This window comes from Variovorax paradoxus, assembly GCF_029919115.1.
GTDB classification, from domain to species: domain Bacteria; phylum Pseudomonadota; class Gammaproteobacteria; order Burkholderiales; family Burkholderiaceae_C; genus Variovorax; species Variovorax paradoxus_O.
Genome location: NZ_CP123990.1, coordinates 332,376 through 559,615, shown reverse-complemented (window position 1 = coordinate 559,615; position 227,240 = coordinate 332,376). Strand labels below are relative to the sequence as shown.

The following is a 227,240-nucleotide window of genomic DNA, read 5'->3' as shown; positions in this document are numbered from 1 at the left end:
CGGGCTTCTGCTGCTGCACCGCGGCCATCAGGTCGTTGATGGCCTTGAACTCGCCGACGGCCGCAAGGGCCGGCTCGGCATCGACCTGGCCGACGCGGAACATCGTGGTCGGGAACAGCCCGCTGCCGTGGCCGTCGCCCACTTCGAAGGGCACGCCTGCAAAGGCGGCCACATCGGCGTCGCCGCTCGCGTCGATGAATGCATTGGCGCGGATGGCCTGCCGGCCCGACTTGGTTTCGACCACCAGCGCCGCGATGCGGTTGCCGTCGCGCACCACCGCGGCGGCCCATGCGTGAAACAGCAGGTTCACGCCGGCAGCTGCCAGCAACTGGTCGGCCGCGATCTTGTAGGCCGAGGTGTCGTAGGAGCGCACGCGGATGCGGCCCTGCATGCCGTCCTGCGGCTTGTTGAGGCCGCCCAGCGCGTCGATGCGCGCGAGGAGGTCGTCGACCACGCCGCGCACCAGCAGGGTCATTTCGCCGTTGCGCTTGCCGTACAGGCCGGCAAAGTTGGTCACACCGCCTGCGGTGCCCATGCCGCCCAGAAAGCCGTAGCGTTCCACCAGCAGCGTGTTGGCACCATGGCGCGCGGCGCTCACGGCGGCGGCAATGCCCGCGGGGCCGCCGCCGACCACCACCACGTCGTATTCCCCGAAGACCGGCAGTTCGCGCGCCGGTTCGGTGAGGGTGTTCTGCTTGGCTGCTGTCATCACTGGATCTTGATGCCGCGGGCCGAGATGATCTTGGTCATGATCGCTGCTTCTTCCTTCACACGCAGGCGCATGCCGTCCGGCGAGGTGCCGACCGCCTGCCAGCCCTGCTCGAAGAGCTTCTGGCGCACTTCGGGCTGCTTCATGATGGTTTCGACCTCGCGGCTGAGGCGGGCCTGCGCCGTCTTGGAAAGGTTGGCGGGGCCGAGCAGCGCCACCCACACTTCGAGCGAAAAGTCGCGCACGCCGGCGTCGGCCAGCGGTGGCAGCTCGGGCACCAGCGTGCTGCGGCCGCCCGTGAGGCCGATGGCCTTGAGCTTGCCGGCGCGCACCTGCGGCATGGCCACGCCCGGGGGGATGAGGGCCATCTGCACCTGGTCGCCCAGCATGGCGGTCACGACCTGCGGGTTGCCCTGGTAGGGCACGTGCTCGGCGTTGAAGCCGGGCACGCGGCTCTTGAGCAGTTCCATGCCCAGGTGGCCGACCGAGCCGACACCCACGGAGCCGTAGTTCCACTTGTCGCCGCCCTTGCGGGCCGCATCGAAGAAGGCGGTGCCCGAAGGCAGGCTGTTCTGCGCCACCAGCACCAGCGGCGCCGTGGCAATCAGCGACAGGTAGGTGAAGTCTTTGGCCGGGTCGTAGGGCAGCCGCGGATACAGCATCTTCGACGAGGTGAGATTGCCGTTGATGACGATGCCCAGCGTGTGGTCGTCATTGGCCTTGGCCACGATGTCTGCCGCGATGTTGCCCGAGGCGCCGGGCTTGTTGTCCACCACCACGGGCTGGCCGAGCGCCTTGGCCAGCGGTTCGGCAATGGTGCGGGCGGCAATGTCGGGCGTGGAGCCGCCCGGAAAACCCACGAGCAGGCGAATCGGCTTGGTCGGCCAGGCATTGTTCTGTGCATTGGCCGCCAGCGGCAGCGCGGCGGCGGCAGCCAGGCCGCAGGCGATCAGGAGGGCTCTCTTGGTTGCTTGCATGAAAGGTTCAGGAAAAGAAGAACTGTGAAAAAACGTAATGATGACAGCTACTCAAGGCTGATGTTGCCCCTGCGGACCAGTTCGCCGTAAACCTTGGACTTGGCCTCGGCATTGCGCTCGATTTCTTCCGGCGACCAGGCCAGTCGCTCGAAGGCAAAGGTGTCGAAGCGGGCGCGGATCTCGGGGTCTGCAATCACCTTGGCCACGTCGGCATTGATTTTGGCCTTGACTGCCGCCGGCACGCCCTTGGGCGCGAGCAGCGAGACGAATGAGTTCACCTCGAGCGACGCCGGCCCGCCCGCCTCGGCCATGGTGGGCACGTCGGGCATCTGGGGAATGCGCTTGGGCGCCGCCACGGCGATGTAGCGCAGCTTGCCGGCCTTGTAGATGCCTTGGCTCGACGGAATGCTTGCAAAGGCCCACGGCACTTCGCCGGTGCCGACGTTCGAATACAGCTGCGACACCTCGCGGTACGGCGCATGCCGCATGCGGATGCCCGTGAGCGCCTCGAGTTGCTGCGCGCCCAGGTGGCCCGGGCTGCCCACGCCCCACGATCCATAGACCATCGCCTCGGGGTTGGTCTTGGCTTCGGCGATCAGGTCGGCCATGTTCTTCAGCTTCGATTCGCTCGAAACCGCCACGAAAAACGGCGTGCGAAACAGCGAGGCCACGGGGTCGAAATGCTGCAGCGTGACGAAGTTGCGCGACTTGTACAGGTGCGGCAGCGCGGCGACGTGCTCGCTGTCGAGCTGCAGCAGCGTGTAGCCGTCGGGCGCGGCGCGCCGCGCCTGGTCGATGGCGATGAAGCCGCCGCCGCCCGGCCTGTTGTCGACCACCACGCGCTGGTTCCACAGACGCGAGAGCTTGTCGGAGATGAGGCGCAGCACCGCATCGGGCCCGCTGCCGGCGGCAAAGGGCGTGACCAGCGTCACCGGCTTACTCGGATAGTCGCTCGCCTGCGCCAGTGCGTTGGTGCCGAGGACGGCGGTGGCCGCGGCAAGCACGCCTGCCAGCAATGCGCGTGAAGAAAAGTTCATGGTTGGTTGTCTCCTGGGCCTGTGGCCTCGAATAGTGATGACGCGGAAAAAATCGGTTGGTCGTCGGTGTCGGTCAGTGCGGCGAAAGCATGGCCGCGGCGCCGGCGCCAGCCACCGCCACCGGTCGCAGCCGCTCCGGCGCGTCGTCCAGGCAGTGCTCGGGCCGCCAGGCGTAGAGCCATTCGACCGCATCGTAGAAGCGTTCGGGCGTGCGGCCTACCCACAGGCTGTTGCGCACCAGCCGCTCCACACCCTTGGCGTGGTACAGGCGCCCCATCTCGCGCACCGAGAGCACCACGCGCGCGGTGCGCGGAATGCGCGCGGCCTCGTAGAGCTTGAAGGCGGCGGGCATGTCGAAATTGCAGGCCTGCACCGCGGCGCCAAGCGTGACCGCGTCTTCGATCGCCATGCAGGCGCCCTGCGCAAGGTACTGCATCATCGGGTGCGCGGCATCGCCGAGCAGGGTGGCCGGGCCCTCGCTCCAGCGCTCCACGGGGTCGCGGTCGGCCGTGCTCCAGCGGCGCCACGAGGTCGGCCGGTCGAGCAGCTGGCGCGGGCGCGCATGCACGCCTTCGAAATACGACAGCACCTCTTCCTTGCTTCCGTCCGAAACGCCCCACTCTTCCTGCTCGCGGCTGTGAAAGGTGACGACCAGGTTGTATTGCTCGCCATGGCGCAGCGGATAGTGCACCAGGTGGCAATTGGGCCCGGCCCAGACCACGGGTGCGTTCCAGCGCAGGTCGGCCGGCATGTCGGCCACCGGCACCACCGCGCGGTACACCACATGGCCCGAAACGCGCGGCTCGTCGCCCACGAGTTGGGCACGCACCACGGACTTGACACCGTCGCAGCCTACGACGGCGTCGGCCGTGAAGCGCCGGCCGTCGCGCGTGACGGCGACGACGCCCTGCGTGTTGCCGCCGCCGATGTCGATCGACTCGACCTGCGCCGACGTGTGAAAGCGGATGAGCGGATGCTGCTTCACCGCCTCGTGGATGGCGCCGTGCAGGTCGGCGCGGTGGCTCACCGCATACGGATTTTTGAAGCGCGCGCGGAAGGCCTCGCCCACGGGCACCGAGGCGACCTCGCCGCAATCGACGGCATCCATCATCACCAGCCGGTCGGTGAACACCGAGTTGCGGCGCACCGCTTCGCCCACGCCCAGTGCATCGAGCGCCGCAAAAGCATTGGGGCCGAGCTGCAGGCCGGCGCCGATTTCGCCGATGGTGGCGCTCTGCTCGAGCAGGTCGATGGAAACACCGAGCCGCGCCAGCGCCAGCGCGGCCGCCATGCCGCCGATGCCGCCGCCGACGAGCAGCACGCGGGGCGGGTTCTTCGTGGGAGATGTGCTCATTGCGAGGCCTCTTCTGCGCGGCGTTCCGTCAATCGATGCGCACGGTGAGCGAGGGGAGCTTGTCGATGCTCACCTTGAGGGTCTGGCCCGGCTTGACCGCGCCCACGCCTTCGGGCGTGCCCGTGAAGATCAGGTCGCCGGGCTGCAGCGCGAAGAGCGTCGACAGATTGGCGATCACCTCGTTCACCGACCAGATCAGGTGCGTGATGTCGCTGTTCTGCCGCACCTGGCCGTCGACCTCGAGCGTGATGGCGCCGGCATTGATCTCGCCCACGTTGGCCATCGTGCGCAGCGGCGCAATGGGCGCAGAGAAGTCGAAGGCCTTGCCGATTTCCCACGGCCGGCCGGCTTCGCGCATCTTCATCTGCAGGTCGCGGCGGGTCATGTCCAGGCCCACGGCGTAGCTGTGGATGTGGCTGGCCGCCTGTTCCACCGCAATGTTCTTGCCGCCCTTGCCGATGGCCACGACGAGCTCGGCTTCGTAGTGGTAGTTGCTGGTGAGCGGCGGATACGGAATGGCGCCGGTTTCGCCTTCGGCCACAGGCACCACCGAAGCGTCGTCGTTGGGCTTGCAGAAGAAGAACGGCGGCTCACGGTCGGGGTCGAAGCCCATCTCGCGCGCATGCGCCGCGTAGTTGCGGCCCACGCAGTAGACGCGGCGCACCGGAAACAGATCGCTCGAACCCACGATGGGCAGGCCGACGATGGAAGGAGGCGTGAAGGCGAAGGACATGAGGGCTCCTGCCGCGCGGGGCGGCACGTGGTCAAGACAAGAAAAGAAGAAAAGGAGAGAAGTGAGGCCGGCTTTCAGGCGTCTTCGAGAAAGGCTTCGCGCAGCACGCCCATGGCCTGCTGCACGGGACGGTCGGAGAAGCTGAAGAGCACCACGTCTTCGCCGGCGGCCGAGAGGCGCAGCGGTGCCCACGAAGGCACGACGAAGGTGTCGCGCGGGCCGAACTCGAAGAGCTGGCCCGCAATGTCGGCAACACCGCGGCCTTCGACCACGCTGTAGACGGCGCCGTCGGTGGCGCGGTGCGTCTTGCCGGCAAAGCCCTTGGGCAGCAGTTGCAGGTGGGTGCCGATGGTGGGCATCGGCGCACCGCCGGTCAGCGGGTTGACGTAGCGCAGCTTGTGGCCGAGCCAGGCATCGGGCGCCTCCTGCTTCTGCAGCAGGGCCAGCGCCTCGCGGCTGCGGACATAGGGGTAGTTGAAGATCGGCGAGGTGGGCGAGACGTGGTCGTGGCGCACCGGCACCATGTTGTGGCCGAAGCGCGCGAGGCTGTTGCCCTCGGGGCGGGCCACGTGCTGCACCTTGGCGTCGTCGTTCTCGGCAAAGCCGGCGTCGAAGAAGCGCAGCATCGGAATGTCCAGCCCGTCGAGCCACACCACCGGCTCCACCGTGCCGCCGACGCCCTCGTTGCCGTGGTCGTGCCAGGCCCACGAGGGCGTGATGATGAAGTCGCCCGGGTACATGGTGGTGCGCTCGCCGCCCACCGTGGTGTAGGCGCCCTTGCCGTCGACGATGAAGCGCAGCGCCGACTGCACATGGCGGTGCGAAGGCGCCACCTCGCCCGGCATGATGAGCTGCAGGCCGGCGTAGATCGACTGCGTGATCGACGAGTTGCCGGGCAGCGCGGGGTTTTCGAGCACGAGCACGCGGCGCACCGCTTCCTCGGCCGTGATGAGGTCGGCCGACTCCATCAGCAGCGGGCGGATCTCGTCGTAGCGCCACAGCGCCGGCACGCAAGGCGTGGTGGGCTCGCGCGGCACCAGGGCGTGCAGCGACTCCCACAGCGGCGTGAGGTTCAGCGGGCGGATGCGGTCGTAGTAGTCGCGGCGCTCCGCGGCATTGGCGGGGGCCGGGGCGGCTGGTTTCTGGGCTGGTGGATTCATGGCGGTTGGGCCGTTCGCGTGGCCTTTGTCTCCGAGAGCGGCTATCTTCCGCCGGTACTACTATTGGCGCAATGCAGCCGGGGCAATAGCTGCGATCCTGTTTTTCGATAGTGGCCTCATTTGGCCGCCGAGGAGATGCTTCATGGCCCAGCTCGATCTCGAATGGCTGCTGGTTTTCGACGAGGTCTACAAGACGGCGAACGTGTCGAGCGCGGCCGGGCGGCTGGGCATTTCCCAGTCGGCGGCCAGCACGGCGCTGGCCCGGCTGCGAACGCATTTCGGCGACAAGCTGTTCGTGCGCACCTCGCGCGGCATGGAGCCCACGCCCTATGCGCGGCAGATCCAGCCGCTGGTGCTGGACATCCTCGACCGCCTGAACCGGGCCAAGGGCGGCCGCGCCAGCTTCGACCCGGCCACCGCGGCGCGCAGCTTTCGCATCTGCATGACCGACATCAGCGAGGTGGTGCTGCTGCCGGGCCTGCTCGATCACCTGCGGCATGCGGCACCGGGGGTGCGCATCGAAACCGAGATCATCTCGACCGACAGCGGCCGGCGGCTGGAGGACGGCGCGGTCGACCTGGCGGTGGGTTTCATGCCGCAGCTCGACGCGGGCTTCTACCAGCAGACGCTCTTCATGCAGAACTTCGTCTGCCTGGCAGCGCGCAACCATCCGCGCATCGGCGAGCGGCTCACGCGCAAGCGCTTCGAGACCGAGGCGCATGCGGTGGTGGCTTCCTCGGGCACCGGCCACGCCATTGTCGACAAGACCATCGCGCGGCTGGGCCTCAGGCGCGATGTGGTGACCAGCCTTTCGAGCTTCCTGAGCGTGGCGCGCATCGTGGCGCACACCGAACTCATCGTGATCGTGCCCAGCATCCTCGGAAAGGTGCTGGCCACGCAGGAGCCGGTGAAGCTGCTGGAGCCGCCCTTCGAGCTGCCCGCCTACGCGGTGAAGCAGCACTGGCACGAGCGGTTCCATGCGGACGCGGGCAACGCATGGCTCCGGCGCACGCTCGCGGAGCTGTTCGGCGGCGGCTGAGCGTGCGCGCCGCGCCGACCGGCGGCGCGCATTGGCAGCGCCGCGCGCTCGCATAATCGGGGCTCCGACCAACACAGCCCACAAAAAGGCGGCGCATGTCCTCCATTACCCTTCGATTTCTGGCCGAGCCCAGCACCGTCAACTTCGGCGGCAAGGTTCATGGCGGCACCGTCATGAAGTGGATCGACGAAGCCGGCTACGCCTGTGCCACCAGCTGGGCCAAGCGCTACTGCGTGACGGCGTTCATCGGCAGCATCCGCTTTCACCACCCGATCATGATCGGCGACCTGGTCGAGGTGGAAGCCCGCCTGGCCTATACCGGCACCACCAGCATGAACATCTCGGTGGAGGTGCGCAGCGGCGACATGAAGGGCGGCACCATGGACAAGACCACCGAGTGCCTGATCGTCTTCGTCTCGGTCGACTCGCACGGCCGGCCGCTGCCGGTGCAGCCCTATGTGCCCGGCACCCCGGGTGAAATGGCGCTGGCCGAGCGAGCCAAGGCCCACCTGGACGCCAGCCGGGCTGCAGGCAAGGCCTGACCGCTGGCCCCGGCCGGGGCCGCGCTGATAGGCATGAAGCTCTAATGAGAGAGGCAGCTTGCGGCTAGAGTAGCCCGATTGTTTTCACAGGAACATTCCGCATGGCTACCCAGGACGACGAAACCGGCAACAACAAGGGCTCCGACCGCATCAAGGATTCCGCCCAGCAGATCTGGCTGGCGGGGCTCGGCGCCTTTGCCAAGATGCAGCAGGAAGGCAGCAAGGCTTTCGAGGCGCTGGTGAAAGACGGTGCCGGCATGCAGAAGAAAACCCAGGCCGCCGCCGAGGAAACGCTTGCTCAGGCGCAGACGCGCATGGCCGGCTTTGCGAGCGAATTCGGCACCAAGGCCGCGGGGCAGTGGGGCAAGCTCGAAAACATCTTTGAAGAGCGCGTGGCGCGCGCCCTCGAAAAGCTCGGCTTGCCTTCGGCCGCCGATTACGCTGCGCTGCAAGCCCGCGTGGCGGCACTCGAAGCCGAACTGCAACGCGGCGGGAACAAGCCGGCACCCGCCGCTGCCCCCGCACGGGCGAGCCGCAAGACGGCCGGCCGCAGTGCGGCGCCCGCAGCCGCCACAAAGAAGACCGTGCGGCGCAGCACCAAGGCCGGCTAGGCAAGCCAACTCCGGCCACAAGGGGTAGCCACCCCTTCCGTTTGCGGCACTGCACAAACGCACGCTGCCGCAAAACATTGCCCTGCCCGTTCAAGGTGCGGGGCACATACGCTAGAGTGTCCCCACAAGACAAAAACGGGGACTGACATGGCCAAGAAGGCGCCACGCCGCACAGCGCAACGCATCCTCGAAGCCGCACTGGAGCTGTTCAACCGCTTCGGGGAGCCGAACGTCTCCACCACGCTGGTGGCGGGCGAGCTCAACATCAGTCCCGGCAATCTCTACTACCACTACCCCGCCAAGGAAGAGCTGATCAACAAGCTCTACGAAAGCTACGAGGCCGAGCTCAACGAGCTCCTGCATGCCAGCGAAGGCGTGCACGATGTGGAAGACGCATGGTTCTTCATGCACAGCCTGTTCGAGCTGATCTGGCGCTACCGCTTCCTGTACCGCGACCTGAACGACCTGCTCAGCAAGAACCGGCATCTCGAAACGCAATTCCAGCTGGTGCTGAAAAACAAGGCGCGCGCCATCCGCGTGCTCATCGCGGGGCTGAGCCGGGCCGGGCACCTCGACATCGACGCCCACGAGGTCGACACGCTGGCGCAGAGCATGGTGGTGGTGCTGACCTACTGGCTGAGCTACGAATACGTGCGCAACCCGCGCGAGGCGCTCGAACCCGCGCATGCGCAGGGTGCGCTGATGCGTGGCGGGCAGCACACGCTGCACCTGCTCGCACCCTACCTCGGACGCGACCAGCGGAGGCATTTGCTGACACTCAGCAACGCCTACAGCGGCGAAGATCCGGCAAGCGACGCGCCGTCGGTTGCCCCCATCGATCTGGCGGCCTAGATGACCATGCCCCATCAAGACTTCAAACCGCTCTCGCTGATGTCCGCCGGCCCCGTTGCCGCGGCGGCACCCGCGGAACCCTGGACGCCGCTGCCGTATGCGGACGTGCCGCGCTACGACGCGCGGACCGCGCTTTTGCAGTGGCCGCGCCTGCATGCCGGCCACCCCTTGCCGCCACCGGAGAGCGAGCATCCGCTGGCGGACGGCTGGGCGCTGTACCACAGCGGGGAGTTCGAGCGTGCCGCCGCGCTCGGCTTGCTGCACGGACCCGAGGGGCTGGTGCTGGCCAACCAGGCCACCGCCATCTACGCCAACTATCTCGAGCCCCGCGAATCGGTGCGGCTTTCGATGTTCCGCCAGGTCATCGAACGCGCCGGTGCGCAGGCCACGGCAGAACCCGACAACTGCCAGGCGCTCTACTGGCAGGCCTACGCCCTGGGCCGCTACAGCCAGGGCATCAGCGTGGCGCGCGCGCTGGCGCAAGGCCTTGGCAGCAAGCTCAAGGGCGCGCTCGAACGGGTGATAGAGCTGCAGCCGGACCATGCCGACGCGCACATCGCACTGGCCGCCTTCCATGCCGAGGTGATCGACAAGGTGGGCGCGCTGGTCGGGCGCATGACCTACGGCGTGCGGGCCGACGTTTCGGTCGAGCTGTTCGAGCGCGGCCTCGCGCTGAACCCCCATTCGGCCAGCGCGCTGATGGAATACGGCCGCGCGCTGCTCATGCTGCACGGCGACGCGCGCATGGGCGAGGCCACGCAGCTGTACGAAAAGGCTGCGGCGCTGGAGCCGGTGGACGCAAAGGAACGGCTGGACGTGGAGCTGGCGCGGGCCGGGTTGTCGGACTGAAACGTGTTGTCAGAGCGCCCTGAAAGTGGCGTACAGGAGCGCAACTGCAGCAACGATGGAAGCCCCGGCTCCGACCATGTTGCCGATGTAAACCCACCGTGCTGGACCCGAGCCGCCGGCCTCCAGCCCGCGCTGACCTGTGATCGCAGCCAATGGCGTGGAAAGGCAAAACCCGTAAGCAGAGACGATCAGCGCAACCGCAATGATCCACTGCACAGGCACGGAAACAACCAACGCAGGAAGCAACGCCGCAACGGCAAGCATCAACACCGCGCCGATCGGCAGGCTCAGATGCGCCACACGCCACGAGTTGACGATATGCGCGGCATCCCCGCGCTTGATGGCTCGGGCATAGGGCGCGCCAAGGAGCAGGCCGAAAAGCAGAACGATGGCGCCGTGAAAGGCAAGATGTCGAGACGATGGATCCATGGGGCGCGGCCGGTAGAAAGGGGCCGGGTATCGTACCTACATCGGATCGGCGGCCCGCCTTCCTGGCGACGACTCCCGGTCATCGGCCATAAGATCGAGCCTTTATTGCCCTCGCCCCCATGTCCGACCTCAACGCCCAATTCGAAGCCGCCCAGGCCAACTCCAAGCTGCTGGCCGAGCGCCCCGACAACCCGACGCTGCTCAAGATCTACGGCCTTTTCAAGCAGGCCACCGAAGGCGACAACACCGCCAAGAAGCCGAGCTTCAGCGACATCGTGGCCCGCGCCAAGTGGGATGCGTGGACCGCGCAAAAGGGCTTGAGCGCCGATGAGGCCAAGCAGAAGTACATCGATCTGATCGAGTCGCTGCGCGGCTGACCTCCACCCTTCAGCCGACGATGCCGCGTTCGTGGAGCGCGGCGATCTGCTCTGCGGTAAGCCCGATCTCCTTCAGCACGGCATCGGTGTCCGCGCCGAGCGCAGGCGCGTTGTGCCGGTGGCCGGCCGGCGTGAGCGAGAGCTTGGGCACGAAGCCCGGCACGGCGAGCGTGCTGCCGTCCGCCATGCGCACCTGCTGCAGCATGCCGCGCGCGGCGTAGTGCGGGTCGGCCGCAATGTCGGCAACGGTGTAGATGCGGCCCGCAGGCACGTGCGCCGCATCGAGGGCGGCAAGCACCTCGTCCACCGTGCGCTGCGCGGCCCAGTCGCCGATGGCGGCATCGAGCATTTCCACCTGCGCCACCCTGCCGGCGTTGCCGGCCAGCGCCGGATCGGCGGCAAGGTCGGGCCGGCCGATGCATTCCATCAGCCGGCGGAAGATGCCGTCGCCGTTGCCCGCCACGATGGCATAGCCGCCGTCGGCGCAGCGGTAGGCGTTGGTGGGCGCAATGCCGGGCAGCGCGCTGCCGGCCGCCTCGCGCACCGCACCGAACGCGCTGTATTCGGGCAGCAGGCTTTCCATGCAGTTGAAGACGGCCTCATACAGCGCCACGTCCACCACTTGCCCCCTGCCTTTGGGATATTCGGCGCTCACCGTGGCGTGGCGGTGCTGCATGGCCATGAGCACGCCGATCACGCCGTGCAATGAAGCCAGCGTGTCGCCGATTGAAACGCCCACCCGCACCGGCACGCGCCCCGGTTCGCCCGTGAGGTGGCGCAGCCCGCCCATGGCCTCGGCCACCACGCCGAAACCGGGGCGGTCGCGGTAGGGGCCGGTCTGGCCGTAGCCGCTGATGCGCAGCATCACGAGCGCAGGGTTCGCGGCCAGGAGCTCGTCGGGCCCCAGGCCCCAGCCTTCCATTGCGCCGGGGCGGAAGTTCTCGATCAGCACGTCGGCCTCGGCGGCCAGCTGCCGCACGATGGCCTGTGCCTCGGCCTGGCGCAAGTCGAGCGCGAGCGAGCGCTTGTTGCGCGACTGCACCTGCCACCAGACCGAGGTGCCGTCTTTCAACAGCCGCCACGTGCGCAGCGGATCGCCCGCGCCGGGTGGTTCGATCTTGATGACCTCGGCCCCGAAGTCGGCCAATGTGCGTGCCGCGAAAGGCCCGGCGATGAGTTGCCCGAGTTCGACGACCTTGAGGCCGGCCAGGGGACCGGCAACTGCTGACTCGGCGGGCGAAGAAGACGTGTGGGTCATGAAGCCCGAGTGTGCCGTAGCGCCGGGCAGCGCCCTCGGGGCGGGAAAACACCTATGAATTCTTGACACGGCCTCTCCCGTGTTTTCCGCAGTGCAGCAATCGCATTGGCAGAAGGGCCTTCCCCCGAGGAGAAAGCCGCTTGCTGCACCGCAATGCCTGGGTGCTGCAACTCACCCGAGCGTCAAAAAAGTATCAGTTTCGACCTCCAACTCTGGTTGTGGGCGTCCGGGGCGGTTCGTACAGTCCGCCCACTGCCATACGCTGCAAGCCACAACAAGGAGACGAGAAAACGCCATGCAACCCGATCTGGAAATCGTCGAAGTCCGCGGAGATGAATCGTTCACCGCCTGGGCCCACGGCTATCCGTATCGCACGGTGCGCTGGCATTTCCATCCCGAGTACGAAATCCAGCTGATCGTGGAAACGCGCGGCGTGTACTTCGTGGGCGACCACGTCGGCCACTTCGAGCCGGGCAACCTGGTGCTGATGGGCCCCGACCTGCCGCACAACTGGATCAGCGACGTGCCCGCGGGCCAGAGCGTCGAGCGGCGCGGCATCGTGATCCAGTTTCCGGCCGGGCTGGTCGACCGGATGGCGGCCACCTTTCCGGAGTTCGCCCGCATCGGCCCGCTGCTGGCCGAGGCCGGCTCGGGCCTTCTCTTCTCGGCGGAAACAGCCGTCACGGCCAAGCCGATCATGGAAGCGCTGCTCGAAGCACGCGGACTGCGCCGGGTGATCCTGCTGCTGTCGTTGCTCGAACTGCTGGAGGGCAGCAACGACCGCCAGCGGCTCGCGAGCCCGGCGTTCAAGCCCGACCCCAAGGCCTTCATGTCGCACGCCATCAACAACGTGCTGGCGCATATTGCGGCCAACCTGGGCGACGACCTGCGCGAGCCGATGCTGGCCGAGCTGGTGGGCCAGAGCCCGAGCGCCTTCTCGCGCTCGTTCCGCAAGCACACGGGCCAGTCATTCGTGCGCTATGTGAACCGCCTGCGCATCAGCCGCGCCTGCGAGCTGCTCACCAGCAGCGAAAAACCGGTGCTCGACGTCTGCATGGACGTGGGCTTCAACAACGTGTCGAACTTCAACCGCCAGTTCCTGCTGCACAAGCGCATGCCGCCGACGAAGTTCCGCAGTTTCCATCGCATGCAGGCCGCGGCCTCGCGTGCCGCAAATCCGCCGTAGCCGGCTTTCTTCCCTGTTTCCGTGCCCTCATCGGCGCGGCGCTTCGAGCGCCGCGCGGGGGCGCCTTTGCCCCGAGTTTTTCGACAGCCATCACAAACCAGGAGACACAGCACCATGAAGAACTTTCTCAAAGCCACCGCCGTCCTTGCCGCGCTGGTCTGCGGCGCCTCTGCCGTGCAGGCGCAAACGCCAAAGCAGCCGCTGCGCATCGGCATGACTTTCCAGGAGCTGAACAACCCCTACTTCGTGACGATGAAGCAGGCGCTCGAAGAAGCCGCGGCCAGCATCGGCGCCACCGTGGTCACCACCGACGCGCGGCATGACGTATCCAAGCAGATCGGCGACGTGGAAGACATGATCCAGAAGAAGATCGACATCCTGCTGCTGAACCCGACCGACTCCACCGGCGTGCAGTCGGCGGTGCGCTCGGCCAAGAAGGCAGGCGTGATCGTGGTGGCGGTGGATGCCAATGCGCAGGGGCCGGTCGATTCGTTCGTGGGTTCGAAGAACCTCGATGCCGGCCGCCTGGCCTGCGAATACCTGGCGAAGAACATCGGCGAGAAAGGCGACGTGGCCATTCTCGACGGCATTCCGGTCGTGCCGATCCTGGAGCGCGTGAAGGGCTGCCGCGAAGCGCTCGCCAAGTACCCCGGCATCAAGGTGGTGAGCACGCAGAACGGCAAGCAGGAGCGCGCCACCGCGCTCACCGTGACCGAGAACATCCTGCAGGCCAACAAGGACCTGAAGGGCATCTTCAGCGTGAACGACGGCGGCTCGATGGGCGCGCTCGCCGCCATCGAAGCCAGCGGCAAGGACGTGAAGCTCGCGAGCGTGGACGGAGCACCCGAAGCCATCAAGGCCATGCAGAAGCCCAACTCGAAGTTCATTGCCACCACTGCGCAATACCCGCGCGACCAGATTCGCCTGGCCGTCGGCATTGCGCTGGCCAAGAAGTGGGGCGCGAACGTGCCGGCCGCGGTGCCGGTGGACGTGAAGCTGATCGACGCCGAAGGCGCGAAGACCTTCAGCTGGTAACCCGCATTGGCCATGACCTCCTCCGCAGAAGAGATGCTCCGGCTGGAAGGCGTGTCCAAGCGCTTTCCGGGCGTGAAGGCGCTCTCGGGCATCGACCTGTCGATCCGCAAGGGCGAGGTGCACGCGCTGCTCGGCGAGAACGGTGCGGGCAAGTCGACGCTGATGAAGATTCTCGGCGGCATCTACCAGGCCGACGAGGGCCGCATCTTCATCGACGGCCGCGAGCGGCAGTTCGCGGGCTACGGCGATGCGATCGCGGCGGGCGTGGGCATCATCTTCCAGGAGTTCAGCCTCATTCCGTACCTGAACGCGGTGGAGAACATTTTTCTCGGCCGCTATCTGAAGAATCGGTTCGGGCTGCTCGACAGGGCCGCCATGAAGCGCTCCGCACAGTCGATCTTCGAGGAGCTGGGCGTGCAGATCGACCTCGACGTGCCGATCTGCCGGCTCTCGGTGGCGCAGCAGCAGTTCGTGGAAATCGGCAAGGCGCTGTCGCTGAAGGCGCGGCTGCTGGTGCTCGACGAACCCACCGCCACGCTCACACCCAACGAGGCCGGCCACCTATTCAAGATCATGCGGGAGCTGCGCGCCAAGGGCGTGGCGATGATCTTCATCTCGCACCATCTGGACGAAATCTTCGAGGTGTGCGACCGCATCAGCGTGCTGCGCGACGGCGCGAATGCCGGGCACGCGGACGTGGGCGCGACCGACGTGAACGCGCTGGTCGAGATGATGGTCGGCCGCAAGATCGAGCACAACTTTCCGCCCAAGCCACAGCCCGCGCCGCGCAGGCGCAAGGTGCTCGAAGTGCCGGAGATCCAGCTTGCCAAGGGCGGGCCGGTGAACAGCTTCGATTTGCACGAAGGCGAAATTCTTGGCTTTGCAGGGCTCGTAGGCTCGGGCCGCACCGAACTGGCGCTGGGAATGATGGGCGCTGACCGCGTGCACCGCAAGACGGTGCTGCGCAACGGCAAGCCGGTGCACCTGAACGATCCGACGCAGGCGTTGGAGAACGGCATCGGCCTGCTGCCCGAGAGCCGAAAAGTCGAGGGGCTGATCACCGACTTCACGATTCGCTTCAACATTTCGATGAACAACCTGGGCAAGCACAAGAGCGCCGGGCTCGTGAGCCAGAAGTCGGAGAAGCAGTCGGCCGCCGAGCTCTCGAAGCGTGTGGGTGTGAAGGCTCCTAGCGTCGAGACGCGCGTGGCGACGCTCTCGGGCGGCAATCAGCAGAAGGTGGTGATTGCGCGCTGGCTCGACCACGACTGCGAAGTGCTGATCTTCGACGAGCCCACGCGCGGCATCGACGTGGGCGCCAAGGCGGAGATCTACAGCCTGATGCGCGACCTTACGCAGCAGGGCAAGGCCATCATCATGATTTCGAGCGAGCTGCCCGAGATCGTGGGCATGTGCGACCGCGTCGCTGTTTTTTCAGGCGGGTCCATCGTGGCCACGCTCGAGGGCGACTCCATCAACTCCGGCGACATCATGCGCCACGCAACGACAGGAGGCCTGCAATGAATGCAACCGCCATCCACCCTACACCGCCCACGCCCGACGGCGGATTGTTCACGCAGCTGCGCCGCTCGACCGCTTTTCTTCCACTGGTCGGCCTGGTCGCGATCTCGGTCTTCATGATCGTTGCGACCGACAACTTTCTCTCGTGGGGCAACCTGCAGAACATCGCGCTGCAATCGTCGATCAACGCGATCATCGCGGTGGGCATGACCGCCGCCATCCTCACCGGCGGCATCGATCTCTCGGTGGGTGCGGTGGTGGCGCTCTCAGGCACGCTGGCCTCGGGAATGATGGTGCAGTTCGGGCTGCCGCCGATGCTTGCGGTGCCGCTCGGGCTGGCCGTGGGCGCGGTGATCGGCCTCTTCAACGGCTACTGCGTGGCTTACCTTCGCATGCCGCCGATCATCGTGACGTTGGCCACGATGGGCATTGCGCGAGGCATTGCGCTGATCTACACCGGCGGCTATCCGATCGACGGATTGCCGGAGTCGTTCGCCTTTCTGGGCGGCGGCGTGCTGGCGGGCATCAAGGTGCCGATCCTCATCATGCTGGCCACCTACCTGGTTGCCTATGTGCTGCTCAACATGGCGCCGTTCGGCCGCTATGTGTATGCCATCGGCGGCAATGAGGAAGCGACGCGGCTCTCGGGCGTGCGCGTGTCGCGCTACAAGCTGCTGGTGTATGCGCTGAGCGGTTTCACCGCAGCCGTGGCCGGCATCGTGCAGGCGGCGCGCGTCACGAGCGGGCAGCCCGGCGTGGGCGTGGGCTTCGAGCTCGACGCCATTGCGGCGGTGGTGATGGGCGGCACTTCCATTGCCGGCGGGCGCGGCGCCATCGTGGGCACGCTGGTCGGTGCGCTCTTGCTGGGCGTGCTGAACAACGGTCTCAACATGATCGGCGTGTCGCCGTACCTGCAACTGATCATCAAGGGCGGCATTGTCTTGCTCGCGATCTTCATCAGCCGGGAAGCCAAGCGCTGACGCCTTCTTCGTGCTCCTTCCCCTTCCGGGGGAGGGGCAGGCAGGGCGTGCCCATTGTTGACGCTGCTTGCCCCCACCCCTGCCCTCCCCCGGAAGGGGAGGGAGAAAAACCAAACCCAACACAACCCTGACCACAAGGAACCCATGTCGTATCCCCCGGAAGGGGAGGGAGAAAAACCAAACCCAACACAACCCTGACCACAAGGAACCCATGTCGTACCAAAAACTCCAGCCCGGCGCATCGGGCGCGATCGGAAAGCTCGCCGCCATGCAGGCCGTCGTCTGCCACGGCCCGAAGGACTACCGGCTCGAAACCGTCGAGGTGCCCGCCATCGGCCCGAACGAGCTGCTGATCTCCATCGCAGCCTGCGGTATCTGCGCCTCCGATTGCAAATGCCATTCGGGCGCAAAGATGTTCTGGGGCGGCGATGGGCAGCCCTCGTGGGTCAAGGCACCCGTGGTTCCGGGCCATGAATTCTTCGGCTACGTGGAGGCACTCGGCGAAGGCGCGGCCGAGCACTTCGGCGTCGAGAAGGGCGACCGCGTGATCGCCGAGCAGATCGTGCCCTGCGACAAATGCCGCTTCTGCACATCGGGCAAATACTGGATGTGCGAAGTGCACAACATCTTCGGCTTCCAGCGCGTCGTGGCCGACGGCGGCATGGCCGACTACATGCGCCTGCCGCCGACCTCGCGCGTGCACAAGATTCCCGACGGCATTTCGCTGGAAGACGCAGCCATCATCGAGCCGCTCTCGTGCGCGATCCACACGGTGAACCGCGGCGACATCCAGCTCGACGACGTGGTGGTGATCGCGGGTGCCGGCCCGCTCGGGCTGATGATGGTGCAGGCGGCGGCGCTCAAGACGCCGAAGAAGCTGATCGTGATCGACCTCGTGCCCGAGCGGCTCGCGCTCGCGAAGCAGTTCGGCGCCGACGTGACGATCAACCCGAAGACCGAGAACGCCGATGCGATCGTCAAGGGCCTGACCGAGGGCTACGGCTGCGACGTGTACATCGAGACCACGGGCGCGCCCATCGGCGTGACGCAGGGGCTGGACATGATCCGCAAGCTCGGCCGTTTTGTCGAGTTCAGCGTGTTCGGCTCGGAGACGAGCGCCGACTGGTCGATCATCGGCGACCGCAAGGAGCTCGACGTGCGCGGCGCGCACCTGGGGCCCTACTGCTACCCGATTGCCATCGACCTGCTGGCGCGCGGGCTCGTCACCTCGAAGGGCATCGTGACGCACGACTTTCCGTTGACCGAGTGGGAGCGCGCCTTCAAACTGGCCAACTCCCTCGATTCGATCAAGGTGCTGCTCAAGCCGCAGCCCAGGTCCTGAAAGACGGTGTCGCCATGAAGTACGTGATCGGTGTCGACATCGGCACGCAGAGCACCAAGTGCCTGCTGGTGGGTATCGACGGCAGGGTGCTTTCGCAAAGCAGCGTGGCCTACCAGCCGGAGACGCCGAAGCCGCTGTGGGCGCAGCAAGACTGCGAAGTGTGGTTCGATGCAGTGTGTGAGAGCGTGCGCGCCTGCGTCGCGAAGAGCGGCATCGCGCCAGCCGAGATTGCCGCCATGTGCGTGAGCAGCCTCTACGGCGGCGCGGGCATCCCGGTCGACGAGGCGATGCAGCCGCTGCATCCGTGCCTGATCTGGATGGACCGCCGCGCCACGGCAGAAGTCGATGCGGTGAACGCGACCGTCGATGTGGCGCGGCTGCAAGCCATTACCGGCAACGGCATCGACAGCTACTACGGCTTCACCAAGATGCTGTGGATTCGCGAGCACCTGCCCGAGGTATGGGCGAAAACACGGTACTTCCTGCCGCCCAACAGCTATGTCAATTGGCGGCTCACCGGAGAGCTCGCGGTCGACCACAGCTCGGCCGGCAACATCGGCGGCGTGTACGACGCGGCGCAGCGCAGCTGGTCGGAAGAAGCGCTCGACATGCTCGGCATTCCGGCGCGCATGATGCCGCCGCGCCTGGTCGAATCGAGCGACGTGGTCGGCGGGCTGAGCGCCGAATGGGCCGCCAAGCTGGGCCTTGCCGAAGGCATGCCGCTCATGACCGGCGGCGTGGATGCAGCCGTGGCCACGTTCTGTGCCGGCGTGACCGGCAGCGGCGACCACGTCGCGATGATCGGCACCAGCATGTGCTGGGGCTTCGTGAGCCCCACGGTGGATGCGCGCCACAAGCTCATCACCATGCCTCATGTGTACCGGGGCGCAGACCGCAGCTATGTGTTTGGTGGTGCCATCACGGCAGGTGCGGCCGTCACCTGGTTTCGCGAGACCTTCTGCCAAGCCGAAGTGGCCGAGGCCGCACGTACCGGCGAAGATGCGCATGCAGTCATCGAACGCGAGGCGGTCGACGTGCCGCCCGGCGCGGAAGGCCTGGTCTTCCTGCCCTACATGATGGGCGAACGCAGCCCCATCTGGGATGCGCAAGCCAAGGGCGCGTTCATCGGCCTCTCGCTCGCGCACAGCCGCGCGCACCTGTACCGCGCGGTGCTCGAAGGCGTGAGCTTCGCCCTGCAGCACAACATCGAGTCCGGCCGACAAAGCGGACAACCGCTGGACGACCGCCTGATCGTGGTCGGCGGCGCGGCGCATTCGGACCTCTGGATGCAGATCGTCGCGGACATCACGGGCTACCCGGTGTTCACGATCGAGGAAGAAGTCGAGGCGGCCGTCGGCGCTGCAATGCTCGCCGCGCTTGGTGCGGGGCTGGTGGATGCCGCGGTTGCAGAGCGCGGGTGGGTCACGCTGGTGGAACGCGCGCGGCCGCAACCTGAAGTGCAGGCGATCTATCGCAGGCGCTTCGATATCTACAAATCTCTTTATCCCGCATTGCGTGACGCGATGCATGGGCTGAAATGAATTCTTGTCGTGCGGTTCGCGGTGCTGGAAGGCATTCTGGGTGCGCACCCGCCGACGGGGTACCTTTCTCCGCGAATGTCCCCCGGCCTGCGGCCTCCTCCTTTCCGCGAATGTCCCCCGGCCTGCGGCCTCCTCCTTTATTTCGCTGCGCAAGGCACCCCATCGACGTGAGGGTTGCAAAGAGCGGTGGTTGATCAGCGGTACACCAGCAGTGCGTCCAGGTGCACAGGGCATCGGGTACTCCCCGCAGCGAAATAAAGGAGGAGGGGCGCAGCCCCGGGGGACATTCGCGGAGGGAGGGGCGCAGCCCCGGGGGACATTCGCGGAGGGGAGTACCCGGTGGCCTTTGCACACGCCCTGAATGCATCCCAGCGCACCCCACGCCACCACACTAAACAACAACCGACATGAAAACCTCCTTCGACTTCTCCGCCAAACGCGCCCTCGTCACCGGCGCCAGCAGCGGCATCGGCCGCGCAGTAGCAGTACGGCTCGCACAATCAGGCGCATCGGTCACGGCCGTGGGCCGCAACGCCTCGGCACTCGATGCCCTGCACACAGAAGCCGGTTGCACCCCACTGGTGATCGACATCGAAGATGCGGCCGCCCTGGAACGAGAACTCGCAGCGTTGCCAGCCTTCGATCTCGTGGTGAACTGCGCCGGTATCGCATTGCTCGAATCGGCGTTCGACTTCCAGCCCGAGAGTTTCGACACCGTGATGGCCGTCAACGCGCGCGCCGCGGCGCTGGTGGCCTCGCGCTGCGGCAAGGCGATGGTCTCGGCCGGCGTGCGCGGCAGCATCGTCAATGTGTCGAGCCAGGCTTCGCTGGTCGCGCTCGATGCGCACCTTTGCTATTGCGCGTCGAAGGCCGCCATGGATGCGATCACGCGTTCGCTGTGCCTTGAGCTTGGGCCGCACGGCATTCGCGTGAACAGCGTGAACCCGACCGTCACGCTCACGCCCATGGCCGAGCAGGCCTGGGCCGATCCCGCAAAGAGTGCGGCTGCGCTCAGGAACATTCCGCTCGGGCGGTTTGCGCAGGTCGATGAAGTGGTGGCGCCCGTCTTGTTTCTGCTCTCCGACGGCGCATCGATGATCAGCGGTGCGGCGCTGCCGGTGGACGGCGGCTACACCATCGTCTGAAGCCGCTGCGTCGAAGAGCCGTCAGGCAAAGCGGCTTTTGCCGCCCGGCGCATCGAGCAGCGCGTCGAGGTTCTTCGCAATTTTCTGCTCGATCTGGTCGCTGAAGCTGCTGAACAGAAAACCCAGCGTGGCCTCCAGCGTGAGCGTGTTGGCCGTGACCTCCACGGTGCCGTCGATGCCCGCGCGGCTGAACTGCGCAACGTCGTGGGTCTCGCCTTCGGTGTAGGTGCATTCCAGGCCGTAGTCCTGCTCGACCTGCTGCATCCATTGGCGTGCGATTTCGCGTGCGCCGGCAATGCCCAGCGCGTGGTTTCGTTCGATATGGATGTCAGGCACCGTGATCTCCGTGGTCGTCTTGGTTCTTGTGGATGGAATTGTTCGTCTGCAGGACGCCGGTGGCCGCCTGCAATGCGTGGCGCCGCTCCTCCATGGAGGGTAGCGCGGCAATGCGGCGCACCTCCTTGTAGAAGCGCGGCCAGTTGCGCCCCTCGCGTTCGAACAGCGCCTCGAAGCCGGGCACCAGGTCGTCGTAGGCACCCTGGGCTGCAAAGCTCGCGTTGTTGGCACGGGCCACCCAGAGGTCGTACGCACCCTGGCGCGGCCCCTGCCATTCTGCGCGCAGCCCGGCATAGCGCTCGCGAAAGTCGTCCATCGCCGCCTTTTTCATGGCGTCGACCGCCGCCCAGTCGCCGGCCTTGGCCTGCGCGGATTCGTACACCTGGTTGAGCGCTCGGCGCGTGTTGAGGGCCAGCGCCCGGAACTGCTGGCGCTGCGCATCGAAGCGCGCATATTCGCTGCGCGCGGCCTCGCTGGCTTCGCGTTGCAGCCACACGGCACCGCCGATGCGTTCCACCGCCGTGGCGTACGACTCGTTGAAGACCGTGTCTCCGGGCACGTAGAGCACTTGGTGCGCGAGCTCGTGGAACACGATGCGCGCCAGCTCGCCTTCGGGGTAGCCGATGAAGGTGGAAAGCAGCGGATCGCCGCCGGCCCAGTTCATCCAGCCCAGCGTGGAATACGCCGGCACGGGGTAGACGGCGGTTTCCAGGCCCTTGGCGCTTTGCGCCTCGGCTTCGGCCTTGGCCCCGGCCTCGTCGTAGTAGCCGCGGTAGCCCACGCATCCCGCCACCGGAAAACACCAGTTCTTGAGGGTAAGCGAATACGGCGGGGCCGCCACCACGTTCCATACCGCGGCGCGCCGGTGCAGGTCGGCGTACGAGGTGTAGCTCGGGTTGTCCGGCAGCGACAGTTCGGTCACCGCAAAGCGGCGGATGCGCTGCGCGAGTTCGAGCTTGGCTTTCAGCGGCTGCGAAACACTTGGATCGGCCAGCCACTCGGGCACCGGCTTGGCGGCCCGCATGATGCCGATGTGGCCGCTGGCCGATTGCCAGTAGTAGCCGAGATCGGCGCAGCCGCTCAGCAACATCAGCGCGGCGGCCAGCGCGGATGCGGGGGCAGCCCTCACCCCAGCCCTCTCCCGGAGGAAGAGAGCGGCGACGGAGCAACACGCTCCACTTCGACCAGACAGTCGTAGAAGGTCGGGGCACGCCCGATGTCAGTCAGGCGCTGGCTGGTGAGCTGGTTGACGTTGGTGCCGTCCATGCCGAGCTTGCGCCACCAGATGCCCATGCCATGCACCACGCCGGGCCGCGCGCGGCGCGAGACTTCGGCGCGGCAGCAGTGCTCGCCGCGGCCGTTGAACACGCGCACCGTGGCGCCGTTCTCGATGCCGCGGGCGGCGGCGTCGGCCTCATGAATCTCGAGCAGCGGCTCGCCTTCGATGGCGCGCAGGCTCGTGACGTTGACGAAGGTCGAATTGAGAAAGTTGCGCGCAGGCGGCGAAATCATCGCGAGCGGAAATTCGGCGGAGCCGCCCGCCGGTTCGTAGTTGGGCACGTGGTCGGGCAGCCCGTCCATGCCCTGCGCCTGGAGCCGTGCGCTGAAGAATTCACAGCGGCCCGAGGGCGTCGGGAACTTGCCCTCCGCAAAAGGCGCCTCGGGCAACGGCAGGCTGGTGAAGCCCTGCGACAGCAACTCTTCGTAGTCGACGGCGCCGGGCGCAAAGGCGGTGCGGCACAGCGACTCGTCGTCTTCGGAAAAGCAGGGCTCGTCGAAGCCCATGCGGCGCGCCAGCTCGCGGAAGATCCAGGCGTTGCTGCGCGCCTCGCCGCGCGGCGCGACCGCGGGGCGGTTCAGCAGCACGTCGGTGTGGCCGTAGCTGCAGTGGATGTCCCAATGCTCGAGCTGGGTGGTGGCCGGCAGCAGGTAGTCGGCGTAGTCGGCGGTGTCGGTCTGGAACTGCTCCAGCACCACGGTAAACAGGTCTTCGCGCGCAAAGCCCGCCACCACCTTGCCCGACTCGGGCGCCACCGCGACCGGGTTGCTGTTGTAGACCACGATGGCCTTCACCGGCTTGGCCTGGTCGAGCAGCGCATCGCCGATGGTGCTCATGTTGACGGTGCGCGGCTGGCGCCCCGCAAGCAGGTCGGGGCGCTGCAGCGCGGCGCGATCGGCCGGAAAGTGGCCCGAACTGCTCAGCAGAAGCCCGCCCGCGCGGTCGCGCCATGCGCCCACCAACGCCGGCAGGCAGGCAATGGCGCGCGCCGCGTTGCCGCCGCCGCGCACGCGCTGCATGCCGTAGTTCAGGCGAATGGCGGCGGGCTTGGTGGTGCCATAGGCCTCAGCCAACGCCACGATCTGCGCCTCGGGCACGCCGCACACGGCAGCGGCACGCGACGGCGGCCATTGCAAGGCGCGCTCGCGCAGCTGTTCCCAGCCAAGGGTGTGGTTTTCGATGTAGCCGTGGTCGAGCCAGTCGTGCACGATGAGCTCGTGCATCAGCGCCAGGGCCAGCGCCGCGTCGGTGCCGGGCAGCAAGGCAACGTGCTCGTCGCACTTGTCGGCGGTTTCCGTCTTGCGGGGATCGATGCACACCAGCCGGGCCCCCGCGCGCCGGGCGGCCTGCGCATGGCGCCAGAAATGCAGGTTGCTCGCAATGGAGTTGCTGCCCCAGATCAGGATGAGCTTTGCCTCGGCAAAGAACTCGATCCGCATGCCGATCTTGGCGCCCAAGGTGTAGACCATGGCCTCGCCGCCGGCCATGGAGCAAATGGTGCGGTCGAGCAGCGTGGCGCCCAATTTGTGGAAAAAACGCCGATCCATCGACTCGCCCTGCACGAGACCCATGGTGCCAGCGTAACTATAAGGCACAATTGTTTCCGGATCCGTCTGCAATGCACGAAGATGCGCGGCGATGTCGTCAAGAGCGGCGTCCCAGCTGACGGGTTCGAACTGGCCAGAGCCCTTCGGACCGGTGCGCTTCATGGGCTGCACGAGGCGATCGGCATGGCTGTTGCGTTCGATATAGCGTGAAACCTTGGTGCAAAGGACGCCGCCCGTGTGCGAATGGGCCGGATTGCCCTGCAGCTTTACGGCCACCCCGTCCTTGACGGTGGTGACCAGCGCGCAGGTGTCCGGACAGTCATGCGGGCAGGCGCCCAGGACTGTGGAAGTTTCGGTGGGGAGAACAGTAGTTGCAGAGACCGGGGCATCGTCCATCCGGCAAGTCTAAAGTTTTCCAGATAGTGCGCGGCAACGCGAAGAGGTTTTCACCATGATGAATCGCAGACATTTTTCACTGGCCACGGGTGCGGCCGCGCTGGGTGGTTTCCAGCTGGCCAGGGCACAGGGCGACACGCCGCTCGTGCTGGGCCAATCGGCACCCTTCACCGGCCCGGCAGCGCAGCTTGGCATCCAGTTCCACCAGGGCGCCAAGCTGTTCCTGGACCAGTACAACGCCCAGCCCGGCCGCCGCCAGGTGGTCATCAAGAACCTGGACGACGGCTACGAGCCCGAGCGCTGCGCTGCCAACACGCAGAAGCTGATCGACGAAGACGTGTTCGCCCTGTTCGGCTACATCGGCACGCCCACCAGCATGGCAGCGCTGCCGCTTGCGGTAAAGGACAAGGTGCCTTTCGTGGCGCCGTTCACCGGCGCCATGTCGCTGCGCGAACCGTTCCACAAGAACGTGTTCCACCTGCGCGCGTCGTACAACGACGAGACCGCGCTGATCGTGAAGCAGCTCACCCACCTCAACCTGAAGAAGATCGCGGTCTTCTATCAGAACGACGCCTACGGCAAGGCCGGCCTCGACGGCGTGACGCTGGCGCTGTCGCAGCAGGACCTCAAGCCGGTGGCGCTGGCCACTGTGGAGCGCAATTCGGTCGACGTGGCTGCGGCGGTGAAAAGCATCGTGGCGGCACGCCCCGACGCGGTGGTTCAGGTGGGTGCCTACAAGGCGTGCGCGGCCTTCATCCGCGAGGCGCGCAAGGCCGGCTACGGCGGCACCTTCTTCAATGTGTCTTTCGTGGGCACGCAGGCGCTCGCCGACGAGCTGGGCAAGGGCGGCGCGGGCGTGATGGTGACGCAGGTGGTGCCCTCGCCCTACAACCCCGCCAACGCGATCACGCGCGAGTTCAGCGACGCGGTCAAGAAGGCGGGCGCCTCGGCGAGCGCCAATTTCTCGAGCATGGAAGGCTACCTCGCCGCCAAGGTGCTCACAGAGGGCCTGCGCCGCGCACCGGGCAAGGCCTCGCGCGACGGTCTCATCACAGGGCTCGAAAGCATCGACCGCCAGCAGTTCGGCGGCTTCGAGGTGTCGTTCTCGCCCAAGAACCACGTCGGCTCGAAATTTGTCGAGCTGTCGATGATCACGGCGGACGGCAAGATCAGGACCTGAGCGCGGGGACACCGCGCGCCCCTGCTTTTCCTTAGCTGCTCAGGCCGTCCACCGCCTGGAACATGGCCTGGCGCGCCTGGCTGACGATCTGCCCGCGCCAGGCATCGGTGTCGGTATAGAAGGCATCGCGCATCCGCGCACGAATGCCGTCGGCCAGGTCGGCCGGCGCTTCGGGGTGCTTGTGCAGCCAGTGATCGGCGCGCAGGGCGCCCAGAACGTCCAGCATGGGCAGCGTGCCGTATTCGAGCGCAATGCCGGTGTACTCGGCCTGCGGACATTCCTGGTACACCGCTTCGCTGACGAGGCCGCTCAGCAGCGCCGAGGTGGACGAGCCGTCGTAGATCGACGTCACCGGCGCCCCTGGCGCACCCCACCAGGCATTGGCCCTGGCGTAGGCCGCCTTGTCGTCCCGCCCCGCGAAGATGCGTTCGCCGATGCCGTTCGGCCCGAGTCCGGTGTGAAGGTCGATCCAGCCCAGCCGGCGCGTGCCGGCCGCATGGCGGCGCAGCACATTGCGCAGTGCCTTGTTGCTCCAGGTTTGCGCCTTGCCGCCAAAAAACAGCCCGTCGTCGAACTGGTATTGCCCGCCGGTGACAGCCGCCTGGAAAGCAGCCACGCCGTGCTTTTCGATCCATCGATCGACCGCGGCCTGGTTCTCGGGCGTGGGCGGCCAGGCGTCGGGCAACAGCAGCGGATGCAGTTCGGCGTAGGCCTTGTTGGCCGGCAACGGCTTCGAGAAATCGAGAAAGTTGCGGTTCAGGTCGACGTTTTCCTGTGTCACGCGCCGGCCGTATGAAAAGCCGTGCGGGTTGAGCGCATGCACGTACAGCACCGCAACACCCTGCGCCTTTGCCTTTTCGCGCCACTCGGCATCGTGCAGCGCAAACACCTGCACGCCGCTGCCGCAATGGCCTTCCACGCCGTGGCAGGCGCTGGAAACGATCAGCAGGCGCTCGGCGCTGGCATCGCCGTCGAGCGCCACGTCCATCGAAAGCTCTTCGCCGCCCTGCCCTTTGCCGGGATGCGCATGCGGCTCGACGGTGAGGCCCGCGCTCACGCAGGCCTGCAGGAACTTCTGGCGCGCTTGCGCATAGCGCGGCGAAAACGCCTCGCCGATGCCGATCAAGATGCGGTTCCTTCGGGCTTCAGGAACTGCTCGGCCAATTGCACCCAGCAGGTGGCGCCCAGGGGAATGAGGTCGTCGTTGAAGTCGTAGCTCGCGTTGTGCAGCGTGCACGGCCCTTCGCCGTGGTGCACGTCGCGGTGCGAACCGTCGCCGTTGCCGATGAAGGCATAGGCGCCCGGCTTGGCCTGCAGCATGAAGGCGAAGTCTTCCGAGGTCATGGCGGGCTCTTGCCGCAGCACGTTCTCGGCACCCACGATGCCGCCCATCACGCGGCGCGCAAAGTCGGCCTCGGCCTCGGTGTTGACCGTGGGCGGGTAGTAGCGTTCGAAGCGGAAGTCGCAGGTGGCGTCGTGCGCAGCGCAGATGTTCTCGGCAATCTTCTTCATGCGCGCCTCGATCATGTCGAGCACCTCGATGGAGAAGGTGCGCACGGTGCCCGTGAGCTCGCAGTTGTCGGGAATCACGTTGTTGGTTTCACCCGCGTGGATGGTGGTGACCGAGATCACGGCCGAATCGGTCGGCTTCATCTTGCGCGTGAGAATGGTCTGGAACGCCTGCACGATCTCGCAGGCGATCGGCACCGGGTCGATGCCGGTCTGCGGCAATGCGGCATGGCCGCCCTTGCCGATCACGTTCACATAGAACTTGTTGCCCGACGCCATGACCGGGCCCGGGCTCACCGCGAACTGTCCGGCCTTCATGCCGGGCCAGTTGTGCATGCCGAACACGGCGTCCATGGGGAACTGCTCGAAGAGCCCTTCCTTGATCATTTCGCGCGCGCCGCCGCCGCCCTCTTCGGCCGGCTGGAAGATCAGGTACACCGTGCCGTCGAAATTGCGGTTCTTGGCCAGGTGCTGCGCCGCGGCCAGCAGCATGGCGGTGTGGCCGTCGTGCCCGCAGGCGTGCATCTTGCCGTGGTGCTTGCTGGCGTGCGCGAAGGTGTTGAGCTCGGTCACGGGCAGTGCGTCCATGTCGGCGCGAAGGCCGACGGCGCGGCTGCTGGTGCCGTTCTTGACAATGCCCACCACGCCGGTGGTGCCCAGGCCGCGGTGAATGGGAATGCCCCATTCCGTGAGCTTGCCTGCCACCACATCGGCGGTGCGGACTTCTTCGAAGCAGAGTTCGGGATGGGCGTGGAGGTCACGCCGCACGGCGGCAATGCCGGCCGCCTGCGTGACAAGCGAATCGATGAGTTTCATGGGGCACAGTCTAGACTTTGCGCAAAGCGCCGCAAAGACCGTGCCGGGCAAACCCTCAGCGGCCGAGGCTCTTCAGATACTCGGTGCGCGCGGCCAGCGCGGTGTCGGTGAAGTCGGTGAAAACGCCATCCACGCCGAGCTTGTAGTAGATGGCGTACTCGTTCTTGCCGCTGTTGCCGTAATCGGCAGCCAGGCGGCGCGACTCGTTGCGGAAGGTGAACGGGTGCACGAACAGGCCGGCCTTGTGAGCGTCGGCGATCAGCGTGGTGGGGGACACCGAGGTGGCGTCGGCGTCGTTGATCTTGCCGTCCTTGTTGACGTCCACCGGCTTGCCGTCGGCGCCGATGGTGCCCTTGATGCTCACGATATAGCGCTTCCACGGGCCGATGCCGTCGGCGTAGGTCTTGATTTCGGCCAGGCCTGCGGGCGTCACCATCACGTCGAAGTTGCGCTTGTCGCCCGCCTTGGTCCATTCGTAGGGACGGTCGACCGGCACGGCGTAGGTCATGGCACCGGTCTTCATGTCGATGCCGTCGCCATCGATCAGCTGGATGAGCCGGGTGTTCAGGCCCTTGCTCTTCATGTACTTGAGGCTGCCGGGCTCGAACGACTGCACGTAGATGGGCGCGGTCTTGCTGTTCCAGCCGGCAGCATTGATGGCGGCAACGACCTTGTCTTCCATCGGCAGGCCCAGGTCGCGGAAGTAGGTCGGGTTCTTGGTCTCGGGGTAGATCGCGATGGTGCGGCCCGTTTCCTTCGACTTGGCCTTGGCAAAGTCGATGATCTCCTGGAAGGTGACGATCTTGAACTTGCCGTTGAAGTCCTGCAGCCGCTCGGCATCGGTCGAAATGCCGCCCAGCGTCTTGATTTCGGCCAGCGTGAAGTCGTTGCTGAACCAGCCGGTCTGGGTTTCGCCATCGACCTTGATGGTCTTCTTGCGAGAGGCAAAGCGCGGGTGCCTGGCCACGTCGGTGCTGATGGCCAGGTTGGGGTCGTGGCGGGCGATGAGCACGCCGTCCTTGGTGGAGACCAGGTCCATCTCGATCACGTCGGCGCCCAGTTCGACGGCGCGCGCATAGGCTTCGAGCGTCTGCTCGGGCAGGTACCCGGAGGCGCCGCGGTGCGCAATGACCAAGGGCGGCTGGCCGTCGAGCGTCAGCAGCTTTCCGGACGAGCCGGCGGGGCCGGTGGTACCGCAGGCGGCAAGACAGAGGGCTGCGGTTGCAGAGAGAGCCAGCTGAAGGGTGCGCATCGTCTTTTTCTCCATCCAAAAGAGGCGCAGGGTAACCGCTTGGCATGACAGCACCGGCAACCGCGGCGCGCGGCGCCGACTTCTTGGACAATCTGTTGCATGCTCCATACGCTTTCCCCTCAAAGCCTCGCCCTGGCCCAGGCGCTCGTGCGCATGAACACCGTCAGCGCAAACAGCAACCTCGAACTGATCGATCTCGCCCAGAGCCACCTGGCATCGCTGGGCGTCAAAAGCCGCATCACCTACAACGCCGAGCGCACCAAGGCCAACCTGTTTGCCACGCTCGGTGAAGGCAAGCCGGCCGGCGTCATCGTTTCGGGCCACACCGACACCGTGCCCTGGGACGGGCAGGAATGGAGCGTCGACCCGCTCTCCGCCGTGGTGCAGAACGAGCGCCTCTACGGCCGCGGCTCGGCGGACATGAAGAGCTTCATTGGCATCGCCCTGTCCAATGCCAAGCGCTTCCTTGAAAGCGACTCCCCCTTTGCGGTGCACTTCGCGTTCAGCTATGAAGAAGAAATCGGCTGCTTCGGCGTGAAGGAACTCATTGCCGACATGCGCGACGCAGGCATCAAGCCGCTCGCCTGCATCGTGGGCGAGCCCACCAGCATGGTGCCGGCCATCGCACACAAGGGCGTGTACCGCTACAAGTGCTGCGTGCGCGGCAAGGAGGCGCATTCGTCGCTCACGCCGCACTCGGTCAATGCCATCGAGATGGCTGCGCGCGTGGTCGGCAAGGTGCGCGACATGGCCGAGGGCTTCGAGCGCAGCGAGCCGCGCTACGAAGGCTTCGACGTGCCTTTCAGCACCGCGAGCGTGGGGCAGTTCCACGGCGGCATTGCCGACAACGTGGTGCCGCGCGATGCCGAGTTCCGCTATGAATTCCGCGACCTTCCCACGGCCGATGCCAAGCGCATGCAGGCCGACGTGCTGGCCTATGCGGCGAGCATCGAGCCCGCAATGAAGAAGGTGGCGCCGGATGCAGGCTTCAAGTTCGAGACCATCTGCGAGATCCCGAGTTTCCTTGGCGCGGCGGACGACCCCATCACGCTGCTTGCCCAGCGCCTGGCGGGCGAAGACCGCACCACGCTGGTGGCCTTCGGCACCGAAGCGGGCCTTTTCAAGAACGCCGGCATCCCCACCGTGGTGTGCGGCCCCGGCAGCATCAACCAGGCGCACCAGCCCGACGAGTTCGTGAGCCTGGAGCAGCTGGCGCGCTGCGAACTGTTCATGGAACGCCTCGCGGCCACGCCGACCATTGGCTGAAGACCACCACGGCAGCGGCGCGCTGCAACGCATGAAGCGCGTCGCGCTGGGCCTGCTGTGCGCCGCGGCGCTGCTGTACGCGCTGGCCAGCGCGCTGCACGACGAGCACGCGGCCTGGGGCTACGTGGCCGCCTTTGCAGAGGCCGCGATGGTCGGCGCCATTGCCGACTGGTTCGCGGTGGTGGCACTGTTCCGCCACCCGCTGGGTTTGCCGATTCCGCACACGGCCATCATCCCCAGCAACAAGGACCGCATCGGCGCCAAGCTGGCCGGCTTCATCTGCAACAACTTTCTCGGCACCGAGCAGGTGCTCGCCAAGCTGCGGGCGTTCGACGCGGCCGGCCGCATTGCCGACTGGCTGGCGCGCCCCGCCAGCGGCGAGAAGTTGGGCGAATGGGGCGTGGCCGCCGCGCGCTACGGTCTCTCGGCATTCGACGACGAGCGGGTTCGCGCCTTCATCGGCCGTGCCGCGGCCGCGGGCCTGGAGAAGATCGACCTCTCGCGCCTGACCGGCCAGGCGCTGGACGCACTCACCGCGGGCGGGCGCCACCAGGCCCTGCTCGACGATGTGCTGCAGCAGGTGGCCGGCCTGCTCGAAGGCGAAGAGGTTCAGGCGCACATCACCGAAGCCATTGCGCGCGAGATCAAAACGCTGCGCTACGTGGGGCTCGACCAGGTGGCGGCCAAGCTCGCCATGCGCAAGATCGTCGCGGCCGTGGCGCGCACCATTGCCGAACTGGCGGCCGAGCCGGGCCACCCGATGCGCAAGCGCTTCGACCACTTTGTCGACGACTTCGTGGTGCGGCTGAAGCTCGACCCCGAGTTCCAGCAGCGCGGCGAGCAGATCCGCGCCGAGCTCATGGCCCACCCCGCGCTCGGCGACTACCTGCACGGGCTGTGGGGCGAGCTGCTGGCGTGGCTGCATGACGACCTCGGCCGGCGCGATTCGACGATCCGCCGCCGCATCGCCTCGATGGCCGGCGCGCTGGGCGCGCGCCTGCAGGCCGACGACGCCATCCGCCAGTGGATCAACGAGCAGATCGAGGCCGCCGCGCCGCGGGCCATCGAACGCTACCGCGAGGACATCCGCCGCTACATCGAGGAGCGCGTCGCCGACTGGAATGCGGACGAAATGACCGTGGAGCTCGAGCGCAACATCGGCCGCGACCTGCAGTTCATCCGCATCAACGGCACGCTGGTGGGTGGGCTGGTGGGACTGTTGATCCACACGGCGACGCAGCTGCTGCGCGGGTAATCCACAGCGGAAGAAAGTCCGCATGTCTTGACACATGTAGCGGCACATGTCGCAGTTGAGACTGCGCCGCATCCCCCTCGTCCTTCTAGACTGCGCGCGCAACCACAAGAAGGAGAAGGCATGCCCCGTCGCCTGTTGCGCGCTGCCGCCGCGCTGACCGCCACGCTCGCCCTGCTGGGCGCCTGCAGCACCGTTGTCGCACCGCCGCCCACCACCCGGCCCGCGTCATGGGCTGCGCCCGAGGCGCTGGTGCCGCCGTCCTCCTTCTCGGGAGTGCACGGCCTGGCCATCGACCAGAAGGGCCGGCTGCTTGCCGGCTCCGTGCTCGGCAACACCCTCTGGGAGGTAGACCGCACCACCGGCGCGGCCAAGGTGCTGATCGGAGCCCCCGAGGGCCAGGCCGACGACATTGCGGTCGGCCCCAAGGGCGAGCTGGCGTGGACCAACTACCTCATGGGCATGTTGCGCTACCGCGAGAACGACGGCGCTCCGATGCGCGTGCTCGCCAAGGACCTGCCCGGCCTCAACTCACTCGACTTCGACCGCCGCAACAACAAGCTCTATGCCTCGCAGGTGTTCCTTGGCGATGCGCTCTGGGAGATCGACCGCGAAGGCCAGAAGCCGCCGCGGCTCATCAAGAAGGACATGGGCGGTTTCAACGGCTTCGAGGTCGGCCCCGACGGCATGCTCTACGGGCCGCTGTGGTTCAAGGGCCAGGTCGTGAAGATCGATCCGGCCAACGGCCAGATGACCGTGATTGCCGACGGCTTCAAGATTCCCGCCGCGGCCAATCTGGACGGCAAGGGCAACCTCTGGGTGGTCGATGCGCGCAGCGGCGAGCTGGTGCGCGTGGACCTGGCCACCGGCCGCAAGACCGTTGCGAAGCAGTTGCGCCCATCGCTCGACAACCTGGCCATTGCACGCGACACGCCCGACGGCACCATCTACATCTCGAACATGGCCAACAACGAGGTGCAGGCCTTCAACCCGGCCACCGGTGCGCTGCGCACACTCACCAGCGGCAAGCTCGCGGCGCCTGCGGGCCTCAAGATCGAGGGCCACACGCTCTGGGTGGCCGATGTGTTCGGCTTTCGCCAGGTGGATGTGCGCACCGGCGAAGTGCGCGACGTTTTCCGCATGCAGCGCGATCCGGATCTCGACTATCCGTTCGCCGTCGGGCTCTCGGGCCACCTGTTTGCGCTGACCTCGTGGTTCACCGGCACGGTGCAACTGGTCGACCGCCAGACCCTGCGAACCGTCGAGACCATCCACGGGCTGAAGGCGCCTTTCGACGCCCTCCCCATGGCCGACGGCAGCGTGATCTATGCCGAGATTGCCACTGGCAGCATCACGCGCGCCCGGGGCGCCAAGTTTGCAGACAAGCAAGTGCTCGCTAGCGGCCTGAGCGGCCCCGTGCAAATGATCATCGGCCAGGACGGCGCTCTTTACGTGACGGAGGCGGCCGGCAAGCTGACCCGCATCCCGCTCGACGCGAGCGCGCCGCTTCGTGCAATTACGGAGGGCCTGGCACTGCCCGAAGGTTTGGCGCAAACGCCATGGGGAAGCTTCATCGTGGCCGAAAGCGCGGCGCGCCGGCTGGTCGAAATCGACCCTGCCAACGGCTCGCGCCGCACCGTGGCGGAAAACCTGCCGATCGGCTTGGCCCCGGGGCCCGGCTTGCCCCCACCCTACGTGGTGACAGGCGTGGCCGTGGGCAGCGACGGGAGCATCTACGTTGCGGCCGACCTGAACAATGCGATCTACCGGATTCGGCCGCGGCGGTGAGGTGTGAGAAGGTAAACAAAACCGCAGCGAATTCTGTTTACTTTTAAAAACAACTATTACAGACTGGTCGGCGAACGACTCGTTACAACCCTTTCTACATCCGATCCACGGCGGCGAGTCGTTCTTTTTCCAGGAGAACAAACGCATGACCCCCCTCGTCGTTGGCCAGTTGCTGTCGCCCGAGTATTCGCTCGGCCTGGTAGCTCTCTCGTTTCTCATTTCGTTCGCGGGTTCCCTTGTGGCGCTGATCTGCGCGGGGCGCATGGTCGGTGCGGACGGCAAACCCAACTTGGCGGTGGTGGCTTGCGCTGCGGTGGCGCTAGGCGGCATCGGCATCTGGTCGATGCATTTCATCGGCATGCTGGCCTACCGGCTGCCGGTCGGCATTTCGTACAACGTGCCGCTGACCGTCGTGTCCCTGGTGGCGGCCATCCTCATTTCCGGCATTGCGCTCTACCTGGCGGGCGGGCGGAGCAAATTCAGCAAGCCCGGCTGGCTGGCCGGCAGCCTGCTGGCGGGCCTGGGCGTTTGCGTCATGCACTACATGGGCATGTTTGCAATGAACATGCGCGCTTCGATGGATTTCGATCTCAACATCGTCGGGCTCTCGGTGGTCATTGCCATCACCGCCGCGGGCGCGGCCCTGTGGCTGGCCTTCAACCTGCGCCGGCTGAGCCACAAGATTGCCGCTGCTGCGGTAATGGGCGTGGCGGTGTGCACCATGCACTACGTGGGCATGAGCGCCGCCAACATGATCTGCATTGCGGCCGCCCCGACCGACGCCCTGGCCATTGGTGGCAGCTACATGGGGCTGACGGTGTTCGGCACCGCCGGCGCGGTGCTGATCTTCATCTACTGGGTGATCACGGGCACCAGCCTGGACGCCCCGGTTGCTCCGCGGCGGGTACGCACCAGCTAATTGGCGCAAGCCGGACGCGCATGGGCGTCCTAGAGTGAGTGCACATCGATAGCAATCTGCACTCACTCTTTCCTCATGCCCGTCATCGAGTCCCGGCTGCACGCGGCCAGCGAGTCCTTCCAGGCCCATCGGGCCGGCATGCTCGCGCTGCTTGCCGAGGTGCGGTCGCACGAGGCCCGCTCGGCGGCGGCGTCGAATGCATCGGCCGAGCGCTTTGCCAGGCGCGGGCAACTGCTGCCGCGCGAGCGCCTGGCGCTGCTGCTCGACACCGGCGCGCCGTTCTTGCCGCTCGCATCTCTTGCCGGACTCGGGCACGACAACCAGGACCTCGGCAAGAGCGTGCCTGGCGGCGGGTTGATCGCGGGAATCGGCCGTGTCGCCGGCGTGCGCTGCATGGTGAGCGCGTCCGACTCCGGCATCGACGCCGGTGCGCTGCAGCCGATGGGCCTGGACAAGCAGCTGCGCATGCAGGAGATCGCGCTCGAAAACAAGCTGCCCTACGTTCAGTTGGTGGAAAGCGCGGGCGCCAATCTCATGCAATACCGCGTGCAGGACTTCGTACGCGGCGGCGGCATCTTCCGCAATCTGGCGCGGCTCTCGGCCGCTGGGCTTCCGGTGGTGACCGTGACGCACGGCTCCTCGACCGCGGGCGGCGCCTACCAGACCGGGCTTTCCGACTACATCGTGATGGTGCGGGACCGCACCCGCGCGTTCCTGGCCGGCCCGCCGCTGCTCAAGGCGGCTACCGGCGAAATTGCCACCGAAGAAGAACTGGGCGGCGCCGTGATGCACACGCACATCTCGGGGTTGGGCGACTACCTGGCGGAAGACGACCGCGACGCCATTCGCATCGCGCGATCCATCCTGGGCGGCATCGACTGGACCCGCGACGAAGCCCCGCGCAAATTTGCGCCGCCGCTCTACGAGGCCGACGAACTGCTCGGCATCATGCCCGGCGACGGGCGGCGGCCGGTCGACATGCGCGAGGTGATTGCGCGCATTGCCGACGGCTCGGAGTTTCTGGAGTTCAGCGAGCACTACGGCAGTGCCACCGTATGCGGCCATATGCGGCTCGAAGGCCACGCCGTGGGCGTTATCACCAACAACGGGCCCATCGACTCGGACGGCGCCAACAAGGCCACGCATTTCATCCAGGCCTGCTGCCAGTCGCGCACGCCCATCGTCTACCTGCAGAACATCACCGGCTACATGGTGGGCCGCGCGCACGAGGAGGCCGGCATCATCAAGCACGGCGCCAAGATGATCCAGGCAGTGACCAGCGCCACGGTGCCGCAGATCACCCTGCATTGCGGCGCCTCCTACGGCGCGGGCAACTACGGCATGTGCGGCCGCGGCTTTGGGCCGCGCTTCTGCTTTTCGTGGCCCAACGCGCGCACCGCCGTCATGGGCGGCGAGCAGGCGGCGCAAACCATGGCCATCGTGATGGAAGCGGGCATGGCCAGGAAGGGTTCGGTCGATCGTGAAAAGATAGATGCGATGCAGCGGCAGATCGTCGAGCGCTTCGATCGGCAGATGAGCGTGTTCACCACCAGCGCGCTGCTGCTCGACGACGGCGTGATCGATCCGCGCGACACACGGGCAGTGCTGGCCGAAGTGCTCTCCGTCTGCCGCGATGCGGATGCCCGCATGCCGCAGCCCATGCAGTTCTCGGTGGCGCGGCCATGAGTTTCGGCAAGATCCTGGTAGCCAACCGCGGCGAGATCGCGGCCCGCGTGATGCGCACCGCGCGCGCCATGGGCTGCCGCACGGTGGCCGTGTATTCGACCGCCGACGCCGGTGCAGAGCATGTGCGCCAGGCCGACCAGTCTGTGTGGATTGGCGAATCGCTGCCCGCGCAAAGCTACCTGAACATTGCTGCCATCGTCGATGCCGCGCTTGCAAGCGGCGCGCAAGCGGTTCATCCGGGCTACGGCTTCCTGGCCGAGAACGCCGGGTTCGCGCAGGCCTGCCGCGATGCGGGCCTTGTCTTCATCGGCCCCTCGTCCGAAGCCATCCGCGCGATGGGCGACAAGGCCGGCGCGAAGCGTCTGATGCAGGCAGCCGGCGTGCGGTGCATTCTGGGCTACCAGGGTGAAGACCAGAGCCAGTCCACGCTCGCCGCCGAAGCCGCGCGCATCGGCTGGCCCGTGATGATCAAGGCAACGGCCGGAGGCGGCGGACGCGGCATGCGCCTGGTGCCGACGGCCGCAGCCTTTGCCGAACTGCTGCAGAGCGCACAATCGGAAGCGCTCAATGCCTTCGGCGATGCGGCCGTGATCCTGGAACGCGCCATCCTGGCGCCGCGCCACATCGAGATCCAGGTGCTCGCCGACCGGCACGGCAACGCCATTCACCTGGGCGAACGCGACTGCTCGGTGCAACGGCGGCACCAGAAGCTGATCGAGGAATCGCCCTCGCCGGCCGTTTCCGCAGCGTTGCGCCAACGCATGGGCACCACGGCCGTCGCCGCCGCAAAGGCCATCGGCTACGAAGGTGCGGGCACGCTGGAGTTCTTGCTGGATGCCGAGGGGCGCTACTGGTTCATGGAAATGAACACGCGGCTGCAGGTGGAGCATCCGGTGAGCGAGGCCGTGACAGGGCTCGACCTGGTCGAGCTGCAGTTGCGCATCGCGGCCGGCGAGCCGCTGCCATTGACGCAACAGGATGTGCGCATGAGCGGCCACGCGATCGAAGTGCGCCTGTGCGCCGAAGATCCGCGGCAGGGCTTTCTGCCGCAAAGCGGCACGCTCGCCGCGTGGCGGCCTTCGCCAACTTTGCGCACCGAACATGCGCTGCGCGACGGCGCACCGGTGCCGCCGTTCTACGACTCGATGATTGCCAAGCTCGTGGCACACGGCCGCACGCGCGACGAAGCCCGGCAACGGCTGCTGGCGGGCCTGCAAGACACGGTGGCGCTGGGCGTTGCCACGAACCAGCAACTGCTGCAGCGCGCACTGGCGCATCCGGTTTTCGAAAGCGGTGCGGCGACCACCGCATTCATCGCCGAACAGCTCGATGGCTTGCTCGCACCCGACGACGCGGCCGAAGCGCGCGCCACGTTGCTCGCTGCGCTGTTGCTCCAACTCGGAGAGTACGGCTGGCCGTCGCCGCTCGCCCATCGGCTACCGAACGCATTGCGCTTTGCGCTCGATGGGGCGACCTGCGCAGCGCGCGTGCAGCCGCTGGGCGCGGGCCGGTTCGACATTGCCATTGCCGACCAGCCGCCCGTGCGCATGGAGCTGCTTGCGCTGCCGGGCGAAGGCCAGGTGCGCTTCTCCTGCAATGGCCTGGCCGAACAGGCGGTGGCGGTGCGCCAATCGGACAACCGCCTTTTCCTTCACTATGGCGGCCGGCCGTTTCAGCTGGACAACCTCACCCACGTTGCGATCGCGCGAGAAGATGCCGCTGCCGCGGACGGGTTGCTGCGCGCTTCCATGAACGGCCGCGTCATTGCGCTGCTGGCTGCGGAAGGCGATGCGGTGGCGGCCGGTCAGCCGATCGTCACGCTAGAGGCCATGAAGATGGAACATGTGCACTGTGCGCCGCGCGCCGGCCGCCTGGCCGCGCTGCATGTGGCGGTTGGCGCACAGGTGGCCGCCCGCCAGGTGGTGGCGGAAATCGCCGATGCCTGACGACGCTGGTTCTGCGCAGATATTTGTTGAAAGCCGTCCGATGAACTCGCTCTCCCGATACCGCTCCGTTTTTTCGCCCGGCGTCTTTGCCGGCCAGGTGATCGTCGTGACCGGCGGCGGCTCCGGCATCGGCCGCTGCACGGCGCACGAACTCGCTTCGCTCGGCGCTCAGGTGGTGCTGGTCGGCCGCAATGCAGAGAAGCTCCAGTCGGTGCGGGCCGAAATCACCGATGACGGCGGCAAGGCCAGCACGCAACCGTTCGACATCCGGCAGGAAGACGCCGTGCGCAGCGCGGTAGCCGCCATCGTGGCCACGCATGGGCGCATCGACGGCCTCGTCAACAATGCGGGCGGCCAGTACATCACGCCGCTCGCGGCCATCTCGGCCAACGGCTGGGAGGCGGTGATCCACACCAACCTCACGGGCGGCTTTCTCGTGGCGCGCGAATGCTTTCTGCAGAGCATGCAGGCGCACGGCGGCGCCATCGTCAACATCGTGGCCGACATGTGGGGCTCGATGCCCAACATGGGCCACAGCGGCGCCGCGCGCGCCGGCATGGTGAGCTTCACCGAGACCGCCGCGCTCGAATGGGCCTCGAACGGCGTGCGCGTGAACGCGGTGGCACCGGGCTACATCGCATCGAGCGGCATGGACCACTACCCGCCCGAGGCAGGCGACACGCTGCGCGCGATGCGCAGCACGGTGCCCGCGGGCCGCTTCGGCAACGAGGCCGAGACCTCCGCCGCCATCGCCTTCCTGCTGAGCCCGGCGGCAAGCTTCATCAGCGGCAGCGTGCTGCGCGTGGACGGCGCGCGGCCGCAGGTGCGCATGGGCTGGCCGATGGCGCTGCCCGACAAAGAGGCGCAGCAACGCGTGGCGGTACGGCCCTACGACGGTTTTCACCGGGCGCAGACGCCGCGTGTTTTCAAGAACGCCGACGAACCGAACGACTGATTGGAGACAACCGCATGCAGTACACCCACGAGCATCTCGAAATACAGAAGACGTTGCGCCGCTTCATCGACGAAGAGATCAATCCGCATGTCGACGAATGGGAAGAAGCCGAGATCTTTCCCGCGCACGAGGTCTTCAAGAAGCTCGGCAACCTCGGCATGCTGGGCCTGAACAAGCCCGAAGCCTTCGGCGGCGCGGGGCTCGACTATTCGTATGCGATGGCCATGGCCGAGGCGCTGGGGCACGTGAACTGCGGCGGCGTGCCGATGGCGATTGGCGTGCAGACCGACATGTGCACGCCCGCGCTCGCGCGCTTCGGCAGCGACGAACTGCGGCGCGAGTTCCTGGCGCCCGCCATCGCGGGCGACATGGTCGGCTGCATCGGCGTGAGCGAGCCCGGCGCCGGCAGCGACGTGGCGGGCCTCAAGAGCCATGCGCGCAAGGACGGCGGCGACTACCTCATCAGCGGCCAGAAGATGTGGATCACCAACAGCCTGCAGGCCGACTGGATGTGCATGCTGGTCAATACCAGCGACGGGCAAAGTGCAGCAGGCTACAGCCCTCATCGCAACAAGTCGCTGGTGATGGTGCCGATGAACAGCCCCGGCATCGAGAAGGCAAAGAAGATCCGCAAGATCGGCATGCACTCGAGCGACACGGGGCTCATCTACTTCGACAACGTGCGCGTGCCGCAGCGCTACCGCATCGGCGAAGAAGGCCAGGGCTTCGTCTACCAGATGCAGCAGTTCCAGGAAGAGCGGCTTTGGGCCGCCGCAAGCTCGCTCGAACCGATGGAAGACTGCATTGCGCAGACCATCGAATGGGCGCAGGAGCGCAAGATGTTCGGCGCCACGCTGGCCGACCAGCAATGGGTGCAGTTCAAGCTGGCCGAACTCAAGACCGAAGTGGAGGCGCTGCGCGCCCTCACCTACCGCGCCTGCGACCTGCATGTGCAGGGCCAGGACGTGCTCGAACTCGCCTCGATGGCCAAGCTCAAGACCGGCCGGCTCACGCGGCAGGTGGCCGACACCTGCCTGCAGTTCTGGGGCGGCATGGGCTTTACGCTCGAGAACCGGGTCTCGCGCCTTTACCGTGACGGCCGCCTGGGCTCGATCGGGGGCGGCGCGGACGAGGTGATGCTCGGCATCCTCGCGAAGACGATGGGCATCGCCAAGCGGCCGCCGCGCGGCTGAACACCGACATGGATGCCGAACTGCAGGCCGACCGGGCCGCCCTTGCCGACACGGTGAGGCGCTTTGCTGAAAGCGAGATCGCGCCGAACGTCCAGGAATGGGAAGACGCGGGCGAGTTTCCCCTTGCGCTGTATGCACGCGCGGCAGAACTGGGCTTGCTGGGCCTTGGCTACCCGGAAGCGCTGGGCGGCACGCCGGCTTCTTATGCGCTCAGGCTGCCGGCATGGATTGCGCTCGCGCGCCACGGCAAGAGCGGTGGCGTGCTCGCAAGCCTGTTCTCGCACAACATCGGCCTGCCGCCGGTGGTGCTGCATGCGAGCGATGCGGTGTGCGACGAGGTCGTGCCGCCGGTGCTTCGCGGCGAGAAAATCGCCGCGCTCGCCATCACCGAACCTGGCGGCGGCTCCGACGTGGCGGGGCTGCGCACCACGGCACGCTGCGACGGCGAGCACTACGTGGTGAACGGCGAAAAGACCTTCATCACGTCGGGCATGCGGGCCGACTGGATCACGGTGGCGGTGCGCACCGGCGAAGAGCGCGGCGCCCGCGGCGTCTCGATGCTGCTGGTGCCCGGCGATTCACCCGGACTTACGCGCACTCGCCTCGCGAAGATGGGCTGGCTGTGCTCGGACACCGCGCAGCTTCACTTCGACAACGTGCGCGTGCCCGCACGCTATCTGCTCGGCAGCGAAGGCGCGGGCTTTCGCATGATCATGGGCAACTTCAACGGCGAACGCATCGGCCTGGCAGCGGGCGCCCTCGGGTTTGCACAAGCCTGCCTGGACGAAGCGCTGGCGTGGTCGCAGGAGCGCAAGACCTTCGGCGCCGCGCTCATCGAACACCAGGCGGTGCGCCACAAGCTGGTCGACATGCAGATGCGCATCGCGTCCACCGAGGCGTGGCTCGAGGCTGTGTCGGCAGAAGGCGATGCGCACGAGGCCGCGGGCCGCTTCAACGCGCCCAAGTGGGTTGCGAAAGTTTGCATGCTCAAGAACCACGCGACGCAGACCATGCAGTTCTGCGCCGACCAGGCCGTGCAGATCCTGGGCGGCATGGGTTTCATGCGCGGCACCGTCAGTGAACGCATCTACCGCGAAGTGAAGGTGATGATGATCGGCGGCGGCGCCGAAGAGATCATGAAGGAGTTGGCCGCGCGGCAGATGGGCTGGCTTTAGGCCCCGGACTTCAGTCGTTCTGCTCGCTTTCACCCTGCCGCGCCGCGGCCAGTGCGTTTGCGGCACGCAGCTTGTCCTTCTTGCTCGGCCGCTTGCCCTTGATGCCGCCGGTGCCCGAGGCATCGACCATCGGCACGGGGGCTTCAGTCGGCTCGAAGCCTTCGATGCGCTCGCGCGGCAAATGCAGGCCCTGGCGTTTTTCGATCAGGCGAAAGTGCGCCTCGGTGGCCGCGCTCACAAAGCTGATGGCGAGCCCGCTTTCACCCGCGCGGCCCGTGCGTCCGATGCGATGGATGTAGTCGGTGGGCGAGCGCGGGAGGTCGTAGTTGATCACCACCGGGAGCTGCGCAATGTCGATGCCGCGTGCGGCCAGGTCGGTGGCAATCACCACGTCCCAGCGGCTCTCCTTGAACTGCGCGAGGATGCCGGTGCGCGTGCCCTGTGCGATGTCGCCATGGAATGGCACGGCATACACACCGTTCTTGTAGAGCTTCTCGGCCACGGTCTGGGCCGCATGCTGCGTGGCGACGAAGACCAGCACCCGGTCCCACTCGTTCTCTTTCAGCAGGTGGCGAAGCAGCTGCGTGCGGCGGTTGGCGTCGACCTCGATCACGCGCTGCACGATGGCGGGCTCGGTGCCGGGCTCGCCCTGCACGTCGATCACCGCCGGGTCGCGCAGCGCGCTGTCGGCCAGTGCCTGGATGGCGGGCGGGAAGGTGGCCGAGAACAGCAGGTTCTGGCGCTGTGCCGGCAGCAGCGCGAGGATGCGGCCCAGCTCTTCGGCAAAGCCGAGGTCGAACAGCCGGTCGGCCTCGTCGAGCACAAGCATGGAAACCATATTGAGCTTCAGCGCGTTGTGCTCCACCAGGTCGAGCAGCCGCCCTGGCGTGGCCACCACGATGTCGGCGCCGCCGCGCAGGCTCATCATCTGCGGGTTGATCGACACGCCGCCGAAGGCAATGGCAATCTTGAGCCGCTCGGGCAGGTGCTGCGCCAGGCTGCGCATGATTTCGCCTACCTGTGCGGCGAGTTCACGCGTGGGCACGAGCACCAGCGCGCGCACGCGGCGCGGCGATGTGGCGCGCTCGGCCGCCAGGCGCTGCAGCAGCGGCAGCGAAAATGCGGCGGTCTTGCCCGAGCCGGTCTGCGCCGAACCCCGCACGTCGCGGCCTTGCAAAATGGCGGGAATGGCCGCGGCCTGGATGGCGGTCGGCGCGGCATAGCCGCTTTCGGCGGCAGCCTGCACGAGCGCGGGGGCCAGGCCCAGTGAGTCGAATGGCATGTGAGAAGACACGGAAAGATGAAACGGGAACAGTGAAAACGGAAGCGTTGAAGAAGACGAGATCGACCGAATGACGATGAAGAGCAATCAGTCCACCGCCCTGGTGTATTCCACCGAAGCCGGTGGCCGCATGTGCCCCGAGTGCCGCGCGCCAATCGCGCAGTGCCGCTGCAAGGAACTCAAGGCGCGCGTTCCGGCCACTGACGGCATTGTGCGTGTATCGCACGAGACCAAGGGCCGCAAAGGCAAGGGCGTCACGGTGATCAAGGGCCTGGCGCTCGATGCGGCGGCACTCGCTGCCATGGGCAAGCAGCTCAAGACAGCCTGCGGCACGGGCGGCACGGTGAAGGACGGCACCATCGAAATCCAGGGCGACCACCGCGAACTGGTGATTGCGGTCCTCGCGAAGCAAGGCCACGTCGTCAAGCGCGCCGGGGGCTGAACCTCATGAAACCCGAAGACCTGCAGCGGCTCGTCACGCTCGAAATGCCCTTCGGCAAACACAAGGGTACGTTGATTGCCGATTTACCCGGCAATTATCTGAATTGGTTCGCACGCGAGGGTTTTCCCGCAGGTGAAATCGGCCGTCTGCTCCATTTGATGCATGAAATAGACCACAACGGGCTCTCCGGCCTTCTGCAACCGTTGCGAAACCGCCCGCCAAAGCGTGATGTTTCGTAATAAGAGCGAATTTCGTCACCCTTTTTCCAGTTCGCATTGATAATCGTGCCTACGTGTCTGTGAGCTTGTCTCCCGTGCACGTAATTCGGTGATCGGTCAGTTTCGCGCCACAGCGCATTTGTTTGTTGTGATTCTGGGACTCCATCGCTTTGTCTTGTTGGTTTGAATTAGGAGTCCCTCAATGGGCAAGAAACTCTACGTAGGCAACCTCGCCTACTCTGTGCGTGACAACGACCTGGAACAGGCTTTCGGCGAGTTCGGCTCGATCGTCAGCGCCAAGGTCATGATGGAACGCGACACCGGCCGCTCCAAGGGCTTCGGTTTCGTGGAAATGGGCACCGACGCTGAAGCGCTGGCAGCCGTTGAAGCCATGAACGGCCATTCGCTCCAGGGCCGCGCCCTGACCGTGAACGAAGCACGTCCGATGGAAGCTCGTCCCCCCCGTACCGGTGGTGGCGGCGGCTACGGCGGCGGCGGCGGTGGTGGTTACGGCGGTGGTGGTGGCGGCGGCTACGGCGGCGGCGGTGGCCGCAGCGGTGGTGGCGGTGGCTACGGCGGCGGCGGCGGTGGTCGCGGCGGCTACTAAGCCCTCCCCCCGAGACCTCGCTCTCAAATAAAAAAGCTCCTTCGGGAGCTTTTTTCGTTTCTGCGCCGACCTTTTTGCGCAGGCCCGGTAGAACCCTTGTACGCATTTGTCCTTACCGCGTCGGTCAGCCAACAGTCAGCCGCGGGCGACGACCCTCACCGGTCCAATCAAGAGGGTCGAGACAATGCGTATAAAGAGTCAGGCTGACTTCTTTTCAGGAGTCATGTTCACAGCCGTGGGGGGTGCCTTCGCCATCGGCGCCACCACCTACACCATCGGCGACGGTGCCCGCATGGGCCCCGGTTACTTCCCGCTGATGCTGGGCATTCTGCTGGCCGTGCTCGGCGCCGGAATCATGTTCCAGGCACTGGTGGTCGAAACCGCCAGCGGAGACCCGATTGGCAAATGGGCGTGGAAGCCGCTGGCTTTTGTGCTGGGTGCCAACCTGGCATTCGGTGTGCTGCTGGGCGGGCTGCCCAGCATCGGACTGCCCGCCATGGGAATGATCGTTGCGATCTACGCGCTCACCATCATCTCGAGCATGGCCGGCGAACATTTCAAGCTGCGCGACGTGCTGGTGCTGTCCACCATCCTCGCTGCCGGCAGCTACGTGGCCTTCATCTGGGCGCTGAAGCTCCAGATCCAGGTCTGGCCTACTTTCATTTCGGGTTGAGGAGCACACCGCCATGGAACTGTTCCACAACCTGGCGACCGGCTTCGGCGTCGCCTTCACTTTTACCAACCTGCTGTACTGCCTGGTCGGCTGCATCCTGGGCACGCTGATCGGCGTGCTGCCGGGCATTGGCCCCGTTGCCACCATCGCAATGCTGCTGCCTGCAACGTATGCACTGCCGCCTGTGTCGGCACTGATCATGCTGGCCGGCATTTACTACGGTGCGCAATACGGCGGCTCGACCACCGCAATCCTGGTGAACCTGCCCGGGGAATCGTCCTCGGTGGTCACCTGTATCGACGGCTACCAGATGGCAAGGCAGGGCCGCGCAGGCCCCGCGCTTGCCGCGGCGGGCCTGGGCTCGTTCTTTGCCGGCTGCGTGGGCACGCTCATCCTGGCTGCGTTCGCGCCGCCGCTCACCGAACTGGCCTTCAAGTTCGGCCCGGCTGAATACTTCTCGCTGATGACCCTGGGCCTGATCGGCGCCGTGGTGCTCGCCTCCGGTTCGCTGCTCAAGGCGGTCGCCATGATCGTGCTGGGCCTGCTGCTGGGCATCGTCGGTACCGACGTCAATTCGGGCGTGGCGCGCTTCAGCTTCGACATTCCCGAGCTCACGGACGGCATCGGCTTTGTGGTGATTGCCATGGGCGTGTTCGGCTATGGCGAAATCATCGGCAACCTCTCTCAGCCCGACGACGAGCGCGAAGTGTTCACGCACAAGGTGAAGGGCCTGTGGCCCACCAAGGAAGACTTCAAGCGCATGACGCCCGCGGTGCTGCGCGGCACGGCATTGGGTTCGGCGCTCGGCATCCTGCCCGGCGGCGGCGCACTGCTGGCGGCCTTCGCGGCCTACGCGCTCGAGAAGAAGATCAAGATGAGCCCCGGCGAAGTCGCCTTCGGCAAGGGCAACATCCGCGGCGTGGCATCGCCCGAGTCGGCCAACAACGCCGGCGCGCAGACTTCCTTCATTCCGCTGCTGACCCTGGGCATTCCGCCGAATGCCGTGATGGCGCTGATGGTGGGTGCGATGACCATCCACAACATCCAGCCCGGCCCGCAAGTGATGACCAGCAACCCCGAGCTGTTCTGGGGCCTGATCGCCTCGATGTGGATCGGCAACGCGATGCTGATCGTGCTGAACCTGCCGCTCATCGGCATGTGGATCAAGCTCTTGACGGTGCCCTACAAGTTCCTGTTTCCCGCCATCGTGCTGTTCTGCGCGATTGGCGTGTACTCGACCAACAACAACACCTTCGACGTCTGGATGGTCGCGATCTTCGGCTTCATCGGCTACCTGTTCATCAAGCTCAGGACCGAGCCCGCGCCGTTGCTGCTGGGCTTCATCCTCGGGCCGATGATGGAAGAAAACCTGCGGCGCGCGTTGCTGCTTTCGCGCGGCACATGGAGCGTGTTCGTCACGCGGCCGCTGTCGGCGGGCCTGCTGGTCGCGGCGGCGCTGCTGCTGGGCATCGTGCTGCTGCCCTCCATCAAGGCCAAACGCGAAGAAGCCTTCGTCGAGGAATAAGCCCTTCGAGCAGTCAGCGCACAAGCAGTTGCCAGGCCATGCCGGCAACTGCCGAAGCAAGCACCACCGGAATCACGCCGGCCTTGAAGCGGAAGAGCGCGATGGCTGCAAGCGCGCCGATGACGGCAGAGGGAAACTCGAAGGACCCCGACAGGCCCTTCGGCCAGAGCACGTGGCAGGCGAAGAAGACCGCCAGGTTGACGATCACGCCGACCACGGCCGCGGTGATGGCGGTCAGCGGTGCGGTGAATTTCAGGTTGCCGTGGGTCGACTCAATGAATGGACCGCCCAGCAGAATGAACAGAAACGACGGCAGGAAGGTGAAGAAGGTCACCACCGTCGCCCCTGCAACACCCGCAGCCAACAGCGCATCCGGGCCGAACAGCGCCTGGCTCCACGCGCCGACGAAGCCCACGAACGACACCACCATGATCAACGGGCCGGGCGTGGTTTCTCCGAGCGCGAGGCCGTCGATCATCTGCGTGGCCGTAAGCCAGTGGTAGTGGTCGACCGCGCCCTGGAACACATAGGGCAGCACCGCGTAGGCCCCGCCAAAAGTCAGCAGCGCCGCCTTGGTGAAGAACCAGGCCATCTGCGTGAGCGCGCCGCTCCAGCCGTACAGCGCCGTGAGCGTGGCCAGGGCACCCAGCCACAGCAGCAGGAACACGCCCAGCACCCGCGCGAAGCGGCCCCTAGTGAACAGTGCATGCTGCGGCGTAGGCGTGTTGTCGTCGATCAGCGCCGGGCCAGCCGAGGCCCCAGCGGCACCGTGCCCGCCGCCGGGCGCGAAGTACGCCGGCGCGAAACGGCTGCCGATGTAGCCGATGGCACCCGCCCCCAGCACGATCAGCGGAAAAGGCAGCCGCAGCGCAAAGATCGCGACGAAAGCGGCAACGGCAATCGCCCAGAGCCATGCATTCTTGAGCACCCGCGAGCCGATCCGCCAGGCGGCGAACAGCACGATGGCAGTGACCGCGGGCTTCACGCCGTACAGCAAACCCGCCACCGCCGGTACGTGCCCATAGGCCATGTACGCCCACGACAGCCCGATCAGGATGAAGAGCGAAGGCAGCACGAAGAGCACGCCCGCCGCAAGGCCGCCCCAGGTGCGATGCATGAGCCATCCGATGTAGGTGGCGAGCTGCTGCGCTTCAGGGCCGGGCAGCAGCATGCAGTAGTTGAGCGCATGCAGAAAGCGCTTTTCCGAGATCCAGCGCCGGCGCTCCACCAACTCCTGGTGCATGAGCGCAATCTGCCCCGCCGGACCGCCAAAGCTGATGAAGCCGAGCTTGAGCCAATAGGCGAAGGCCTGCCAGAAGCTGACGGTTGCGGGGCGTTCAACGGGTACAGCGGACTCTGGCAATGCCATGAATGAGACTTTCTCGTTGTGCTATTTCAGGAATGCGTCATAGGCGGTCTTAAGGATGAGTGCGCTCACCACCACGATGAACACCACCCGCACAAAGCCCGCTCCGTGCTTCAGCGCAACACGCGTGCCCAGCAGGCTGCCCGCCACGTTGGCCACCGCCATCACCAGCCCATAGTGCCACCACACGTGCCCCTTGAGCGCGAGCAGCAGCAGGGCCGCGGCGTTGGTGAGCGTGTTGATGATCTTGGCCGACGCGGAAGCATTCAGGAAGTCGTAGCCCATCCAGCGCACGAATAAAAAGACCAGAAAGCTGCCCGCCCCGGGGCCGAAGAAGCCGTCGTAGAACCCGATCGACAGCCCGATGGCGCAAGCCGCCAGCGTTTCGGCGCGTCCGCTGAAGCGAGGCACGTGGTGGCGGCCCAGGTCTTTTCGCGCCAGCGTGTAGAGCAGCACGCCGAGCAGCACGATGGGCAGCGCCCGGCGCAGGAAGTCGCCGGGAAACAAAGTGACGCCCCAGGCGCCCAGCATGGAGCCCGCGAATCCGAGCACGGCTGCGGGCCACAGGGCGCCCCAACGCATCTGCACCCGCTGGCTGAACTGGGCCGCCGCAGCCGCCGTGCCCCAAATAGAAGCACTTTTGTTGGTGCCCAGCAACGTGGCCGGCGGCGCGCCCGGAAACACGGCAAAGAGGGCCGGCACAAGGATCAGGCCGCCGCCGCCCACTATCGAATCGACAAAACCTGCGAGCAGCGAAGCGCCCGTGACCACCAGCATTTCCATGCCGGGATTGTCGCACCCGCAGTGCTACAAAAAAATGAGCTGCGAAAAGAGATGGGGCGGGCTTGCAGGCCGGCTTCGGCAGCTTGGAAAGCGGCCGGCGGGAGACAGATCCAGGCAATAAAAAAGGCGCCGACCAGCGGCGCCTTTCAAGTTCAAACACGGTTTCTCGAACGGAAACCTTGAAGAATTTTTCTTGTAGACCGAATTTTGTCTCCTCGGACCCTCGGCAGCACGAGCTTGGCCCGTTCGCGAGTGGGCAGACTTTAGGCGGTGCACCGGGCCAGTGCATTGGGAATTACCCGCTTTGCCTTACCTTCAAAACGCTCTTGGCAAACAAAAGTGTTTCGGAGCGTTAATGGTGCGGCTCGAACATGGCACGACTTGTGCACGCAAGCGGTTCGAGCCATTCATGGGAGCCCTCGAACCATGTCCATGTCCGAAAGTGAACGCATCGCCCTTGCCGCGCGGCTTCACGTGGCATTGCGGCGAAAGCACGGGCGCGTGACCGACACCGAATGGATGGCCACCAATGCCGAATACGCCGCCGAGATCGTACGCATGACGCGCGCCCATGCCGCCGAAACCAAGGACGAGGACCTCTACCTGCTCGCCACCCGCCTCGAACAGGCCATGGAGCCGCTGGCGCGCGCCGCACGGCTGGCGGCGCGCACGCCCGATGGCACGCCGCCAAAGCCGCGGCCGCGGTTTGCGGGCGGGCTGCGCTGATCTTTCTTTGGCGCCAGGCGCTCAGCCGGCAGCGAGCGCAGCGTTGCGAATGCTCTGCAGCGTGCTGGCCGGCGTGATGGCCTCCGGATCGAGCAGGCAATGCAGCACCGCGGGCTTGCCGCTTGCACGGGCGCGCGCCAGTGCGGGGGCGAACTCCTCCGTGCGGGTCACGCGCTCGCCATGGCCGCCGAACACCTCGGCATAGCCCCGGAAGTCCGGGTTCTTCAACTGCGTGGCGCTCACCCGCCCCGGATAGTGCTTTTCCTGGTGCATGCGAATGGTGCCATACATGGCGTTGTCCAGCAGCACCACGATGATCGGCAGGCCGTACTGCACGGCGGTTGCGAACTCCTGGCCGTGCATCATGAAATCGCCGTCGCCCGCGAACACCACCACCTCGCGCTGCGGCCACAGGCGCTTGGCGCCTACGCCCGCCGGCAGGCCATAGCCCATCGATCCGCTGGTGGGCGCCAGCTGGCTCGCAAACGCGCGAAACGGCCAGAAGCGATGCACCCAGGTGGCAAAGTTGCCGGCGCCGTTGCAGAAGATGGTGTCGGCCGGCAGCACCTCGCGCAGGTGCTGCATCACCTCGCCCATCTGCAGCGGGCCCGGAATGCGGATGGGAGCTGGATCGCTCCAGCGCAAGAAGTCTTCGCGCGCGGTCTTCGTCTCGGCCTGCCAGGCCGGCGGAGAAGCCGGACGCAACGCAGCCACCGCTTCGGCAAACGCCTGCGGCGTGGCGTGGATGCCCAGCGCCGGGCGGTAGAGCTTGCCGAGCTCGTCGGCATCGGCATGCACATGCACCAGCGCCTGCTTCGGCTGTGGAATGGCAAGCAGCTCATAGCCCTGCGACGGCACCTCGGACAGGCGGCCGCCGACCAGCAGCACCAGGTCCGCATTGCGGATGCGCTCCAGCATGCGCGGGTTCGCCCCCAGCCCCAGGTCGCCCGCATAGCAGGGATGCTCGGCCGACAGCAGCATCTGGCGGCGGAACGAGCAATACACCGGCAGCGAGAACGCCTCGGCGCATTCCGCGAACCGCCGCGTTGCGGCTTCGGACCAGCGGCTGCCGCCGAGGATGACCACGGGCCGCTGTGCCTCTGAGAGACGCTGCTGCAGTTGCGCGATCTGCGCCGCGCCCGGATAGGTTTCGGTCACGGCATAAGGCTGTGCGTCGGCCACCACCGCGGCTTCGGTCAGCATGTCTTCCGGCAGCGCAATCACCACCGGCCCCGGCCGGCCGGAAGTGGCGACATGGAAGGCGCGCGAGACCAGCTCGGGCACGCGCGCCGGATCGTCGATCTGCACCACCCACTTGGCCATGGTGCCGAAGACCGCGCCGTAGTCCAGCTCCTGGAAGGCCTCGCGGCCCATCGCCTCTCGCGCCACCTGTCCAACGAAGAGCAGCATCGGCGTCGAATCCTGGTGCGCAATGTGCACGCCCGCCGCCGCGTTGGTGGCGCCTGGCCCGCGCGTGACAAAGCACACGCCGGGTCGGCCGGTGAGCTTGCCCTGCGCCTCGGCCATCATTGCCGCGCCGCCTTCCTGGCGGCACACCGTCACGTCGATGGATGCATCGTGCAGCGCATCGAGCACGGCCAGAAAGCTTTCGCCAGGCACGCAGAAGAGTTGCTCGACGCCGTGGGTGATGAGCTGGTCGACCAGGATCTGGCCGCCGGTGCGGGAAGAAGTCATGCTAGGTCCAATGCAATGAAGGTCTTGGTATCTACTCCTTCCCCCTCCGGGGGAAGGTTGGGATGGGGGCAAGCGGCGCCGGCCAAGCCGACAGCGATTGATACGCCGCTTGCCCCACCCCTGCCCTCCCCCGGAAGGAAAGGGAGAAATTCATGTGAGAGCTTCGCATGCCGCCACGATGCGCGTGCACGCCTCTTCGAGTTGCGCCATCGAAGTGGCATACGAAATGCGGAAGTACGGCGCCAGCCCGAACACGCTGCCCGGCACCATCGCCACTTCAAAATCCTGCAGCAAGTAGCTGCAGAAGTCGCTGTCGGTCAGCAGCAGCATGCCGTTCGCCGTGCGCCGGCCAAGCACACCGGCACAGCTCGCAAAAGTATAGAAGGCGCCTTCGGGCACGCGGCAATGCAGGCCAGGCGCGCGGTTCAATGCCGCCACCACGAAGTCGCGCCGCGCCTGGAAGTCGCGCTGCCGTTCGGCCACGATGTGCTGTGGCCCGGTGAGCGCCTCGATGGCGGCGGCCTGGCTCACCGACGAGGGACACGATGTCGACTGGCTCTGCACCACCGCCATGGCCGCGATCAGCGCGCGCGGGCCCGCTCCGTAGCCGACGCGCCAGCCCGTCATCGCATAGGCCTTCGACACGCCATTGACGGTGAGCGTGCGTTCGCGCAGCCGCGGCTCCACGGCCACCGGCGTTGCAAATGCAAGGCCGTCGTAGAGGATGTGCTCGTAGATATCGTCGGCCAGCACCCACACCTGCGGATACCGCAGCAGCACCTCGCACAGCGGCGCGAGCTGCGCCGCGCTGTAGGCCGCGCCGCTCGGGTTCGACGGCGAGTTCAGAAACAGCCAGCGCGTGCGCGGCGTGATGGCCGCCTCGAGCTGCGCGGCATCCAGCCTGAAGCCGTTGGCCTCGCCGCACGGCACACTCACCGGCACGCCGCCGCAGATCTGCACGATGTCCGCGTAAGAGGTCCAGTAGGGCGCGGGCAGGACCACCTCGTCGCCCGGGTTCAGGCTGGCCATCAACGCATTGAAGATGACCTGCTTGGCGCCCGCTCCGACGCTGATTTCATCCAGCGCAAAGTCCAGTCCGTTGTCGCGCTTGAACTTGAACTGCACCGCGGCTTTCATGGCGGGGCTGCCGTCGAGCACGGTGTAGCGCGTGTCGCCGCGCTCCATGGCGCGGGCTGCGGCGGCGCGAATGTGCTCGGGCGTATCGAAGTCCGGCTCGCCCGCGCCCAGCACAATCACCGGCCGGCCCGCGCGCTTGAGCGCGTTGGCGTGGTCGGTAATGCGCAAGATTTCCGACACGCCGATGGCCCGTACGCGCTGCGCGGGCTCGAACGCCGAAGACGAAGAAAGCGGCGGGGCAAGCACGGTGGAAGTCACTTCGCGTAGGCCTCCAGCGGCTTGTCGTTGGGTTCCGCAATCAGCTGCTTCAGCGCCGTGCTCATCGGGAGGTTCAGGCTGGTGTTCTTTGGCGGAATCGGCGCGACGAACCACTTGGTGTAGATCTTCTCGAGCTCGCCGCTCTTCATGAGCTTTCGCAGCGAATCGTCCACGGCGGCCTTGAAGGCCGCATCGTCCTTGCGGAACAACAGCGCGATCGGCTCCGAGCCCAGCGCCTCGCCTGTGATGCGATAGGCCGCGGGGTTCTTCGAGTTCGCGATGATCCCGGCGAGCAGGTTGTCGTCGAGCACGAAGGCATCGGCGCGGCCCGACTCCATCAGCAGGAAGCTCTCGAGGTGGTCCTTGCCGAGCATCGTGTTGACGGTGATGTTCTGTGCGCGCTCACGCTTGCGCAGCAACTGCACGGCGGTGGTGCCGGTGGAGGCCGACACGGTGCGGCCGGCCAGCTGTTCGAGCGACGTGATGCCCGAATCGATCTTGGTCGCCATGCGCACTTCGCTCACATACGTGGTGAGCGCAAAAGCCACCTGCTGCTGGCGCGCGGTGTTGTTGGTGGTGGGGCCGCAGCCGATGTCCAGCGTGCCGTTCTGCACCAGCGGAATGGTGTTCTGTGCGGTTACGGCCATGTATTCGAGCTTGGCCGAGGGCGCGATGTCCTTCAGCACGCGCTCGCAGAGCTCGACGTGATAGCCCACGTATTTATCGTTCGCGCCCAGCATGTAGGCCATGGGCGGCGAAGCCTCGCGCACGCCGAGCACGGCCTTGCCGCTGCTCTTGATCTTGTCGAGCGTGCCGCCGGCGGGGGCCTGCTGCGCCGAAGCGCCGAATGCGAGCGCAAGCAGCGCTGCGGTGGTGAGTGTCTTGAAACGCATCTTCATGTTCTCTGTCTCCTGGTAATTTTTATTCGGGGCTGCGCGGCAAGAACAGCGGCCTTGGTTGGATCAATCCCCGATATCGAAGGTCACGCCCTGCGCAAGCGGCAATGCCGTCGAATAGTTGATGGTGTTCGTCGCCCGGCGCATGTACGCCTTCCAGCTGTCGGAGCCGGCTTCGCGACCGCCACCGGTTTCTTTCTCGCCACCGAAGGCACCGCCGATCTCGGCACCGCTCGGGCCGATGTTGACGTTGGCAATGCCGCAATCGGAGCCTGCGCTCGACAGGAAGCGCTCGGCCTCACGCACGTTGAGCGTGAAGATCGACGACGAGAGGCCCGCACCCACCGCGTTGTGCCATTCGATGGCCTCGTCGAGCTCGCTGTAGCGCACCACATAGAGGATGGGTGCGAAGGTTTCGCGCAGCACCGGGCCTTCGTGCGACTTCAGCTCCACCAATGCCGGGCGCACGTAGTAGGCGTCCTTGGTGCCGATGCCGTCGACGCGCTCGCCGCCATGCACCGTGGCGCCGATCTCGCGGCTTTCTCCCAGCGCCTTCTGCATGCCGTCGAATGCGGCGCGGTCGATCAGCGGCCCGACCAGCGTGCCCGCCTCGCGCGGATCGCCCACACGCACATTGCCGTACACCTTGGCGAGCTTGGGCACCAGCGCGTCGTACACGCTGTCGTGCACGAAGAGCCGGCGCAGCGTGGTGCAGCGCTGGCCAGCCGTACCCATGGCCGAGAACGCAATGGCGCGAAGCGTAAGGTCCAGGTCGGCCGATGGCGTGACGATGGCGGCGTTGTTGCCGCCGAGTTCAAGAATGGCCCGCGCAAAACGCGCGGCCAGCTTCGGTCCCACCTGCTTGCCCATCGCGGTGGAGCCGGTGGCCGAGAGAATCGGCACGCGGTGATCGTCCACCAGCACTTCGCCGATGTCGCGCTGGCCCAGCAGCAGGCCGAGCAGGCCTTCGGGCGCGTCTTCGCCGAAGCGCGCAACGGCACGCTGCGCGATGGCATGCGTGGCCAGCGCGGTGAGCGGGGTTTTTTCGGACGGCTTCCACACCACCGGATCGCCGCACACCAGCGCCAGCGCCGCATTCCACGACCACACGGCCACCGGGAAGTTGAAGGCCGAGATCACGCCGCACACGCCCAGCGGATGCCAGGTTTCCATCATGCGGTGCTCGGCGCGTTCGGTGGCAAGCGTCAGGCCATAGAGCTGGCGCGAGAGGCCGACCGCGAAGTCGCAGATGTCGATCATTTCCTGCACTTCGCCCGCGCCTTCGGTCGGAATCTTGCCGGCCTCGAGCGTGACCAGGCGACCAAGGTCGGCCTTGGCGGCGCGCAGTTCTTCCCCCAGCAAGCGCACCAGCTCGCCGCGGCGCGGTGCCGGCACGCTGCGCCAGGCCTTGAAGGCCTCATGCGCCTGGCCGATGGCGGCGGTCGCTTCGGCGCGGCTGGTTTGCGGCACCTGTGCAATCACCTCGCCTGTCACCGGCGAGCGCACCGTCAGCTCGCCGCCGGTGTAGGCGCTGCGGGGCACGCCCAGGCGCTGCAGCAGCTGTTCGATTTCGGCGGCAAGGGAGACAACAGGGGCTTGGGCTTCGGACATGGGCGCACTCCGGAAAGGAGGAGGAGGAGGAGAGAAAAGAAAACGGCAAGACGGGACCGGCGCAATATCTTCCAATCCCGCGCACTTGCCTAGTGAAAAAAAGGAAGGACCTGATGCGTTTGCCGAATGAACCTGGCATGCGCCCGGTGCGGGACGGGCTTCGCGCCTACGCGCGAAGCGCTTGCTGCCACCGAAGATCGCGCATCCCACTTTCCGTCGAGCCATGAAAGCGATCCTCACCCTGTACGCTGCGATCCATGCGCTGATGGCGCTCGCATTTGCCGCCGCGTCGCTCGTTCTTGTCGTGATCGCGGCGCGGGCTGGCTGGGGAGCAGTGATGCAGGGGCTCGACCTGCCCGCCGCCGAGGCAATCATCGAAGCGGTAGGCCTGCTGGCAGCCGGCGTGGTGGCGCTGCAGATCTCCCAGACCGTGCTCGAAGAAGAAGTGGTGCGCGACGCACACATCGGCGCGCCGACGCGTGTGCGCCGCTTCCTGTCCAGGTTCATGGTCGTCATCGTGGTTGCGGTTGCGGTCGAAGGACTGGTCGCGACCTTCAAGGCGCGTGAAGCACCGGAGCTGATGCTGTACGCCGCCGCAATGCTGGGCTCGGTCGGCCTGCTCATGGCAGGCTGGGGCATCTTCATACGCCTGAACCGCTACGCCGAAGAACTGGAGCCCGAGGCGATGGAAGAGGCCAAGCGCGAAGACATCAAGCTGAAATGAACGCGGCGCCTATCGTGGCTCCGGCGCGTCCGGCAAGGGAATCTTCTGCCCTGCCGGCGACCCGGCCAGGCTCTGCGCGGGCCTTCTGAGCGTTGCATCGAAGGGGTTGATCTTCGGCCCGATGGCCGCGGCCTCGCGCTTGAGCAGTTCGACCACGGTGGGCATGCGGTCGGCGTTGAGCCGGTCCGCGATCGTGCCCACGCTCAGCGCGGCCACCGCGCGGCCCTCGCGATCGAGAATGGGCACCGCCACGCCGGCCATGCCTTCGAGCAGGCCCGTGTTGCGCCCCGCATAACCGGCTTGGCGCACGCGCTCGATCTCGGTGCGCAGATAGACCTCGTCGTACACGCCGTACTCACGCACACGCGAGAGGTTGAAGCGAATCACCTCCTCGCGCTCGGCCTCCGGCAGAAACGCCAGGATGGCAAGCGCGCCCTGCCCCACGCCCAGCGCAATGCGCCCGCCGATGTCGCCCGTGAACGAACGAATGGGAAACGGCCCTTCGCTGCGGTCGAGGCACACCGCGTCGAAGCCGCTGCGCGCCAGCAAGAAGATGCTGTCGCCAAGGCTCGCGCACAGGCGCAGCAGCACCGGACGGCATATGGAACGCAGGTCACCGGGGTTACCGGCACTGGCCGCGAGCGCGAAGAAATCGATGCTCAAGCGGTAGAGCTTGCTGCGCTCGTCCTGCTCGACCATGCCCTCTGCCATGAGCGACTGCAGCAGGCGGTGCGTGGTCGCCTGCGTGAGGCCCACCGAACGTGCAATTTGCGTCACGCGGCCGCCTTCGGCCTGCACCGCACCCAGCGCGCGAAGCACTGAAAACACGCGCGGAATGCCGCCGCTTGCAGCTGCAGGGCTTTCGATGGCTTCTTTGGTGGAATTCTTGGCGTCCATTCTTTGAATCATATTCCGTCCAACGGAATAAATCAGAGAAATATTCTGATTAATGGAATACCCGAGGCGAGTTGGCGCAGTCGTTGCAATAGAGTGAATTGAAAGTTCTCTCTTGTCCATGGCGCGCACCAAGGTGCGGCGCGCCGCTCACGACACCGCGCAGAAAGGCTCTTCCATGTCATTCCTACGGCTCACCGACGTGACCAAGTTCTACGGAGCCACGCGCGCCGTGTCGGCGATGAACCTTGCGGTGGAAAAGGGAGAGTTCGTCTCGCTGCTCGGCCCTTCGGGCTGCGGCAAGACCACCACGCTGCAGATGATTGCGGGCTTCGAGGCGGTGTCGAGCGGGCGTGTCGAACTGGCCGGCAAGGACATCACGCACGCCAAGGCCAACACCCGGGGCCTGGGCATCGTGTTCCAGACCTACGCCCTGTTTCCGCACATGACCGTGGCCGACAACGTGAGCTTCGGCCTCGAGATGCGCAAGATGCCGAAGACCGAGCGCGCTGAACGAGTGAAGCAGGCGCTTGCACTCGTTCACCTCGAAGCGCATGCCACGCGCTACCCGCGTGAGCTCTCGGGCGGGCAGCGCCAGCGCGTCGCACTGGCGCGCGCATTGGTCATCGAGCCGCCGGTGTTGCTGCTCGACGAACCTCTGTCCAACCTTGACGCCAAGCTGCGCGAAGAAATGCAGTTCGAGCTGCGCCAGATCCAGCGCAAGGTGGGTACCACCACGGTAATGGTCACGCATGACCAGAGCGAGGCCATGTCCATCAGCGACCGCGTGGTGGTGATGGAAGGCGGCTGCGCCACGCAGATCGACCATCCGCACCGCGTGTACGAGCATCCGAGCACTCGCTTCATCTCCACCTTCGTGGGCAAGGCCAACCTGCTGGAGGCCCGCGTCACGGCCTGCGGCGCGCGCAGTTGCCAAGTCGAGGTCGGCTCGCTCACCGTCGAGGTCGAAGACACCGGCTACAAATCGGGCGACAGAGTGCTGATGAGCGTGCGCCCCGAAAAACTGCAGCTGGTGGAAGCCGGCCGCGGCCGCCTCGCCGGCACGGTGCAGGAGCGCTTCTTTCTGGGCAGCCAGTGGCTCTATCGCCTGGGCACGCCCGCCGGCGACCTGATGGTGCTGAGCCCAAACGACGGCCGCGAAGCGCTGGACGAAGGCAGCCCGGTCGGCATCGACTGGCCCGCGCATTGCACGCGCCTGTTGCCGGCCGAAGAGGCGGTGGCGGCATGAGCGGTTCCACTCGCAAGGCCACGCCCTGGTGGCTCTCGGCACCCGCGCTGCTGCTCTTCGCGGCCTTGCTGGTGGTGCCGCTCGTGCTCACGGCGGTGCTGTCTTTCAATGTGTACGACCCCGCCACCGGGCCGAAGGCGGGCGAGTTCACGTTCGAGCACTACACGCAGGTGTTCACCGACTCGTACTACCACGGCATCTTCTGGCGCACCTTCTGGATCTCGGGCCTCGTCACGCTAATCTGTGTGCTCATCGGCGCCCCTGAAGCCTATGTGCTGAGCCGCATGCGCAACCCGTGGCGGTCGATCCTGCTGCTGGTGGTGCTGGCGCCGCTGCTGGTTTCGGTGGTGGTGCGCGCTTTCGGCTGGAGCATGCTGCTCGGGCCCGAAGGCGCCGTGAATGCGCTGCTGGGGGTTGTGGGCATCGGGCCGGTGAAGATGCTCTACACAGAAGTTGCGGTGGTCGTGGCGCTGGTCCACGTGATGCTGCCGTTCATGGTGATTCCGGTGTGGACGTCTCTGCAGAAGCTCGATGCGGGCGTGGAGAACGCCGCGCTTTCGCTCAGGGCCTCGCACTTCACCACGCTGCGGCGCATTGTGCTGCCGCAGGTGATGCCGGGCATTCTCTCGGGCAGCCTGATCGTGTTCGGCCTGGCCGCAAGCTCGTTTGCGATACCGGGCCTGCTCGGCGGTCGCCGCCTGAAGATGGTTGCCACGGTCGTCTACGACGAATACCTGCACGAGCTCAACTGGCCGCTCGGCGCCGCCGTTGCACTGGTTCTGCTGGCGGCCAACCTCATCGTGATGCTGAGCTACAACCGCCTGGTAGAAGGCCGCTACAAGAAAGCGTTGGGCTGACCCGATGAGCAAGAACGGCCCTCTCGCCCTCGCGTTCAACGCGCTGGTCATCACATTCATGCTGGCGCCGCTGGTGGTGGTGTGCATCGTCGCGTTCACGCCCGAGAACACCTTGACCATTCCGACCACGCACTTCTCGCTGCGCTGGTTCAAGGCGGTATTCGCGCACCCGGACTTCATGCAGTCGTTCTGGAACAGCCTGTGGCTTGCGCTGGCTTCGGCCACCATTGCCACGCTGCTCGCGGTACCGGCGGGCATGGCGATCACGCGCTATGCGTTTCCGGGGCGCGACTTCCTCAACGGCCTCTTTCTCTCGCCGCTGATCATTCCGCACCTGGTGCTCGGCGTGGCGCTGCTGCGGCTGTTCGCACTGGTGGGCGGCACCGGCAGCTTCGGCTGGCTGGTGATGGCGCATGCGCTGATCGTCACGCCCTATACGCTGCGCCTGGTGGTGGCCGCGCTCGTGGGTTTCGACCGAAGCGCCGAGCAAGCTGCGCTGTCGCTGGGCGCGAGCCAGGCCACGGTGTTCCGGCGCATCACGCTGCCGATGATCCTGCCCGGGGTGACGGGCGGCTGGCTGCTGTCCTTCATCAACAGCTTCGACGAAGTGACGATGTCGATCTTTGTCACGTCGCCCAGCACGGTCACGCTGCCGGTGCGCATGTACATGTATGCCACCGAGTCGATCGATCCGCTGATGGCGGCGGTGTCGGCGCTGATGGTGGCGGTGACGGCCGTCGCGATGGTGGTGCTCGACCGCGTCTACGGCCTGGACCGCGTGCTGGTGGGGCGCCGATAGATGAGCTTGCCGACCGTTATTCAACCGCTGCTGCATCGCGTGGCCGAAACCGGCCGCGCCGCAGTGAACTTCACGCTCGACGGCCAGCCCGCCTCCGCACTTGCGGGCGACACCGTGCTCACTGCTGTGCTCACGCAAGCCGCGCAACTGCGCCGCAACGAGTTCAGCGACGAACCGCGTGCGGGCTTCTGCATGATGGGCGCCTGCCAGGACTGCTGGATTGCCACCGAGCATGGCGAGCGCCTGCGCGCCTGCTCCACCTTCATTGCGCCGGGGATGGCGCTGGTCACGGGAAGGAGCGGCGCATGACTGCTGCTTCTTCTTCCGCGTTGCAGCCGGTGATCGTCGGCGCGGGGCCGGCGGGCGTACGCGCCGCGGAGGCACTGGTGGCGCATGGGCTTCGGCCCGTGGTGATCGACGAGGCGTCGCGTGCCGGCGGCCAGATCTACCGGCGCCCGCCTGCAAGCCTGGCGGAACGCAGCGCGAACGTGCTCTACGGTTTCGAGGCCCGCCGTGCCGATGCAGTGCACACCGCTTTCGACGCCTTGCGCGAACGCATCGACTACCGGCCCGACAGCCTGGTGTGGAACGCGCAAGGCGGCCGGCTCGACGTGCTGCACGGCCCCACGCGCAGCACCTCCAGCGTGCCCTACGGCCAATTGATCGTCGCCACGGGCGCCACCGATCGCGTGCTGCCGGTCCCTGGCTGGACGCTGCCCGGCGTCTACACACTCGGCGGCGCGCAGGTGGCGCTCAAGTTCCAGGGCTGCGCCATCGGGCAGCGCGTGGTGTTCATGGGCACCGGTCCGCTGCTGTATCTCGTCGCCTATCAGTACGCAAAGGCCGGAGCGAAGGTCGCTGCGGTTCTCGACACCTCGCGGTTCGCGGACCAGCTTGCCGCCACCCCCGCGATGCTGCGGCAACCGGCGGTGTTCGCCAAAGGCGTGTACTACGTCGCGTGGCTGCGCGCACACGGCGTGGCGCTGCATGGCGGCGTGCGGCCGCTGCGCGTGCTCGGCGATGTCGCCGAAAGCCGCGTGGCCGGTGTGGCATGGCATGACGGACGCGAAGAACACACGCTGGCCTGCGATGCCGTCGGCTTCGGCTATGCGCTGCGTTCCGAAACGCAGTTGGCCGACCTGCTGGGCTGCCGCTTCGAATTTGCCCCGCTGCACCGTGCGCACCTGCCGGTGCGCGACGCGGCCGGCCGCTCCAGCGTGAGGGGCGTGTACCTTGCCGGCGATGGCGCCGGCATCATGGGTGCCGATGCGGCCGAATGGGCCGGCGAACGCGCCGCGCTTGCGCTGCTCGCCGACAGCGGCGTGGCCGTAGACACCGCGCGCGCCGCAATGCTCGAAGGCAAGCTGCACAAGCTCGGCGCCTTCCGCCAGGGGCTGGAGCGCGCCTTTCCGGTGCCGCACGACTGGGCCGCGCACGCGCCCGACGAGCTGGTGGTCTGCCGCTGCGAGAACATCACGGCAGGGACGCTGCGCCGAACCGTTGCCGAGCAAGGCGCCGACGAAATGAACCGGCTCAAGGCGCTCTCGCGCGTGGGCATGGGCCGCTGCCAGGGCCGCATGTGCGGCGTGGCGGCGGCCGAGATTCTTGCGCACGCCACCGGGCAGCCGGTGCAGCAGGTCGGCCGGCTGCGCGGGCAGGCGCCGATCAAGCCGATTCCGATTCACCTGGCCACCACGGCGCCTTCGACCGAAGGAGCCGGCGCATGACCGGACGCAAGACATTGCGCACCGACGTCGCCATCGTCGGCGGCGGCATCGTGGGTGCATCCGCCGCGCTGGCCTTGCGAAAGATGGGCATTGGCGTGGTGGTGCTGGAGCGCGATTTGTGCGGCTCGCGCTCCAGCGGCGTGAACTACGGCGGCGTGCGGCGCCAGGGCCGGCCGGTGAGCCAGCTGCCGCTGGCGCAGCGTGCACACCGCATCTGGGGCAACCTGCGCGAAACCATCGGCACCGACGGCGAGTACCTGCGTTCGGGTCACTTCAAGATCGCGCGCAGCGAAGCCGACATGGCATCGCTGGAACAGTACCGCACGAAGAGCCGCGACTTCGACCTGGGGCTCGAACTGATCTCGGCGGCCCGCCTGCGCGAGCGCTGCCCCTGGCTCGGCACACGTGCCGTGGGCGGATCGCTGTGTGCCGAAGACGGGCAGGCCAATCCGCGGCTGGTGTCGCCGGCCTTCGCGCTCGCAGCGCAGCGCGCGGGCGCGCAGATCTTCGAGCGCCACAAGGTCGACGAAGTGATGCACGACGGCAAGGGCTTCCTGCTGCGTTCGGGCAACGCGCTTGAAGTGCATGCGCCGGCGCTGCTCAATTGCGCGGGCGCATGGTCCGGCCCCATTGCCGAATATTTCGGCGAGGCCGTTCCCCTGCGCTCGAGCCACCCGGTCATGGCGGTGACCGAACCGGTGCCGCACTTCATGGACTGGAGCCTCGGCGTCGAAGGCGGCGGCATCTACTGCCGGCAGGTGGCGCGCGGCAACCTGGTGCTCGGCGGTGGCAGGGGCTTTGCGCTCGATGCCGATCGCGCGCGCGCAGATCGCGACGCCATCGCCACGCTCGCGGCGCAAGCCGTCGAACTGCTGCCCACGCTGCGGCATGCGCATTTCATCCGCACCTGGAGCGGCACCGAAGGCAACCTGCCTGACCACCAGCCGGTGCTCGGGCCAAGCCGCACCACGCCCGGGCTGTTCCACGGCTTCGGCTTTTCAGGCGCGGGTTTCCAGATCGGCCCCGCAGCCGGCGAAGTGCTGGCCGAACTCGTGCGCGACGGACGCAGCAGCACGCCGATCGAGAGCTTCTCGATCGAACGCTTCTTTGCGGCCGCGGCAAACGAAGAAGCACCAACGACAGCAGACAAGACCACCACCCCCACCCCACCCTGAAAGGAAAACACCATGTCCCGTTTTCAGAAGAAGCCCTTCTTTTTCTCCCTTCGCCGGAGCTTGCTTGGTGCGGCGGCGGTTGCCGCGCTCGCGGCCGGCGGCACAGCCGGCGCGCAGACCAAGACGCTCTACATCGGCATGAACGGCGGCACCATGGAGAAGGCATACACGCAGTACGTGTTCCCCGCGTTCGAAAAGCTCTACGGCGCCAAGGTGGTGGTGGTGCCGGGCACTTCGTCCGACATCCTCGCCAAGGCGCAGGCCAACAAGGACCGCCCGCAGATGCATGTGATGTTCCTGGACGACGGCATCATGGTGCGCGCCATCGGCATGGGCCTGTGCCAGAAGCAGCGCCCCAATCCGTCTCTGGCCGAGATCTACCCGGCCGCGCGTTTCAAGGACGACATGGCCAGCGGCGTGAGCCTGGGCATGACGGGCCTGGCCTACAACGCCAAGATGTTTAAGGACAAGGGCTGGGCGGCGCCCACCTCGTGGATGGACCTGGCCGACCCCAAGTACAAGGGCAAGGTAGTCTTCCAATCGATGTCGTCATCGTCCTTCGGTCTGCACGGCTTCTTGATGTTCAACCGCATCCAGGGCGGTAACGACAAGAACGTGGAGCCGGGCTTCAAGGCCTGGCCCACCACCATCGGCCCGAACGTGCTCGAGTACATCCCGAGTTCGGCCAAGTTGTCGGAAATGGTGCAGACCGGCGAAGCCGCGATCTTTCCGCTGACGCCCACGGCCGTGGCCGCGCTCAAGACCAAGGGCATTCCGGTGGAGTACGCGCCACCGAAGGAAGGCGCGGTGGTGCTGATGGTGGGCCAGTGCGTGATTGCCAACAACAGCGAGCCCGAGCTGTCGCAAAAGCTTGCCGAGTTCCTGTTGAGCCCGCTGGCTCAGGCCAACGTATTGCAGTACGGCGCGCAGATTCCCACCAACCCCAAGGCACCTGCTGTCGGCGACGGTGTGCAGCAGGTGGCGGACATCAACAAGTGGATGAAGACTGCGGTCACCATTGACTGGGACAGCATCAATGCGAACCGGCCTGCGTGGAATGCGCGTTGGAACAAGACTATCGAGAAGTGATTGATGCGTACGTGTCGCGCCCTGAGGTTCAGGGCGCGCACCCGCCGACGGGCGCGTTGCACAGAGCCGTGGTTGATCAGCGGAACACCAGCAGCGTGCCCAGGTGCACAGGGCATCGGGTGCTCCCCGCAGCGAAATAAAGGAGGAGCCGAAGGCGGGGGACATTCGCGGAGGGGAGTACCCGGTGGCCTTTGCACGCCGCCCTGAACAGCAGCGCCTCCAAACAGCAACAGGCCCCGAACAAACGCCTCAGTGATTCGCTTCCAGAATCCACCCCACAGCCTTCTCGGCCATCATCAATGTCGGGCTGTTCGTATTGCCACTGGTGATCGTAGGCATCGCGCCTGCGTCGACCACTCGCAGCCCCTGCACGCCACGCACCCGCAGCTTCGAGTCAAGCACCGCCATCGGGTCGCCGTCGGCGCCCATCTTGGTTGTGCCCACCGGATGGAAGATAGTGGTTGCGATGTCGCCGGCGAGGCGCGCCAGGTCTTCGTCGCTCTGGTACTGAACGCCCGGCTTCCATTCCTCCGGCTTGTACTTGGCAAGCGCAGGCTGCGATGCAATGCGGCGTGTCACGCGCAGCGAATCGGCCGCCACCTTGCGGTCTTCATCGGTGCTCAGGTAGTTGGGCGCAATGGCCGGCGCCTCCTCAAAGCGCGGGCTCTTGATGCGCACCGTGCCGCGGCTCGTGGGGTTGAGGTTGCACACGCTCGCCGTAAAGGCCGGAAAGCTGTGCAGCGGCTCGCCGAATGCGTCGAGCGACAACGGCTGCACGTGGTATTCGAGATTGGGCCACTCATGCTCGGGCGAACTGCGCGTGAATGCGCCGAGTTGCGACGGCGCCATGCTCATCGGCCCGGTGCGCTTCATCAGGTATTCGAGGCCGATTTTTGCCTTGCCGTACATCGACGACGCCAGCACGTTGAGCGTGGGCGCGCCATTGATCTTGTAGACCGCGCGAATCTGCAAGTGGTCTTGCAGATTCGCGCCGACGCCCGGTGCATCGACCACCACATCGATACCATGCTGGCGCAGCAAATCGGCCGGGCCGATGCCCGAAAGCTGCAGGATCTGCGGCGAGCCGATGCTGCCGGCGCACAGCACCACCTCGCGCGTGGCATGCGCGGTGATCATCTCGTGGCCGTCCCACACCTGCACGCCGGTGCAGCGCTGGCTGCCGTCGGGCTGCGCTTCGATGATCAGCTTGGTGACGTGCGCATTGACCCACATCTCGAAGTTGGGCCGGCCGTAGCACACAGGCCGCAAGAAGGCCTTCGCCGTGTTCCAGCGCCAGCCGTTCTTCTGGTTGACCTGGAAATAGCCGACGCCTTCGTTGCTGCCGCGGTTGAAGTCGGTGCTGTGCGGCACGCCGGCTTGCACGGCGGCTTCGGCAAAGGCGTCGAGGATGTCCCAGCGCAGGCGCTGCTTCTCCACCCGCCATTCGCCGCCAGCGCCGTGCAGTTCGTCGGCGCCGAGGTAGTAGTCCTCGTGCTTCTTGAAGTCGGGCAGCACGTTCTGCCACTTCCAGTCGTCGTCGCCCGTGAGCTGCGCCCATTGGTCATAGTCGCGCGACTGGCCGCGCATGTAGATCATGCCGTTGATGCTGGAGCAGCCGCCCAGCGTCTTGCCGCGCGGGTAGCGCAGCGTGCGACCGTTGAGGCCCGCATCGGGCTCGGTGCTGTAGAGCCAGTCGGTGCGCGGATTGCCGATGCAATACAGGTAGCCCACGGGAATGTGGATCCAGTGGTAGTCGTCCTTGCGGCCGGCTTCGATCAGCAGCGTGCGCTGTTGCGATTTGCGGGTCAGCCGGTTGCACATCAGCGCGCCGGCCGTGCCGCCGCCGATGACGATGTAGTCGAATGTGTTGTCGCTCATGGCGCCTGCTTGTCTCCGGAACGATATTTTTAATGCTCATGGGCCTTGCGCGGGCCTCTTGGGCAAGTTTCGCCCAAGCCCCGTAGAAAAAGCCAATGATTTCGATGCAGGTAGCTTATAAATCGTTCTTATATGAGCGCCACCGCATTGGACCTCCAGATCTTGCGTGCCTTTGTGCTTGCGGCGCGTGAAGGCAGCGTTTCCCGCGCGGCCGAGCGGCTGCACTTGACGCAGCCGGCGGTGAGCCTGCAATTGAAGCGACTGGCCGAAGAGACCGGGCTCCAGCTGTTCACGCGCACGCCGCATGGGCTGGCGCTCACTGCCGACGGCGCCGCGTTGCTGCCGCAGGCCGAACGCGTGCTTTCCGCTGTTGGCGACCTGCAGCAGGCCGCTCGCAACCTGCAAGGCACGGTGCGAGGGGCGCTGCGCATTGGCACCATCCTCGATCCGGAGTTCACCCGGCTTGGCATGTTCCTGCGCGAACTCGTCGAGTCCGCGCCGCAAATCGAGACCGAGCTGCGCCACGGCATGAGCGGCACGGTGCTGGCGCAGGTGTTGCGCGGCGAACTCGACGTGGGTTTTCACCTCGATGCCGATGAGGAGGATGGCGACGATGCAGCCGCACCGGCTCCGCTGGCGGCGCGCACGCTCACGCGCTTCACGTACCGCGTGGTTGCACCCGCAGGCTGGGGGCCGCAGGTGCTGGGCCGCGACTGGAAAGCGCTGGCAGCGTTGCCGTGGCTCGCCACGCCGCCGGAGTCCGCGCACCACAGGCTGCTCAATAAAGTGTTCGGCCCGCTCGGGCTTTCGCCGCGGCGCGTGGCGCTGGTCGACCAAGAGGCCTCGATGCTCGACCTGCTGAAGTCGGGCGTAGGGCTCAGCCTCTTGCGCGACTCCATCGCCATTCGCGAGAGCCAGTCGCACGGCCTTGTCATGGCAGACCGCGTGCAGCTGGGCTGCGCGCTGCGCTTCGTCTCGCTGGCATCGCGGCGTAACGAACCCGTGATTGCAAGCGCCTGGAACGCGCTGGCACGGGCATGGAACTGACCGAAAAGCGGGCGTGGATGGGTCTTCGAACGGCGTGCCGCCCTACGCAAAGCACCGGCGCCGCGTACGGGAAAAGCCGATTCATCCGGTTACGATGCGCCCTTTACGACCGCTTCTTTTTTCTTACTTCGCCCTGCCCCGCCGCACCATGTCCATAGCAACTTCGCCTGCCGACGCATCCGCCGCCGACAGCGTGTTGCCGCGCCTCGAGCAGCGCGAACAGGACGGCCGCACATGGACCGTGGCCAGTGGCCGCTGGACGACGCTGGCCATGTCGTCGCGCGCCGCGTGGCAGGCCATCGAGAAAGACCTGGCAGGCGCTCCGCCATCGGACGACCGCGCCTGGGACCTGCGGCCCATCGAGCAGCTCGACCACATCGGCGCGCAGCTGCTTTGGGAACACTGGCGCCACGACTGGCCGGCCACGCTCGAGATGTCGCCGCAGCACAAGGCGGTGCTCGACCAGGTAGCCCAGTACACGGTCGGAACGCCCGAAGAGCCGCCGCCCACGCTCGCCGAGCGGCTCCGGCATTTTTCGCACACGGGACCGCGCGCGCTGCAAGTGGTGCGCGACTTCGTGGGGCTCATCGGTCAGCTTGCGCTCGACGCCTGCACGCTTGCCCGTGCGCCGCACCGTGCGCCGTGGCGCGATTTTTCAGGCCATCTGTACCAGTTCGGCGCCACTGCGCTGCACATCACGGCACTGGTGGGCCTGCTGATCGGCGTGGTGCTGGCCTACCTGATCTCGCAGCAGCTGCGCCAATACGGCGCCGAAGCTTTCGTGGTCAACATCCTCGGGCTGTCGCTGATCCGAGAACTCGGGCCGGTGCTGGCCGCGGTTCTGATCGCGGGGCGCTCCGGCTCGGCCATCACGGCGCAGATCGGCGTGATGCGCGTGACCGAAGAGCTCGACGCCATGCGCGTGATGGGCATTCCGCACGGCTTCAGGCTGGTGATGCCGCGCGTGATGGCGCTTGCCATCGCAATGCCGCTGATCAGCCTCTGGACGTCGATGGCGGCACTTGCGGGCGGCATGCTCGCCGCCGATGCGGCGCTCGACATTTCGCCCGCCTACTTTCTCTCGGCGTTGCCGCGCGCCGTGCCCATTGCCAACCTGTGGCTCGCGCTGGCGAAGTCCGCGGTGTTCGGCATTTTGATTGCGCTGATCGGCTGCTACTTCGGCATGAAGGTGAAACCCAACACCGAGAGCCTGGGGCGCGGCACGACCTCGTCGGTGGTGACCTCGATCACCGCGGTGATCCTGGTCGATGCGCTGTTCGCGGTGCTGTTCAAGGGAATCGGGTTCAGGGCATGAGCGATTCAAACAGCGTGGTCGACATCAGCAAGCTCTGGACGGTGTTCAAGAATGCCGAGGGCGAGCACGTGGTTCATCGCGATCTCGACCTGCACATCGGCCGCGGCGAAGTGCTGTCGCTGGTGGGCGGATCGGGCACCGGCAAGACCGTGCTGCTGCGGCAGATCCTCGGACTCGAGAAACCGTCGAAGGGCTCGGTCGAGGTACTCGGCCAGGCGCCTGGCGAACTCAGCGCCAAGGGCGCGGCCAACGTGGGCATGCTGTTTCAGCACGGTGCGCTGTTCTCGGCCTTCAGCGTGCTCGAGAACATTGCCTTTCCGCTGCGCGAACTCAAGCTGCTGCCCGACGAGCTGATCCGCAACGCGGCACTGGTCAAGCTGCAGATGGTGGGCTTGCAGCCGCGGCACGCCAACATGAGCCCGGCCGATTTGTCGGGCGGCATGATCAAGCGCGTGGCGCTGGCGCGCGCGCTCATCATGGACCCGCCGCTGCTGCTGCTCGACGAACCCACGGCCGGCCTCGATCCCGAGGCGTCGGACAGTTTCTGCGACCTGCTGCGCGGCCTGCACCGCGAACTGGGCCTGACGGTGGTCATGGTCACGCACGACCTGGACACGCTGTTCGACCTGAGCACCCGCATTGCCGTGCTGGCCGACCACAAGGTCATCGTCAGCGGTTCGGCGCGCGAAGTCATCGCGTACCCGCATCCGTTCATCCACGAATATTTTCTGGGAGGGCGCGGCCAGCGCGCCTTGGAGGCCCTGCATGACAAACCCTCCAACGCTGCGCCGCCGCTTGCCGGCGCAGCCCACTGAAAGGTAGCCACACCATGGAAAACAAAGCCCATGCCCTCGCCGCCGGCGCCTTCGTGCTCGGCCTCATTGCCGTGCTCGTGGGGCTGGTGGTCTGGTTCACGCGCGACAACACCGTGCGCAACATCTACGAGCTTTCCACGCGCGACCCGGTCAGCGGCCTGCAGCCGCAGGCCATGGTGCGCTACCGGGGCATCGCGGTCGGCAAGGTGACCTCGATCGACTTCGACCCCAAGACCAAGGGCAATGTGCGCGTGCGCATCACGGTCGACCAGCGCGTGCCGCTCACCACGTCGAGCTTTGCCACGCTCAGCTACCAGGGCGTGACCGGCCTGGCCTTCATCGCGCTGGACGACAAGGGCGAATCGAACGTGGTGCTGGCGCCCAACAACGACGACCCGCCGCGCATTCCGCTCAAGCCCTCGATGCTCGCGCAGCTGCAGGACCGCGGCGAAGCCATCATCAACCAGGTCGACGAGGCGACCAAGCGCGCCAACCAGCTGCTCGGCGACGGCAACCAGAAGCGGGTGGCCGACGCGCTGGAGAACATTGCGGCGGCATCGGCCAGCGCCAACACGCTGCTGAAGCAACTGGACAACACGGTGAAGACCGGCCTGAACCCGACGCTCGCTGCGCTGCCCGGCACGCTGTCTTCGGTGAAGACGGCCGCCGGCGACGTTTCACGCGTGGCCAACAATTTCAACACCACGGTGAACCGCCTCAATGCGCCCGAAGGCCCGATCGAACGCCTGGGCGATGGCACCAAGGCACTGGCGCAGGCGGTCGATTCGTTCAACTCGGCCACGCTGCCGCGCGTGAACCGGGTGGCCGACGACACCTCGCGCGCGGTGCGCCGGCTCGGCCGCGCGGCCGACGGCATCAACGACAACCCGCAGTCGCTGCTGTTCGGCAACGGCGGCACCGCCGCGGGCCCGGGCGAGCCCGGCTTCTCCGCGCCGCCCGCCACCAACTCCCTGGGACGCCCCTGAAGTGATCACCATGAAGAAGAACGCCATGCAACCCCGTCGCTCCCTTCGTCCTGGTCTTGGTTTGGGAACCGTTCTTGCGCTGTTGCTGCTTGCCGGCTGCGGTGCGCTCCCTGACAAGCCCGCGCGTTCGACGCTTTACGATTTCGGGCCCGGCATTGCCGTGCCGGCGGCCGCGGCCACTCCGCCCGCCGCCGCGCTGCCCACGCTGGCGCTGGCCGAAATCGAGAGCAACATGCGGCTCGACGGCACACAGATTCTTTACCGGCTCGGCTATGCGGATGCCAACGAGCTGCGCCCCTACGGCCAGTCGCGCTGGAGCCTGCCGCCGGCACAGCTGCTGCGCCAGCGGCTGCGCGATGCACTTTCCGAACGGCGCACGGTGCTCGGCCCCGAAGAAAGCGCAACCATCGCGCGCACCGAAGGCCGCGTGCCCGACACGCTGCGCATTTCGCTCGACGAGTTCAGCCACTACTTCGAATCGGCGGGCAGCAGCGTCGGCCTCGTCCGCCTGCGCGCCACGCTGATCCGCGGCACTACGGGGGGCGACCGCGTGCTCGGCCAGCGCACCTTCACCGTTCGGCGCCCGGCACCTAGCGTCGATGCGCCCGGCGGCGTGAAGGCACTGGCCGCGGCCACCGACGCCGCAGTGGCCGATGTCGTGCAGTGGGTGGACCAGCTGCCTCGGCAGTAAGCTCTACATCGGCTCGACGCCGCCCAACCAACAATCCCGAGGAGACCTCACCATGAACCCCACACGCATCGCCGGCATCCTGCTCATCGTGGCCGGCATCGCGGGCCTCGGGCTCGGCGGCTTCAGCTTCACCAAGGAAACGCACCAGGCCAAGCTCGGCCCGCTGGAGTTTTCCGTGAAGGAGAAGCAGCAGGTCAACTTCCCGGCCTGGGCAAGCGTGGCCGCGATCGTCGTGGGCGGGGCGCTGGTGCTGTTCGGCGGCAAGAAGAGCTGATTGCCCCTAGGGCGGCGAGCCGCCGAGCCCCGCCAGGAGTTGCGGCAGCAGCACCTCCGACGGGCCGCGCAGCACCACCTCCGCCGCATCGTCCAGATGCGGCAACGGCTCCATGTTCAGCGTGATCAGCTTGCTGCCGTGCGCCGCCGCCATCTGCGGCAGCTCGGCGGCCGGATAGACGATGGCCGTGCTGCCGACCACCATGAACACGTCCGACTCCTGCGCGGCCGCCTGCGCATCGAGCAGCACGCCCTGGTTCAGCATCTCCCCGAACATCACCACGTCCGGCCGGGCGCGCGAGGCGCAGCGCATGCAGCGGTGAAAGGGCCATGGGCCCTGGCGGTTGCCGCAGTGGTCGCAACGCCACCGGCGCAGCGAGCCGTGCAGTTCGAGCACATCGAGCCCGCCGGCCAGCGTCAGCAGCCCGTCGACGTTCTGCGTGATGAGGCGCGTGGCAGGCCGCAGGCGCTGAAGCAGCGCAAGCGCGGTATGCCCCGGATTCGGCTGCGCGTTCTCTACCGCAGAAAGCCGGCGTGACCAGAAACGCGTGAAGCCCGCCGGGTCGCGCTGCAGGTCTTCGGCATGCGAGTACTGCAGCGCGTTCTGGTTCATCCAGAGTCCGTCGCTGTCGCGGTAGGTCGGAATGCCGGAGGCCTTTGAAAGGCCGGCGCCGGAGAACACGACGATGCGCCGAGCGGCGCCCAGCAGGGCAATGGCAGATTCGATCGGGGGCGTGGAAGACGAAGCAGTGATGTCCGGGCTCATGGATCCAGATGTGCGGAAGCGTTTCTTCCGGCCGACGTTGCGCCCAGGCGCTCGGAGACCGTGCCCGCGCAGGCCTTGAGCGCGCGTGCGATTTCGCCGTCCCAGGCGGTGTCGAAGATGGCGGCCGGGCCGATGGCCGTGACCGACAGCACGATGGTGCCCGTGTGGTCGAACACCGGCGCCGCCATGGCGCTGACGCCTTCGATCACCTCGCCTTCCGATCGGCTGATGCCGTGCACGCGCACTTCCTGCAGTTGGCGCTCGAATTCGCTCCACGACGGCAGGGGCGGCTGCGGCGGCATGCCGGCCGACGGCGGCTGCTCGCCCGCCTTGCGCTGCTTTTGCCGCTGGCGCTCGGCGTCGAGCAATTGCTTGACCGTTTCGGCCTCCAGGTAGGCGGCGAAGACGCGGCCGGAGGCCGTGTTGGTGAGCGAGAACACCGTGCCGTGCCGCATGTTCACATGCACCGGCGAGGGCGATTCGGCCGTGCGCACGATGGTCGCACCCCGCGCGCCCCATACCGCCAGCGCCACCGTGTGGCCGATGCGCTGTGCCACCCCTGCGATGAGCGGCGTCGCGATGTGCACCGGGTCGGCCTGCTGCAGGCTGATGAGCCCCAGTTGCAAGGCCAGCGGGCCGAGCAGATAGTGGCCGCTGGCGCGGTCCTGCTCAATCAGGCCCAGCCGCCCGAAGCTCACCATGTACGGATGGGCCTTGGCGGGGGTCATGTCGGCTTCCCGCGCCAGGTCTTTCAGTGCCATCGGCCGGCCGTGGTGCACCAGCGCGCGCAGCAGCTGGCCGCCCACCTCGATGCTCTGGATGCCGCGCTGGGCGGCGCGGTCGGTCTCGTTGGCTGCCATGGCCGCCCTGGCGTCTGATTGTTCGTTCATGAAGAAGGGATTAGACATTAACTGATCTCGGGCTTACACTTCAGAAATTCGTTATCCGCAAATTCGTTTGCTTTAGACGAATCAAATTTTCGATCCAAACCGACGGAGACACACGATGAGCCAAGCCAAGAAGTTCGCCAGCCAGGCCGACATGGAAGAAAAGAAGATCACCTTCAGCCAGATCTCGGAGCACGCCTGGGCCTACACGGCCGAGGGCGACCCCAACACCGGCATCGTGATTGGCGACGACTGCGTGCTGGTGGCCGACACCCAGGCCACGCCCGCCATGGCGGCCGACGTGGTGCGCCGCATCCGCGAGGTGACGGACAAGCCCATCAAGTACGTGGTGCTGACGCACTATCACGCGGTGCGCGTGCTGGGCGCGGCCGGCTACGGGGCCGAGCACATCCTGGCCAGCCAGGACACGCGCGACCTGATCGTGGAGCGCGGCGAGGCCGACAAGGCCAGCGAGATCGGCCGCTTTCCGCGCCTGTTCCAGAACGTGGAGACGGTGCCCCCGGGGCTGACGTGGCCCACCATGACCTTCACCGGCAAGATGACGCTGTGGCTCGGCAAGCTCGAGGTGCAGCTGATCCAGCTGGGCCGCGGCCACACCAAGGGCGACACGGTCGTGTGGCTGCCCGAGGAACGCACGCTGCTGTCGGGCGACCTGGTCGAGTTTGGCGCTACGCCCTATGCGGGCGACGCCTACTTCCAGGACTGGCCGCAAACGCTCGACAACATTGCCGCATTGAAGCCCGCGGCACTGGTGCCGGGCCGCGGCGCCGCGCTCACCACGCCGGCCGAAGTGGCCGAGGGCCTGACCGGCACGCGCAACTTCATCTCCGACGTGTATGCGAGCGTGCAAGAGGGCGTGAAGGCCGGGCGCGACCTGAACACGGTCTACAAGGACACCTACGCCAAGCTCAAGCCCAAGTACAGCCAGTGGGTGATCTTCGATCACTGCATGCCGTTCGACGTGAGCCGCGCGTACGACGAAGCCTCGGGCCATGCCGATCCGCGCGTGTGGACGGCCGAGCGGGACATCGAGATGTGGAAGGCGCTGGAAGGCTGACCCCGCATCGCTCCCTCGCCCTCCGGGGGAGGGTTGGGGTGGGGGCACGCAGAGCGCCAGTTTCGAGCGCTGCCGAGCCCCCATCCCAGCCTTCCCCCAGCGGGGGAAGGAGCAAGACACAAGGCACGGAGACAAACGTGATCGACTATCAAAGCCTGCGCTTCGACTACAAGCGCCACGCCGACCAGGACGCGGCCACGCCCGCCCCCCACCCGGTGGTCGTCGTCGGCGCCGGCCCCGTCGGCCTCACGCTCGCCATCGACCTGGCGCTGCGCGAGATTCCCGTGGTGCTGCTCGACAACGACAACACCCTTTCGAGCGGCTCGCGCGCCATCTGCTTTGCCAAGCGCACGCTCGAGGTGTTCGACCGCCTGGGCTGCGGCGACCGCATGGTCGGCAAGGGCGTGTCGTGGCACGTGGGCAGGGTGTTCTTCCACGACGAGCAGGTCTACAGCTTCGACCTGCTGCCCGAACACGGCCACGAGCGCCCGGCCTTCATCAATCTGCAGCAGTACTACGTCGAGGGCTACCTCGTCGAACGCGCCGCGACACTCCCGCTGATCGACCTGCGCTGGAACAACAAGGTCACAGGCATCGAGCAGAACGACGGCGGCGCCGTTCTCACCGTGGAAACGCCCGAAGGCGACTACAAGCTGCAAGCCGGCTACGTTGCCGCCTGCGACGGCTCGCGCTCCAACCTGCGCCAGATGCTGGGCCTCGAAGCCAAGGGCCGCACCTTCCGAGACCGCTTCCTGATTGCGGACATCACGATGGATGCGCAACTGCCCACGGAGCGGCGCTTCTGGTTCGACCCTTCGTTCCATCCCGGCCAGAGCGTGCTTCTGCACAAGCAGGCCGACGGCATGTGGCGCGTCGACTTCCAGCTTGGCTGGGACGCCGACCCGGTGGAGGAGCGCAAGCCCGAGAACATCACGCCGCGCGTGCGCGCACTGCTCGACAGCATCGGCTTCGAAGGCGTGCAGTTCACCATCGGCTGGGCCAGCGTCTACACCTTTGCGTGCCAACGCATGGAGCGCTTTCGCCATGGCCGTGTGCTGTTCGCGGGCGACTCGGCACACGGCGTGTCGCCCTTCGGCGCGCGCGGCGCCAACTCGGGCGTGCAGGACGCGGACAACCTTGCATGGAAGCTCGCGGCCGTGCTCCAGGGCGACGCACCCGATGCGCTGCTCGACAGCTACGCGAGCGAGCGCGAATTCGCGGCCGACGAAAACATCCGCAACTCCACGCGGGCGACCGACTTCATCACGCCCAAGAGCGAAGTGAGCCGCCTGTTCCGCGACGCGGTACTGGAGCTCACCAAGCGCCACGCCTTTGCGCGCACGCTGGTCAACAGCGGGCGGCTCTCGGTGCCGGCGGTGCTGCGCGATTCGCCGCTCAACACGCCCGACACCGATGCCTTCGCCGGTGCGATGGTGCCCGGTGCGGCGGCAGCCGATGCACCGGTCGTGCGGGCCGACGGCAGCAGCGGCTGGCTGCTGCGCGAATGCCACGTGGCGCAGTTCACGGCGCTGGTTTTCGGCACCGGCGAAGCGGCCGAGCGCAGCCTGCAGGCGTTGAAGGCATCCGACTTTCCGCTGCACGTCGTGTGCGTGAAGGCCGCTACCACCGAAGGCGAACTCGCCATGCAACGCTACGACGCGCTACCCGGCACCGTCTACCTGCTGCGGCCCGACCAGCACGTGTGCGCGCGCTGGAGGCAGCCCACGGCGGGGAACATCCGCGCGGCCATCGACCGCGCATTGGCAAAGGGATGACCAGCACCATGCAACCACATCTGGTCACCACGCCCAACCTCGAAGCGCCTGACGATTTCTACGAGGCGCTGATCGAGGCCCACCAGGGGCTTTCCACTGAAGAGAGCCATGCCTTCAACGCGCGGCTCGTGCTGGTGCTGGCCAACCACGTCGGCTCGCTGGCCGTGCTGCGCGAGGCTTTCGAGGCCGCGCGCAGCAGCAGCAACTGAACACGCGTGTCAACTTCATCGCGATTCCGGAAGAGAGAACCATGACGAATCCATCCACCGACACCCAACCCGATGCCGAGCGGCGCTACCAGAGCGGCTTCGGCAACGAGTACGCCTCCGAGGCCGTTGCCGGCGCCCTGCCCCAGGGCCGCAACAACCCGCAGCGCGCGCCCTTCGACCTTTACACCGAGCTGCTTTCGGGCACAGCCTTTACCGCGCCGCGCCATGAAAACCGCCGCACCTGGCTCTACCGCCGCCAGCCTTCGGTCGTGTCAGGCCGCTACCAGCCCTATACGCAGGCGCAATGGACCACGGGCGCCGACCGCGAGATTGCACTGCCGCCCGAGCCCCTGCGCTGGCACCCGATGCCGCTCGACGGCGCGGCCGACGTGGACTTTGTCGACGGCATGCACACCATTGCGGCCAATGGCGATGCCGAGTCGCAGGTCGGCATCGGCTCGCTCATGTACCTTGCGGGCCGCTCGATGGAGAAGCGTGCCTTCGTCAACGCCGACGGCGAAATGCTTGTTGTGCCGCAGCAGGGCCGCCTGGTCATTACCACCGAGCTCGGCGTGCTCGACGTGAAGCCCGGCGAAACAGCGGTGCTGCCTCGCGGCATGGTGTTCAAGGTGGCATTGCCCGACGGAATATCGCGCGGCTATGTCTGCGAGAACTACGGTGCGCATTTCCGCCTGCCCGAGCTGGGCCCCATCGGCTCCAACGGCCTTGCCAATGCGCGCGACTTCCAGGCGCCCGTGGCCGCCTTCGAGGAAGACGGCGGCGCCTACGAGCTGGTGAAGAAATTCGGCGGCCGTTTCTGGAAGGCGCCAACGAAGCAGTCTCCCTTCAACGTGGTTGCATGGCACGGCAACCTGGCGCCGGTGAAGTACGACACGGCCAACTTCATGGTCATCGGCTCCATCAGCTTCGATCACCCCGACCCATCGATCTTCACCGTGCTGACCTCGCCGAGCGACACGCCCGGCACCGCGAACTGCGATTTCGTGATCTTCCCGCCGCGCTGGATGGTGATGGAAAACACCTTCCGTCCGCCATGGTTCCACCGCAACCTGATGAGCGAGTTCATGGGCCTGGTGCTCGGCGAATACGACGCCAAGCCGGGCGGCTTCAAGCCCGGCGGCGCGAGCCTGCACAACTGCATGGTGCCGCACGGACCCGACGAAGAAGCCTTCGACAAGGCCACGCACACCGATCTGAAGCCGCACAAGCTCGACAACACGCTGGCCTTCATGTTCGAGAGCCGCTTGCGCTTCATTCCGACGAACTTCGCGCTGCAGAGCCCTGCGCTGGACACGGACTACGCCGATTGCTGGGCCGGCCTCAAGGACCAATTCAAGCCATGAAGATGAACATGAAGAGCGCTTTCGCCCTTGGCCGCCGTGCGGCGGCTGTCGCACTGCTCGCAGCGCCGCTCCTGCTGGCGCACGCGGCAGACTTTCCCTCGAAACCGATCAGGTTCATCGTGCCCTACAGCCCCGGCGGCACCACCGATCTGGTGGCGCGCACGGTGGGCCAGAAGGTGTCGGAGAAACTGGGCCAGCCGGTGCTGATCGACAACCGCGCTGGCGCCGGCGGCAACATCGGAATGGATGCAGTGGCCAAGGCCGCGCCCGACGGCTACACCATCGGCTTCGGCGCCATCTCGACCAATGCGCTCAACCCGCACATCTACAAATCGATGGCCTTCGATCCGCGCACGGACTTCGCGGCGATCAGCCTGCTCGGCACCTCGACCATCGTGCTCGAAGTGCCCGCAGCATCGGCCATCAAGTCGGTGCCCGACCTGATCGCAGCCGCGAAGAAGAACCCCGGCCTGCCCTACGCCACCGCGGGCGCCGGCACCTCGATGAACCTGGCCGGCGTGATGTTCGCGCAGATGACGGGCACCGACCTCGTGCACGTCGCCTACAAGGGCAGCGGCCCGGCCATCACCGACATGCTGGGCAACAACATCGGCGTGATGTTCGACAACTTGCCGGCGTCGCTGCCGCACATCCAGGCCGGCAAGCTGCGCGCGCTGGCCGTGGCCGGCCCCGTGCGCTCGCCCTCGCTGCCCGACGTGCCGACGATGGCCGAAGCCGGGCTCAACGGCTATGCGCTCGATCCGTGGTTCGGCGTGTACGGCCCTGCGAAGCTGCCGGCACCGATCGTGAAGGCGCTGAACGAAGCCTTCGTCGAAGCGCTGGCAATGCCCAACGTGAAGGCCAAGCTGCAGCAGGCCGGTTTTTCGCCGCGCGGCTCGACGGCGCAGGAGCTGACGACGCTGACCGAAGCCGAATACAAGCGCCTTGGGGAAGTGGCCAAGAAGGCCGGCATGACCGCAGATTGAACCGAAATCACAGAAAGACATTGCATGACCATCGCACTGAACGCCACCCACGACCCGAAGCTGCGCAGCTGGGTTGCCTCGGCCAATGAAGCCGGCTGCGACTTCCCGATCCAGAACCTGCCCTTCGGCCGCTTTCGCGCGGCGGGCAGCAGCGAGGCTTTTCGCATCGGGGTTGCCATCGGCGACCAGGTGCTCGACCTGAAGGCCGCAGGCCTGGTCGACACCGACGACATGAACGCGCTGATGAACGCCAGCGTGAAGGACCGCGAGACACTTCGCGCGACAATTTCGGCGGGCCTTGCAGAGGGCAGTGGCAAGCAAGCCGCATGGTCGAAGGCGCTGATGCCGCAGGCCGCGGCCGAGCTCACCGTGCCCTGCCGCATCGGCGACTACACCGACTTCTACACCGGCATTCACCACGCCACCACCATCGGCAAGCTGTTCCGCCCCGACCAGCCGCTGATGCCCAACTACAAGTGGGTGCCCATCGGTTATCACGGCCGAGCCTCGTCGATCGTCGTGAGCGGGCAGGTCTTCAAGCGCCCGCAGGGGCAGACCAAGGCCCCCGATGCGGCAGAGCCCAGCTTCGGCCCGTCGAAGCGGCTGGACTACGAACTGGAACTGGGCTTTTTCATCGGCCGCGGCAATGCGCTCGGCGAGCCGATTGCCATCGGCGAGGCCGAAGAGCATCTGTTCGGCGTGACGCTGCTCAACGACTGGTCGGCGCGCGACCTGCAGGCCTGGGAATACCAGCCGCTCGGCCCTTTTCTCTCGAAGAACTTTGCGAGCACGCTGTCGCCGTGGATCGTGACGATGGAAGCGCTGGCGCCGTTCCGCGCCAGGTTCGAGCGGCCGGCCGGAGACCCGCAGCCGCTGCCTTACCTCGATGCGCCGTCGAACCGCGAAAGCGGCGCGCTCGACATCACGCTCGAAGTGCTGCTGCAGACCGCGAAGATGCGGGCCGCGGGTGAGGCGCCCGTGCGGCTCACGCGGGGCAACACCACCGAGGCCGCCTATTGGACCGCGGCGCAACTCGTCGCGCACCACACGGTGAACGGCTGCAACCTGCAGCCCGGCGACCTGCTGGGTTCGGGCACGCTCTCGGGCCCGAAACCCGACGAGGCCGGCTCGCTGATAGAGCTCACGCTGGGTGGCAAACAGCCGATCACGCTCCCCAACGGCGAGAAGCGCACTTTCCTTGAAGACGGCGACACGCTGGTCATCCGCGGCTACTGCGAACGCGAAGGCGCGGTGCGCATCGGCTTGGGTGAAGTTGCCGGAACCGTGATCGCCTGAGGTCCGCGTGTTGTTCCCTCCCCCTCCGGGAGAGGGAACAAGATTCAGGGCGCGGGCGCGGCAGCGGTGGCCGCCGGCCAAGCCACTTCACTCGCCACACGCGGCTTGCCGATCGGCGCACCGGCTTTGCCGATCCTGATGGCGGCCATGTCGGCCTCACTCGGGTACTGGTCCATCAACACGTAGTCGAACACTCGCCGCGCGATAGGTGCCGCGGCCCCGGCCCCCCAGCCGGCGTTCTCGACGATCACCGCCAGGGCGATCTTCGGGTTGCTGACCGGCGCAAACGCCATGAACAACGCGTGATCGCGCTGGTGCTCTTCGAGCGCGCGGGCGTTGTACTTGGTGTTTTGCGCCTGCGTCACAGCTTGCGCCGTACCCGTCTTGCCGGCCGCCTGGTAGCCCGCACCGGCAAACACACTGCGCGCAGTGCCGCTGGTGACCACGCTGGTCAGGCCTTCGCGAATCACCGCCACGTTGGCGGCGGTGTAGCCGAGGTTCTCCGCCGGCGGCTGGGGCAGCGGCGCAACCTGTCCGCTCACGGTATTGCGCGTGGCCAGCGCCAGGTGCGGCTTGTGCTTCATGCCGCCGTCGGCCACGATGGCCGTTGCCTGCGCAAGCTGCAGCATGGTGAAGGCGTTGTAGCCCTGGCCGATGCCCAGCGAAATGGTTTCGCCTGCGTACCACTTCTTCTGCTCGGGCCGCTTGTAGGCGTTGCGCTTCCACTCGGTGCTGGGCAGCACGCCGCGCACCTCGCCGCCCAGGTCGATGCCGGTGATCTGGCCGAAACCCAGCGGCTTCATGAAGTCGTGGATCAGGTCCACGCCCATCTCGTTGGCCAGCGAGTAGTAGTAGATGTTGCTCGACAGCTGGATCGAGCGCCGCATGTCGACGCCGCCGATATTGCCTTCGGGGCTGCCGAAGCGGTGGCCGCCGAAGTTGAAGTATCCCGGGTCGTTCACCACCACGCTGGCACCGCGCTTGCCGGTTTGCAGTGCGGCCAGCGCCATGAAGGGCTTGTAGGTCGAGCCGGGCGGATAGGTGCCGCGCAGCGCGCGGTTGAGCAGCGGCTTGTCGAGCGACTCGCTCAGCTCTTTCCAGCTTTCGGTGTCGATGCCCTCGACGAAAAGGTTCGGGTCGAAGGTCGGCTTGCTCACGAAGGCCAGCACCTCGCCGGTCTTGGGATCGATGGCCACCAGCGCGCCGCGGCGGTCGCCGAACATGTCTTCGACCAGCTTCTGCAGCTTGATGTCGAGCGACAGCATCACGGTATTGCCCGGCGTGGCCGGATGGCTGGCAAGCCGCCGCACCGCGCGGCCGCCGGCCGAGGTTTCCATCTGCTCGACGCCGGTCTGGCCGTGCAGCGTTTTTTCGTAGCTCTGCTCGATGCCGAGCTTGCCGATGTAGTCGGTGCCCTTGTAGTTGGCCTGGTCTTCCTCGGCCCAGTCTTCCATTGCGGTCTTCTCGCGCTGGTTGATGCGGCCGATGTAGCCGAGCACGTGCGATGCGACCTCGCCATGCGGATAGTTGCGGAACAGCCGCGCCTTGATTTCAACGCCCGGGAACCGGTAGCGCTGCGCAGCGAAACGGGCAACTTCCTCGTCGCTCAGGCGCGTGCGGATCGGAATGGAGTCGAAGCTGCGCGAGTCTTCGCGCAGCCGCTTGAAGCGGCGGCGGTCGCGCGGCGAAACCTCGAGCACCTGCGTCAGGCTGTCGATGGTCTCTTCGACGTCGCCCACCTTGGAAGGCGTGATCTCCAACGTGTAGGCTGAATAGTTGGAAGCCAGCACGATGCCGTTGCGGTCCAGGATGAGACCGCGGTTGGGCACCACCGGCACCACCGCCGTGCGATTGCTCTCGGCCTGCTCGGCCAGGTCTTCGTGCCGCACCACCTGCAGGTAGACCAGCCGCGTCCCCAGCAGCCCGAACGCGAAGAGCACCGCCATGCCGATCACGATCACGCGGCGCTTGAAGCGCGCGAGGTCGGCGGCAACATTGCGGATTTCGGTCATGGCGGCGTGAGCTTAGGCGCGTGCAGGCGGGTTGGCAAATGCGTGGGCAAGTGCGCGGACTGCAATAGGCTAGAGGGGACGGTTCTCGTCGGGTTCCGGGGTGCGGCGCTGGGGCGCCAGCAGCAGCGCCGTTGCCAGCGGCCACAGCAAGGCTTCAATGGCCGGCGAAGCCAACACCCACCAGCCCGGAAAAATGCCGCCGCCGATCATCCGCGTGGCGACTTCGATGAGCTGCGAGAGCGCAAAGAGCGGCAGCACCTGCAGCGCCTGCGACGCTACGGGGTACCAAAGCAGGCGCCGATGGATGGTGATCGCGAAGAAGCCCAGCGTGGTGTAGGACAGCGCATGCTGGCCCAGCATCGACGCCTGGTGCACATCCATGCACAGGCCGAAGACGAACGCCGCGCCAATGCCCACGCGCATGGGCTGGTGCACACCCCAGAACACGATGGCCAGCGCGAGCAGGTCGGGCATCCACGCGGCGCGGCCGATCGGGATCATGTTGATGAGCAGCGCCACCACCAGGCTCGACCACATGAAGAGCGGGCTGACGGGCAGCAGCAGCTGCTGTTGGCCGGGGCGTTTGATCATCGGGCGCGCTCCGCGGCTTTCTTGTCGGCCTTGTCTGCTTTTGCCGCCGGCTTGGGCTCGGGCTTCTTGCCGCGCGCAGGGGCGGCCGGCGCTGGCGGTGCCGCGGGCGCTCCGGTGGGCGACAGCACCAGCACGTAGCGCGCGGCAGTCACGCGGGCAAGCGGCACGCAGTAGATGCGCGCGAAGGCCGAATCGGCGCGGCGCTCGATGCGCTCGATCTTCGCAACCGGCAGGCCCGGCGGATAGACGCCGTCGACGCCGCTGGTGGAAAGCAGGTCGCCCTCTTGCAGGTCGGCATTGGCGGCCATGAAGCGCAGCTCGAGTCCGGAGCCGTGCGCCGATGCATCGCCGAAGGCGACGCTGCGCACGCCGGTGCGGGTGTTCTGCACCGGAATGGAAAGATCGCGGTCGATGACCAGCGTGACCTCGCTCGTGAAGGGCTGCACCTGCGTCACCTGGCCGAGCACCCCGTTGGCATCGATCACCGGCGAACCGGCTGCCACGCCATGCGTGAGGCCCTGGTCGATGACGATCTTGCGCGTGTACGGGTCGGCGGCGTCGTAGAGCACCTCGGCCGCGCGGCCAGGCGCTTGCGTGGTCTGCCGCAGTTCGAGCAATGCGCGCAGGCGCGCGTTGTCCTGCGCGAGCGTGTCGGCCTGGCTTGCACGTTCGGCCTGCAGCATGAGGGCCTTGCGGGCTTCTTCTTCGTTGCGCTGGGCCTTTTGCAGGTCTTCGAAGTAGCGGCTGCCGCCCATCACCAACTGCACCGGCTTGAGCGCCAGCCATTGCACCGGATACAGAACCGCGCCGACCGCCGCGCGTATGGGCTGCACGAGGTGAAAGCGCGCATCGGCCACCATCAGGAAGAGCGCCAGCGCACCGAAGAAAATCAACTTGCTCAGGGCCGACTGCCCCTGGTTGAACAGGGGCGGGGCTGTGCGATCGAGCGTGCCCAAGGGCATGGTTCAGGCCTGGCTGTGCAACGTCAGATGGCAAAAAGGCCGGCCTGCACAAGCAGGGCCGGCCGATGATGGCAGTGGTGCATTCACTCGCTCGTGAAGATGCTTCCCAAGCGATCCATGCGCTCGAGGGCAATGCCGCAGCCGCGCACCACGCAGGTCAGCGGGTCTTCGGCCACCAGCACCGGCAGGCCGGTTTCCTCGGCCAGCAGGCGGTCGAGGTCGCGCAGCAGTGCGCCGCCGCCGGTCAGCATCATGCCGCGCTCTGCAATGTCGGCGCCCAGCTCGGGCGGCGTTTGCTCCAGCGCGTTCTTCACGGCCGAGACGATGTTGTTGAGGGGGTCGGTCAGGGCTTCCAGCACTTCGTTGCTGCTGATGGTGAAGCTGCGCGGCACGCCTTCGGAAAGGTTGCGGCCCTTGACTTCCATTTCCTTGACTTCGGAGCCGGGGAAGGCCGAGCCGATGTTCTTCTTGATGACTTCGGCCGTCGGCTCGCCGATCAGCATGCCGTAGTTGCGGCGGATGTAGTTGATGATGGCTTCGTCGAAGCGGTCGCCGCCCACGCGCACGGAGCCCTTGTAGACCATGCCGCCCAGGCTGATGACGCCCACTTCGGTGGTGCCGCCGCCGATGTCCACCACCATGGAGCCCGAAGCCTCGCTGACCGGCAGGCCCGCGCCGATGGCTGCGGCCATGGGTTCTTCGATGAGGTACACCGACGTGGCGCCGGCGGCTTCGGCCGCGTCCTTGATGGCGCGGCGCTCGACCTGGGTGGAACCGCAGGGCACGCAGATGATGATGCGCGGGCTCGGCGTGAGCAGCGTGCGCGGGTGCACCATCTTGATGAACTGCTTGATCATCTGCTCGGTGATCACGAAGTCGGCAATCACGCCGTCCTTCATCGGGCGGATTGCCTCGATGTTGCCGGGCACCTTGCCCAGCATGGCCTTGGCTTCGCGGCCGACGGCCTGGATCACCTTCTTGCCGTGGGGGCCGCCTTCATGGCGGATGGCGACGACCGAGGGTTCGTCCAGCACGATGCCCTTGTTGCGGGCAAAGATCAGGGTGTTGGCGGTGCCGAGGTCGATCGCGAGGTCGGTGGAAAAGTACCGACGGAAAGCTCCAAACATGTGCGGAATCCTCTGGAGCACGCCTGCGCGTCGGCAAGTCGTCGCTCTCTGTTTTTTGGTCGTTTGACGGGGTGAATTGATCGTTTTTGGCGCAAAAGCCGGCGCGTTCGCGGGGGTTGCGGCAAAGGCGGGATAATACCTGAATCCCCCTCTGAATCCCGTGTCAGCACCCTCTCCGGCGTGCGAATACTTCCGGTTTTCCAGCCATTTCGACCCATGTCACTTTCCGCTTCAGATATTGCACGCATCGCCTCGCTGGCGAGGCTGCAGCTTGCTTCCGACGAAAGCGAGCGCATGCTCAGCCAGATTAACGGCTTTTTTGATTTAGTCGAACGTATGCGTTCGGTCGACACCGCAGGCGTCGAGCCGCTGGCCCACCCGGTGGCAGCCATCGAGGACATCACGCTGCGCTTGCGCGAAGACGTGGTGAGCGAAACCGACAACCGCGAAGCCAACCAGAAGAGCGCCCCGGCCGTCGAAGCCGGCCTTTTCCTCGTGCCCAAGGTGATCGAATGAGCGGCGAATTGCATCAAATGGGCGTGGTCGAGCTGGCCAAGGCCCTGGCCGACCGCAAGGTTTCGGCGGTCGAGGCCTCCCAGGTTTTCCTGGGCCGCATGAAGACCCACGAATCGCTCGGCACCTTCGTGGACGTGAACGAGGAGGTCACGCTGGTCCAGGCCCGCGCGGCCGACGCGCAGCTCGCCACCGGCAATGCCCCGGCACTGGCCGGCGTGCCCATTGCGCACAAGGACATCTTCGTTACCACCGATTTCGCCACCACCGCGGGCTCGAAGATGCTCGCCGGCTACCGCTCGCCCTTCGATGCCACCGTGGTTCGCCGCCTGGCCGAAGCCGGCGCGGTCACGCTCGGCAAGCTGAGCTGCGACGAATTTGCGATGGGATCGGCCAACGAGAACGTGGCCGTGCCCGCCGTGGGCCACGACAAGGCCGTGCCGGTGCAAAACCCCTGGAACCGTGAGCGCATTCCGGGCGGCTCGTCGGGCGCCAGTGCGGCGGCCGTGGCGGCCCGCCTGGCCCCCGCGGCCACCGGCACCGACACCGGCGGCTCGATCCGCCAGCCGGCCTCGTTCTGCGGCATTACCGGCATCAAGCCGACCTACGGCCGCGCCTCGCGCTACGGCATGGTGGCGTTCGCATCGAGCCTCGACCAGGCCGGCCCCATGGCCCGCTCGGCCGAAGACTGCGCGCTGCTGCTGTCGGCCTTCTGCGGCCCCGACCTGGACCGCGACTCGACCTCGCTCGACAAGCCCGCCGAAGACTTCAGCCGCTCGCTGAACGACTCGCTCGAGGGTCTGCGCATCGGCATACCGAAGGAGTTCTTCGGCGAAGGCGTGGCGCCGGGCGTGCGCGCCGCCGTCGATGCAGCGCTGGCGCAGTACGAAAAGCTCGGCGCCAAGCGCGTCGAAGTGAGCCTGCCGCGCACCGAACTGTCGATTCCCGTGTACTACATCCTGGCCGCGGCCGAGGCGTCGAGCAATCTGAGCCGCTTCGACGGCGTGAAGTTCGGCCACCGCGCCAAGCAGTACAAGGACCTGGGCGACATGTACGAGCGCACGCGCGCCGAAGGCTTCGGCGACGAGGTCAAGCGCCGCATCATGATCGGCACCTACGTGCTCTCGCACGGCTACTACGACGCCTACTACCTGCAGGCGCAAAAGGTGCGCCGCATGATCGCCGACGACTTCCAGCAGGCCTTCAAGCAGTGCGACGTGATTGCCGGCCCCGCCGCGCCGACCACCGCCTGGAAAATTGGCGAACACGGCGACGACCCGGTGGCCGACTACCTGGCCGACATCTTCACGCTGCCCGCCTCGCTGGCCGGCCTGCCCGGCATGAGCGTGCCCGCAGGCTTCGATGACAGCGGCATGCAAGGCTCGAAGCAGGGCATCGGCAAGCCGATGCCCGTGGGCCTGCAACTGATCGGCAACTACTTCGGCGAAGCGAAGCTGCTCGGCGCAGCCCATCGTTTCCAACAAGCCACCGACTGGCACATGCGCACGCCGGAGGGCTTCTGAAATGAGCGAGACCGTGAACACCTTCGAAGCACAACAACAAGGCCGCCCGACCGGCCCGCTGGTGCGCGGCTATGAAGTCATCATCGGCTTCGAGACGCATGCCCAGCTGTCGACCGCGAGCAAGATCTTCAGCCGCGCCTCCACCGCCTTTGGCGCCGAGCCCAACACGCAGGCCTGCGCGGTCGACCTGGCGCTGCCCGGCACGCTGCCCGTGATGAACAAGGGCGCCGTCGAACGCGCCATCAAGCTGGGCCTGGCGCTCGGCTCGCACATTGCGCCGCGCAGCGTGTTTGCGCGCAAGAACTACTTCTACCCCGACCTGCCCAAGGGCTACCAGATCAGCCAGTTCGAGATTCCGGTGGTGCAAGGCGGTTCGGTGTCGTTCTTCCTGGGCGAAGAAAAGAAGACGGTGCGCCTGGTGCGCGCCCACCTCGAGGAAGACGCGGGCAAGTCGCTGCACGAAGACTTCATCGGCCAGAGCGGCATCGACCTGAACCGCGCCGGCACGCCGCTGCTCGAGATCGTGACCGAGCCCGACATGCGCTCCACCGCCGAGGCCGTGGCCTATGCGCGCGAGCTGCACAAGATCGTCACGTGGATCGGCATCTGCGACGGCAACATGCAGGAAGGCAGCTTCCGCTGCGACGCCAACGTGTCGGTGCGCAGGCCCGGCGAAAAGCTCGGCACGCGGCGCGAGATCAAGAACCTGAACAGCTTCAAGTTCATGCAGCAGGCCATCGACTACGAGATCCGCTGGCAGATCGAGGAGATCGAGGACGGCCGCAAGATCGAACAGGCGACCGTGCTGTTCAACCCCGACACGGGCGAGACGCGTGCGATGCGCGCCAAGGAAGACTCGGCCGACTACCGCTACTTTCCCGATCCGGACCTGCCGCCGCTGGTCATTGCGGGCGACTGGATCGAGCGGGTGCGCGCCACCATGCCCGAGCTGCCGCGCGCCATGGCCGAGCGCTACGTGCGCGACCACGGCATGTCCGAATACGACGCGGCGCAGCTCACGCAGAGCCCGGCGCTCGCACGCTACTTCGACGACGCAGTGAAGGCGGGCGCAACCCCCAAGCTCGCAAGCAACTGGATCACCGGCGAGATGGCACGCCGCCTGAACGCGCAGGAAATCGGCATCGAAGCCGCACCGGTTTCGGCGCAGCAGCTCGCCCAGCTGGTGCAGCGCATTGCCGACGGCACGCTGCCCAACAACGCGGCGCGCCAGGTGTTCGATGCGCTCTGGACTGGCGACGGCAGCGATGTCGACGCCATCATCGAAGCCAAGGACCTGAAGCCGATGAACGACACCGGCGCGCTCGACAAGATCCTGGACGAGGTCATTGCCAAGAACCAGAAGAACGTCGACGAGTACCGCGCCGGCAAGGAAAAGGCCCTGAACGGCCTCGTGGGCCAGGTAATGAAGGCGAGCGGCGGCAAGGCGAACCCCGCCCAGGTCACCGAACTGCTCAAGGCCAAGCTGGCCTGACCGCCGCCTGCCGGCGGCGAGCTACTTGCCGCCGCCGTTCTGGGGGGACCAGATCTGCTTGAGCCGCGCGCGCTCTTCGTCGAAGCGCGCGTTCACGCGCTTCTTCTCGTCTTCCTGCTCGCCGATGAAGCGGTTCTGCACCGCCACGCTCTGCGCGTTGTCTTCGAGCTTGCGGCGCACCGCGCCCGGCGCCTTGCTGATGTCGTGCTTGTAGAACTCAAGCTCCTCGTCGATCTTCTTGCGGTCTTCGGCGAGTTCGGCCAGGCGCTTCTGCGCGGCCTGGATCACCGCGTCGATCTGCACCAGCGCCTCCTTGCGCTCGCGCTCGTGCACGGTCACGTTCGGGTAGCGCACCAGCAACGCGCGCTCGCGCCGGCGTTCATCGATCAGGCGCGCGGCCTGCAATGCCGCCTCGCGGGCACGGTCTTCACGCTCGGCCAGTTCGCGCGCGGTGTACGTCGGCTCGATCTTGCGGCGCGTGGTGCCGCTCGGGCTCAGCTCGCGCTGCTCGCGATCGCTGCATTCGGCAATCGGCCGGTCGGCCGTGAGCGTGCGGCCACGGGCGTCGGTGCACGAATAGATGGCGGCCGGTGCCGGCGCGGGCTGCGCGGGCGCCGCCATGGGCAACAGCGCCGCCATCAGTGGCAGCAGCAGCGGCAGCACCGGTGTGGCGAGAGGGCGGGCCGATTGGTCGAGCTTGCGCACGGGCATGGGAATGGCCTCAAAGAGCGCCGTAGCGGGCGCGGTAGGCGAGAACGCGGTCGCGATGCGCGCCCAGGTCGGCGGCGGCGTTGCCGGACAGGTAATTGAGCAGGTCGTCCAGCGTGGCGATGGCCACCACCTGGAGGCCCAGCTGGTTGCGCACGTACTGCACGGCGCTGTGGTCCACGTCCACGCCGTTTTCGGTGGCTTTCTCCTGCCGGTCGAGCGCAATCGACACCGCGTGCGGCGTGGCGCCGGCGGCTTCGATGGCCGCAATCGATTCGCGCACTGCGGTGCCGGCCGACATCACGTCGTCGACGATGAGCACGCGCCCCTTGAGCGGCGCCCCCACCAGGTTGCCGCCCTCGCCGTGGGCCTTGGCTTCCTTGCGGTTGTAGGCAAAGGGGTAGTTGCGACCGCGGCGGGCCAGTTCGGCCGCCACCGTGGCGCCCAGCGGAATGCCCTTGTAGGCGGGGCCGAAGATCATGTCGAACTCGACGCCGCTCTCGATCAGCCGGTCTGCATAGAATCCGGCGAGACGCGCGATCTTGGCGCCGTCGTCGAAAAGGCCCGAATTGAAGAAGTAGGGGCTCAGGCGGCCGGCCTTGGTCTTGAACTCGCCGAAGCGCAGTACGCCGGAGTCGAGCGCGAACTTGACGAAATCCTGCGCCACCGCACTGCTTTCCACACCATCTACAGCCATCGGAATTTCCTTGTGTTCAAACTGACCAGCCTCAATCTCAATGGCCTGCGTTCGGCCGCCACGAAAGGGGTGGCGGACTGGGTGGCCGAACTTGCGCCGGATTGTATTTGCATGCAGGAGATCCGGGTGCAGGCCAGCGACATCGAAGGCCGGTTCGAAGAAATGGCCGGCCTGAAGGGCCATTTCCACTTTGCCGAGAAAAAAGGCTACGCCGGCACCGCCATCTACACGAAGCATGCGCCAAGCGCCGTGGTCGTAGGCTGGGGCGACACCGAATTCGACGCCGAAGGCCGGTATCTCGAACTGCGCTTCGACACTCCCAAGCGCAAGCTCTCGATCATCAGCTGCTACTTTCCGAGCGGCAGCTCGGGCGAGGAACGGCAGGAGGCCAAGTTCCGCTTCCTGAAGGGCTTCTTCCCGCACCTGGTTGCGCTCAAGAAAGAGCGCGAGTTCATCCTCTGCGGCGACATCAACATCGCCCACAAGGAGATCGACCTCAAGAATTGGCGCGGCAACCAGAAGAACAGCGGCTTCCTGCCCGAAGAACGCGCCTGGATGACCCGCCTGCTCGACGCCGGCACCGACGGCGCGGGCCTGGTGGACGTGTACCGCATGCTCAAGCCCGACACCACCGCCGAGGCCTACACCTGGTGGAGCAACCGCGGCCAGGCCTACGCCAACAACGTGGGTTGGCGGCTCGACTACCACCTGGCGACGCCAGCGCTCGGCGCATTGGCGCGCAACGAGCAGATCTACAAGACCATCAAGTTCAGCGACCACGCGCCGATCACGGTGGACTACGACTTCACGCTGTAGCCCGCCTGCCCCCTTCAGCGCGGCGCTGTCTTGCCCGCATGCCGCGCCAAGTGCACCTGGTGCAGCGTGATCTTGCGCACCTCGGCCTGGCTGGTCTCGATGTGCGCGCGCAGCAGCATTGCGGCCTGGTCGCCGCGGTTGGCGCGAACGGCTTTTAGGATCTTGGCGTGCTCGTCATACGTGGCGTCGATGCGCGGCTGCTGCGTGAAGTCGAGGCGGCGGATGATGCGGATGCGGTCGGTCACGTCGCCGTGAACACGCGCCATCTCGGCGTTGCCCGCGGCAGCCACCAGCGAGCAATGAAAGGCTTCGTCCCATTGCGCCACCTGGGCGGTGTCGCTGCTGCGCTGGGCCGCGGGCACGAGCCAGATGTCGGCCAGCGTATCGAGCAGGCTGCGGTCCACGCGGCGGTCGGCTTCGCAAAGGCGATGCACGGCCGTGGTCTCGAGCACCATGCGCAGATCGTAGAGCTGCTCGAACTGGTCGAAGTCGAAAGGCAGCACGCGCCAGCCGCTGCGGAACAGCACCTCGACAAAGCCCTCTTGCTGAAGGCGAAAAAGCGCCTGCCGCACGGGCGTGCGCGAGACACCGAGCCGTTCACTGATCTCGTTCTCGGTAAAGCGGTCACCCGGCACGAGGATGAAATCGGCCACGTCGCGCTTGAGCTGCGCGTACACCTCGTCGGCGCGCGTGCGAAAAACGGTTTCGCCGGCGGCGGGAGCGGCTGATACGGGCGAGGCGGGGCGGGAACGAACAGTAGACACGTGGGGAATATTAGTCGCTGTCATTGCCCACCGCGAAGCGCAGCCAGCAGCGCCGTGCTCGGCGCGGTCCAGCCGACGATGCCGCCCTGGGCGCGGACCATGTCGAGTGTGGCCGCCTTGAAAGCCGGAAAGTAGCTCTCGGTGCAATCTTCGAGCAGAAGGCAGTCGTAGCCGCGGTCGTTGGCTTCGCGCATGCTGGTCTGCACGCACACTTCGGTGGTCACACCGCCGAACAGCAGGTACGTAATGCCGCGCGCTTGCAGCAGTTCATGCAGGCCGGTAGCGTAGAACGCGCCCTTGCCGGGCTTGTCGATGACGATTTCGCCTTCGATCGGAGCCAGCGCATCGATGATCTGGTTGCCCGGTTCGCCCGCCACAAGGATGCGCCCCATCGGACCTTCGTCGCCGATGCGCAATGCCGGGTTGCCGCGGTCGCGTTTGGCGGGCGGGCAATCGGAGAGGTCGGGCTTGTGCGCCTCCCGCGTGTGCACCACGAGGCCCCCGGCTTCTCGCCAAGCCAGCAAGGCTGTTCTTGTTGCAGGAACGATGGCTTCGAGCAGGGTCACATCGTTGCCCAGCGTTTCGCCGAAGCCGCCGGGTTCGATGAAGTCGCGCTGCATGTCGATGAGGACCAGCGCGGTCTTCTCGATCCCGAACTCGTAGGGGAAAGGAGCTGCTTCTTCTATGCGCATGTTGTGTCTCGGGTGTCTTGATGCATGGGGTGCGGCGATGGGCGGGAGCTGCTTCTTCTATGCGCATGTTGTGTCTCGGGTGTCTTGATGCATGGGGTGCGGCGATGGGCGGCATGCCCCTGGCCGGCCGACGTCACCGGCCCTTCGGGCTGCCCTGCGCTGCTCACGACAGGCGGGGTCTCGCCCAAACTCGCTTCGCTCAAACAAGGGCGAGCCCTGATCCGCCTGTCGCTGCGCTGCTCGGCGGCGCCTCAACGGCCGACCAGGGACACACCGCCCATCGCCTCGGACGCACCGGGGGCAAACACTCCACCTCGAAGCCCGGTGTGTGGTGCGGGGCGGGCGGCCCCTCTGTGCCGCCGAGGAGCGCAGCGTTTCGCGGATCAGGGCTCGCAGCTGTTTGAGCGAAGCGAGTTCTGCGAGACCCCGCGAAACGCGAGCACCGCAGGGAAGCCGCGAAGCGGCCGGCATAGTGGGGTCGACCGTGCCGCACCGCACACCGGGCGGCCTCCCCACGGAAAGCAGGGCACTCATGCCACAGCCTTCAAAGGTTCATGGTGCCCGCCACCCATGTGTGCCCCGATCACATGCCGTTCGGCGCCCGCCGCTGAAGTCTCGAACACGATCTGACCCTCGCTCATCACGACGATGCGGTCGGCCAGCTCCAGCAGTTCGTCGAGGTCTTCGCTGATGAGCAGCACCGCCCCGCCCTTCTCGCGCACCTGCACGATGCGTTCGTGGATCTCGGCAACCGCAGCGAAGTCGAGGCCGAACACGGGATTGGCCGCGATCAGCACATTGATGTCGCCCGCGAGTTCGCGCGCCAGCACCGCGCGCTGCACGTTGCCCCCGGAGAGGCTGCGAATCGGCGCACCCTCGCCTTGCGTTTTGACGCCGTATTCGGCAATCCAATCGCGCGCCCGATTGCGCCAGAAGGGAAAGTTCAACACGCCGCCGCGCGACAAAGGCGGCCGGTCGAAATCGCGCAGTGCCATGTTCTCCGCCACGCTGAGGTCGCCCACGCAGGCGTTGCGCAGCGGCTCCTCGGGCAGGCTGCGCACCTTGAGGCTGCGGTTCTCGCCCCGGCGTGCGCTGTAGGGCTGGCCCATGACCGTCACGCGGCCGGCCAGCCGCGGGCGCTGCCCGACCAGGGCCTCGACCAGCTCGCGCTGCCCGTTGCCCGAGACGCCCGCCACGCCGAGGATTTCCCCCGCGCGCACGGAAAGGCTCAGATCGTGCAGCGCCAGCGTCCCGCGGTCACCCTGCGCCTTGAGGCCTTCGACCCTCAATGCGACGGGCGCAGCCTCGGGCACGGTCTTTCTGGCAGCAGGCGATGCCGCCGGCGCAGACGACATCGCAGCCTGGCCGCCCATCATGGCCTGTGCCAATTGCGCAGGGCTCGTGTCCGCCACGCGGCAGTGGTGCACCGCCTTGCCGCGGCGCAGCACCGTCACACTGTCGGCATAGGCCATCACTTCGCGGAACTTGTGCGTGATGATGAGCACGGTGCACAAACCGCTTCGCGCGAATTCGCGCACGTGGCCGAGCACCTCGTCGGCCTCCTGTGGCGTGAGCACCGAGGTCGGTTCGTCGAGGATCAGCAGGCGCGGCTTCAGGTAGAGCTGCTTCAGCAGTTCGAGCTTCTGCTTTTCGCCCGCCGCGAGCTCCGATGGCCGCACATCGAGGTCGAGGCTGAAGGGCGTGGTCGCGAGAAATTCCTTCAGCTCCGCACGCTTGGTTTTCCAGTCGATCAGTGCCGGCGTCTTGCCGCCCGCGAGCAGCAGGTTCTCCGCCACCGTCATGCCCGGCGCCAGCGTGAAGTGCTGGTAGACCATGCCGATGCCCAGCGCGCGCGCCACGATGGGGTTGGCAATGTCCTGCTCGCGCCCGTCGATGAGGATGCTGCCCTCCTCCGCCCGCTGGAAGCCGGCCACGCACTTCACCAGCGTGCTCTTGCCGGCGCCGTTCTCGCCAAGCAGCGCATGCACCGTGCCGGGCTCCACGCGCATCGTCACGCGGTCCATCGCGGTGAAGGTGCCGAAGCGCTTGGTCAGCTCGTAGGTGTCGAGCGCGAGTGCGCCGCTGCCGCCCGGCAGGGCGCCGATTGCGTGGGGCGCGGCGCTCATGCGTGCATCACCCGAGCGTGGCCAGCAGCTGCTGCGAGGTGGCGTGCGCACCGAACACGCCGCCCTGCATGGTGATCATCTTCAGCGCCGCCAGGTGGTTGCCATGGTCGGTGGCGGCCGTGCAGTCGGACAGCAGCAGGCATTCGAAGCCGCGGTCGTTGGCGTCGCGCATGGTGGTGTGCACGCACACGTCGGTGGTGATGCCCGCAAGAATCAGGTTCTCGATGCCCCGCGTGCGCAAGATCAGGTCGAGGTCCGTCGCGTAGAACGAGCCCTTGCCGGGCTTGTCGATCACCACCTCGCCCGGCAGCGGCGCCAGTTCGGGAATGATCTCCCAGCCCGGCTCGCCGCGCACCAGGATGCGCCCGCACGGCCCGTCGTCGCCAATGCCCACGCCGTTCGCGCCAATCTGGCGTGAGCGCCAGCGCTTGTTGGCGGGCAGGTCCGCCAGGTCGGGCCGGTGGCCTTCGCGCGTGTGAATGATGTGAAAGCCCAGCGGCCGCATCGCCGCGAGGGTGCGCGCTATGGGCTGGATCGGCGCCTGCACCAGCGAGAGGTCGTAACCCATCACGTCGACGTAGCCGCCCTTGCCGCAGAAGTCGGTCTGCATGTCGATCACGATGAGCGCGGTGTTGTCGGGCCGCAGTGCGCCGTTGTAGGGCCAGGCATAGGGCTCGGCCTCAACGCGGCGGCCAGTTGTCGTTGTCATGGCGTTCAGTTCCTTGTCGATGAAAGTTCGCCGGGACTTCCGGCCGCTGCCGTGCCCGGCTTGCAGGTCAGCACCAGGATCACCAGCGTGAGCACGTAAGGCACGGTGTTGAACAGGTGGTAGCCCCAGCCGATGCCGATGGACTGCAGCGCGGGCCCGATTGCACCCGCGCCGCCGAAGAGAAACGCAGCGCCCACGCAGCGCAGCGGACTCCATCGCGCGAAGATCACCAGGGCCACCGCAATGAGGCCTTGGCCGCTGGAGATGCCTTCGTTCCAGCTGCCCGGATAGAACAGCGTGAGCGAAGCGCCGCCGAGCCCGGCGATGAAGCCGCCCGCTGTGGTCGCTGCAATGCGCAGGCCCGAGACCGAATAGCCGAGCGCGCGCGTCGCTTGCGCCGAATCACCGGCCATGCGGACCAAGAGGCCGGCGCGCGTGCGCGCAAAGCCCCACCACAGCAGCACCGCCAACGCCACGCCGATGGGCACCAGCGCGTTGAGCTGCAGCGCCGAGCGCACCACCGTGTTGTCGCTCCAGAAGCCCAGCGGTATGGCGGGGATCTGCGGCGCCTGCGGCTGGATAAGCGGCTTGCCCAGGTAGAACGCGAGCCCCGTGCCGAGCAGCATCAATGCGATGCCGGTGGCCACGTCGTTCACCCGGTCGAGCGAACACAGCAGGCCGTGCAGCAGCGCGAGCGCCGCGCCCGCCACCGCGCCGATCAGCACGCCGAGCCAGGCCGAATCGGTGAGGTAGGCGCCGCCGAAGGCCGCCATGGCCGAGAGCACCAGCACGCCTTCGAGCCCGAGGTTGATGCGGCCCGATTTTTCGGTGAGGCATTCGCCCAGGCTCACGAAGAGAAACGGTGCCCCCACACGCAGCGCACCGCCGACGATGCCTGCGACGAGCGCGATCCATTGATCCGCGCTCATTGGTGCACCCCCGGCGCTGCGCGCCTTCCCGCCGGGCGGGAGCGAGCTTGCTTGGGGCGACCTGGCGCGGCGCTCATGCCGGGCTCCCCGAAGCACGGAGCACGCGTGTGCGCAGCGCGCTCCAGTCGATCATGCGCAGGCCCTCGCTCGCAAGAATGAGCACGAACGCAATGCCCTGCAGCACCAGCACCGACGCATCGGGCAAGCCGAGCCGCCGCTGCAGCAGGCTGCCCGCCGCGCCGAAGCCGCCGAACAGAATTGCCACCGGCACGATGGCCGCGGGGTTGTGCCGCGCGATGAACGACACCAGGATGCCCGCGTAGCCATAGCCCGCGATCAAGGAGGCATTGGCATTGGTGTGAACCGCTGCGACCTCGACCGCGCCCGCGAGCCCGGCGCAGGCACCGCCGAGCGCGCAGGCGCCCAGGATGAGCCGCGTGGCCGGCAGCCCCACGAGTTGCGCCGTGCGCGGATTGCCGCCCACCACGCGCACCGAAAAACCCGAAGCGGTGGCGCGCAGCCACCACGCAAGCCCGAGGCATGCGACCACGCCAATCACGAAGCCCCAGTGCACGTCGGAGCCACCGATGCCGCCGATCAGCAGCCCTTCGTTCAGCGCATGCGTCGACGGCTTGTTGAGGCTGGCCGGGTCGCGCAGCGGCCCCTCGACCAGGTGCTTGAAGATGCCGATGGCGATGTAGGCCAGCAGAAGGCTGCTGATGGTTTCGTTGATGCCGCGGTACTGGCGCAGCCAGCCTGCAAGGGCGATCCACAGCGCCCCGGCAAGCGCGCCCGCAATGCACACCACGGCCGTGCCCGCGATGTTGCCAGGCAGCGGCAACGCATGGGCAAGCGCCGCCGACGCCAGGCCGCCCAGCACCAGCGCGCCCTCCCCACCGATGACGATGAGCCCCGCCCGCGCCGGCAGCGCCACGCACAGTGCGGTCAGCATCAGCGGCGCGGCGCGCTGCAAGGTGTTCTGCCACGAGAACCAGTCGCCGAACGCGCCCTTGAACAGCGTCGCCCAGACCTCCACCGGATCGACACCGGCAAAGGCCACCAGCACGCCGAACAGCAGCAGCGCCGCCGCGATGGCGAACACCGGCAGGGCGAATTCCTTGAGCGCGTGGCGCATGGTGATGAAGAGCCGGTGTCAGGCCGAACCGATGACGCCTTCGACCAGGTAGTTCATCTTTTCCAGTTCCAGGTCGGTCTGCTTCAGCACCTTGCCGGCCGGCACGACGACGGCGCCCTTGTTGTCCTTGATGCCGTCCTTGAAGATGTCGAAGGTGCCGGCAATCATCTTGGCCTTGATGTCGTCGGCCTGCTTCTTTGCAGCGTCGGGCACCATGGGGCCGTAGGCGGACATCTTCACGTAGCCTTCCTTCAGGCCACCGCGCAAGAAGTTGGGGTGCGGCTTGCCGGCTTGCGCCGCCTCGATGGCCGCCTTGTAGGCGGTGAGCCAGTTCCACTCGGCACCGGTGAGGTACGCATTGGGCGCCAGCTTGGCCTGACTTGCGTGGTAACCGCAAACCATCTTGCCGCGCTTGGCCGCCGTCTCCACCACCACCTTGGGGCCGTCGACGTGCATGGTGAACACGTCGCAGCCCTGATCGGCCAGGCTGTTGGTGGCCTCGGCCTCCTTCACGGCCATGGACCAGTCGCCGGTGAAGATCACGCTGCAGGTGATGTTCGGCTTGACCGAGCGCGCGCCGAGCGTGAAGGCATTGATGTTGCGCAGCACCTGCGGAATGGGCTTGGCGGCAACGAAGGCTATCTTGTTGCTCTTGGTCATGTGCGCGGCAATCACGCCGTTCAGGAACTGGCACTCGTCGATGTAGCCGAAGAAGCTGCCGGCGTTCTTCGGGTGCTTGCCCTCTGTCCAGAGGCCGCCGCAGTGCGAGAAGCGCACGTCGGGGTTCTTGGGCGCAACCGCAAGGATGTGCGGATCGAAGTAGCCGAACGACGTGGGGAAGAGCAGCTTGGCGCCGTCCTGCGAGATCATGCCGACCATGGTCTTCTGCACGGCGGCGGTCTCGGGCACGTTCTCTTCCTCCACCACCTTCACTCCGGGCAGCTTCTTGACCTCGGCCGCCGCCATGGCGTGCGCCTGGTTGTAGCCATAGTCGTCGCGCGCGCCGACGTAGATCACGCCGACGGTCAGCGGCTTGGCCTGTGCGCCAGCAAGGGCGCTCCAGCCTCCAAGGGTGCCGGCAGCGCCGAGCGCGGCCAGGGATTTGAGGGACTCGCGGCGATTGATGGGGCTGGTCATGGGGTTCTCCGGTCTTGGATACAAGGTGGGGTGCAAAAAATGTGCCTGCGTGTTCAGCCGATGAGGCTCACGTGCGCGGCGGCGACGCGCCAGCCATCGGCGGTGCGCAGCCAGGTCTGGCTCTGGCGGCCGGTCTGACCGCTGCCTTCGCGGCGGAACTCGGCATTGGCGGTCGCCAGGTCGCGGCCGTAGGTGGTGATGACGGTGCGCAGCAGCTCGCGCGGCGGGCTCTGCACCGGCAGCGATGCACGAAAGGCGCTGATGGCCGCATGACCGTAATGGTTCTCTGAGTAGCCGTAGCGAAGCGTGTGCGGGCTGTTCCAGAAAAGCTCGTCGAGCACATCACGGCGGTTGGTGAGCAGTGCTTCTTCATACCGTGCGAACACTTCGGTCACTTCGGCCAGCACTTCGGGGATGTTGATTTCCAGGGTCATCTGCGAACCTCACGTTGAAAGATGTCGAGGCTGAGCTTCTTCATTGCCACAAAGCTCTCGGTGCTCAGCGTCTCGACCGTGCGCGGCCGCGCATCGCCGTACCGCAGAATCTCGGCCACCTTGGTGGGCCGCTTGGTCAAGAGCAGCACCTCGTCGGCTAGGTACACGGCTTCTTCCAGGTCGTGCGACACCAGCAGCATGGTGGTGCCGGTCTGCATGAACACCTCCTGCAGCTTCTCGCGGATGAAGAGCGTCATCTCGAAGTCGAGCGCCGAAAACGGCTCATCGAGAAACAGCACCTCGGGGTTGGGCGCGAGCGCCCGCATGATCGACGCGGTCTGCTGCTGGCCGCCCGAGAGTTCGTAGGGAAAGCGCTTCAGGTCGAACTTGACGTCGAACGATGCCACCAGCTCTTCCATGCGCCGGTCGACCTCGGCCTTGCTGCGCCCTTCGAGCTTCAGCGGGTAGGCGATGTTGTCGATGGTGCGCATCCACGGGAACATCGCCTCGCGGTAGTTCTGGAACACGTAGCCGATCTTGGTGTCCTTGCGCTGCTTGCCGTCGAACAGGATTTCGCCCGAATCGATGGGAATGAGCCCCGCGATCATGTTGATGAGCGTGGACTTGCCGCAGCCGTTCGGCCCGAACACCGAGACGATCTTGTGCTTGGGTATGTCGAGGTCGAAGTTCTCGTACAGCGGCCAGCCCGCAAAGTACTTGGTAAGCCCGCGAATGGTGATGTGCGTGCCGGCCGGGCCGGGCTTGAACACGGGCTTGGGCACGTCGGCATACACCGGGCCGTTCACGACGATGTCTTGCGTGGCTTTCATCGGCCGCTCCAATGCACGATGCGGCGCTCGGCCACAAGAAAAAGAATGTTGAGCGCATAGCCCAGTGCGCCGGCGGCAAGAATGGCCGCGTACATGCTCTTCACGTTGAGCACCTGCTGCGCATCGATGATGCGATGGCCAAGGCCGGTGTCGGAGCCGATGAACATCTCGGCCACGATGACGATCACCAAGGCCATCGACACCGCCGAGCGCAGGCCCACGAAGCTGGGCTGCAGGCTTTCCCACACCAGCACGTCCTTGAAGATCTGCCAGCGCGAGGCACCCATGACGCGTGCCGCCATCACGCGCTGCTTGCGCGCATTGATGACGCCATAGGCGCTGTTGAAGACGACGATCAGCAATGCGCCGAAAGCCGCGATGGCCACCTTGTTGACGTCGGACACGCCGAAGATCAGCAGGAACAGCGGGATCAGCGCGGACGAAGGCGTGGAGCGGAAGAAGTCGATCAGGAACTCGACGCTGCGGTAGGCCTTCTCGTTGCTGCCGAGCAGTACGCCCAGCGGCACGCCGACCACCGCCGCAATCAAAAAGGCCTGCAGCGTGCGCCACACCGTCATCGCAAAGTCGGTGAGCAGCGGCCCGCCCGCAAGCCCGGTGATCAGCGCCGCAACGGTGTCCGCGGGCGTGGGCAGCAGGATCGGCTTGATGAAGCCGAGCCGCACCGCAAGGTCCCACACGATGAACAGCACCACGGGTCCGATGAAGGGCAGCAGCCGGTCGCGCAGTGGCGGCTTGGGCACTGCAGCTGCCGTGGCTCCGGCGGCCGGCGGCGTCCACGGCGCGGCCGTGGTCGTGCTTGCGTCGGCCATGGTCTATGCCTTGTAGAGCAGGCCATCCACCAGCACCTTCTTCTCGAAGATGCCTTTCTCGGTGAACAGGTCGTAGAACTTCTGGAAGTACGCCACGTCGCTCGGCTTGAACTCGTTGTAGAGCATGTAGGAGGCGAGCGGTACTTCGGCCGTGAGCTTGCCCTCGATCGCGGTGTAGCCCTTCATGTGCTGGCGGGCGTCGTCGGGCTTGGTGCGCACCAGCTCGACGCCGCGCGCGTAGGCGGCGATGTACTTCCTGGCGACTTCCGGGTTCTTCTTGATGAACTCGCTGGTGAGGCTGGCCGCGCCGCCATGCCAGGGTGCCATCGAATCACCGAGGATGTACTTGGCGACCACGCCGGCTTCGATGACGCGCGTGGTGCCGTTCATTCGGCCCACGGTGCCGGTAGGCTCCAGCGTGTAGCAGGCATCGACCTGGCCCGCGACGAGCGCGGCCACGTGCTGGCCGATGGGCAGCTCGCTCACCGTGGCGCCCTTGGCGCCGGCGCGTTCGAGCATGGTCTTGCACAGGGTCACGTTCTGGATGCCGGGGCCCGACGCGATCTTCTTGCCGGCCAGTTCGGCCATGGTCTTGATCGGGCTGTCCTTGGCGACGATGAATTCGTCGAGCACGAACTTGGCGTTGCTCGGGTTGGTGCAGAAGATCTTGAAGAGGCCCGGCTGCGCGATCTCGCCGATGGCGAGGTTGGCCGAGCCCGTGCCGTTGGAGCTGCCGTCGCAGCGGCCCGCGAGCATGCCTTCCATGACCTGCTGCGCGCCCGCGAACTTGAGCGGCTCCACGTCGAGGCCGGCTTCCTTGAAGTAGCCGCGGTCCACCGCGGCAAAGAAAGGCAGCCCGGCGGCCACGGGCCAGAAGCCGATGCGGATCTTCGGTGCCGCTTGCGCACGCACGATGGCCGGTGCGGCCAGCACGGCCAAGCCCGCTGCGCCGGCCTGCAGCACGTGGCGGCGCGACGCGGCGGCGGTCAATTTTTCAGGGATGCGCATGAAGACTCCTCGATCGGTCAGGTTGAAATGGCTTGTGAAGAAGCGGTGCGGCTCGCGATGTAGGCACGCCAGCCGCCGTGGTGGCTCACGTCTTCGGCGTCGGCCAGCGCATGGCCTTCGCAGATGAAGCCGTGCACCCAGCTGCCGTCGGCAAGCTCCACGCTGCCGAGCCCCAGCGGAGGCGGGATCAGGGCCAGGAAGCCGCCGACCTGCGCAACCGGAACCGACCACACCTCGAGCGCGATGGCGCTACCGCCGCCTGCGCTGCGCTGCAGCCCCGGCTTGGGCGGCACGGTGCCGGGCAAGGCATGCAGCCGGTAGCGCGGCGCGGTGGTCGTGGCACGCAGCAGCGTGGCGCCGCGCTCGGTGAGCTGACCGTTGAGCGGCATGCCCGAAAGGTGCGCGCCGACGACGGCAATGGCCATGGCCGGCGCTTGCGGAACGCCCAGCCCCCGAATGGCGCGCGGCTCTGGCAGCGGCAAGCCGGTGGCGCCCTGCGGCAGCCCTGTGGCGTGGTGATAGCGCTGGCCGAGTTCTGCCAGCGCGAGGTCGCTGCCGCACGGCGCGATCAGCGTGATGCCGAACGGCAGGCCATCGGCGCGCAATGAACTCGGCACCGAGATGGCGGCGTAGTCCAGCAGGTTGACGAAGTTGGTGTACGCGCCAAGGTTGCGGTTGAGCACGACCGGGTCGGCGCGCATCTGGTCGCGCGTGTAGTGCGTGGGCGCGGTGGGCACCATCAGCACGTCGATGCCGCGCCACATCGGCTCCACCTGTTGTGCGAGTGCGCGCAGCTTTGTCTGCGCCTCGAACACGTCGGCTGCGCTGTAGCCGCGTCCGCTTTCGAGAATGCCGCGCACCGGTTCGATCACCTGGGATCCGTGCGCATCGAAGAACCCGCGCACGGCGGCATAGCGCTCCGCCACCAGCGCGCTTTCATAGAGCAGCGCGGCGGCCTCGGCCAGAGGCGCGAAGGGAATCGTCACAGGCGTGCCGCCGAGCGCGACGAGCCGGGCCTGCGCGTCCCGGAAGGCCGCTTCGGCCTCCAAGTCGCCGAAGAAGCTCAGCGTATCGGGCACACCGAAGCGGAACGCCGGTGGAAACGGGTCGCTGCGCAAGGCGAGCTCCCGCGAATAGGGATCGCGCGCATCCGGGCCCGCGGCCGCAAGAAGCACGTCGACCGCCAGGGCGACCGTGCGCGCGAAGATCGACACGCAATCCGCGCTCTGCGCCGCGGGCACCACGCCGGAGGCGCTCAGCAGCCCGCGCGAGGGCTTGATGCCGACGATGTTGTTGAGCCCGGCGGGCACGCGGCCCGAGCCGGCCGTGTCGGTGCCGAGTGCGAAGTCGACCTCGCCCTTCGCCACCACATAGGCCGAACCCGAGCTGGAACCGCCCGAGACATAGCGAGAGTCGAAGGCGTTGGGCACCTCGCCGTAGGGAGAGCGCGTGCCGTTCAGGCCGCAGGCGAACTGGTCGAGATTGGTCTTGCCGAGAAGCGATGCACCGGCATCGAGCAGCTTCTGCACCACCGCTGCGTGGGCGATGGGCTGGCGGTCGAAGGCCGGACAAGCGGCCGTGGTGGGCACGCCGGCGACGTCGATGTTGTCCTTGACGGCAAAGCTCAGGCCGGCGAGCGGGCTGTTACCGGAAGCCGCGCCGGGCACGGGCTGCGCCAGGCGTGCAATCCACGCCGCGGCGGCCGATCCGTTTTCTTCATGCACCATTTCAAAGCATCCAAACTTGTGTACAAGATGAGATGCAAGCAATGTGCCAGGGCGATCGAAGGTCGCCATTCAGAGAAGTTCTATTGGGGGTTTTGCCCCCTCTCCCTCTGGGTGAGGGTTGGGGTGAGGGCTCTGTGCCGCCGATGAAGCGCGGCTCTTATATGAGGGCGGCGGCCCTCACCCCTGCCCTCTCCCGGAGGGAGAGGGAGTAATGCCTCAGCTCCGCTTGGCTTCCCTGTAAAGCTTTTCCACCTTCGGCAGATTGGCTTCGAGCTTCTGGATCCGGTCCGGCCCGCTCGGGTGGGTGGAAAGAAAACTCAGCCCGCCCTGGTTCTTCGATGCGGTGGCCATCTTCTTCCAGAGCGAAACCGACGCCTGCGGGTCGTAGCCGGCACGCGCCGCCAGCTCCAGGCCGACGAGGTCGGCCTCGGTCTCATCGCCGCGGCTGAACTTGAGGGTGATCAACTGCGTGCCGGCGCGGGCCGCCAGGTCGCCCATCTGGCCCAGGCCCAGCAGCTGTGCACCGATGGACAGCGCGGCGCCGGTGCCGGCGCTCTTGGCGAGACGGGCGCGCGCATGCTCGCGCAGCGCATGGGCCATTTCGTGGCCCATCACCATCGCCACCTCGTCGTCATTGAGCTTGAGCTGCTCGAGGATGCCGGTGAAGAAGGCGATCTTGCCGCCGGGCATGCAGAAGGCATTGATCTGCTTGCTGCCGATGAGGTTGACCTCCCACTTCCAGTCGCGCGCCCGCGTGTTCCAGGGTGTCGCAAAGGGAATCAGCCGGTTGGCAATGGTGCGCAGCCTTTGCAGCTGGGCGTTGCCGTCGCCCGCGAGCGCATTCTTGGCGCGCGCCTGCGCGAGCAGCTGTCCGTATTGTTGGACGCCGGCGGCCTCGATCCGGTCCGCCGGCACCAGGTTGCGCGCCACGGAGGCGTTGCCCACGTTGACTTGCGCCAATGCCGGGCCGGTCAGCGCCGCGCCGGCCGCAGCAAGCAGGAAGGCTCGCCGCGGCTGCCAGGCGGAGGAGCTGGATGGTGAAGCCGCGGGAGGGTCGAGAAGCTCGCATCGTGTGCACATGCGCGGATCATAGGAACAATTGCCGACAAAAAGACGGCTCGGCGCATGCCGTGCCCTCATGGACAATCCGGGGTTCATGTCTGCCCAGCCTGCCGAAACCCCCACCGCCTCTTCCCTGCCCTGGCGCGACGCGCTGAAGGTCTATCTCGAGCCTGCCACCCTGCGCATGCTGGCACTCGGCTTTTCGGCCGGCCTGCCGCTGTTGCTGGTGCTGGGCACGCTGAGCTTTCGCCTGCGGGAGGCGGGCATCGACCGCACCACCATCGGCTACCTGAGTTGGGTGGGCCTGGCCTACGGCTTCAAGTGGGTCTGGGCACCGCTGGTCGACCGGCTGCCGCTGCCGCCGCTGACCACGCTGCTGGGGCGCCGGCGCGGCTGGCTGCTGCTGGCGCAGGCGCTGGTGATCGCGGGGCTGGTCGGCATGGCGCTCAGCGATCCGCGCCAGGGCCTGGTGCCGCTGATCTGGTGCGCACTGCTGGTGGCCTTCGGCTCGGCCACGCAAGACATCGCACTCGACGCCTTCCGCATCGAGTCGGCTGAAACCCGCAAGCAGGCTGCGCTCGCCGCTGCCTATCAAACAGGCTACCGGTTGGCGATGATCTGGGCCGGCGCGGGCGTGCTTTGGGTGGCGGCCTGGGCCGAGGTGGCGCCGGTGGCTGGTGCCACGGGCGCGGCGGCGTACCAGAACGGCGCCTGGAAAACGGCCTACCTGGTCATGGCCGCCTCGATGGCGGTGGGTGTGCTCACGGTGCTGCTCTCGCCGGAGCCCGTGCGCCGTGCACTGCCCAAGGCAAAGAACGCGGCCGAGTGGCTGCAGGGCGTGCTCATCGAGCCCTTTGCCGACTTCATCCGCCGCTACAAGTGGCAGGCCGCGCTGATCCTCGCCTTGATTGCCATCTACCGCATCAGCGACGTGGTGATGGGCATCATGGCCAACCCGTTCTATGTGGACATGGGCTTTACCAAGGACGAGGTGGCCACCGTCAGCAAGATCTACGGCGTGGTGATGACGCTGGCCGGCGCCTTCGTGGGCGGCGTGCTCTCGATGCGCCTGGGCGTGATGCGCGTGCTGATGCTGGGCGCGGTGCTCAGCGCCGCGAGCAACCTGCTGTTTGCCTGGCTGGCCTCGCGCGGGCATGACCTCACGGCGCTGATTGCGGTGGTGTCGGCCGACAACCTGGCGGGCGGCATTGCCTCGGCGGCGTTCATCGCCTATCTCTCGAGCCTGACCAACATCAGCTATTCGGCCACGCAATACGCCCTGTTCAGCTCGTTGATGCTGCTGCTGCCGAAGTTCATTGCCGGCTACTCGGGGCTGTTTGTCGACGCCTACGGCTACGCCCAGTTCTTCACTGCCACGGCCCTTTTGGGGGTGCCGGTGCTGCTGCTGGTGGCATTGGCCGCCCGGATCACCACGACCACAGCCCCCGCCGAGCGTCAATAGAGCACGGGCCTTATAGGAAAACAGCTGACGCTGGAGCCCCCGTACAACTGGTAGGCTGCGACTTTCCGGTTACCTTTCGCATCGCTTTCAAAGCGTTTACTTTCGCCCGAACCCTCAAGCAACGTGCCGCCCCGCATTTCTCCCCTTCAGATCAGCGCCTTCACGGCCACTTCGGCCGTCGGTGTCGGCAAGGAGCCGCTCGCCGAGGCGCTCGCGCATTCGCGCAGCGGCCTGCGCGCCAACGATTTCGGCGATGCGCCGCTGCCCACCTGGATCGGCCGGGTCGACGGGCTCGAAGACATTCGCCTGCCCGAAGACCTCGCCCCCTGGGACTGCCGCAACAACCGGCTCGCCTGGCTGGGCCTGCACGCCGACGGGTTCCCCGAAGCCGTGGCCGCCGCGCGGGCCAAATACGGGCCTTCGCGCATCGCGCTGATCCTGGGCACCTCGACGTCCAGCATCGGCGAAACCGAACTGGCCTACACCCAGCTCGACGCCGACGGGCTCTTTCCCCAGAACCAGCGCCGCCCTGCGGTGCACACGCCGCATTCGCTGGCCATGTTCGTGCAGCAGGTGCTCGGGCTCACCGGGCCCAGCGAGACGATTTCCACCGCCTGCTCGTCGAGCGCCAAGGTGTTCGCCTCGGCCGAGCGGCTGATCCGCCTCGGGCTGGCCGACGCCGCCGTGGTGGGCGGGGTCGACACGCTGTGCGGCAGCGTGCTGTTCGGCTTCAACTCGCTCGAACTGGTGTCGAGCGAACCGTGCCGGCCTTTCGACGCCGGCCGCAAGGGCATCAGCCTGGGCGAGGCAGCCGGCTTTGCGCTTGTGGAGCGCGTGCAGGACGACGCAGCCGCGCCGCTGCGGCTGCTCGGCTACGGCGAAGCCAGCGATGCGCACCACATGTCGACACCGCACCCCGAGGGCCTGGGCGCCGAACGCGCGCTCGACGAGGCGCTGGCGCGCGCGGGCCTGGCGCCCGATGCCATCGACTACATCAACATGCACGGCACGGCGAGCCAGAAGAACGACGAGGTCGAAGGTGCGCTGGTGGCGCGCCGCTTCCCCGCCTCCACCCACGCCAGCTCGACCAAGGGCTTCATGGGCCACACGCTGGGCGCAGCGGGCATCGTCGAATCGGTGATCAGCCTGCTGGCCATCGAACGCGGGCTGATGCCCGGCACCGTGAACACGAACGAACTCGATACCGGCTTCGGGCCGCAGATCAAGCTCGCGCCCGCGCACGGCGAGGTCCGCTACGCGCTGACCAACTCCTTCGGTTTCGGCGGCAACAACTGCTCGCTGGTGTTCGGCAAGGCTGTTCAATGACGGCCGCGAACCAGGCCGCGCCGAAGCCGCCCACCCTCTACATCGAAGGCCCCGCCTTCTGGACGCCCACGCTGCCAGGCTGGGAGGCCGCCCGTGCTGCCTTCCGCGGCGAAGGCACCTTGACCGATCCGCCGGCCAAGCGCCCCTCGCCGCAGGTGCTGGCGCCCGCCGAGCGACGCCGGGCACCCGACACCGTCGCTCTTGCGCTCGAGGTGGCCGCCGCGTCGATGGCGGGTGCGGGCCGCAATGCGGCGGACGTGCCCTGCGTGTTCGTCTCGGCGCACGGCGATCTTTCGATCAACGACTACATGTGCAGCACGCTCGCGACCGACCCCACGGTGCTGTCGCCCACGCGCTTTCACAACTCGGTGCACAACGCGGCGGTGGGCTACTGGACCATCGGCACCGGCTGCATGGCGGCCAGCAACTCGGTGTCGGCCTACGAGAACAGCTTTGCCGCCGGCCTGCTCGAAGCGGCGGTGCAGTGCGCGGCCGACCACTCGCCGGTGCTGCTGGTGGGCTACGACACGCCGACGGTGGGTGCGCTGACCTCGGTGACCGACAGCCAGGGCCTGCTGGCCGTGGCGCTGGTGATTGCGCCCGAGCGCACCGAGCGCACCGTGGCGTCTTTCGACTGGTCGACGGAGATCGGCAACGGCAGCGCGCCGGCACCGCATTCGGACGCCGCCAAGACGCTGGCGCACATCAACCCGATGGCGCATGCGCTCGGCCTGTTCGAATCGCTGGCGCGCGTGGCGGACGACGACCCGCCCGCGCCGCTGGACCTGCCGCTTTCTTCCACCCTGGCGCTGCGGCTGCAACTGCAGCGGGTCCGGGACTGAAGTTCCATGACCGGCACTGCGCATACATGTGACGCAGTGATCATGGGCGGCGGGCTCGCGGGCCTCACGCTGGCGCTGCAGCTCAAGCAGCGCTTCGACGACATCGACGTGCTGGTGCTGGAGCGGCGCAAGCACCCGGTGCCGCACGCGGCCCACAAGGTGGGCGAGTCGTCGGTGGAAATAGGCGCGCACTACTTCGACACGGTGCTCGGCCTCAAGCCGCACATGGACAGCGCGCAACTGCGCAAGTTCGGCTTTCGCTTTTTCTTCAGCGAGGGCCGATGCGACATCGACCAGGTCACCGAGATCGGCGCGAGCCGCTACTTGGCGGTGCCCAGCTACCAGATCGACCGCGGCATCTTCGAGAACTATCTTGCCCAGGAGGCCGTTCGGCGCGGGGTGCGCTTCGACGATGCCGCGCTGGTGCGCCGCGTCGAACTGACCTCGGATGCCAAGGCGCCGCACCGCATCGAATGGTCGCGCGGCGACCAGACCCACAGCGCCGAGGCGCGCTGGATCATCGATGCCTGCGGGCGCGCCGGGCTTCTCAAGCGCAAGCTGGGGCTTGCCGAGGCCAATGCGCACGATGTGAATGCGGTGTGGTTTCGCATCGGCGAACGCATTTACATCGACGACTGGAGCGACAACGCCGACTGGCAGGCGCGCTGCGATCCCCGCGCGCGCTGGCTTTCGACCAATCACCTGTGCGGCGCCGGGTACTGGGCGTGGCTGATTCCGCTGGCTTCGGGTTCGCACTCGGTGGGCATCGTGGCCGACCCCAAGCTGCATCCGCTGGACACCATCGACACCTTCGAAAAAGCGATGCAGTGGTTTGCCACCTATCAACCGCGCCTGCATGAAGCGCTCGACGGCAAGCGGCACCTGCTGCAGGACTTTGCCTTTCTCAAGCACTTTTCATACGGCTGCAAGCAAGTGTTCTCGGGCCAACGCTGGGCGCTGACGGGCGAGGCCGGGTTGTTTCTCGACCCGTTCTATTCGCCGGGCAGCGACTTCATTGCAATGAGCAACACCTACATCACCGACCTGGTGGCGCACGACCGCGCAGGCCGCTCGGTGGAGGCGCGCGCGCAGCTGTACGACCAGATCTACCACTCGTTCTACGAGAGCACGCTGGCGCTCTACCAGGACCAGTACCCCCTGTTCGGCGACCCCGAGGTGCTGCCGGTGAAGGTGATCTGGGACTACGCCTACTACTGGGGCGTGCTGTCGCAGATCTTCTTCCAGCAGCGGCTCACCGACCTGATGCTGCTCGGCAGCCTGAAGGAAGAACTGCAGCATTGCCAGCGCCTGAACCTGGCGGTGCAGCAGTTGCTGCGCGCATGGTCCGCGGCAAGCGCCAGGCGCAACGCTCCGGTGCTGGTAGACCAGGCCGCGATGCCGTGGTTCGCCGAACTCAACCGGAGCCTGAAGGACCCGCGGCTGGACGATGCCGGGTTCAAGGCGCGCATCCGGGCTTCGACAGCGCAGCTGCGGCAGCTCGCACGTGAAATTCTCGAGCGGGCGCGGGCCGACAATACCGACCTGGGCGATTGCCCCCTGCCCTCTCTCCTCGAAGAAAACATGTCTTCGCCGCCCGCACGCGCGGAAAGCGGCGCTATGCTTTTCGCAGCGCTTCCGGTTGACCACCGGGAACTGCGTTTACCCAACTTTACGGAGCGTTCAAGCCCCGTTGCCCCCCGTGCACGACCATGAAGCGCATGAGCACCCCCCAACTCCTGATGATCGAAGACGACGCCCGCCTGGCGCAGATGGTGGGCGAATACCTGACACAGTCGGGTTTTCTCTTCACCCATGCCGGCGATGGCGCCAGCGGCCTCGAGCAGCTGCAGCAGCACGCGCCCGACCTGGTGATCCTCGACCTGATGCTGCCCGACACCGACGGCCTTGAGATCTGCCGCCGCATCCGCTCGCTGCCCGCTCCGGCCTCGAAGGTGTCGGTGCTCATGCTCACCGCCAAGGGCGACCCCATGGACCGCATCATCGGCCTGGAGATCGGCGCAGACGACTACCTGCCCAAGCCCTTCGAGCCGCGCGAGCTGCTGGCGCGCATCCGCGCGGTGCTGCGCCGCCGCAGCGAGAACAACGCCGACACCGAAGCCAGCACGGTGATGCGCTTCGGCACGCTCGAGATCGACCGCAACGCGCGCACCGTGTCGGTGGGCGGCGCGGTGGCCGATCTCACCTCCTACCAGTTCGACCTGCTGGTGGCCATGGCCGAGCGCGCGGGCCGCGTGCTTACGCGCGACCAGATCATGGAAGCCGTGCGCGGCCGCGAGCTCGAAGCCTTCGACCGCTCGATCGACGTGCACATGGGCCGCATCCGCGCCGCCATCGAGGTCGACGCCAAGAACCCCAAGCGCATCCTCACGGTGCGCGGCGTGGGCTACGTATTCGCCAAGCAGCAGGACTGACCAGCCGATGCTGCGCAGCCTGTACTCCCGGCACCTCTACGTCCGCATCTGGCTTGCGGTGGTGGGCGGCGTCGTCATCCTCACGCTCATGGCCAACTGGATCGTGCGTGAAGCGGCGGAAGCCGAGCGCGAGCGCCTGGCGCCGGTGCCGCGCAACGTGGTGGTGCTCGATGCGCAAGACCGCACCATCGGCAGCGGCAAGGCGCTGCGCGTGCCGGGCCAGGGGCTGGAGTTCGATGTGACGCTGAGCGACGGCAAGGCCATCACGCTGCGCGTGGCGCCGCGCGACCGGCCCACCGGCACCGGCGGGTTCGCGCCCTGGCGCACGCCTTTCGGGCTGGGCTGGATGATTGCGCTCGTGGGCATTGCCGTGGCGCTGGGCGTGTACCCCATCGTGCGGCGGCTCACCCAGCGGCTGGAGACGCTGCAGCGCGGCGTGCAGCGCTGGGGCGAAGGCGACCTTTCGGTGCGCGTGATCGAAGAAGGGCAGGACGAAGTGGCTGATCTCTCCAAACGTTTCAACGCGTCGGCCGAACGCATCGAAAAACTGGTGCGTTCGCACAAATCGCTGCTGGCCAATGCATCGCACGAGCTGCGCTCGCCGCTCACCCGCATCCGCATGGGGCTGGAACTGATGGGCGACCGCCCGAGCCCCGCGGCACGCGACGAAATCTCGCGCAACATCGGCGAGCTCGACCAGCTCATCGACGAGATCCTGCTGGCCAGCCGGCTCGATGCGAGCGAGGCCGACATGGGCACCATCGAGGCAGTCGACCTGACCGGGCTGGCGGCCGAGGAGTGCTCGCAGGTGAATGCCGAACTCGACCTGGTGGAAGGCACCGACAACGCCAAGCTCACTGTGCCGGGCGTGTCGCGCCTGCTGCGCCGGGCCATCCGCAACCTGCTGGAGAACGCCCGCCGCTACGGCGCGGGCGAAATTTCGGTGGAGCTGGGCAATGCCAACGGCTTTGCCACCGTGCGCGTCAATGACCGCGGGCCCGGCGTACCGGCGGCCTTGCGCGACCGCATCTTCGAGCCCTTCTACCGGCTGCCCGGCGCCAGCGAGCGCAATGGCGGGGTCGGGCTTGGACTGGCGCTGGTGAAGTCGATTGCCGAGCGCCACGGCGGCAGCGTGCGCTGCGAAGAGCGCCCGGGCGGAGGCGCGAGCTTCGTCATCCGCCTGCCCACGGCCAGCAACGGCTGACCGGGGCGGAGGGCCTGCGGGCCCGTGGTCAGGTCGGGCTCCTGCGGCCCCACCTAAAATCCCGCCCCTATGCAGAGATCGCACATCGTCAGGCCCGCGGCCGCGTTCTGGGGGCTGGTGGTGTTCATGCCCGTCGGCGTCACCTACCTTTCGGCCTTGCTGCTGCTCGCCACCATGCTGGTGGCGGGCGGGCTGCGCGAACGCTATGCGAGGCTGCGCGCCAACCCGCTGTGGTGGCCGCTGGTGGCATACCTGGGCTGGACTTTCATTGTGCTGGCCATTGGGCCGCACTACCCCGAGACCGGCTCGAACCTCTTCCATGGCTTGCGCATCGGGCTCACCATCTTGATGGCGCTGGCCCTCTCGCGTGAAGAAGCGGTATGGGCGCTGCGCGGCTTCCTGCTGATCGCGGCGCTGAACATCGTGCTGATCGTGGCGTTCTACGCCACGGGCTTTCCGATCTGGTCGCCGCTGCGCGCGGTGGTCATGGAAGTGGGCAACAAGTCGATCAGCAACGCGCTGCTGTTCAGCGTGGTGGCGTCCACGGCCGCGGTGTGGGGTATTGCGCAGATTGCCGCGCACAGGCCGCTGCGTGCCGTTCCCGCCTTTGCACTGGTGCTCGGCCTGGGCCTGGTGGTGGCGCTGCCGCTCACCTCGCGCACCTCGGTTCTCGCGCTGATGCTGGTGATTCCGGTGGTGTGCATCCACCAATGGCGCAGCCACCTGAAGATGCTGGTGAGCTCGCTGGTGCTGGGCGCCGTGGTGCTGGCCGCCGCGCTCTACCAGTTGCCGCAGCTGCAGCACAAGGTCGAGACCGGCATCGAGGAAATCGAGAAGGCGCAGGCCGGCGCGGTCTTCAAGGGCAGCTGGGTCATCCGCTACTACATGTACCGCGACACCGGCCTCATGATTGCCGACCGGCCGCTCACCGGCTGGGGCATCGGCGGCTGGACCAGCCAGTGGCACAAACGCGGCCCGGCGATGTTTGCGGATTCGAACATGCCGCACAACGACTTTCTCTGGGCCGGTGCGCAGGGGGGCCTGCCGGCCTTGCTGAGCCTCCTGGTCATCATGGTCGGCGCCGTGTGGCAGGCGTGGAAGCGGCCGGACATTGCGGGACGCTATGCGCTGGCCGCCACGCTGATTGCGCTGATCGCGTCCAGCGTGAATTCGGCCGTGCGCGACGCGCAGATCGGCCTGGCGCTGCTGTGGATTGCAATGGTGTACCTGCGGCTTGCACAGGAACCACGGAGCACGCAGCCGTGGAACGACCTGTGGCCGGGAAGCCGCATTGCGGCGGTGCCCGAGGCGCCGGCTTCGAGCTAGATAGCTATCGGATAGCTATCGGATAGCTATCGGATAGCTATCGGGTAGCCTTCAGCCAGCTGCCCGACAGCGGCCGGCACCGCTCAGTGCCGCGACGACACCGTCTCGCCCGCCGCCAGGCGGTAGACGGTGCCGCAGTACGGGCACTTGGCCTCGCCGGTGCGCGCCACGTCGAGGTACACCTTGGGATGGGTGTTCCAGAGCTTCATGTCGGCCTTGGGGCTGGGGCAGAACACGCCGCCCTGGTGGTTGAGCTCCTTGGCCAGGAGTTCGACGACTGCGTTGGTAGACATGTTTTCTCAGACCTTCGTGAGCCAGTGGGCGTACTTGGGGTTCTTGCCGTTCACGATGTCGAAGAAGGCAGCCTGGATTTTTTCGGTGATCGGGCCGCGCGAGCCGCCGTCGCCGCGGTTGCCGATCTCGACGCGGTCGAGTTCGCGGATGGGCGTCACTTCGGCCGCGGTGCCGGTGAAGAAGGCTTCGTCGGCAATGTAGACCTCGTCGCGCGTGATGCGCTTTTGCACCAGTTCGAGCCCCAGGTCCTTGCACACGTGCAGGATGGTGTTGCGGGTGATGCCGTTCAGCGCACCGGCCGAGAGATCGGGCGTATAGACCACGCCGCCCTTCACCACGAAGATGTTCTCGCCCGCGCCTTCGGAGACAAAGCCGCTCGCGTCGAGCAGCAGCGCCTCGTCGTAGCCGTCGTCCAGCGCTTCCATGTTGGCCAGGATGGAGTTGGTGTAGTTGCTCACCGACTTGGCCTGCGTCATGGTGATGTTGACGTGGTGGCGGGTGTAGCTGGAGGTCTTCACGCGGATGCCGCGCTTCATGCCCTCTTCGCCAAGGTAGGCGCCCCATGACCAGGCCGCAACCATGGCGTGGATCTTGTTGCCCTTGGGGCTCACGCCGAGCTTTTCGGAGCCGATCCAGATCAGCGGGCGCAGGTAGCAGCTTTCGAGCTTGTTCTCGCGCACGACCTGCTTCTGGGCCTCGTTCAGCTGTTCGGGCGTGAACGGGATCTTCATGCGCAGGATCTTGGCGCTGTTGAAAAGCCGCTCGGTGTGCTCGGCCAGGCGGAAGATGGCCGTGCCTTCGGGCGTCTTGTAGGCGCGCACGCCCTCGAAGGCGCCGCAGCCGTAGTGCAGCGTGTGGCTCAGCACGTGGATCTTGGCGTCGCGCCAGTCCACGAGTTCGCCGTCCATCCAGATCTTGCCGTCACGGTCGTCCAGCGAGGGGGGGATCGAGCTCATTTCCTGATTCCTTTGGGGGGCAGCTGTGTGGGGAGCGACCCGGGAGTCGCAAAAGCTTTCGATTTTACGGCGCCCGGCGGAACGGGGTGCCCGACAATGGCGGGTTGTCCAAACCAGTGGAAAAAGGGTTTCCGTGTCCGTATTCAAGAACGTCATCGTCTATCGCATCGAACCTGCCTGGTCCCAAACACTGACCGAAATAGAAGAAGGGCTCGGCAAGCAGCGCTTCGAACCCTGCGGCCCTTCGCAGGAAAAATCCGCCGGCTGGGTCGAACCCCGCGGCGAAGCCAACGGCCCGCTGGTCGAATCCATCGGCGGCCAGTGGCTGGTCGAATACATGATCGAGAGCAAGCAGGTGCCCGGCTCCGTGGTGCGCCGCAAGCTCGACGAGCGCTGCGCGCAGATCGAGGCCACCACCGGCCGCAAGCCCGGCAAGAAGGAAAAGAAAGAGCTCAAGGAAGACATCACCCTCGAGCTGCTGCCCATGGCCTTCACCCGCAGCGCGCGCGTGGCCGTGTGGATCGACCAGGCCGAGCGCCGCCTCGTGATCAACAGCGCCAATGCCGCCCGCGCGGACGAAGTGGTGACCAGCCTCGTGAAGTCGCTCGACGGTTTTGCCGTGGCCCTCATCAACACGCAGATCGAGCCCGCCGCCGCCATGGCCAACTGGCTGCTCACGCAGGAGCCGCCGGCCGGCTTCACCATCGACCGCGAGTGCGAGCTCAAGGCGTCGGACGACTCCAAGGCCGTGGTGCGCTACGCCAAGCACCCGCTGGACATCGAGGAAGTGCAAAAGCACATCACCGACGGCAAGCGCCCCACGCGCCTGGCGCTCACCTGGGACGACCGCGTGTCCTTCGAGCTGACGCACGGCATGCTGATCCGCAAGATCGTGTTCCTCGAAGGCACGGGCGACGGTGCCTCGGGCGGCAAGAAGGAAGACAACTTCGATGCCGACGTGGCCATTGCCACCGGCGAACTCGGCCAGCTGGTGCCGGCGCTGCTCGAAGCACTTGGCGGTGAAGCAGCCTTCAGCGGCGCACCGACTGATGCAGCAGCGCCCAAGCCTGCTGCAGAGGCACCCACAACCACCACCCCGGCGGACGCCGAGGTCGAAGAAGACGCGCCGTTCTGACCTGGCGGCACCCCGCGGCGGCTCAGGCCGCCGGGTTTTCTTCTTCGGAAGGCGAAGCGGCGTCGGGCTCCGCTTCAGGGCGCGTCAGCGTCCAGCTTTGCAGCTTGCCGCTGTTGAACACGGCGTCGACATACGAGCCGCCGGTATCGGTCCAGCGGTAGAGTTCGGGCTGCTCGTCCTTCGGTGAGCGCAGTTCGCCAAGGGCGCGCGTCATCGCGATCACATGCATCAGCGTTGCGCCTTTCTTGAGCTTGGCATTGAGCATCACCGCGCTCGCAACATAGCCGATCGGGCGATCGGCGGCGCGCTTGAGCACCTGCATCACCCGGTTGAAGTGCAGCAGCAAGAACATCACGATCACGCCGCCAGCCAGGGCCACTCCGCCCCAGCCGCCGCTGCGCCAGGCCAGCCCTAGAAGGACGATGGCGCCCACGGGCACCAGCAATTTCTGGAAATTCATGCCGCGCATTGTCGCCTCGCGGCGGCCCTTGCCCGGCAGGCGTCATTCGAAAGTACGCATATGGATCGAGGGCGATTTCTCGCCGCACCGGCAAGGCCGGCGGCAGTAGCGGCCGTGGCTACCGCCGGGCGCGCGGCGCGGTACTCGCCCTGAAAAGCACCCGGTGCGGGAGCGCCAGCCGGCACATTTCATCTCACGGGCATCAGCCCGGGCCACTGAAAAGCGTATGAGCATTCCCCGATCCGTCACATTCGTTCGTCTCAGCCTTTGCGCTGCACTCACGGCCGCCGCACTCAGCGGTTGCTACGTGGTGCCGCTCGGACAACCCGCTCCCGCGGCGCCGCCTTCGCAGGCCTATGCCGTGGCACCGGGCCCGGTGGCCCAAAGCTTCAGTGCGCGGCTGTATCCGTCGAACGCCGAAGCGGCGCGCTACGGAACCATTGCAGGCACGGTGACCAACGACATGAACGGACGCGGACGCTTCAATACGGTGATCGGCAATGAGCAGTTTCAGGGAGAGGCGACCCGGGTTGCGGGCTCGCGAGGTGCCGGCCTGGCGAATGCCAGCGGCAATCGCGGCGGCAACCTGAGTTGCCAGTACACGATGAACTCGGCCACGTTGGGCAGCGGCCAATGCGTGCTCAACGGCGGACCGGCGTTCACGATGCACATCGGGGGGTAGGGAGGGTAGCCCGGCGCGCCTGTGGTGCGCCGGGCATTTTTTCCGGCAATCGATCAGTCGAGGCGGCGGACCACGTCCATCGCCTCTTCGATGCGTTCGACGGCGTGGATGGTCAGGCCTTCGATCTCTTTCGTGCCCTTGCGCGGCGCATTCGCCTTGGGCACCACGGCCACGCTGAAGCCCAGCTTGGCCGCTTCGCGCAGGCGCTCCTGCCCACGCGGTGCAGGGCGCACTTCGCCCGCCAGCCCCACTTCTCCGAACGCAATGAAGCCCTTGGGCAGCGGCTTGCCGCGAAGGCTCGACGTAATGGCCAGCATCACGGCCAGGTCGGCTGCGGGTTCGCTGATGCGCACGCCACCCACGGCGTTGACGAACACGTCCTGGTCCATGCAGGCCACGCCCGCATGGCGATGCAGCACGGCCAGCAGCATCGCGAGGCGGTCGCGGTCAAGCCCCACTGAAAGGCGGCGCGGGCTGGGCCCGCCGTTGTCGACCAGCGCCTGAATCTCGACCAGCATCGGCCGCGTGCCTTCGAGCGTGACCAGCACCACGCTGCCGGGCACCGGCTCGGCATGCTGGCTCAGGAAGATTGCGCTCGGGTTGGCCACGCCCTTGAGGCCGCGCTCGGTCATGGCGAACACGCCGATTTCGTTCACCGCGCCAAAGCGGTTCTTGATGGCGCGCACCAGGCGAAAGCTCGAATGCGTGTCGCCCTCGAAGTACAGCACCGTGTCCACCATGTGCTCGAGCACGCGCGGGCCCGCGAGCGCGCCCTCCTTGGTGACGTGCCCCACCAGCACCACCGCCGTGCCGCTGGTCTTGGCAAAGCGCGTGAGGTGCGCCGCGCATTCGCGCACCTGCGCCACCGAACCCGGCGCCGATGTGAGCTGGTCGGAATACACGGTCTGGATCGAGTCGATCACCGCAATAGCGGGCCGCGTGGCGTCGAGCGTGGCAATGATCTTTTCGAGCTGGATTTCTGCGAGCACCTGCACCTGCGAATGGTCGAGCCCTAGCCGCTTGGAGCGCAGCGCCACCTGCGAGCCGCTTTCCTCGCCGGTGACATAGAGCGCGTTCTGCCCCGCGCGCTGCAGCGCGTCGACAGCCTGCAGCAGCAGCGTCGACTTGCCGATTCCCGGATCGCCGCCGATGAGCGTGACACCGCCCGAGACGATGCCGCCGCCCAGCACGCGGTCGAGCTCGTCGAGCCCGGTGGGCGTGCGCGCGACGTCGGTCGCTTCGATTTCAGACAGCGTGGCGAGCTCGGACACGCCTGCGAGCGCGGCGTATTGCGTGCCGAAGCGGTTGTTGGCCGGGCCGGTGCTGCCGGCCACTTGCTCGATGAGTGTGTTCCAGGCGCCGCAGCTCGGGCATTTGCCGAGCCACTTGGGGCTGGTGCCGCCGCATTCGCTGCAGACGAAGAGAGATTTTTCCTTGGCCATGCAAGGAGTTTAGGTGTCCGCACAAACCCTGATGGAAAACGGCTTGGAAAGAAATTCCCAATCATTTAACATGTTAACTAATTCATCGAAACCAGAAACGTGGCCAGCACCTTTACCCACCGCAACCTCCCGCGCCTGCTGCTGCAGGCCCGTGAAGCCGTCATGGCCCACACGCGGCCCAGCCTGCGCGAGCATGCGCTGTCCGACCAGCAGTGGCGCGTGCTGCGCGTGTTGGGCGAGCACGGCGCGGTGGAAACCGGCCGCGTGGCGCGCGAAGCGTTCATCCTCGGTCCCAGCCTCACCGGTGTGCTCGCGCGCATGGAACGCGACAACCTGATCGCCCGAAGCCGCGATCCCGAAGACCAGCGCCGTACCGTCGTCGAAGCCACTGCGCACGGAATGAAGCTGGTGAAAAAGCTGTCCTCGAGCATCGAGGCGCACTACCAGTGGCTGGAGCAGTCGCTGGGCAAGACCAAGCTGACGCAGCTGTATGGGCTGCTGGACGAACTGATCGCGCTGGAGCAGCCCGAATGACCCCCTCCCCTTTTCTGCCCACCGGCACGGTGTACGGCACGCTGCTGAACTTTCGCGCGGAGGTGGAAGCGCTTGCGCCGCAGATGACGCAGCCGCCATACAAGGCGCCGCCGAAAGCGCCGGTGCTCTATGTGAAGACGGCCAACACCTGGAGCCCGCATGGCAGCGCGATCACCGTGCCTGCGTCAGTGCCCGAAGTGGAGATCGGCGCGAGCATCGGCATGGTGATCGGCGCCGAGGGCGACATCGAAGGCTTCGTGCTGATGAACGATTTGTCGATCCCGCATGGGAGCTTCTTTCGCCCACCGGTGAAGTTCAAGTGCGTCGACGGCTTCCTTGGCATCGGCCCGGCGCTGCGCGATGCGCAGGAAGTGGCCGACCCGGCAAACTTTCGCGTCGAGGTGTGCATCAACGGCGCGCTGAAACAGTCGGTCGACTTTTCGCAGCTTGTGCGGCCGGCGCAGCAACTGCTTGCCGACGTGGGCGAATTCATGACGCTCGCGCATGGCGACGTTCTGCTGCTGGGCTGCGACGCCGGCCGGCCACTGGCGCGCGCGGGAGACCGCATCGAGATTTCTTCGCCCGGCTTCGAGACGTTGACCAACACGCTGGTGCAGGAGACCGCCGCATGAAGCACGCACGCGTCATCCACGAAGGCCGCGAACACACCGGCGTTTCGCATGAACTCGGCGGCCAAGCCGATGCGGCGGTGCGCCTGGACGACGGCCGCATCGTGCCGCAAGAGCAGCTCACCTGGCTACCTCCGCTCGCGCCCACGGCGCGGCCCCGCACCATCCTCGCGCTCGGGCTCAACTATGCAGACCACGCCAAGGAGCTCGAGTTCAAGGCACCCGAGGAACCACTGGTGTTCGTCAAGGGCCAGAGCACGCTCATCGGCCACCGGCAGCACACGCACCGCCCGAGCGGCGTGCAGTTCATGCACTACGAATGCGAGCTGGCCATCGTGGTCGGCAAGACCGCAAGGAACGTGAAGCGTGACGACGCCTACGACTTCATCGGCGGCTACACGGTGGCCAACGACTACGCGATTCGCGACTACCTCGAGAACTGGTACCGCCCCAACCTGCGCGTGAAGAACCGCGACACCTGCACGCCGCTCGGTCCTTGGTTCGTCGATGCGGCCGATGTGCCCGACCCGATGGCACTGGCGCTCAAAACCACGGTGAACGGGACCGTCACGCAGCAGGGCAGCACGCGCGACATGATCTTCGACGCGCCGTTTCTCATCGAGTATTTCAGCCGCTTCATGACGCTCTCGCCAGGCGACCTGATCCTCACCGGCACGCCCGACGGGGTGGTCGACTGCAAGCCGGGCGACGTGGTGGTGACCGAAATCGAGCACATCGGCGCGCTGGTCAACACCATTTCCGGCAACACCTAGCGCCGCACCGCACGCGCCGCCTGCTTCGCCTCAAATACCAACTACAGAAGAGACAAACCACATGACGATCAGGAACAAACTCGGGCTCGCAGCAGCCCTGGTGGCTTTCGCCGCTGCCACCATCGCACCTCATGCGCAGGCGCAGGCCTTTCCCGCCAAGCCCGTGCGCTGGGTGGTGGGCTACCCCGCGGGCGGCGGCACCGACTTTCTCGCGCGCACCGCGGGCGCGCAGCTCTCGCAGCAGCTGGGCCAGCCGGTGCTCGTAGACAACCGCCCCGGCGCAGGCGCCATCATCGCGTCGGAGAACGTGGCGCGCTCGCCTGCCGACGGCTACACCGTGTTCTCGGCCGACAACGGCGTGCTGGTGTACAACCCGGCGCTCTACAAGAAGCTGCCTTACGACGCCGAAAAAGACTTTGCCATGATCGGCATGATGGGCCGCTCGACGCTGGTCATCACGGCCGCGCCCAATGCCGGCCTGGCCGATGCCAAGGCGCTGATCGCCGCGCTGAAGGCATCGCCGGGCAAATACAGCATTGCCACGCCCGGCACCGGCAGCCCGCATCACCTGGCGCTGGAGCTCTTCCAGCGTGAAGCCGGCGTTTCGATGCTGCACGTGCCCTACAAGGGCGGCGCACCCGCCCTGCAAGACCTGATGGGCGGTCAGGTGCCGCTGATGATGCTCGACCTGCCCAGCGGCGTCAGCGCGGTCAAGGCCGGCAAGGTGGTGCCGCTCGTCACCATGGGCGCCGAGCGCATTCCCCAACTGCCCAATGTGCCGACCGCGAAGGAGCTGGGCTACGCGGGCGTCGAGGCCTACACCTGGCAGGGCCTCGTGGTGCCCGCCGCCACCCCAAAGGACGCGCAAGCCCGCCTCGGCGCCGACCTGCAAAAGACCATGGCCGACGCCGGCGTGCGCCAGAAGCTCTTCGATGCCGGCTGGGAACCACGCCCTGTCGACGGCGCCGAGATGGCGCGCTTCGTCGACACCGAGCGCAAGAAATGGCATGCCTTGATCAAGGCGCGCGACATCAAACTCGACTGACCGACCCTCGCAGGGAACCCATGCAACAGATTCATCACCTCATCGGCGGCAAGAGCGTTGCCGGCACCGACTACTTCGAAACCGTCAACCCCGCCACGCAGGAGGTGCTGGCCGAGGTTGCCTCGGGCGGCGAAGCCGAAGTGAATGCGGCCGTGGCCGCCGCCAAGGAAGCGTTCCCCAAGTGGGCCGGGCTGCCTGCCGCCGAGCGCGCGAAACTGGTGCGCAAGCTGGGCGACCTGATCGCGAAACACGTGCCCGAGATCGCCCAGACCGAGACCAACGACTGCGGCCAAGTCATCTCGCAAACCGGCAAGCAGCTGATTCCGCGCGCGGCCGACAACTTCCACTACTTTGCCGAGATGTGTACGCGCGTCGACGGCCACACCTACCCCACGCCCACGCACCTGAACTACACGCTGTTCCATCCGGTGGGCGTGTGCGCGCTCATCAGCCCGTGGAACGTGCCGTTCATGACGGCCACCTGGAAAGTCGCGCCCTGCCTGGCCTTCGGCAACACCGCGGTGCTGAAGATGAGCGAGCTCTCGCCGCTGACGGCCGCACGGTTGGGCGAGCTCGCGCTCGAAGCAGGCATTCCGTCCGGCGTGCTGAACCTGGTGCACGGCTACGGCAAGGAAGCGGGCGAACCGCTGGTGGCGCACCCCGATGTGCGCGCGATTTCGTTCACCGGCTCCACCGCTACGGGCAACCGCATCGTGAAGAGCGCGGGCCTGAAGAAGTTCAGCATGGAACTGGGCGGCAAGAGCCCGTTCGTGATCTTCGACGACGCCGACCTGGACCGCGCGCTCGACGCGGCGGTGTTCATGATCTTCAGCAACAACGGCGAGCGCTGCACGGCCGGCTCGCGCATCCTGGTGCAGCAGTCGATCTACGCGGACTTTGCCGCTAAGTTCGCCGAGCGTGCCAAGCGCATCGTCGTGGGCGACCCGCTCGACGAGAAGACGATCGTCGGCCCGATGATTTCGCAGGGGCACCTGGCAAAGGTGCGCAGCTACATCGAGCTCGGCCCGAAGGAAGGCGCGACGCTCTTGTGCGGCGGGCTCGAGGTTCCAAGCAACCTGCCCGACCGCGTGAAGAAGGGCAACTATGTGATGCCCACGGTCTTCGCCGATGTCGACAACCGCATGCGGATTGCGCAAGAAGAAATCTTCGGCCCGGTCGCCTGCCTGATCCCGTTCAAGGACGAGGCCGACGCGATCCGCCTGGCCAACGACATCGAATACGGCCTCTCGAGCTACGTTTGGACCGAGAACATCGGCCGTGCGCACCGCGTGGCGGCTGCAGTTGAGGCGGGCATGTGCTTCGTCAACAGCCAGAACGTACGAGACCTTCGACAACCCTTTGGCGGCACCAAGGCCTCTGGGACGGGGCGCGAAGGCGGTACGTGGAGCTATGAAGTGTTTTGCGAGCCGAAGAATGTTGCGGTGTCTATGGGGTCGCACCATATCCCGCATTGGGGGGTGTGAGATGCAATCGGAATACCGTCCTGGGTGCGCACCCGCCGACGGGGTACCTTTCTCCGCGAATGTCCCCCGGCCTGCGGCCTCCTCCTTTGTTTCGCTGCGGGGAGCACCCGATGCCCTGTGCACCCGGGCACGCTCTGGGTGTACCGCTGATCAACGGGAGGGGCGCAGCCCCGGGGGACATTCGCGGAGGGGAGTACCCGGTGGCCTTTGCACGCGCCCTGAAAGAACACGCAAGGCAAACACCATGAGCCTCTACGCCATGCAGAAATTCCTGTTCGCCCTGAACCGCGACACAGAGGTCCAGCGCCGCTACGCAGAAGCCGGCGACACGCGCAAAGCCTTGCTCGCAGCCTATGATTTCAACGAAGAAGAACGCGAAGCCATAGACAAAGGCGACATCGGAAAGCTCTACGTGCTCGGCTGCAACGGACAACTGCTCATGCACTTCGCGCCGCTGCTTGGCATTGCATGGGCAGACTATCTGGAAGCCATGCGCGAAGGCGTACGCAAATACGGACCCGTGCGCGCAGGCATCTACGCAATGACGACGGGCACAGACGAAAAGGTGGCAGGCGTATGAGTCTTGTATTTGCAGGCGTTTGCAGCCACGCCCCCGGCATTACCGGACGCGCCCACCTGGCCGATCCGGCGGTGAAGGACGAGTTTCACGTGCAGTTCAACCGCTTCGGCGAAGCAATGCGCGCAACCAAACCCGACGCCGTGATCGTCGTGGCGGCCGAGCATTTCGCGAACTTCTTCATGAACAACATGCCGGCCTATGCCATCGGCATGGCCGACAGCTACGAAGGGCCGATCGAAGACCCGAAGTGGCTCGGCATCGAAAAAACGAAAGTGCCGGGCGATGCCGCACTTTCGCAGCGCCTGATCCGCGAGGTGATGCAGACGGTGGACGTGGCCTACGCGGAGGAATGGAAATTCGACCACGGCATCATGGTGCCGCTGCACTTTCTCACGCCCAACTTCGACACCAAGGTCATCCCCGTGAACATCAATTGCCAGGGCCCGCCGCTCACGCCGCTGCACCGCGCCTGGGCTTTTGGAGAAGCCTTGCGCCGCGCCTGCGACAAGGCGCCCGAACGCATTGCGCTGGTGGGCACCGGCGGCATTTCGCACTGGCCCGCCACGCCCGATTCGGGCAAGGTCAATGCCGAGTGGGACGCCGAGTTCATGCGCCGGTGGTGCGCCAACGACCGCGAAGCATTGCTCTCGCAGACCGACTACAACGACGAAGCCACTTACCGTGAAGCGGGCCAGGGCGGCTTCGAGATCCGTACCTTCCTGAGCGTGGCGGCCGCAGCGCGCGGCAAGGGCCACATCCTGCACATGAAGGCCATACCCATCTTCGCGGTGACGTGCACCGCCGCGACGATGTCCATTGAATAACTGAACGGAACACTGGCATGCCGCACCTCGTAATCCTGTACACGCCCAACATCGAAGCCGAAACCGACATGTCGGCGCTTTGCCGCACGCTGGCCGACACCATGCTGGAACAGCGCGACGAGGCCGGCAAGCCGGTGTTTCCCATTGGCGGAACGCGCGTGCTGGCGTACCCGGCGGCGCACTATGCAGTGGCCGACGGCAAGGCCGACTACGCCTTCGTGTACCTCAACATCCGCATGGCAGGCGGGCGCTCCGAAGCCGTGAAGAAAAAAGCCGGCGACGAGCTGTTGGCCGACGTTCGCGCGCATTTCGAGCCCATCTTCGACAAGCGCCACATCGGCATCACGCTGCAGATAGACGAAAGCCCCGGCCAGGTGTATGACGGCAAGCACAGCAACCTGCATCCCCTTTTCAACAAATAAGCTCATGCTCACTTCCGACACCATCGCCAGGCTGGCGGCCGAGCTGCACGAGAGCGAGAAGTCGCGCGTGCAGGTCGAGCACTTCTCCAAGCGCTTTCCCCAAATGATGGTGGAAGACGGCTATGCCATCTCGCGCGAATGGGTCAAGGCCAAGATTGCCGAAGGCCGCACCGTGAAGGGCCACAAGATCGGCCTTACCTCGCGCGCCATGCAGCTGTCCAGCCAGATCGACGAGCCCGACTACGGCACGCTGCTGGACGACATGTTCTTCGAGCAGGGCAGCGACATTCCCTTCAAGCGTTTCATCGCACCGCGCATCGAAGTCGAGCTGGCCTTCATCCTCGGCAAGAAACTGCAGGGGCCGAACGTGAGCATCTTCGACGTGCTTGCCGCCACCGATTACGTGGTGCCCGCCATCGAGATCATCGACGCGCGCATCGAGCAGTTCGACCGCCACACCAAGGCGCCGCGCAAGGTGTTCGACACCATTGCCGACAACGCGGCCAATGCGGGCATCGTGCTCGGCGGGCGGCCAGTCAAGCCCGACGCGGTCGACCTGCGCTGGGTGAGCGCGCTGCTCTACAAGAACGGCGTGATCGAGGAATCGGGCGTGGCCGCGGCCGTGCTCAACCACCCGGCCACGGGCGTGGCCTGGCTGGCCAACAAGCTCGCGCCGTGGGACGAATACCTCGAAGCCGGCGAAGTGGTGCTCGGCGGCTCGTTCACCCGGCCGACCACCGCCCTGCCGGGTGACACCTTCCACGCCGACTACGGCCCGCTCGGCAGCATCGCCTTTCGTTTCGCTTGAAAGACTTCCATGCAAACACCGCTCAACACCTTCAAGCAGGCCATGCAGGCCGGCGAACAGAAAATCGGCCTCTGGGTCGGCCTGGCCGATGGCTACGTGGCCGAGATCCTGGCCGGCACCGGCTTCGACTGGCTGCTGGTCGACGGCGAGCATGCGCCCAACGACGTGCGTTCGGTGCTCGCGCAATTGCAGGGCATTTCCAGTGCATGGTCGGCACAGCCGGAGTCGGAGCGCTCCCACCCCGTGGTGCGCGTGCCGGTGGGCGACACCACGCTGCTCAAGCAGTACCTGGACATCGGCGCGCAGACCATCCTGGTGCCCATGGTCGATACGGCCGAGCAGGCCGCACGCATGGTGCAGGGCATGCGCTACCCGCCGGACGGCATTCGCGGCATGGGCAGCGCCCTGGCGCGCGCCTCGCGCTGGCAGGCCTACCCCGGGTACCTGCACGAAGCCAATGCGCAAACCTGCCTGCTGGTGCAGGCCGAGACGGTCGAGGCCATGAAAAATCTCGACGCCATTGCGGCCACGCCGGGCGTGGACGGCGTGTTCATCGGGCCGGCCGATCTGTCGGCATCGATGGGCTTCGTGGGCCAGCCGAACCACCCCGAGGTGCAGGCCGTGATTGCCGACGCCATTGCGCGCATCCGCAAGGCAGGCAAGGCGCCGGGCATTCTCTCGACCACCGAGGAGCAGGCGCGCAAGTGGCTGGCTGCCGGAGCGCAGTTCGTGGCCGTGGGGGTGGACACCATCTTGCTTACGGCGGCGGCGAAGCAGCTGGCGGCCAAATACAAGAACGACAGAACCGACAAGACCGCTGCGGGCACCGCAACGCCCAACGGCTACTGAAACCCTCCGCCTTCCTGCGCCATGACTTCCCCGACCGACCCCAAGCCCAAGCGCTTCCGCTCCGCCACCATCCGCGAAGGCACGATCCGCGCCACCACGCGCAGCTTCTTGCATGCGCTGGGCCAGGACGACGAGGACATCGAGCGCCCGCACATCGGCGTGTTCCACACCGGCGGCGAAATGAGCCCGTGCAATCTCAACCTGCGCGAGCAGGCGCAGCACGCGAAGACGGGCATCTACGCCGGCGGCGGCACGCCGCACGAATGCCCGGTGGTGTCGGTGAGCGACGGGCTCACCATGGCGCATTCGGGCATGCGCTTCTCGCTGATCTCGCGCGAGCTGATTGCCGACAGCGTCGAGGCCTCCACGCGCGGCCACCAGTGGGACGGCATCTTTGCCATCGGTGCCTGCGACAAGAACCTGCCGGGACTGATGATGGGCATGGTGCGCTGCAACGTGCCGAGCGTGTTCGTGCATGGCGGCTCGGCGCTGCCGGGGCAGATGCCGGGACCGGACGGCCGCGACCTCAACGTGGTCGATACGTACGAAACCATCGGCAAGGTGCTGGCTGGCACCGCCACCCACGGCGAACTCGACGCCATGAGCCGCGCCTGCCTGCCCACGGCGGGCGCCTGTGCCGGGCAGTTCACGGCCAACACCATGGGCATGGTGTCCGAGGCGCTGGGGCTTGCGCCCATCGGCTCGAGCATGGTGCCCGCGGTGTTCAGCGAACGGGCGCCGCTGATGCGCCGCGCCGCGAAGAACCTCATGAAGGCGGTGATGGGCGACAGCCCGCTGCCGCGCGACATCGTCACGCGCAAGGCGCTCGAAAACGCCTGCGCCGTGGTGTCGGCCACGGGCGGCTCGACCAACGCCGCGCTGCACCTTCCGGCCATCGCGCACGAAGCGGGCATCAGGTTCCACCTGGACGACGTGGCCGAGATCTTCGCGCGCACGCCGCTCATTGCCGACCTGCGCCCGGGCGGCCAATACCTGGCGCGCGACGTGTTCTACATCGGCGGCGCGGGCGTCATCTTGCGCACGCTGATGGAGCAGGGCTTTCTGCACGGCGATGCGCTCACCTTCACCGGCCGCACCATGGCCGAAGAGCTGGCCGATGCCGCCGCGCCCGACGGCCGCGTGGTGCGCGAAGCCGGCAACCCGATCACCCGCGACGGCGGGCTGGCCGTGCTCAAGGGCAATCTCTGCCCTGACGGCGCGCTGCTCAAGACCGCGGGCCTGCAGACGCTGGTGCACCGCGGACCGGCGCGCGTCTTCAACTCCGAGGAAGAAGCCCAGGCGGCGGTGCAAAACCGCCGCTACGAGCCCGGCGATGTGATCGTGATCCGCAACGAAGGCCCCAAGGGCAGCCCCGGCATGCGCGAGATGCTGGGCATTACCGCCCTGCTCTACGGCCAGGGCATGGGCGACAAGGTGGCCCTTTTGACCGACGGCCGCTTTTCGGGCGCCACGCGCGGGCTGTGCATCGGCTATGCGGGCCCGGAAGCCGCCGACGGCGGGCCAATTGCGGTGCTGCGCGACGGCGATGTGGTGGCCATCGATGCGCGCCCGGGCGCACGCAGCATTTCGGTGGAACTCACGGCGGAAGAAATTGCGCTCCGGCTCTCCAAACGTGAGGTAAACGCGGGGGTAGCGCACCGCGGCTTGCTGGAAAAATATGCGCTCACCGTGCGTCCTGCCCATCAGGGCGCAGTGACCCATTCGGGCGCAGTCACCTGGCTGCGCGACGAGTCGTAAACCCGCAACCAACCACCAACACCCGGAGACACGCCATGACATTCACCCGCCGCCACATGCTGCAGACCACCGGCGCCTCGGCGCTGCTTGCCAGCCTGGGCCAGCACGCCTTTGCGCAAGCCTCGCTCGAAACCGCCACCATCGTCACCGGCTTTGCGGCCGGCGGCACCTCGGACACCACCTGCCGGCGCATCGCGCAGAAGCTCAGCCCCGACTACGCGAAGTCGGCCGTGGTCGAAAACCGCACCGGTGCGGGCGGGCAAATTGCCGTGAGCTATGTGAAGGGCCGGCCCGCCGACGGCGCCACCATCCTGCAGACGCCCACCTCGATCCTCACGATCTATCCGCACATCTACAAGAAGCTGCCGTACGACCCGATGGTCGACCTCACGCCGGTCAGCCTTGCCTGCATCTTCGACTTCGGCTTTGCGGTTGGCCCCGCCGTGCCCGCCAGCGTGAAGACGGTGCCCGAGTTCCTGGCCTGGGCCAAGGCCAACCCGACCGGCGCCAATTTCGGCTCGCCCGCCGCGGGCTCCACCCCGCACTTCATCGGCGCGCTCCTGGGCAAGAAGAGCGGCGTCGAGCTGAAGCATGCCGCCTACCGCGGCACGCAGCCGGCCATGCTCGACCTGCTGGGCGGCAACATCTCGGCGGTGTCGGGCCCCATCGGCGACATCACGCAGCACCTGGCCTCGGGCAAGGTTCGCATCCTGGGCGTCTCGGGTTCCAAGCGCAGCCGCTTCGCGCCCGACGTACCCACCTTCGGCGAGCAGGGCATCAAGGACATGGCACACAGCGAATGGTTCGCCTTCTTCCTGCCCGCCAAGGCCTCGCCCGACGTGGTGGCACGGCTGAACGCATCGATGAAGACCGCACTCGCACACAAGGATGTGATCGAAGGTCTCGGCAACTTCGGGCTGGAAGCCATGTCTTCCACCCCCGGCGAGCTGACCGACCTGCTCAAGAAAGACACCGCGAAGTGGGCGCCGATCGTCAAGGAAGTCGGCTTCACCGCGGAGGGTTAACCGTATGAAGGAACTGCAATGAACACACTCTCCACTCCCGCGGCGCCATCGGCGCTGGTCCATCCGTCGATCCATCCGGACGAGCGCGCCGCGCGCGAACAGCTTGCGGCCTGCTATCGCGTGTTTGCGATGCTGGGCTGGACCGAGATGATCTACAACCACATCACGCTGCGGCTGCCCGACAGCGTGACGGGTGGAGAGAAGCAGTTCCTCATCAACCCCTTCGGCCTGCACTACAGCGAGGTCACGGCCAGCAACCTGGTGAAGATCGACCTGCAGGGCAAGGTGCTCGACGGCTCGACCTGGCCGGTCAACCCGGCCGGCTTCACGGTGCATGCCGCGATTCACGACGGCCTGCCCGGCGCGCACTGCGTGATGCACACGCACACCACCGCCGGCGTGGCCGTGGCCTGCCTGCAGGGCGGCCTGCAGCAGACCAATTTCTATACCGCCCAGCTGCACGGCATGGTGGCGTACCACGACTTCGAGGGCATCACCATCCATGCCGACGAAGGTCCGCGCCTCCTCAAGAGCATCGGCAACCGCAATGCGGTGATCCTGCGCAACCATGGGCTGCTGGCCTGGGGCCAGACCCTGCCGCAGACCTTCGCCATTCTGTGGACCTTGCAGCGCGCCTGCGAAGTGCAGATGGCCACCTTTTCGATGGGCGCCGCCATTCCGGTGAGCGAGGAAATCGCCGAGCGCTGCACGCGCGATGCTTTGCAGTTCAGTCCCGAGCATGGCGCCGGGCAAGACGTGTTCGATGCGCTGGTACGCCAGGTCGACCGCATCGATCCCAGCTACAAGAACTGAGGCGGCCTTTTTCATGAAGATTTGCATCTACGGTGCCGGCGCAATCGGCGGATGGATCGGCGCCGGCCTGGCGCAGGCCGGCGAGCGGCTCAATGTGGTGGCACGCGGTGCCACGCTCGAGGCGCTGCAGCAAGACGGCCTCTCCGTGATGCGCGGCGACCTGCGCACGCGCGTGCCGGTCAACGCGGTGGCCGACCCCGAATCGCTCGGCACGCAAGACCTGGTGGTCATTGCCGTCAAGGCGCCCGCGCTGGCCGGGGTGGCCGAGCGCATCGGCCCGCTGATCGGGCCCGACACCATCGTGCTGGTCGCGATGAACGGCGTGCCCTGGTGGTTTCTCGAAGGCGGCTTCGGCGGCGCCATCACCGGCCACCGCCTGGCGGCGGTCGATCCGGACGGAGCGATTGCCAAGGCCATTCCGGCGCGCAACGTGATCGGCTGCGTGGTGCACGCGAGCTGCTCGCTGGACGGGCCAGGCGTGGTGCGGCATCACTTCGGCAATGGGCTGATCGTGGGCGAGCCCTCGGGCGAGGCCACGCCGCGTGTGAAGAAGCTGGTAGAGCTGCTCAAGAACGGCGGCTTCGACACCACGCTCTCGCCGCAGATTCAGAGAGACGTGTGGTTCAAGCTCTGGGGCAACATGACCGTGAACCCCATCAGCGCGCTCACGGGCACCACCACCGACCTCATCATGGGCGACGACTATGTGCGCGGCTTCATCTCGGCCGTGATGCTCGAGGCCAAGGAAATCGGCCGCCGCATCGGCATCGAGATCACGCAGAGCCCCGAAGACCGGCACGCGGTGACGATGAAGCTCGGCGCGTTCAAGACCTCGATGCTGCAGGACGTGGAGGCCGGGCGATCGGTGGAACTCGATGCGCTGGTGACCGTGGTGCGAGAACTGGGCGAGCTGACTGCGGTGGCCACGCCGTTCACCGATGCGCTGCTGGGATTGGCGCGGCTGCGGATGCGGCAGCTCGGGCTGTACTGAGCCCGACTGCCCGGCTCACCACCGCTTCTCGGGCGCGGCTGCCAGCGTCTCGGTGCAGGTGGCCACCGCCTTCGCGCGCTCCTCGCGCAGCCGCTGCCAGTTGTCGGCCTTCCACTGCGTCCACGCCACGGGCTCCGACTGATAGAAGCACTCGAGCGGCGGGCGCATGAAGCCCGGGCGGCCCAGCTCGGCGCCGAACTTCAGGCGGAACAGTTCGTCCGAGCCGGTCAGGTTTTCGTAGACAAGGTGCCACGGCCCCGAGTTCAGCGGCGTGTCGGCTTCTTTCTGGACCTTTCGCGCCTCTTCGATTTCCTCGGGCGTCGAGCCATCCGTCAGGGCCGTTGCATACGCCGCTTCAGCGCGCTTGCGATAGATGCCGGTGGCGACCTTGCTCAAGGCATCGTTCAGCTCGGTCATGGCCGGGTTGACGGCCAAGGGATCGTCCTTCAGTTCTTCCAAAGTCACGCCGCCCAGGTCGTCCTTCGAAAAACTCTGTGCGCCGATGGCGAGCCTGCCCGCGATCAAGGTCGTTGCCACGTTCAGCGCGACCTGTGTCGCGACGTGATTGCCCGTGTCTTCGCGCCGAACCACGCGCAGCCGCTCGATGCCGGGCTTGTAGACGCCGCGAGTGAAGCGCAGCCGGGTTTGCGGGGCCGCAGCCTCCTGTGCAGCCGGAGCGGCCGGTGGCAGCGGTGGGGTGGCTGGGGCGTCAGCGGCAGCCGTCGCGGACGGGGTTGCCGATACCGATGCTTCGGGCTCGGCGGCATGCGCCGGAAACCCGCCGGTGGCCAGCACCATGCCGCAGGTGAAAGCGGCGTGCAGTTGTTTTTTCAAAGTCATGTGAACAGCTTTTCCTCCGGCCGGAATTGTCCTTGGCCGGAAGTGCGCCCGACAGGTCCACGCCCTGAAAAATTCAGGCGTGTGTGCGCGGCGCGACAGGCGGCGGCAACCGGAAGCGCACTCAGTGCTTCTTCAGCAGGGTCCGCACGGCCTCGGGCAAGGAGTTGACCTGGGGCATGAAGTGGTCGAGCACGGCGCCGAGGGCGACGGCGCAGACCACCGCACCGAGCAGCGGCTTCCAGGTCAGCCGCACGGCAGCCATCAGCCAGCCTTCGCGCACCACGCGCACCGCGGCGCGGGCCGACACGTACGAGAACGCAACTTCGATGGCCACGGCCAGCAGCGCGTCCCAGCTGAAGTAGAGCAGCACCAGCGAACCGGCGCCGAGCACGACGGCCACGCAGATCAGGAAAATGGCAACCACGGGCACCACGATGATGGCGCCTTCGTCCGCACTGCCCGCGACCTCGAGCGCGCCGCTGGCCGCATCGGAAAGCACGCCGCCCTCGTCAGCGGTGCCGGTGGTGGATGGGTGTTGCTGCGATCCGCCGCCCAGGTCGACGTCGGGCACATCGACGTCCAGGTCGGCACTGCGGCGCTCGACCAGCCGCCTGGCCCACCAGCGCAGCACCAGCAGGTAGCCGAGATATCCCACGCCCAGCGTGAGGAAATAGCGCACGGCCAGCGACTGCACGTCGAACACGTGCATCTGCAACGCCGACACCCCCCACATCAGCAGCAGCGTGAAGGTGCCGATCAGGATGCCGTGCGTGCGCAGGCTGTAGTTGCGGTGAAGGTCGCGCTCGAGCTGCGTTTCCCAAAGGCGCACCGATCGCCAGTTGGAGAGAACCTTCATTCGTCGGCGGGAGCGAACGGCACGCGCGGCGCCACCGCGCACATGAGTTCGTAGCCGACGGTGCCGGCCGCCTGCGCGACCTCGTCGATGGGCAGCACCGCGCCGGTCACGGCCGAGCGGCCCCACAGCGTGACCTCGGTGCCGAACTTCGCATCGGGCACCGGCGTGAGGTCGACGGTGATCATGTCCATGCTCACGCGGCCCACCATGCGGGTGCGCACGCCGTTCACCAGCACCGGCGTGCCGGTGTTGCAGTGGCGCGGATAGCCGTCGGCGTAACCAACCGCCGCCACGCCAATGGTGAGCGGCCCGTCGGCCGTGAAGTTGGAGCCGTAGCCGATGGTGTCGCCCGCCTTCAGCTGCTGAACCCCGATCAGTTTTGTCGACAGCGTCATGGTGGGCTGCAGTTGCCAATGCGCGGTGTCGTGCTGCGGAAAGTCCGGCGCGCTGCCATACAGCACGATGCCCGGGCGCACCCAGTCGCCGCGGGTCTGCGAGGCATGGCGCAGGGTGGCGGCGCTGTTCGCAATGGAGCGCTCGCCCGGCAGGTCGCGCGTGACGCGCTCGAACACCTCGAGCTGGTGCGCAATGCCGCGCGGGCCGTCGGCGTCGCTGAAATGCGTCATCAGCGAGATCTCGTCGACCTGCGGCAGGGCGTTGAGGCGCGTCCAGGCCGAGCCGAAACGCTCGGGCGCGAAGCCCAGGCGGTTCATGCCGGAATTCATCTTGAGGAACACGCGTTGCGGCTTGAGCGTCTTGTGGGCCGCGAGCATGTCGATCTGCTCGTCGCAGTGCACCGTGTGCCACAGGTCGAGCCGCGAGCACAGCTCCAGGTCGCGTACGTCGAACACGCCTTCGAGCAGCAGCACGGGGCCGCGCCAGCCCAGTGCGCGCACGCGCTCTGCCTCGGCCAGGTCGAGCAGCGCGAAGCCGTCGGCGCCGCGAAGGCCCTCATACACCCGTTCGATGCCATGGCCATAGGCATTGGCCTTGACCACAGCCCAGACGCGGGCATCGACCGCGGCGCGGCGCACCCGGTCGAGGTTGTGGCGAAGTGAGGCGGTATGGACGGTGGCGAGGATGGGACGCGGCATGGGAGACGTCGATTGGTGAATAGATGGGTTTTAGCATCTTCCCGCGTCGGGCCGTCCAGGGTGGGAACGCTGATTTCGCGGTCGTACCCCCATGCTATAACCGCCCATTCGCCAAAAAGACGCGACACTTTCTCACTACTGCCAGCACCTACTGGCCAGCCAGCCCATCGATGAAGCGCGGTTTCTACACGATCATGTCGGCCCAGTTCTTTTCGTCGCTGGCCGACAACGCGATCTTTGTCGTGGCGGTCGAGCTCATGCGCAGCTCGGGAGCGGCCGAATGGCAACGCGCGGCCCTGGTGCCGATCTTCGCCGTCTTCTATGTGGTGCTGGCACCGCTGGTGGGCGCCTTCGCCGATGCCTTGCCCAAGGGGCGGGTCATGTTCATCAGCAACGCGATCAAGGTGATCGGCTGCCTGATGATGCTGTTCGGCTCGCACCCGCTGCTCTCCTATTCGATCGTCGGGCTTGGCGCTGCGGCCTATTCGCCGGCCAAGTACGGCATATTGACCGAGCTGCTGCCGGCTTCGCAGTTGGTAAAAGCCAACGGCTGGATCGAAGGCCTCACCATCGCCTCGATCCTTCTGGGCATCGTGCTTGGCGGCTCGCTGGTGGGGCACGCGGTGTCGACCCAGCTGCTGTCGTTCGACATCCCGCTCATCGACACCGGCATCGATTCGCCGGCTGAAGCGGCCATTGCAGTGCTGATTTTTGTCTACGCACTGGCAGCCTGGTTCAACACGCGCATTCCGCACACCGGCGTGGAGATGCGGCCGCTGCGCGCCAACCCGGAGCATGGGCTGGTTCGCAACATGTTCTCGCTGCTGCCAGACTTCTGGCACTGCAATGCACGCCTGTGGCGCGACAAGCTGGGACAGATCTCGCTGGCCACCACCACGCTCTTCTGGGGCGCCGGCGCAAACCTCAAGTACATCGTGCTGGCCTGGGCCTCGCTTGCGCTCAACTACAACACCACGCAGGCCACGGCGCTCACCGGCGTGGTGACCATCGGCATGGCGGTGGGCGCCATCGTCGCTTCGATGCGCATGCGCCTGGACATGGCCACGCGCGTGATTCCGATGGGCATTGCCATGGGCCTGCTGGTGATCAGCATGAACCTGATCGGCAACGTGTGGATCGCCGTGCCGTTCCTCATTCTGCTGGGCGGGCTGGGCGGCTTCCTGGTGGTGCCGATGAACGCGCTGCTGCAGCACCGTGGCCACAACCTCATGGGCGCCGGCCGTTCCATTGCCGTGCAGAATTTCAACGAACAGGCCTGCATCCTGCTGCTTGGCGGCTTCTACAGCGCCTGCACCGGGCTGGGCCTGTCGGCCTATGCGGCCATCGGCGCCTTCGGCGGGGTGGTGGCGGGCTGCATGTGGATCATCCAGCGCTGGCATCATCACAACCTGCGCAAATACCCAGAAGAAGTCGAGCACCTGCTCGCCATCGCCCGCAGCGACAAGCATCATTGATCTCCCCCAGGCTGCGCGCACTTCGTGTCGCTTCGCCCACCCCCTCACCGGGGGCAACACCGGTGGCCCGGCGAAGCCGGTTCCACGGTGTTCCACGAATAACTCCGCCCTATGCCAGCGCTTGCACTCATCTTCAACGCCTTTGTGTGGGGCGTTTCTTGGTTTCCGTTCCGTCACATCGAAGGCCATGGGCTGCACCCGGTGTGGACCACCTGCCTCATCTACGTGGCAATTTCGCTCGCGATGGGCTTTTTCAGGCGCCATGCCTGGCGCGGCTTTGCGGCGTTTCCGATGCTGGCGGCGCTGGGCCTTGCGGCCGGCTTTACCAACCTGGGGTTCAACTGGGCCGTGACCCAGGGCGACGTGGTGCGTGTGGTGCTGCTTTTCTACCTGATGCCGCTGTGGAGCGTGCTGCTGGGCTGGGCGATATTGGGCGAGCGGCCCACGGCCGGCGCGCTTGCGCGCGTGGCGCTGGCGCTCACCGGCGTGGTGGTGGTGCTCAAGGCGCCGGGCGTCGACTGGCCTGTGCCTTCCAGCCTGCCGGATTGGCTGGGCGTGGCGGCCGGCTTCAGCTTTGCCGTGACCAACATCTTGCTGCGCCATCTGCACGGCGCTCCCGGTGAATCGCGCGCGCTGGCCATGTTCTGCGGCTGCGCGCTGGTGTCCGGCATCGCGGCGGCCACGGGCACCCTGCTCGGTGCGTTTGTTTCCCCCCTGTCGGCCGATCCCGGCTGGATCGGATGGGCCGCCTTGCTGGGCGTCGGCTTCGTGGCGGCCAACTTCTGCCTGCAATACGGCGCGGCGCGGATGGCGGCCAGCGCCACCGCGGTGATCATGCTGTCGGAGGTGCTGTTCGCCAGCGTTTCGTCGGTGGCGCTGGGCGCGGCCGACATGAGCCCGCGCATCCTCGCCGGCGGCGCGCTGATCGTGCTGGCGGCCGTGTGGTCGGCGTTTGCACGAACGCCCGCGCAGGGCGATGATCGCCTTTCGTCTTCCACCACCTGAGGTACGCGCATGACCGGCATCTACGACTTCGAAGCCAGGCAGATCGACGGCAAGAGCGTGAAGCTCTCGGACTTCCGGGGCAAGGTGCTGCTGATCGTCAACACGGCCAGCAAGTGCGGCTTTACGCCGCAGTTCGCGGGCCTGGAGGCGCTGCATGAAAAGTATGCGAACCAGGGCTTGGTGGTGCTGGGTTTTCCATCCAACCAGTTCGGCTCGCAAGACCCGGGCACCAACGAGGAAATCGGCGCCTTCTGCACCACCAACTACGGCGTGAGTTTTCCGATGATGGAAAAGATCGACGTCAACGGCAGCGGCGCCGCACCGCTCTACCGGTGGCTCACCAAGGAGAAGCCGGGCCTCCTGGGCAGCACCGCCATCAAGTGGAACTTCACCAAGTTTCTGGTGAGGCGCGACGGCAAGGTGCAAAAGCGCTATGCGCCGCTCGACACGCCCGCTTCGCTCGCGACGGACATCGAAGCGGCGCTGGCGGCGGGCTGAGGCCGGGTCAGAAGCGGAAGCTGGCGGTCTTGGGGCTGCCACCCACTGTTACCGACTGGCTCTGGGCACTGCCGCCTGCCGTGGCTACGTCGACCGTGTAGCGGCCCGCGGGCAAATCGACCAGGCAGACCGGCCCGCTGGCGCGCAACGCCAGCGAAGGCGCGCCACCGGCGCCCTTGATGTCGACTTGCACATCCGCCAGGTAGGCCCCGTCGGAGCGCGCAAAAAGCAGGGCCAGCGGATGCTCCTTCATGGCCGCGCGCATGGCGTTCGACTCGTCCGAGCCGATGCCGCCGCACACATAGCGCACCGCGCCCTCTCCCTTCCACTGCGGCATGGCCGACTGGGCCTGTGCGCCGACGGCGCCCAATGCGCAGGCAAGGGCCAGCAAGGCGCGCCGCAAGTTCGCCTGGACGATGAAAGCTTGAACGGAAGACATGAGGCTTTCTCCTTGGAAGAATCGGTGCCGCCATGATGCGGTGCAAGCACCTTCCGCCCGAGTCGGACCAGGGCGCTCTTCGGTGTGCGATCTCAGGCCGCTGCCAGGGCGGCGTCCAGCAACTCCACCCAGTGGCGCACGGGGGTTTCCTCGCTGCCACTTTGCAGATGCGTGATGCAGCCGATGTTGGCCGAAGCAATGACGCTCGGCTGCAACTGCCGCAAATGGCCGAGCTTGCGGTCGCGCAGCGGGTACGCAAGTTCAGGCTGCAGTACCGAATAGGTGCCCGCCGATCCGCAGCACAGGTGAGCTTCGTTCATGGCCACGCGCACCTCGAAACCCAGCGCGCGCAAATGCGTCTCGACACCGCCGCGCAGCTTCTGGCCGTGCTGCAGCGTGCACGGCGGGTGGTAGGCCACCACGCCCTCGGGCGCACGCACGCGCGCCTTCAGCGCCGGCACCAGGGCGGGCAGCAGCTCGCTCAGGTCGCGCGTCAGCTGGCTGATGCGTGCCGCCTTGGCCGCGTAGGCCGGGTCGTGCTGCAGCATGTGGCCGTACTCGCGCACGGTGACGCCGCAGCCTGAAGCATTCATCACGATGGCTTCGACCTCGTTGCGTTCGACCTGCGGCCACCAGGCGTCGATGTTGGCGCGCATCTGCGCCTTGCCGCCCTCTTGGTCGTTGAGGTGGAACTTCACGGCGCCGCAGCAGCCCGCCTCTTTCGCGACCACGGCCTGGATGCCCGCCGCGTCGAGCACGCGTGCCGTCGCCGTGTTGATGTTGGGCATCATCGACGGCTGCACGCAGCCCGCGAGCATCAGCACCTTGCGCGCGTGCGTGGCGGTGGGCCAGGCGCCTGCTTCCTGCCTGGCGGGAACCTTGGCCTTGAGCGCATCGGGCAAGAGCCCGCGCACCGCCTGGCCGAGCTTCATGGCGGGCGCGAAGAGCGGCGACGGCAGGCCTTCCTTCAGCAACCATCGCGTGGCCGATTCCATGGCGGGCCGCGGCACTTTCTCGTCGACGATCTTGCGGCCGATGTCCACCAGGTGACCGTATTGCACGCCGCTCGGGCAGGTGCTTTCGCAGTTGCGGCAGGTGAGGCAACGGTCCAGGTGCAGTTGCGTGCTGCGCGTGGGCTCCTTGCCTTCGAGCACTTGCTTGATCAGGTAGATGCGTCCGCGCGGGCCGTCGAGTTCGTCGCCGAGCAACTGGTAGGTGGGGCAGGTGGCGGTGCAGAAGCCGCAGTGCACGCATTTGCGCAGAATGGCTTCGGCCTCGCGGCCTTCGTCGGTGTCGCGGAATTCAGGGGCGAGTTCGGTTTGCATCGCGGTTGGGGTCGTCGTTTGTTTTTTATTCGGCTGCGAGGAGCCGGCCGCGGTTGAAGATGCGCTGCGGATCGAACTCCTGCATCAATGCGCGATGGATGCGGGCGACCGGGGCGCTCATGGCGTCGAAGCGAGGTACCGCTGCATCCGTCGTGTGCGAAGCGGGCATCCTGAACAGCGTGGCGTGCCCTCCCGCCGCATGCGCAATACCGCGGATGTGCGCGGCATCTTCCGGCGGCGCCTTGTACCAACGCTGCGCACCGTGCCACTCGACAAGAGGCGCGCTGCCATCGATGGCGAGTACCGGCGCGGTCTGCGGCACCGACAGGCGCCAGAGCGCAGTGGAACCGTCATCGGCCGCAAACCAAGGGTGCTGCTGGTCGCGCAGCATTTGCCAAATGGCCGCGGCAGTAGCGTTGTCCTGCCTGTCGCCACCAAGGTGCGCGCAAGCAGCTTCCACCGCTGCCATCGCGCCGCGCAGGCGCAGGTACAAAGTGCCAACGCCTGCGTGTTCCAACCAGCAGCTCGCATTGAGCGGCAGCGGCCGGCCGCCCCACTCGTTGAGCAGGCGCAGGGCATCGGCCTGGCTGCAGTCGAACGCGAGCGTGGCTTCGGCGGGAGCAACGGGGAGCACCTTGAGGCTGACCTCCGCGATCAGGCCCAGCGTGCCGAGCGAACCCGCCAGCACGCGTGAAACGTCGTAGCCGGCCACGTTTTTCATGACCTGTCCGCCGAAGGTGAGCAGCTCGGCGCGGCCATTGACGAGCTTGGCGCCGAGCACGTAGTCGCGCACCGCGCCCACGCTGGCGCGTGCGGGGCCGCTGAGGCCGGCCGCGACCATGCCGCCCACGGTGCCGCCGGTTTCGAAGTGCGGCGGCTCGAAAGGAAGGCATTGCCCCTTTTCCGCCAATACGGCCTCGAGTTCGGCAAGCGGCGTGCCGGCGCGCACGGTAACGACCAGCTCGCTCGGTTCGTAGCTCGTGATGCCAGCGAGGGCGGTGGTGTCGAGGAATTCTCCTTGCAGCAACTCACCGTGAAAGTCTTTCGTGCCACCGCCGCGAATGCGCAGCGGCGCGGCGTCGGCAACTGCGGCGCGGATGCGTTCGACGACTTGGCTGAGGGCTTGATCCATGGTCTCTTTTTTTTCAGAAGCGCGGCAGGTCGGGGTGCGGCAGTTGCCCGCCGCGCACCACCTGCTTGCCATATTCAGCGCAGCGCTGCAGCGTGGGAATCACCTTGCCGGGGTTCAGCAGGCCGGCTGGATCGAAGGCGCGCTTCACACCGAACATCTGCTCGTTCTCGGCCGCGGTGAACTGCACGCACATGCTGTTGAGCTTTTCCACGCCCACGCCGTGCTCGCCCGACACGGTGCCGCCCATGGCCACGCTGGTCTCGAGAATGTCCGCGCCGAAAAGCTCGCAGCGGTGCAGCTCATCGGGGTCGTTGGCGTCGAACAGCACCAGCGGGTGCAGGTTGCCGTCGCCCGCGTGGAACACGTTGCAGCAGCGCAGGTTGTATTTCTGCTCCATCTGCTGGATGGCAAGCAGGATGTCCGCGAGCCGCTTGCGCGGAATGGTCGAGTCGAGGCACATGTAGTCAGGGCTGATGCGGCCCGATGCCGGAAAAGCGTTCTTGCGGCCACTCCAGAATTTCATGCGCTCTTCTTCGCTGTTGCTCACCGCGATGGCGGTGGCGCCGCAGCCACGCAGCACGGCGGTCATGCGGCCGATTTCTTCTTCCACCTCTTCGGGCGTGCCGTCGGATTCGCACAGCAGAATGGCCGCCGCATCCAGGTCGTAGCCCGCGCGCACAAAGTCTTCGACCGCGGCGGTCATGGGCTTGTCCATCATCTCGAGCCCTGCGGGAATGATGCCGGCGGCAATCACCGCGGCCACCGCATCGCCGGCTTTGCGAACGTCGTCGAAGCTGGCCATGATGCAGCGCGCGAGCTGCGGCTTGGGCACGAGCTTGACGGTGACCTCGGTGGTCACGGCCAGCATGCCTTCGCTGCCGATGACCAGTGCGAGCAGGTCGAGCCCCGGTGCATCGAGCGCCTCGCCGCCGAACTCTATGGCCTCCCCCTCGGCCGTGAAGCCGCGCACGCGCAGCACGTTGTGCAGCGTGAGGCCGTATTTCAGGCAGTGCACGCCGCCCGAGTTCTCGGCCACGTTGCCGCCGATGGTGCAGGCGATCTGGCTTGACGGATCGGGCGCGTAGTAAAGGTTGAAAGGCGCGGCCGCCTCGCTGATGGCGAGGTTGCGCACGCCGCACTGCACAACGGCCGTTCGGCTCACCGGGTCGATCTTCAGGATGCGGTTGAACTTTGCCAGGGAGAGCGTCACGCCCAGCGCATGCGGCATGGCGCCGCCCGAGAGCCCCGTGCCGGCGCCGCGTGCCACCACAGGTACGCCGAGCTGATGGCAGGTCTTGAGCACGGCTGCCACCTGGGCCTCGGTTTCGGGCAGTGCCACCACCAGCGGGCGCTGGCGGTAGGCGGTGAGGCCGTCGCATTCGTAGGGCGTGGTGTCCTCGGCGTGCCAGATGAGCGCATGCGCCGGCAGGTGGGCCTGCAGGGCGCGCACGACCTGCGATTGGCGTTCGGATTTCTGCAGCGAATCGTGCTGGGCAGGGGTAAGCGGCGCGTTCATGCGGCAAGCCTCTTTAGTCGGGCAAAGTGTCTCGTGGTGTGGCGCACTCTACGCAAATGCGGCGGCGCCGGGTTGAAGCTTTTTTGCGCGGCGCTTGAGAGAACTTTGCCGCTCGGCGCCTTTTCTTTTTATTTTTCTTCAGCGCAGGCTTTGCGCCAGCCAGTCGACAAAGGCTGCGCATTCCCAGCGGTCGAGCGTGCCGGGCTGCCAGCAGATGGTGTGTCGGTGCGGCGATGGCACGGGCCTGTCAGACAGCGGCACCAGCCGGCCCGATTCGAGCCATGCGGCGCCCATTTTCAGCCGCACGAGGGCCACGCCGAATCCGCTGGCGGCCGCGTCGTAGACCAGGCCCAGGTCATTGAATTGCGAGCCGACGTGCGGCTCGGGCTGGTCGATACCGCAGCTTGCGAACCAGGTGTTCCAGGGCTCGAGCGGGCTGCGAATGAGGCGTGCGCCGGCAATCTCGGCGGCGGTACGAAAGCCGTCGAAGGGCCCGAACTCGTTGAGGAAGCTCGGGCTGCAGGCGGGCACCACTTCTTCTTCGAGCAGGAGCCGGTGTTCGCAGTCGGCGTATGCGCCGGTGCCGTAGCGCACTTCAAGATCGGCCTGCTCGGCGGTCACGTCGAGCAGTGGAATGGACACCTGCAGCACCAGCTCGATGTCCGGATAGATGTTGCGGAACAGTTCGAGCCGCGGCATGAGGAACTGCCGGCTGAAGGTGGGCGTGACTGCAATGCGCAGGCGGGTGGCGCGTTGCTGCGCCGCATTGCCGGTGGGCATGGCTTGCAGCGCCGCAAGGCCGGTGCGCACGTTGGCCAAGTAGGCGGCGCCGTCAGCCGTGAGGCTGAAGTCGCTGCGGCCGAAGAGCTTGAAGCCGACATGCGATTCGAGTTGCCGGATGCGGTGGCTCACGGCGCTTGGCGTAACGCACAGTTCGTCCGCGGCTCTGCCGGCATTGCGCAGCCTTGCCACGGCTTCGAAAGTCAAAAGGCACTGGATGGGTGGGATGTGCTGGAGGGCCACTTGTCTAACCTCCGGGGGGTTTTGTTGTCGCCGCTGTCCAGGGCTTGTGCAAAGGCCACCGGGTACTCCCCTCCGCGAATGTCCCCCGGGGCTGCGCCCCTCCTCCTTTATTTCGCTGCGCGGAGCACCCGATGCCCTGTGCACCGGGGCGCGCTGCTGGTGAACCGCCGATCAACAGCCGCCGTGAATGGCTCACCTCAGTCCTCAAAGAAGCTGACAGGCAATCCAGGCACATCGACGCGCATGGAAATCACCGTACCCGATGCAGGCAACCGCTCGATCTCTGCAGCAGGCCGGCCCTTGCGCCCGCTGGTGACGAAGAGCGTCTTCAAGTCGTCCCCACCAAAACACGGCATGGTCGGGCACTGAACAGGAACGGGAACAGAAGCCACGATTTCACCGGACGGCGCGAGGCGCAGCAGCTGTGCCCCTTCGAACATCGCAACCCAGTAGTGGCCCTCTGCGTCGACCGTCGCGCCATCGGGCCGACCTTCGTAGCGCAGGGATGAATCGGGCGTCCAGCCCTGGGGTTTCGGCTCGAACTGGTGGAACACGCGTGCGTGCGAAAGCGAATTGGCCTCGGAGCCCCAGTCCCAGGCGCACACCACATGTGCGGCGGTGTCGGCCCAGTAGAGGGTGCTGGCATCGGGCGAGAAAGCGAGCCCGTTGCCGGTGGTGGACTCGTTGGCCATTTGCGTCAACGTGGGCGACACACCGGTGTCGGTGCGGGCATCGAAGCAATAGAGTGCGGCGTTGGCCTGGTCCTTGGCCTCGTTGAGCGAACCGGCCCAGAAACGGCCCAGCGCATCGCATTTGCCGTCGTTGAAGCGCATGGTGCGCGCGTCGTGCTCCACACGCGCCACCGCAACCAGTTCACCACCCCACTCGCGCGCCCGGTAGATGCCGTCGCGCAGCGCAATCACCAGCCCGCCGCTCCGCGCCGGAGCCATGCAACCTGGCTCGGTGGCCAACGCCCAGCGCTCCACCTTGGCGTCGGGCATGCCGATTTCCCCGCGCGTGCGCAGCACCGCGCGCCCCGGAATGTCGAGCCAGTAAAGCGAGCGTTCGTGCGGGTGCCAGAACGGCGATTCGCCGAGTTCGCAAAGGCTGTCTTCGAGGGTGGTCCACATGATCCCGGCATTGTGCATCCGCCGCCCCGCAGACAAAAAAAAGCCCGCTGGCGCCGAAGCGCTCGCGGGCTGAACATCCAAAGGAGACTCGCTGAAAAATCGTTACTGTTTTTCTTCTTCTCACCACCAGCCCGCGCCTCGTATGCCCCCTTCGTGGAACACCGAGGAATCGGCTTTGCCGGGCCTCTGGTGTTGCCCCCAGCAGGGGGGTTGGCGAAGCGACACGAAGTGCGCGAAGACTGGGGGGTTGCCTATTGCTTGGGGGTTACCTGTTATATGCGGTCTCGCCGTGCGAGGAGATGTCGAGGCCTTCGCGCTCTTCTTCTTCCGACACACGCAGGCCGATGGTGAGATCGGCAATCTTGAAGGCGATGAACTTCGCGCTCTTCTTCTTCCGACACACGCAGGCCGATGGTGAGATCGGCAATCTTGAAGGCGATGAACGCCACCACGCCAGACCACACGATGGTCAGCAGCACGCCCTTGAGCTGGATCCAGACCTGTGCGCCGATGCCGTTGGACACCACGCTGGCCGTGACCCAGTCGCCCACGAGGCCGGGGCCGCCGAGTGCCTGGGTGTTGAACACGCCGGTGAGCAGCGCGCCGACGATACCGCCGACACCGTGCACGCCGAACACGTCGAGCGAGTCGTCAGCGCCGAGCAGCTTCTTGAGGCCGTTGACGCCCCAGAGGCAGGCGAAGCCGGCGATGAAGCCGATAATGATGGCGCCCATCAGGCCGACGTTGCCGGCGGCCGGGGTGATGGCCACGAGGCCTGCAACGGCGCCCGAAGCGGCACCCAGCATCGAGGCCTTGCCGCGCATCAGCGCTTCACCGATGCACCATGCAAGCACTGCTGCGGCGGTGGCGGTAAAGGTGTTCATGAAGGCGAGCACGGCGCTGGTGCCGGCTTCGAGGGCCGAACCTGCGTTGAAACCGAACCAGCCGACCCACAGCAGCGAGGCGCCGACCATGGTGAGCGTGAGCGAGTGAGGCGTGAAGGCTTCCTTGCCGTATCCGACGCGCTTGCCGATGACGTAGGCGCCGACCAGGCCTGCAACGGCTGCATTGATGTGCACCACGGTGCCGCCCGCGAAGTCGAGCGCGCCCCATTGCCAGATCAGGCCGGCCTTGGCGTTGTTGGCATCCACCACGTTGGCGGCGGTGTAGGCGTCAGGGCCAAGCCAGAACCAGACCATGTGGGCCAGCGGCGCATAGCTGAAGGTGAACCAGATCACCATGAACAGCAGCACGGCCGAGAACTTGGCGCGCTCTGCAAAGGCACCCACGATCAGGCAGCAGGTAATGCCGGCGAACGTGGCCTGGAAGGCGGCAAACAGCAGCTCGGGGATGTACACACCCTTGCTGAAGGTGGCGCCGGGCGCGAACACGCCGGTGGCCGGATCGAACACGCCCTTCATGAAGAGCCGGTCGAAGCCGCCGATGAAGGCATTGCCTTCGGTGAAGGCCAGGCTGTAGCCATAGATGAGCCACAGCACGACGATCAGCGAGAAGGTGACCATCACCTGCATCAGCACCGACAGCATGTTCTTGCTGCGCACCAGGCCGCCGTAGAACAGCGCCAGGCCGGGAATGGTCATCATGATGACGAGCAGCGTGGACAGCATCATCCAGCTGGTGTCACCCTTGTTGAACGAAGGAGCGGGAGCCGCGGCGGGCGCTGCTTCGGCAGCAGCAGCGGGGGCGGCGGCAGGTGCCGCGGCCGCGGGGGCTGCAGCGGGAGCCGGGGCGGTTGCAGCCGGTGCCGTGGCAGCCGGCGCTTCAGCCGCCGGCGCCTGTGCGAACGAGGCGGTGCCGGCAGCGAGCACGCTCAAGCCGAGCGCAAGAGAAACAAGCAGTTTTTTCATGGTTGTTTTTTTCCGGGCTGATCAGAGGGCTTCGCGGCCGGTTTCACCGGTGCGGATGCGAACGACCTGCTCGAGGTTGTAGACAAAAATCTTGCCGTCGCCGATCTTGCCGGTGCGGGCTGCGCCTTCGACGGCTTCGATCACGCGGTCGACGAGGTCGTCGGACACCGCCGCTTCGATCTTGACCTTGGGCAGGAAGTCGACCACGTACTCGGCGCCGCGGTACAGCTCGGTGTGGCCCTTCTGGCGACCGAATCCCTTGACCTCCGTGACCGTGATGCCTTGCACGCCGATGGCCGACAGTGCTTCGCGCACTTCGTCGAGCTTGAACGGTTTGATGATGGCTGTGACCAGCTTCATGATGACTTTCTCCTTCTTGGATGGAATGAATGGTGCGGCAGCTTGGGCCGCACCTTTGTTCTTGTGCCTGCTCTTACAGCGTCTTGCTGAGCGTAACGATGAAGCGGGCCTTGTTGGGCGAGTAGTACTGCTCGCCGATCGGGCCGAAGCCGAAGTCCACGCCCGGGTTGCTCAGCGCGAGGTAAGAGCTCTTCTTGTTGGCGCCCTGCACCGAGCCGGCAAGTGCCAGGCCGTTGCCGAAGTCATACGACACGCCCACGTTGTAGTCCACGTAGCTCTTGTAGCCCAGGCTGCGGATGTCGCTGGACATGTGCGTGTAGCCCACGGCCGCCTTCAGCGTGAGCTTGGGCACGATTTCCTTGCTGTAGGCCAGGTTCAGGTAGCCGGTGTTGCGGCCCTTCAGGCCCGAGCCCGACTTGTAGCCCGCATAGCCGAAGTAGTCCTTGGAGACCGTGTGCGAGTACTTCAGGGTGAACGAGCCGATGGCTTCGTCGGCCCAGGTGCCCGCGCCGTACAGCTCGGTGGTGTTGCCGATGGAGTTGCCCGGGTAGATATAGGTCAGCGCACCCACGTCCATGTCGAACGGGCCGGCCTTGAACTTGTAGCCGCCGTAGATGTCGCTTTCGATGCTGTTGCCCTGGAGCCAGTTGACGCTGGAATTCCAGTTGCCCACATAGAAGCCGCTTTCGCCGAAGGCGTAGTCGAAGCCGCCCTGGATGGCCGGCTTGAAGCCCTTGGTCTTGGCGTAGTCGTTCTTCCCGATCATGTCCTGGTCCTGGCCGCGGAACTTGTAGTTGCTGGTCAGGGCCACATTCCCCGAGAGCTGGGCGCTCGCCAGCATCGGCAGGGCTGCAAGGGCGACCACGGCCACTGCCTGGGCGAAATTACGGTGCATCATCGAGACTCCTCGGAGTTGGTTGGATCGTTGGGGGGACACCGTCTCATAGCAGGGAGCGTGCCAAAGTGCTCGTTCCGCCTGCTGCATGGCTGCAGCCCCGGCCTCCGCAGTCCGCGTGAAAAGTTACAAGAGTGTTCAGTTGCGGTGCCCTTCCGGGGGCCCGCGGTGCACAAGTCCGACCAAAAACGGGCGCACCACAATGGGGAGAGTAATAAAAATGAGCTTGTCTTTGGTGCAAAGCCGCGCTTTGCTTGGGCTGGAAGCGGCCAGTGTCACGGTCGAGGTGCATCTGGCCAACGGCCTGCCCAGCTTTACGCTGGTCGGGCTGGCAGAAACCGAGGTCAAGGAGGCGCGCGAACGCGTGCGTTCGGCCATACAGAATGCCGGCCTCGAGTTTCCAAATAACAAGCGGATCACCGTCAACCTGGCGCCAGCCGACCTGCCCAAGGACTCCGGCCGCTTCGACCTGCCCATTGCGCTTGGCATCCTCGCGGCCAGCGGGCAGATCCAGGCTGCAAGCCTGGCCGGGCACGAATTTGCGGGCGAACTTTCCCTTTCAGGCGAGCTGCGGCCCGTGCGCGGCGCGCTGGCCATGGCGCTTGCGCTGCACACCCGCGGCATCGCGACACGGCTGGTGCTGCCTACCGAAAGCGCAAAAGAAGCGGCCCTGGTGCCCGGCGGCGAGGTGTACGGGGCCAGGCACCTGCTCGATGTGGTGCAGCGCTTCATGCCTGAAGGCGGCGCGGCGCAGCCGGCCGAGCCGCCCAGCGCGGACGGCTGGGCACGCATCCAGGCCGCCGAGGCGGGCGCTACCCCCCGATATGCCGACCTGGCCGACGTGAAGGGACATGCAAGCGCCAAGCGCGCATTGGAAATTGCCGCCGCCGGCGGGCATAGCCTCCTGATGGTCGGCGAGCCCGGCTCGGGCAAGTCGATGCTGGCGCAGCGCTTTGCCGGGCTGCTGCCGCCGATGAGCATCGACGAGGCGCTGGAGACCGCGGCCGTGGCCAGCCTGGGCGGCAGCTTCTCGACCGAGCGCTGGATGAGCCGGCCGACTTCTGCGCCGCACCACACCTCCAGTGCGGTGGCGCTTGTGGGCGGCGGCTCCCCTCCACGCCCCGGCGAAATCTCACAGGCGCACCACGGGGTTCTCTTTCTCGATGAATTCCCGGAGTTCGCAAGGTCCGCCCTCGAGGCGCTGCGCGAGCCGCTCGAAACCGGCACCATCACCATTGCGCGGGCCGCCCGGCGCGCCGAGTTTCCCGCGCGCTTCCAGCTCATCGCTGCCATGAACCCCTGTCCTTGCGGCTACCAGGGCTCGGCACTGAAGGCCTGCCGCTGCACGCCCGACCAGGTTTCGCGCTACCAAAGCAAGCTCAGCGGCCCGCTGCTCGACCGCATCGACCTGCACATCGAAGTGCCCGCGGTATCGGCGCACCAACTGCTCGGTGCGCCGGCCGGCGAGGCGACCGGCAGCATCCGCGCCCGCGTGGTTGCCGCGCGCAACTTTGCGGTGCAGCGCCAGGGTAGCCCGAACCAGGCACTGCAAGCCGGCGCCATCGACCGGCACGCCGCACTGGACGACGCCGCGCGCAAGTTCATGGTCAACGCCGCAGCCAAGCTCGGCTGGTCGGCGCGCAGCACGCACCGCGCGCTCAAGGTGGCGCGCACGGTGGCTGATCTGGCCGGCGCCGAATCGGTGCAGGCCGTGCATGTGGCGGAGGCTGTGCAGTACCGTCGGGGGTTGCGAAACTGACTCTCCAGCAGTGAACACACCCGCCCCAACGCTCTACAACCGCCGCATGGTCGGCTGGCTCTCGCTCGGCCAGCTCATCACCTGGGGCAGCGTCTTCTACGGCTTCGCGCTGCTGATGGAGCCGGTCGAACGCGAGCTGGGGCTGAGCCGGGCGCAGTCGTCACTGGCGTTCAGCCTTGCGCTGCTGGCCGAAGGTGCACTGGCGTGGCCGGTGGGGCGCTGGATCGATCGCGGCCATGAGCGGGCGGTAATGACCGGCGGCTCGCTGGTCATCGTGGCCGGCCTGCTGCTCCAGAGCATGGTGCACAGCGCTCTGGGCTTCTACGCGGCCTGGGCGCTGCTCGGCGCGGGGTTGGCGGCCACGCTCTACAGCCCTGCGTTCTCCATCGTCACGCGGCGCTTCCCCAACGACTTTCGACGCGCGATCATCACGCTGACGTTTCTCGGCGGGCTGGCGAGCACGGTATTCATTCCGCTCGTAGCCTGGCTTATTGCGGAGCTCGGCTGGCGGCACGCATTGTGGGTGCTCGCGGCCATTCATCTTTTCATTTGCGCGCCGCTGCATGCGCGGGTGCTGCGGCATGCACCCGCTCCCGCGGCGGGTTCGAAAGCCGGGCGGCCCAACGCAGGCGAAGCGGCGGCCGTAGCGCCCGCAGGCCACTACATGCGCACCGCCCCGTTCCTGCTGGTGGGCGTTTTCACAGTGTTGCTGATGGCGGTCACGGCCGCGTTGCCGCCGCACATGGTGAGCCTGTTGCGCGGTGCGGGGCTCAGCGAATCGTGGGCCATTGCCGTGCCCGCGAGCATCGGGCTGGTGCAGGTGCTGGGGCGGGCGTTGCTGTATTTCTTCGAGCACCACTTCGACCTGCATCTGGCGAACCGGCTGATTCCCTGCCTGATTCCGCTCGGCCTGCTTGCATTGCTCGCGGGTGCGGGCCACCCGGGCGCCGCGCTGCTGTTCGTGTTTTTCTACGGCATGGGCAACGGCATGCTCACCATCGTGAAGGGCACCGCGATTGCGCAATACGTGAACCGCGATCACGTGGCCACGCTCAACGGTGCACTGGGGCTGCCGAGCGCCATCGCCCGTGCCCTGGCGCCGCTGATGCTAGGCGTGCTGTGGCAGCCGGGCACCGGCTACACGCCGGGCCTCTGGGTGCTGCTGGCGGCCAGCGTCGTCGCGGTGCTGGCGCTGGTCGGCGCACAGCGCTGGCGCCGCGTGCCAGGCGCGCCTGCTACTTGAACTCGTGGCTCACCACGGGCGCCGAGCGGCTGTCCTGCACCGTCACGCGTTGCCGGAACACATCGAGATCGCCGTTGCGCACTTCGATGTTGTAGATGCCCGGCCGCAGCGAGAGTGACTTGAGCGGCGGGCTCACGCCGCGGTCGGCACCGTCGACGAACACCTGGCCCCAGGGACGGATGTTGAGCACCACGCGCCCGTTGCCGGGCGGAGCGGCCGGCGGCGCAGGCGGCGTGGCGCCACCGGCCACCACGGTGGGAACCGCAGTGGTCGGCGTGGTGCCGGGGGCTGCGGGGATGGTGGGCGAGAGCCGGTTCAGCTCGGCAATGGCGTTGCGCGCCTCGCGTGCATGCAGGCCGCGGCGATACCGGCGCAGGTAGGCCTCATAGCCTTCGCGCGTGTTCTCGGCCTGGGCGAGGTTCCAGTCCTCGACCTCCGAGGTGGCAAGCGCGGGCTCGGGGGGTGTGGCCGGTGCGGCCGGTGTCGGTGGGGCTGCCGCGGTGGGGGGCGCTGCAGGTGCAGGCGCGATGACCGGCACGTTGTCCAGCGGCGTCAGCGAAGCGGCCGGTGCACTGGCCGCAGGTGCGGCAGGCGTGGCGCCACCCGGGGCTGCGGCCACGTTGCTGCTGGGTGCGTTTTCGCCAGGCGGCACGGCCGGCGGCGGCGCGTTGGCGGACATCGGCCCCGAGGGCGGAGGCACCGGCACCATGGCGGTCGAGGTCTCTTGCCGGCCGGAACTCAGGCGAAGGCCGATCCAGCTGCCCACGGCGACCAGTGCAATCACCAGCACGCCCACCAGCTTCCATGGTGGCCGCGACGACTTGCTCGCGGGCGCGGGCTGCTGCTTTCCGGCGGCGGGTGCCGCGCGCACCGGGGCGGCTGCTTCGCGCGCTGCGGCGGCCTTGGCCTGCGGTGGTTCCACCCGCTCCGAGGTGGCTTCGGGTTGGGGCGGCCTGGGCCTGGCCGGTTCCGGTGCGGCGGCCTCGGCGCGTGCAGCGCCCGCCGATGCAGTGGCCGCTGCAGCCACTGCGGGTGCCGGAGCGGGCGCAGCCCTCTGCGGCTCGGGCACCGCTGCAGGTGCCGGCTTGGCGGATGGCGGAACAATCACGGCCGGCGCCGCCAGCCCGCTCACGTAGGTGTCGCCAAGTTTGGCAAGGCCCAGCTCGGCCGCAAACGCCGCCACGGTCTGAGTGCGGTCCTTGCTGTGCACCGCCAGCGTGTGGTCGACCGCGGCGCAGAACCCCGGGCTCAGGTCGCCGCGGCCCAGCGAAGACAGCGGCACGTATGCGTCCTGCACGCTGCGCACCACGGCCGAGGGCGGCGGATGCCCGGTGACCGCGCGGTACAGCACGGCGCCCAGCGCATAGAGGTCGGTCCATGCGCCCTGCAGCAGCGTGTTGTCGTCGGCGTACTGCTCGATGGGCGAATAGCCCGACTTCACCATCACCGCCACTTCGTCGACCAGGTCGGCAATCGACTTGCGCGCGGCGCCAAAGTCGAGCAGCACCGGCAGGTCGTCCTGCTGGATGAAGATGTTGTCCGGCGCGATGTCGCGGTGAAAGCACTGGCTGCGGTGCAGCGTTTCGAGCGCGCCGAGCAGCGGGCCCAGCATGCCGAGCAGCCAGGCCTCGGTGATCTTCGATGGCTCTTCCTCGGCCAGGCGGCGCAGCGTGCGGCCGCGGTAGAGCTGGATGGCCATGTAGGCGGTGCTGTTCGCCTCCCAGAAGCGATGCACCCGCACCAGCGCCGGATGGCTGAACTGCGCAAGCGTGCGCGCCTCGTTGATGAAGCTGCGCAGGCCCGCCTGGAACGTGGCGGTGAGCCGGTCGGAACGCACATGCACGCTGTCGTCGCCCACGCGGCGTGCGAGCATCGAAGGCATGTACTCCTTGATGGCCACCTCGCGCTGCAGCGAGTGGTCGTAGGCGCGGTAGACGATGCCGAAGCCGCCTTCGCCGATCACTTCGAGCAGCTCGAACTCGTCCAGCCTGTGGCCCGTGCCCAGTGGATGCGGCCGCTCTTGCGGTTCGGCCGGCGCACTGCTGCTGGCATTGCTGCTGGCGTTGGTCGTCATGCATGTCCTCCCGCGGCGGGGGTCTGTTCAGTCATGCCCATGGCACATGCCCCTGTGAAAACAACTTCGAAAACAATGGCGTGTTGAGGCCTCCACCGTGCGCGGCGGTGCGCAGCGGCGAGCCGTCCGCCTGGTTGGTCCACCAGTAGCTGGTGCTTCCGAATGCATCGAAGCACAGCGGAAGCTCGGGCCAGCCCAGGCGCTGCTGCGCGCCTGCGTCCGAGGCGGCGGGCCCGAGGATCGAAAGGATGTCGTCCGAGCCGCCGCTTGCGGTGTGGAAACCGCCGTGCGCCGCGGCCAGCACCTGCTGGTCGAACTGGTCCGGCGCCACGCTGTGGCGAATGGCCTGCAGCAACGCGGTGCCGCATTGCCAGTACCACGCGGCCGAGCCTTCGAGCATGGAAGGCCGGTAGCTCGATGCAGCCACCTGCAGCGTGACGCAAGCCGGGTAATAGCGCCCCACGCGGTCGCAGCTTGGCGCAATGCAGCCGAACTGCACCGCGTCCACGCCCTGCGTTGCCGGAATCGCAAAGTTCCAGACAGGCGCGACAACGTAGTGCCGCGTCATGGCATCGGGCCAGCGCTTGAAGGAACCGAGGCCGTTCTGCATCCATCGGTCCCACCAGGCCTGCAGTTCGCGCGGCATGCGCCGGTAAAGAAAGTCGCCGGCGGCGGGCAGCTTGCCGTACCAGCCGATCTGCTCGTCGGCCGGCACCCACGCGCGCGCCGAAGGAAAGCCGCTGTTCATGTCAAGACTTTCCCGGGCATGAGAAGCCGTTCATCTGACTCAGCCGAAGCGGGTTGTAGACGCTGTTCGCGGTCACGACCAGCACCACCTTCTTTCCCTGCATGTCGAACGTTGCGTTGAACGACTCGGGCGACCTGCCGGCCGAGACGGAGGCCTTGTCGAAAAGCCGGTGCAGCGCCCAAGGCCCTTCGGTCACGATGCCGCCGGCCGGCGTGCCGTTGGCGGTGGTCACCTGCAGCCGCACCTGGTTGCTGTTGCGCGGGCCGGGCCACTTCACAGTGCTGGGCGCCTGCGGACCATGCGCATAGCGCACCGTCTGCCCGTCGATGTCGAGCGTGAACTGGGTGAGCGCGGCGTCCATGTCCTCGGGCCGGATGTCGATGGTGAACGACGGCGTGCGTCCGCCGGCCATGCCGGTAAAGAAGACATCGCGGATCGCCTGCGCCTTCTGGAACGAGTCGAGGTACGACGAGCGCCCCGGTGAGCTGCCGTCCACGCCCTTCTTGAACGCCCATGGGTTGACGGACGTATCGACCTGCGAGGCGAGGTTCTTCTGGAAGAAGTCGTCCATCATGCCGCCCGGCGAGAACAGCTGAGCAAAGTCGCCGGCCGCCACATCGCGGTTGGAGCCGCGCGAAAACGGATAGCGCCCCGCAATGGCCTGGTTGCAGAACTGGCCGATGGTGGCCGCCGCGCTCTGCCCGATGTTCTGCCGCGTCACGGCCGCGGCCTTGGACGACGCGGTGGCCGAGAGATCGTTCAGCATGCCCTGGAACGGCACCGGCAGGCGGCCCGCCTCGGCCTGCACCTTGGTGACGGCATCGCCCGACGGCGGAATGTTGCCGCTGCGCAATGCCGTGTCGGTGGCGGTAAGAAAGGTGTAGAGCTCGTTGATGAGCGCCGCAGTGGCGTCGATGGGCGCCTGCCCGCCGGCCTTGGGCGCGGTCACCATGCGGCGAAGCGGCGCGAAGTGGTTGTCCACCAGCGACTCGGGCCGGTCCGGCGCGGTGTTGCGGCGCTGGCTGCCGTCGGGCTGGCCGATGAGCTGCTCGATGCGCTCGCGCGTGCTGGCCACGCGGTTCTGCGCCTGGTCGAGCAGGCTGCGCGCCGCCTCGTCGTGGTTGCGCAGCAGGTCGGTCTCGCGCGCGGCGCCGCGAATGAGCCGGGACATCGGCGATTCCGAAGTCGAAAGCACGCGCGTCATCTGGATGCTCTGCAGCAGCGAGCGGCTGTCGGCCAGGCGAATGTCGGCCAGGTACTCGTCCCAGACGCGGATGTAGTCGGTGAGATACAGCCGGCGCACCTCGCGCAGCAGCAGCTCGCGCGAGGTGATGTCCGTCATGCCCGGTGCGCGGATCTGCAGCACCCAGCGGTCTTCCTGCTCGAGCGCGAGCGTGGTCTCGGCCATGCGCTTGTCGAAGATGTCCCAGTAGCCGCGGTAGGTGAACAGCGTGGGAATGCCGTCGGTCAGCGGCTTGCCGCTTGCGCGCTTGATGACCAGCGCCGATTCGGCACCGCCCGCCTCGGCAATGCTGAAGGCGTTGGGCGGGCTGGTCTGCAGCAGGATGCGGCGCAGCCGCGCATAGGAGCGCTGCGCCAGCGGCACGCCGGCCAGGCGGTCGCGCGTCTGCACCACCAGCCGGTCGTCCTTGGCAAAGGGCGATGTCACCACGCGGCCCGCAAACAGCGCCTGCAGGTGCGTCTCGAGGTTGGCGCGCTGCTCGCGCGTAAGGGCTGCGCCTATCTTGCGGTCCACGTCGGTGAGCAGCCAAGCCTGCAGAAAGTCGGCGTCGTAGCGCTCGGCGTCGTACAGCATGAGGTAGGCCTTGAGCGCCTCGTAGCTGTATTCGGCATCGGTCTTCGAGGCTTCGCGCAGCGCCTGCTCCACGCGCTGGGCCGCCTGCGGCAACAGCTTCGGCATCGGTCTTCGAGGCTTCGCGCAGCGCCTGCTCCACGCGCTGGGCCGCCTGCGGCAACAGCACGCTTTCGAGCGCTCGCTGGTAGACGCCGTCAGTGGCCGCCTGCAGCTTCTCGCCCTGGTAGAGGCCGAAGCGGTAGCTCACAGGCGGATCGCCGATGTCGAAGTGGCTCGACTTGGGCAGGTCGCGCAGGCGGTCGAGCACCAGCAGCGAGCTGGCGATGTCGCTGTTCGAATCGACCACCGTCGGCAGCTCGCCGCGCGCAGCCGCCTTGTTGAAGGCCTTGGCGTTGTTGTCCACTTCGGCCACGTAGTCGCTGTTGTTGCGCCAGCTGTTGACGCAGGCGCCCAGCAGCACCACCAGCAGCACGCCGATGAGGCTGTAGCCGGCCAGGTCGATGGCCCGCTTGCGCCGGTACCAGCGCAGGTTGGTGCCGGCCACGCCCGCATCGCGGAAGATCACTTGCTGCAGCAGTTCCTTCAGGAAGTAGCTCTTGCCCGGGCCCGGCGGCGGCGCCGGCGGCGCGTTGACTTGCAGGTAGCGCTTGATGGCGCCCATCACACGGTCGAAGGCGGTGCCCTCCTGCGTGCCGCTGGTGAAGTAAACGCCGCGCAGCATCGGCGCCACTTCGAACTTGGAGGGGTTGAACACGTCGGCCAGGAAGGTGCCCAGGATGTCCTCGAAGCTCGCGAACTGCTGCGGCAGCAGGTAGGCCTGCGCGCGGCGCATCTGGTCGGGCTCGGCGGCCAGCAGTTCGGGCAGGCGCTCGTCCAGGCGCTGGTGCAGCAGCTTGTATTCCTGGTGGAAGCGCTCGCGCAGGTCCGCCTTGGCGGGGTCGGCCGGGTTGGCGTCGATGGGAAAGGTAAAGCCCCAGACCTGCGAACGCTCGGCCCGGCCCAGCGAGCCGAAGTACTCGTTGAAGCCAGCCAGCAAGTCGGTCTTGGTAACCAGCACGTACACCGGAAAGTTGATGCCCAGGTCGTTGCGCAGCTCGAGCAGCCGCTTGCGCAGCGCCATGGCGTGGCGCGCGCGCTGTGCGTCGTCGGCCAGCGGCAGGTCGGCAATGCTGATGGTGAGGATTGCGCCGTTGATCGGCTGGCGCGGGCGGAACTTCTTCAGCAGGTCGAGAAAGCCCTTCCACTCGCTCTCGTCGGTTTCGCGGTTGCTCTCGTGCGTGGTGTAGCGCCCCGCGGTGTCGATCAGCACCGCCTCGTTGGTGAACCACCAGTCGCAGTTGCGCGTGCCGCCAATGCCGCGCACCGCGGCCTTGCCGAGCTGGTCGGCCAGCGGAAAGTCGAGGTCGGAGTTGACCAGCGCGGTGGTCTTGCCCGAACCCGGCGCGCCGATGAAGATGTACCAGGGCAGCTGGTACAGGTACTGCCGGTCGAACACCGCGAAGCGGCCCGCGGCCTTGCCTTCGGCACCCGAGCCGAAGCGCATGTTCTTCAGTATGGCCGTGGCATCGGTGAAGCCGCTTTGCAGCTCCTTGATCTCGGGCGCGTCTTCGGGCTTGGCAGCCTTTTCCTTCGCGGTGGGGGTGCGCAGTTGGTTGAGCAGTTGCGCGTTGAGCCGCCGCTCGCGCCACTTGCGGTAGAGCACCCGCGCAATCCAGATCGTGAACATCAGCGCGATGACCACGATGCGGACGAACTCGCTTTCGAACGGCCGGTAGCGGCCCACCGCAATGACGGGGCCGATGACCCAGATCAGGAACGCGACAGCCAGCAGACCGAAAAAGACCCACAGGTCGCGGCTCACGAGAAAACGGAAAATCGCGCGCAGCATCAGCGGGCTCCTCCCTGCGGCGCTGTGGTGGTGTTGGCCGCGGCCACGGGCGCCACGAGCAGCGTCACTTCCACACGCCGGTTGCGCGCACGGTTGGCGGCCGAATCGTTGGGCACCAGCGGGTCGGCATCGCCGCGGCCCTCGGCGCGCAGGCGCTCGGGCCGCGTGACGCGCGTGGCAATCATTTTCTTGACGGCATCGGCGCGCGCCTGCGAGAGCTGCCAGTTGGATGGGAAGCGCACGCTTCGAATCGGCTGGTCGTCGCTGAAGCCGCTGACAAGCACGTTGCCTTCGACCGAATTGAGCGCATCGGCCACGCGCGCAAGCACCGGCGCATAGCGGTCGAGCACGCGGTCGGAGCCCGATGCGAACAGGCCGTCGCCGCGCAGCACCACCACGCTGCGGTCGGCCTCGTCGCGCACGGTCAGCAGGCCGTCGCGAATCTCGGGTTCGAGAAAACGCTGCAGGCGCGGCTGCGCGGCCGGCAAGGCGACGGCACGCGCGGTTTGCGGCAGGCGCACCGCGTTGACCGCCGCAAAGGCACCGTCGGAGCGGCCGGCCAGGCTGAATGTGAGCACACCGAACACCAGCACCAGCAGCACTGCCGCCACGGCGCCCACGGCCCACAGCGGCAGCCAGTTGCGCGTGCGGCGCACCGGCGCCGTCGCGTCCTGCCAGTGCGGAGACAGCGGCACGGCAATTTCTCCGCGCGTCTGCCGAATGATCTGCAGCAGCCGCTGCTTGAGCGTTTCAAGCTGCGTGCGGCCGTTGTCGATGACGCGGAAGCGCCCTTCGAAGCCCATGGCCAGGCAGAAGTAGATGAGTTCGATGAGCTGCAGATGCTGCTGCGGGTTCTGCACCAGGCGCGACAGCAGTTGGAAGAACTTCTCGCCGCCCCAGGTCTCGTTGTGGAACATCACGAGCAGGCTTTGCGACGACCAGATGCTGCCGCCCCACGGCGTGAGCGCTGCGGCCTCGTCGACGGCAGTGCACAGGCAGTAGCGCGCACCGATGATCACCTCGGGTGCAATGCCGCTTTGCTGCGCGCGCGTTTCGAAGCGCCTGACCTCGTCGACCAGGTGCTCGCGCAATTGCGCGGGCGCATCGTGGTGGCCTGTGGCGCGAATCTGCGGAATCAGGTCGAGCAGCGGGTTGGCCGCCGCGACGAGCGGGTTGTTGCCCGCGAGCGCCGTGTCGCCCGCATGCGGACGCCGCGCGTCGTGCCATGCGGTGAATGACTGGGGCTGCTGGCCGAGGCCGCGCGATGCGGAGGGCATACCCGACGCATCGCCACTGCCCGGGTTGCCGCCATTGCCGTTGTTGCCGCCGCCCGGATTCGGAGGCACAAAGCCTCCCGGACCGACAGCCATGTCGTTGACACCGTTCATAGGGTCCCTCACGGACGAATGGCCCAGAACTCCATGGCCAGGCCTGGAAAGTCGCCAGCCAGGTGCATTGCAACGCCGCCCGATTTTTCGAGCTGGCGCCACATGTCGCCGCTCTTGTCGAGCTCGAAATAGTGGTAGCCCGCGTTGTATGGAATCTGCCGCGGTGCCACAGGTAGCGGCCGCACCGTGACGCCGGGCAATTGCAACTGCACCAGGTCGCGAATGCGCTCAACCGAGCCGATCTTGACCTGCGTGGGAAAGCGCTGCTGGATGGCATCCGCGGGCAGGTCCGCATGCACCGCGAGCACGAAGCCCGCGTTGCGCACCAGCACCGGGTCGGGCATGCGGCCCACGCGTACGCCGTGGCTGCGTTCTTCGAGCTCGATGGCAATGGCGCTCTGCTCGAGCACCGCCGACAGCGATCGCCGCAGCTCTTCCATCAGCGGCCGGATGCTCTCGTTGAGGTTGTCGTGGTCGTACACCGGCCACACCACGGGGCGCCGCGTGGGCGATGTGTGCGTGGCCAGGTGGCACGCCAGCTTGAACCAATCGGTGAACAGCTGCTCGGGGTGCACCTGCACCGCCTGCTGTGCATGCCATGTGGTCGCGAGATAGCGGTTGACCAGCTCGAGCAAAAGAAAGTCGGACACCTCGCTCACGCCGCCGCGGCCGGGCTGCGAAAGGCGCGATGCCAAGGCTTCGGAGCGCTGCGTGAGCAGCCCATGCAGCTCGGCAATCATGCTGCGCAGCATGGCGTGGGCCGAGGCATCGAGCACCGGCGGAATGTAGTTGGCATCGACCACCAGCTTGTGGTCGGTGCGGCGCTCTATCACGCGCACCGCGCCAATGGCCTGCCACTCCGCCGACAACGACGATGCGCGCGCCAGGCGAAGGCGCGGCTTTGCGAGTTGCAGCACCGCGGGGCCGAGCGCCACCGCATTGCCGTCGGCCACCTCGCGCTCGATCACGCCGAAGCGCGCGGCAGAACCTTCGTCTTCGGAAAAGATGACTTCTTCACTGCCGGTGCGCCGCAGCGGCAATGCGAGCACGATGAGTTCATCGGTCAGGTCGCTCGGCACTTCATAAGGCAGCGGCGCATCTTCGGCGCCAAACGAGAACGGCGTGCCATCGGGCAGCACGCCGGCACCGCCAAGCAATGACACGCGGCCGAGCGCATAGGCGTCGCGGTCGATGTCCAGGTGAAGCCATCCCCAATAGGCGCCTTGCAGGCCCGCCGTGCGGCGAGTGACGTACTGCTCGACATAGCGCTCCAGTTGCTGGAAGTGCTGGGGCCGCAGGTACATGCCTTCGGACCACACCACGCGATTCGCCAACGCCTGCGGGTGGGCGCCCTGCCTGCCAGCGCCCGGATTGCGAACTGTCACCAAAGAACCTCCTGGGGAGTGCCCACACTGAAGCAGGAGGCGCTTGCTGACGTCCTCCCGATTGATTCGTTATTTTTCTCTGATGCTACACGGCGCTTCTTACGTTTTGCACCGAATTTCTCGTGCGAATTGCTCGCACTTTTTAGCTACAAAGCTCAGAAGTTAACGACTTGGTAGTAACTCGATGCCCGTCTTGCGGATGGCGACTCGCACGGTTTGCTCGCTTGGCGAAAACTGCCACACCTTGTAGAGATTGGTTTGCTTCGGCTCCTTGAGCGGCAAGACGATGCGCCAGCGCGAAGCCTCCAGCTTGCGGTAGCCGGCAATGATGCCGATGGCCCGCGAGTCGAGCCCCGCTTCCCGCTTGAAGATGCGCTCTTCGCCGCTGCGCATGATGGCTTGGTCGGCGTTCACGAGCTCTGTCATGAGCGTTTCGCGATCGCGGTCCTGTAGTGCAAAGTAGTCTGCCGTCTCGAAGTTACCGGAAGATTTCAGTTCGAAGACTTTGACGAGAATCGGCGCCGGCTGGCCGCGTCCGTCGGGGTTGACGCCATCGTCGATGCGAATGGTGACTGCATAGGGTGTAGGCAATGACTTCGCAGTCGATGCGCATCCACTGAGGCCACCAAACAACGGTGCGGTTGCAAGTGCGCCTTGAAGCAAGGTTCGTCGATGCATGGGATCTCCCTCAATGGTTCGCGGCCTATATTATCGAAGTCGTGCGCACGAACGCAGTCGCATATCTCGTGCAACATCGCGAGTCTTATCAAGCATTGCCTTTCATTGCCTTTCGCAAGGTTGGAGAGAAGATTGAAGTCATGTCTGCCTGCTTTGGCGCTCACCTTATTTCTAGCTGCCGGTTGCACCACCACGCCTGCGCCCGAACCGCCGCAACCCGAGCGCCTGAGCCAGCAAGTGGCGCGCACCACGCTCGAACGCGCGCAGCAGGCGTATGACGAAGGCGACTATGCAAAGGCCATTACCACCCTGAAGAGCGGCGGCGTCTCGGTGTTCGATGCCGCGGAGCCCGCCACGCGGCTCGATGCAATGAAGCTCGAGGCGTTCAGCTACTGCGTGGCCAACCAGGTGCCCGAATGCCGCACGCAGTTCCGCAAGCTGCTCGATGCTTTTCCCAACTTCGACCTGAGCGTTGCCGAACGCAAGCACCCGGTGTGGGGCCCCGCGTTCGAGGCAGCCAAGCGGATGAAGCGTTGAGCGCCTGGAACGCTTTGAGCGGCGGCACACCGCAGCTCGACATGAACACGGAGATGCCATGCGTTGGACGGTGATCGAACATGCCGGCAAGCCGGTGACATCGGGGCCCTCGGCCTTGCTTGCGGCACCGGGCGGAACCATCGGCCGCAGCCCCGACAACCACCTGGTGCTGCCCGACGAGCAACGCCAGATCTCGCGCCTGCAAGCCACCGTGCGCTTCGATGAGCACGGCGTCGAAGTGCTGCGCAACATGAGCGCGGTGCTGCCCATCAGCGTGAACGGCCGCACGCTGCAGCACGAAGAAGAGGCGCCCGTTGCCGATGGCGACCGCGTGACCATCGGCAGCTATGTGCTCGAAGCGGCGAGTGGCAATCGCATTGCTGCGGCCGCACCGGTCGCACCTGTTGCAGCCATGGTGCCGCCGCCATCGTTCTCGCAACCGGCCGCCGCACCGGCACCTGTGCGCGGGGTTCCCGCACCGCACGCAATGGCCACGACTCCCGTGGATTCGCTGCTGCCCGCCGCGCCGGTCTCCGATGTGTTCTCGGATCTCTTCGGCGCGGGCGCGCTGCCCATCGGCGAAGCGCAAGCTGTCACTGTGGCAATGCCTCCACCCGCATCGGCAACGCCGCGCGCCGAAGCACCTGCGGCCCCTGCCATGCCGGCAACGCCTGTTGCCGCACCTGCATTTGCTCCACCGCCAGCGGCAGTGCCGCCACCGTCACAGGCAAGCACTCGCACAAGTGCCGCGTCGCAGATTCCTTCTGCGGCCGATTGGGATGCGATTCTTGCCAATGCGCCGCGCCGCGAAAAGAGCGCGCCCGAGCCCATGCCCGACCCCTTGGCGCACGAACCGTTCGAACTGCCCTCGCAGGCGCGCAGGAACCCGGTCGATCCACTCTCCGAACTGAGCCCACGCGCCACCCAGCCGGGCAACGATATGTCCGACGTCGCGTTGAAGCGCGGCGTCGACCCGCTTTCTTTCTTTGCAGCCGACAGCAACGCGCCCTCGCCGCTTTCCGATCCGCGCCCGACCGCGCTGACCCACGAAGACCCGCTGCGCGAGGTGCATCCCGCACTCGACCTGCTTGCAAAGCCGGCCACCGCACCGCAAGGGCACAGCCATTCGAACCATGCGCGGGAAGTGTCCGCGCAGTTCAGGCCGCCCAACCCCGTGGCCTTCGATCCACCGCCTCACGAGAAGCCGAAGAAGGTGGAGGCGGTGGCAGTGCCGGTGGAGCCGCCACCGCCAGCACCAGCACCGGCGGTATCGGCGTCCAGACCCGTGGCACCGCCTGAACCGGCTGCGCCGCCACCCGAGCCTGTCGCACCTGCGCCGGTTGCCACCGCACAAGCCCCGGTGGCCGCAGCTGGAGCGCCCACATCGCCGTCCTCATCGGACGAGCTCTTCAGGGCCTTTCTCGAAGGTGCCGGTGTGCCCGACGTCGCCGGCCAGCAGCCGCTCGACGCCGAAGCCATGCGGCGCCTCGGCCGGCTCATGCGTGCGTTCACCGACGGCACCATCGAGCTGCTCTCGTCGCGCGCCATGCTCAAGCGCGAAGTGCGCGCCGAGATCACGATGATCGTCGACGAGGAAAACAACCCGTTCAAGATTCTTCCCAACGGGCGCGCCGTGCTCATGCAGATGTTCGGCGCGCGCATGCCCGGCTTCCTGTCGCCCGAAGCGGCCGTGCACGACGCGCTCGGCGACCTGCAGTCGCACCAGCTCGGCATGGTGGCCGGCATGCGCGCCGCATTGCTCACGGTGCTCAAGCGCTTCGACCCCACCGCGCTGAACGACGCCACGCCGCACGACGGCGGCCTCGGCGAAAAGCTGCTGCCCGGCGGGCGCGAGGCGCGCTTGTGGCGCCAGTTGCAGAAGCTGCATGCGGAAACCACCGCAGCCGTCGAAGACGACTTCCAGGCCGTCTTCGGCCGCGCCTTCCAGCAGGCCTACGACAAGGAGATGGAACGACTGAAGGAGGCACGCCGTGCTTGAGACCACCCGTGCCTTCGCGGTTCCCATTTCCACCTCGCAGTTCTCCTGCGTGGGCGAGCGCAGCGGCAACCAGGACGCCATCGGCTACCACCTCGACGAATACAACGCCTGCTTCGTCGTGAGCGACGGCGTCGGCGGCAACGCGGGCGGCGAACTGGCCGCGCGCATTGCGGTCGACACCGCGCTCAACACCTTCGTGGACAATCCGTCGGTCGAGAAGGAAGACATCCAGCACGCGGTAAAGGCAGCCAACGACGCCATCCTTGCAAAGCAGCGGGAGCTTGCCGACCAGAGCCGGATGAGCGCGACCATCGTCTCGCTCTTCGTCGACCGCACCAGCGGCCAGGCCTGCTGGGCCCACGTGGGCGACAGCCGCCTCTACTGGTTCCGCCGCGGCGCGCTGATGCAGCGCACCGAAGACCACAGCCTGTCGGAACGCTCAGGCGAAGCCGCCATGGAGAACGGCGTCAACGGCGGCGAGCGGCTGGTGAAGACCAACCTGCTGTACCGCGCACTTGGCGCGCGTGCCACGGCCGAGACCACGGTGTCGACACCGCAGCGCCTCGCCGATGGCGACGCGTTCCTGCTGTGCACCGACGGCCTGTGGCAGCTCATCTCGCAGCAAGTGATGGAACGCTCGCTGCAGCTCGCCGACAGCGCCGAAGAATGGCTCGCGCTGCTGCGCCGCGCGGCCGAAGCCAAGGCCGACGAATCGCGCGACAACTACTCGGCGCTGGCGGTGTGGGTGGGATTTCCGCAGCAGGTCACGCTGGCGGGAACGGCTGCGCCGCGCCCATCCGCCTGACTCGGCCTGCGCCGGAGCGGGGCTTTTTCAAGCTGCGAGCATCAGCACCTTGAACTGGCTCGGCACGACGCGCATGCCGACGATGTTGCAACGGTTCTGCACCGTGATGCTGGTGACCCGCGTGGCCGGCGTACCCTTCAGAAGCACGGTGAACGCGCCTGTCACATGACGCGATTGCTGCATGAACGTCTGCGACACGACGCCGCCCAATACCCCCGGCTGATCCCCCAGGGTGATGGGCGTGGTCGTCGCCATGTTGTGCGCGGGCATCGCCATGAAGAGGATGTTCCAGGCATTCGGAACAGCCATCGGTCCCATGGCCATGTTCGGGTATGGAATGGGCACCGGCGTCTTGCAGACGTCGGGGAATGCCATGTCCATTCCCATGAGCTGGCAGTTGGCAAACATCTTGTCTCTCCTTGTCTAGCCCATGTGGATCTGGGCCGCGTCCACCTTCACCAGCTCCTGGCCGGTGACCATGGTGTGGTGGCCATGAATGCGCACTGTCTCGCTGGCCTTGTGGTCGATGTGGCCGGCACGCACCTGGTCGACTTCATCCGTCAGGCGCAGCGTCTGGCGCGCCATCTGCACGATGCGATCGGCCACGGTCTCGAATACCTTGCCGACCAGCCGCACGCTTCCGGCCGCGGCCTGCACGGCGCGCGTCACCAGCCGCAGTTCACCGATGTCGCACTCGCCCTCTTCCGCCTTGAGTACGAAGCGCCTGTCCGCGCGAAGCCTGAGCTCCGAGGCACTCGCAATGGTCACCCGGCCGTTGCCGGCAGACGCGAAGGTGACGTCGCCCGCCGCCTCGATGCAGCTCGACGACGCATCGGCCTGCTCGATCACGGCGATCAGGTAGGCTCGCGCGCTGTCGGGACCGGACACCAGCACGGTATCGCCGCGGGCCGGTTTGAGCAGGCAGCTCGCCGCGCGCCGGCAGACCCAGACAGCACCCTGCTCGTCGTCGACGGTGACACGCCCGTCCGGCAGCAATGCGGCGACCACCCCCTGGAAGTGAACCGGAGCCGTCAGCTTCGAGACCTTGTGCAGTGAAACGACTGTCATGGAGATTTCCTTGTTTCGATGGGTAAACAGTGGAACGGACAGGCCTGGCGGCATCAGCGCGGCGGAAGGATCTCTTGAGCCTTGAACAGCTCCGGATCGTTTTCGATGATGCCACCGCTTCCCGAAAAGCGCGCATCTGTGCGCGCGGCCCGATGAAAGCGGGTGCGCAGAAAACGTGCCTCGCGCAAATCCGCGGAATGAAGTCGGGCATAGGAAAAATCGGCATCCTGCAGGTCCGCGTCGCGAAAGCTGGCCCCCCCGGCCTGCGCGCGATGGAACACGCTCAGCGGCAGGCGCGAGCGGCTGAAATCGGCACCTTCGAGTTTGGCGTCGGCCCAGATCGACTGATCGAAGATGGCACCGCTGCAATTCGCTTCACGCAGATCGGCCTCCGGGAACATCGTCTGGGCGGCATCCACCCCGCTGAAGTTCGCCTTGGTCAGCACGGCGCCCTTGAAGTTGCTCTGGGTCAGCACGGCCCCGCTGAAGTCGACACCTGCCATCGCGCTGTCGGTGAACTGGCAGCGCAGGAAGGCGGTGTGCGGCAAGCGCTGGCCTTCGAGATTGCACTCCATCAGGATCGAACCATCGCATCGGGCCTGGGCGAACTCCACCGTGCGCAGGTCCATGCGAAAGAACATCAGGTGCAACAGCTGGGCCCCACGGCAATCGAGCTGATCGACCCGTGATTCGGTGATGACGATCTGATCGCAGATGCCGGGTTTCAACACCGCGTGCCCGAGCTCGCACCGGACAAAAGCCACCCGCTCCATTTGCGCCTTCTCGAAATCCGCGTGAGCCAGCGAAGACTCGAAGAAGTTGCTGTCCTGCATGAACGCGCGGCCGAGTTGCGCGGCTTCCAACCGACACCGAAACGCGCGCACGCCTCTCAAGCTGGCCGCCGAGAGGTTCGCTTGATCGAAGTTGCATTGCGCCAGCGAACTGTCGTCGAGGCTGGCGCCACGCAGATTCGTCCGGCTCAGGTCGACGTGCTCCATCTGTGCCCCCGACAAGTCGACGCCGCTGAGGTCCTGGCCCGCGAAACTCGCCTTGATCACCGGTTCGCCATGCCGAATCTTGTCCAGAAGTTCTTCGACTGTCATCGAACCGGCTCAGTCCTTCGTGCAGGCAAGGTCTTGGCTCCCTGGGTGTAGGCGCCGGTGAAGGTGGTCGAGCCATCCATGGCGGCCTGCGACACGTCGGCGCGAAACAAATTGGCGTCCTGCAGGCTGGCAAAGCGCAGGTCGGCCTTGGAAAGATTGGCATCGATGAGGTTGGCACCGCGCAACGAGGCTTCGCGCAAGTCCGCGCGAATGAACAGGCTCTCGCCGGCATGCAATCCCTCCAGCCGCGCGCGCCGCAGGTCGCACTCGGAGAGGTCGCAGCCTTCAAGACGTGCCTTCGCGAGATCGGCGCCGACCAATAGGGCGCCGCGCAGGCCGCACTGCCTGAGCGAAGCGGCGCAGAACACGGCCTGCACCAGGCTACAGCCATGGACGAAGGAACAGGTGACGAGGCTGGCCTCGGTGAAGTCGACCCCCTCCTGCGCATCGACGGTGACGAAAGCACAGGCGTTCAGCGCGGCGCGTACGAAAGACACCCCCCTGAAGCTGCACTCGATCCAGCTCACCTGCTTGAACGTGGCGTCGTCGAAAGCCATGTCTTCCAGTGCCAGCTTGGCCATCGCCATCTGCTCCCAGTGCGAGCCGCGCGCATCGCAACGCACCCATTCGCTTTCGGCCAGATCGGCTTGGTTGAACACGGCCTTCGCCAGCACGCAGGAACGAAAAATGGTCTTGCTGCAACGCGCCTGCACGAAGCTCGCACCCGTGAAGTTCGCGCCTTCGCACTGCGCGCCACCCAAGTTGGCCTCGTCCAGCCGTGCATCGGTGAGCGAAGCCCGGACAAGCCGCGTGCGCGCAAGCACCGCGCGCGTGAAGTTGCAGCCGTCGAGCCGCGCGTCGCTGAAGTCGACGTCTTCGAGGTTCGCTTCCGTGAAGTCGGCACCGCGCAGGTCCAGGCCCGAGAGGTTGGCACCGACGAAGCTCATGCCTGCGAAACGACGCTCACCGCTGGCTGCGGCCTCGAGACGCCGACGCAGCCGTCTGGAGCGCAGGCTGCTGGCCGGCGGCGCCGGCTCGAGCAGGTGTGCGCCGTAGAGGTGTCCCATGCGCGCGCTGCGCCCGGCCTGCTCGCGCAGCCGCGCGCTTTCGGCGGCCTCGTCGGATGTGAGGGGCGTCCGGCGCTCGCGCGCCGCGTCTTCCTCGAGGCGCGCGAGGTCGCGCAGCAGGCGGTCCGGGTCGAACCGGCGCTGCACAGGCTTGCCGGTCCGAGACGCCACCTCCGCCATGGCCTTGTCGATGCTCGCCTTGATCTCGCCGGACAGCTTGTGCGGATCCATCTGCGACAGCGGCGGGATAGCGATATCGGGTTGAACCGCAGCGGGCATCCCGTGCGCGACGGCCTGAGCCCGGCTCTCGGCGCTGCGGGCAAGGGCCGCCTCGCGCATTTGCTCGAGGGCCCGATCGGCCTTCTCGGCAAAGTCGGGCAGATCGTCCACGGAGGCAGGCGGCTGCAAGTCCGGTTCGGACAGTGGCGGCAGATGCTGCTCGGGATCCAGGCCCTGCGCCAGCAGGCGGGCGCGCAGGCGTTCGTGCTCGCGCTGCCGGCCTGCGCGCAGGTTGCGCACCAGCGGAAGCGAGGCGATATCGGGCATCTGGTCGCCGGCCCACGGCCCCATGACCTCCTTGGGGACCAGGTCGCTGTCGCGCAGGACCAGCACCGCCTTGGCTGGATCGATGCGTTGCTGCAGCACCTGTTGGTAGTGGGCGAGCGGCCGCGGCTGCCCGCGCAACTCGAGCGCGGGCATGATGTGCTTGACGTCGGCCGCGTCGTCCTCGGCGATGGGCGATGCACCGTGCCAGATCAGGATGACTCGCTCGGCGTGCGGAAAAAACCAGGCCGTGCTCAGGCGCAGCGAAATTTCCGACAGCGCGCCACCGTCTTTCTGGAAGCTGGCGAAGCATCGCGCCTGCCAATCGGGCAGCTGGCCGCGCATCACCGGCTGCCGGGGGTGCATGTTCCACAGTTCGTAGCCGGCGCCCGGCGGTAGTTCGCGCTGGCCGGGCAGGCGCTGGTCGGCAGGCGCGGCATTGAAGTAGCGCCAGTCCATGTCGTCGGCGAAACCCGGGTAGTCGTGCTGCAGCCACTGCTGGTCGTAGGCGCGCCCCATCAGCGAGAGCCGCTGCGGCCGATCGGGGGGTACGGCGCCGAAACCCGCAGGCACGATGCGCCGCCCGGGTGCATCCTGGCGCGCGCCGGGCAACTCGACATTGGGAAGCCGGCGCGTATGCACGCCGTTGACCGTTTCATCGAAGCTGCCGATGCCTTCGGGGTTTTCGGACTCGCCCGGGCCGCCATAGGCATGTCCCCAATCCAGCCTCAAGCGCTCGAAAGGCTGGGGAGGCGTAGCGCGGCCGTCAAGCCAGTAGCGATCACCGCTCACCAGCAACGACTTGGCCTGGCCATGGAAGACGGCCTGGGCCGCGCACAGCGTCTTGTCGTCCTGGTGCGCCGTGTACGCATAGCCGCTGACCAGCCACTCCGGCTCGATCTTGGGCACGCCCAGGTCCAGCACGTTGCCGGGCCCGATCTCGTCGGCCGCCAGCTTCCAGAGATCCTGGTCGGGCATCAGCAGCGGCTCGGGCGCCAGGCTCGCCATCGCGAAGACCGAGACGCCCAGCAGGTCTTGCCGCTGCCGCCGGAAGGGCCGCGTGAGGATGCTCAGGCGAAAGGGCTTGATGGTCTTCATGGGGCAGCGGACCTGCTTCAGCGCATCGGCTGGTCGATGGCGATCTCGCGCGAGACCGGATCGAAGCGCAGCTTCACGGAGCGCCCCGGAGCGAAGTCGGCGAGCTTCACCGGACTGATCGGGGCGTCCAGTTCAGTCTGGTAGGCGGGCAATCCGCCCTCGGGCCGTACCTGGAGCTTGAGCCGCACGATGATGTAGATGCGCTCGACCCGGACGCCGGTGTCATAGCTCTCGAGCACCGTCGCTACGGCCGGCTGGCCCGTACGAAGCACCCGCTCGGCGCGATCCGCCCCCATCACCTCGCGGTTGACCACACCCTGCATGTGCATCATGCGGAAGACATGGCGCTTGCCCAGCGTGATCATCACGAACGCCAGCAGCGCGACGACAGCGATGGGGACAATCAGATACCAGTACTTGGTGAACCACACGGCGAAAAGATCCAACATGCGCCCCCGTCTCAGAGATAGACGGTGATGCCTCGAGGGTTCACCTTGATCTGGGACAAGTCGATTTTTGTCGCCTTGTTGTCCGCCGTGAAAACCGTCTGGGTGGTGGTAAAGAGGCCGACCGCACCGCTGGCGGAATACATGTCGAACTTGTTGATGGCGCCCGTGATCGAGTAGGCGTTGAAGCCCAGGTTCTGGGCGGCGACGCTGATCACCGCCACGTTGGCGAAGACGGCGACCCCGTTGATGCTCACGGTCATACCGTTGATCCCCATGTTGAAGCCCTTGAAGGCAATGCCCCAGTCCGTGAACGTGACCTTCTTTGCCGACTTGTCCTCCACGTGAGGTGCATCCAGGACGATCTTGGTCGGTGACTTGACCGTGATGTCCGACTTGGTGCTTTCCAGGTTCATGGGGCCATCCGTCGTTGCGTTCAACGACGTGTTCGCATGCACCTTTTGCGCGCCCTTGACGAGATAGTCCTCGTCGCCGTCGACCGTCACCTTCTTTCCCTTGGTGTCTTCGGTATACAGACCGACCACCTTGGTGGTCTGGGGGCCATCGATGTCTTCCTTGAGCGACGTGCCGATGATTCGCTCTTCACCGCTGTCCACCGTGTCCTTGCGCTTGCCGGTGACGTGGATGGTCTGATTCCCGATGACATCGACCTGCTGGTTGCCGCCGTCCACCTTGATGAACTGGTCGCCGCCGTTGACAGTGATCTTCTGCGGCCCGCCCTTGTTGACCGTCAGCGTGTGCGGCCCGTTGACCGTCTCGTCCAGGGAGGTGTTGGTGGTGTATTTGTCCGCGCCTTCGATGGTCGTGGTTCTCTTGCCTGCGACCGTGTCGGCCTCATCGGCTTCCACGTCGAGCTCGAAGTTCTTCTCGGCATGGATCCGCACCAGCTCGGAGCCCGGCGCATCGTCCAGGATGAACTCGTTGGCGTTCGCCGGCGTGCCGTCCTGGCTGCGGCTCACGAAGCCGCTCACGGTCACCTTCGCGGGCAGTTCCAGCGGCGGCATCTGGTCCGAGTTGTAGACGCGGCCGATGATGATCGGACGGTCAGGGTGGCCGCCGATGAAGTCGACGATCACCTCCTGCCCCTTGCGCGGATGGTTCACGGCGCCGTAGTTCGAGCCGGCCCAGGCACTGGAAACGCGCACCCAGCAGGAGCTGTTCTCGTCGCTCTTGCCATAGCGGTCCCAGCGAAACTGCACCTTCACGCGGCCGTATTGATCGACCCAATACTCCTGGCCGGCCTTGCCCACCACGGTGGCGGTCTGCGGTCCGTTGGTGCGGGTCATCGGCGTTACGCGCGGCGGACGGAACGGGTACGAGGTGGGCTGCACCGCAAAGCTGAAGCTGTAGTGGCTGTCGGCCGCGCCGCTCTCGTAGCCGCCTTCGCGCAATGCATAGGCCACCGAGACAATCAAGTATTCGCGGTTGTCGTCCTGCCGCGGGCAGTTCTGCATGGTGAAGCGGTAGCCGGGCGCCATGCCGCGCACGCTGCTGTGGCCAACGTCGCGCTCGGCCTGCGACTGCGCCTCTTCGAGCCTGATGCGCGAGTAATGCTCGCCCTGCTCCACCTCGCTGAAACCGCCGAGCCATTCGTAGATTTCGTAGGTGTCGTGCGGATTTCCGCGTGGCTGGCTGCGCATGCCCATCAGGTCGGCCTTCGACTTCTTGAAGTCGTAGTCGTCCACCACATAGGTGCCGGGGCGGATTTCTTCCGTCACCTGCCATTGGTCGATCACTTCCTGGAAAGGATCCGGGTCGCGGTCGGCAGCCAGATAGCTGATCTTGGGATAGCCCGGCAGGGTTTCGTGCGCGCCGATGTCGTCGGCAAGCACCAGCGTGTGCTGGTTCTTCTCGTGCTTGAAGTAGTAGTAGATGCCCTCGTGCTCCATGAGCCGGCTCACGAAGGCAAAGTCGGTTTCCTGGTATTGCACGCAGTATTCCCACTGCCGGTAGCTTCCGCTGAGCTTTTTCTCGACCGCGAACTTGTAGTCGGCAAACACTTCATCGAGGATGTCGACAACCGACTTGTTCTGGAAGATCTTGCAGTCGCTGGTGCGCGTCAGGTACCAGAGCCAGGGCCGCACGGTGGCGCGGTACACCACGTAGCGCGACGTGCTGCTCTCCCTGCCCACCATGGTGAACCGCACGATCTGGCCGTTGAGAAACCGCGGTTCGCCAACCGTCTGTATCTCGAGCGAGAGCGGCTTGCCCAACACCGACTTCATGTCGAGCGACACGCTCGGGCTCAACAGATCCACCTCGAACTCGAACAACTGCGACAGCCCCTCGGCGCCGTGCATCGAGCGGAATATCAGCTGGTCTTCCGCCAGCGGCGTGTGGGCTTTGACGATGCGGTTGGCCATGGCTTACTCCCTTTCTTCGCTCAGCGTTCAGAAAATTCGTAGTGAAAGTCGTCGTTCGCAGCGCTCAGCCGCACGCCGGCCAGCTTGCGCGCGCTCACCGTCGCACCAATGACTTCTTCGCTCAAGCGCGGAAGAATGGTGTGCGTCAGGATCGCGTCGATCATTCGTCCGCCCGACTCGATGGCGGTGCAGCGGCGCGCCACCAGTTCGACGGCGCTGTCGTCGTAGTGCAGGGCAATGCCGTGGTTCGCATCGAGCCGCGCGGCAATGCGGTCTAGCTGCAGGCGGATGATGCGATGCAGCGCATCGGCATGCAGCGGGTAATAAGGCACCACCACCAGCCGCCCGAGCAGCGCCGGCGCAAACACCTTGAGCAGCGGTTCGCGCAATGCGGCCGCCAGCGGCTCGGGGTCGGGGCGCAGGGTCGGGTCTTCGCACAGCTGCATGACCAGGTCGGTACCGACGTTCGAGGTCATGATGATCACGGTGTTGCGAAAGTCGATGTGCCGGCCCTCGCCGTCTTCCATCCAGCCCTTGTCGAACACCTGGAAGAAGATCTCGTGCACGTCGGTGTGCGCCTTCTCGATCTCGTCGAGCAGCACCACGCTGTAGGGCCGGCGGCGCACGGCCTCGGTCAGGACGCCGCCCTCGCCGTAGCCCACGTAGCCCGGCGGCGCACCCTTGAGCGTGGAGACGGTGTGCGACTCCTGGAACTCGCTCATGTTGATGGTGACGAGGTTCTGCTCGCCGCCGTAGAGCGCCTCCGACAACGCCAGCGCGGTTTCGGTCTTGCCCACGCCGGAGGGGCCGCAGAGCAGGAACACGCCGACCGGCTTGTTCGGGTTGTCCAGCCGCGCACGCGCGGTGCGGATGCGGCGCGAAATGGTTTCGAGCGCATCGGGCTGCGCCACCACGCGCGCCGAAAGAATTTCGCCCAGGCGCAGAACCGATTGCGCGTCGTCACGCACCATGCGCCACCACGCGCGCCGAAAGAATTTCGCCCAGGCGCAGAACCGATTGCGCGTCGTCACGCACCATGCGCCCGATGGGAATGCCGGTCCAGTCGGCGACCACGGTGGCAATGGCCTGCGCATCGACTGCGGCCAGGATGAGCGGCGATTCGCCCTGCAGCTGCGCGAGCTTGTCTTGCGCCTGGTTGAGTTCGGCGCGAATTTCTTCGGGCGCTCTTTCGGGCTCGGCCAGGGCGGCTTCGACCTGCGCCGATGCTTCGGCGTTGCCGCCCTCCACGTCCTCCGGCGCAGCCTCTTCAGCCTGCACGGGCACGGCAGCGGGCGACAGCTGCTTGCGCAGCGCGACGATGCGCTCGACCAGTACCGCTTCTTCCACGCGCCGCTTTTCCAGCAGGTCGAGTTCCGCCTGTGCGGCGGCCACCTCGCCCGCGATGTCGTCGACGCGCTTCGCCTCGCCGACACCGATGGCGGCTTCGCGCTGCGCGATGCCGCGCTCGATGCCCAGCACTTCGATGCGGCGCTGCAGGTCTTCGATGGCGGCGGGCAGCGCATGCTGGCTCAATGCCACGCGCGCGCACGCCGTGTCGAGCAGGCTCACCGCCTTGTCGGGCAGCTGGCGTGCGGGAATGTAGCGGTGCGACAGGCTCACGGCCGCTTCGAGCGCGGCATCGAGAATGAGCACGCCGTGGTGCTTTTCAAGCTCGGCCGAAATGCCGCGCAGCATGACCACGGCCTTGGGCTCGGTGGGCTCATGCACCTGGATGGTCTGGAAGCGCCGCGTGAGGGCCGGGTCTTTTTCGATGTACTTCTTGTACTCCGACCAGGTGGTGGCGCCGATGGTGCGCAGCCGCCCGCGCGCAAGCGCCGGCTTCAGCAGGTTGGCCGCGTCGCCGGTGCCGGCGGTGCCGCCCGCACCGACCAGCGTGTGCACTTCGTCGACGAACAGCACGATGGGCTTGGGGCTCTTCTCGACTTCGTCGATCACCTGGCGCAGGCGTTGTTCGAACTCGCCCTTCACGCCCGCGCCGGCCTGCAGCAGCGTGGGGTCGAGCACCCACAGCGACACGTCCTTGAGCGACGGCGGCACATCGCCGGCGGCAAGGCGCGACGCCAGCCCTTCGACGACAGCCGTCTTGCCCACGCCGGCCTCGCCGGTGAGCAGCGGGTTGTTCTGCCGCCTGCGCATGAGGATGTCGATGATCTGGCGGATCTCATCGTCGCGGCCATAGACCGGATCGAGTTCGCCCGCGCGCGCCTTGGCCGTCAGGTCGCTTGCGTACTTGGCCAGTGCCGAGCCGCCGGCCGCAGCGCCGTCCCCTTGATGAGCCGCCGCAGGAGCCCCTTGGCCGCCACCCTGCCCTTGCGACGCGGCGTCGAAGTCATCTTCGGGCGAACCTTCGGTCCACGCGGGGAGCTGGGCGATGAGCACGTCGGGCACGATCTTGTCGAACTCGCGCGAAATGCCCGAAAGCACCTGCCGCAGCCCGGGCGTCTTCACAATGCCGGCAAGCAGGTAGGCACCGCGGATCGACGTGGCCTCGAAGCGCAGGCTTGCATACACCCAGGCACGCTCTACCGCGTTGTCCACGTGCTCGGAAATGTCGCTGATCGACGTGGCACCGTGCGGCAGGCGGTCGAGCGCACGCACCAGGTCTTGCTCTACCGCATCGATGTTGAGCCCCGCGCGCTTGACGATGCGCAGCAGGTCGCTGTCCTGCAGCTGCAGTATCTGGTGCAGCCAATGCACCAGCTCCACATACGCGTTGCCTCGCAGCTTGGCAAACGCGGTGGCGGTCTCCAATGCCTTGTAGAGCATCGGGTTCAGTTTGGAGAAAAGAGAGACGCGGCGAATATCGGTCATAAGGCCATGGAAGAAACTTCAGCCGCCACGGAAGCTGCCGATGCGGAACGGGAAAACAATGCTTCGGGCTGGAACACCATGTCGCCTGCATCGGTGTCTGAAAGGCGCGTGCCGAGCCAGCTGCCCCAGCCCAGGCGCTGCCCGCCGCTCAGCTGCATGCCGCGGGCTTCTTCTTTCTTGAGCACCAGCCGCAGCTCCCAGGCAAACTCGATGCCGACGTACTGGCGCACCCAGTCGACCACCTGCTGGAGCCGCTTGCTGCCCGGCAGGAATTGGCGGAACTCGTCTTGCGAGAGCGGGCCCAGCTCCAAGCGGAATTTGCTTTGCGCATCGCGCACCGCCAAGCCAATGGTCGCGCCGCCGCCCAGCTGGTGGTTGCGCCCGAAGAGGCCGAGCCGGCTCACCTGCCGCTCGTCGATCATCACCCAGTCGCTCACGAATTCGTCGACGCGCACAGGCACGTCGAAGTACAGCTTGAGGATCTGGATCAGGCCTTCGGGGTTGCGCGTCTGGCGCACCAGGTGCCCGGCCATGAAGGTGCGCGCGTGGTCGGCAATGCGGTCGCGCTCCTTGAGGCCGGGCTGCCCCATGTTCATGAGGCTGGCCACGTAGTCGACAAAGCGATGGCCGTCGGGGCGGTCGAGGCTGTTGACCGATTGCGCATCGGCCCAGGCCCGGTAGAACAGCAGGATCAGCCGGTGATGAAACAGGTCGGCAAAGGCGCTGAGCGTGTTGTCGCTGTGGTGGCGCTTGCGTTCGCGCGCGTACTCGGTCAGGTGCAGCGGCAGCGGCCCGTTGGGGCCGAACAGCCCAAAGCCGTAGATCGAGATGCGGGGCGGGCCGTCGCCGTCCACATCCACGCCCGAGACGTTCGACGGCGCGAATGCCATCGAGGGCTCCTGCCCCAGGCGCAGCGGCTCGTCGAGCGGGCGCGGCGCGCGGCCCAGCAACGGATGGCCGCCTTGCGCATCGAGGCGGCGCAGCAGCATGAAAAGGTCATGCTCGAAAGGCTGGTCGACGAGGCCCGCCCACAAGACCGGATCGGCCTCCGGCGCACCGCGCCGCGCGGGCTGGGCAACCGCAGCCGGCTCATCGGGCACGTCCGATGGTGCCGCCGGTGAATCGTCGGTAAGGTGCAGCGCACTCATACGGCGGGGCGGCGGCCGATGCGCGGCGTCCACCGCGCGATTTCTCCGCGCTGCAGGCTGGAGAGCGCGAATTCGGTGAACGCGTTGAGCGACACATGCCGGCTGAAGAACTGCTCCAGCACGGCACCGAAAAGATAAGGGCTCGACCCCGAGAAGGCGACTTCGTCGATCTTCAGCGCCACCTCGACGCCGCGGCCGAAGACGATAGGGCCCGGCTCGGGCAACCGGCGGAACACGGGCGAGAGCGCCATCGAGCGCACGCCCTGGATCTGCCGCCGCACCGCCGGGTCGGCCAGGTTGCCGTACAGGTCGAGCATTTCGCGCAGCGCGGCCGCACCCTGGTTGGCATCGACATCGGTCAGGCTCAGGTAGTTGAGGCCCAGGTGGCTGATGAGGCGCCAGGTGAGCGCGCCTTCCGCCAGCGCGGGATACGGCCGCGACGGGCCGCGCAGTATGCGCACCGCGCGCACCGGCGCCGAGACGCGCAGGGTGAAATCGGATTCGAGCCCGGTGGGCAACAGCAACGGCAGGTCGCGGTTGGTGCACAGCGCATCGATGGTGATGTGCCGCAGGCTGTGCGGAAACGGCGCGTCGTGCTGGTCGACCAGCGCCACATACACCTCGCTGCCGGTGTAGCTGGTGCGGGTGCCTTGCGCGCGGGCACGGTCCGACACAAGGCGCGGCTCGCGGCGCAGCGAAAAGTACGAGCCGAAGTCGCCGTCGTCGGCCGCGAACGAGCCGAGAAACGGCCTGAACTCGCGCTCCTCGGAGCCGTTGCTCATGTGGCCCGTGACGCGTTCGACGGTGAAGATCTCGAAGTCGCGCGGCCGCGTGCGGTCGATCACCGCATGGTGCTCATGCTGCCCCGGCCCGACCGGAATGCGGTCGCTGCGGCGCGGCACCAGGTTGATGATGGGCGTGCAGAACAGCGAGAAGTGCCGCGCATCGACAACCCGCTCCAGGTCGCTGTCGGCACGGTCGAGCAGGATCACGATTTCCATCGTGCTGCCGCTCATGGCGGCGGCCGCCGCGCGCAGGTTCTTCACGCTGAAGAACAGGTAGCGATCAGGGAAGGCGAAGTACTCGTGCAGCAGCCGGTAGCCCTGGAACGAGCGCGCGTCGTAGGGCAACAGCGACTGGTCGGGGTCGAAGCCTTCGTGGCGAATGGCCTCGTCGCCCAGCGGCACGATGCGCGCGGTGCCGCCCGGGCCGCTGCGGCACACGGTGCCCACGCTGTGGTGCACCGCCAGTTCGAGCACGCGCAGCGCATGCAGCTCGGCGCCCGAAAGAAAGAACTCGAGCCGGTCGAGCGGCATCTCTGCAAACCGGGCGCCGCCCACCGCTTCGAGCTTGATGGTGATGGCGCTCTTGGCCTGGCGCGCAACCACGGGCATGGCGTGCGCAATCTCTGCCGGCACGGGCCCGATGCTCGCCTCGGCGATCTTGATGGGCCACAGCGTGACGGCATGGCCCGTGCGAAATTCGCAGGCCGTCTGCTCGCCCTTGATCATGCGGCCGCGCAGGATGGTGTGGCGCGGCAGCTCGTAGCCGGCCTTCAGCGAACCTTCGTTCAGGTTGCCGTCGATCTGCACCACGCCCATGGCGGGCAGCGGCGCCAGAAAGTTCGGGTACACCACTTCGAGCAGGCGCTGCGAGAAGCGCGGAAACTCCGCATCCATCTTCAGCTGGATGCGTGCCGTCAGAAAGCTGAAGCCTTCGAGCAGGCGCTCCACATACGGGTCGCTCACCTCGATGCCGCGCATGCCCAGCCGGCCGGCAATCTTGGGATAACGCTGCGCGAACTCGGCACCGAGCTCGTGCATGTAGGTGAGTTCGCGGTTGTAGTAGTCGAGCAGCCGCGCGTCCATCAGAGCCCTCCCGTCGGGCGAAGCACCATGTGGCCGCTTTCGAGGTCGAGCTCGGAGCGCAGGATGAATTCGATGGGGTAGGGCACCGACCACAGCGTGCCGCGGATCTCGAGTGCGAGCAGGTTGTGGTGCTCCAGGTCGGTGGAGTCGGTGACGCAGCGCACGTCGATGCTGTCTTTCATGATGCGCGGCTCGAAGTCGATGATGGCCGCGCGAATGGCGGCCTCGACGTCGGCAAAGTCGACCTCCGACATGCGCCCGCCGGCCCAGCCGCGCACGCCGTAGTTCACCACCGAGCGCCGGGCCCGCGGCATGGTGTTGATGTTGTGGTCAGCGCCGAAGTTCGTGGTGTTGAGCAGCCACTGCAAGTCGCGCAGCACCGAATCGCGCAGCAGCTTGCCGCTCATCAGGAAAGCGCCCGCGCGCTCCTGGCGGGTCTGCGGCTGCTTGTCGGTCAGGCGGTCGAGCAGCACCGGCTGCAGGCGGTCGCGTGCAACGCTTTCTTGCTGGTGGTCGCCCTCGGCCTCCATGGGCGAGCGGCTGGCTGGCAGGAGTGCACTCACTGGGCAACACTCTCCGCGGCGGCAAACTCGACCAGGCGAATGTCGAGCAGCGAATGGTCGCCGGCTTCGCTGATCAGCGTGCGCTGGCCCACGCCGGCGTACTGCTCTTCGCCGGCCAGCGGCAGCCAGTCGGTGCGGCGGCCCAGCGCGGCTTCGTCTTCCAGCGCGTCGAGCGCGCCGGGGTAGCGCACCGGCACCAGGCCGTTGAGCCCACGGCCGTCGTGCAGCACGATTTCGGCTGGCGCCCAGAGCAGGTCGACCAAGTGCTGCGGACGCGAAAACTTGAGGCGCCGCACCGCCGGCAGCGGCAGCCATGCGTAGCCCGAAGGCGTGAGCAGTTCGAGCACGGCGCCAATGCGCACGTCGCCGTCGCAAAGCCATGCGAACTCGATGCTTTGCACCGGCTCGCCGTCGATGGCCTGCGCGGCGCGCGAATCGGACCGGTCGACACAGCTCAGGGTGCCCTGCAAGGCGGGCGCGGCCCGGCGCGCGGCTTCGCGCAGGTCGGCCGCTTGCGCGGCCTGGTCGGGCGGCAGCGCCGCGGCGGCAATCAGCCCCGCGACCCAGTCGGCATCGCCGGCAATGACGGCCGGCGCACGGCCGCCGTTCCAGAATTCGGTTCGGTGGCGCTCGGCTGCCAGGGCCATCGCGCAGGTGGCGCTGGCAGGAGCAAAGGAAGGATCGATCTTTGCGGCGAGCTTGAGCTGGTCTTCAGCCCGCTGCCATTCGCCGCGCAGCGCAAGAAAGTGGCCGAGGGCAAGCCGCAGGCTGGCGTTCTGGGGCTTGGCGCGGATCTGCCGCTGTACCCATTCGGTGTGCTCGGCCACGGAGCGCTCGCCCAGCACTGCAAACCCATCGCCCATGAAACTTCCTCATTGACTCGCACGCGGCCGTTGGCCGCCGTTGAATATCTGCTGCGGGTGACCGGAGAACCCCGCGGCACGCCGCAATGCGGCGCGCGCGGAGCCGGTCAGGCAAGAAGGGAAATCAGGCTTCCCGGTTTTCCTTGATGTTCCAGGCCAGAACGGTTTCGGCGCCCTTGCCGCCCTTGTCCGTCTGCTCCCAGTACTGCTGCTTCACCTTGGCGGCCTGGAAGGCGAACTGCACCAGCACCGCATCGCTGCCCTGCTCGGCCGTGTATTGCACCGAGGTGACCAGCACTTCTTCGAGCGTGACGCGGGTGTATTCGATCTGCGAGCCGCCGGCCTTGCACACCGACACTTCGACCTTGCTCAGGTGCTTGCCGCTTGCGCAGTTCTTCATGACGGACGGGGCCGCCTTGTCGATGCGCGCAAGAACCTGCAGGTCGTTGAAGCTTGCCTTGCCCACACCGCCGCCACCGCCGCTGACCATGTTTCCAGGCTGCGTCGCTCCCCATGCAAACGACTTGATATCCGTCCAGTCCTTATGGTTCGAGTCCTTGGATTCGCCGTTTGCGCCCTCGACGCGCATGAACATGTCTACTGCCATGATTAACCCCCAAAGTTATATATGCCCGATTGCGGGACACCGTTGAACTAGCTGCTGTCCTTCTTGTTGGATGGCAGCTTCGAAACCAGCCGCAACGACACCGTCAGCCCTTCGAGCTGATAGTGCGGCCGGAGAAAAAACTTGGCGGCGTAGTAGCCGGGGTTGTCCTCGATGGCTTCCACCTGGACTTCGGCCGCCGCCAGCGGCTTCATTGCCTTCGTATCCTGGGACGACGTGCCTGGGCTGCCGTCCACGTAATTCATGATCCAGTCGTTGAGCCAGCGCTCCATGTCCTCGCGCTCGCGGAACGAACCGATCTTGTCGCGCACGATGCACTTCAGGTAGTGCGCAAAGCGGCAGCATGCAAACAGGTACGGCAGGCGCGCCGCCAGGTTGGCATTGGCCGTGGCATCGGCGTCGTAGTACTCGGCCGGCTGCTGCAGAGACTGCGCGCCGATGAAGGCCGCAAAGTCGGAGTTCTTGCGGTGCACCAGCGGCATGAAGCCGTTCTTGGCGAGCTCGGCCTCGCGCCGGTCGCTGATGGCGATTTCGGTCGGGCACTTCATGTCCACGCCGCCGTCGTCCGTCGGGAAGGTGTGGGTGGGCAGGTTCTCGACCGCGCCGCCAGACTCAACGCCGCGGATCGACGTGCACCAGCCAAACTGCTTGAACGAGCGGTTGATGTTCACGCCCATGGCGTAGGCCGAGTTGGCCCACGTGTAGCGGTTGTGCAGGGCCGAATCGGTTTCTTCTTCAAACTCGAACTCGTCGACCGGATTGGTGCGCGCACCGTACGGCAGGCGCGCAAGAAAGCGCGGCATGGCCAGGCCGATGTAGCGCGCGTCTTCCGATTCGCGCAGCGACCGCCATGCGGTGTGCTCGGTGTTCTGGAAGATCTTGGTCAGGTCGCGCGGGTTCGAAAGCTCTTGCCACGAATCCATCTGCATGACCGTGGGCGATGCGCCGGCGATGAAGGGGCAGTGCGCGGCTGCGGCAATCTTGGCCATTTCGCCGAGCATCTCCACGTCGGGCGGGCTGTGGTCGAAGTGGAAGTCGCCGATGAGCGCGCCGAACGGCTCGCCGCCGAACTGGCCGTACTCCGCCTCGTAGATCTTCTTGAACAGCGGGCTCTGGTCCCAGCCGATGCCCTTGTGGCGCTTGAGCGAGCGCGCCACTTCGCGCTTGGATGCGCACATCACGCGGATCTTCAGCTGCTCGTCGGTCTCGGTGTTGTTGACCAGGTAGTGCAGGCCCCGCCATGCGCCTTCGAGCTGCTGGAAGTCCTCGTGGTGAAGGATCTGGTTGATCTGCTCGGAAAGCTTGCGGTCGATCTCGGTGATGATCGCCTGCACGGTGCGGTAGGCGTCGTTCGAGATGGTGACGGTGCTTTCGAGCGCCTGTACCGCCAGCGTCTTGACGGCGCTTTGCACCGCCTCGCGGGCCTGGTCGGTCTTGGGCTTGAACTCTCGCTGCAGCAGGTCGGAGAACTCGTTGGGCTCGAGCGCTTCGATGGTGGCGGCTTGTGCGCGCGCTGTCTGTTTGGGTGCGGTGCTCATGATGGACGTCCTGTCGGCTTGCGCTGCTTATTCGGAAGAGGTGCCGGGGCCGCCGGACTTCTCGTTTGCCGCTTCCACCGCCTTGGCAACGGCGGGATTGGGCGCGGACGCGAGCGACTTGAGCAGCTCCGGGTTCTGCAGCGCCTGGGCAATCAGCTGCTCGGCGCCGTTCTTGCCGTCCATGTAGGACAACAGGTTGGAAAGCTCGGTGCGCGCTTCGAGCAGGTGCTGCAGCGCGCCCACCTGGCGTGCAATGCGCGCGGGCGAGAAGTCGTCCATGCTGTCGAAGGTGATGTCGACGTTCATCTGCCCTTCGCCCGTGAGCGTGTTGGGCACCTGGAAGGCCACGCGCGGCTTGATGGCCTTCATGCGGTCGTCGAAGTTGTCGATGTCCACGGCCATGAAGTCGCGCTCCGCCAAGTCGGGCATCGGGTCGACCTGCTTGCCCGCGAGATCGGCAATGACGCCCATCACGAAGGGCAACTGGATCTTGCGTTCGCTGCCGTAGATCTCGACGTCGTACTCGATCTGCACGCGCGGCGCGCGATTGCGCGCAATGAACTTCTGACCACTGTTTCTGACACGGTTGTCTGCCATAAGCTTCCTCTTGAATCTCTATGCGTTTGGGTCGGAGCTGACTCGGTTGCCCTATTCGGCGCTATTGCCCAGGGGCCGCCCCGCCAGGCTCTCTATCTTCTGCAAGCCCTCGGGTACGAGCTCTTCGATGATCTGGAAGAAATTGAGGTCCAGCAGTCTTTGCGCCCTTCGGATGAGCATGGGTGCCGGATGGCTGGGTTCGGTGCGCTCCATGTATTGGCACGCCTTTTCCAACAGCACCTGCACATCATCACGATTCGATATTTCAATATCTTGAATGCCCGCCAGGCGCTGGCCGCTCGCACCATTCGCAGCACCGGCAGAGCCTTGCCCATGCGAGGCAGATTGCGCCGCGTCACCACCTTGCGAAACTTCCGGCGCATCGGCCAGTGCCTGCTGGGCCTGCTCGGGCAACAACTGCACCACGGTGCGAAGAGAACGCTCGAGCCTGGAAAAATCGGGTGCCCAGCTTTGACCCAGCGCCCGCTCGGAGGTCTCGCGAATGCGCTGCAGCAGCTCCAGTGCTGCATGCAATGCAAGCACCGGCGGCGCCGCTTTTTCTTGCGCACGGCGTGCCACTTCGCGCAGCCGGCCGATGCCGCCGGGATAGTCGATCTGGTCGGCCTTGCTCGAATCGAGCAGCGCCTCGACCTGCCGCAGGCTCATCGACACGCCGGCGTCTTCGAGCAGGCGCGCATCGCGCACGCTGCGTCCCAATCCCTCGGCTTCGGCCAATGCGGCCAGCGCGTTCATGCGCGGCAGCGGGTCTTCGAAACCATCATCGACCACGCGCGGATGCACGTCGTCCCAAAACTTTTGCAGCACACCGTCGACCACGCGCAGGCCGTCGACATAGCCGGGCAACCCGCGGCTCTCGGTCCACGCCAGCGTGAGCGGAACCAGCACGCGCAGGTCGAGCGTGCGCTGGCACAGCTGCTTTGCAATGCGTTCGACGCGAGCCCAGTCGGGCGGCTCGGCCGGAATGATGGTCGAGCCGAACTGCTGCTCCCGCTTCCCGGTCGTCGCCTGCTGCAACGCCATGAAGTCGGGGTCGTATTCGAGGTCTTCGCCGCACGGAAACGGGCCTTCAACAGGCGACTGCAGTAGTTCGATCTCGCTTGGCGGCAACGCCATCTCCCTTTTATTTACAACCATCAACAATGGTTATCTTGAGGGGAACGCGAAGCGCGGTCAACAGCAACACATTGCTACGTGCTGCCTATGAATGACAAAGGAGTACAACTCCTTTTAAAGCGTAGAAAGAACGTTTACAGCAGTCCGCGCGCGCCAAGATTGCGCATCAACGCGCTTAACCCAAAAGTCCACCGTGGCGCCTGGTCCGAATGAACCACGCGATTCACCAGCGCGCCGAGTTCCGGCGCGGCGATGCGCACGCGATCGCCGACGACATGGGTGAATCCTTGCCCTGGACCATGACGGTCTTGTGTCGGCGCGAACATCGTGCCCAGAAACAACATGAGGCCGTCGGGGTAGTCGTGGTGCACGCCAATGGCTTGCGAAACCAGGTCGAGCGGATCGCGGCTGATCTTCGAGAGCGAGCTCGAGCCCTCGAGCTTGAAGCCTTCGGGGCCCGTGACTTCGAGCGCAACCGTGATGCGCCGCACGTCGTCGATGCCGAAGTGCGCATCGAACAAGCGGATGAACGGGCCGATCGCGCAGGAAGCGTTGTTGTCCTTCGCCTTGCCGAGCAAGAGCGCGCTGCGGCCTTCGAAGTCGCGCAGGTTGACGTCGTTGCCGAGCGCCGCGCCCAGGGTCTGGCCGCGGCTGTTCACGGCAAGCACGACCTCGGGCTCGGGGTTGTTCCACACTGAAGCGGCATGAATGCCGATGTCGGCACCGGTGCCCACCGAAGAAAGAACCGGAGCCTTGGTGAATATCTCGGCGTCGGGGCCGATGCCCACTTCGAGGTACTGCGACCATGCGCCTTGCGCCAGCAGCACCTCTTTCACCTTTGCGGCCTCGGCCGAGCCGGGCACGATGCCCGCGAGGTTGTCGCCGAGCACACCGCCCAGCGCGGCGCGAGTGGCCTCGGCACGCGACGCGTCGCCGCGCGCCTGCTCTTCGATCACGCGCTCGAGCAGGCTTTCGACGAACGTTACGCCGCTGGCCTTGATGGCCTGCAGGTCGCAAGGCGCGAGCAGCCAGGGCCTGGATTCGTCGTGCGCCGTTGCATCGCTGTTGGCAATGGCCTCGTCGAGCGAGGCGATGCGCGGGGCCTGTCCGCCCTGCAGCGCGCGGTGCACCGCATCGGAGGGCGATTCCTTCGCTTCGAGCAGGTCGCTCATCGTGGGCGCAAGCCTGGAAAGGTCGTGCAGCCCGCCCTCATGGACGGCCACCAGCACCGGTCCGACGCCGGGTTGCCAAAGGCGGCCGACAAGCGTGGCGCGCGCGGCGTCTTGCGGGAGGCTCGAGGGAGTGTCGAGGTTCAGCGGCATGGGAATTGTCTCTCTTGGGTTTGTCGGTAGATGGGTGATCGTAGCGCCGAGCTTTGATGCAAAAATGCGGCGCGCCAAGCGCCGGCCAACCAATACTACAGAGAGCCGACGATGTCGATGACCAGAACGATGCGCAGAGTCGTCGCGGTGATCGAACGGCAACCTTCGCCAAACCCACGCCGTCCGCCCAGGAACCCTATGGATCTCGAACTTCCCGGCAAGCTTCGCAAAGCACTGGAGCGTGAAGCTTCCGATGCGGGACGAAGCTTGCACGCACACATCATCAAGAAGCTGGAGTCGGTCACGCCGCCCGTCGAGGCAGTGAAGCGGCAGGTAGTGACGGCGGGCCTCCCCAAGCTGGTCGCCTTTCTGTCACGGGTGCCCGGCGTTACGGTGCTCTCGTCGGATTCGACTGCGGATGCCTATTGGTGGGTAAAGCTCAACCTCGATCTTGAACACCGATTCGCCTGGCAGGTGGTTCAGGAGCTTGGCTTCGTTCTCAACTACATATCGCTGAACGAGAAACTGCCCACCGTCTTCAAGCCCGTTTCGCCGCCGCCGTATATGAACGGCGGCCCGCACGAGTTTCTTTCCTGGGTGATCGAATCGACCTACAACTACATCGACCCCGCGTTGATAGCCGAAACACTGGAGGGTCGGCTGCCACGGCCGGTGGAAGACGCGGCGCAGTGGGACTCTGATGGCGAGTCGGCTTGAGCGATGCCGCTACGCGCGGCCCTGCCGCAGCTGCTTGGCCCATCGGAACGGCGCCGCAAGTCGCGAGACGCCCGAATAAAGCAGCTCGTCGTGCGTGCGTGGGTTCGAGGTCGAGAGTGCGCGCATGAACTTGATCTTCATGCCATCCGAAAGCGCCGATTCACCCGGTGCGCGCGGATGCAGGCCCAGCTTGCGCATGCAGTAGTTCACCTGGTAGACGTGCCCGCGCTCTTCCATCTCGGGCATTGCGTAGTAGAGAGCCAGGCTCACCGACACGTTCTTGTCGTTCAGGATGCGGTGCGGTGCAAGAGGCGGATGATGAACACCGATGCCGGGCTTGAGTCTCCAGACGCTGCAGGCGTCCGCGAGCTCGTCGCGGTAGATGCCTGCCACGGGGTTGTGCCGGTAGAAGTCTTCGATCTCGGCGGCCGTCAGCGCGCCGAACTCGCGCGGATAGAGCCACAAGTCCTTCTCGCCCTGCACCTGCATGAGAAAGTTGGTCTCGTGGTCGAAGTGATAGGGCACCGCCAGGCAGGGCGCGCTGAGAAACACCGAGAGGCTGCCCCATGTCATCTGGCTGCGCACAGGCCGGCGGGTGATTTCCTCGACGTCGGCCAGCAGCAGATCGAAAAGGTCGCCGTACTCGGGGTCCATCTCGTCGATGTAATGCAGCGCCATCCACTTGCCGTTCTCGCGGATCTGCTCGATGTCTTCGCGGAACCGGGCCTTGAGCGTGTCGCGCGGCAACTTCAAGTCGCAGGCCTTGAAGTAGCGCTTGTAGTGGTCGCCGTCGAATGCGCGCTCTGAAAGGCGCGCCAGGCGCTCTATCGACAAGAGGGGATGGTCGGCAAGGCCGTGCCGAAACGCGAAAGGCTGCTCGTTGAGTTGTTCCCAAGCCCCCTCTTCATCGTGCCGGATAAGGCCGGACGCAGCATGCTGGCCAACGCGAGGATTGCGCAGCTTGGGAATCATGGTTGTCTCCGGTTGTTATGGGGTCTGCAAGCAGAGACTAGGCGTTACAAAATCCGCGTCAATCGCCGTTTTGTCCTTTCTGGTCGTGACATTTGTAACAAGCCCCCGTGCTTCAGATCGCTGCAGCAATGGTCCTGGGCTCCAGGAAGGCTTCCATTCCAAAGACGCCGAACTCCCTGCCGATGCCCGACTGCTTGACGCCGCCGAACGGAGCACTCAACTCGGGCGCGATGCGGTTGACCAGCACCGTGCCGGCGCGCAATTGCGAAGCCACGCGCAGAGCGCGCTCCGCCTGCGACGAGAAGACATAGGCCTGCAAGCCATAGGCGGAATCGTTCGCGATGGCGATGGCTTCGTCCTCGTCGCCATAGCCGATCACCGAAAGCACCGGGCCGAAGATTTCCTCGCGCGCAATGTCCATGTCGTTGCGAACATCGGCAAACACGGTGGGCCGCACGAACCAGCCTTTTTCAAAACCATTCGGACGGCCTTCGCCGCCGGCCAACAGTGTTGCGCCCTGCACCAGTCCACGTCGGATGAAATGCTGCACACGCTCGAACTGCGCCTTGCTCGCGAGCGGCCCGATGGCAGTGGCAGGGTCGCGCGGGTCGCCCACGCGCATGGCGGCCACGGCTGCCTGCAAGTGTTCGATAGCCTCGGCCATGTGCACGTGCGGAACCAGCAGACGGGTGCCGGCCACGCAAGCCTGCCCGTTGTTCATGAAGGCGGCATTCAGCGCCATGGGCACCGCTGCCGGCAGGTCGGCGTCGTCGAGCACCACGGTGGCCGACTTGCCAGAAAGCGCGAGGCTCACGCGCTTCATGGTGTCTACCCCCGCGCGCGCAATGAGTTTTCCGGTCTGCGTGGAACCGGTGAACGAGATTTTCGCGATGTCCGGGCTGGTGGAGATTTCATCGCCCACGTCGTTGCCGCGCCCGAGCAGCGTGTTGAAGACGCCGGCCGGCAGGCCAGCGTCGTGCAGGGCCTCGGTGACAACCTGCGCCTGCAACGGCCCCAGCTCGCTGGGCTTGATGACCGAGGCGCAGCCCGCGGCAATGGCCGAGGCCAACTTGCTGCAAATGCTTCCGGCCGCGGCGTTCCAGGGCGCGATGAGGCCGGCAACGCCGACCGGCTCCATCACCACGGTGGCCCCGCCCAAACGGCGCTCGAAGTCATAGCCGCGCAGCGCCTGTGCCGTGGTGGCAAAGCACTGCGAAGCGTAGTTGCTCACCCACTGAGAACGGGCCTGAGGGCCGCCGTACTCCTCGATGGTGGCATCGCGGATCCGATCCGTGCGCGCCAGCACGGCGGCTTCGAGCTGCCTGAGCATTTCGATGCGCTGCGCCTTGGTGCTGGCCGCGAGCGCCGGCTGAGCGCGGGTGGCCGCAGCAATTGCGCGCTTCGCGTCTTCACGGTTGGCCAGCGTCACCGTGCCGATCACCTGCTCGGTTGCAGGGTTGGCGATCTCCAGGCGCTCGCTGCCCTGCACGGGCACGAACGCGCCGTCGATGTATGCGTGGTCGATGCTCCACATCGCGCTGGCCCTTATCCGCGCGCCACGTCGATGACGGCCTTGGCAAAGGCTTCGGGCGCTTCCTGCGGCAGGTTGTGGCCAATGCCGCCGCTGACCAGCCGGTGCTCGTAGCGGCCGGAGAACTTGCTCGCATAGGCGCTCGGTTGCGGATGCGGCGCGCCGTTGGCATCGCCTTCGAGCGTGATGGTCGGCACGCCGATCGCCGGCGCCTTGGCCAGCCGGTCCTCCAGGGCCTGGTACTTCGCTTCGCCATCGGCCAGGCCAAGGCGCCAGCGGTAGTTGTGGACGGTGATGGCCACGTGGTCGGGGTTGTCGAATGCCACGGCGCTGCGCTCGAACGTGGCCGCATCGAAGTTCCACTTGGGCGATGCGAGCTGCCAGATGAGCTTGGCGAAATCATGGCGGTTCTTCTCGTAGCCGGCGCGGCCGCGCTCGGTTGCAAAGTAGTACTGGTACCACCATTGCAGCTCGGCCTCGGGCGGCAGGGGGTTCTTGCCGGCCGCCTGGCTGCCGATGAGATAGCCGCTCACCGACACCAGCGCCTTCACGCGCTCCGGCCACAGCGCCGCCATGATGCACGCCGTGCGCGCGCCCCAGTCGCAACCGGCCACGGTGGCGGTCTTGATCTTCAATGCATCCATCAACGCGATGATGTCGACGGCGACCACCGACTGTTGTCCATTGCGCGGTGTGTCCGCCGAGAGAAAGCGCGTGGTGCCATAGCCGCGCAGATACGGCACGATCACGCGGAAGCCCGCGGCGGCAAGCTGCGGTGCAACGTCCACGAACATGTGGATGTCGTACGGCCAGCCGTGCAGCAGGATGACGGGGGCGCCGTTGGCCGGGCCCGCTTCGTAGTAGCCGATGTCGAGGCTGCCGGCTTCGATGCTCTTGAGCGGCTCGAGCCGCCTGGCGCTGCCTGCGCCGGCGGATTGAGCGAAAGCGGGCACCATCGAAGTCAGCTGCACGGCGGCCATGCCGAATGCGGCCTTGGCAAGAAAGGAGCGGCGGGGCAACTGGAGCGAAGCGGTCATCTGGAATTCCTTTAGGTGGTAGGTGATGGCAATCTGGAAGAGGTTTGTCAGCCGGATCGATGCGCATCTCCCAACTGATGGAAGCGATTGTTCGGCGCAGCGCGCGCGAGGCGGGCGGCTTTCGTATGCCTCTGTATCTGCGCCGGTCTTGCCAACAATAAATTTCAAATCGCGGCAACCGGGAGAGGAGTGAGGCGCCACTCGTTCGAAAGGTAATGTCGCAAACCCCTCCGTAGACACACAGGCATACAGAGAACGCCTGCCGGGCTGCATGCGCTCCTAGACTCGACGTAGCCGGCTGTCCAGCCGGCCTTTCATTCAACGTCGAACAAGGAAAAAATCGTCATGACAAAGTTCTCCCGCCGCATTGGCATGGCCCTGGTTGCCGGTGCCGCAGGCCTGGCCGCACTCGTGCCACTTCAGTCCGTTGCGCAGCCGGCTGCGAATTCGCAGCAGCGGGCAAAGCCCACGGTGGTGCTGGTGCATGGGGCCTTCGCCGATTCGTCCAGCTGGGACGGCGTGGTGCGCGGCCTGCAGGCGCAGCACTATCCGGTGGTTGCCGCTGCAAACCCGCTGCGCGGGCCCAAGTTCGATGCCGCAGCAGTTGCCAGCGTCGTCGATTCGATCAAGGGACCCGTCGTTCTGGTCGGCCATTCGTATGGCGGCTCGGTCATCTCGGCGGCCGCCAGCGGGAAGAGCAATGTGAAGGCGCTGGTCTTTGTGGCGGCGTTCGCGCCCGATGCGGGCGAGACGGCGCTCAGCCTGACCGGAAAGTTTCCGGGCAGCACGCTCGGCCCGACGCTCGCGCCCGCGGTGCCGTTGGCCGACGGGGGCAAGGACCTGTACATCCAGCAGGACAAGTTTCCCGCACAGTTCGCGGCCGACGTGCCAGTCGGCAAGGCCCGCCTGATGGCCGTGGGGCAACGTCCCGTTGCCGAGGCGGCATTGAACGAGCCCTCCGAAGCACCGGCATGGAAGTCGGTGCCTTCGTGGTCCGTCTATGGCAGTGCTGACAAGAACATTCCGCCCGCAGCGATGGCTTTCATGGCCGAGCGTGCCAAGTCAGTGAAGACCGTCGTGGTCAAGGGCGCGTCGCATGTGGTGATGACGTCGCATCCCGATGCGGTGATAAAGGTGATTGCCGAAGCGGCATCGGCACGCTGAGGATGGCTTGACGCGCGTTCTGGCGGCGCGTCACCGGCCTGTTTGCCCCGACGCGGCCCGCGCGCGTGCCACCTGCGCCTGCAGGTCGGTCCACGCCGGCTCCTGCGGCGCGAAGCGTGCGCGCATGTAGCCGGCGAGTTCGGCTATCTGCCGGTCGTCGAGCGCTTCGCGGAACGCCGGCATGAAGCCGATGTCGCGGCTCGCGGGTTCGCGCACGCCGTCGAGAATGGTGCGCAGCAGGTTGTCGGGCCGTGCGCTCGTGAGGTTGCTGTTCAGCGCAAGCGGCGTGTTCACGCCGAGCAGCGTGGGGCCGTCGCCGTCGTGGTGGCATGACGCGCAGGCGCTGTCGAACATGCGCTGCGCGGGGCCGAGCAATCGGCCTTGGCTGCGCGCGGCGGTGTCGACAACCTGCTGCGCCGCGGCTTGCGGCTGTGCCACGGGCGCCGGGTTGAAAGAAGCGAGGTACGTGGCCATGGCGCGCACGTCGGCGTCGGGCACCTGCGCCAGTTCGCGCACCACCTCGGCCATGGGGCCGCCTGCAATGCCGTGGCGCTGCGTGTGGCCCTGGCGCAGGTAGCGGTAGAGCTCGTCGGCGTCCCAAGGCACGGCCGATCTTGAAAGGCCGGTGAGCGGGGGCGCTTCCCAGCCGTCGATCATTGCGCCCGAAAGGAACGCGCTGCCGCCTTGTTCCGCGCCGAGCGCATTGCGCGGCGTATGGCACGCGCCGCAGTGGCCCAGGCCGTTGACCAGGTAGGCGCCGCGGTTCCACTCCGCGCTTTGCGTGGCCACCGGCTGCAGCGGTGCCGGGTCATGAAAGAGCGCGTTCCAGCCGGCCATCAACGGCCGCATGCTGAATGGAAACTTCAGCTCGGCCTTCGGCGTTTCGGCGCGCACCGCGGGCATGGACATGAAGTACGCATAAAGCGCTTGCAGGTCGTCATCGCTCGTCTTGGCGAATGCCGTGTACGGAAAGGCCGGGTACAGGTGATGGCCGTCGCGAGAGACGCCTTCGCGCATCGCGCGCTGGAAGGCGCTGAATGACCAACGGCCCAGGCCGGTGTCGGCGTCAGGCGTGAGGTTGGTGGTGTAGAGCGTGCCGAAGGGCGTTTCCATCGCACGGCCACCCGCATTGGGCACGCCGCCCGGTTCGGTGTGGCACACGGCGCAATCGCCGAGCGCGGCGAGCACGCGGCCGCGTTCGATGGTGGCTTCGCTGTAGACCGGGGCGCTGAGCGAAACGGGGGCGATGGCGGAGCGCCAGCCGAGCAGGCCGGCGACGAGGCCGATGCCGCCGATGAAGAGGGCGGCGCCGGTGGCGAAGAGGCCCTTGCGCCGAGGCCAAGGTGCATTGCCCCTTCCCCTTCCGGGGGACGGCGCCGGTGGCGAAGAGGCCCTTGCGCCGAGGCCAAGGTGCATTGCCCCTTCCCCTTCCGGGGGAAGGTTGGGATGGGGGCACGGCAGCGTCACCCTTCGAGCGCCGCTCGCCCCCACCCCCGCCCTCCCCCGGAAGGGGAGGGAGCAAAACCCGGTTCAGTTCGGCCAGCACCTTCTCCGGCGTGAACGGCGGCTCACGGAACCTCACTCCCGTCGCGTCGAAAATCGCATTCGCAATGGCCGCAGTCCCCGGCACCGAAGACGATTCGCCCGCACCCAGCGAAGGCTCGCCGGGCCGCGGCATGTGCATGACCTCGATCACCGGCACTTCGCGGAAGCTGATGATCGGGTAGCTCCCCCACTCGCGGCTGGCGACCACGCCGGTGGGCAACACACCCGGCAGCTGCGCGCCACCGTTAGAGCCTTCGCCTTGCTGCGGCGGTGCGAACTGCACCTCTTCCTTCAATGCGCGGCTCGTGGTCTGGATCACGTTGCCATGCACCTGGTGCTCGACGCCCGCGGGGTTGATCATCAGCCCCGCGTCGTGGCCCACCACCACGCGGCGCACATGCACTTCGCCGGTCTTGCGGTTCACCTCGACATCGGCCACCCACGCGGCCCATGCGGCGCCGAAGCCGGGCCACTTGCTGTGGATGTAGCGTGCATACGCAAAACCCTGGCCGAAGAGAATGTCGCCGCCCGCGCCAAGCCCGCCGTCGGCGTTTTCCTGCGGGCCGGTACGCATGCGCCAGCCCGCCTTCTGCGCGGTGGCCTGCACCAGCTCGACGGCACGCGGGTCGTTCAGGTGGCGCAGGCGGAACTGAACCGGGTCGACGCCCGCCGCGGTGGCAAGCTCGTCGATGTACGACTCGTGCGCGAACGAACTCGGCAGCGCCGACACCCCGCGCAGCCATGAGGCCCGCACGATCGGCGCCATGTCGTTGACCTTCACGCGAAGGTTGTCGTAGCCGTAGGGCGGGCGCGCCGTGCGGTCGCCCATCTCGAAGGCCTGCGCCACCGGCTCGATGGTGCGTGTAAGAAGCAGCGCGAGCGTGGGTGCGCCGTTCGATGGATAGGAGGTCTCGAAGTCGTAGGCCGCAATGCGGCCGTCGGCCATCAGGCCGCCATCCACTTCCATGAGCTGTGCGGCGCCCTTGGGCTCCCAGGCATGCTCCTGCTCGCGCGTGAGCTGCACGCGCACGGGGGCGCCCACTGCACGCGCGAGCAGCGCCGCGTCGGCGGCCACGTCGTCGGCACCGTTGCGGCCATAGCAGCCCGCTGCTTCCATGCGGACCACATCGACCTGCACGTCGTCCACGCCCATGAGCCTGGCGAGATCGGCACGCAGCACGTGCGGATTTTGCGAACCGGCCCAAACGCGCAGCTGCGTGCCGCTGCCGTCCTGCGGCTGCCAATCGGCCAGCGCGCACGAAGGCCCGATGGACGCATGCATCTGATAAGGCCACACATAGGTGCGGTGCATCGGCTGCGCGGCCGCGGCAAGGGCGCCGTCGACGTCACCTTCATCCACCAAGAGGCGCTGCGTCGACGGGTTGTCGCGCAAGGCCTGCGCCAGGTTCGAGAGGTCCGGCATGCCGGGCCAGGGCTTCCACGCCACGCGCAGTTCGCGCAGGGCCTGCTCCGCGTGCTCTTCGCGCTCGGCCACGATGCCGACGAAGTCGCGGATCACGACCACCGCACGAATGCCCGGAATGTGCGCAATGGATGTTTCGTCGACTGACTCGAGCGTGTTGCCGATGAAGTCGCCGTGGTCCGCGCCGGCGTATGGCGGGCGCACCACGCGGCCGTGCAGCATGCCCGGCACGCGCATGTCGTGCACGAAGACGCTCTCGCCCGCCAGCTTGGCGGGAATGTCCACGCGCGGCTGGCGCGTGCCGACGATACGGTAGTCCGCGGGGTTCTTTGGTTGTGCGCCGGGGTCGAGCCGCAGCACGGTGCGCTGCCCTGCCACCAGGTCGGCGTAGGTCACGCGGCGATCGGGCTCCTCGATCATGCGCACCACGCCGTTGCGAATCTGCAGTGCTTCAGTGGTTGTGCCCAGATGCTCCGCCGCGCACGCAAGCAGCCAGGCTCGCGCCTGGGCAGCCGCAAGGCGCAATGGCTGCGAATGGATCTGGATCGAGGCGCTTGCAATGGTCGCGCCCTGGTTGGGCGCGCGCGCGGTGTCGCCGAGCATCATGCGCACGCAGGGCATGCCCAGGTCGAGTTCTTCCGCCACGATCTGCGCGAGCGCGGTCTGTATGCCGGTGCCCAGATCGACGTGGCCGTTGAGCGCCGAGGCGCTGCCGTCGTCCCATACCGCGAGCAGGATCTCGTCGCCTTCGATGGGGTTGCCGGCTACGGCTGTGGGCTGGCCTTTGGCGGGAGGAGGCGCAGGTGGGGTTTCGCGCACCACGAGCAGCACGCCGTCGGCGGCGAGAAACTCCGCGCGTGTCCGGGGGAGATCGGCGCGCCGCGTCATGGCCTTTGCTCCCCGCATTGCTCCCTCTCCCCTTGGGAGAGGGGACAAGACAAGGTGCTCATGGATGAATCGCCTCGCGCATGCGCAGCGCAGCCCGCTGCACCGCGTCCAGAATTTCGATATGCGTTCCGCAGCGGCACAGGTTGCCCGACAACTCACTGCGAATCCGCGCCTCGCTCGCATGCGGATCGCGCGCAAGCAGCGCCGCAGCCTGCATCACCATGCCGTTCAGGCAATAGCCGCACTGCGCAGCCTGTGCGTCTTCGAATGCGGCCTGCACGGGGTGCCAATGGCCACGCGTGCCCAGCCCCTCGAGCGTGGTGACGGCGCGGCCTGCCACGCCGTGTGCGGGAATCACGCAGGCGCGTGCCGCCACACCGTCGACATGCACCGTGCAGGCGCCGCACTGGCCCAGGCCACAGCCGTACTTGGGCCCGTTCAGGCCCAGGTCGTTGCGCAGCAGGTGCAGCAGCGTGGCCTCGCGCGGCACGCCCGCAATCGAACAGGCCTGCCCGTTGACCTGCAGCTGCAGCGGCTCAGCGCCGCAAGTGGCCGTCACGGGTGTACATCTCCAGGTCGACGAACGTCGAACCGTTGTGGTTCCTCGCGCTGTATTCGACCGGGAAATCGCCGAAGCGCGTGCTGCCGATGCTCTCCAGCCCGGCGATGAAGCTGTCTCGCGTGAGCGTCTTGCCGCCGCGGCGCAGGCCCTCGACCATCACGCGCGAGGCGATGTAGCCTTCGAGCGTGGTGTAGCTGTCGATCTTCTCGCCGAACTCCGCCCGGTCGCGCTGGTAGTCGGCCACGATGGGCACGCGCACGGCCTCCGGCGGCGGCACGATGCTGGCCGTGACCAGCCCGGCAAGCTTGCCCTCGAGCCGCTTGGCCGAACCCGCCGCATCGGTAATGCCGACCGACAGCGTGTAGAGCGGCGCGGCCCCGCCGCCTGCCCGGTAGTCGCGAATGAACACTTCGACCATGCGCCCGGCCATGATCATCAAGACCGCGCCGGGCTTCACCTCGGCCAGTCCCGCGACCACCTGCTTCGCGTCTTCGGCGGTAATGGCAAGCGGCAGCGTCTTCACGACCTGCACCTTGTAGTCGGCCGCCAGCTGCTCGCAGGTGGCAAGGTTCGACTTGCCGAAGGCGCTGTCCTGGTAGACCACCGCAATCGACGAGAGGCTGATGGTGGAAAGGTGGCTGATGATCTTGCGCAGCTCCAGGTCGTAGCCCGCGCGCACGTGGAACAGCAGGCGGTTGACCTTGGCGCGGAACGAACTGGTGCCCACCAGCGGCGCGAACATGGGCACGCCGCCCTTCTCGGCCAGCGGCATTGCGGCCACGAGGTTGCCGGTGGCTACGTAGCCCGCAAGCGCAAAGACCTTGTCCTCGTCGATCAGCTTGGCCGTGTTGATGGCGGTCTTGGCGGGGTCATAGGCATCGTCGTACGTCACCAGCTCGAGCTTGCGGCCGTTCACGCCTCCCGACTTGTTGACGCGGTCGAAGTAGAGCTTGATGCCGGCGCGGTAGTCGATGCCGAAGTCCTTGGCCGGGCCGCTGAAGACGGCCGACTGGCCGATGCGGATGACGCTGTCGGTGACGCCGTTTTCCGCGCGTGCCGGTCGCAGGAGCCCGGGACCGATTGCCAGGGCTGCGCCGCCCGCCACGAGGGTGCGCCTCGAAATGGAAGTCTTCATGCGTCGTTCGTCGGTTTGTTTTGGTTTTTATTGCGGTGCGTTTGAATGCAACGGCGTGATGTGCGTTCAGGCGGCCTGGATGTCTGCGGACTGGATGCGCTTGACGCCCTTGGCGGTCATTTGCTTCCATGCCGCGGCAAGCGAGCCGTTGAGGTCGATGGCGCGCGTGGCGTCTTCGATCACAAACACCTCGAAGCCCGCCTTGCGCGCGTCGAGCGCGGTCCAGGCCACGCAGAAGTCGGTGGCCAGGCCGGCCACGTAGACCGTCTTGATGCCGCGCTGCTTGAGATAGCCGCCCAGGCCCGTGGCGGTCTTGCGGTCGGCCTCTTCGAAGGCCGAATAACTGTCCACGCCCTTGTGAAAGCCCTTGCGGACGATGACCTGCGCGGTCGGCAGCTTCAGGTCCTTGTGCAGGGCCGCGTCGTCGGTGCCCTGCACGCAGTGGTCGGGCCAGAGCACCTGGTTGCCGTACGAGAGCTTGATGCTGCTGAACGGCTTCTGCCCCGCATGCGCGCTCGCGAAAGACGCATGGCCTTGCGTGTGCCAGTCTTGCGTGACGACGATGTTCTCGAACGACTCGGCCAGCTTGTTGATGACCGGCACCACCTCGGCGCCGCCCTTGACGGGCAGCGTGCCCCCGTCGACAAAACAGTTCTGCACGTCGATGACGATCAGCGCAGACTTGTCGTTCGGCTTGATCTTCGGCGCCGCGAACAGCGCCCCGGCGGCACCCAGCATGCTCAATGCAGCCGTGGACTTGAGAAGGTATCTTCGCTGCGTGTCGTGCATGGTGTGCTCCGGTGGTTAGTGGAAAAGAAGAAAAACAAAGGCTCCGACGGGCTAGACGCTCAGGTAGGCGCGGCGCACTTCCTCGTTGGCCGCAAGCTCTGCCATGGTGGCCTGGTAGCGGATCTGGCCCTTTTCGAGCACATAGGCGCGGTCGGACACCAGCTCCGCAAAATGCATGTTCTGTTCCGACAGCAGGATGCTCACGCCTTGCGCCTTGAGCTCCAGGATCATGTTGGCCATCTGCTCGACGATGACCGGCGCCACACCTTCCGAAGGCTCGTCGAGCAGCACCAGGTACGGGTTGCCCATGAGCGTGCGCGCCACCGTCAGCATCTGCTGCTCGCCACCGCTCATGCGGCCGCCGGGCCGGTTGGGCATTTCGCCGAGGTTCGGAAAAAGCTTGAACAGGCGTTCGGGCGTCCACAGCGGCGCCTCGCTGCCGTCGGCCCAGCGCCGCGGTGGCTGCTTGCCGACCTCGAGGTTTTCCATCACCGTGAGATCGGTGAACACGCGGCGGTCTTCGGGCACAAAGCCGAGGCCGAGCTTTGCCGCGTGGTGCGGCTCGCTCTTCGAGATGTCATGCCCCAGAAAGCTCACGTTGCCCTTGCGCTTGGAGAGCATGCCGATCAGCGTCTTCAGCGTGGTCGACTTGCCGGCGCCGTTGCGGCCCATGAGCGCGACGACCTCGCCGCGCCGCACTTCGAGATCGACGTCGTACAGGATCTGCGCGGCGCCGTACCAGGCGCACAGCGCATTGGCCTTCAACAGTGTTTCGTGCGTGCTCATGCCGTTGCTGCTCCCACCGCCGCGTTCACCTCAGCGGCTTTTTCTGCAATCTTCTCGAAGGTCTTGCCGCTGCCGAAGTACACCTCCTGCACTTTCGGATGGTCGCGTATCTCGAGCGGCTTGCCCTGCGCGATGAGGCGGCCCCGCGCCAGCACGATCATGCGGTCGGCGTAGGCAAACACCACGTCCATGCTGTGCTCGGTGAACAGCACCGCCAGGCCGCGCTGAACCACGAGTTCCTTGGTGAGCGCCATCAGCGAATTGCGCTCCTTCGGCGCCATGCCGGCCGTGGGCTCGTCCATGAGCAGCAGCTTGGGCGCATTGGCCATTGCAATTGCGAGCTCGACGCGCTTCACGTCGCCGTAGGCCAGCTCGCTGCAAGGCCGGTCGGCCTGTGCCTTCATGCCGACCTGGTCGAGCAGTGCAATGGCTTCTTCGCGCTTGTGGTCCGCTGCGCGGCGCCACATCGAGAACAGCTTGCCGTCGTGCGACAGCATGGCCATCTGCACGTTTTCGGCCACGGTGAGGGATGCGAAGGTTTCGGCGATCTGGAAGGTGCGGCCAACGCCCAGGCGCCAGATGGCCCGGGGCTTTTGTCCCACGAGTTCATGGCCGTCGAACACGATCGAGCCCTGGTCGGCCTTGAGTTGGCCGTTCACCATGTTGAAGGTGGTGGACTTGCCGGCGCCGTTCGGACCGATGAGGGCGAGCAGCTCGCCCGCCTTGAGTTCGAAGCTGATGCCGTCTACGGCTTTGACGCCGCCGAAGGATTTGCCTAGGTTGTCTACTTTGAGAAGTGTCATGTGTTTACTCCCTCTCTCTCTCTGGGAGAGGGTTGGAGTGAGGGCTGGCTTTTTTCACCGCTGCCGATCGTTTGCTTCCCGAGGCCGGGTGTCGCCCCGGCGGGCGACTCACTTTCTTTTGCTTCGCCAAAAGAAAGTAAGCAAAGAAAAGGCGACCCTGCTTACTTTCTTTGGCGAAGCAAAGAAAGTGAGTCGCCCGCCGGGGCGACACCCGGCCTCGGAACCCCAAAAGAAGCCATCGCCCGAAACAGACCCGCCCCTCAAGTCCGCTTCTCCTTCAAAGCCATATCCGCTTCCGAACGACGTCCCCGCACAAACCGCTCGCTCAACTGCTTCGCAAACCCCGCAATCCCCTGCGGAAACAGCAACACCAGCAGCAAGATGATCGCCCCCAGCGTAGCCCGCCAGTAATCCGTATTGCGAGCCACCGTGTCATGCAGCCAGCTGAAAGTCACAGCCCCCACCACCGGCCCCGCCAAGGTCTGGATGCCACCCAGCAGCACCATCACCAGCCCATCGACCGATTTGTCGACACTCAAGCTTTCAGGCGAAATACTGCCCTTCGAAAACGCATAGAGCGCCCCCGCCAACCCAGCCGCGGTACCGGCAACCACAAAAGCCGTCCACTGCATGCGCTTGACGTCGATGCCGATGGCATCGGCGCGCAGCACCGAGTCGCGCCCCGCGCGCAATGCATAGCCGAAAGGCGAGAACAGCACGCGCCGCAGCATCAAGATGCCCGCTGCCACGAGCACCAGCGTGAGCCAGTAGTAAACGCGCTTTTCCGACAACCACTCCGAAGGCCACACGCCGGTGAGCCCGTTGCTGCCGCCGGTGAATGAATCCCACTGGTAGACCACCGCCCACGTGATCTGTGCAAAAGCCAGCGTGAGCATGGCAAGGTACACGCCCGAGAGCCGCACCGCGAACCAGCCGTAGATGAAAGCGCCGATGGCCGCGACCAGCGGCGCGACGACCAGCGCAAGCTCCATCGGCATGCCGCTCGCGCGCACCAGCAAGGCGGCGCCGTAAGCACCCAGGCCAAAGTAGGCCGCGTGCCCGAACGAATGCATGCCGGCCGGCCCCATGATGAAGTGCAGGCTGGCCGCAAAGAGCGCGGCAATCAGCAGGTCGATCATCAGCACCGTGGTGTAGGGCGAATCGGCGGTGAGCAGCGGCATGGCCATCAGCACCACGCCCAGCGCGGCAACAAGCCACAGGTAGCCCTTGCTTGCACGGCGCAGCGGTTCTTCCTGCATGCCCACGTAGCGGCTCGGCGCCTGCGGGCGGCCGAGCAGGCCCCAGGGGCGCCACACCAGCACGATGGCCATCACGATGAAGTCGACCACCAGCGTGAGCTTGGAGAACGACACGCTGTAGCCGAAGATGTCGACCACGCCCAGCCAGATGCAGACCGCCTTGATTTCGGACAGCAGCAGCGCGGCCACGTAAGCGCCGGGAATCGACCCCATGCCACCCACCACCACCACCACGAAGGCGGCACCGATCGTGTTGAGGTCCATCGCCAGGGTGGCCGGCTCGCGCGGCAGCTGCAGCGCGCCGCCGAGGGCCGCCAGCGTGGCGCCCAGCGCGAACACCGCGGTAAACAGCCATGCCTGGTTCACGCCCAGCGCGCTGACCATTTCGCGGTCTTGCGTGGCTGCGCGCACCAGCGTGCCCCAGCGGGTGCGCGTGAGCAGCAGCCACATGAGGCCGAGCACCACCGGGCCCACGACGATCAGGAACAGGTCGTAGGTCGGAAATTGCCGGCCCAGGATTTCGACCGAGCCCGACAGGCCCGGCGCGCGCGGACCGAGCAGTTCGTCCGGCCCCCAAAAGTACAGCACCGCGTCCTTGATGACGAGCACCAGTGCAAAGGTGGCCAGCAGCTGAAACAGCTCTGGCGACTTGTAGATGCGGCGCAGCAGCACCATCTCGATCAGCGCGCCGATCACGCCCACCGCAAGGGCGGCAATCAGCACGGCCGGCCAGAAGCCGAGCGTGCCGAGCTTTTCTACCAGCGTGTAGGCGAGGTAGATACCCACCATGAAGAAGGAGCCATGCGCAAAGTTGACGATGCGCGTAACGCCGAAGATCAACGAAAGGCCGGCCCCCACGAGGAACAGCGACGAAGCCGACGACAGCCCGGTCAGGAACTGAAGCAGCAGGGACGAGAGGCTCATGGGTGCAAGCGTTCCGGGGGAGAGAAGGAAAAGATCAGTCCGCGGCGCGCGACTTCTTCACGTCGGCGGCGGTGGGCTGGAACTTGGCGCCGTCGAAGTACGTGTAGTCGACCATCACGCCCTTGCCGTTCTCGTTCCTGGTCTTGCCCACGAACGCGCCCATGGTCGACTGGTGGTCTTCGGCGCGATAGCTGATCTTGCCGAAGGGCGAGTCGACCTGCAGGCCCTTGAAGGCGGCAATGAGCTTGGGCGTCTCGGTGCTCTTGGCTTTTTCGATGCCCGCCGCCACCGACTTGATCATGGTGTAGCCAACCACCGAGCCGAGGCGCGGGTAGTCCTTGTACTTGCCGTGATACGCAAGGAAGAAGGCCTTGTGCTCGGGCGTCTGGATGCCGTACCAGGGATAGCCGGTCACGATCCAGCCGTTGGGCGTTTCGTCCTTGAGCGGGTCGAGGTACTCGGGCTCGCCGGTCAGCACGCTCACCACCGTGCGGTCCTTGAAGAGGCCGCGGGTATTGCCTTCGCGCACGAACTTGGAAAGGTCGGCGCCGAACAGCACGTTGAAGACCGCATCGGGCTTGGCGTCGGCCAGCGCCTGCACCACCGCGCCCGCATCGACCTTGCCGAGCGGCGGCGCCTGCTCGGCCACAAATTCCACGTCGGGCTGCGCAGCCTTGAGCAGCGTCTTGAATGCAGCGACGGCCGACTGGCCGTATTCGTAGTTGGGGTACACCACGGCCCAGCGCTTCTTCTTGAGCTTGGCCGCCTCGGGCACCAGCATTGCGGCCTGCATGTAGGTGCCGGGGCGCAGGCGGAAGGTGTATTCATTACCGCCCTGCCAGGTCATCTTGTCGGTCAGCGGCTCGCCGGCCAGGAAGAAGATTTTCTTTTGCTTGGCAAAGTCGGCCACCGCCAGGCCTGTGTTCGACAGGAAGGTGCCGGTGAGCACGTCGATCTTCTCGCGCGCCACCAACTCTTCGGCCACGCGCACCGCGTCGCCGGGGTTGGCGTTGTCGTCACGCGTGATGAGCTCGACCTTGCGGCCGTTGACGCCGCCCTTGGCGTTGATTTCTTCAACAGCCAGTTCCATGCCCTTCTTGTAGGGCTCCAGGAAGGCAGGCTGGGCCTTGTAGCTGTTGACCTCGCCGATCTTGATCACGCCCTGGGCATGGGCAGGAACGAGTGCGGTAGCCAGTGTGGCAACTGCCGCGGCGCTGAAGACGTGACGCAATGGGTTCATGGGGAAACTCCTTGGGATCGAAAGGGAGAAAAAACTGGACGACGTGGATGCGGAGGGTGCGTGGTTGGGATTCAGCGAAGCCCGTCTTCACCCTTGATTTCACTGGCCTGCAGCCCGCCGATGCGAGGCAGCGGACGGCCGCTGTCGGTAATGGCCACCGCCACCACGATCTCGTTGGCACGCGGCGCATCGGAGACGCGGGCTTCGACGGCGTCGAAATGGCTGCGCACGAAGGCGGCGTCTTTATGGCCGAGCGGCACGTCGATGGCGGTGCCCAGCGTGCCGCGCTTCTTGGCAGAAGGCACCAGCGCCGCGCCCTTTTCAACGGCCACGCGCAGCGGCGCGCCCAGCTTGGGATGCAGGATGGCGGCCGCATGCTCGAGCTCGCCGTTCTCGCCCACGATGGCGGCCTTGCCGTAGCTCTGCGCCTGGCCGGGCTCGATGCCAAGTGCCTTCACGGCCTTCTGGCCGAGCAGCGCGCCCAGCTCTTCGCCGATGGCGATCAGCTCGTCGAGGTTCTCGCTGAAGCGGCCCGCATAGGGGTTCTCGATCACGGCGATGGCCACCGCGCGGCGCGTGGGCGGCGTGATGTCCTTGCCCATTTCCTTGCGGGTTTCGTCGACCTGGACGACGAGCTTGCGGATGTTGGCGGTCATGTCTTGTGTTCCTTCTTGTCTCTGTAGGGCCGGCTCAGCGCAGGCCGTCCCATTTGCTGATGTCCTTGGCGAGCAGCCCACCCACGCGCGCATGCACGCGGTAGCCCGTGCTCATGGCCAGGATGAAGACGATCTCGTCGGCCGCGGGCGCGCCGGGCACGCGCACTTCAATGGCGTCGAACTGGCCGCGCACGTAGCTGGCGTTGATGTTGGTGAGCGGCACGTCGAGCGCCGCGCCGGGCGGGCCGACCTTCTTGGTCGAGGGCACGATGGAAAGCGCGTTGCCGGGCTGGCCGGTTTTTTCTTCGGCCTTGCCCGCGGTGTAGGCGGCGCGGCTGCCCTTCCAGCCGAGCAGTTCGCGCATGGCGTAGCCGCCGGGCACATGCCAGAGCGCGCCGTGCTCGAGCTCGCCCGCGGCACCGACGATGGCGCCCTTGCCGTAGGTGGCGATCTGTTCGAGCGGCACATCCATGGCGGCATGCAGCTTGTGCGCCATGTCGACGCCCACGGGGTCGAGCAGCGCCATCATCGGCAGGATGTCGGGCTCGTAGCGGCCCGCAAAAGGATTGGTCAGCACCGCGCCGATGGCACCGCGCACCAACGGGGTGTCGGCGCGCGGGCCGAACTCGTGGTGGATGTGCTCGACATGGGTGAAGACGCGGCGTATATCGATCATGAAAGGAACCTTGCTTTTCGTTAAGCAAATACTGAACCAACTGCCACGGAGGCCGCCGCCGGCAGCGCCTTCGAGCATAAGGGTTCGACAAGTCGCCACTGCCCCTGGCAAACGAGCAGAACGGCCCAGACGAGCCCGCCTTTCTGCAGCACCTTGGCGCAGACAGCCCCCGTGTCCAGCGCGCTTTGTACCTGCGAAGGCGCCAGCGGCGGCACATCGACCGTGACCAAAATGTCGCCCAGGTCGCTATCGTCCTTGCATTCGTTCGCGGGGCGCCGTTGGATGGCTGCATCGTCCACGTCGACGGCATTGGCAATCACTGTGGCGGCGGCGTCGGCTTGCGCCGCCGTGGCGGCAAGCACCGTCACGCTGTCGGCAATGCCCAGCGAAAAACTGCGGCCGCGCCAGCCGCTGGTGGCCACGCCGCGCACCGGCTGATCGGCCTTGATCTCGAACTGGCCGTCGGTGGTGAGGATGCTGCTTTCACCATCGACATGCTTGCGCCAATCGAAGCGCGCCAGGTCGGCATACACACCCACGCGCGCCGATTGCCCGGGCGCGAGGTGCAGCGCAATGTCGCCGCCGTTGTTGATCCAGGCCCGTTCGACGCCCGGGCGGTCATAGAACGCAATGAGTTCCTGCGCCACGGAGCCGGCCACCGCCGCCATCGGCGTGACGAACATCGGCGAGAACGCGGCGCACGCATTCCACATGCGCTTGGCCACCACGCCGCGCGGGCGCATGTTGTCGCTTGCGGGCAGGCGCAAGAGCGGCAGCTCGTGCACCAGTTCGTCGAGCACGTGAACGAAGCGCGCCCACGCTGCGTCGTGCGCGGCCGCGACGGCGTAGGGATCTCCGTACGCCTCGGCCACGATGTCGATCGGGCCATGGTTGAAATGCCAGCGGTTCTTGTCGAGCGCGCTGCGTTGGGCGGTCATGGCAGCGAGCGCGCTGTGCCGGCGCGGTGTTTCTCCCTCCCCTTCCGGGGGAGGGTCGGGGTGGGGGCACGCGGCGCATCCATGGGGCGCTCTGCCCGCCCCCATCCCAGCCTTCCCCCAGAGGGGGAAGGAGCAACAGCCACAGCGAACGAAAGGATGGTCATCGTTCAGCCCAGCATCGGGGCATGCCCGAGCGGCCACGGATTGGCGTCGTCCATCGCGAGCCATTGCCGCGCCAGCGGCGCACCGTCTTCCTGCCAGGCACCGCGCGCGAGCGCCTGTTCTAGCGAGAAGATGTGTTCCATGTGGCCGCCGAGCGCCTGGTAGTCGCTTTGCCGCATGCTGAACTCGATGGGCGCCACGATGGCCGGCGTGGGCACGGTGCCAAAGCTGTTGTCGGGCATGCGCATGACGTCCGCCATCACGGTGATGCCGCCACCGGGCCACACATAGGCCGGCGCGCCGCCGCAGGTCACGTTGACAAGCGCGCGCTTGATGGCGCGCGTGAGCAGCACCGGGTTTTCTGTGACGCCGGCACGCAATGACCCGCCCGCACCGCCGAGGAACAGCACAGTGCACAGCGACGGTTCGCAGTTCTCGCCGATGCGATCGACGATGCGCTTCACCTCGGCGGGCATTTCCTGCTCGACGGGCTTCAGCGCCTCGTCGAGCACGTACCACTGCGCGTGCTCGCCGGTGGTCGATGTCATGAGAAGGCGCAGGCCCGGGCGCGCAACGCCCTCCTCCCAGCCTTCGATGATCGAGAGCGGATCGGCAATGTCGGTGCCGCCCCAGCCGTTGCCCGGATTCGCCACCTGGAAGTAGCGCCCCGGCGTGGACTTGCGCCCCAGCATCTGGATGCCCGAAGGCGCCATGTCGAGGCAGCGCCCGGCCTGGTGCTCGGTGAGCACGCCGGTGATGTGATCGTCGACCACCACCACCTCGTCGGCCACGCCCGCGAACTGGCGCGCGAAGATGCCGACCGCCGCCGAGCCGCAGCCCACGCGCATGCGCTGCTCTTCGACCCCGTTGACGATGGGCGCCTTGCCGGCCTGGATGACGAGCGTGGAGCCGCCGTCGATGGTGCACTCCACCGCCTTCTTGTTGCCCAGCAGCTGCATCAGCTCGGCCGTCATGCGGCCTTCCTTCTTGCTGCCGCCGGTGAGGTGGTGCACGCCGCCGAGCGAGAGCATCTGCGAGCCGTATTCGGCCGTGGTGACGTGGCCGACCACCTCGCCGCGGTAGCGCACGTTGGCCTGCTCGGAGCCCAGGAAGCGGTCGGTGTCGATCTTCACCTTGAAGCTGCAGTAGCTGAAGATGCCTTCGGTAACCACGGTGACCATGTCTACGCCCCGGGCTTTCGAGGCCACGATGAAAGGGGCGGGCTTGTAGTCGGGGTAGGTGGTGGAAGAACCCACGCCGGTGACGAAGACTTCGTCGGCATGCAGCAGGTCGCCGTTCCAGTCGGGAGTGCCCGCCTCGGCGGCCTCTGTCTTTTCGGCGGCCGGCCGGTCGAAGGGCACCAGCTTGGGCGCCTCGCCCGCGATCTCGCGGCGCAGCAGCACCACGGGGTCGACGCGCACCAGCACGCCTTCCCGGTTGGCGTAGCGGTCGCAGGCGCCCGTGCGGCCGTCGGAAATCTGGCACAGCACGGGGCAGGCATTGCACTCGACCTTGGCGGTGCTCATGCGCTCGTTGCGCGGCGGCGCCTTGCCGAAGGCGCTGCCGCCGGCTTCTGCGACCACCGGCATGTCCATGCCGGGCATTCCGTCTGTCTTGGTGTGTTCGGTCATCGGGGCGATCTCGTGGGCAGTGTGTATGGGGCAATCCGGTGTGGCGGGGTTTGCAACAAACGTGCCGTCTGCCCGCTTGTGCCCCGTCTGCCGTTTGTGTAGCATTCCCTACACTTTCATGTTGCGTTCACTACATTCGCGGTCAATGTAGCAAACAGGCCCGATGCTTGCAATGGTGTTTTCTCGCGGTGGTTATCGGGGTTTTTCCGACCAACGACAATGGAGGGTTCGGAGCCGGCCGACGGCTAGCGCCCCAAAGGCGTGCATCTCGGCTCAGCCACCTTCCCCAGTTACCAACCAACTCTTGAGTTCCGTATGAGTGCATTCAGCGAAGAACGCGTCCTGAGCGTCCACCACTGGACCGACCGCCTGTTCACCTTCACCACCACGCGCGACCCGGCGCTGCGTTTCTCGAACGGCCATTTCACGATGATCGGCCTGAAGGTGAACAACAAGCCCCTGCTGCGCGCGTACAGCATCGTGAGCCCGAACTACGAGGAGCATCTCGAGTTCCTGAGCATCAAGGTGGAAGAAGGCCCGCTCACCTCGAAGCTGCAGCACATCCAGGTGGGCGACACCATCATCGTGGGCCGCAAGCCCACCGGCACGCTGCTCATCGACTACACGCTGCCCGGCAAGCGCCTGTACCTGTTCGGCACGGGCACGGGCCTCGCACCGTTCATGAGCATCATCCGCGACCCGGACACCTACGAGAAGTTCGAGCAAGTCATCCTGGTGCACGGCGTGCGCCAGGTCGATGAACTGGCCTATCACGACCTCGTGACCGACCACCTGCCCAAGCATGAGTTTCTCGGCGAAATGGTCGAGAAGCAGCTGCTCTACTACCCCACGGTCACGCGCGAGGAGTTTCGCAACCAGGGCCGCATTACCGACCTGATTTCGAGCAACAAGCTCACCGACGACCTGGGCCTGCCCCCGATCAACCCCACGGAAGACCGCGTGATGCTGTGCGGCAGCCCCGGCCTCCTGGTGGACCTGAAGCACATCCTCGAGGCACGCGGCTTCAAGGAAGGCAACACCTCGACCCCAGGCGACTTCGTGGTCGAGCGCGCCTTCGCCGAAAAGTAGGCCAAGCCTCCTGCGCACGATGGCCGAAAGCCGCTCCGCCAGCACAAAGCCCCAGCGCCGCACCGGCGTGCGCGAGGCGGCGGCGCAGGCCACGCGCGACAGCATCCTGAAGGCGGCGACCAAGGTGTTCGCCAAGTACGGCTACGACGGCGGCAGCGTCGAGAAGATCTCGAAGGCCGCCAAGTCGTACGACCGGATGATCTACTACTACTTCGGCAGCAAGGAAGGCCTCTTCATTGCGGTGCTCGAGGGCATCTACCAGCGCATGGACGACGCCGAGGCCGCGATAGCGCTCGACGCCTCGCGGCCCGTGGAGGCGCTTACCGAAGTCATTCGCTTCGTGCTGGGCTACTACCGCAAGAACCCCGAGTTCGTCACGCTGCTGAACACCGAGAACCTGCACAAGGGCCGGCACATTTCCAAGTCGCTCAGGGCGCGCGAATACTCGTCGCGGGCGGTGGCAATCATTGCCGAGATACTGGCCAGCGGCGCGGCGCAGGGGCTGTTCCGCAAAGACCTGATTGCGCGCGACATCTACCTGCTGATTGCATCCACCGGCTACTTCTACACCTCCAACCGGCACACGCTCACCGCGTTCCTGGGCGAGCCGCTGGAATCGGCCGAGGCGATCACGCACTGGGAAGACTTCGTGATCGAGACCCTGCTGCGCACCGTGCGCGCGGACGAGGCGCAAGACAACAACATCCCACCCCACGACCAGGACCACACGAAATGGCAGAAATCGCAGCCGGCGGCAAGTCGGGCAAAGTCGTCATAAAGAACATCGGGCTCTTGCTCTCGGGCGACATCGACAAGCCCATCCTCGACGCGGACACCATCGTGGTGAACGACGGGCTGATCGTTGCGGTGGGCAAGGAAAAAGACTGCGACCTCGAAGGCGCCAAAACCGTCATCGACGCGAAGAAGACCTGCGTCGCGCCCGGACTGATCGACAGCCACGTGCACCCGGTGTTCGGCGACTGGACGCCGCGCCAGGGGCAGATCGGCTGGATCGATTCCACGATGAACGGCGGCGTGACCACCATGATTTCAGCCGGCGAGGTGCACCTGCCGGGCCGCCCGAAAGACATCGTGGGCCTGAAGGCGCTCGCCATCACGGCGCAGCGCGCGTTCGACAACTTCCGCCCCGGCGGCGTGAAGGTGCTGGCCGGCGCGCCGGTCATCGAGAAAGGCATGGTCGAGAGCGACTTCAAGGAGCTTGCCGAAGCCGGCGTGGGCCTGCTCGGCGAAGTGGGCCTGGGCTCGGTGAAGGCCGGCTACGAAGCCAAGGAGATGGTGGCCTGGGCGCGCAAGTACGGCATTCAGAGCACCATCCACACGGGCGGCCCGTCCATTCCGGGCTCGGGCCTGATCGACAAGGACGTGGTGCTGGAGGCCGACGCCGACATCATCGGCCACATCAACGGCGGCCACACCTCATTGCCCGAGGCGCATGTGTGCGAGCTGTGCGAGAAGAGCTCGCGCGCCATCGAGATCGTGCACAACGGCAACGAGAAGGTGGCCATTGCGGCGGCCAAGGCGGCGCTCGAACTCAAGTGCCCGCACCGCGTGATCCTGGGCACCGACGGGCCGGCCGGCTCGGGCGTGCAGCCGCTGGGCATTCTGCGCATGGTGGCCATGCTCTCGTCCATTGCCAACATTCCGGCCGAGCTGGTGTTCTGCTTTGCCACGGGCAATACGGCGCGCATCCGCAAGCTGAATTGCGGACTGATCGAAGTGGGCCGCGATGCCGACTTCGTCTTCATGGACCGCGCGCAGCATTCGCCCGCGCCGGGCCTGCTGGAGAGCGTGCAGCTCGGCGACATCCCGGGCGTGGGCATGGTGATGATCGACGGCATCGTGCGCTGCGGCCGCAGCCGCAACACGCCGCCGGCGACCGAGATTCCGGTGGTGGTGTCGGGCGCGCACTGAGCGCCAGCACTTCTTTCTCTTTCTCCTTCCCCCTCTGGGGGAAGGTCGGGATGGGGGCAGGCAGAGCGCCCGCTGGATGCGCCGCGTGCCCCCACCCCAGCCCTCCCCCGGAGGGGAGGGAGCAACACCGCTACTTCGCGCGAAACACCAGATAGCGCGCGGACAGGAAGTTCACGACGAGCCCCGCGCAACTCCCCAGCGCCACGCCGGCCGCCGGTGCCCAAGGCCCGCTGACCCAATGCAGCACAAGCACATACGCGCCATAGTTGACGACCGCACCGCCCAGCATCGTCACCAGGTAGCCAAGGTACTCGCGCAGCACGGACGCATTGGCGCTTCGGGCGTTGAAGGTATAGCGGCGGTTCAACGCCCAGGTGGCCGTTGCGGCCGCCAAGAAAGACACCACCCGCGCCCCGTACCAACCCAGCAGCGGCGCCGCAAGGTACAGCACGGCCACGTCGACCACGAAGCCGATCGCGCCCACCACGGCGAACGACAGGAATTCCCGGCCGAGCTTCATCTGGGGGCGCTGTGGCGCACGCCCGGTGTTGCAAGGTAGCGCAGGCGCTTGGCCTCGCGGCGGCCGAGCCGGATGGCGTGCATCACCACGCCGCAAACCATCGACAGCATGGCGGCCAGCATGGCGCCGGTGGCCAGCACCGCCGTGGGGAGCCGCGGCACCAGGCCGGTGTGCATGTAGGTGAGCAGCAGCGGAAAGGCCAGCGCGATGGCGCCCGCCGCGAGCAGCGCCGCAATGATCGAGAAGAACTGCAGCGGCCGTTCGCTGATGAACAGCTTGCAGATGGTCTTCAGGATGCGCCAGCCGTCGCGGTACGTCGAGAGCTTGCTGTGCGAGCCCTCGGGCCGCGTGCTGTAGGCGGTGTCGAGCTCGGCATAGGGCATGCGCAGCTCCAGCGCGTGCACCGTGAGCTCGGTCTCGATCTCGAAGCCGTGCGAAAGCGCCGGAAACGACTTGGCGTAGCGCCGCGAGAACACGCGGTAGCCCGAGAGCATGTCGGTCAGGCCGCCGCCGAACAGCTTCGCCACGGCCCCGGTGAGCAGCCGGTTGCCGAAGCGGTGGCCCGCGCGGTAGGTGAGCGCGTTCTGCCCGTCGTCGACGCGGCAGCCCACCACCATGTCGAGGTTGCCCGCCACCAGCGCATCTACCAGCCGGCGCGCGCTGGCCACGTCGTAGGTGGCGTCTCCGTCGACGGTGACGTACACGTCGGCTTCGACATCGGCAAACATGCGCCGCACCACGTTGCCCTTGCCCGGCGCGGCCACGTGCGTCACGAATGCGCCGCTCGCGCGCGCGATGGCCGCCGTGTCGTCGGTCGAGTTGTTGTCGAAGACGTGGACTTCGGCCTCGGGCAACGCCGCCTTGAATTGCGCGACCACCTGCGCAATGGACAGCCCCTCGTTGTAGCAGGGGATCACCGCCGCAATGCGCATCGGCGTGCGGGCTGCCGCGTGTTGGTCGATATCGGTCATGGTGCGGGAGGAAGAATACGGTAGACCCGGCTGCCGTCTTTCTCGTACTGCAGGGTGAAATATTTGTCGAAGTCGGTTCTGCCGCTGAACACCGGCACCACCGAATTCGGAAGTACGACAGCCACGAAGCCCAGGCCGCCGAGCTTGCTTGCCAGGTCCTTGCCGGACAGGCGGCCGAAGTCGGTGTAGCGCCATGGCCCGAGGGTATCGCCCCAGATCGGATTGGGGCCGTAGTAGATCGCCTCGTTGAGGTTGATCTGGTAGACGCGGCCGGTGGCCGTGCGGCGCAGGTAGTCCATGACGGCGTAGCCGGGCACGTTCTGGCGCAGGAACGCTTCGCGCTGCTCCTGTGTGGGCGAGATCATCGCGACCTTGCGCGCGGTCTGGCTCACCGACACTGCGGCCAGCACGGCCAGCAAGAGCACGGCCACCCAATCGCCGACAAGGCCCGCGCGGCCCGAAGGAGCTCCCTCGACGGGGTCCGCGACTTGCCCGGCCCTGGGCCCGAACACGCGGCGCATGCCCGCGGCGATCCAGCCGAACAGCACCTGCCAGCCGATCGCCGCCGTGAACGCGAGCAGCGGAAACGAGGCCGTGAGGTAGCGCGGATAGCGCGAGGTCACCAGCCACACCGCCACGGAATAGAAGCAGAACCAGCCCGCGGCGCGCACCGCGGCGGAGCGCTTCCACATGACGCTGAAGGGCAGCAGCACCACAGACCAGATCAGCACGTTGGGGCGCGCGGCGTGGTCGCGCACATCGGCCACCTGCTGAACGTAGTCGGCCGGAATCCAGTCGGTAAAGCCGAACACGCGCGCACCGATGGGGTTGAATGGATCGCCCGTCACGACGGCGTTGCGTGCATACCAGTACACGCACGGCAGCAAGAAGCAAAGCAGCATCAGCGCCCAGGCCTTGGGCCGCCGCTCGTGCCACACCACGAACAGCGCCACCAGCGGCAGGAACGTGAGCGCCTGGTACTTGGAGCCCGCGGCCACGCCGAGGCAGAACGCCGCCACGCCGAGCCACCGCATGCCGCTGTGCACCGGCTGCGATTCGCGCCACCACCACAGCGCCACGCATGCGCCCAGCACGAAGAGCGCCACGCCCATGTCGATGAGCGCATTCGAATAGTCTCCAATGCCGAGCCAGATGGCCGCGCCGATGCAGGCGGTGAGACGGTTGGCATGCTGCATGCCAAGGCGGAAGACCATCACCACCGACAGCGCACCCGCCAGCGCATTGAGAAAGTGCGGCAGCACGTCATCGCCCACCTGCAGCGCGGCCGCATAGAGCAGGTTGTAGTTGTACGGAAACCAGGGGTAGCGCAACCAGTCGTGAATGCCCAGGAAGCCCTGCTCCGCCACCTGCCGCGCATAGGGCAGGTGGTACATCAACTCGTCGAAGGCGGCGGGCGGCGCAAGCGGTGCGACCAGCGCCGGAAGCGCCACCAGGGCCAATGCGATCGCGGCGATCTTCTCGGCGCGGCTCCAAGGCACCGCGGGCGCAGTGCCCGCAGCCCGAAGCGTGCGCACTTCGTGCAGCCACGGCCGCAACTGCAACGCGGCAGCAACCACGCCGGCGGCAATCAGCGCGACGGTGGCGCCCACCTTGAAGACGCCGAAGATGGCCAGTGCCTGGAAGCCGCAGATGAAGATGCCCACGCCCAGCGCGGCAGCCATCGAGGCTTCGAGCCAGGCGTCCCGGCGCGGCGGCGGCGCAAGGCGCGCCAGCACTGCGCGCCCAAAGCCCCAGCAGCCGACGACGAAGACGGCCAGCGCCGCGTAGTGCGCGGCAGCAAATATCAACTTCTGAATAACAACTCCCGGCGCCGGTCGGCCATGCCGGCCGGCAGGTTCAAAGGTTCGGCGCCAGCAGGCGCTCGAGATCGGATTCGCTTTCCTTGCGCCGTGCGGCCTGGTCCTGCAGCTGGTCGTGCCCGATCTTGCCGACGTTGAAGTACGTCGAGTCGGGGTGGCTCAGGTAGAAACCACTGACGCTGGCGGCGGGCATCATAGCGAGGCTTTCCGTCAGGGTCATGCCAATGTCCGCGCAATTCAGAAGGTCGAACATCGGGCGCTTCACGCTGTGGTCCGGGCAGGCCGGGTAGCCGGGCGCAGGGCGAATGCCGCGGTATTTCTCCGCGATCATGTCTTCATTGCTCAGGCCCTCGTCGGGCGCATAGCCCCAGAGGTCGGTGCGCACGCGGTGGTGCAGCGACTCGGCAAAGGCCTCGGCCAGCCGGTCGGCCAGTGCCTTCAGCATGATGGCGGAGTAGTCGTCGAGGTCGTCGATGAAATACTTTTCTTTCTTTTCGACACCGAGGCCCGCCGTCACCGCGAACACGCCCACGTAGTCCTTCAGGCCGCTGTCTTTCGGCGCGACGAAGTCGGCCAGGCAACGGCTCGGCCGCGTGACGCCGTCGATCACCTGCTTCTCGGTCTGCTGGCGCATGCCGTACCAGGTCATGGCAACTTCGCTGCGCGTCTCGTCGGTGTAGAGCTCGATGTCGTCGTCGTTCACCGTGTTGGCAGGCCAGAAGCCGACCACGCCGCTTGCGCTGAGCCAGCGGCCCTCGATCAGGCGCTTGAGCATGCGCTGGCCGTCGGCGTACACGCGCACGGCCTCGGTGCCCACGATCTCGTCTTTCAGGATGGCCGGGAACGGGCCGGCCAGGTCCCAGGTCTGGAAGAAGGGACCCCAGTCGATGTACTTCGCGAGCTCCGTGAGGTCGAAGTTCTTGAACACGCGCCGGCCGATGAACTTGGGCACGGGCGGCGTGTAGTGGGTCCAGTCGATGGGCGTCTTGTTGGCGCGCGCCTTGGCCAGCGGCCACATCGGCACCTGCTTCTTGTTGGCGTGCTGCGTGCGCACCTTCTCGTAGTCGGCGTTGATCTCGTCGATGTATGCGGTGGCCTGGTCGCTCAAGAGGCTCTGCGCCACGCCCACGCTGCGCGAGGCGTCGGGCACGTAGACCACCGGGCCTTCGTAGTGCGGCGCAATTTTTACGGCCGTGTGCACGCGGCTCGTGGTGGCGCCGCCGATGAGCAGCGGAATCTTCTTGATGCGGAAGTGGTCGTCCTTCTGCATCTCGCCGGCCACGTACTGCATTTCTTCGAGGCTGGGCGTGATGAGGCCGGAGAGGCCGACGATGTCCGCGCCCTCGACCTTGGCCTTGGCCAGAATTTCGTGGCACGGGACCATCACGCCCATGTTCACCACTTCGAAGTTGTTGCACTGGAGCACCACGGTCACGATGTTCTTGCCGATGTCGTGCACGTCGCCCTTCACCGTGGCAATGATGATCTTGCCCTTGGTGCGCACGTCGCGGCCCGCGGCCTCGTCCTGGCGCTTTTCTTCCTCGATGTAGGGAATGAGGTGGGCCACGGCCGACTTCATCACGCGCGCCGACTTGACCACCTGCGGCAGGAACATCTTGCCCTGGCCGAACAGGTCGCCCACGATGTTCATGCCGTCCATGAGCGGCCCTTCGATCACGTGCAGCGGGCGCCCGCCCTTGGCGAGGATCTGCTGGTAGGCCTCTTCGGTGTCTTCGACAATGAAGTCGGTGATGCCGTGCACCATGGCGTGCGAGAGGCGCTGGTTCACATGCACCGGGTTCTCCGGCGTGCCGCGCCACTCGAGCTTCTTGCTGTCGTCCTTGGCGCCGCTCTTGGCCGTTTCGGCCACTTCGACGAGCCGTTCGCCAGCGTCGGGGCGGCGGTTCAGCACCACGTCTTCCACGCGCTCGCGCAGTGTCGGCTCCAGGTCGTCGTACACGCCCACCATGCCGGCGTTGACGATGCCCATGTCCATGCCCGCCTTGATGGCGTGGTACAGAAACACCGTGTGAATCGCTTCGCGCACCGGGTCGTTGCCGCGAAAGCTGAAGCTCACGTTGCTCACGCCGCCCGACACCTTGGCGCCCGGCAGGTTCGCCTTGATCCAGCGCACGGCATTGATGAAGTCGACCGCGTAGTTGTCGTGCTCCTCGATGCCGGTGGCAATCGCGAAGATGTTCGGGTCGAAGATGATGTCCTCGGGCGGAAAACCCACCTCGTCCACGAGGATGCGGTAGGCCCGCTCGCAAATTTCGATCTTGCGTTCGTAGGTGTCGGCCTGGCCCTTCTCGTCGAAAGCCATCACCACCGCGGCGGCGCCGTAGCGCTTCACCAGCTTGGCCTCGTGCTTGAACTTGTCGACGCCCTCCTTCATGGAGATGGAGTTGACGATGCCCTTGCCCTGGATGCAGCGCAGGCCCGCCTCGATCACTTCCCACTTGGAGCTGTCGACCATCACCGGCACGCGCGCGATGTCGGGCTCGCTCGCAATCAGGTTCAAGAAGCGGACCATCGCGGCCTTGCTGTCGAGCATGGCCTCGTCCATGTTGATGTCGATCACCTGGGCGCCGTTCTCGACCTGCTGGCGCGCAACGGCCAGGGCGTCTTCGAACTGGCCGTTCAGGATCATCCGCGCGAAAGCCTTGGAGCCAGTGACGTTGGTGCGCTCGCCGATGTTGACGAACAGCGACCCGGAATCGATGGCGACCGGTTCGAGGCCGGACAGCTTCATCGGGGGAACGGAAGGCGCGGGTACATCGCTCATGGGGGGCTCACCTGTGCAGGAAAAAACGTCAGGTGAGCGTCGTTTGCGGCTTGCGCCCCGGCCAACGGGGCGCCTTCCAAGCCTGACGGCGGGCCTGTGGACTTGGGCCGCCGCTGCAACGCTCCTTGGAAGGGAGCGCAATTTTACCGGCTGCGGCAAGGGCCGCGGCCTTGGGGGATGTTCAGGCCCCCTGCCCGGCCGCGGCAGCCGGGCTGACCGGCGCCGCCGAGGCTGGCAAGCCGAACACCCGGTCGAAAACCCAGTTGAAGACGAAGGTGTAGACCAGGAAGAACACGACCAGCCCCAGATCCATGACCAGTGCCTGCCAGAGCGACACCCCCAGGCCCCAGGCAAAGAGCGGCACCAGGAAGGCGATCAGCCCGCCCTCGAAGCCGATGGCATGCGCAATGCGCCGGCGCACGCTGCGCCCCCGCACCGCCTGGCGCGATTCCCAGCGCTCGAACAGCGCGTTGAAGGCCAGGTTCCAGATCACCGCGATGACCGATGCGGTCACCGCCAGCACGCCGGAATGGCCCAGGCCCGCATCCGTCATCAGCGCCAGGCCGGCACTGGCGGCCACGATGGCAATCCCTTCGTAAAGCGTGATGTAGACGACGCGGCGCTGAAACCCCTGCATGAATATTCCTCTGGCAAACAAAAACGATGGCTGGACTTTATTTGCCTGAAGCTGATATAAAAAGTTAAGGTATTTCAATTCAATTGATAGATCGAGAGCGGCTGAATGGCCTTTTCCAGCGACACCGTCGAAGTCTTCCTGGCAGTGATCGACCAGGGTTCCTTCTCGGCGGCGGCGCGCGCGCTGCACAAGGTGCCCTCCGCCGTCAGCATGGCCATTGCCAACCTGGAGGCCGAGTTGGCGCTGCCGCTGTTCGACCGCAGCGGCCGCGAGCCTCAGCCGACCGCGGCGGCCCGCTCGCTGGAACCGCAGGCGCGCCTATTGGCAGCCCAGCTGAAGCAACTGCAGGTGCAGGCCCTGGCGCTCACGCAGGGGCTCGAGAACCGCCTCACGCTGGCCATTGCGCCCGAGCTGCTGGCGGCGCCGTGGAGCGGGCCGCTCGCTGCGCTGGCCGATGAATATCCGCTGCTGCAGGTCGAGGTGCTGGCCGCTCCGCAGGCGGACGCCCTGGCGCTGCTGCACAGCGGGCGCGCGCAGTTGGCGCTGGTGTTCGAGCGCCCCAGCCTCGATGGCCGCGAAGGCTTCCAGGAAGTGGGCAGCGACACCATGGTGGCCGTGATGGCGCCCAACCACCCGGTGCTGCTTGCAGCAGCCGGCGAGCGCCTGCGTGAAGAACACCTCACGAACACGCGGCAGATCGTGGTGGCCGGGCGCGATCTGGCAACCAGCGACCCACGCTTCGTGTTCGCGCGCCACGTCTGGCGCACCGACAACGCGCTGGCCGCGCTGAGCCTGATCACGGCCGGGCTCGGCTGGGGATGGCTGCCGCGCAACTTTGCCAAGCCTCACGTGGCCGCCGGCGCGCTGGTCGAGATTCCGTTCGAAAACTTGAGCAACGGGCTCGACCTGTGGGTCGACGTGGTGTGGTCGCGCGAGCGGCCGCTGGGGCTTGGCGCGCAGCGCTTCGTGGCGCTGATTGCGCGCGACCGGCAGGCCGCGGCGGGGATTCCGTCCGCGGGCTAGCTAGTCGCGGTGGCCATGGCCGTGTCCGCCGCCCTTGCCACCGCCTCCCCCGTGGCCCCCACCCTTGCCGCCGCCGTCGCCTCCACCGCCGTGGCGACCGCCCCCTCCGCCACCACCTCCATCACCACGGCCATGCCGGCCACCGCCTCCGCCCGGATGCATTTGCGGCTGGCCGGGCGGCGGTCCGGGTCGGAAGGCCGGCTGCGGCCGCGGCGGCTTTAAGCCCGGGTCCGATGGTGGGCGGAAGTCCGGCCTCGGCTGCGGTGGCCGGTGGCCCTGTGCGTGCTGCGGGCGAACGCCCGGCCCCGGCGCGGGCTTGAAACCCGGGCCCGGCCACGGCCTGGGCTGCCAAGCCGGCCGCATGGGCGGGGGCGGGCGCCAGCCCGGCACTGGCGGAGGTGGCGGCCGGCTGCCCCACCAGCGCCGCTCGCCGTACCAGGGCCGGTCGCGGTAGTAGTCGGACCAGTAGTTGCCGATCACGAAGGTCACGACCGGCACGCCGATCACGGCCGCGTAGGTCGCGAGCGGCACGCGCCGCTCCTGGTAGGCGTAGTCGAGACTCCTCGCCCAGACCCAGCCGCGTCCGCCGTCGGGCAGCACCACGTCGCACCAGCTGTAGCCGCCGGTGCAGCCCATCACCTCGAGCGGCTGGCCCGGCGCGAGGCGCGCCACCAGCGGGTAGTCGCCCGAGGGGCCGGCGCGCATGTTGACGGTGCCGCGCGTGAAGGCCTGCTGTGCCGTTGCCGCAAGGGGCAGCGCCAGTGCAAGCGCACCGATGCCGACCCAGCGCATGGAAAGTTTGTTGTTCATGAATGGCTTCCTTTGCGCCGCCAGCCTAGGCGGCGGTCCGGATGCCGTCAATCAGCCGGGGGCGCGAACGCCCCGGGCGCCTGGTCAGGCCGCTTCGCGGTAGAAGCCGGCGTTGTTGTTCAACAGCCTTCCGGGCACAGGCGCCACGGCCTGGCCGATGGCCGCGATGTGGTCCGGCGTGGTGCCGCAGCAGCCGCCCACGATGTTCACCAGCCCTTCGGCCGCGAACTCGTGCAGCAGCCGCGAGGTCACGTCGGGCGTCTCGTCGAAGCCGGTTTCGCTCATCGGATTGGGCAGGCCCGCGTTCGGGTAGCAGCTGATGAAGGTGTCGCCCGCCACTTTGGCCAGTTCCTGGATGTAGGGGCGCATCAGCGCCGCACCCAGCGCGCAGTTCAGCCCCACGGCCAGCGGCTGCGCATGGCGCACGCTGTGCCAGAAGGCGGTCACGGTCTGGCCGCTCAGGATGCGGCCCGAGGCGTCGGTCACGGTGCCGCTGATGATGAGAGGCAGGCGTTGGCCGCTGTTGTCGAAATACTCGTCCACTGCGAACAGCGCGGCCTTGGCGTTGAGCGTGTCGAAAATCGTCTCGACCAGGATTACGTCGGCGCCGCCTTCGACCAGCGCCTCGGTCTGCTCGTAGTAGGCCGCGCGCAGCTGCTCGAAGTCGACATTGCGCGCGCCCGGGTCGTTCACGTCGGGGCTGATGCTCGCTGTCTTGGGCGTCGGGCCCAGGGCGCCGGCCACGAAGCGGGGCTTGTCGGGCGTGCTGAACTTGTCGCAGGCGGCGCGGGCGAGCTTGGCCGACTCGAGGTTCATCTCGCGCGCCAGGTGCGCCATCTTGTAGTCCTCCTGCGCGATGGTGGTCGCGCCGAAGGTGTTGGTCTCGATGAGGTCGGCGCCCGCCGCAAGGTAGCCCTCGTGGATGTCGCGGATCACGTCGGGCCGCGTCAGCGAGAGCAGCTCGTTGTTGCCCTTCACGTCGCGTTCGAAGTCCTTGAAGCGCTCACCGCGGTACTGCTCTTCGGTGAGCTTGAAGCGCTGGATCATCGTGCCCATGGCGCCGTCGAGGATGGCGATGCGCTTTTCGAGGATGCCGGCGAGTGCCTGGCCGCGGGTGTAGATGACGGGCTTCATAAGCCCCGATTGTAGGAAGCGGGGCTGCCCCTCGCGGCCGTCAGTGCTTTAGCGGCTTTCGACGAAGGCCAGCACCGCCTCGATCATCCGCCGCACGTGCGGCTGCACGCCGGCCGCTACCTCGGGCAGGTAGTCGAAGGGCAGCTTCTCCTGCATGTAGCTCGACTGCGTCATTTCCAGCTGCACCGCATGCACGCCGGCGGCGGGGTTGCCGTACTGGCGCGTGATGTGGCCGCCCTTGAAGCGGCCGTTGAGCACGCCGGTGTGGCCGGTAGCCGATTCGGCCGACTTGGCGATATCGAGCAGCGTGGCCGCCAGCGCCGGGTCGCAGCTCGTGCCGTTGCCGGTGCCCAGGTTCAGGTCGGGCAGCTTGCCCTCGAAGAAGCGCGGCAGCACCGAGCGGATCGAATGCGCGTCCCACAGCGCGACGGTGCCGTGCGCGGCCTTCAGGCGGTCGAGCTCGGCTTGCAGCTGCTGGTGGTACGGGCGCCAGATTGCCTCCCGCCGCGCGGCGACTTCCTCGTCGTCCGGCAGATCGCCGCTGGACGCGTAGACGGGCGTGTCGTCGAAGGTATCGACGGGGCACAGGCCGGTGACGCTCTGGCCCGGGTACAGGCTCGCGCCGTCCGGCGGACGGTTCAGGTCGATCACGTAGCGCGAGTGCGTGGCAACGAGCACCGAGGCGCCGAGTTCGTCGGCAAAGTCGTAGAGCCGCTCGAGGTGCCAGTCGGTGTCGGGCACGTGGCGCGCCTCTTCGGTAAAGCGGGCGGCCAGCGCGGGCGGCACATGGGTGCCGACGTGCGGCATGGAGATGAGCAAGGGACGCGTGCCCTGGCGAAAGCGGAATGCGGGTTCGGTGGTGCTGAAACTCATGGGGCTCAATTTTCCAGAAGAAGCTGGCCGCGCGCCGCGACGAATGCGGCGGCGGCCTCGTTGTGCAAAGCATGGCGGCCCGCCTGCACGCGCGGCCGGCCTGCCACCCACACGGTGTCGATGGCCGAGGTGCGGTGGCTGGCAAAGACGTGCGACGACAGCATGTCGGGCGCGGCGAGGCCCTGCAGCGCGAGCTGCGCGGCATCGAGCACGGCGAAGTCGGCCTGCTGCCCCACCGCCAGCCCGCCGATAGGCCGGCCCGCGGCCTGCGCGCCGCCGCGCACCGCTTCGAGCGTGAGCGCTGTGGCCACGTGCGGCTGCGCCGTGCTCGCGCCCACGTTGCGCTGCCGCTTGCCCAGGCGCTGGCTGTATTCGAGCATCAGCAGTTCCTCGGCCGCGTTCACGGTGGCATGGCTGTCGGAGCCCACGCCCCAGGCGCCGCCATGGTGCCGCCATGCCGAAAAGTCGAAGATGCCATCGCCCAGATTGGCTTCGGTGGTGGGGCACAGGCCGGCCACCGCGCCGCTCTTTGCGCCGCGCTCGTATTCGGCCATGTCCATGTGCGTGGCATGCACCAGGCACCAGCGCGCATCGACCGGCGCATGGTCGAGCAGCCAGGCCACCGGGCGCTGGCCGCTCCAGGCCATGCAATCGTCGACTTCCTTGGTCTGCTCGGCAATGTGGATGTGGATCGGGGCGACGGGGTCGATGGCTTCCAGGCCCGCCACGGCTTCGCGCAGCGCATCAGGCGGCACGGCGCGCAGCGAGTGCGGCGCAAGGCCCAGCTGGGCGCCCTGTGCGTCGCACACGGGCTTGAGCGCGTCGAGCAGGCGCAGCATCGAGTCGGTCGAGCGGATGAAGCGGCGCTGCCCTTCGTTGGGCGGCAGGCCGCCGAAACCGCTGGTCTGGTAGAGCACGGGCAGCAGCGTGAAGCCGATGCCCACCCTTTGCGCGGCGCGCAGCAGCGCGAGGCTGAGCGTCGCGTCATCTGCATACGGGCGGCCGTCGGCGTCGTGGTGCACGTATTGAAACTCGCACACGCTGGTGTAGCCGGCTTCGAGCATTTCGGCATAGAGCCAGGTGGCAATGGCCTCCATGTGCTGCGGACCGAGGCGCGCGGCAAAGCGGTACATCAGGGTGCGCCAACTCCAGAAGCTGTCTTGCTGCTCGGCGCGGTGTTCGGTAAGGCCCGCGAAGGCGCGCTGGAAGGCGTGCGAATGCAGGTTGGGCATGCCGGGGATGACGGGACCGTTTGCCACCTGCGCGCCGGCTGCCGGCTGGGCACCGGGCTGCACCTGCGTGAGCTGGCCGGCATCGTTCCACGACAAGAGAACGTTGCTGGCCCAGCCGCCGGGCAGCAATGCGTCGGCCGCAAACAGCGTGCGCGTCATGCGGCGGCTCCCACGGCAATGCGGCCCTGCCGCACGACCGTGCGCACTGGGCGCTGGCCAAACCAGTAGGCCAGCTCGGCCGCTTCGCGCACGTTCCACAGCACGAAGTTCGCAGGCATGCCCACCGCGATGGCGCCGTGCGTGCCCTGCAGGCCCAACGCGCGCGCCGCGTGCACCGTAACGCCGGCCAGCGCCTCGGGCACGGCCAGGCGGAACAGCGTGCAGGCCATGTTCATCATCAACAGCAGGCTCAGTGCGGGCGATGTGCCGGGGTTGTGGTCGGTCGACACGGCCATCGGCACGCCGGCGGCGCGCAGCGCCTCGATGGGCGGCAGGTGCGTGTCGCGCAGCGTGTAGTAGGCGCCGGGCAGCAGCACGGCCACGGTGCCCGACTGGCGCATGGCCTCGATGCCCTCGGCCGACAGGTGCTCGATGTGGTCGCACGACAGCGCGCCGTAGCGCGCGGCGAGCGCGGCACCGCCCATGTCGGAGAGCTGCTCGGCGTGCAGCTTGACGGGCAGGCCCAGTGCTTTCGCGGCCTTGAAGACCTGCTCGGTTTCGGCCAGCGAAAACGCGATGCGTTCGCAGAACACGTCCACCGCATCGACCAACCCTTCGGCGGCAAGCGCGGGCAGCATCTGGCTGCAGACGAGGTCGACGTAGTCGCCGCTGCGGCCCGCGTATTCGGGCGGCAGCGCATGCGCGCCGAGAAAGGTGGTGCGCACGGTGACTCCATAAGCCCCGCCGAGGCGCCGCGCCACGCGCAGCTGCTTGCGCTCATGCTCGAGCGAAAGGCCGTAGCCCGACTTGATTTCGATGGCGCAGACGCCGTCGGCCAGCAATTGCTCGAGCCGCTGCGAGGCCTGCGCGAAGAGCGTGTCTTCATCGGCTTCGCGCGTGGCGCGCACCGACGAGACGATGCCGCCGCCCGCCTTGGCCACCTCTTCGTAGCTCGCGCCTGCAAGCCGCATCGCGAACTCGTTGGCACGCTGGCCGCCGTAGACCAGGTGGGTGTGGCAATCGACCAGGCCCGGCGTGACGAGCGCGCCGCCGCCGTCGTGCGATGCAAGGCCCGCAAATTCGGCGGGCAGCGCATGGCGTGCGCCTACCCAGCGGACCTTGCCCCCTTCCACCGCGATGGCGGCATCGGCAGCGGCTCCCGCAGGGGTGGCCGGCGCAGCACCGGGCGCGAGGCGAAGGCCAGTCCAGAGGCCATCGGCCGAGGGGTACGAGATTGCGGATGTCATGGGTCTCTTTCGGTATTCCAGAGCTTACGCCGGCACGATGCGAACCGCTGCCAACCGCGCGCCTTCGTCCTCCGGCACGGCTTGCCACGCCTGCGCATCTTCGGCCCAGTACACGCCCTCTCCCTCCGCGCGCGCCTCGCCGTTCAGGCGCCACGTGCCGCGCAGCGCAAGCAGCACGCCGTGCGGAGCTGGCTCGACGACCGAGGGCTCGGCGAGCACCTGCACTTCGGCGCGCCACCGGCCCCGCCGCGCCATGATGTTGAAGTCGTTCGATGCGCCACCGAGCAGCGCGCAATCGATCGTTTCATCGCCGCTGAAGGTGAATGGCCGGTGCGGCGCGTCGAGCCGGTGGTCCGTTCGGCCGTCGGGCGTGAAGAGCCGCACGCCGTCGCCTTCGAGCAGCATGATGCTGCGGTCGACGCCTTCGAACACCGAGAAAGGCCCCGGCGCCGCAATGGTGGCGATGCTCGCGCGCCAGCTGAAGTCGTCGAGCCCCGCGCCCTCGGGCCAGCTGACGATTTCCTGCGTGGTGCCGCCGCCGTTCTTCCAGGGTCTGGCCGGCAGCTCGGTGCGGGAAAAGCGAACCACGTTCATCGCATCAGCCCCCCTTGCCGCAGCTTCTGCTCGAAGTGCCTGAGAACCAGCGTCATCGTGCCCGTGAGCACGAAGTACACGAGCGCGATGGCAAGGTACACCTCGAGCGAGCGGTACGACACGCTGATGATCTTCTGCCCCTCGTGCATCACGTCGTGGATGGTGAGCAGCGACACCAGCGCCGAGTTCTTGATGAGCGCGATGAACTCGTTGCCCAGCGGCGGGATCATGCGCACCACCGCCTGCGGCAGCACGATCTCGCGCATGGCCGTGGCGGGCGTCATGCCCAGCGACTGGGCCGCGAGGGTCTGGCCCTTGTCGATCGACTGGATGGCGCCGCGCACGATCTCCGACACATACGCACCCGAATACACGCCCAGCCCCAGTACGCCGCACAGGAAGGCCGGCAGCAAGATGCCGAAGTGCGGCAGGCCGAAGAACAAAATGAACAGCTGCACCAGGAGCGGCGTGCCGCGAATCGCCGCCACATAGGCCGTGCATAGGCCGTAGAGCCAGCGCCGCTTCGGGTTGAGCCGCCCGATGCCGACCACCAGGCCCAGCACGCAGCCGAGGGCGAGCGCGCAGGCGGTAATTTCCACCGTGACGAGCGCGCCGCGTAGCAGGTCGGGCCAGCCTTGCCAGACCGGCGAGAAATCGAGATCCATGAGCCGGCCGGGTTACTTCGCGTTCGCGCTGAACCACTTCGCGACGATCTGCGCATAGGTGCCGTCGGCCTTGAGCTTCTCGATGGCGCCGTTCACTGCCTTGGTGAGCTCGGGCGTGTCCTTGCGGATGGCCATGCCGTATTCCTCGGTGGTGATCTGCTCGGGCAGCACCTTGAGGCCGCCGCGCGTGCGCACGTACTGGTAAGCGGCGGGCTTGCCGGTCACGGCCGCATCGGCACGGCCGATGTCCACCAGGTTGAACATCTCCTGGTTCTTCTCGACTTCCATCAGCTGCACCTGCGGAAACTTTTCCTTGGTGTAGGAGACCGACTTGGTGCCCACCTGCACGCTGACCTTCTTGCCGTTGATGTCGGCCGGCGTCTTGATGGCGGTGTTGCCGTCCTTCACCATCACGACGAGGCCGCCCGCGTAGTAGGGCACGGTGAAGTCGACGACCTTCTTGCGCTCGTCCGTGATGTAGATGGCCGAAACGGCCATGTCGAAGCGCTTGGAGACGAGGCCCGGCACCAGGCCCTTGAAGTCAATGTCGATCCACTCGATCTTGCGGCCGAGCGTCTTGCCGATGGCCTCGACCAGCTCCACGTCAAAGCCGGTGCGCTTGCCGTTCTCGACGAACTCCATCGGCGGAAAGGTGGCGTCGGTGGCCACCCGCAGCGGCTCGCCCTGGGCTTGCGCGGTGGCGGCAAAACCGAAGAAGGCAAGGCTGGAGAGTGCGGCGGCAATGAGGGTGCGGCGGGTGTTCATGTGAAAGCTTCCGTGAGTTGAAGAAAGAAAAAATGCGTTGGTGGCCGGCTACTGCAGCGCGCGTGAAATGCGCGCCGCCGTGACGACGGTCATGTGCAGCAATGCAGCTTCCATGCCTTCGACACGCGTGAGCGGGGCCATGAGCGTGATTGCGCCGCGCAGGCGACGGCCCGATGCAAGCACCGGCGCGCTCGCGCCCCAGACGCCCGCATCGACCTCGCCATGCGTCACGGCGTGGCCGGCTTCGCGGATCGCGTCGAGCTCGGCGACACGCTGTGCGCGGCGCTCGGGGCTTTCGCCGAATGCGTCGAGCAATGCATCGCGCTGGTCGGTCGGCAAATGGGCCAGCAGGCACTTGGCACTGGCGCCGTCTCGGGCCGGAACGCTGCGGCCCCGGTCGAACGAACAGCGCAGCGACTGCTCGCTGTCGATCATCTCGAGGCACACCACGCGGTCGTTCACGGCCGTGACAAGCGCCACGCTTTCGCGGCTCTGTTGCGCAAGCGCACGCATGTCGGCGCGCGCCGCCATCACCAGGTCGGAGTTGCCGTCGAAGCCGGTTGCAAGCTGCACGCTCACCGGCCCGGGCGAGTAGCGCCCTTCGGCCTCCATGACGAAGCCCCAGCGCCGCAGCGTGGCAATCTGCCGGTACAGCGTGCTCTGCGAAAGGCCTGTCGCCTGTATCAGCTCCGCAGCCGACATGGCCGCCTTGCTTTGCGCCAGCACCGACAGCACCAGCAGGGCTCGGTCGTTGTGGGCGGAAGCTTCGGGCGGCGTCATCGGGAGCGGCGGCGAGATGTCGGAAAGTGGGTGCGGCGTGCAGTATCTTGTCGGCCGTTCCCACGTCCAAGCCTTCATTCCCACTGAGTGGGAATCGGCGCGTGTTTTCTTTTTACCTTCGTCTTACTGCTTCACTCCGGGTCAGCGCACCATGGGCAATTTGAGGCCCTGCTTCTTCGCGGTGGCCACTGCAATGTCGTAGCCCGCATCGGCATGGCGCATGACGCCGGTGGCGGGGTCGTTCCACAGCACACGCTCGATGCGCTTGGCGGCTGCATCGGTGCCGTCGCACACGATGACGACACCCGAGTGCTGCGAGTAGCCCATGCCCACGCCGCCGCCGTGGTGCAGGCTGACCCAGGTGGCGCCGCCTGCTGTGTTGAGCAGTGCGTTGAGCAGCGGCCAGTCGCTCACGGCATCGGTGCCGTCCTTCATTGCTTCCGTCTCGCGGTTGGGGCTGGCCACGGAGCCGGTGTCCAGGTGGTCGCGGCCGATGACGATGGGCGCCTTGAGTTCGCCGTTCTTCACCATCTCGTTGAAGGCCAGGCCGGCGATGTGGCGCTCGCCCAGGCCCAGCCAGCAGATGCGCGCGGGCAGGCCCTGGAAGGCAATGCGCTCGCGCGCCATGTCGAGCCAGCGATGCGTGTGGGCGTTCTCGGGGAACAGCTCCTTGATCTTGGCGTCGGTCTTGTAGATGTCTTCGGGGTCGCCCGACAGCGCCACCCAGCGGAACGGGCCCTTGCCTTCGCAGAACAGCGGGCGGATGTAGGCCGGCACGAAGCCCGGAAAGTCGAACGCATTCTTCACGCCCTCGTCGAAAGCGACCTGGCGGATGTTGTTGCCGTAGTCGACCGTGGGAATGCCCATGGCCTGGAAGTCGAGCATGGCCTGCACGTGCACGGCGCAAGACTTGGCGGCCGCCTTCTTGAGTGCGTCGTGTTGCGAGGCGTCCTTCATCGCGGCCTGCCATTGCGGCACGCTCCAGCCCGAGGGCAGGTAGCCGTTGATGAGGTCGTGCGCCGAGGTCTGGTCGGTCACGAGGTCGGGCTTGATGCCGCCGGCCTTCGCGCGCTTGACCAGCTCGGGCAACACGTCGGCCGCGTTGCCGAGCAGCGCGATCGACACGGCTTCCTTCGCATCGCAATGCTGCCTGATGAGCTCGAGCGCGTGGTCGATGTCGCGGGCCTGCTTGTCGACATAGCGCGTGCGCAGGCGAAAGTCGATGCTGGTCTGCTGGCACTCGATGTTGAGCGACACCGCACCGGCCAGCGTGGCCGCGAGCGGCTGCGCGCCGCCCATGCCGCCAAGGCCAGCCGTGAGAATCCACTTGCCCGCGAGGCTGTTGTTGTAGTGCTGGCGGCCTGCTTCGACAAAAGTCTCGAAGGTGCCCTGCACGATACCCTGGCTGCCGATGTAGATCCAGCTGCCCGCGGTCATCTGGCCGTACATGAAGAGGCCCTGGCGATCGAGCTCGTTGAAGTGCTCCCAGTTGGCCCACTTGGGCACCAGGTTCGAATTGGCGAGCAGCACGCGCGGCGCGTTCTCGTGCGTCTTGAACACGCCGACGGGCTTGCCCGACTGGATGAGCAGCGTCTCGTCGTCGTTGAGTTCCTTGAGCGAAGCGAGGATCTGGTCGTAGCAGGCCCAGTTGCGCGCGGCACGGCCGATGCCGCCATACACCACGAGATCTTGCGGACGTTCGGCCACCTCGGCGTCGAGGTTGTTCTGCAGCATGCGAAACGGGGCTTCGGTGAGCCAGCTCTTGCAGTTCAGTTCGCTGCCGCGCGGCGCGCGGATCACGCGCGTGGGGTCATGGCGCGGGTCGGTGTTTTGCAGCGGGAGCTTTTCGGGTGCGTTCATGGCGAGGTTCTCCTTGATCTGTGTGTTCAGGCGTGGCTGGGCAGGATGTTCAAAAGTGCGGCAGGCAACTCGGCCTTCAGCGCCCACTGGCGCATGGCTTCGATGTCGGGCGCGAGGTAGCGGTCGGTTTCAAGAAACGCGACCTTCTGGCGGATGTTGGCGAACTCGGCTTCGACCAGCGGCGAGCTCTTGAGATTTCGGTTCAGTTCAATGCCTTGCGCCGCCGCCATGGCTTCGATGCCGACCACGACTGCGGTGTTGTTGACCATCTCGCCGAGGCGCCGTGCCGCGAAGGTGGCCATGGACACATGGTCTTCCTGGTTGGCCGAAGTGGGCAGGCTGTCGACGCTGGCGGGATGCGCGAGCGACTTGTTCTCCGAAGCCAGCGCGGCCGCCGTGACTTGCGCGATCATGAAGCCTGAGTTGAGGCCACCGTCGCGCACGAGGAACGGCGGCAGGCCCGAAATTCCGGTGTCGAGCAAGAGCGCGAGGCGCCGCTCGGAAATGGCGCCGACCTCGCTCACGGCCAGCGCAATGATGTCGGCCGCAAAGGCGACCGGCTCGGCGTGGAAGTTGCCGCCCGAGATCACTTCGCCGGTGTCGGTAAAGACCAGCGGGTTGTCCGATGCGGCATTGGCCTCGATCACCAGCACGCGCGCGGCATGCGCCAGGTTGTCGAGGCAGGCACCCATGACCTGCGGAATGCAGCGCACCGAATACGGGTCTTGCACGCGGCCGCACGCTGCATGCGACGGCACGATCTCGCTGCCTTCGAGCAGCGCGCGCACCGCGCCCGCAACCGCAATCTGCCCCGGCTGTCCACGGGCGGCATGAATGCGCGCATCGAAGGGCTTGATCGAACCTTGGATGGCTTCGAGCGAGAGCGCGCCGGACATCAACGCAGAGGCGAACACGTCTTCGGCGCCGAACAGGCCGGCCAGCGCGAGCGCGGTCGACACCTGCGTTCCGTTGAGCAGCGCCAGGCCTTCCTTGGGGCCGAGCACGAAGGGCTCGAGGCCGACGAGGCGCATGGCCTCGGCACCGCTGACCACGGTACCTTCAGCAGTGATCGCCTCGCCCTCGCCGATCAGCACGCACGCCATGTGCGCGAGCGGTGCGAGGTCGCCCGATGCGCCCACCGAGCCCTTGCACGGAATGCGCGGCATGACGCCTGCATTGAAGAGCGCCAACAAGGCATCGACCAGCGCGGGCCGCACGCCCGAGTGGCCGCGCGCCAGGCTCACGGCCTTGGTGGCCAGCACCATGCGCACGACAGGCGCGGCCAGCGGCTCGCCGGTGCCCACGCTGTGCGAGAGCACGAGGTTGCGCTGCAGCTCGGCCAGGTGGTCGTTGCCGATGCGGGTGCTCGCAAGCTTGCCGAAGCCGGTGTTGATGCCGTAGACCACCTGGTCGTTCTCGACGATGTGGCGCACCGCCGCCTCAGCACTGGCCATGCCGCTCTGCACCGACGGGTCGAGCGCCAGCCGCACGCCACCGGCCTGGATGCGGCGCAGCATGGCGAGGTCCACCTTGCCGGGCGTGAGGGTCAGGGTGGCGGGGGTGTGATTGCTTGTTGGCATATGAACCTGTCTATACAAGTGGTTGCGAGAGAAGACCTGCGGTTTCCGCGACAAAAAAATCAGCCGAAGCTTGGGTTGCCGTCGGCTTTGAAGCGGCTGCCGAGGCTGTAGCGTGAGGCGGGGTGCAGGCAGCGCACCCAGGTGACGGGTGTGTTGCGCGTCCACGTGCGGCGCGTGAGCAGCAGGCAGGGGTCGGTGGGTTCCATGGCAAGCCGTCCGGCCTGCTCGGCGGTGGGCAGCACGGCATCGACGACGTGCTCGATCTGGTCGAAGGGCACGTTGCGCACCAGGTACTCGCTGGGCGCAACGGCGGCAAAGTCCTGCTCGAGAAAGTCGGGCACGACCTGCGGATTGACGTACCGTTCCTCGAGTTGCACCGGGGTGTCGTTCTCCAGGTGCAGGCACACGCTGTGGAACACCGAGGTGCCCGCGCGCATGTCGAGCCAGGCAGCCACGTCGGGCGAGGCGGCAATGCGTTCTACAGCGAGCATTTCGCAGCGGTAGTCATGGCCGCGCTGGCGGATTTCGCTGGCGATGTTGGCAATCTGCAGCAACGTGGACTGCGGCTTGTTCTCGGCCACAAAGCTGCCGACACCGGCCATGCGCACGATGCGGCCCTGCTCCATGAGCTCGCGCAGCGCACGGTTCACGGTCATGCGCGAGATGCCGAACTGGGCGACCAGTTCGCTTTCGGAAGGCAGACGGTGGCCGGCAGGCCAGGTGCCGTCCTGGATCTTGCGGGAGATGTGATCCTTGACTTGCGCGTAGAGCGCGAGGGAGGGAAGGTCGCGCTTCATGTCGGCTTTTTGCCTTGTTGTTCTTGGCGCTGTTGTTCAGGGCGTGTGCAAAGGCCACCGGGTACTCCCCTCCGCGAATGTCCCCCGCCTTCGGCTCCTCCTTTATTTCGCGCGAATGTCCCCCGCCTTCGGCTCCTCCTTTATTTCGCTGCGGGGAGCACCCGATGCCCTGTGCACTTGGGCACGCTGCTGGTGCAACGCTGATCAACGACTGCTCTGGATAAAGGAGGAGGCCGCAGGCCGGGGGACATTCGCGGAGAAAGGTACCCCGTCGGCGGGTGCGCGCCCCGAACCGCGCACGTCAAACAGAGGAGGGGCGGAAGCCCGCAGGCCGGGGGACATTCGCGGAGAAAGGTACCCCGTCGGCGGGTGCGCGCCCCGAACGATCCTCAGTACGACGAACAAGAGCGCACCGCTTCATCCTAGTGCTCCGCAGCCGCCATCGACTCCGCACGAATCTCTTCCGTCAACCGTGCTTTGATTTCCATGAACTCGGGTGAGGTCTTGATCGTGTAGCTGCGCGGATGCGGAAAGTCGACCGCAATCTCTGTCTTGATGCGGCCGGGCCGCGCGCTGAACACCGCCACCCGGTTGGCCATGAAGATGGCTTCGTCGATGTCGTGCGTAACGAACAGCACCGTCTTCTGCGCCGACTCCCAGATGCCCAGCAACAGCTCCTGCATCAGCACGCGCGTCTGGTTGTCGAGTGCGCCAAAGGGCTCGTCGAGCAGCAGCATCTTGGGGTCGTTGGCGAGTGCGCGCGCAATGGCCGTGCGCTGCTGCATGCCGCCCGAGAGCTGCTTGGGAAAGTGGTTCTCGAAGCCGCGCAGCCCCACCTTGGCGATGAAGAACTCGCTGCGTTCCTTTTGATCGGCCTCGCTCATGCCGCGCTCGCGCAGGCCGAAGCGGATGTTCTGCGCCACCGTGAGCCACGGAAAGAGCGTGTAGCTCTGGAACACCACGCCGCGGTCGGCGCCGGGGCCTTCGATGCGCTCGCCGTCGAGCAGCACCTGGCCAGTGGTCGGAAAGTCGAGGCCCGCCACGATGCGCAGCAGCGTCGACTTGCCGCAGCCCGAGGGGCCGAGGATGGTGACGAAGTCGTTCTCCTTCACCTCGAAGTCGATCGGCAGCAGCGCCTGCGTGCTCTGGCCCTTGGTGCCGGTGAAGATGCGCGACACGCCCTGGATCGAGAGTTGGTTGCTGTTGTTGTTCGTCATCATCACAGTGCGGCCCAGGCGAACATGCGGCGGTTGAGTGCCTTGAATGCGAAGTCGGACACGAGCCCGATGACGCCGATCACGATGATCCCGAAGATGATCTGGCCGGTGTTCAGCAAGGCCTGGCTGTCGGTGATCATGTGGCCGATGCCTGAAGACGAGCCGATGAGTTCGGCCACGATCACGTAGGTCCAGGCCCAGCCCAGCACCAGGCGCAAGGTTTCGGCAATGCCGGGCGCGGCACCCGGAATGAGTACGCGCGCAACAATGCCGCGGCTCTTGGCGCCGAGCGTGTAGGCCGCTTCGACGAGGTCGCGCCGCGCGCCGCCCACCGTTACCGCCACCATCAGCACGATCTGGAAGAACGAGCCGATGAAGATCACCAGCAGCTTCTGCATTTCGCCCAGGCCCGCCCACAGGATGAGCAGCGGAATGAACGCCGAGGCCGGCAGGTAGCGACAGAACGAGACGAACGGCTCGAAGAAGGCTTCCACAGCCTTCCACGTGCCCATGGCAATGCCCAGCGGCACCGCCAGCACGGCCGCCAGCAGGAAGCCGCCGAACACGCGCCACACGGTCATGCCCACGTCGCCGATGAAGCCGAACTCGGCGAAGAGCATCCAGCCTTCCTTGAGCATGGTGACCGGGCTGGCAAGGAAGGTCGGCGGCACGAAGCCGCCCAGCGTGGCGATGGACCACACGAGCACGAAGGCCACGAAGAAGCTCAGGCCGAGCAGCACGCGCGCGCGGCCGCTGATGGGCTCGAGCGGTGCGAGCGTGCGGCGCCGAACCGGCGCGGCAGGCTTGGCGGAACCAGCGGAAGCGAGAGAGGTGGCCGACCCAGGTGCCGCCGCGCGCGGCGGCACCTGCGGCAGGGCCTTACTTGACGAAGCTTGCATCGAAGGTGGCTGCGTAGTCTTCAGGCGCCTTTCGGATCACGCCGGCTTCCAACAGGATGGGCGTGGCTTCCTTCATGAAACTGGTGAGTTCGCCCGCAAAGAACTTCTGGTTGGCGGCCTTGTCCTGCCAGCGCAGGAAGGCCGACGATTTGGCGAACTGCTCGCCGGTCTGCTTTACGGCAGAGCCCATCAGTTCGTTGGCCTTGGCCGGGTCGGCCTTGATCATGTCGAGCGCCTCGAAGTACGACTGCGTGAGCGCCTGCGCCGCCTTGGCGTTGGCCTTGAGCCAGGTGGGTGCGCAGCCGACGGTGTCCATCACCATCGGGTAGTCGAGCGTGGTGGCCAGGATCTTGCCGGCGGCGGGATTGGCTCGCACGGTCGAAAGATAGGGCTCGTAGGTCATGGCGGCGTCGTTCTGGCCGGCCACGAACGCCTGGGCGGCGGGCTGCGGTTCGAGCGAAACCACCTTCACGTCCTTCAGCGTCATGCCGTTCTTGTTGAGCATCCAGGCCAGGCCGAAGTACGGCGCGGTGCCGGGGGCGCTCACGCCGATGGTCTTGCCCTTGAGGTCGGCAAAACTCTTCACGTCGTTGCGCACCGCCAGGCCGTCGGCGCCGTAGGACTTGTCCATCTGGAAGATCTGCACGATGGGCACGCCGTTGGCGTTCCAGGCCACGTGCGTTTCCACCGTGGTGGCTGCGCACTGGATGGCGCCCGCGGCCAGTGCCAGGTGGCGGTCCTTCTGCGGGATCATCTTCAGTTCGACGTCCAGGCCGTTCTTCTTGAAGATGCCGGCCTTGTCAGCCAGCGAAAGCGGCGCGAAGCCGGTCCAGCCGGACATGCCGAG

General features: G+C 66.6%; 203 protein-coding genes, 4 pseudogenes and 1 riboswitch (2 of these 208 cut by a window edge). Of the genes and pseudogenes, 90 read left to right on the top strand and 117 right to left on the bottom strand.

What is annotated here, in order from left to right; translation table 11 throughout:
• The 6 genes from QHG62_RS02610 to gtdA all read right to left on the bottom strand — a co-directional run.
• Positions 1–709, bottom strand: the 5' portion of a protein-coding gene (locus QHG62_RS02610; RefSeq protein ID WP_281149276.1) for an FAD-dependent oxidoreductase. It extends 653 nt beyond the left edge of the window; only the first 709 of its 1,362 coding nucleotides appear in the window; the start codon lies at positions 707–709; its stop codon lies beyond the left edge, outside the window.
• Positions 709–1,686 carry a Bug family tripartite tricarboxylate transporter substrate binding protein gene (locus QHG62_RS02605; RefSeq protein ID WP_281149275.1) on the bottom strand — a complete coding sequence of 326 codons (978 nt, stop codon included), beginning with the start codon at positions 1,684–1,686 and terminating at the stop codon, positions 709–711. Before QHG62_RS02605 ends, QHG62_RS02610 begins: the two co-directional genes overlap by 1 nt.
• A gap of 47 nt (positions 1,687–1,733) precedes the next feature.
• Positions 1,734–2,723: a Bug family tripartite tricarboxylate transporter substrate binding protein gene (locus QHG62_RS02600; protein ID WP_281149273.1), complete on the bottom strand. Its 990-nt coding sequence runs from the start codon at positions 2,721–2,723 to the stop codon at positions 1,734–1,736.
• Positions 2,724–2,796: 73 nt separating this feature from the next.
• On the bottom strand, positions 2,797–4,077 hold the full coding sequence (locus QHG62_RS02595; protein WP_281149272.1) for a 3-hydroxybenzoate 6-monooxygenase: 1,281 nt from the start codon (positions 4,075–4,077) through the stop codon (positions 2,797–2,799).
• Between the two features lie 28 nt (positions 4,078–4,105).
• On the bottom strand, positions 4,106–4,810 hold the full coding sequence (locus QHG62_RS02590) for a fumarylacetoacetate hydrolase family protein (RefSeq protein ID WP_281149271.1): 705 nt from the start codon (positions 4,808–4,810) through the stop codon (positions 4,106–4,108).
• 74 nt (positions 4,811–4,884) lie between these two features.
• The gene (gtdA, locus tag QHG62_RS02585) at positions 4,885–5,970 is read right to left on the bottom strand and encodes a gentisate 1,2-dioxygenase (protein WP_281149270.1); all 1,086 of its coding nucleotides are present in this window, start codon (positions 5,968–5,970) and stop codon (positions 4,885–4,887) included.
• A gap of 142 nt (positions 5,971–6,112) precedes the next feature.
• Here gtdA and QHG62_RS02580 point away from each other — a divergent pair, with 142 nt between their 5' ends.
• The 5 genes from QHG62_RS02580 to QHG62_RS02560 all read left to right on the top strand — a co-directional run bounded on the left by QHG62_RS02580 (position 6,113) and on the right by QHG62_RS02560 (position 9,863).
• The gene (locus tag QHG62_RS02580; protein WP_281149268.1) at positions 6,113–7,009 is read left to right on the top strand and encodes a LysR family transcriptional regulator; all 897 of its coding nucleotides are present in this window, start codon (positions 6,113–6,115) and stop codon (positions 7,007–7,009) included.
• Between the two features lie 95 nt (positions 7,010–7,104).
• Positions 7,105–7,551, top strand: coding sequence for an acyl-CoA thioesterase (locus tag QHG62_RS02575; RefSeq protein WP_281149267.1), 447 nt, complete (start codon positions 7,105–7,107; stop codon positions 7,549–7,551).
• A gap of 101 nt (positions 7,552–7,652) precedes the next feature.
• Positions 7,653–8,162 carry a phasin family protein gene (locus QHG62_RS02570; protein WP_281149266.1) on the top strand — a complete coding sequence of 170 codons (510 nt, stop codon included), beginning with the start codon at positions 7,653–7,655 and terminating at the stop codon, positions 8,160–8,162.
• A 147-nt stretch (positions 8,163–8,309) separates the two neighbouring features.
• Positions 8,310–9,014 carry a TetR/AcrR family transcriptional regulator gene (locus QHG62_RS02565; protein WP_258503565.1) on the top strand — a complete coding sequence of 235 codons (705 nt, stop codon included), beginning with the start codon at positions 8,310–8,312 and terminating at the stop codon, positions 9,012–9,014.
• Between the two features lie 6 nt (positions 9,015–9,020).
• Positions 9,021–9,863: a hypothetical protein gene (locus QHG62_RS02560; RefSeq protein ID WP_281151474.1), complete on the top strand. Its 843-nt coding sequence runs from the start codon at positions 9,021–9,023 to the stop codon at positions 9,861–9,863.
• Positions 9,864–9,872: 9 nt separating this feature from the next.
• Here the strand turns inward: QHG62_RS02560 and QHG62_RS02555 are convergent, their stop codons facing one another.
• Positions 9,873–10,292, bottom strand: a complete 420-nt coding sequence (locus QHG62_RS02555) for a hypothetical protein (RefSeq protein ID WP_281149265.1) — start codon at positions 10,290–10,292, stop codon at positions 9,873–9,875.
• A 119-nt stretch (positions 10,293–10,411) separates the two neighbouring features.
• On the opposite strand from QHG62_RS02555, the gene QHG62_RS02550 reads away from it, so the two are divergent.
• Positions 10,412–10,669 carry an acyl-CoA-binding protein gene (locus QHG62_RS02550; RefSeq protein ID WP_281149264.1) on the top strand — a complete coding sequence of 86 codons (258 nt, stop codon included), beginning with the start codon at positions 10,412–10,414 and terminating at the stop codon, positions 10,667–10,669.
• A 10-nt stretch (positions 10,670–10,679) separates the two neighbouring features.
• Here the strand turns inward: QHG62_RS02550 and QHG62_RS02545 are convergent, their stop codons facing one another.
• Positions 10,680–11,927, bottom strand: coding sequence for a CaiB/BaiF CoA transferase family protein (locus QHG62_RS02545; protein ID WP_281149263.1), 1,248 nt, complete (start codon positions 11,925–11,927; stop codon positions 10,680–10,682).
• 295 nt (positions 11,928–12,222) lie between these two features.
• On the opposite strand from QHG62_RS02545, the gene QHG62_RS02540 reads away from it, so the two are divergent.
• The 7 genes from QHG62_RS02540 (at position 12,223) to QHG62_RS02510 (ending at position 20,677) form a co-directional block, all read left to right on the top strand.
• Positions 12,223–13,113 carry an AraC family transcriptional regulator gene (locus tag QHG62_RS02540; RefSeq protein WP_281149262.1) on the top strand — a complete coding sequence of 297 codons (891 nt, stop codon included), beginning with the start codon at positions 12,223–12,225 and terminating at the stop codon, positions 13,111–13,113.
• A gap of 114 nt (positions 13,114–13,227) precedes the next feature.
• Positions 13,228–14,148, top strand: coding sequence for an ABC transporter substrate-binding protein (locus QHG62_RS02535; protein WP_281149261.1), 921 nt, complete (start codon positions 13,228–13,230; stop codon positions 14,146–14,148).
• Positions 14,149–14,160: 12 nt separating this feature from the next.
• Positions 14,161–15,672, top strand: a complete 1,512-nt coding sequence (locus QHG62_RS02530; protein ID WP_281149260.1) for a sugar ABC transporter ATP-binding protein — start codon at positions 14,161–14,163, stop codon at positions 15,670–15,672.
• A complete protein-coding gene (locus tag QHG62_RS02525; RefSeq protein WP_281149258.1) occupies positions 15,669–16,649 on the top strand; it encodes an ABC transporter permease in 981 nt (326 codons plus the stop codon). Before QHG62_RS02530 ends, QHG62_RS02525 begins: the two co-directional genes overlap by 4 nt.
• Positions 16,650–16,860: 211 nt before the next feature.
• On the top strand, positions 16,861–17,991 hold the full coding sequence (locus QHG62_RS02520; protein ID WP_281149257.1) for an alcohol dehydrogenase catalytic domain-containing protein: 1,131 nt from the start codon (positions 16,861–16,863) through the stop codon (positions 17,989–17,991).
• A gap of 14 nt (positions 17,992–18,005) precedes the next feature.
• Positions 18,006–19,532, top strand: a complete 1,527-nt coding sequence (locus QHG62_RS02515; protein ID WP_281149256.1) for an FGGY-family carbohydrate kinase — start codon at positions 18,006–18,008, stop codon at positions 19,530–19,532.
• Between the two features lie 407 nt (positions 19,533–19,939).
• Positions 19,940–20,677, top strand: a complete 738-nt coding sequence (locus QHG62_RS02510; RefSeq protein WP_281149255.1) for an SDR family oxidoreductase — start codon at positions 19,940–19,942, stop codon at positions 20,675–20,677.
• Positions 20,678–20,698: 21 nt separating this feature from the next.
• On the opposite strand, the gene QHG62_RS02505 is transcribed toward QHG62_RS02510, so the two are convergent.
• The 3 genes from QHG62_RS02505 to QHG62_RS02495 are packed head-to-tail and all read right to left on the bottom strand — an operon-like array spanning position 20,699 to position 24,235.
• Positions 20,699–21,013 (bottom strand): polyhydroxyalkanoic acid system family protein, encoded by a 315-nt coding sequence (locus QHG62_RS02505; RefSeq protein ID WP_281149254.1) that lies wholly within the window; start codon positions 21,011–21,013, stop codon positions 20,699–20,701.
• Positions 21,006–22,142 (bottom strand): aminopeptidase, encoded by a 1,137-nt coding sequence (locus QHG62_RS02500; protein ID WP_281149253.1) that lies wholly within the window; start codon positions 22,140–22,142, stop codon positions 21,006–21,008. The genes QHG62_RS02505 and QHG62_RS02500 overlap by 8 nt, the downstream gene beginning before the upstream one ends.
• Entirely contained in the window at positions 22,139–24,235 is a 2,097-nt protein-coding gene (locus QHG62_RS02495; protein WP_281149252.1) for a molybdopterin-containing oxidoreductase family protein, read from the bottom strand. The genes QHG62_RS02500 and QHG62_RS02495 overlap by 4 nt, the downstream gene beginning before the upstream one ends.
• A 55-nt stretch (positions 24,236–24,290) precedes the next feature.
• Between QHG62_RS02495 and QHG62_RS02490 the strand changes: the two genes are divergently transcribed.
• On the top strand, positions 24,291–25,415 hold the full coding sequence (locus tag QHG62_RS02490) for an ABC transporter substrate-binding protein (protein ID WP_281149251.1): 1,125 nt from the start codon (positions 24,291–24,293) through the stop codon (positions 25,413–25,415).
• Positions 25,416–25,446: 31 nt separating this feature from the next.
• Here QHG62_RS02490 and QHG62_RS02485 read toward each other — a convergent pair whose 3' ends face one another.
• The 3 genes from QHG62_RS02485 to QHG62_RS02475 are packed head-to-tail and all read right to left on the bottom strand — an operon-like array spanning position 25,447 to position 28,992.
• A complete protein-coding gene (locus tag QHG62_RS02485; protein WP_281149250.1) occupies positions 25,447–26,541 on the bottom strand; it encodes a M14 family metallopeptidase in 1,095 nt (364 codons plus the stop codon).
• On the bottom strand, positions 26,538–27,740 hold the full coding sequence (locus tag QHG62_RS02480; protein WP_281149249.1) for a M20 aminoacylase family protein: 1,203 nt from the start codon (positions 27,738–27,740) through the stop codon (positions 26,538–26,540). Before QHG62_RS02480 ends, QHG62_RS02485 begins: the two co-directional genes overlap by 4 nt.
• Before the next feature lie 55 nt (positions 27,741–27,795).
• Entirely contained in the window at positions 27,796–28,992 is a 1,197-nt protein-coding gene (locus QHG62_RS02475) for a glycerophosphodiester phosphodiesterase (RefSeq protein ID WP_281149248.1), read from the bottom strand.
• A 99-nt stretch (positions 28,993–29,091) separates the two neighbouring features.
• Here QHG62_RS02475 and argE point away from each other — a divergent pair, with 99 nt between their 5' ends.
• From argE to QHG62_RS02430, 9 genes are all read left to right on the top strand, one after another.
• On the top strand, positions 29,092–30,258 hold the full coding sequence (gene argE / locus QHG62_RS02470) for an acetylornithine deacetylase (RefSeq protein ID WP_281149247.1): 1,167 nt from the start codon (positions 29,092–29,094) through the stop codon (positions 30,256–30,258).
• The gene (locus QHG62_RS02465; RefSeq protein ID WP_281149246.1) at positions 30,251–31,513 is read left to right on the top strand and encodes a DUF445 domain-containing protein; all 1,263 of its coding nucleotides are present in this window, start codon (positions 30,251–30,253) and stop codon (positions 31,511–31,513) included. Before argE ends, QHG62_RS02465 begins: the two co-directional genes overlap by 8 nt.
• A gap of 120 nt (positions 31,514–31,633) precedes the next feature.
• On the top strand, positions 31,634–33,298 hold the full coding sequence (locus QHG62_RS02460) for a hypothetical protein (protein WP_281149245.1): 1,665 nt from the start codon (positions 31,634–31,636) through the stop codon (positions 33,296–33,298).
• 145 nt (positions 33,299–33,443) lie between these two features.
• Positions 33,444–34,217 (top strand): MHYT domain-containing protein, encoded by a 774-nt coding sequence (locus QHG62_RS02455; protein ID WP_281149244.1) that lies wholly within the window; start codon positions 33,444–33,446, stop codon positions 34,215–34,217.
• A 75-nt stretch (positions 34,218–34,292) separates the two neighbouring features.
• On the top strand, positions 34,293–35,903 hold the full coding sequence (locus QHG62_RS02450) for an acyl-CoA carboxylase subunit beta (RefSeq protein WP_281149243.1): 1,611 nt from the start codon (positions 34,293–34,295) through the stop codon (positions 35,901–35,903).
• Complete coding sequence (locus QHG62_RS02445) at positions 35,900–37,849, top strand: acetyl/propionyl/methylcrotonyl-CoA carboxylase subunit alpha (RefSeq protein ID WP_281149242.1); 1,950 nt, start codon at positions 35,900–35,902, stop codon at positions 37,847–37,849. The genes QHG62_RS02450 and QHG62_RS02445 overlap by 4 nt, the downstream gene beginning before the upstream one ends.
• 40 nt (positions 37,850–37,889) lie before the next feature.
• Positions 37,890–38,804, top strand: coding sequence for an SDR family oxidoreductase (locus QHG62_RS02440; RefSeq protein ID WP_281149241.1), 915 nt, complete (start codon positions 37,890–37,892; stop codon positions 38,802–38,804).
• A 14-nt stretch (positions 38,805–38,818) separates the two neighbouring features.
• A complete protein-coding gene (locus QHG62_RS02435; protein ID WP_281149240.1) occupies positions 38,819–39,997 on the top strand; it encodes an acyl-CoA dehydrogenase family protein in 1,179 nt (392 codons plus the stop codon).
• An 8-nt stretch (positions 39,998–40,005) separates the two neighbouring features.
• Positions 40,006–41,172, top strand: a complete 1,167-nt coding sequence (locus tag QHG62_RS02430) for an acyl-CoA dehydrogenase family protein (protein ID WP_281149239.1) — start codon at positions 40,006–40,008, stop codon at positions 41,170–41,172.
• Between the two features lie 10 nt (positions 41,173–41,182).
• Here the strand turns inward: QHG62_RS02430 and QHG62_RS02425 are convergent, their stop codons facing one another.
• On the bottom strand, positions 41,183–42,454 hold the full coding sequence (locus QHG62_RS02425; RefSeq protein WP_281149238.1) for a DEAD/DEAH box helicase: 1,272 nt from the start codon (positions 42,452–42,454) through the stop codon (positions 41,183–41,185).
• 76 nt (positions 42,455–42,530) lie between these two features.
• Here QHG62_RS02425 and QHG62_RS02420 point away from each other — a divergent pair, with 76 nt between their 5' ends.
• From QHG62_RS02420 to QHG62_RS02400, 5 genes are all read left to right on the top strand, one after another.
• The gene (locus tag QHG62_RS02420; RefSeq protein WP_281151473.1) at positions 42,531–42,896 is read left to right on the top strand and encodes a translation initiation factor Sui1; all 366 of its coding nucleotides are present in this window, start codon (positions 42,531–42,533) and stop codon (positions 42,894–42,896) included.
• 5 nt (positions 42,897–42,901) lie between these two features.
• Entirely contained in the window at positions 42,902–43,135 is a 234-nt protein-coding gene (locus tag QHG62_RS02415) for a DUF3820 family protein (protein ID WP_281149237.1), read from the top strand.
• A gap of 181 nt (positions 43,136–43,316) precedes the next feature.
• Positions 43,317–43,721: an RNA recognition motif domain-containing protein gene (locus QHG62_RS02410; RefSeq protein ID WP_281149236.1), complete on the top strand. Its 405-nt coding sequence runs from the start codon at positions 43,317–43,319 to the stop codon at positions 43,719–43,721.
• Between the two features lie 184 nt (positions 43,722–43,905).
• A complete protein-coding gene (locus QHG62_RS02405; protein WP_281149235.1) occupies positions 43,906–44,394 on the top strand; it encodes a tripartite tricarboxylate transporter TctB family protein in 489 nt (162 codons plus the stop codon).
• Positions 44,395–44,407: 13 nt separating this feature from the next.
• Entirely contained in the window at positions 44,408–45,919 is a 1,512-nt protein-coding gene (locus tag QHG62_RS02400) for a tripartite tricarboxylate transporter permease (protein ID WP_281149234.1), read from the top strand.
• 13 nt (positions 45,920–45,932) lie between these two features.
• On the opposite strand, the gene chrA is transcribed toward QHG62_RS02400, so the two are convergent.
• The gene (gene chrA / locus QHG62_RS02395; RefSeq protein WP_281149233.1) at positions 45,933–47,288 is read right to left on the bottom strand and encodes a chromate efflux transporter; all 1,356 of its coding nucleotides are present in this window, start codon (positions 47,286–47,288) and stop codon (positions 45,933–45,935) included.
• Between the two features lie 21 nt (positions 47,289–47,309).
• Positions 47,310–48,068 carry a TSUP family transporter gene (locus QHG62_RS02390; RefSeq protein ID WP_281149232.1) on the bottom strand — a complete coding sequence of 253 codons (759 nt, stop codon included), beginning with the start codon at positions 48,066–48,068 and terminating at the stop codon, positions 47,310–47,312.
• A 426-nt stretch (positions 48,069–48,494) separates the two neighbouring features.
• Here QHG62_RS02390 and QHG62_RS02385 point away from each other — a divergent pair, with 426 nt between their 5' ends.
• Positions 48,495–48,794, top strand: a complete 300-nt coding sequence (locus tag QHG62_RS02385; RefSeq protein WP_281149231.1) for a hypothetical protein — start codon at positions 48,495–48,497, stop codon at positions 48,792–48,794.
• Between the two features lie 21 nt (positions 48,795–48,815).
• Here the strand turns inward: QHG62_RS02385 and QHG62_RS02380 are convergent, their stop codons facing one another.
• The 4 genes from QHG62_RS02380 to amaB all read right to left on the bottom strand — a co-directional run bounded on the left by QHG62_RS02380 (position 48,816) and on the right by amaB (position 54,391).
• Entirely contained in the window at positions 48,816–50,489 is a 1,674-nt protein-coding gene (locus QHG62_RS02380; RefSeq protein ID WP_281149230.1) for a thiamine pyrophosphate-binding protein, read from the bottom strand.
• 150 nt (positions 50,490–50,639) lie between these two features.
• Complete coding sequence (locus QHG62_RS02375; RefSeq protein ID WP_281149229.1) at positions 50,640–51,884, bottom strand: pyridoxal phosphate-dependent aminotransferase; 1,245 nt, start codon at positions 51,882–51,884, stop codon at positions 50,640–50,642.
• Positions 51,881–52,783 carry an amino acid ABC transporter substrate-binding protein gene (locus QHG62_RS02370; RefSeq protein ID WP_281149228.1) on the bottom strand — a complete coding sequence of 301 codons (903 nt, stop codon included), beginning with the start codon at positions 52,781–52,783 and terminating at the stop codon, positions 51,881–51,883. Before QHG62_RS02370 ends, QHG62_RS02375 begins: the two co-directional genes overlap by 4 nt.
• Positions 52,784–52,846: 63 nt before the next feature.
• Complete coding sequence (gene amaB / locus QHG62_RS02365; protein WP_281149227.1) at positions 52,847–54,391, bottom strand: L-piperidine-6-carboxylate dehydrogenase; 1,545 nt, start codon at positions 54,389–54,391, stop codon at positions 52,847–52,849.
• Positions 54,392–54,614: 223 nt separating this feature from the next.
• Here amaB and QHG62_RS02360 point away from each other — a divergent pair, with 223 nt between their 5' ends.
• Positions 54,615–55,115: a hypothetical protein gene (locus QHG62_RS02360; RefSeq protein ID WP_281149226.1), complete on the top strand. Its 501-nt coding sequence runs from the start codon at positions 54,615–54,617 to the stop codon at positions 55,113–55,115.
• A 9-nt stretch (positions 55,116–55,124) separates the two neighbouring features.
• Here QHG62_RS02360 and QHG62_RS02355 read toward each other — a convergent pair whose 3' ends face one another.
• The gene (locus QHG62_RS02355; RefSeq protein WP_432445573.1) at positions 55,125–56,012 is read right to left on the bottom strand and encodes an IclR family transcriptional regulator; all 888 of its coding nucleotides are present in this window, start codon (positions 56,010–56,012) and stop codon (positions 55,125–55,127) included.
• A gap of 175 nt (positions 56,013–56,187) precedes the next feature.
• Here QHG62_RS02355 and QHG62_RS02350 point away from each other — a divergent pair, with 175 nt between their 5' ends.
• Genes QHG62_RS02350 through QHG62_RS02320 form a run of 7 tightly spaced genes read left to right on the top strand, consistent with a single transcriptional unit; the run spans position 56,188 to position 62,905 of the window.
• Positions 56,188–57,258 (top strand): ABC transporter ATP-binding protein, encoded by a 1,071-nt coding sequence (locus QHG62_RS02350; protein ID WP_281149225.1) that lies wholly within the window; start codon positions 56,188–56,190, stop codon positions 57,256–57,258.
• Positions 57,255–58,115 carry an ABC transporter permease gene (locus QHG62_RS02345; RefSeq protein WP_281149224.1) on the top strand — a complete coding sequence of 287 codons (861 nt, stop codon included), beginning with the start codon at positions 57,255–57,257 and terminating at the stop codon, positions 58,113–58,115. Before QHG62_RS02350 ends, QHG62_RS02345 begins: the two co-directional genes overlap by 4 nt.
• A gap of 4 nt (positions 58,116–58,119) precedes the next feature.
• On the top strand, positions 58,120–58,914 hold the full coding sequence (locus QHG62_RS02340; protein WP_157611506.1) for an ABC transporter permease: 795 nt from the start codon (positions 58,120–58,122) through the stop codon (positions 58,912–58,914).
• Complete coding sequence (locus QHG62_RS02335) at positions 58,915–59,223, top strand: (2Fe-2S)-binding protein (RefSeq protein WP_281149223.1); 309 nt, start codon at positions 58,915–58,917, stop codon at positions 59,221–59,223.
• A complete protein-coding gene (locus tag QHG62_RS02330; RefSeq protein ID WP_281149222.1) occupies positions 59,220–60,641 on the top strand; it encodes an NAD(P)/FAD-dependent oxidoreductase in 1,422 nt (473 codons plus the stop codon). The genes QHG62_RS02335 and QHG62_RS02330 overlap by 4 nt, the downstream gene beginning before the upstream one ends.
• Positions 60,638–61,816 carry an NAD(P)/FAD-dependent oxidoreductase gene (locus tag QHG62_RS02325; RefSeq protein ID WP_281149221.1) on the top strand — a complete coding sequence of 393 codons (1,179 nt, stop codon included), beginning with the start codon at positions 60,638–60,640 and terminating at the stop codon, positions 61,814–61,816. The genes QHG62_RS02330 and QHG62_RS02325 overlap by 4 nt, the downstream gene beginning before the upstream one ends.
• A 12-nt stretch (positions 61,817–61,828) precedes the next feature.
• A complete protein-coding gene (locus tag QHG62_RS02320; RefSeq protein ID WP_281149220.1) occupies positions 61,829–62,905 on the top strand; it encodes an ABC transporter substrate-binding protein in 1,077 nt (358 codons plus the stop codon).
• 249 nt (positions 62,906–63,154) lie between these two features.
• Here QHG62_RS02320 and QHG62_RS02315 read toward each other — a convergent pair whose 3' ends face one another.
• Complete coding sequence (locus tag QHG62_RS02315) at positions 63,155–64,783, bottom strand: GMC family oxidoreductase (RefSeq protein WP_281149219.1); 1,629 nt, start codon at positions 64,781–64,783, stop codon at positions 63,155–63,157.
• Positions 64,784–64,915: 132 nt separating this feature from the next.
• Here QHG62_RS02315 and QHG62_RS02310 point away from each other — a divergent pair, with 132 nt between their 5' ends.
• From QHG62_RS02310 to QHG62_RS02285, 6 genes are all read left to right on the top strand, one after another.
• On the top strand, positions 64,916–65,830 hold the full coding sequence (locus tag QHG62_RS02310; RefSeq protein WP_281149218.1) for a LysR family transcriptional regulator: 915 nt from the start codon (positions 64,916–64,918) through the stop codon (positions 65,828–65,830).
• Between the two features lie 148 nt (positions 65,831–65,978).
• Positions 65,979–67,145, top strand: a complete 1,167-nt coding sequence (locus tag QHG62_RS02305) for an MlaE family ABC transporter permease (protein WP_281149217.1) — start codon at positions 65,979–65,981, stop codon at positions 67,143–67,145.
• Complete coding sequence (locus tag QHG62_RS02300; protein ID WP_281149216.1) at positions 67,142–67,960, top strand: ABC transporter ATP-binding protein; 819 nt, start codon at positions 67,142–67,144, stop codon at positions 67,958–67,960. Before QHG62_RS02305 ends, QHG62_RS02300 begins: the two co-directional genes overlap by 4 nt.
• 14 nt (positions 67,961–67,974) lie before the next feature.
• Positions 67,975–68,946 (top strand): MlaD family protein, encoded by a 972-nt coding sequence (locus QHG62_RS02295; protein WP_281149215.1) that lies wholly within the window; start codon positions 67,975–67,977, stop codon positions 68,944–68,946.
• Between the two features lie 10 nt (positions 68,947–68,956).
• Positions 68,957–69,637: an ABC-type transport auxiliary lipoprotein family protein gene (locus QHG62_RS02290; protein WP_432445572.1), complete on the top strand. Its 681-nt coding sequence runs from the start codon at positions 68,957–68,959 to the stop codon at positions 69,635–69,637.
• A 52-nt stretch (positions 69,638–69,689) separates the two neighbouring features.
• Positions 69,690–69,911, top strand: a complete 222-nt coding sequence (locus QHG62_RS02285; RefSeq protein WP_281149214.1) for a hypothetical protein — start codon at positions 69,690–69,692, stop codon at positions 69,909–69,911.
• Between the two features lie 6 nt (positions 69,912–69,917).
• Here the strand turns inward: QHG62_RS02285 and QHG62_RS02280 are convergent, their stop codons facing one another.
• Positions 69,918–70,676, bottom strand: a complete 759-nt coding sequence (locus tag QHG62_RS02280) for an SIR2 family NAD-dependent protein deacylase (protein ID WP_281149213.1) — start codon at positions 70,674–70,676, stop codon at positions 69,918–69,920.
• On the bottom strand, positions 70,673–71,536 hold the full coding sequence (locus QHG62_RS02275; RefSeq protein WP_281151470.1) for an IclR family transcriptional regulator: 864 nt from the start codon (positions 71,534–71,536) through the stop codon (positions 70,673–70,675). The genes QHG62_RS02280 and QHG62_RS02275 overlap by 4 nt, the downstream gene beginning before the upstream one ends.
• Before the next feature lie 145 nt (positions 71,537–71,681).
• Here QHG62_RS02275 and QHG62_RS02270 point away from each other — a divergent pair, with 145 nt between their 5' ends.
• The 6 genes from QHG62_RS02270 to fahA all read left to right on the top strand — a co-directional run bounded on the left by QHG62_RS02270 (position 71,682) and on the right by fahA (position 78,271).
• Positions 71,682–72,641, top strand: a complete 960-nt coding sequence (locus tag QHG62_RS02270; protein WP_176660650.1) for an MBL fold metallo-hydrolase — start codon at positions 71,682–71,684, stop codon at positions 72,639–72,641.
• 137 nt (positions 72,642–72,778) lie between these two features.
• Positions 72,779–74,416 (top strand): FAD-dependent oxidoreductase, encoded by a 1,638-nt coding sequence (locus tag QHG62_RS02265; protein ID WP_281149212.1) that lies wholly within the window; start codon positions 72,779–72,781, stop codon positions 74,414–74,416.
• 8 nt (positions 74,417–74,424) lie between these two features.
• Positions 74,425–74,625: a DUF2783 domain-containing protein gene (locus QHG62_RS02260; RefSeq protein ID WP_281149211.1), complete on the top strand. Its 201-nt coding sequence runs from the start codon at positions 74,425–74,427 to the stop codon at positions 74,623–74,625.
• 41 nt (positions 74,626–74,666) lie between these two features.
• Positions 74,667–75,989 (top strand): homogentisate 1,2-dioxygenase, encoded by a 1,323-nt coding sequence (gene hmgA, locus QHG62_RS02255; RefSeq protein WP_281149210.1) that lies wholly within the window; start codon positions 74,667–74,669, stop codon positions 75,987–75,989.
• Between the two features lie 8 nt (positions 75,990–75,997).
• Complete coding sequence (locus tag QHG62_RS02250) at positions 75,998–76,975, top strand: Bug family tripartite tricarboxylate transporter substrate binding protein (protein WP_281151469.1); 978 nt, start codon at positions 75,998–76,000, stop codon at positions 76,973–76,975.
• Between the two features lie 24 nt (positions 76,976–76,999).
• Positions 77,000–78,271, top strand: coding sequence for a fumarylacetoacetase (gene fahA / locus QHG62_RS02245; RefSeq protein ID WP_281149209.1), 1,272 nt, complete (start codon positions 77,000–77,002; stop codon positions 78,269–78,271).
• Positions 78,272–78,315: 44 nt separating this feature from the next.
• Here fahA and mrdA read toward each other — a convergent pair whose 3' ends face one another.
• The 4 genes from mrdA to QHG62_RS02225 form a co-directional block, all read right to left on the bottom strand.
• On the bottom strand, positions 78,316–80,283 hold the full coding sequence (gene mrdA / locus QHG62_RS02240) for a penicillin-binding protein 2 (protein ID WP_281149208.1): 1,968 nt from the start codon (positions 80,281–80,283) through the stop codon (positions 78,316–78,318).
• A 69-nt stretch (positions 80,284–80,352) separates the two neighbouring features.
• Entirely contained in the window at positions 80,353–80,874 is a 522-nt protein-coding gene (mreD, locus tag QHG62_RS02235) for a rod shape-determining protein MreD (protein ID WP_281149206.1), read from the bottom strand.
• Entirely contained in the window at positions 80,871–81,836 is a 966-nt protein-coding gene (gene mreC, locus QHG62_RS02230; protein ID WP_281149205.1) for a rod shape-determining protein MreC, read from the bottom strand. The genes mreD and mreC overlap by 4 nt, the downstream gene beginning before the upstream one ends.
• An 83-nt stretch (positions 81,837–81,919) precedes the next feature.
• The gene (locus QHG62_RS02225; protein ID WP_007833435.1) at positions 81,920–82,963 is read right to left on the bottom strand and encodes a rod shape-determining protein; all 1,044 of its coding nucleotides are present in this window, start codon (positions 82,961–82,963) and stop codon (positions 81,920–81,922) included.
• A gap of 216 nt (positions 82,964–83,179) precedes the next feature.
• On the opposite strand from QHG62_RS02225, the gene gatC reads away from it, so the two are divergent.
• Genes gatC through gatB form a run of 3 tightly spaced genes read left to right on the top strand, consistent with a single transcriptional unit; the run spans position 83,180 to position 86,491 of the window.
• Positions 83,180–83,479: an Asp-tRNA(Asn)/Glu-tRNA(Gln) amidotransferase subunit GatC gene (gene gatC / locus QHG62_RS02220; RefSeq protein WP_281149204.1), complete on the top strand. Its 300-nt coding sequence runs from the start codon at positions 83,180–83,182 to the stop codon at positions 83,477–83,479.
• On the top strand, positions 83,476–84,999 hold the full coding sequence (gene gatA, locus QHG62_RS02215) for an Asp-tRNA(Asn)/Glu-tRNA(Gln) amidotransferase subunit GatA (protein WP_281149203.1): 1,524 nt from the start codon (positions 83,476–83,478) through the stop codon (positions 84,997–84,999). The genes gatC and gatA overlap by 4 nt, the downstream gene beginning before the upstream one ends.
• Position 85,000: 1 nt before the next feature.
• A complete protein-coding gene (gene gatB / locus QHG62_RS02210; protein WP_281149202.1) occupies positions 85,001–86,491 on the top strand; it encodes an Asp-tRNA(Asn)/Glu-tRNA(Gln) amidotransferase subunit GatB in 1,491 nt (496 codons plus the stop codon).
• Positions 86,492–86,512: 21 nt separating this feature from the next.
• Here the strand turns inward: gatB and QHG62_RS02205 are convergent, their stop codons facing one another.
• Together QHG62_RS02205 and pyrE are read right to left on the bottom strand one after the other, a co-directional pair.
• Positions 86,513–87,202, bottom strand: a complete 690-nt coding sequence (locus tag QHG62_RS02205; protein ID WP_281149201.1) for a DUF4124 domain-containing protein — start codon at positions 87,200–87,202, stop codon at positions 86,513–86,515.
• Positions 87,203–87,212: 10 nt separating this feature from the next.
• On the bottom strand, positions 87,213–87,896 hold the full coding sequence (pyrE, locus tag QHG62_RS02200) for an orotate phosphoribosyltransferase (protein ID WP_281149200.1): 684 nt from the start codon (positions 87,894–87,896) through the stop codon (positions 87,213–87,215).
• A gap of 12 nt (positions 87,897–87,908) precedes the next feature.
• On the opposite strand from pyrE, the gene QHG62_RS02195 reads away from it, so the two are divergent.
• On the top strand, positions 87,909–88,712 hold the full coding sequence (locus QHG62_RS02195; RefSeq protein WP_258503479.1) for an exodeoxyribonuclease III: 804 nt from the start codon (positions 87,909–87,911) through the stop codon (positions 88,710–88,712).
• 14 nt (positions 88,713–88,726) lie between these two features.
• Here QHG62_RS02195 and QHG62_RS02190 read toward each other — a convergent pair whose 3' ends face one another.
• The 13 genes from QHG62_RS02190 to QHG62_RS02130 form a co-directional block, all read right to left on the bottom strand.
• Positions 88,727–89,500 carry a GntR family transcriptional regulator gene (locus QHG62_RS02190; RefSeq protein WP_281149199.1) on the bottom strand — a complete coding sequence of 258 codons (774 nt, stop codon included), beginning with the start codon at positions 89,498–89,500 and terminating at the stop codon, positions 88,727–88,729.
• Positions 89,497–90,168, bottom strand: a complete 672-nt coding sequence (locus QHG62_RS02185; RefSeq protein ID WP_281149198.1) for a cysteine hydrolase family protein — start codon at positions 90,166–90,168, stop codon at positions 89,497–89,499. Before QHG62_RS02185 ends, QHG62_RS02190 begins: the two co-directional genes overlap by 4 nt.
• Positions 90,169–90,698: 530 nt before the next feature.
• Positions 90,699–92,294, bottom strand: coding sequence for an ABC transporter ATP-binding protein (locus QHG62_RS02180; protein WP_281149197.1), 1,596 nt, complete (start codon positions 92,292–92,294; stop codon positions 90,699–90,701).
• Positions 92,295–92,301: 7 nt separating this feature from the next.
• Positions 92,302–93,003 (bottom strand): biuret amidohydrolase, encoded by a 702-nt coding sequence (gene biuH / locus QHG62_RS02175; protein WP_281149196.1) that lies wholly within the window; start codon positions 93,001–93,003, stop codon positions 92,302–92,304.
• Positions 93,004–93,008: 5 nt separating this feature from the next.
• Entirely contained in the window at positions 93,009–93,932 is a 924-nt protein-coding gene (locus tag QHG62_RS02170; RefSeq protein ID WP_281149195.1) for an ABC transporter permease, read from the bottom strand.
• Between the two features lie 73 nt (positions 93,933–94,005).
• The gene (locus tag QHG62_RS02165; protein ID WP_281149194.1) at positions 94,006–95,067 is read right to left on the bottom strand and encodes an ABC transporter permease; all 1,062 of its coding nucleotides are present in this window, start codon (positions 95,065–95,067) and stop codon (positions 94,006–94,008) included.
• An 18-nt stretch (positions 95,068–95,085) separates the two neighbouring features.
• Positions 95,086–96,204, bottom strand: coding sequence for a BMP family ABC transporter substrate-binding protein (locus tag QHG62_RS02160; protein WP_281149193.1), 1,119 nt, complete (start codon positions 96,202–96,204; stop codon positions 95,086–95,088).
• Between the two features lie 53 nt (positions 96,205–96,257).
• Complete coding sequence (gene hpxZ, locus QHG62_RS02155; RefSeq protein WP_281149192.1) at positions 96,258–96,638, bottom strand: oxalurate catabolism protein HpxZ; 381 nt, start codon at positions 96,636–96,638, stop codon at positions 96,258–96,260.
• Complete coding sequence (locus QHG62_RS02150) at positions 96,635–97,468, bottom strand: ABC transporter ATP-binding protein (protein ID WP_281149191.1); 834 nt, start codon at positions 97,466–97,468, stop codon at positions 96,635–96,637. The genes hpxZ and QHG62_RS02150 overlap by 4 nt, the downstream gene beginning before the upstream one ends.
• Positions 97,465–98,298: an ABC transporter permease gene (locus QHG62_RS02145; protein ID WP_281149190.1), complete on the bottom strand. Its 834-nt coding sequence runs from the start codon at positions 98,296–98,298 to the stop codon at positions 97,465–97,467. Before QHG62_RS02145 ends, QHG62_RS02150 begins: the two co-directional genes overlap by 4 nt.
• A gap of 3 nt (positions 98,299–98,301) precedes the next feature.
• A complete protein-coding gene (locus tag QHG62_RS02140) occupies positions 98,302–99,306 on the bottom strand; it encodes an ABC transporter substrate-binding protein (protein ID WP_281149189.1) in 1,005 nt (334 codons plus the stop codon).
• Positions 99,307–99,323: 17 nt separating this feature from the next.
• Positions 99,324–101,033, bottom strand: a complete 1,710-nt coding sequence (atzF, locus tag QHG62_RS02135) for an allophanate hydrolase (protein WP_281149188.1) — start codon at positions 101,031–101,033, stop codon at positions 99,324–99,326.
• A gap of 216 nt (positions 101,034–101,249) precedes the next feature.
• Positions 101,250–102,113, bottom strand: coding sequence for a M48 family metallopeptidase (locus QHG62_RS02130; RefSeq protein WP_281149187.1), 864 nt, complete (start codon positions 102,111–102,113; stop codon positions 101,250–101,252).
• 58 nt (positions 102,114–102,171) lie between these two features.
• Here QHG62_RS02130 and QHG62_RS02125 point away from each other — a divergent pair, with 58 nt between their 5' ends.
• The 7 genes from QHG62_RS02125 to QHG62_RS02095 all read left to right on the top strand — a co-directional run bounded on the left by QHG62_RS02125 (position 102,172) and on the right by QHG62_RS02095 (position 110,687).
• Positions 102,172–103,557: an AmpG family muropeptide MFS transporter gene (locus tag QHG62_RS02125; protein ID WP_432445571.1), complete on the top strand. Its 1,386-nt coding sequence runs from the start codon at positions 102,172–102,174 to the stop codon at positions 103,555–103,557.
• A gap of 123 nt (positions 103,558–103,680) precedes the next feature.
• A complete protein-coding gene (locus QHG62_RS02120; RefSeq protein WP_281149184.1) occupies positions 103,681–104,883 on the top strand; it encodes a beta-ketoacyl-[acyl-carrier-protein] synthase family protein in 1,203 nt (400 codons plus the stop codon).
• The gene (locus QHG62_RS02115; protein WP_281149183.1) at positions 104,880–105,725 is read left to right on the top strand and encodes a beta-ketoacyl synthase chain length factor; all 846 of its coding nucleotides are present in this window, start codon (positions 104,880–104,882) and stop codon (positions 105,723–105,725) included. Before QHG62_RS02120 ends, QHG62_RS02115 begins: the two co-directional genes overlap by 4 nt.
• A gap of 6 nt (positions 105,726–105,731) precedes the next feature.
• Positions 105,732–107,438 (top strand): NAD(P)/FAD-dependent oxidoreductase, encoded by a 1,707-nt coding sequence (locus tag QHG62_RS02110; RefSeq protein WP_281149182.1) that lies wholly within the window; start codon positions 105,732–105,734, stop codon positions 107,436–107,438.
• Positions 107,435–108,157, top strand: coding sequence for a response regulator transcription factor (locus QHG62_RS02105; RefSeq protein WP_258503459.1), 723 nt, complete (start codon positions 107,435–107,437; stop codon positions 108,155–108,157). The genes QHG62_RS02110 and QHG62_RS02105 overlap by 4 nt, the downstream gene beginning before the upstream one ends.
• Before the next feature lie 7 nt (positions 108,158–108,164).
• Positions 108,165–109,361: an ATP-binding protein gene (locus QHG62_RS02100; RefSeq protein ID WP_281149181.1), complete on the top strand. Its 1,197-nt coding sequence runs from the start codon at positions 108,165–108,167 to the stop codon at positions 109,359–109,361.
• A gap of 69 nt (positions 109,362–109,430) precedes the next feature.
• Positions 109,431–110,687 (top strand): O-antigen ligase family protein, encoded by a 1,257-nt coding sequence (locus QHG62_RS02095; RefSeq protein ID WP_281149180.1) that lies wholly within the window; start codon positions 109,431–109,433, stop codon positions 110,685–110,687.
• Between the two features lie 83 nt (positions 110,688–110,770).
• Here the strand turns inward: QHG62_RS02095 and QHG62_RS02090 are convergent, their stop codons facing one another.
• Together QHG62_RS02090 and QHG62_RS02085 are read right to left on the bottom strand one after the other, a co-directional pair.
• Entirely contained in the window at positions 110,771–110,980 is a 210-nt protein-coding gene (locus QHG62_RS02090; protein ID WP_157611418.1) for a zinc-finger domain-containing protein, read from the bottom strand.
• Positions 110,981–110,986: 6 nt separating this feature from the next.
• Positions 110,987–111,937, bottom strand: coding sequence for a branched-chain amino acid transaminase (locus QHG62_RS02085; RefSeq protein WP_281149179.1), 951 nt, complete (start codon positions 111,935–111,937; stop codon positions 110,987–110,989).
• 133 nt (positions 111,938–112,070) lie between these two features.
• On the opposite strand from QHG62_RS02085, the gene QHG62_RS02080 reads away from it, so the two are divergent.
• A complete protein-coding gene (locus QHG62_RS02080) occupies positions 112,071–113,072 on the top strand; it encodes a recombination-associated protein RdgC (protein WP_281149178.1) in 1,002 nt (333 codons plus the stop codon).
• A 22-nt stretch (positions 113,073–113,094) separates the two neighbouring features.
• Here QHG62_RS02080 and QHG62_RS02075 read toward each other — a convergent pair whose 3' ends face one another.
• Complete coding sequence (locus tag QHG62_RS02075; protein ID WP_281149177.1) at positions 113,095–113,541, bottom strand: glycerate kinase; 447 nt, start codon at positions 113,539–113,541, stop codon at positions 113,095–113,097.
• Between the two features lie 217 nt (positions 113,542–113,758).
• Here QHG62_RS02075 and QHG62_RS02070 point away from each other — a divergent pair, with 217 nt between their 5' ends.
• On the top strand, positions 113,759–114,214 hold the full coding sequence (locus QHG62_RS02070) for a hypothetical protein (RefSeq protein ID WP_281149176.1): 456 nt from the start codon (positions 113,759–113,761) through the stop codon (positions 114,212–114,214).
• 53 nt (positions 114,215–114,267) lie between these two features.
• Here the strand turns inward: QHG62_RS02070 and radA are convergent, their stop codons facing one another.
• Entirely contained in the window at positions 114,268–115,656 is a 1,389-nt protein-coding gene (gene radA / locus QHG62_RS02065; protein WP_281149175.1) for a DNA repair protein RadA, read from the bottom strand.
• Positions 115,657–115,755: 99 nt separating this feature from the next.
• Between radA and hpaR the strand changes: the two genes are divergently transcribed.
• The 14 genes from hpaR (at position 115,756) to QHG62_RS01995 (ending at position 128,191) form a co-directional block, all read left to right on the top strand.
• Entirely contained in the window at positions 115,756–116,190 is a 435-nt protein-coding gene (hpaR, locus tag QHG62_RS02060) for a homoprotocatechuate degradation operon regulator HpaR (RefSeq protein ID WP_258503442.1), read from the top strand.
• On the top strand, positions 116,187–116,822 hold the full coding sequence (locus tag QHG62_RS02055) for a fumarylacetoacetate hydrolase family protein (protein WP_281149174.1): 636 nt from the start codon (positions 116,187–116,189) through the stop codon (positions 116,820–116,822). Before hpaR ends, QHG62_RS02055 begins: the two co-directional genes overlap by 4 nt.
• Positions 116,819–117,592 carry a fumarylacetoacetate hydrolase family protein gene (locus QHG62_RS02050; RefSeq protein WP_281149173.1) on the top strand — a complete coding sequence of 258 codons (774 nt, stop codon included), beginning with the start codon at positions 116,819–116,821 and terminating at the stop codon, positions 117,590–117,592. The genes QHG62_RS02055 and QHG62_RS02050 overlap by 4 nt, the downstream gene beginning before the upstream one ends.
• Before the next feature lie 61 nt (positions 117,593–117,653).
• Entirely contained in the window at positions 117,654–118,637 is a 984-nt protein-coding gene (locus tag QHG62_RS02045; protein ID WP_281149172.1) for a Bug family tripartite tricarboxylate transporter substrate binding protein, read from the top strand.
• Between the two features lie 20 nt (positions 118,638–118,657).
• Complete coding sequence (gene hpaE / locus QHG62_RS02040; protein WP_281149171.1) at positions 118,658–120,121, top strand: 5-carboxymethyl-2-hydroxymuconate semialdehyde dehydrogenase; 1,464 nt, start codon at positions 118,658–118,660, stop codon at positions 120,119–120,121.
• A 244-nt stretch (positions 120,122–120,365) separates the two neighbouring features.
• The gene (locus tag QHG62_RS02035) at positions 120,366–120,701 is read left to right on the top strand and encodes an aromatic ring-opening dioxygenase subunit LigA (protein ID WP_281149170.1); all 336 of its coding nucleotides are present in this window, start codon (positions 120,366–120,368) and stop codon (positions 120,699–120,701) included.
• A complete protein-coding gene (locus tag QHG62_RS02030) occupies positions 120,698–121,525 on the top strand; it encodes an extradiol ring-cleavage dioxygenase (RefSeq protein WP_281149169.1) in 828 nt (275 codons plus the stop codon). The genes QHG62_RS02035 and QHG62_RS02030 overlap by 4 nt, the downstream gene beginning before the upstream one ends.
• Before the next feature lie 17 nt (positions 121,526–121,542).
• The gene (locus tag QHG62_RS02025) at positions 121,543–121,947 is read left to right on the top strand and encodes a 5-carboxymethyl-2-hydroxymuconate Delta-isomerase (protein WP_281149168.1); all 405 of its coding nucleotides are present in this window, start codon (positions 121,543–121,545) and stop codon (positions 121,945–121,947) included.
• A 4-nt stretch (positions 121,948–121,951) separates the two neighbouring features.
• On the top strand, positions 121,952–122,755 hold the full coding sequence (hpaH, locus tag QHG62_RS02020; RefSeq protein WP_281149167.1) for a 2-oxo-hept-4-ene-1,7-dioate hydratase: 804 nt from the start codon (positions 121,952–121,954) through the stop codon (positions 122,753–122,755).
• 9 nt (positions 122,756–122,764) lie between these two features.
• Complete coding sequence (hpaI, locus tag QHG62_RS02015; protein ID WP_281149166.1) at positions 122,765–123,604, top strand: 4-hydroxy-2-oxoheptanedioate aldolase; 840 nt, start codon at positions 122,765–122,767, stop codon at positions 123,602–123,604.
• A gap of 21 nt (positions 123,605–123,625) precedes the next feature.
• Positions 123,626–125,362, top strand: a complete 1,737-nt coding sequence (gene ilvD / locus QHG62_RS02010) for a dihydroxy-acid dehydratase (protein WP_281149165.1) — start codon at positions 123,626–123,628, stop codon at positions 125,360–125,362.
• Positions 125,363–125,397: 35 nt separating this feature from the next.
• A complete protein-coding gene (locus QHG62_RS02005; protein ID WP_281149164.1) occupies positions 125,398–126,387 on the top strand; it encodes a Bug family tripartite tricarboxylate transporter substrate binding protein in 990 nt (329 codons plus the stop codon).
• 18 nt (positions 126,388–126,405) lie between these two features.
• Positions 126,406–127,200 carry a class II aldolase/adducin family protein gene (locus tag QHG62_RS02000; RefSeq protein WP_281149163.1) on the top strand — a complete coding sequence of 265 codons (795 nt, stop codon included), beginning with the start codon at positions 126,406–126,408 and terminating at the stop codon, positions 127,198–127,200.
• A 13-nt stretch (positions 127,201–127,213) separates the two neighbouring features.
• Positions 127,214–128,191 carry a 2-dehydropantoate 2-reductase gene (locus tag QHG62_RS01995; protein WP_281149162.1) on the top strand — a complete coding sequence of 326 codons (978 nt, stop codon included), beginning with the start codon at positions 127,214–127,216 and terminating at the stop codon, positions 128,189–128,191.
• Between the two features lie 15 nt (positions 128,192–128,206).
• On the opposite strand, the gene QHG62_RS01990 is transcribed toward QHG62_RS01995, so the two are convergent.
• The 3 genes from QHG62_RS01990 to alr all read right to left on the bottom strand — a co-directional run bounded on the left by QHG62_RS01990 (position 128,207) and on the right by alr (position 130,981).
• Positions 128,207–129,031, bottom strand: coding sequence for a hypothetical protein (locus QHG62_RS01990; RefSeq protein ID WP_281149161.1), 825 nt, complete (start codon positions 129,029–129,031; stop codon positions 128,207–128,209).
• A 121-nt stretch (positions 129,032–129,152) separates the two neighbouring features.
• Complete coding sequence (locus QHG62_RS01985; protein ID WP_281149160.1) at positions 129,153–129,887, bottom strand: hypothetical protein; 735 nt, start codon at positions 129,885–129,887, stop codon at positions 129,153–129,155.
• A complete protein-coding gene (gene alr, locus QHG62_RS01980) occupies positions 129,884–130,981 on the bottom strand; it encodes an alanine racemase (protein WP_281149158.1) in 1,098 nt (365 codons plus the stop codon). The genes QHG62_RS01985 and alr overlap by 4 nt, the downstream gene beginning before the upstream one ends.
• A gap of 170 nt (positions 130,982–131,151) precedes the next feature.
• Between alr and lplT the strand changes: the two genes are divergently transcribed.
• The 3 genes from lplT to QHG62_RS01965 all read left to right on the top strand — a co-directional run bounded on the left by lplT (position 131,152) and on the right by QHG62_RS01965 (position 133,959).
• Positions 131,152–132,456 carry a lysophospholipid transporter LplT gene (gene lplT / locus QHG62_RS01975; RefSeq protein WP_281149157.1) on the top strand — a complete coding sequence of 435 codons (1,305 nt, stop codon included), beginning with the start codon at positions 131,152–131,154 and terminating at the stop codon, positions 132,454–132,456.
• 111 nt (positions 132,457–132,567) lie between these two features.
• The gene (locus tag QHG62_RS01970; RefSeq protein ID WP_281149156.1) at positions 132,568–133,461 is read left to right on the top strand and encodes a DMT family transporter; all 894 of its coding nucleotides are present in this window, start codon (positions 132,568–132,570) and stop codon (positions 133,459–133,461) included.
• A gap of 9 nt (positions 133,462–133,470) precedes the next feature.
• The gene (locus QHG62_RS01965; RefSeq protein WP_281149154.1) at positions 133,471–133,959 is read left to right on the top strand and encodes a glutathione peroxidase; all 489 of its coding nucleotides are present in this window, start codon (positions 133,471–133,473) and stop codon (positions 133,957–133,959) included.
• Positions 133,960–133,966: 7 nt separating this feature from the next.
• Here QHG62_RS01965 and QHG62_RS01960 read toward each other — a convergent pair whose 3' ends face one another.
• From QHG62_RS01960 to QHG62_RS01920, 9 genes and pseudogenes are all read right to left on the bottom strand, one after another.
• Positions 133,967–134,398, bottom strand: coding sequence for a carboxypeptidase regulatory-like domain-containing protein (locus QHG62_RS01960; protein ID WP_281149153.1), 432 nt, complete (start codon positions 134,396–134,398; stop codon positions 133,967–133,969).
• A 92-nt stretch (positions 134,399–134,490) separates the two neighbouring features.
• Positions 134,491–135,723: a glycolate oxidase subunit GlcF gene (gene glcF, locus QHG62_RS01955; RefSeq protein WP_281149152.1), complete on the bottom strand. Its 1,233-nt coding sequence runs from the start codon at positions 135,721–135,723 to the stop codon at positions 134,491–134,493.
• A 25-nt stretch (positions 135,724–135,748) separates the two neighbouring features.
• Positions 135,749–136,855 (bottom strand): glycolate oxidase subunit GlcE, encoded by a 1,107-nt coding sequence (gene glcE / locus QHG62_RS01950; protein ID WP_281149151.1) that lies wholly within the window; start codon positions 136,853–136,855, stop codon positions 135,749–135,751.
• Positions 136,856–136,868: 13 nt separating this feature from the next.
• Positions 136,869–138,371 (bottom strand): FAD-linked oxidase C-terminal domain-containing protein, encoded by a 1,503-nt coding sequence (locus QHG62_RS01945; protein WP_281149150.1) that lies wholly within the window; start codon positions 138,369–138,371, stop codon positions 136,869–136,871.
• A gap of 138 nt (positions 138,372–138,509) precedes the next feature.
• On the bottom strand, positions 138,510–139,394 hold the full coding sequence (locus QHG62_RS01940) for a LysR substrate-binding domain-containing protein (RefSeq protein WP_281149149.1): 885 nt from the start codon (positions 139,392–139,394) through the stop codon (positions 138,510–138,512).
• A gap of 197 nt (positions 139,395–139,591) precedes the next feature.
• Positions 139,592–140,524 carry an SMP-30/gluconolactonase/LRE family protein gene (locus tag QHG62_RS01935; RefSeq protein ID WP_281149148.1) on the bottom strand — a complete coding sequence of 311 codons (933 nt, stop codon included), beginning with the start codon at positions 140,522–140,524 and terminating at the stop codon, positions 139,592–139,594.
• 265 nt (positions 140,525–140,789) lie between these two features.
• Positions 140,790–142,392 (bottom strand): annotated as a pseudogene (locus tag QHG62_RS01930) (ammonium transporter).
• Between the two features lie 21 nt (positions 142,393–142,413).
• Complete coding sequence (glnK, locus tag QHG62_RS01925) at positions 142,414–142,752, bottom strand: P-II family nitrogen regulator (protein ID WP_007833403.1); 339 nt, start codon at positions 142,750–142,752, stop codon at positions 142,414–142,416.
• A gap of 73 nt (positions 142,753–142,825) precedes the next feature.
• Complete coding sequence (locus tag QHG62_RS01920; protein WP_281149142.1) at positions 142,826–143,650, bottom strand: TorF family putative porin; 825 nt, start codon at positions 143,648–143,650, stop codon at positions 142,826–142,828.
• Between the two features lie 217 nt (positions 143,651–143,867).
• Here QHG62_RS01920 and QHG62_RS01915 point away from each other — a divergent pair, with 217 nt between their 5' ends.
• Both QHG62_RS01915 and QHG62_RS01910 read left to right on the top strand, forming a co-directional pair.
• Positions 143,868–145,406, top strand: a complete 1,539-nt coding sequence (locus QHG62_RS01915; RefSeq protein ID WP_281149141.1) for a YifB family Mg chelatase-like AAA ATPase — start codon at positions 143,868–143,870, stop codon at positions 145,404–145,406.
• Between the two features lie 10 nt (positions 145,407–145,416).
• Positions 145,417–146,649 (top strand): MFS transporter, encoded by a 1,233-nt coding sequence (locus QHG62_RS01910; RefSeq protein ID WP_281149140.1) that lies wholly within the window; start codon positions 145,417–145,419, stop codon positions 146,647–146,649.
• On the opposite strand, the gene QHG62_RS01905 is transcribed toward QHG62_RS01910, so the two are convergent.
• From QHG62_RS01905 to tssJ, 6 genes and pseudogenes are all read right to left on the bottom strand, one after another.
• Positions 146,642–148,723: a serine/threonine-protein kinase gene (locus QHG62_RS01905; protein ID WP_281149139.1), complete on the bottom strand. Its 2,082-nt coding sequence runs from the start codon at positions 148,721–148,723 to the stop codon at positions 146,642–146,644. The two genes, QHG62_RS01910 and QHG62_RS01905, sit on opposite strands and share 8 nt — an antisense overlap.
• Positions 148,724–148,754: 31 nt before the next feature.
• A complete protein-coding gene (gene tagF / locus QHG62_RS01900) occupies positions 148,755–149,471 on the bottom strand; it encodes a type VI secretion system-associated protein TagF (protein WP_281149137.1) in 717 nt (238 codons plus the stop codon).
• A 1-nt stretch (position 149,472) separates the two neighbouring features.
• A pseudogene (gene tssM, locus QHG62_RS01895) lies at positions 149,473–153,175 on the bottom strand (type VI secretion system membrane subunit TssM).
• Positions 153,175–154,563, bottom strand: a complete 1,389-nt coding sequence (locus tag QHG62_RS01890) for a DotU family type VI secretion system protein (RefSeq protein ID WP_281149136.1) — start codon at positions 154,561–154,563, stop codon at positions 153,175–153,177. Before QHG62_RS01890 ends, tssM begins: the two are co-directional and overlap by 1 nt.
• Before the next feature lie 8 nt (positions 154,564–154,571).
• On the bottom strand, positions 154,572–155,951 hold the full coding sequence (gene tssK / locus QHG62_RS01885; RefSeq protein WP_281149135.1) for a type VI secretion system baseplate subunit TssK: 1,380 nt from the start codon (positions 155,949–155,951) through the stop codon (positions 154,572–154,574).
• 159 nt (positions 155,952–156,110) lie between these two features.
• On the bottom strand, positions 156,111–156,626 hold the full coding sequence (gene tssJ, locus QHG62_RS01880; protein ID WP_281149134.1) for a type VI secretion system lipoprotein TssJ: 516 nt from the start codon (positions 156,624–156,626) through the stop codon (positions 156,111–156,113).
• 132 nt (positions 156,627–156,758) lie between these two features.
• Between tssJ and QHG62_RS01875 the strand changes: the two genes are divergently transcribed.
• From QHG62_RS01875 to QHG62_RS01865, 3 genes are read left to right on the top strand one after another with little or no spacing between them, the layout of a single operon-like run.
• A complete protein-coding gene (locus QHG62_RS01875; RefSeq protein WP_432445570.1) occupies positions 156,759–157,163 on the top strand; it encodes a TssQ family T6SS-associated lipoprotein in 405 nt (134 codons plus the stop codon).
• Positions 157,164–157,221: 58 nt separating this feature from the next.
• On the top strand, positions 157,222–159,162 hold the full coding sequence (tagH, locus tag QHG62_RS01870; RefSeq protein ID WP_281149132.1) for a type VI secretion system-associated FHA domain protein TagH: 1,941 nt from the start codon (positions 157,222–157,224) through the stop codon (positions 159,160–159,162).
• The gene (locus tag QHG62_RS01865) at positions 159,155–159,967 is read left to right on the top strand and encodes a PP2C family protein-serine/threonine phosphatase (protein WP_281149131.1); all 813 of its coding nucleotides are present in this window, start codon (positions 159,155–159,157) and stop codon (positions 159,965–159,967) included. The genes tagH and QHG62_RS01865 overlap by 8 nt, the downstream gene beginning before the upstream one ends.
• Before the next feature lie 27 nt (positions 159,968–159,994).
• On the opposite strand, the gene QHG62_RS01860 is transcribed toward QHG62_RS01865, so the two are convergent.
• From QHG62_RS01860 to QHG62_RS01785, 16 genes and pseudogenes are all read right to left on the bottom strand, one after another.
• Entirely contained in the window at positions 159,995–160,375 is a 381-nt protein-coding gene (locus QHG62_RS01860; protein ID WP_281149130.1) for a DUF4150 domain-containing protein, read from the bottom strand.
• A gap of 15 nt (positions 160,376–160,390) precedes the next feature.
• Positions 160,391–161,035, bottom strand: coding sequence for a DUF3540 domain-containing protein (locus QHG62_RS01855; RefSeq protein ID WP_281149129.1), 645 nt, complete (start codon positions 161,033–161,035; stop codon positions 160,391–160,393).
• A 53-nt stretch (positions 161,036–161,088) separates the two neighbouring features.
• Positions 161,089–162,138, bottom strand: coding sequence for a pentapeptide repeat-containing protein (locus QHG62_RS01850; protein WP_281149128.1), 1,050 nt, complete (start codon positions 162,136–162,138; stop codon positions 161,089–161,091).
• Positions 162,135–164,846 carry a DUF2169 domain-containing protein gene (locus QHG62_RS01845; RefSeq protein WP_281149127.1) on the bottom strand — a complete coding sequence of 904 codons (2,712 nt, stop codon included), beginning with the start codon at positions 164,844–164,846 and terminating at the stop codon, positions 162,135–162,137. The genes QHG62_RS01850 and QHG62_RS01845 overlap by 4 nt, the downstream gene beginning before the upstream one ends.
• Positions 164,847–164,863: 17 nt before the next feature.
• Complete coding sequence (locus QHG62_RS01840) at positions 164,864–165,295, bottom strand: hypothetical protein (protein WP_281149126.1); 432 nt, start codon at positions 165,293–165,295, stop codon at positions 164,864–164,866.
• A gap of 11 nt (positions 165,296–165,306) precedes the next feature.
• The gene (locus tag QHG62_RS01835) at positions 165,307–167,676 is read right to left on the bottom strand and encodes a type VI secretion system Vgr family protein (protein ID WP_281149124.1); all 2,370 of its coding nucleotides are present in this window, start codon (positions 167,674–167,676) and stop codon (positions 165,307–165,309) included.
• 20 nt (positions 167,677–167,696) lie between these two features.
• Positions 167,697–170,508: pseudogene (locus QHG62_RS01830) on the bottom strand (type VI secretion system ATPase TssH).
• On the bottom strand, positions 170,505–171,656 hold the full coding sequence (gene tssG, locus QHG62_RS01825; RefSeq protein WP_281149123.1) for a type VI secretion system baseplate subunit TssG: 1,152 nt from the start codon (positions 171,654–171,656) through the stop codon (positions 170,505–170,507). Before tssG ends, QHG62_RS01830 begins: the two are co-directional and overlap by 4 nt.
• Positions 171,653–173,524 (bottom strand): type VI secretion system baseplate subunit TssF, encoded by a 1,872-nt coding sequence (gene tssF, locus QHG62_RS01820; protein ID WP_281149121.1) that lies wholly within the window; start codon positions 173,522–173,524, stop codon positions 171,653–171,655. The genes tssG and tssF overlap by 4 nt, the downstream gene beginning before the upstream one ends.
• Positions 173,524–174,054, bottom strand: coding sequence for a type VI secretion system baseplate subunit TssE (gene tssE, locus QHG62_RS01815; RefSeq protein WP_281151468.1), 531 nt, complete (start codon positions 174,052–174,054; stop codon positions 173,524–173,526). The genes tssF and tssE overlap by 1 nt, the downstream gene beginning before the upstream one ends.
• 29 nt (positions 174,055–174,083) lie before the next feature.
• A complete protein-coding gene (locus QHG62_RS01810) occupies positions 174,084–174,950 on the bottom strand; it encodes a type VI secretion system accessory protein TagJ (protein ID WP_281149120.1) in 867 nt (288 codons plus the stop codon).
• A gap of 124 nt (positions 174,951–175,074) precedes the next feature.
• On the bottom strand, positions 175,075–175,557 hold the full coding sequence (locus tag QHG62_RS01805; RefSeq protein ID WP_126746719.1) for an Hcp family type VI secretion system effector: 483 nt from the start codon (positions 175,555–175,557) through the stop codon (positions 175,075–175,077).
• 47 nt (positions 175,558–175,604) lie between these two features.
• Entirely contained in the window at positions 175,605–177,113 is a 1,509-nt protein-coding gene (tssC, locus tag QHG62_RS01800; protein ID WP_281149119.1) for a type VI secretion system contractile sheath large subunit, read from the bottom strand.
• A gap of 27 nt (positions 177,114–177,140) precedes the next feature.
• Entirely contained in the window at positions 177,141–177,710 is a 570-nt protein-coding gene (gene tssB, locus QHG62_RS01795) for a type VI secretion system contractile sheath small subunit (RefSeq protein WP_126746717.1), read from the bottom strand.
• Positions 177,711–177,761: 51 nt separating this feature from the next.
• Positions 177,762–178,844 (bottom strand): type VI secretion system protein TssA, encoded by a 1,083-nt coding sequence (gene tssA / locus QHG62_RS01790; protein WP_281149118.1) that lies wholly within the window; start codon positions 178,842–178,844, stop codon positions 177,762–177,764.
• A 134-nt stretch (positions 178,845–178,978) separates the two neighbouring features.
• A complete protein-coding gene (locus QHG62_RS01785; protein ID WP_281149117.1) occupies positions 178,979–180,166 on the bottom strand; it encodes a fumarylacetoacetate hydrolase family protein in 1,188 nt (395 codons plus the stop codon).
• A gap of 198 nt (positions 180,167–180,364) precedes the next feature.
• Here QHG62_RS01785 and QHG62_RS01780 point away from each other — a divergent pair, with 198 nt between their 5' ends.
• On the top strand, positions 180,365–180,883 hold the full coding sequence (locus QHG62_RS01780; protein WP_281149116.1) for a hypothetical protein: 519 nt from the start codon (positions 180,365–180,367) through the stop codon (positions 180,881–180,883).
• Between the two features lie 9 nt (positions 180,884–180,892).
• Here QHG62_RS01780 and QHG62_RS01775 read toward each other — a convergent pair whose 3' ends face one another.
• The 3 genes from QHG62_RS01775 to QHG62_RS01765 all read right to left on the bottom strand — a co-directional run bounded on the left by QHG62_RS01775 (position 180,893) and on the right by QHG62_RS01765 (position 184,423).
• A complete protein-coding gene (locus QHG62_RS01775; protein WP_281149115.1) occupies positions 180,893–181,855 on the bottom strand; it encodes a hypothetical protein in 963 nt (320 codons plus the stop codon).
• Between the two features lie 112 nt (positions 181,856–181,967).
• Positions 181,968–183,389 (bottom strand): aldehyde dehydrogenase family protein, encoded by a 1,422-nt coding sequence (locus QHG62_RS01770; protein ID WP_281149112.1) that lies wholly within the window; start codon positions 183,387–183,389, stop codon positions 181,968–181,970.
• An 11-nt stretch (positions 183,390–183,400) separates the two neighbouring features.
• Entirely contained in the window at positions 183,401–184,423 is a 1,023-nt protein-coding gene (locus QHG62_RS01765; protein ID WP_281149111.1) for an alpha/beta fold hydrolase, read from the bottom strand.
• Between the two features lie 345 nt (positions 184,424–184,768).
• Between QHG62_RS01765 and QHG62_RS01760 the strand changes: the two genes are divergently transcribed.
• Positions 184,769–185,587 (top strand): alpha/beta fold hydrolase, encoded by an 819-nt coding sequence (locus QHG62_RS01760; RefSeq protein WP_281149110.1) that lies wholly within the window; start codon positions 184,769–184,771, stop codon positions 185,585–185,587.
• 30 nt (positions 185,588–185,617) lie between these two features.
• Here QHG62_RS01760 and QHG62_RS01755 read toward each other — a convergent pair.
• The 12 genes and pseudogenes from QHG62_RS01755 to QHG62_RS01700 form a co-directional block, all read right to left on the bottom strand.
• Positions 185,618–189,443: pseudogene (locus QHG62_RS01755) on the bottom strand (molybdopterin cofactor-binding domain-containing protein).
• A 58-nt stretch (positions 189,444–189,501) separates the two neighbouring features.
• A complete protein-coding gene (locus tag QHG62_RS01750; protein ID WP_281149108.1) occupies positions 189,502–190,002 on the bottom strand; it encodes a (2Fe-2S)-binding protein in 501 nt (166 codons plus the stop codon).
• A complete protein-coding gene (locus QHG62_RS01745) occupies positions 189,980–191,140 on the bottom strand; it encodes an ABC transporter substrate-binding protein (protein ID WP_281149107.1) in 1,161 nt (386 codons plus the stop codon). The genes QHG62_RS01750 and QHG62_RS01745 overlap by 23 nt, the downstream gene beginning before the upstream one ends.
• A gap of 66 nt (positions 191,141–191,206) precedes the next feature.
• Positions 191,207–191,929, bottom strand: coding sequence for a bifunctional nicotinamidase/pyrazinamidase (pncA, locus tag QHG62_RS01740; protein ID WP_281149106.1), 723 nt, complete (start codon positions 191,927–191,929; stop codon positions 191,207–191,209).
• Between the two features lie 51 nt (positions 191,930–191,980).
• Complete coding sequence (locus tag QHG62_RS01735) at positions 191,981–192,715, bottom strand: ABC transporter ATP-binding protein (RefSeq protein ID WP_281149105.1); 735 nt, start codon at positions 192,713–192,715, stop codon at positions 191,981–191,983.
• Positions 192,712–193,518 carry an ABC transporter ATP-binding protein gene (locus QHG62_RS01730; protein WP_281149104.1) on the bottom strand — a complete coding sequence of 269 codons (807 nt, stop codon included), beginning with the start codon at positions 193,516–193,518 and terminating at the stop codon, positions 192,712–192,714. The genes QHG62_RS01735 and QHG62_RS01730 overlap by 4 nt, the downstream gene beginning before the upstream one ends.
• Positions 193,519–193,778: 260 nt before the next feature.
• Positions 193,779–195,701 (bottom strand): ABC transporter permease, encoded by a 1,923-nt coding sequence (locus QHG62_RS01725; protein ID WP_281149102.1) that lies wholly within the window; start codon positions 195,699–195,701, stop codon positions 193,779–193,781.
• Positions 195,702–195,735: 34 nt separating this feature from the next.
• Positions 195,736–196,941: an ABC transporter substrate-binding protein gene (locus QHG62_RS01720; protein WP_281149101.1), complete on the bottom strand. Its 1,206-nt coding sequence runs from the start codon at positions 196,939–196,941 to the stop codon at positions 195,736–195,738.
• Positions 196,942–197,012: 71 nt separating this feature from the next.
• Positions 197,013–197,597: an amino acid synthesis family protein gene (locus QHG62_RS01715; RefSeq protein ID WP_281149100.1), complete on the bottom strand. Its 585-nt coding sequence runs from the start codon at positions 197,595–197,597 to the stop codon at positions 197,013–197,015.
• A 34-nt stretch (positions 197,598–197,631) separates the two neighbouring features.
• Positions 197,632–198,273, bottom strand: coding sequence for an amino acid synthesis family protein (locus tag QHG62_RS01710; RefSeq protein ID WP_281149098.1), 642 nt, complete (start codon positions 198,271–198,273; stop codon positions 197,632–197,634).
• Positions 198,274–198,293: 20 nt separating this feature from the next.
• Positions 198,294–199,211: a UPF0280 family protein gene (locus tag QHG62_RS01705; protein ID WP_281149097.1), complete on the bottom strand. Its 918-nt coding sequence runs from the start codon at positions 199,209–199,211 to the stop codon at positions 198,294–198,296.
• A 167-nt stretch (positions 199,212–199,378) separates the two neighbouring features.
• Positions 199,379–201,004 carry a 6-hydroxynicotinate reductase gene (locus QHG62_RS01700; protein WP_281149096.1) on the bottom strand — a complete coding sequence of 542 codons (1,626 nt, stop codon included), beginning with the start codon at positions 201,002–201,004 and terminating at the stop codon, positions 199,379–199,381.
• Between the two features lie 315 nt (positions 201,005–201,319).
• On the opposite strand from QHG62_RS01700, the gene QHG62_RS01695 reads away from it, so the two are divergent.
• From QHG62_RS01695 to QHG62_RS01685, 3 genes are read left to right on the top strand one after another with little or no spacing between them, the layout of a single operon-like run.
• A complete protein-coding gene (locus QHG62_RS01695; RefSeq protein WP_281149095.1) occupies positions 201,320–202,093 on the top strand; it encodes a ferredoxin--NADP reductase in 774 nt (257 codons plus the stop codon).
• A 19-nt stretch (positions 202,094–202,112) separates the two neighbouring features.
• Positions 202,113–202,871, top strand: a complete 759-nt coding sequence (locus QHG62_RS01690; protein WP_281149094.1) for a TetR family transcriptional regulator — start codon at positions 202,113–202,115, stop codon at positions 202,869–202,871.
• A complete protein-coding gene (locus QHG62_RS01685) occupies positions 202,826–204,025 on the top strand; it encodes an amidohydrolase family protein (protein ID WP_258503340.1) in 1,200 nt (399 codons plus the stop codon). Before QHG62_RS01690 ends, QHG62_RS01685 begins: the two co-directional genes overlap by 46 nt.
• A 130-nt stretch (positions 204,026–204,155) precedes the next feature.
• On the opposite strand, the gene QHG62_RS01680 is transcribed toward QHG62_RS01685, so the two are convergent.
• From QHG62_RS01680 to QHG62_RS01660, 5 genes are all read right to left on the bottom strand, one after another.
• Entirely contained in the window at positions 204,156–204,545 is a 390-nt protein-coding gene (locus QHG62_RS01680; RefSeq protein WP_281149092.1) for a GtrA family protein, read from the bottom strand.
• Positions 204,542–205,516 carry a glycosyltransferase family 2 protein gene (locus QHG62_RS01675; RefSeq protein WP_281149091.1) on the bottom strand — a complete coding sequence of 325 codons (975 nt, stop codon included), beginning with the start codon at positions 205,514–205,516 and terminating at the stop codon, positions 204,542–204,544. The genes QHG62_RS01680 and QHG62_RS01675 overlap by 4 nt, the downstream gene beginning before the upstream one ends.
• A complete protein-coding gene (locus QHG62_RS01670) occupies positions 205,513–207,324 on the bottom strand; it encodes an ArnT family glycosyltransferase (protein WP_281149089.1) in 1,812 nt (603 codons plus the stop codon). Before QHG62_RS01670 ends, QHG62_RS01675 begins: the two co-directional genes overlap by 4 nt.
• 49 nt (positions 207,325–207,373) lie before the next feature.
• Positions 207,374–210,088: a methionine synthase gene (gene metH / locus QHG62_RS01665; RefSeq protein ID WP_432445602.1), complete on the bottom strand. Its 2,715-nt coding sequence runs from the start codon at positions 210,086–210,088 to the stop codon at positions 207,374–207,376.
• 60 nt (positions 210,089–210,148) lie between these two features.
• Positions 210,149–210,254: riboswitch (S-adenosyl-L-homocysteine riboswitch) on the bottom strand.
• Positions 210,255–210,302: 48 nt separating this feature from the next.
• Positions 210,303–210,758: a PACE efflux transporter gene (locus QHG62_RS01660; RefSeq protein WP_281149086.1), complete on the bottom strand. Its 456-nt coding sequence runs from the start codon at positions 210,756–210,758 to the stop codon at positions 210,303–210,305.
• Positions 210,759–210,863: 105 nt separating this feature from the next.
• Between QHG62_RS01660 and QHG62_RS01655 the strand changes: the two genes are divergently transcribed.
• A complete protein-coding gene (locus QHG62_RS01655; RefSeq protein ID WP_281149084.1) occupies positions 210,864–211,781 on the top strand; it encodes a LysR family transcriptional regulator in 918 nt (305 codons plus the stop codon).
• On the opposite strand, the gene QHG62_RS01650 is transcribed toward QHG62_RS01655, so the two are convergent.
• From QHG62_RS01650 to QHG62_RS01580, 15 genes are all read right to left on the bottom strand, one after another.
• Entirely contained in the window at positions 211,782–212,591 is an 810-nt protein-coding gene (locus tag QHG62_RS01650) for an SH3 domain-containing protein (RefSeq protein WP_281149083.1), read from the bottom strand. It lies immediately after the preceding gene.
• An 84-nt stretch (positions 212,592–212,675) separates the two neighbouring features.
• Positions 212,676–213,725, bottom strand: a complete 1,050-nt coding sequence (locus tag QHG62_RS01645) for a homocysteine S-methyltransferase family protein (protein WP_281149082.1) — start codon at positions 213,723–213,725, stop codon at positions 212,676–212,678.
• Positions 213,726–213,773: 48 nt separating this feature from the next.
• Positions 213,774–214,598, bottom strand: coding sequence for an N-formylglutamate deformylase (gene hutG, locus QHG62_RS01640; protein ID WP_281149081.1), 825 nt, complete (start codon positions 214,596–214,598; stop codon positions 213,774–213,776).
• Between the two features lie 5 nt (positions 214,599–214,603).
• The gene (locus QHG62_RS01635; protein WP_281149080.1) at positions 214,604–215,989 is read right to left on the bottom strand and encodes a formimidoylglutamate deiminase; all 1,386 of its coding nucleotides are present in this window, start codon (positions 215,987–215,989) and stop codon (positions 214,604–214,606) included.
• The gene (gene hutI / locus QHG62_RS01630; protein WP_281149079.1) at positions 215,986–217,236 is read right to left on the bottom strand and encodes an imidazolonepropionase; all 1,251 of its coding nucleotides are present in this window, start codon (positions 217,234–217,236) and stop codon (positions 215,986–215,988) included. The genes QHG62_RS01635 and hutI overlap by 4 nt, the downstream gene beginning before the upstream one ends.
• Before the next feature lie 24 nt (positions 217,237–217,260).
• Positions 217,261–217,830: a HutD/Ves family protein gene (locus QHG62_RS01625; RefSeq protein WP_281149078.1), complete on the bottom strand. Its 570-nt coding sequence runs from the start codon at positions 217,828–217,830 to the stop codon at positions 217,261–217,263.
• Complete coding sequence (locus QHG62_RS01620) at positions 217,827–218,495, bottom strand: amino acid ABC transporter permease (protein ID WP_258503313.1); 669 nt, start codon at positions 218,493–218,495, stop codon at positions 217,827–217,829. Before QHG62_RS01620 ends, QHG62_RS01625 begins: the two co-directional genes overlap by 4 nt.
• A 12-nt stretch (positions 218,496–218,507) precedes the next feature.
• Positions 218,508–219,260 (bottom strand): transporter substrate-binding domain-containing protein, encoded by a 753-nt coding sequence (locus QHG62_RS01615; RefSeq protein WP_281149075.1) that lies wholly within the window; start codon positions 219,258–219,260, stop codon positions 218,508–218,510.
• A 48-nt stretch (positions 219,261–219,308) separates the two neighbouring features.
• Positions 219,309–220,040: an IclR family transcriptional regulator gene (locus QHG62_RS01610; RefSeq protein WP_281149074.1), complete on the bottom strand. Its 732-nt coding sequence runs from the start codon at positions 220,038–220,040 to the stop codon at positions 219,309–219,311.
• 141 nt (positions 220,041–220,181) lie between these two features.
• A complete protein-coding gene (gene hutU / locus QHG62_RS01605) occupies positions 220,182–221,900 on the bottom strand; it encodes a urocanate hydratase (protein ID WP_281149073.1) in 1,719 nt (572 codons plus the stop codon).
• 26 nt (positions 221,901–221,926) lie between these two features.
• Positions 221,927–223,480, bottom strand: coding sequence for a histidine ammonia-lyase (hutH, locus tag QHG62_RS01600; protein ID WP_281149071.1), 1,554 nt, complete (start codon positions 223,478–223,480; stop codon positions 221,927–221,929).
• Positions 223,481–223,539: 59 nt separating this feature from the next.
• Positions 223,540–224,277: a histidine utilization repressor gene (hutC, locus tag QHG62_RS01595; RefSeq protein ID WP_281149069.1), complete on the bottom strand. Its 738-nt coding sequence runs from the start codon at positions 224,275–224,277 to the stop codon at positions 223,540–223,542.
• Positions 224,278–224,699: 422 nt separating this feature from the next.
• Entirely contained in the window at positions 224,700–225,494 is a 795-nt protein-coding gene (locus QHG62_RS01590; protein WP_281151467.1) for an ABC transporter ATP-binding protein, read from the bottom strand.
• A gap of 2 nt (positions 225,495–225,496) precedes the next feature.
• On the bottom strand, positions 225,497–226,393 hold the full coding sequence (locus tag QHG62_RS01585; RefSeq protein WP_281149067.1) for an ABC transporter permease: 897 nt from the start codon (positions 226,391–226,393) through the stop codon (positions 225,497–225,499).
• Positions 226,374–227,240, bottom strand: the 3' portion of a protein-coding gene (locus QHG62_RS01580; protein ID WP_281149066.1) for an ABC transporter substrate-binding protein. It continues 102 nt past the right edge of the window; 867 of the gene's 969 nt are visible here — the last part of the coding sequence; its start codon lies beyond the right edge, outside the window; the stop codon is at positions 226,374–226,376. The genes QHG62_RS01585 and QHG62_RS01580 overlap by 20 nt, the downstream gene beginning before the upstream one ends.

Bases quoted from the DNA above. Each gene is read 5' to 3' on its own strand.
- QHG62_RS02605 (WP_281149275.1), bottom strand. From the start codon at position 1,686: ATGCAAGCAACCAAGAGAGCCCTCCTGATCGCCTGCGGCCTGGCTGCC.
- QHG62_RS02600 (WP_281149273.1), bottom strand. From the start codon at position 2,723: ATGAACTTTTCTTCACGCGCATTGCTGGCAGGCGTGCTTGCCGCGGCC.
- QHG62_RS02595 (WP_281149272.1), bottom strand. From the start codon at position 4,077: ATGAGCACATCTCCCACGAAGAACCCGCCCCGCGTGCTGCTCGTCGGC.
- QHG62_RS02590 (WP_281149271.1), bottom strand. From the start codon at position 4,810: ATGTCCTTCGCCTTCACGCCTCCTTCCATCGTCGGCCTGCCCATCGTG.
- gtdA (WP_281149270.1), bottom strand. From the start codon at position 5,970: ATGAATCCACCAGCCCAGAAACCAGCCGCCCCGGCCCCCGCCAATGCC.
- QHG62_RS02580 (WP_281149268.1), top strand. From the start codon at position 6,113: ATGGCCCAGCTCGATCTCGAATGGCTGCTGGTTTTCGACGAGGTCTAC.
- QHG62_RS02575 (WP_281149267.1), top strand. From the start codon at position 7,105: ATGTCCTCCATTACCCTTCGATTTCTGGCCGAGCCCAGCACCGTCAAC.
- QHG62_RS02570 (WP_281149266.1), top strand. From the start codon at position 7,653: ATGGCTACCCAGGACGACGAAACCGGCAACAACAAGGGCTCCGACCGC.
- QHG62_RS02565 (WP_258503565.1), top strand. From the start codon at position 8,310: ATGGCCAAGAAGGCGCCACGCCGCACAGCGCAACGCATCCTCGAAGCC.
- QHG62_RS02560 (WP_281151474.1), top strand. From the start codon at position 9,021: ATGCCCCATCAAGACTTCAAACCGCTCTCGCTGATGTCCGCCGGCCCC.
- QHG62_RS02555 (WP_281149265.1), bottom strand. From the start codon at position 10,292: ATGGATCCATCGTCTCGACATCTTGCCTTTCACGGCGCCATCGTTCTG.
- QHG62_RS02550 (WP_281149264.1), top strand. From the start codon at position 10,412: ATGTCCGACCTCAACGCCCAATTCGAAGCCGCCCAGGCCAACTCCAAG.
- QHG62_RS02545 (WP_281149263.1), bottom strand. From the start codon at position 11,927: ATGACCCACACGTCTTCTTCGCCCGCCGAGTCAGCAGTTGCCGGTCCC.
- QHG62_RS02540 (WP_281149262.1), top strand. From the start codon at position 12,223: ATGCAACCCGATCTGGAAATCGTCGAAGTCCGCGGAGATGAATCGTTC.
- QHG62_RS02535 (WP_281149261.1), top strand. From the start codon at position 13,228: ATGAAGAACTTTCTCAAAGCCACCGCCGTCCTTGCCGCGCTGGTCTGC.
- QHG62_RS02530 (WP_281149260.1), top strand. From the start codon at position 14,161: ATGACCTCCTCCGCAGAAGAGATGCTCCGGCTGGAAGGCGTGTCCAAG.
- QHG62_RS02525 (WP_281149258.1), top strand. From the start codon at position 15,669: ATGAATGCAACCGCCATCCACCCTACACCGCCCACGCCCGACGGCGGA.
- QHG62_RS02520 (WP_281149257.1), top strand. From the start codon at position 16,861: ATGTCGTACCAAAAACTCCAGCCCGGCGCATCGGGCGCGATCGGAAAG.
- QHG62_RS02515 (WP_281149256.1), top strand. From the start codon at position 18,006: ATGAAGTACGTGATCGGTGTCGACATCGGCACGCAGAGCACCAAGTGC.
- QHG62_RS02510 (WP_281149255.1), top strand. From the start codon at position 19,940: ATGAAAACCTCCTTCGACTTCTCCGCCAAACGCGCCCTCGTCACCGGC.
- QHG62_RS02495 (WP_281149252.1), bottom strand. From the start codon at position 24,235: ATGGACGATGCCCCGGTCTCTGCAACTACTGTTCTCCCCACCGAAACT.
- QHG62_RS02490 (WP_281149251.1), top strand. From the start codon at position 24,291: ATGATGAATCGCAGACATTTTTCACTGGCCACGGGTGCGGCCGCGCTG.
- QHG62_RS02480 (WP_281149249.1), bottom strand. From the start codon at position 27,740: ATGAAACTCATCGATTCGCTTGTCACGCAGGCGGCCGGCATTGCCGCC.
- QHG62_RS02475 (WP_281149248.1), bottom strand. From the start codon at position 28,992: ATGCGCACCCTTCAGCTGGCTCTCTCTGCAACCGCAGCCCTCTGTCTT.
- argE (WP_281149247.1), top strand. From the start codon at position 29,092: ATGCTCCATACGCTTTCCCCTCAAAGCCTCGCCCTGGCCCAGGCGCTC.
- QHG62_RS02460 (WP_281149245.1), top strand. From the start codon at position 31,634: ATGCCCCGTCGCCTGTTGCGCGCTGCCGCCGCGCTGACCGCCACGCTC.
- QHG62_RS02455 (WP_281149244.1), top strand. From the start codon at position 33,444: ATGACCCCCCTCGTCGTTGGCCAGTTGCTGTCGCCCGAGTATTCGCTC.
- QHG62_RS02450 (WP_281149243.1), top strand. From the start codon at position 34,293: ATGCCCGTCATCGAGTCCCGGCTGCACGCGGCCAGCGAGTCCTTCCAG.
- QHG62_RS02445 (WP_281149242.1), top strand. From the start codon at position 35,900: ATGAGTTTCGGCAAGATCCTGGTAGCCAACCGCGGCGAGATCGCGGCC.
- QHG62_RS02440 (WP_281149241.1), top strand. From the start codon at position 37,890: ATGAACTCGCTCTCCCGATACCGCTCCGTTTTTTCGCCCGGCGTCTTT.
- QHG62_RS02435 (WP_281149240.1), top strand. From the start codon at position 38,819: ATGCAGTACACCCACGAGCATCTCGAAATACAGAAGACGTTGCGCCGC.
- QHG62_RS02430 (WP_281149239.1), top strand. From the start codon at position 40,006: ATGGATGCCGAACTGCAGGCCGACCGGGCCGCCCTTGCCGACACGGTG.
- QHG62_RS02425 (WP_281149238.1), bottom strand. From the start codon at position 42,454: ATGCCATTCGACTCACTGGGCCTGGCCCCCGCGCTCGTGCAGGCTGCC.
- QHG62_RS02420 (WP_281151473.1), top strand. From the start codon at position 42,531: ATGAAGAGCAATCAGTCCACCGCCCTGGTGTATTCCACCGAAGCCGGT.
- QHG62_RS02415 (WP_281149237.1), top strand. From the start codon at position 42,902: ATGAAACCCGAAGACCTGCAGCGGCTCGTCACGCTCGAAATGCCCTTC.
- QHG62_RS02410 (WP_281149236.1), top strand. From the start codon at position 43,317: ATGGGCAAGAAACTCTACGTAGGCAACCTCGCCTACTCTGTGCGTGAC.
- QHG62_RS02405 (WP_281149235.1), top strand. From the start codon at position 43,906: ATGCGTATAAAGAGTCAGGCTGACTTCTTTTCAGGAGTCATGTTCACA.
- QHG62_RS02400 (WP_281149234.1), top strand. From the start codon at position 44,408: ATGGAACTGTTCCACAACCTGGCGACCGGCTTCGGCGTCGCCTTCACT.
- chrA (WP_281149233.1), bottom strand. From the start codon at position 47,288: ATGGCATTGCCAGAGTCCGCTGTACCCGTTGAACGCCCCGCAACCGTC.
- QHG62_RS02390 (WP_281149232.1), bottom strand. From the start codon at position 48,068: ATGGAAATGCTGGTGGTCACGGGCGCTTCGCTGCTCGCAGGTTTTGTC.
- QHG62_RS02385 (WP_281149231.1), top strand. From the start codon at position 48,495: ATGTCCATGTCCGAAAGTGAACGCATCGCCCTTGCCGCGCGGCTTCAC.
- QHG62_RS02380 (WP_281149230.1), bottom strand. From the start codon at position 50,489: ATGACTTCTTCCCGCACCGGCGGCCAGATCCTGGTCGACCAGCTCATC.
- QHG62_RS02370 (WP_281149228.1), bottom strand. From the start codon at position 52,783: ATGAAGATGCGTTTCAAGACACTCACCACCGCAGCGCTGCTTGCGCTC.
- amaB (WP_281149227.1), bottom strand. From the start codon at position 54,391: ATGTCCGAAGCCCAAGCCCCTGTTGTCTCCCTTGCCGCCGAAATCGAA.
- QHG62_RS02360 (WP_281149226.1), top strand. From the start codon at position 54,615: ATGAAAGCGATCCTCACCCTGTACGCTGCGATCCATGCGCTGATGGCG.
- QHG62_RS02355 (WP_432445573.1), bottom strand. From the start codon at position 56,012: ATGGACGCCAAGAATTCCACCAAAGAAGCCATCGAAAGCCCTGCAGCT.
- QHG62_RS02350 (WP_281149225.1), top strand. From the start codon at position 56,188: ATGTCATTCCTACGGCTCACCGACGTGACCAAGTTCTACGGAGCCACG.
- QHG62_RS02345 (WP_281149224.1), top strand. From the start codon at position 57,255: ATGAGCGGTTCCACTCGCAAGGCCACGCCCTGGTGGCTCTCGGCACCC.
- QHG62_RS02340 (WP_157611506.1), top strand. From the start codon at position 58,120: ATGAGCAAGAACGGCCCTCTCGCCCTCGCGTTCAACGCGCTGGTCATC.
- QHG62_RS02335 (WP_281149223.1), top strand. From the start codon at position 58,915: ATGAGCTTGCCGACCGTTATTCAACCGCTGCTGCATCGCGTGGCCGAA.
- QHG62_RS02330 (WP_281149222.1), top strand. From the start codon at position 59,220: ATGACTGCTGCTTCTTCTTCCGCGTTGCAGCCGGTGATCGTCGGCGCG.
- QHG62_RS02325 (WP_281149221.1), top strand. From the start codon at position 60,638: ATGACCGGACGCAAGACATTGCGCACCGACGTCGCCATCGTCGGCGGC.
- QHG62_RS02320 (WP_281149220.1), top strand. From the start codon at position 61,829: ATGTCCCGTTTTCAGAAGAAGCCCTTCTTTTTCTCCCTTCGCCGGAGC.
- QHG62_RS02315 (WP_281149219.1), bottom strand. From the start codon at position 64,783: ATGAGCGACAACACATTCGACTACATCGTCATCGGCGGCGGCACGGCC.
- QHG62_RS02310 (WP_281149218.1), top strand. From the start codon at position 64,916: ATGAGCGCCACCGCATTGGACCTCCAGATCTTGCGTGCCTTTGTGCTT.
- QHG62_RS02305 (WP_281149217.1), top strand. From the start codon at position 65,979: ATGTCCATAGCAACTTCGCCTGCCGACGCATCCGCCGCCGACAGCGTG.
- QHG62_RS02300 (WP_281149216.1), top strand. From the start codon at position 67,142: ATGAGCGATTCAAACAGCGTGGTCGACATCAGCAAGCTCTGGACGGTG.
- QHG62_RS02295 (WP_281149215.1), top strand. From the start codon at position 67,975: ATGGAAAACAAAGCCCATGCCCTCGCCGCCGGCGCCTTCGTGCTCGGC.
- QHG62_RS02290 (WP_432445572.1), top strand. From the start codon at position 68,957: ATGAAGAAGAACGCCATGCAACCCCGTCGCTCCCTTCGTCCTGGTCTT.
- QHG62_RS02285 (WP_281149214.1), top strand. From the start codon at position 69,690: ATGAACCCCACACGCATCGCCGGCATCCTGCTCATCGTGGCCGGCATC.
- QHG62_RS02280 (WP_281149213.1), bottom strand. From the start codon at position 70,676: ATGAGCCCGGACATCACTGCTTCGTCTTCCACGCCCCCGATCGAATCT.
- QHG62_RS02275 (WP_281151470.1), bottom strand. From the start codon at position 71,536: ATGGCAGCCAACGAGACCGACCGCGCCGCCCAGCGCGGCATCCAGAGC.
- QHG62_RS02270 (WP_176660650.1), top strand. From the start codon at position 71,682: ATGAGCCAAGCCAAGAAGTTCGCCAGCCAGGCCGACATGGAAGAAAAG.
- QHG62_RS02260 (WP_281149211.1), top strand. From the start codon at position 74,425: ATGCAACCACATCTGGTCACCACGCCCAACCTCGAAGCGCCTGACGAT.
- hmgA (WP_281149210.1), top strand. From the start codon at position 74,667: ATGACGAATCCATCCACCGACACCCAACCCGATGCCGAGCGGCGCTAC.
- QHG62_RS02250 (WP_281151469.1), top strand. From the start codon at position 75,998: ATGAAGAGCGCTTTCGCCCTTGGCCGCCGTGCGGCGGCTGTCGCACTG.
- fahA (WP_281149209.1), top strand. From the start codon at position 77,000: ATGACCATCGCACTGAACGCCACCCACGACCCGAAGCTGCGCAGCTGG.
- mrdA (WP_281149208.1), bottom strand. From the start codon at position 80,283: ATGACCGAAATCCGCAATGTTGCCGCCGACCTCGCGCGCTTCAAGCGC.
- mreD (WP_281149206.1), bottom strand. From the start codon at position 80,874: ATGATCAAACGCCCCGGCCAACAGCAGCTGCTGCTGCCCGTCAGCCCG.
- mreC (WP_281149205.1), bottom strand. From the start codon at position 81,836: ATGCCCTTGGGCACGCTCGATCGCACAGCCCCGCCCCTGTTCAACCAG.
- QHG62_RS02225 (WP_007833435.1), bottom strand. From the start codon at position 82,963: ATGTTTGGAGCTTTCCGTCGGTACTTTTCCACCGACCTCGCGATCGAC.
- gatC (WP_281149204.1), top strand. From the start codon at position 83,180: ATGTCACTTTCCGCTTCAGATATTGCACGCATCGCCTCGCTGGCGAGG.
- gatA (WP_281149203.1), top strand. From the start codon at position 83,476: ATGAGCGGCGAATTGCATCAAATGGGCGTGGTCGAGCTGGCCAAGGCC.
- gatB (WP_281149202.1), top strand. From the start codon at position 85,001: ATGAGCGAGACCGTGAACACCTTCGAAGCACAACAACAAGGCCGCCCG.
- QHG62_RS02205 (WP_281149201.1), bottom strand. From the start codon at position 87,202: ATGCCCGTGCGCAAGCTCGACCAATCGGCCCGCCCTCTCGCCACACCG.
- pyrE (WP_281149200.1), bottom strand. From the start codon at position 87,896: ATGGCTGTAGATGGTGTGGAAAGCAGTGCGGTGGCGCAGGATTTCGTC.
- QHG62_RS02190 (WP_281149199.1), bottom strand. From the start codon at position 89,500: ATGACAGCGACTAATATTCCCCACGTGTCTACTGTTCGTTCCCGCCCC.
- QHG62_RS02185 (WP_281149198.1), bottom strand. From the start codon at position 90,168: ATGCGCATAGAAGAAGCAGCTCCTTTCCCCTACGAGTTCGGGATCGAG.
- QHG62_RS02180 (WP_281149197.1), bottom strand. From the start codon at position 92,294: ATGAGCGCCGCGCCCCACGCAATCGGCGCCCTGCCGGGCGGCAGCGGC.
- biuH (WP_281149196.1), bottom strand. From the start codon at position 93,003: ATGACAACGACAACTGGCCGCCGCGTTGAGGCCGAGCCCTATGCCTGG.
- QHG62_RS02170 (WP_281149195.1), bottom strand. From the start codon at position 93,932: ATGAGCGCGGATCAATGGATCGCGCTCGTCGCAGGCATCGTCGGCGGT.
- QHG62_RS02165 (WP_281149194.1), bottom strand. From the start codon at position 95,067: ATGCGCCACGCGCTCAAGGAATTCGCCCTGCCGGTGTTCGCCATCGCG.
- QHG62_RS02160 (WP_281149193.1), bottom strand. From the start codon at position 96,204: ATGACCAGCCCCATCAATCGCCGCGAGTCCCTCAAATCCCTGGCCGCG.
- hpxZ (WP_281149192.1), bottom strand. From the start codon at position 96,638: ATGACCCTGGAAATCAACATCCCCGAAGTGCTGGCCGAAGTGACCGAA.
- QHG62_RS02150 (WP_281149191.1), bottom strand. From the start codon at position 97,468: ATGAAAGCCACGCAAGACATCGTCGTGAACGGCCCGGTGTATGCCGAC.
- QHG62_RS02145 (WP_281149190.1), bottom strand. From the start codon at position 98,298: ATGGCCGACGCAAGCACGACCACGGCCGCGCCGTGGACGCCGCCGGCC.
- QHG62_RS02140 (WP_281149189.1), bottom strand. From the start codon at position 99,306: ATGCGCATCCCTGAAAAATTGACCGCCGCCGCGTCGCGCCGCCACGTG.
- atzF (WP_281149188.1), bottom strand. From the start codon at position 101,033: ATGGTGCATGAAGAAAACGGATCGGCCGCCGCGGCGTGGATTGCACGC.
- QHG62_RS02130 (WP_281149187.1), bottom strand. From the start codon at position 102,113: ATGTGCACACGATGCGAGCTTCTCGACCCTCCCGCGGCTTCACCATCC.
- QHG62_RS02125 (WP_432445571.1), top strand. From the start codon at position 102,172: ATGGACAATCCGGGGTTCATGTCTGCCCAGCCTGCCGAAACCCCCACC.
- QHG62_RS02115 (WP_281149183.1), top strand. From the start codon at position 104,880: ATGACGGCCGCGAACCAGGCCGCGCCGAAGCCGCCCACCCTCTACATC.
- QHG62_RS02110 (WP_281149182.1), top strand. From the start codon at position 105,732: ATGACCGGCACTGCGCATACATGTGACGCAGTGATCATGGGCGGCGGG.
- QHG62_RS02105 (WP_258503459.1), top strand. From the start codon at position 107,435: ATGAAGCGCATGAGCACCCCCCAACTCCTGATGATCGAAGACGACGCC.
- QHG62_RS02100 (WP_281149181.1), top strand. From the start codon at position 108,165: ATGCTGCGCAGCCTGTACTCCCGGCACCTCTACGTCCGCATCTGGCTT.
- QHG62_RS02095 (WP_281149180.1), top strand. From the start codon at position 109,431: ATGCAGAGATCGCACATCGTCAGGCCCGCGGCCGCGTTCTGGGGGCTG.
- QHG62_RS02090 (WP_157611418.1), bottom strand. From the start codon at position 110,980: ATGTCTACCAACGCAGTCGTCGAACTCCTGGCCAAGGAGCTCAACCAC.
- QHG62_RS02085 (WP_281149179.1), bottom strand. From the start codon at position 111,937: ATGAGCTCGATCCCCCCCTCGCTGGACGACCGTGACGGCAAGATCTGG.
- QHG62_RS02075 (WP_281149177.1), bottom strand. From the start codon at position 113,541: ATGCGCGGCATGAATTTCCAGAAATTGCTGGTGCCCGTGGGCGCCATC.
- QHG62_RS02070 (WP_281149176.1), top strand. From the start codon at position 113,759: ATGAGCATTCCCCGATCCGTCACATTCGTTCGTCTCAGCCTTTGCGCT.
- radA (WP_281149175.1), bottom strand. From the start codon at position 115,656: ATGGCCAAGGAAAAATCTCTCTTCGTCTGCAGCGAATGCGGCGGCACC.
- QHG62_RS02055 (WP_281149174.1), top strand. From the start codon at position 116,187: ATGACCCCCTCCCCTTTTCTGCCCACCGGCACGGTGTACGGCACGCTG.
- QHG62_RS02050 (WP_281149173.1), top strand. From the start codon at position 116,819: ATGAAGCACGCACGCGTCATCCACGAAGGCCGCGAACACACCGGCGTT.
- QHG62_RS02045 (WP_281149172.1), top strand. From the start codon at position 117,654: ATGACGATCAGGAACAAACTCGGGCTCGCAGCAGCCCTGGTGGCTTTC.
- hpaE (WP_281149171.1), top strand. From the start codon at position 118,658: ATGCAACAGATTCATCACCTCATCGGCGGCAAGAGCGTTGCCGGCACC.
- QHG62_RS02035 (WP_281149170.1), top strand. From the start codon at position 120,366: ATGAGCCTCTACGCCATGCAGAAATTCCTGTTCGCCCTGAACCGCGAC.
- QHG62_RS02030 (WP_281149169.1), top strand. From the start codon at position 120,698: ATGAGTCTTGTATTTGCAGGCGTTTGCAGCCACGCCCCCGGCATTACC.
- QHG62_RS02025 (WP_281149168.1), top strand. From the start codon at position 121,543: ATGCCGCACCTCGTAATCCTGTACACGCCCAACATCGAAGCCGAAACC.
- hpaH (WP_281149167.1), top strand. From the start codon at position 121,952: ATGCTCACTTCCGACACCATCGCCAGGCTGGCGGCCGAGCTGCACGAG.
- hpaI (WP_281149166.1), top strand. From the start codon at position 122,765: ATGCAAACACCGCTCAACACCTTCAAGCAGGCCATGCAGGCCGGCGAA.
- ilvD (WP_281149165.1), top strand. From the start codon at position 123,626: ATGACTTCCCCGACCGACCCCAAGCCCAAGCGCTTCCGCTCCGCCACC.
- QHG62_RS02005 (WP_281149164.1), top strand. From the start codon at position 125,398: ATGACATTCACCCGCCGCCACATGCTGCAGACCACCGGCGCCTCGGCG.
- QHG62_RS02000 (WP_281149163.1), top strand. From the start codon at position 126,406: ATGAACACACTCTCCACTCCCGCGGCGCCATCGGCGCTGGTCCATCCG.
- QHG62_RS01995 (WP_281149162.1), top strand. From the start codon at position 127,214: ATGAAGATTTGCATCTACGGTGCCGGCGCAATCGGCGGATGGATCGGC.
- QHG62_RS01990 (WP_281149161.1), bottom strand. From the start codon at position 129,031: ATGACTTTGAAAAAACAACTGCACGCCGCTTTCACCTGCGGCATGGTG.
- QHG62_RS01985 (WP_281149160.1), bottom strand. From the start codon at position 129,887: ATGAAGGTTCTCTCCAACTGGCGATCGGTGCGCCTTTGGGAAACGCAG.
- alr (WP_281149158.1), bottom strand. From the start codon at position 130,981: ATGCCGCGTCCCATCCTCGCCACCGTCCATACCGCCTCACTTCGCCAC.
- lplT (WP_281149157.1), top strand. From the start codon at position 131,152: ATGAAGCGCGGTTTCTACACGATCATGTCGGCCCAGTTCTTTTCGTCG.
- QHG62_RS01970 (WP_281149156.1), top strand. From the start codon at position 132,568: ATGCCAGCGCTTGCACTCATCTTCAACGCCTTTGTGTGGGGCGTTTCT.
- QHG62_RS01965 (WP_281149154.1), top strand. From the start codon at position 133,471: ATGACCGGCATCTACGACTTCGAAGCCAGGCAGATCGACGGCAAGAGC.
- QHG62_RS01960 (WP_281149153.1), bottom strand. From the start codon at position 134,398: ATGTCTTCCGTTCAAGCTTTCATCGTCCAGGCGAACTTGCGGCGCGCC.
- glcF (WP_281149152.1), bottom strand. From the start codon at position 135,723: ATGCAAACCGAACTCGCCCCTGAATTCCGCGACACCGACGAAGGCCGC.
- glcE (WP_281149151.1), bottom strand. From the start codon at position 136,855: ATGGATCAAGCCCTCAGCCAAGTCGTCGAACGCATCCGCGCCGCAGTT.
- QHG62_RS01945 (WP_281149150.1), bottom strand. From the start codon at position 138,371: ATGAACGCGCCGCTTACCCCTGCCCAGCACGATTCGCTGCAGAAATCC.
- QHG62_RS01935 (WP_281149148.1), bottom strand. From the start codon at position 140,524: ATGTGGACCACCCTCGAAGACAGCCTTTGCGAACTCGGCGAATCGCCG.
- glnK (WP_007833403.1), bottom strand. From the start codon at position 142,752: ATGAAGCTGGTCACAGCCATCATCAAACCGTTCAAGCTCGACGAAGTG.
- QHG62_RS01920 (WP_281149142.1), bottom strand. From the start codon at position 143,650: ATGATGCACCGTAATTTCGCCCAGGCAGTGGCCGTGGTCGCCCTTGCA.
- QHG62_RS01915 (WP_281149141.1), top strand. From the start codon at position 143,868: ATGAGCTTGTCTTTGGTGCAAAGCCGCGCTTTGCTTGGGCTGGAAGCG.
- QHG62_RS01905 (WP_281149139.1), bottom strand. From the start codon at position 148,723: ATGACGACCAACGCCAGCAGCAATGCCAGCAGCAGTGCGCCGGCCGAA.
- tagF (WP_281149137.1), bottom strand. From the start codon at position 149,471: ATGAACAGCGGCTTTCCTTCGGCGCGCGCGTGGGTGCCGGCCGACGAG.
- QHG62_RS01890 (WP_281149136.1), bottom strand. From the start codon at position 154,563: ATGAACGGTGTCAACGACATGGCTGTCGGTCCGGGAGGCTTTGTGCCT.
- tssJ (WP_281149134.1), bottom strand. From the start codon at position 156,626: ATGCATCGACGAACCTTGCTTCAAGGCGCACTTGCAACCGCACCGTTG.
- tagH (WP_281149132.1), top strand. From the start codon at position 157,222: ATGCGTTGGACGGTGATCGAACATGCCGGCAAGCCGGTGACATCGGGG.
- QHG62_RS01860 (WP_281149130.1), bottom strand. From the start codon at position 160,375: ATGTTTGCCAACTGCCAGCTCATGGGAATGGACATGGCATTCCCCGAC.
- QHG62_RS01855 (WP_281149129.1), bottom strand. From the start codon at position 161,035: ATGACAGTCGTTTCACTGCACAAGGTCTCGAAGCTGACGGCTCCGGTT.
- QHG62_RS01850 (WP_281149128.1), bottom strand. From the start codon at position 162,138: ATGACAGTCGAAGAACTTCTGGACAAGATTCGGCATGGCGAACCGGTG.
- QHG62_RS01845 (WP_281149127.1), bottom strand. From the start codon at position 164,846: ATGAAGACCATCAAGCCCTTTCGCCTGAGCATCCTCACGCGGCCCTTC.
- QHG62_RS01840 (WP_281149126.1), bottom strand. From the start codon at position 165,295: ATGTTGGATCTTTTCGCCGTGTGGTTCACCAAGTACTGGTATCTGATT.
- QHG62_RS01835 (WP_281149124.1), bottom strand. From the start codon at position 167,676: ATGGCCAACCGCATCGTCAAAGCCCACACGCCGCTGGCGGAAGACCAG.
- tssG (WP_281149123.1), bottom strand. From the start codon at position 171,656: ATGAGTGCGCTGCACCTTACCGACGATTCACCGGCGGCACCATCGGAC.
- tssF (WP_281149121.1), bottom strand. From the start codon at position 173,524: ATGGACGCGCGGCTGCTCGACTACTACAACCGCGAACTCACCTACATG.
- tssE (WP_281151468.1), bottom strand. From the start codon at position 174,054: ATGGAGGCCGAGGGCGACCACCAGCAAGAAAGCGTTGCACGCGACCGC.
- QHG62_RS01810 (WP_281149120.1), bottom strand. From the start codon at position 174,950: ATGGGCGATGGGTTTGCAGTGCTGGGCGAGCGCTCCGTGGCCGAGCAC.
- QHG62_RS01805 (WP_126746719.1), bottom strand. From the start codon at position 175,557: ATGGCAGTAGACATGTTCATGCGCGTCGAGGGCGCAAACGGCGAATCC.
- tssC (WP_281149119.1), bottom strand. From the start codon at position 177,113: ATGAGCACCGCACCCAAACAGACAGCGCGCGCACAAGCCGCCACCATC.
- tssB (WP_126746717.1), bottom strand. From the start codon at position 177,710: ATGGCAGACAACCGTGTCAGAAACAGTGGTCAGAAGTTCATTGCGCGC.
- tssA (WP_281149118.1), bottom strand. From the start codon at position 178,844: ATGGCGTTGCCGCCAAGCGAGATCGAACTACTGCAGTCGCCTGTTGAA.
- QHG62_RS01785 (WP_281149117.1), bottom strand. From the start codon at position 180,166: ATGCCGCTGAACCTCGACACTCCCTCGAGCCTCCCGCAAGACGCCGCG.
- QHG62_RS01780 (WP_281149116.1), top strand. From the start codon at position 180,365: ATGGATCTCGAACTTCCCGGCAAGCTTCGCAAAGCACTGGAGCGTGAA.
- QHG62_RS01775 (WP_281149115.1), bottom strand. From the start codon at position 181,855: ATGATTCCCAAGCTGCGCAATCCTCGCGTTGGCCAGCATGCTGCGTCC.
- QHG62_RS01770 (WP_281149112.1), bottom strand. From the start codon at position 183,389: ATGTGGAGCATCGACCACGCATACATCGACGGCGCGTTCGTGCCCGTG.
- QHG62_RS01765 (WP_281149111.1), bottom strand. From the start codon at position 184,423: ATGACCGCTTCGCTCCAGTTGCCCCGCCGCTCCTTTCTTGCCAAGGCC.
- QHG62_RS01760 (WP_281149110.1), top strand. From the start codon at position 184,769: ATGACAAAGTTCTCCCGCCGCATTGGCATGGCCCTGGTTGCCGGTGCC.
- QHG62_RS01745 (WP_281149107.1), bottom strand. From the start codon at position 191,140: ATGAAGACTTCCATTTCGAGGCGCACCCTCGTGGCGGGCGGCGCAGCC.
- pncA (WP_281149106.1), bottom strand. From the start codon at position 191,929: ATGCACGACACGCAGCGAAGATACCTTCTCAAGTCCACGGCTGCATTG.
- QHG62_RS01735 (WP_281149105.1), bottom strand. From the start codon at position 192,715: ATGAGCACGCACGAAACACTGTTGAAGGCCAATGCGCTGTGCGCCTGG.
- QHG62_RS01730 (WP_281149104.1), bottom strand. From the start codon at position 193,518: ATGACACTTCTCAAAGTAGACAACCTAGGCAAATCCTTCGGCGGCGTC.
- QHG62_RS01725 (WP_281149102.1), bottom strand. From the start codon at position 195,701: ATGAGCCTCTCGTCCCTGCTGCTTCAGTTCCTGACCGGGCTGTCGTCG.
- QHG62_RS01720 (WP_281149101.1), bottom strand. From the start codon at position 196,941: ATGAACCCATTGCGTCACGTCTTCAGCGCCGCGGCAGTTGCCACACTG.
- QHG62_RS01715 (WP_281149100.1), bottom strand. From the start codon at position 197,597: ATGACCGCCAACATCCGCAAGCTCGTCGTCCAGGTCGACGAAACCCGC.
- QHG62_RS01710 (WP_281149098.1), bottom strand. From the start codon at position 198,273: ATGATCGATATACGCCGCGTCTTCACCCATGTCGAGCACATCCACCAC.
- QHG62_RS01705 (WP_281149097.1), bottom strand. From the start codon at position 199,211: ATGACCGCCCAACGCAGCGCGCTCGACAAGAACCGCTGGCATTTCAAC.
- QHG62_RS01700 (WP_281149096.1), bottom strand. From the start codon at position 201,004: ATGACCGAACACACCAAGACAGACGGAATGCCCGGCATGGACATGCCG.
- QHG62_RS01695 (WP_281149095.1), top strand. From the start codon at position 201,320: ATGAGTGCATTCAGCGAAGAACGCGTCCTGAGCGTCCACCACTGGACC.
- QHG62_RS01690 (WP_281149094.1), top strand. From the start codon at position 202,113: ATGGCCGAAAGCCGCTCCGCCAGCACAAAGCCCCAGCGCCGCACCGGC.
- QHG62_RS01685 (WP_258503340.1), top strand. From the start codon at position 202,826: ATGGCAGAAATCGCAGCCGGCGGCAAGTCGGGCAAAGTCGTCATAAAG.
- QHG62_RS01680 (WP_281149092.1), bottom strand. From the start codon at position 204,545: ATGAAGCTCGGCCGGGAATTCCTGTCGTTCGCCGTGGTGGGCGCGATC.
- QHG62_RS01675 (WP_281149091.1), bottom strand. From the start codon at position 205,516: ATGACCGATATCGACCAACACGCGGCAGCCCGCACGCCGATGCGCATT.
- metH (WP_432445602.1), bottom strand. From the start codon at position 210,088: ATGAAGCTGTCCGGCCTCGAACCGGTCGCCATCGATTCCGGGTCGCTG.
- QHG62_RS01660 (WP_281149086.1), bottom strand. From the start codon at position 210,758: ATGCAGGGGTTTCAGCGCCGCGTCGTCTACATCACGCTTTACGAAGGG.
- QHG62_RS01655 (WP_281149084.1), top strand. From the start codon at position 210,864: ATGGCCTTTTCCAGCGACACCGTCGAAGTCTTCCTGGCAGTGATCGAC.
- QHG62_RS01650 (WP_281149083.1), bottom strand. From the start codon at position 212,591: ATGAACAACAAACTTTCCATGCGCTGGGTCGGCATCGGTGCGCTTGCA.
- QHG62_RS01645 (WP_281149082.1), bottom strand. From the start codon at position 213,725: ATGAAGCCCGTCATCTACACCCGCGGCCAGGCACTCGCCGGCATCCTC.
- hutG (WP_281149081.1), bottom strand. From the start codon at position 214,598: ATGAGTTTCAGCACCACCGAACCCGCATTCCGCTTTCGCCAGGGCACG.
- QHG62_RS01635 (WP_281149080.1), bottom strand. From the start codon at position 215,989: ATGACGCGCACGCTGTTTGCGGCCGACGCATTGCTGCCCGGCGGCTGG.
- hutI (WP_281149079.1), bottom strand. From the start codon at position 217,236: ATGACATCCGCAATCTCGTACCCCTCGGCCGATGGCCTCTGGACTGGC.
- QHG62_RS01625 (WP_281149078.1), bottom strand. From the start codon at position 217,830: ATGAACGTGGTTCGCTTTTCCCGCACCGAGCTGCCGGCCAGACCCTGG.
- QHG62_RS01620 (WP_258503313.1), bottom strand. From the start codon at position 218,495: ATGGATCTCGATTTCTCGCCGGTCTGGCAAGGCTGGCCCGACCTGCTA.
- QHG62_RS01615 (WP_281149075.1), bottom strand. From the start codon at position 219,260: ATGAACACCCGCCGCACCCTCATTGCCGCCGCACTCTCCAGCCTTGCC.
- QHG62_RS01610 (WP_281149074.1), bottom strand. From the start codon at position 220,040: ATGACGCCGCCCGAAGCTTCCGCCCACAACGACCGAGCCCTGCTGGTG.
- hutU (WP_281149073.1), bottom strand. From the start codon at position 221,900: ATGAACGCACCCGAAAAGCTCCCGCTGCAAAACACCGACCCGCGCCAT.
- hutH (WP_281149071.1), bottom strand. From the start codon at position 223,480: ATGCCAACAAGCAATCACACCCCCGCCACCCTGACCCTCACGCCCGGC.
- hutC (WP_281149069.1), bottom strand. From the start codon at position 224,277: ATGAAGCGCGACCTTCCCTCCCTCGCGCTCTACGCGCAAGTCAAGGAT.
- QHG62_RS01590 (WP_281151467.1), bottom strand. From the start codon at position 225,494: ATGACGAACAACAACAGCAACCAACTCTCGATCCAGGGCGTGTCGCGC.
- QHG62_RS01585 (WP_281149067.1), bottom strand. From the start codon at position 226,393: ATGCAAGCTTCGTCAAGTAAGGCCCTGCCGCAGGTGCCGCCGCGCGCG.